Raw genomic sequence first — 230,686 nt, forward strand, 5'->3', positions numbered from 1 at the left:
ATCTCGGGGTCATCGGTTTCGCCTTCGACTCCGCAGTTCCAGGAGCGGTTATCCGAGTGCCCATCGCGGTTATCTTCGCCGTTGGCTTCGTTGTGCTTATCGTTGTAAGACACCAAGTCGTTCAGCGTGAAGCCATCGTGGGCAGTAATGAAGTTTACAGAGGAGGCTGGCTCGCGACCGCGTCGGTTGAACTGATCGCCAGAGGCCAGGAAGATTTTGGCGAAATCACCGAGGCGATCATCGTCGCCTTTCCAGAAAGCGCGGGAGATGTCGCGAAACTTGTCGTTCCACTCCATCCAGCCTGGGGGGAAATTACCGACCTGATAGCCGCCAGGGCCGCAATCCCAAGGTTCTGCAATCAATTTGACGTGGTTCAGGGTCGGGTCTTGGCGGCAGGCGTCGAGAAAGCCACCGCCTTCATCGTAGCCGTGGGGTTCGCGGCCAAGGATGGTCGCCAAGTCGAAGCGGAAGCCGTCAACCCCCATCTCGTTACTCCAATAGCGCAACGAGTCAGTGACCATCTGTAGAACGCAAGGATGGCTCATGTTCAGGGTGTTACCAGTACCGGTGTCGTTGATGTAGTAGCGTGCATCGTTCGGCATCAGGCGGTAATAGTTGGCGTTGTCGATGCCCTTGAGAGACAGAGTCGGGCCCATCTCGTTGCCTTCGGCAGTATGGTTGTAGACGACGTCTAGAATGACCTCTAGGCCAGCCTTGTGAAGTCGCGAGACCATAATCTTGAATTCACCGATCGAACTGCCAGCCATGTAGCGTGCATGCGGCGCGAAGAACGCCAACGTGTTGTAACCCCAATAATTTCGCAGGCCTTTCTCAAGCAGGTGGTTGTCATCCAGAAAGTGATGGATAGGCATCAGCTCAACCGAAGTTATGCCCAGCGACTTGATGTATTCCACCACATCACTTTCGTGGAAAGCGGCAAACGTACCGCGCGCAATCTCTGGAACACTGGGATGTTGTTTGGTGAAACCGCGCACGTGGGTTTCATAGAAAACGGTACGGGCCCATGGAACATTTGGCTTGGGCGTGTTGCCCCAGGTAAACGCTGGATCGATCACCCGGCAGCGCGGCATGAACGGCGCGCTGTCGCGCTCATCGAACGATAGGTCAGCGTCGGGATGCCCTATAGTGTAACCAAACAGCGCATCGTCCCACTGCAGCTCACCCACGATCTGCTTGGCGTACGGGTCGATGAGCAGCTTGTGATGGTTGAAGCGATGGCCGTTTTGCGGCTCATAAGGCCCGTGCACTCGATAGCCATATAAAGTGCCAGGCCGGGCGTCGGGTAGGTAACCGTGCCAAGTTTCGTTAGTGAACTCTGGCAGCTCAATCCGCTCGATTTCTTCTTTCCCCTCGGCGTCGAATAAGCAAAGTTCGACCTTTGTAGCGTGGGCCGAGAAAATTGCAAAATTGACCCCGGAACCGTCCCATGTAGCTCCGAGTGGATAGGGCTGGCCTTCCTGAACACGTGACTGCATTTGGCTCTGGAAATCGTTATAGGCGGCGCTCGAGGCTGCGCTTTCAGACGTCGTCGGGGTCATATTATTCATGGCTCATGTGTAAGTTCTTTACCGAAACCAGAATGGCGTGGAAGCAGGCGGACGCTGCGTGAATGGTAGAATCGTGGTTTTGATCCCAGCAGCGTGGAGTCGGTTATGTGTACTCGTAATAGGGTAAGTTAGAACTCATTGCGCTGTTTAGACCATGACAATCTATTGTTTTTTATTGAAATTTTATGCGGCTGAAGAAAAATACGACTACAACTTGACGCACGATTCAATACGCTCTCTCGCTGTTTATCCAAGGTGTCGAGAGCATCACTATGAAGCAGTGCGTCACGCGTTTTTCAGGTCTTGATGGTCGTCTCGTAGTTTCGGGAAAAAGTTCGAACCAAGCCCGCATTTTTCTCCGAATATATGGTGGCGTTGCAGCCCTGCTTGCGGTCACCAGTGTTTCAGCCGACCCACTGTCCGCACCCAGCCTTTCCAGCACGTTGCAGCCGAACGACAACCCTTTTGCCATTGATGCCGGCCCGCAGGGGAAAGTCTACGTAAGTGGGCAACTGACGGGGATCGCCCTGTGGCAAAACCATGTGGTCGATGCACCCGACACCGGCAATTCGCAGTCGCTGTCGGATGTCAGCAACGCCCAGGTGGAAATCCAGACGATCGATGGGCCGCTGCAGTTCTACATTCAGGCCGGATGGTATGCGCTGCCCTCCCTCGGTACGGCCTATCTCAAATCGGACAAGACCGTGGACAGGCTTTACGGCGATGTACCCGTCGGTTACTTGAAGGCGGTGATCAGCCCGGAAATCTCTGTGATGGCCGGCTCGCTGCCCACAATGATCGGGGCCGAGTCGACCTTCACCTTCCAGAACATCAACATCCAGCGCGGGCTGCTGTGGAACCAGGAGCCTGCCATCAGCCGTGGTGTGCAGGTTAACTACTCCGGCGGCAAGACCAATGCAGCGCTATCGCTGAACGACGGTTTCTATTCCGGCAAGTACAACTGGGTGACTGGCTCCTTCTCATACGCCTTTGATGCCGCCAACACCTTGAGCGTGATCGGGGGCGGGAATTTCTCCAGCAACTCGAAGTCCTCGGTCGCGACGCCAACGGCGCAGAACAACAGCCAGATTTATAACTTGATCTTTACCCACACCGAAGGGGCATTGACGCTCACGCCTTACCTGCAATACACCCGGGTCGATGACGACTCACAAGCTGGTGTTGATCGCACGGCGGAAACCTACGGGGCCGCGTTCCTGGCCAAGTACAATTTCTCCAGCCACTGGTCGATCGGCGCCCGCGCCGAATACCTGGACAGCAACGGCGGCGACTGCGGAGCTGACGAGGACTGCTCGCCCACCAACCTGCTTTATGGGACAGGCTCCAACGCCTGGTCGCTGACCGCAACACCCACCTATCAAGACGGTCGCTTCTTCGTGCGCGGCGAGCTTGCCTATGTGCGCGCCGAGGAGGTCACCTCCGGCTCAACCTTTGGCGATGACGGTACCCAGCGCGATCAGGTTCGTGTGCTCGCGGAGGCAGGCGTGCTTTTCTAATTGGCCTTCGGATGCTGGACTTGGAAGAACTAGATCATTACCCATCGAAAGGGGCGCCGATAGATCGACAGGCTGGCGCATCACCGTTTCCAGCGCCGACTCTCACCTAATCAGGGAGCTGACGAGCCTGAGCTTTACCGACACGGCACAAAACGCGGTACTCATCGGCGGGCTGGATACAGGCAAGACGCACCTGGCCGCCGCGCTGGCCGTGTCGGAATTATCGTGCCGGCAATCGCCTGCGGACAAGCGAAATGTCCGCGGCTCGATCAGGACTTTGCTTAAGCGCTGTGCGTCTGATTCGGGCGATTGATCCGCCGTGACTAACGCTTGTTAAAAAGCCGGTATCGTATTAATCCGGCCTTGTCCAAGCAGGATCTAAATGATGGTTTCAATAGGTTTTGTGCACATTAATCTTTTGACTTTTCCAAGTCTTTTTCGAGGTGATCGAGCAGCGACGCCAATTTCAACTCAGCATCGGCTAACGCTTTTTCTGATGCGATTTGCCACGTAGGCGCGATTTCGACCAAATCACTTTCAGATTCGGCCCGCAGGCACCACTGATGATGATCGTGCCATGAGCCGAGCGACGCTTGTACCGACTTCAATTGAGCTTTGGATTTGGCTCTGAGCGGTGACAATGTTGGAAAAGCATCGGTGAGATATCTCGCATTTTTCACGATGATTCTTAGCTCGTGCCGGTCAAAATGCTTGTCCCGAAGCCCGGCGATCAGTTGGTTGATTCTTTTCTTCAGGGCTTTCTGAATGTGTCTTCTGATATGGGCAAGATCGCCGGCCCTCTCGGCGGCCCTGAACAACTCTGTCCATCGATCCAGCTCTCCAAACAATCTGTTGAATGCTGAGCTGCCGGCAATCTTCCGATAATTTTCTGCGAGTGTTCCGGTTCGGCTCATTGCTTGGCGCGGGTACCCCATCTTCCGAAGTTCATCAACGATGACCTCCAGATCTCTCGTGGGGGTAGTGGCCCTGCCTACTTCAGCGGCAGCCTGATTCAATTCTACAACCTCAGGCATGTTGCGCAGTGGTCGCAAAAGGCTTCGTATTTTCCGAACTGCAATCCTCAGGTCATGCAGCGCTTCGCTATCACTGTTGGCTTGCAGCCGAGCTCGCGAGTGATAAAGGGAGACTTCTAGGGAAATGATCTGGGCCACGAAATCGTCGACAAATGACATCATCGTCCTCGCACGGAGTAATGTGAGGACAGAGTAGCAGATGACAATTCTGTTACTCTGATTGCACGGGTAACCTTGCAACGCGCAGCTTTCTCAGCATGTCGCGCTTTTTGTCATGGTGGCTTTGCATGCGTTTAAGCAGGTCGTCCAGCGTGCTGATGGCCTTGAGGATAAACGGCCCTTTGTTCAGCATCACGCACTCGGCGCGGATGCCCATGGCTGCGTCAGTGATCTCCGCTCGGGTAGGGGCGCCCGTCTTGGCTGAGGACTCAAGGACTTGCGTGGCCCAGATGACGGGGACGTGGGCGGCCTCGCATAGACAAAGCATTTCTTCCTGCAGCTCAGCGGTTCGTTCGAAACCTGTCTCCACCGCCAAGTCACCCCGGGCAATCATGATCCCTAATCTTGGACTCCTCATACCTGTGAGCAGCAAATCCGTTAGATTTTCGAAACCTTGGCGGGTTTCGATTTTCAATACAACTCCCAAATGCTCAGCGTTCAGGCGTTCCAGATGCTGAAAAAGAGATCGAACATCTTCTGCTTGATTGACGAACGAGAGTTCAATGATGTCGGCGTGCTGAACGGCAAACTCAAGCGCTGCGATATCGTCTTCGGCCAAAGCCTTGAGACCGAGATTTGTGTCGGGAAGATTGATTCCTTTGTCAGCCTTGAGCTTCACACCACCCGGTGCGTGATGAATCTCAATGTGCAACGCATTGGTCGTTTTGGATAACACCTCACCACCGATCTTCCCATCGTCAAACCATATCGGGTCGCCGGATTTCGTTGCAAGGAAGATTGCGTCAGACGTGCAGCTGATGTGTGCCGAGGTAATCACATTGCCTGCTTCGTCCACTATCGCCGGGCCTCCTTCATCAGGATCTCTTGTGAGCGTTAGCAGATCACCCTCATGCAATTTAATGGTTTGAGACTTAGGAGGCACAGCGATAACTCGCCCGGTGGATTTGCGTTCAGCGGGCGTCTGGAGTTTCAGCTCCATTTCCGGCACGAGGTAGGTGGTTTGATCAAGCTCCACCCAAATGCCTTGAGTATGCGTTTCGACCACGCGCATTGTGCGTTTGGAAAAGCGTGCATCATGGCATTTTAGGATGTCACCCACCTCGATCTGTTCCAGCCACTCAGCGGGTAACTGGATGGAGTCAGCTGCCGGAAAAGCGTCTGATGTTAGATAAAGTCTCCCTGGTTTCAGCACTTTGCCCGTGTCATCGCGTAGCGGGCGGATCTTGAGCACCGGCATACCTTCGGCCAGGGCACCGGTGCGAAGTTTTGGCCCAGGAAGATCCATTGCGACCTGACAGGGTTTTCCCAACTTGAGGCTCGCCCGGCGAACATGTTCAATCATCGCCAGCCATTGTTCCGGCCCATCATGTTCACAGTTGATCCGTTGGCAGTTCATGCCCGCTGCCACCAGGCGTTCAACGAACTCATAATCACCGGCGGCTTCTGTAGGCATGGTGACCATGATACGAACGGCTCTGTCACGGTCGTGGCAGCCGAAGAGAGCCTTGCCGTGTTCAACCAACGATATTGCATCTTTTTTTGGAGGCCTTTTCTGGCCTTCATTACCGCAGGACACCGCTCTTGAGGTCATTCGCTCAAGCACAGATATCACTCGGTCTACTGAGCCACGGACATCGCGTTCGCTTCTTCCAAGTGACGATAGGCCCAATGAAGTCAACTGAGTCTGCAGTGGCCGGATGTCGTGGCGCCTGAGGACAAGGTAATCGAGGAGGTTTGCGGCACTGTCGCGATAGCTCGGATGAATGCGCGATACATCAAGGTGAGACTGCGATGCGCTGCTCATCTTTTTTCGCAGAGCCACTAGGGATTTCAGTGCAGCGTGCGCCTCATCGTCTGCGTTTTCCGCCGGGCCTGAAGGGAGAGGTGTTGTCATGACGAGCACTCGGAAGAGAGGCGAGTCGCCTATTTCCATAGTGGTTCGCCTAGATGACGTTTATCTTACGGCGATGAGCCAGACGTCCGGCGTGTGTCAGCGATGTGTTGCAGCGATTTACACGATGGATGATTACGACCGCGACTGTGTCGCCTGAGACTGTATCCCTTCTACGTATTGCGCTTTGAGCTCTTCCGCCATTGGCCCAAGTATCGGGTTGGATTTGAACTCCATCAGATGGGTATCGATTACCTCGATGACTTGCTTGATGCAGGCTTCAACACTTCCAGGCTCCCGGAGATCGACCCTTATCCTTTCCAGTTCCAAATCCAGTGCTTTCAAGACGGGTTCTGCATTTCGCATCTGCGCCCGTAGTGCGTCTAGTGTCAGCAACGCCTGCTCTCCGTGTCTGTGATGCCTGATTCGCTCATAGGCAAGTGTGAGGAAAAAGAACTCTGTGGTCGCGTACCCGGTTAGGTGTATACGGGGCCCAGCTCGCTGACACATAAAGTTCATCAAGTTAGCACTGTAGATCAACAACAAATCGATAGACTGGAGTTTTTGCCAAAGGGAGGGCATTGATGCGCCGTGTCATTTTCAATCAAAAAGGTGGAGTAGGTAAGTCGAGCATTGTGTGCAACCTCGCCGCCGCAAGCGCAGCTGAAGGCTATCGCACGCTTGTGGTCGATCTGGATGCCCAAGCCAATTCCACTTACTACCTGACAGGGCTGACCGGGGATAACATCCCAGTGGGTATTGCCGATTTTTTCAAGCAAACGCTGTCTTCAGGGCCGGCGGCGAAGAAAAGTCGCGTGCAGATCTTCGAGACCGCCCATGACAATCTTCACGTCATCACAGCCAGCGGCGAGCTCGCTGATCTCCAGCCCAAGCTGGAAGCGAAATTCAAGATCAACAAATTGCGCCGGCTACTGGACGAGGTTTCCCAAGACTACGACCGCGTTTACATCGATACGCCACCAGCCATGAATTTCTATGCGTTCAGTGCGCTCATCGCAGCGGATTCGGTGTTGATTCCATTTGATTGCGATACCTTCGCTCGCCAAGCGTTGTATCAAGTGCTGGAACAGGTGGCAGAACTACAGGCTGACCATAATGAGTCACTGGTCGTTGAAGGGATTGTCATCAATCACTATCTGAGCACCACTGGCTTCCACCGCAATCTGGTCGACGAACTCATCAAGGAAGGGTTGCCAATTCTCCCGGTGTATCTTGGCAGCTCGGTCAAGATGCGTGAATCTCATGAGCGATGCCTACCCCTGATTTATCTGGACAGGCATCACAAACTGACAGGCCAGTTCGTTGATCTCTTGAATCTATTGGAGGAGGCAGACTGAAATAGCTTTGCTCAATTTGATCTGCCTGCCGCTACGGCAGTGTCCACGGATGGTGCCGGCGCTGAAAGATTTGGAAATAGTACATCCCATCGACTCGAAGTCGGGCGATCAAAAACGCTGCTTAACTGAACAATGACGGTTTCTCTGATCACTGTTCGAGCGGGGAGGAGAGGAATGGCTGACAAATTACGGGTTCTGTTTGTCTGCGCCAAAAATGATGTCCGTTCCGTGTTGGCCGAAGCGCTGCTTCGCCACACCGACTCATCAGACTTCGAAGCTTTCAGTGCAGGCGTTGAGCCTGGTCAGGTTGATCTTCGAACCCTGGAGTCTCTCGAACACATAGGCATAGAGACCAACGGCCTGCGTAGCAAATCGATCGATGAGTTTGAAGGGCAGGAGTTTCACTACGTCATCACGCTGTGTGACAAGTCTTCTGAGGAAGCATCGCGAATGCCGACGTACGGCGAGATGATCGTGTGGAATTTTGAAGACCCAACGACCAGTGAGCGGCATGAGCCTTTTCGTCACGCGCTCCAGGAAATTCATGACCGCATCAAGATGTTTGTCATGGTGAAGACCAGGAAGGGAGGCTCAAAGCTCTCAACACATTCCTCTGCAGAACGTGATGAGCCGATTTGACTTCCACTTTACGTATTCAGCGTAATGTCTCGCGACTATGAGCCTTAAATGTAAGCTTCCGCCCAACACACCTTGCGTGATTAAACGGGCGCCCACTTGTGCGGCAACAGATCCTAATCTCACTCGCGCGCTGCGTCGGCAGGCGAGTGACTTCAAGACCAAGCCGGATGCGGATGACGAAGCCATCGAGCTGACGGTGCGGGAGTTGAACCTCCTACTGGAGGGAATCGACCTCTGGGGCAATCAACCTCACAAGGTGCTGGCGCCACGCTTCGTCACCTGAGCCGGTATAATCCACGGCATGATTTCCGTGCCCGAAACCCTTCCTGACGACCCTATTTTGCTGAAACAGCTTTTGCTGTCGCTGCATAAGCAGATGTTTTCGAAGGACAAGGAAATGTCTGCCAAGGATGAGCAGATCGAGCGTCTATGGGCGCATCGTTCGAGGGTTCTGACGACGATCAGACGCTTGATGCCAAAAAGAGGCGGAGAGTTGATTCTGGCAAGCGATGAGCAGACATTTTTTTGCGATTTACTCTGATACGCTGCTGAAACACTCGTTTACAGGAGTTGTTCGCATGATTGGCAAGTTAATTTCGACGGGTTTCAGTTTGGCCACCTTGCCCGCCCGCCTGACTTTTCGCAGCGTCCGCGCCTTGGCCATGACGCCTGCCGAAGCCAGCCGCCTACTGGCGGACATGCGTCAGGCATCGGATCAGGCGGTGCAGGAACTCCAGGGGCTGTTGGCCAACGTCGATGCGGACATGACCCACAAAACGGCGCACCTCAGTGCTGCCGACAAGCGCCTGGCAGCCGAACTGGCCCTGCACGCCGCCGAACAACACCTGAACATGGCCGCGATCAACATTCTGCGGGCCGTCTGGCTAACGCTTCACTCGACGCCGAACTTGCCGCCAAGCGAGCTTGATAAGCGTCTTGAACAGACACGTAACGACTAACAGACCGTCCGGCGGATCGGTCGATCCGAGCGAGAAATGGGAGCTCAGCATCCTTGAATCGGCGCTTCATGTGCAGGTGGGGTTTATGGAGCGCTTACGATGATGCGCTCTATCTAGCCAAGCGCAGCGGGCGCAACCGAGTGAACTGAAACTGGCGTTCGGACGCTTGCTGCAATCACATAGCTCTACAGGATATGGTGATTCGATTCGCGTTCATTCCGCATGGCAACCATAGCTAAGCTGTGGTGTGAAGTGACGTCAATGGAGAGGTCGCTCCTTCGGGCTTAAGCCCGGCTCGATCTCGCGCCTTCAGGTGATGTGTCCAGGTATGCGTTTCCGGTTTGGCGGAGGACTCTGAAGTTCAGCCTGATGTACTGGTTCAGCGAAGCATTTTTTGGCGTCCTCATTTGTCTTCGAGGCTGCCGCGCTGTTCGCTATTCCAGGCTTCAGTAAGCTCGTCTATCCGATCTGTGATTTGAGGCTTTTTTGATAGGACTAGGCAGCGCGTGTTGCCGACAAATTCTTCTATCAGATACACAGCGTCGCCGACATCCAGCTCCAACTCCTGCAGCGCTTCATCGGGAATTCGAATTGCACCGTCCCCATCCCATTCTTCAATGATGATTTTCATAGGTGGCTTTCTCACGAGTGGCCTCCATTGATTCTGAGTCGGCAATGGTAACGTGCTTTTGCGTACAGGCTCAGAGCGCAGCGAGTAAACGTTCGAGCTGCTCCCGCTCCCAGGCACTCAATAGCTCGACAGAATCAACTCCGTCGCGCTGCCAGAATTCGAGTGTCCCGACTCGGCCATCTGGCGACTTGCAGTACTCGCAGTAGTCCAAGGTGTCACTGTCATTGAAGAGTGTGAGCTGCCAACCATCAATCTCCACGGGCATGAGGCCGTGATAGATCTCATTCCATGACTGGGCGCAGCTTCGCATCATGATGCGTTTGCCCAGCGCGACGTCAGTCAGTACCTGGCAGACTTCGCGGGCGGTGAGAGGGGAGGTTGTGTTCAAATCATCCTGAGCTCTTGCCATCTCTTGCCCATAGCTAAGCAGTGGTATGAAGTGGCCAGCGCGGCGCGCACATTGCCTCCGACCTCACTGAGCCGCGCTGCTCGACCCAAAGTGTCAGCTCCATGATCGCAGCTTCGAGGGCCAGTTGATTCTGATTGATTTTGAAGAGCAGGGAAGGGAGTAGGTCTGAACTGGTCAAGTAATTCCGGAAACCGGGCGCGGCTCGGCGACCGTTGAGTCCTGGCGACCAAATGAATTTGGTTTGAGTACAAAAGGGCCCTTCGAGGGCCTTTTTTGTTAAACACGATGTACTATCGTAATGGCTTTTTGCCCTGATCGGTATGTTCTGGGGCATGCTGGCAGCGTAAAGCATCTTTCTGAAATTTAATCGGTTGATTCAGTCATTACCGGTGATTGGATCTCCGTTCATCAACATGAATCTCACGGTGCTCATGACGCCAGAGTGATCCGACCTAATGCAATTTTTCACACGGAGAATTCCAGAATGGCAGCGCATCATAAAGAGAAACACTCAATAGACAACATTGGTTGGCTGCGCGCTGCCGTATTGGGGGCCAATGACGGAATCGTTTCAACTTCAAGTCTGATTCTGGGCGTAGCCGCCTCTCACGCAACTCACAACAGCATCCTTATAGCGGGTGTCTCTGCTCTCGTCGCCGGTGCTATGTCGATGGCTACCGGAGAGTACGTTTCCGTGCAGTCCCAAGCCGACACGGAAGCGGCTGCCCTAGAGAAGGAGCGAATTGAGATTCAGGAAAATCCGAAGGGCGAGAATCGTGAACTGACAGGAATTTATGTTGAGCGAGGACTTGAGGTGCCGCTTGCAAAAGAAGTCGCGACTAAACTAATGGATCACGACGCCTTGGGGGCGCATGCCCGAGATGAGTTGGGAATCACCGATGCGATGAGTGCAAAGCCATTACAGGCTGCTCTTGCATCTGCGCTAAGCTTTGCCGTAGGTGCGGCACTACCATTACTCGTGGTCGTAGTAGTTCCACAAGAACATCTCATCCCAGTCATCGTCGTCGCGTCGTTGGTCTTCCTTGCTATCCTTGGCGGCTTGGCGGCCAAGGTCGGCGGGGCGAATATTAAAAATGGGGTTTTACGTGTGACTTTTTGGAGTGCGCTTTCGATGGCGGTGGCAGCAGGAGTCGGTACCCTGTTGGGAACCACAGTATAAAACCGGAGCGGGTTCCAGAATTAAATTCTTGATGGTGAGAGTGGGCCTTTATACAAGGATGGAACAGGGTTTATATATTTGAAGGCAAGAGAAAAGCAGCGCTGCCCCCACACACCTTTATCCGATAGGATGCCGCCGGTTTTTTCTTCTGTTTTCTTTAGCTTTTTAATCCCACAGGATTGAAAGCTGGAACAGAAGCTGAAACTGAAACGCAGGCCTTGGGGGCCCAAGGGGAATCGCATTACTTACAGCCGTGGGCTGCTGTGTAGTGGTCTAATGAAACCGGACACCCATTTAGGCGAGAATGCTCGCCAGATCGAGGTGTCAGATGAGCAAACAACGCCGTTCCTTCTCTGCTGAATTCAAACGCGAGGCTGCCGACCTCGTGCTTAAGCAAAACTACAGCTACATCGAAGCCAGTCGTTCACTCGGCGTCGGCGAGTCAGCGCTACGCCGCTGGGTTGAGCAGGTTCAGAAGGAACACCAAGGCGTCACCCCGCAAAGCAAGGCGCTGACCCCGGAACAGCAAAAAATTCAGGAGTTGGAAGCTCGGATCGCTCGCCTTGAGCGAGAGAAATCCATACTAAAAAAGGCTACCGCGCTCTTGATGTCGGAAGATCACGAGCGTACGCGCTGATCAATCAGCTGAGCGTCCATGAGCCGATTGATTGGCTGTGCAAAGTGTTTGAGATCAATCGATCAAGTTATTACGCCCACCGCCTCAAGCGCCGAATGCCTGATATCGAACGGCTTCGGTTGCGCAGTCGGGTGAGCGAGTTGTTTTCACAAAGTCGCAGTGCTGCCGGCAGCCGTAGCATTCTCTCGTTGATGCGTGACGATGGTGAGCAACTCGGTCGGTTCAAAGTGCGCAGCTTGATGCGTGAGCTTGACCTCGTGAGCAAACAGCCAGGTTCTCATGCCTATAAACGAGCGACGGTCGAACGGTTGGATATCCCGAACATCTTGAATCGGGAGTTCGATGTCCCGGCACCCAACCAGGTGTGGTGCGGCGACATCACCTACATTTGGGCCCAGGGGAAATGGCACTATCTGGCTGTCGTGCTGGATCTTTGCGCGCGCAGGATAGTGGGCTGGGCGTTGTCAGAAAAGCCAGACGCTGAGTTGTTATCAAGACGCTGGATATGGTCTACGAGCAACGAGGAAGGCCTCAGGGCTTGCTGTTTCACTCGGATCAAGGGTCGCAGTACGCGAGTCGTTTATTTCGCCAGCGGCTGTGGCGTTATCGAATTCGCCAGAGCATGAGTCGCCGGGGAAATTGTTGGGACAACGCGCCGATGGAGCGCGTGTTCCGCAGCTTGAAAACCGAATGGATACCGACTCTGGGTTACAGAACGGCCCAAGAAGCCCAACGCGATATCAGCCTCTTCTTGATGCATCGGTACAACTGGATTCGACCCCATCAATTCAACGGCGGGCTGGCGCCAGCTCGGGCCGAAGAAAAACTTAACGTCGTGTCCGGGATTAGTTGACCACTACAACCTTGCCGATGACCGCGATAAATTATCTGAAGTGGGAAGCAAGGATGGTGGGATGAGCGGAGGTGGAGGCCGCAAACCCTGATGCCGTCTGACACCATCAAGCCCCGAATTTTTCGGGGCTTGATTTCGATATTGCCGGCCAATACTAAGATCCGAGCCTTGTCTCACAAACCCAGCAACGAATATGTTTGGGGTGGGGGCGAGCGATATCGTAGAGGCGAGTGCCGATCGCCAGGATTTTAAGAATCGCTCTACCGCTTTCGAAGGGATTGGCTCCAAGACCATTGAAATTTTCACCCGAGAGGCGACACAAGTGATCCTATGAACAGGCATCTGCCTTGTTCACGAAACGACCTCCTAAGATGTCGAGGTTATCTAATGCACCTGATCGAGATTTTTTTGCCGCTCAACACGAACGATGGCACGCCTCAGCCCGTCGAGCTTTTTCGCCGTGTACGGGAGCAGTTGGCCGAACAGTTCGGAGGAGTGACGGCTTTCACTCGCAATCCGGCGAAAGGTATTTCACTGCAGAAAGATAACGAGAGAGCAGAGGACGACATCATCGTCTATGAGGTCATGGTTCAAGCTATTGATCGGCTTTGGTGGCAAAGCTTTAAGCGCGATCTTGAAGGGCGTTTTCAACAGGAAGAAATTCTGATCCGAGCCACCGCCATTAGTCTCATTCGCTAGCCAAAATCGTTAGAGTCACGTGATGAGCCTAGATGTCGCATCAAAAAAAGCCCGCGTGACGCGCGAGCTTTTGGACTTCAAACGAATAGCTTTTCGGGTACGATGCGGTTGGGCTAGCCTTGGATTCGACGGCGGTCAGCAGAATCCACCCTAAACCCTTGTTGTTACCGCTTTTTCACCGCAATGCGCGCCTTAGGGTTTGGCCACCAACGACCAATCTTAACATGTCGTTGTTTGCTCGGCGCGCATCACTCTTCATTTTGGTTGTGGACAGTTAGCTTTTGTCGATACTTTGTATCTAGACAGTATCGTAATCGAACGGTTTAGTTCCATAGAAAGAATGGATTTCAGTTGCCCAAGATTCGTCGGCCATATTAGGCCAATTGTCCTTGTCAAAACCTGGTGCATTTTCCAAGCGTTCTTTCTCTACGTTTAGTACGAAGCGCTTATTTACTGTATCGAGTGTCAATGCATTCCAGGGTACCGCAAACAGCTTTTCTCCCATGCTAAGAAAGCCACCAAAAGAGAGAACAGCATAACTCACTCTACCGCTGCGAACATCCAGCATGATTTCCTTGATATCTCCCAAGTCTTCTTCATTATGGTTATAAACATCATTTCCAATGAGTGTGTCTGCCCCCATCAGGTCGGGGCCAGGCCCCTGTTCCTCAGAGCTGGTATCTCGTAGGAGGTTGGTTTTGTACATGCCATAGGTATCGCGATCTTCGTAGTTCATTACTATCTCCTATCAGCAATCGCCAATCAATCAGAAAATGCACCCACCGCCTTGATGGCTGTATTAGTGAGAGTCACCCGCTTTCGAAAAAGTTGAATTTTTTTTCTGCATGACGACGAATGGCAAATTGGAAGTAAAAAGTTAATCAGCTTTTAATTAGTGTGCTATCCATGTGTGATGCTTTGTTTTTATTATGGGTATTAACTAGATCGATATCGTAGATGCCTAGATTAAACGATTTCTCATTATGGCAACTACGTCTCCGGCTTGAATATAACTTCATAAAGAATTAAGTTTTGGTCACTGCTGTGACCAAACTTATTTGAATGAGCAGGCGACGGCTGTGGGCGCTGCCGGGGACGCCACTGAATGCTCCCGGCAAGCTGATCTCGCCGAAAAACGTTTGAAGCCATTACGCGCGTTGGTGCTTGATCCCAAATTCTTCGGCCACGACGACGATACATAGCCTCGGCAGCTTGTCTCATTTCTCACACGATCCTTGGCGCAGTATTGACTGAACGACGCCACTGATAGCGTTTTGGCCAGGTCACTCAGGTGGCATAAGCACCGCAAGACTCATATTGATGAATTCCTCGTTTTTGCTAATCGTGTCTAAAGCACCGCGAACGTTGCCGGCGACTTCAGCAGAACCACGTTGCTCGACCCAGAGCGTCAGCTCCATGATGGCGGCCTCAAGAGCTAATTGGTTTTGATTGATTTTGAAGAGCAGGGAAGGGAGCAAATCTGAATTTGGCATCAAGGTTCCTCCATGAAAACGCCAAGCCTAGCAGTATAAAAAATGAATAGTCAGCCGCGTCAGCTCAAGGCCAGTGGACGGGAAACAATTGGTCGTGAATTTACTCCGGCGCGTTCCTTGACTACTGGGTTTCATAGACAAGACTGAGAAGGAATTTTTCCTTCGGACGTACCCCATGATTTCTTCTCTTGAGCTCCGACATATCATTGAAAGCGGTTTATTACCTCGCTCCTGCACCTGCTCCGTGAATCCCAAAGGTTCGCTATTGATCAAGATGATTGAGCCTTCCTCTGGCCGCGTGGAACTGTTTGTCCCCGGCGTGTTGGCATCGGATCTCACGTCCAATCGGGCGATTTCAAATTTGATTGGCGAACTCAGAATTGAAATGGCGGCGCGCCAAGCGATCTGTGCGTGAGCCCGAGGGCAAATGGTGGACTTGGGAGCATCAGAGCTAACAGGCCAACAACGACTCAAATCTTACGAATGGGGTAATCAGGCTGCAGGAGAGACGCTACCGCGATTACCAAGTCGTCCAATGACCAAGGCTTGTGCAGGTAGGTGGTTGATGGCGGTACCGTTGCGGGGTCTATCAGATACCCCCGTCTCATAGCTATCCGTTGATGAGTCTAAGCAACTGGGGGCAATTCACCCAGCATTGTACCCCAAGCCCCCTCATCTGGAGCTGCCCATCTGACTATTTTGGCCTCTATTTTCGTCGCAGAGCCTTGTAATCATCGACGGACAGTTCTCTAAATCAAAAAAATCCAGCGGTGTGAAATAAGGGTAAGTGTCTAAGTCATAACCGTTTTAAACATCATCGTGTGATTTTGAGGGAAGATAATCGTGCATTTATCAGCCGGGAAGAATCGATTTAAAAATAAACTGCTACAATCAAAATTCCTAAGTGAATCATCATCACTTTACCCAAAGTTAATTTGTTGTTTGTTCCAATACTTATGGCTTGGTTAGAATAACTACCATAAAAATGGTAATTAATTTTTGGAGTACGACGTGACAATTTTTCCAAGCTCATTGACTTCGTCCAATGGTTGCCAAGGTTGCAAAAACACTCTTGAACTGGATTTAGATTTTACTTTCGCTTTTCAGCCAATTGTGGACGTGCGCGATCAATCGGTTTTTGCACATGAGGCGTTGGTGAGAGGCCTTAATGGTGAGGGTGCTCTGTCAGTGCTGGAGAAAGTAAACGATAATAATCGTTATCGATTCGATCAGCTTTGCCGCACACGGGCTATTTCCACTGCTGCGCAACTTGGAATGACTCAAAACCTATCGATTAATTTTCTACCCAACGCGGTTTACCGTCCAGAATTGTGCATTAGAAGCACGTTGGAAGCCGCGCGAATTCATAACTTCCCGCTCGACAGACTGATTTTCGAAACAGTCGAAAGCGAATACGTTGAGAATAATCACCATCTGACCAATATTCTACGTGAATACCGGGAGTTCGGTTTCAAAACAGCAATTGATGACTTTGGCTCAGGGTATTCAGGGCTCACACTGTTGGCAGACTTTCAACCGGATCTTATAAAACTTGATATAGCGCTAGTGCGTAATATCCATCGTGATCGCTCCCGTCAGGCTATCGTCCGTGGTGTTGTCATAATATGTGCGGAGCTGGATATTAAAATCATTGCAGAAGGAATCGAACATGCCGAGGAACGGGATTTTCTGGCCGATTGCGGAGTTTATCTAATGCAAGGGTTTTGGTTCGCCAAGCCTGCATTTCAAGCAATGGCTCTGGTCGCACCTAATGCTTGGAAAAAAGCGTAGATTACACAGAGGCGTAGTGACGCCGATGCTCCTTTAATCAGAAAAGCGCCGTAGCCAAAGGCACTAAAGGTAAACGTCGCACCTCGCACCTGAGTATCTATATCACAGATTACCCATAAGGGATCGATAGCTACCCAGGGTGACAGTCCGGGATTGGCTAAAATACGGTGAGTGGACAGCACAATAGCAAATGAGTAGCTATGCTTGATTTGATACTAGACTCTTTTTGCAACGTTCCGAAGGTAGGCGCTTGAGATGCTAGGCGGTGGTAGAGGGGCTCAAGGTCAAGTTGGAAAATATCCATCCGCTCTACAAAATAATTTGCTGCTACTATATGTCATCATTAAATTCTAAAAGGGGAGAGTACTTATTGCTATATGGCAGGGTGAATACAGCCCGACTGGGATTACAAATTAATATTGCACTTTGGGAGTGAGTAGGAAAATGAATCTTACGTTCGAAGAAGCATCGATACAAGCATTGTTGGGTGCGCCTGATCAGCTGGATACTCTGAACTTCGGCATAATTGGCTTTAACGACGCTTCAAAGGTGGTAATTTACAATACTTTTGAAGCTACAAGTGCGGCCTTACGACAGGCACGTGTTTTAGGTAAGAATTTATTTTTGGAAATTGCTCCCTGCATGAATAACGCCATGGTCGCTCACAGATTTGAGAATGAACCTGAGTTAGACGTGATCATTTCTTACGTTCTGGCGCTTAGAATGCGGCCAATCCCCGTCAGATTAAGACTACTTAAAAAAATTGATAATAATACCCGCTTCCTACTGGTTGAATGGGCATAAAAAATGAGTAGCATCGAGCAGGGCAATGACTCAATCGAGTCAGAGTACGAAGCATTACTTTCATTCATGTATCTATCGCCAGTAGGGCTGGTAAGAACCGACCCCAGCGGAAAAATTGATATGCTTAACCCCATGGCAACACAATTGTTGATGCCATTGGTTAAGTCTATTGGCCTTGAAAATCTGTTTGAAACACTTGCTTCCGTAGCGCCTGAATTACGTAACCTTGTAACGAGTTTTAGAGAATCATGCGGATCAATATGTGTAAATCATAGAATCCACGTGTCGTCCGCAGCTGACGGAGGTATTGTTCTCGCATGTACAATTGTAAAGGTCAACGACGAGGTTTTAATAACAGTTCTGACTGATGTCTCTTGCCAAGTTGCAACTGAAAGGAGACTAAGGCAAACAGACTCATGGCTGGACGCCATCTATACGATTGTTAACGATTTCGCAGTTCTCGGCTTGACTAAACAGGGAGTAATTAATAGCTGGAGCCCTTCGGCAGAGCGTTTAACAGGTTACACGGAATCCGAGGCTATTGGTGAGACGTTGCGCCGCTTCTGTAATTTGTCCGCCTTGGAAGTTAATGTTTTGGATGAACATCTCACATTCGCACGTGAAGAAGGTTGGCATTCACGAGACTATCTTTGCCAACACAAATCAGGACACAGTTTTTTCGCTCAAACGATGATCGCCGTTCTACGTGAAGAAGATGATGAGTTTTCTGGCTATACAGTTGTGCTTCGAGATATCACCGAGCGAAAGGTGTCGAGTGATAATCTGGCCAACTTGCTCACTAAAGACCACCTCACAGGCGCAGTTAATCGCGCTCACTTTTTCAACTTGGCAGAGAAAGAGTTTGCTCGGGCAAGTCGATACGAGCACTCAATATCGATAATCATGCTAGACGCCGATCACTTCAAGCATGTTAATGATAGCTGGGGGCATCCCATTGGCGACGAAGTTCTTAAGTCTATAGTGAAAATTGCTGAGGGAGTTCTTCGTCCCGGAGATACTATAGCTAGGTTTGGGGGCGAAGAGTTTGTCGTTATGTTGCCTAAGATAAATAGCCTCGATGCGTCAGTTATTGCGGAGCGACTCAGGAGCAGCATTGAAGCATCTAGTGTCGATACTGGTGGTGAGGAAATTAAAATCACAGTCAGTATTGGGTGTGCCTCGATGAATGAATCGCGATCCAGTCTCAAGCAGTTGTTAATCTCCGCAGACAGTGCGCTCTATCACGCAAAATCCAAGGGTAGGAATTGTATAGTTGATATTGATGACTTCTAATTGATGGCATCTCGTGGATTAACACGAGATAAGTTGCAAAGCCATTGATGAAGATATCGAGGATATGTACCAGCTGCTGAAGGAAAGACGCAAGCAGCATGCGGGCACCATGTCCGGCGGCGAGCAACAAATGCTGTCCATTGTCCAGGCGATTATGTCCCGTCCGGAGTTGTTGATTTTGGATGAGCCGACAATGGGGCTTTCACCTAAAGTAATTGAGGTTGTGCTGGATACCCTTCGAGAGATCCGCTCGCGCAAAACGCCAATCCTGCTAGTCGAACAGAAAACAGTGGAAGCCATCCAGATGGCGACCCGGGTGTATGCGATTCGCGTCAGGGAGATCGTTTCCGTGTTGGCGGGGAAAAGCGTGACCGAAGAATCTTTGAAAGACATCTATCTAAGCTAGTTCAGGAGTTTGGAAAGACACGGATCTCTCCATGCATCACCGGGCTTTGCGTTTTCTCCTGTCCAAGTAGAGGCGGGGCGCTCATCAGGAGGGCCCGTTGCCTTGCTGGCCACCTTTCAATTCAAGCCGCAAGTTCGAGCTGTTTGTCGATGTGAATCTTTCATGTATGAATCTAATTTGGGTAATTTGAATGGCTGCTTCTGGCCGAACGCCGTAACGCCGGGGGACGTCAATACCGCGAGCGTCAGTTTGATGAACTTTTCGTTTCTGTCGATGGCGTCCAGCGCGCTGTGCGCATTGTCGGCGACATCGACTGATCCGCGTCGCTTTCAAACGCGGGGACGATCGGGCCGCTCCCTTATTTCATGCACGTGTCCCGTCCTGAATAAGGTTTACACCTTCTGATCTGTTTTTCAGGAGGATGTAATGGAATCAGCAAAAAGGCGAAGTCAGCGCGACTACACGCTGACCTTTAAATTGTCGGTCGTCGATCAGGTCGAAAAAGGCGAGCTGAGTTATAAAGAGGCTCAGGAGCGCTACGGGATTCAAGGCAAAACGACCGTTCTGACGTGGTTACGCAAGCACGGTCGGCAGGATTGGAGCCCAGGCACATACATTCGCTCGCCGAGGATGGGGTCTATGCCCGACAAAAACCGACCATTAACGCCAGAGCAACGCATCAAAGAGCTTGAAGAACAGCTGGCGCTGTCCAATCAGAAAGCGCAGTTTTTCGAGGCGGTCGTGGATGTCTTGAAAAATGACTACGGCCTCTCTGTCGTAAAAAAGCGTCCCGGCAAGTCCTCGCGCAAAAACGAATCCAAAACCTGAGCATCAGCAGGGCTTGCCAGTTCATGGGGATAAGCCGCCAGGCTTACTACAAACGTAATCGTGCCGATGCAGCTCGTCTGGTTCTGGATCAGAAAGTTGCCGATTTCGTTCAGCAAAAGCGCCTGCGGCAGCCGCGGCTGGGCACCCGAAAGCTGTATTACTTACTGCAGTGCCAACCTCAGCTTGAGCTGCAAGTGGGTCGAGATCGCCTGTTTTCGATTCTGCGTGAACGGCGTTTATTGGTAGCCCGCAAGCGGGCGTATCACAAGACAACCAATAGTCATCATCGCTTTCACCGCCACCCGAACTTACTCAAGCCCGGACCTGATCAAATCGTGCCAAGCCGCCCGGAACAGGTCTGGGTGGCGGACATCACTTATCTGCCAACGCAGGAAGGCGTGGCGTATCTAAGTCTTGTAACCGACGCCTTCTCGCGCAAGATCGTGGGCTATCACGTCCATGAAAGCCTGCACACCGAGTCGGTAGCACACGCGCTGCGTCGGGCGGTAAAGCACCGTCGGACAGACCAGCCGTTGGTGCATCACTCGGATAGAGGTATCCAATATTGCTCGGGGATGTACCAGGCGTTGCACGCGAAATACGGCATCCAATGTTCAATGACGGACGGCTATGACTGCTACCAAAACGCCTTGGCAGAGCGGGTCAACGGGATATTGAAGACAGAGCTTTTGCTCCAACGGCCACAGGATTTGCTGCAAGCGAAGAAGATGGTGAGTGAGTCGGTATCGATCTATAACGGCGAGCGACCGCACCTGTCTTTGAAATACAAAACGCCCGATGCGATGCATCGGGCGTTGGGGTGAAACAGGTGTAAACCTATTTCAGGACTAGACAACGACTCTTCCGTCCCGCTATAGCGGCTGACTTTGACGGAGAAGGTTCGGGGCTAAACGAACCAGCGATCAGACGGTATGAATTATTTGGCGTGTTCGTACTCCACCGCTCGAGGAGCAGTTGTTTCTCAATGGCGGTGACCTCCGCGCCGAGGCAAAGCTAATGGCATCGATCGAAGATTTCAGGATGAAATCACACGAGCTCCTGATAGAACTCGACGCCGCTACGATGGAAATGATGACGCTGGTGACATCCAAATGCGTTTCAGGCCCCGACTGGGATTTTGCCAGCAAGAGGCAGCACGACGCCTATGAAAGCTGGGATGCCTTTATGAATACGCCTAACACAAATATTTAAATTGCAGATTCTGAAAAGGACGGGCTCACTAGCTGAGATTGACAATCTCGATCAATGCTTTTTGTCTGAAGCAGGAGAGTCCTATGAGTCGGCAAGGAGTGTTTTTAGCAAAAGCGTTAGAAATACATCATGAGTACGAAGTGGCGACAGTTGTCATCTGCGACATGCTGAGCAAGCCTCGCGGGTAAAATTCTACAAAAATCCGCATACCGGCGAGGTCGTCGAAACCAAAGGCGGTAACCACAAGGTCTTAAAGAATGGAACGCTGAACACGGCTCCGACACCGTCGAGTCCCGGCTTTCCAAGTGAGTTTAGTTTGAGTACAAAACGGCCCGAGAGGGCCATTTTTGTTGGCGTTGCGGGGAGTGCGGATAAACGTCCGGCTAACACAGATGTTAGTGAGTACCAATGCTAACGTGGGAGAAATCCAGTTCAATTCGCAGGTTGGGATGGGTGGTAAGCCGGCTTCACATGTTTGATAAGGATGAACCCACCTTGCCGAGAATTTTGACTTCCCAGATAAGTGACACTGCACTAAACGAGCACAATGCCAGGATGTTCGGATCGCCAAAGGAGCGCTTGGACTTTTACCGAAGAGAGATTCAGTACGAAACCAGCATCTTGGCTAATCGAACTGACGCCTTTTTGGCATCTCAGTCTTTTTTGGTCATCGCATTTGCCTCTTCTATGGGCAATCTCAACCCCGAATGGGGCAAGTTGTTCACGCTGGTAGTACCACCGTTTCTTACGTTGCTTGGAGTGCTAAGTTCGTTGAATGCTTGGCCCGGTATTCGCGCGGCATACGACATTATCGGCCACTGGCATTTCAAGCAGAGCGAGCTATTGCATAGCGAGCCTGTGATGGGGTTGGCGTATGACGAATCGCCTTTATTTTGTGAGCGAGAGTCCACGCACAAGGGGTATCGAAAGGCGTTGCTGTTTTCGGTGCGCACACCTTGGATCTTTGCGACATTCTGGATATTGCTTGGCATTTGGTCGGTTTGTATCCAAATCACAAATCCAGGTGCTTAATACGTAGACAGAGAGGCAAATCCTTGCTGTTTGGGAATACTTCTCTGCAGGCACCTAGCAGGTATCCGAACATCATCAGCTCTGCGCCCAAATGAAAACTCGATCACAGGTTATAGGGTGTACCATCGATAGGTGCCCATCAAAAATTAGTGAGCCATGTCCATGGAAAGCGAAGGGGGCCGCCAGATCGTAGCTTCTCTGGCGCACCGTGTTGGTGACATTGCTGGTCTTGCAAAGACCGTCCACGCGATTATTTCAACCTTGCAGGATATGGACGCAGCCCTCGGGCCCATTATCGGTCAGCAAGGGGTTGCCGCGCTTTATCGCCGAAGCCTCAATCTGTGCGTTTCCACTCATCCGCGACTGGCCGGCACCTGTGGCACAGTGCCGGCCGGCATGGATCTAATTGCCCTCAAGTCCGTACTCGCCGAGCAAAGCGAAGCCGATGCGCTGTTCTTCGGTGAAGTGCTGCTGACCACCTTCTACGAGCTGCTGATCACGCTGATCGGGCCCTCGCTCACCGCACAATTGCTTCGTGGCGTGTGGGAACCTTCTTTGAGCGACACCCCTTCGCAGGAAAATTCGCTATGAGCACCAAAGTGACTATCAACCGCCTGGCCACCGGTGTGCCAGGACTGGACGAGGTGCTGGGCGGAGGATTGCCGGAGTTTTCGTTCAACCTGATCGCCGGCCCGCCTGGCTGTGGCAAAACCACCCTGGCGCATCAGATGATGTTCGCCCTGGCGACGCCCGAGCGCCAGGCGCTGTTCTTTACCGTATTGGGCGAGCCGCCGCTGAAGATGCTGCGTTATCAGCAACAATTCGATTTTTTTGACAGCGATGCGATCAACCAGTCGATTCGTTACATCAACTTGACCGATGACACTCTGGCCGGGAATCTGGACGAAGTGCTGCGGCGCATCGTCAGCGAAGTCGAGGCGCACTCTCCAGCGCTGGTGTTCGTCGACTCGTTCCGTTCGGTGGTGCTGGCGAGCCAGACCCAGGACAACCCCAACAACAACCTGCCGCAGTTCGTTCAGCAACTGGGCATGTTGATGACCACCTGGCAGGCGACGACCTTCCTGATTGGCGAATACTTCACCGAAACCGACACCAACCCGATTTTCACCGTGGCCGATGGCCTGATCTGGCTGCGTCAGAGCGTGCAGCGCAATTCCATGGTACGCAAGATGGAAATCATGAAGATGCGCGGCCAGCCCACGTTACCGGGCTTGCACACCTTCCGCATCGCGACGTCGGGGATCAAGGTGTTTGCACCCGCGCCACTCAACCCGGTTGAAGCGCCGCTGGAGATCCCGATCAAGCGCCTGAAAATGGGCGTGCCACAGCTCGACGAGATGCTTGGCGGCGGCCTGCCCCGTGGTTATTCATTGCTAGTGGCCGGGCCGTCGGGGTCGGGCAAAAGCATCCTGGCAGCGACGTTCCTCGCAGAAGGCGCACGCAACGGCGAAACCGGTGTGATCGCGGTGTTCGAACAACGGCCCAATCATTTCCAGAATGCCACTCTCATTCAGTTGATCCAAAACGGTCAGGTCGGCTTGGTGGACAGTCGTGCACCGGACTTGTCCATCGACGAAATCGTCCAGTTGCTGTTGGCCGAGATCTCTCGCCTGAAAGCTACTCGCGTGGTGATCGACTCGCTGTCAGGCTTCGAACTGGCGCTGGCACCGACCTTTCGCGAGGACTTCCGCGAGTCGCTATCGCGTATGGTCACCGCGCTGACTGGGGCAGGGGTCAGTGTGCTGATGACCTCCGAGCTGGAAGACCGCTACACCGACCTGCGTTTCAGCCCTTATGGCACAGCGTTCCTGACCGACGCGATCATCGTCCAGCGCTACATTGAAGTGCAGAGCCGATTGCTGCGCATCATGGCCGTGGTCAAGATGCGGGCCAGTGCCCACTCCGATGAGCTGCGCTTGTACCGCGTCGATGAAAACGGCTTGCAGATTGGCGAAATGCTTCATGAACAAGAAGGTCTGCTCGGAGGCCGACCCACAAAGCGGATTTCAGGTATATCACATCCAGGAGATAAAAATGCTTGAGCCCGACTCATGAGTAATGTCGATGGCACGAATGAGCGTGAGATCGCTAGTGCCGCTCACGAACTCTTCCTGCTTGGCCAGAAAACTGTTGAAGCACGCGCCGTGCTGGCAGCACTTCAAAAAGAGTTGAGCGACGCCAGCAGCCGGCTGGTGGATAGCCAACAGGTCGAGCAAGTAATCGCGACCAATCAGCAGCCAGTACCGGCGAAACTCATGGTGCAGTTAGACGCTATAGTTGCCCCCCGCTTGGAAGAGAAACGTTTGTACCAGGAACTGCGTGAGGCTAATGCCCAGCTGGTCATTGCCGCACTCAGCGCTCAAGACCTTCAGGCTGTAGCCGAGCGCGCACTGAGTCAGCAAAAAAGCATACTGGCGACGGTGGCTCATGAGCTACGTAACCCATTAACGCCTATCAGTATGATTGCAGAACGTATGGTGCGTTTGCCTAGCGATCAGCTGCCTCGGATGCGGGAGTTGATCGAAGGCCAAGTGCAACATATGTCACAGCTGGTCGACGATCTGCTGGACGTCTCCCGTGCTAGCACTGGTAAGTTGCGCCTCAATCGCCGCGATGTCGACATGATTCAAGTTCTGCGTGAGGCCATTGATGCGTGCCGCCCTTTAATGGACGCACAAGAGCAGCATTTCAACGCCCCTCTTCCCAATGGCATCTTGATGGTGAATGGTGACCCGGGGCGCCTCGCGCAGATTCTCCACAACCTTCTGGCAAATGCGGCTAAATACACACCGACCCACGGTAGAATCGAACTATCCGTAACGGTAGCGTCCGACGTTTTGAAGATAACCATTTCCGACAATGGAATCGGCATTTCCGCTAAAGCACTCCCGTTTATTTTCGACTCCTATGTTCAAGACGTGCATGCCGTCGGATTCAATGGCTCTGGCTTGGGCATCGGACTGACAGTAGTCCGCGAGCTGGTTGAGGCGCACGGCGGCGAGGTTACCGGCATGAGCGATGGTGATGGCAAGGGTAGCGAGTTCGTGGTCACGTTACCGTTGGTGATCCATTCAAGCGGATAAGAAACGCGGGAACAGTGATTCATTTGATTCCAGGGGGCACGCCCCCTGTTCCAGCCAGACAAAATGACTACCGTCCATCGCTCGGGCTGATCCATTAAAAACCACAATCAAGATTCTTGGTGGGTACTGCGACTTCTAACTTCGAGTCAGACCCGCTGAGCACAGGATCCGACATGAACGCAGCGGACGACTTTAGATTTAAATCTCATGAGCTGCTTTTAGATCTGGATGCAGCTATTAGCAAAATGATGATGTTGGTCGCAACTCGCGATCTTTCCGGTGAAAGGTGGTGTACGGCTGTAACGCGACATTCGGACGCGTATGCAGCTTGGAGTTCACATCTCAACGAGTCATCGCTATCGAACCCTCAATCCTTTAATTTGGAGAATTCACATCTGGATCACTGAGCGGAATGAGAGTCGTCATGCGGCCAACCAGGCCAAGCCTTGAATGCTATGGATGACGCCCCAAGTCACGATTCTCCTGGGGAACTACCCTCTGGCCATGACTGAGATAACCGACTAAATCTCAGAAAAAATTTCTACGCTGAAAACATGCCCCAGAGCATACCGATCACGACAAAAGCCATTGCTATGGTACAGCTCCAGCCCAATACCCTCAGTCCAGGGTGAATGACGAAAGTGCCCATTATTTCTTTGTGCGAAGCCATCAACATCATAATGAACATGACAGGCACCGCAATTACGCCATTGACGACTGCACTCCAAAACAATGCTTTGATTGGGTCGATCGGAGCAAAGCAGATCAATACACCTAACAATGTTGCCGCAGTGATAATGCTATAAAACGCTTTGTTTGTTTCTGGCTTGGCCGCCAAGCTATTTCTCCATTTAAATGTACCGGCCACGGCATAAGCAGCGGAGCCTGCCAGCACAGGAACCGCTAACATGCCAGTGCCAATAATGCCTGCGCTGAACAACCAAAATGCAAACTCCCCCGCAATCGGTCGTAAAGCACTCGCCGCCTGTGCGGACGATTGAATATCTGTGGTGCCATGCATATTTAGCGTGACAGCAGTGGTCAACATAATAAAAAACGCAATGAGGTTCGAAATCCCCATACCCACTATCGTGTCAATTTTGATGCGAGTAAAGTTGGCTCGCGCCTGGTCTGGGGCATCAATCAGCGTCTGAGCCTTAGAGTCAGCCTCCATATCTTCAACTTCCTGTGATGCTTGCCAGAAAAAGAGATAGGGGCTGATGGTTGTGCCAAAAATGGCAACCACCATGGTTATATACTCCGGCTTCCAGGACATGTGAGGCCACACAGTTTGGCGAACGACCTGCCCCCATGGAATCTGCACGGCAAACATAATGCCTACATAAGCCAGCAACACGAGTGTCAGCCACTTGAGTACTCGCACATAGCGCTTATACGGAATGAACACCTGCAGAAGCAGAGAAACCAGACCAAAGCCGACTGCGTAGAATTGAGACGATCCGCCTATCAACAGTTTCAGCGCCGCCCCCATCACTGCGATGTCCGCTGCAATATTGATGGTATTGGCAAACATCAATAAGGCGACGATGCCATATACAAAAGGCCAAGGGTAATTGCTGCGGATATTGGTAGCGAGCCCGTGCCCGCTGACTCGGCCTATTTTTGCGCTGATGATCTGAATGCCGACCATCAGGGGGAAGGTGAAAAACAACGTCCAGAGCGTATTAAAGCCAAATTGCGCGCCTGCTTGCGAGTAGGTCGCTATACCGCTTGGATCATCATCCGCCGCACCTGTGATAAGGCCGGGCCCTAGTTTTTTTATCCACGAACGATGGGGAACAGCCGGAGGCTTGCCTATGAGCTCTTTCTTATTCATTTTTGATTTCTCAGGGGTACCGGATGCCACACCAAGTTTTGACTGAGGCTCTTCAACGGGAGTTCCGTGGCAGAATTCAGGAGGGCGTATTGCCCAAAGGGAATGGCTGCTCTGGGCAAAGGCTGCCGATCACCAGCTCCGAATAGATCATTGGAAGTCCTTCGGATGTGACCTTGAGGCAAGAACGATTCGTAGAATTTTTGCGGGCTCTCGCGCCTACAATTCGATTGTTCGCCTTGGTGGCAGGGTGCCGCAATGGCTTTTTGTCGCTACATCATGATCAGGCGGATCAAATGGATGACCTTGAACAAAGGTATGACCCGTTTGATGCGTTGGTAGCATCACGAATTCCCTATTAATCCCATTTGGAAACCGCGGCGGCATGGTAGTCGATCATGCCGCCCGAGGCGAACCTATGTCCCGTTCAGAAATATTTGCGCCAGCGGATATCGCGACGATGTGCCTTTCAATGCGGCGAACCAGTGCACAGGTAAAATGCAGCGTTGCAGCCGACGGCTAAAAGGCCGCTCGTGCTTCTCATCGGAAACTGTCGACGTTCACTTGCTGTGGTGGCTTATAGCCGCTAATAGTGAGGAGGTGCTTGGAGAGGGCGTGAAGATGATTTCGAGATTTGTTGTTGTCCCTGCAGTCCCCACGGAAACTGGTTCCTCATTTAATGGAACGCGCGCCTACAGCAAAACAGCCCCTTTAGGTTTTAACATTTATGACAACGAGAAAAAGTTGCGTTCACAGGCTACCTTTCTGACCCGTGAAGAGGCTGAGGCTGAATGCCAGTGGCTTAACTTGAGACCGCTGCAAAGGGTTCCCTCACATAGGGACACCTTCTAGATTCACGGTATTGTTCCTCGTTTGCAGGTTTAGAGCCGTCTTTGCTGATGAGGAGCCTAAGAACTAAGGTACCTCTGCGGATCCACGCTTCTGTCCACAACATCTGCTCACGGTGACTTCAGTCACTGTTACGCTGATATTGGTAGCTAAAGTATTTTGGATCTATTCGCTTGGACAAGTGTGTCGACCAAGTGGAAGCCAGGATCTATCAACGTCAGATGACTTTTAATGACGTGCCGATCCGTTCTGCCGCGCCTCTGTTTCTGCGCCTAACGCTTGACGCCGGTCATGCTCGTGTTTTTCGTGGAGGTTGAGATACTCGTTCACGTCTTCCTGTGTGCGATGCTCCTGCCCCAAAAGCGACTCACTCAAGAAATTGAACCGCATTGACTCCTCGATAGTCAGGCCAGCAAATATTTCGTTGCCCTGAAGGTCAGTGGCGAGGGCGCGTAGTTTCCTGAGGTATGCGCGCTGCATGTCCGTGAGTACAAGCATTTGGATCTCCTGATAATTGCCACTGCGAAGCTGTGCCGCAATGCGCAAAATTCACTACCCAAAATTGTTGGGGCTGCTTGTATGGGGTCAGCATCGCGCGAAAGTTCCAACTGCTTTCATAGGAGAAGAGGCGCTATGCTTCCGACACACCCGGCACGTCCATGTTTATCTTGCGCCAGGCGGCTTCAGAAAAGCCGATAGAGGACGGGCTGTAGACAATGTTCCATTGATCTGAGGTAAAGGCGTACAGATCGCTGGGGCCGTCCGTTCAGCCTTCCGCACCTAGGGAGCAGGTTGCTTCACTCATCATTTCATTGGAACTCCCTATAACGCGCTCCGTCATCTGGAATGCCCGAAGTTCGTCAAAAGAGACGTGCGGTAAAAAGCCGATCAGCTGTATCCAATAGCTCCTTCATCCATAGCAGAGAGATGCAAAATTCTTCGCGTATTTTCGGAGCTCGAACCTAAATTCCGCTCTGAGCAATTCAATAATCGATAGGGTCGCGAATGATAGGACAAGTCATGCAATGGCCACCCCCGCGTCCGCGAACGAGTTCACCCGCACTGATGGTAATGACCTCTATCCCGGCTTTTCGCATTAGCGTATTGGTGTAAGTGTTTCGGTCATAGCCAATGACGATGCCCGGTTCCAAGGCAACAATGTTGTTGCCGTCATCCCACTGTTCACGTTCGGCGGCGAAGCTATTCCCGCCCGTTTCTATGAAGCGTAATGTTTTGAGATCCAATGCCTTTGCCACTGTGTCGAGGAAGCTGGTTTTTTCACGGCGGATGTCGATGCCATCGGGTTTGCTCTCGTCCGGGCGCAGTGAAAAGGCAATGATTTGATTCACCACCTCCGGGAAGACGGTCACGACATCGCGGTCACAGAAGGTGAAGACGGTGTCTAGATGCATCACCGCTCGGGATTTCGGCAGTCCGGCTACGATCACCCGCTTCGCGGCCCCATGCTTGAACAGATTCAGCGCTAATTGGCCGATGGCATGGCTGGAAGACCGTTCGCCCATCCCTACCAGCACGACACCGTTACCGATTGGCATGACGTCACCGCCCTCTAGCGTGGCGTTGCCATGCTCTCGATCCGGGTCGCCGTACCAGATCTGAAAGTTGGCATCGGTGAATTCGGGATGGAATTTGTAAATAGCACTCATCAGCTGAGTTTCCTGACGCCGCGCCGGCCAATACATCGGGTTGATCGTCACCCCGCCGTAGACCCACGAAGTCGAGTCGCGCGTGAATAGGGTATTGGGCAATGGCGGGAGAATGAAGCTCGATTGGCCGTGGAAATCGCGAAACAGTTCTAGGGTCTTCCGACCGAAGCTGGTCAGCAAATCCTCTGCACAAACGCCTCCAATCAAGTACTCGGCAATCCTGCGCGGCTCCAGGCTACGCAACCAGGAATCCACCTCATTGATCAAACCAAAGCCAACTAAATTGGCGGTGACCTTGCGCTGCAGAATCCAGTCGAGCGCGTGAGGGGTGGACACGATGTCCGTCAACAGGTTGTGCATTTCGAGTACGTCGATGTTGCGTTCACGCATCCTTGCGACGAAGTCGAAATGATCGCGCCTGGCCTGTGCGACCCAGAGTACGTCGTCGAACAGTAATTCGTCGCAGTTGTCCGGTGTCAGACGCTGATGGGCCAGACCAGGAGAGCACACCATGACCTTGTGAAGTTTGCCGGCTTCGGAATGGACGCCCAATTTGAGTTTTGTCATGGTCTTTCCTCACGTACTCACATTCACGCGGGAGGAGGTGCCCCGACGCACGCGAGCGGATTGGGCAAGTCGATCTGACTTCGGCGATTTTTCGTGAAGTCACAGTGCTGCTCAATCTATCGACCGTCGCTCCGATAGTTTTGCTCCATTCGTCAAGGGATCGCACGCTCCCTTCCTGACGACCATACGTAAACAGTCAGCCGCCAAGTGAAGTTACTGAACGATTCAAAAAATTACGAAATAACTCTACTGAGGATGTGAGTTTTCCTGCGCGATGTAGATTTCAGGTTATTGCCTTTGCATCTTGCATGTCCAATCTCAATCCCGAGTGGGGCAAGCTGTTTACACTGGTGGTGCCACCGTTTCTCGCGCTATTGGGACTGCTCAGCTCACTTAATGCTTGGCCCGGTATTCGTGCGGCATATGACATCATCGATCACTGGTATTTCAAGCAGAGCGAACTACTGCGCAGCGAGCCGCTCATGGGACTGGCGTATGATGAATCACCTTTGTTTTGTGAGCGCGAATCCACTCATAAGGGGTACCGAAAGGCACTGCTATTCTCGGTGCGTACACCTTGGATCTTTGCGACTTGGATACTGCTGGGAACGTGGGCGGTATTCATCCGAGGTCACAAATCCTGGAGCCTAGGCGTATTTCCAATTTTTCAGCATCGAGTGTTCCTCTATTCCCTGTGCCGTGGAGCTAGAGTTTTTTCTCCCGTCTGATGCGCATCCAGTTTTGGTAAGCCTCCGTTCGTTTGGCATCTGAAGAGCCTTGGCTGCGGTGAATTTTTTCCACAAAGCTTCGGATTTCGACCGCGTCTCCAGAATGCTGTAAGCGGCGGAGTCGAGTCGATCCGCCTCAAAAAAGAGCTCAGCGGCTTGAGCTAATGGATCGCTTCGATTTGAATCACCGGCCAAAATCTTTGCTCTCATGGCGTTAAAACCTCCGTCCAATCCAACGTTGCAGACTCACGCCATTTCACGTCGGTTACCCCGTTCCTTTCCGCTTGAGGTTTGGAAACGACTTTAAGTGGCGGCCTTCCTAGTTTCGGAATAGGGGCCAATCCAGCATCACAGCTTGCCCAATGCCAAGCATCCGCATTGCGCATCGTCTTTGTCCGAATGATGAAGGACTTCGGCTCTCCATGGAGCTTGTACTCAATGACGAAAAAATCAGTGCGGTTCATGAGGCGCTCCTTATGCTCATAGTCAAAGGAGTGAGCGCACCAAAAAAAATTCAAACTGTTTTTCAGAGCCGACAGGCTTTTGAATCGTCTGCTTTTTGTTTCAGAAGTGGGCGATACCAGGCTGGATTGCCAACACAGATTAAACACCTCTGGTCGGCCCTCATGAACCCATGGCGAACTCTGCTGATCCATTCAGAAATGAATCCAGGACTCATGCAGTCATGAACTCTTTTAAAAATCTGCTGACGCCAGCTCAAGAACGAAGACTCCAAGCCTTGGATTCGTGGCATCGCGCGCTAGAGAATTGGCCGTTGCGTATGGACTGCCCGGACACCTATCACGAGGAACTCCTTCGACAGGCGGATGAGATGGATCGTCAAGGTATCGTTGAATGGGAGGAGTGGAGAGACTTACGAGTCGAGGCAGACCAGGCTTACTTACGTGCGGTCGCAGGAGAGGACTACCACTCGACAGATCCCAATAAGACAACGTGCGAGACGTCAGCTATGTCGATTCATCTAACAATCGTTTAGGGCATGGGGAGGAGCAATGAACGGCCAGCTGAAATTCGGTATCGAAGAGGAGTATTTCATCACCGACCTAAACACCCGACAGATGCCAGGGAGTCTATCTCGCGCGGTGAGTGACAAGTGCAAAGCTGAATTGGGGCAAAGCTTCGCGTATGAGATGTTCCAGGCACAGATCGAAGTGGCTTCACCTATTTTCACGAGTCTTGTGCAAGCAGCGGATTATCTAGCCAACGCGCGCGGCACATTGCAGCACTCTCTCAAATCCTTTGAGCTAGGTTTGCTTTGTGCCGGCAGTCATCCTTTGGCGGACTGGCGTGTTCAACACGCGACAGGCCAGAATCATTTTCAGCAGCTGTTCAGAGATTACCAACGGGTAGCTCGGCGTAGTCTGCTTTCGGGTCTGCACGTGCACGTTGAGATTCCGAATCACCTGGATCGAATTCAGGTGATGAACGAGGTGCTCCCATGGATACCTTTTTTATTGGCATTCAGTAGCTCCTCACCCTATTGGGATGGTGACGACAGCGGATTTGCAAGCTATCGCCAGACAGCCTGTGATGAATGGCCCCGGATGGGTGTCCCCGAATTTCTCGAGGGTGATGTCGCCTATGCTGCCTACATCGCATTTTTGATCTCAACAGGCTCGATGAAACAGCCCAGCGATTGTTGGTGGGGGGTACGCCCCTCCGCCAGGTATCCAACGCTGGAATTGCGAATGACAGACGCATGTCCCCGTCTAGATGACGCTTTGTGCATCGCGTCTTTTTTCCGATTGATGATTGCTTACGCTATCGATCAATCTCACCCAGGATTGGCCTACTCGCAAAAATCTAGATGGATATTGATGGAAAATCGATGGAGAGCCAAAAGATCAGGAATCTATGCAGAGTTCCTGGTTGAGGGGCACGACCGGCCATTTACGATTGAACAATGGCTTGTCATGGCAGAGCAGATTTTTGGCGAAACAGCACGGGCACTTGGCGTAGAGAGCGTTTTTTCTCAGCTTCGGAAAATTATCCGGGACGGCAGCAGTGCAGAGCGACAACGTTTTGTCTACAAAGAAGCCGTAGGCAGCGGTCGCAGTGTCCATGAAGCCCTTTCAAACGTAGTTGATCATTTGCTGATGGAAACAGCAGCAGTACAACACGAACCCAAGTCGTGTCACCCACAGAGCCATGTTCAGCCATCTTCGGTAACGCTGGCACCATGACTCAACTTTAAGCAGGCAATCATGCGCTCAACTGCGCTAGGAGGTCGGATGGACAACTACCACATCACCAAGAGCGATAATCTCTGGGTACTGACCAAGGAAGGCGCACAAAGGGCTTCAAGACGGCGACTACTAAGGCGGAGATTACTAAGGCGGAGATTACTGCGGTAGCGAGTGAGTTTCATCAGGACAAAACCGCGTCACTCAAGATTCATAAGGAGGGCGGCAAAATTCAGGAAGAAAGGACTTTTCCTCGAGCCGCTGCCCCACAAAAAACCAAAGGTTAAAAGCGCTGGGTGATTTCGTTGTATCAGCAGCTGAGAATTCATTTTTTTTTGGAGCCACTTTGGTCTGGTTCGGGTGACTCGGACGAAAGAGGCATCTGGCTTGCAGCAACATCCTCCTCAGCTGCGTTGAATTTGATCTCATCGGCTGCACCTAAGGCGCTGTAATGCTCTCGCAGTTTTCTCAGTTCTCTTGAACCCATTTTATCCAAGCATAAGGTGGCATTTTGAGCTTCGTTGGTTGCTCGAATTAGCTCATCTATTTTCAGATGCAAAATGTCGTTGTCCCGGTTCTGCGTGTTCTGAATCAGGAACACCATCAGAAATGTGATGATCGTCGTCGACGTATTGATGATCAGTTGCCAGGTGTCGTTGTAATGAAAATATGGCCCGGTCAGTGCCCAGATAACGATTAAAACGATGGCGGTTAGGAACGTCTTCGAACTGCCAGCCCTGTTGGACAGGGATTGACAGAATTGAGCAAATTTCATGAATGTACCTCTACGATGGTGACAGATAGACCACCGTAGATTCTTGAAATTCTTTCTTACCGTTTTCTTTTTTCCGTTAGACAGCAGCGGCTCGGTTTGTCAGGCAGAAGCGAAAACCCGAAGCGCATGAATTGAGGGAATGAATCGTTTCCTCTGATGTCGTTTGTATGACCACCTCGGACAATTGCCATGTCTATCGCCGGCGATACTGTTCACTACCTGCGCAAACACTCATTGCTGCTGACAACGGCTGAATCATGCACTGCGGGGAAAATCATCACGCTGCTTTCTGAGGTAGAGGGCAGGGGGGAGCTGATCGAGAGTGGGTATGTTGTTTACTCTCCCGAGGCAAAGCAGCGACTGTTGAGCGTCAATCCATACACCATCGAAACCTTCAATCTGACCAGTTGTGAGGTCGCACGAGAAATGGCGTTGGGCGCGTTGCACGACAGCACCGCCAATGTAGCCGTCGCGACGACAGGCATCCTCGGCCCAGAGGATGTCGACGGGATACCCGCCGGCACCATTTGTTTTGCCTGGGCCTATCAGACTGAATCGGGGCTGAGCGTATTCAGTCGTGCGCATCGTTTCATGGGTTCCCGCTGTCAGGTGCAGCGTTTGGCGGCAGATCACTCATTACAGCTACTTCCGTATTTTCATCAACGTGCGTTGGCCGGCGAGCGAGGATAGGGACACGCAATGAGCGAAAAATCTGACCATCCCGATTATCGAAGCCGCGACTACCCCGTTCGCGAAGACATGGCGTATCAGGTCAAAGTATGGCGCTTCGAGCGCTGGGGTTGGTGCGGCTTGGTGCTTGTAGTTCTGCTTGCATTGGCAGGGGTGTTCTCGCGTGGGCCGCTGAGCATTCAGGAATATCGTGGAATCGATGGAAAACTCACTGTCAAATATGAATTATTCCATCGCAATGGCTCCTCCAATCCAATGAAGATCAGTGTTATAGGGACGCCTGATTCCACTGTCGAGCTGGAGTTGGATGGCGGTTTAATGGAAGGATTCAGTATCGAGACGATGCAACCTGAGCCCGTGCGCTCCAGCAGTGCAGGGCGGGGTATCAAGTTGTGGCTGCAAACCGATGCTCAAGGTCGAGCAAGTATTTATCTGACGCTGCGCGGTGACGGGCTAGGACTATTTAGCACAAGTCTCAAGTCCCCTGGTGCGCAAACGTTGAACCTCCATCAGTTTGTCCTTCCATAGGTGATTTATGGATTCGGTATTGCGTGCCGTAGCGATGTACGTAGCGCTCATGGTGTTGTTCAAGATTGCAGGCCGACGTTCATTATCAGAGTTGACCACCTTTGATTTTGTGTTGCTGATGATCATTGGAGAAGCAACGCAGCAGGCGCTATTAGGTGACGACTTTTCACTGACCAATTCGGTGGTCGTGATTGTGACGTTGTTCGCAATCGATGTTGGGCTGTCGTTACTTAAACAGCGCTCAACCTGGGTGTCGCGCCTGATCTCGGGAGAGCCGACGATCATCGTCGAGAATGGCAAGCTTTTACATCAACGTTTGCGACATGCGCGAGTGGGTGAGGCAGATGTCATGGAGGCAGCCCGTTCGAGTCAGGGTATCGAAACCCTGGATCAGATCAAGTTCGCGATCCTTGAGCGAAACGGTAAGATTTCGGTGATACCTCGCGAGTCATAAGTAACCCATCCAACCTGAATGTCTGGAGTTAGTTTTTTAGCCTGAAAAGACCTGCTTTTAAAAAGCAGGAAGAGGTCTCAGACCTTCGCGCGAGATCTCGTCCTTTAACTCTTGAAAAATTCCTACGTAACAAAATTTTGGCTTTCGGAATCATTCGTAGTGGGGAGAGTCAACCGACAAATACTGCACCGGATAGGTGTCATGCCCATATCTGCCGACACCTTTCACTATCTTTCTGACCTTCACTTGCTGCCGACAGCTGATTTCGATGAAGGTCGACTTACTGTGGGTGGACTGTATGGACGCGGTTGATTCAGCGCTGGTGGCAGCGCGTACCCAGTTTGCAATCACCATCAGCTTTCATATTGTCCTGGCGGCATTCACCATCGGTTTGGCTAATTTTCTGGTGGTGCTTGAAGCGCTTTGGCTGTGGCGTGGGCGAAAGATCTATCTGGACGTCTACCGTTACTGGTTAAAAGTATTTGCTCTCAACGTGGCGGTGGGCACGGCCTCAGGTCTGATTTTGGAGTACCAGTTCGGGCTCAATTGGTCTCGGCTGTCGACTCAGGCGGGAGATATCCTCGGCCCGTTGATGTTCTATGAAGTGCTGGCCGCCTTTTTTCTAGAGGCCGGTTTTCTTGGCATCATGCTCTTCGGATTTAAGAAGGTCGGCCCTCGGATTCATTTCTTCGCCACTTGTGCGGTGGCGGTCGGATCGCTGATCAGCGCGTTCTGGATTTTGTCGGCCAATTCCTGGATGCAGACACCCGCCGGTTACTCCATTGGCGCCGATGGCCGCTTCATTGCCGATAACTGGTGGGCGATCATCTTCAATCCGTCGTTCCCTTACCGGCTTGTGCATATGACGTTGGCCGCGCTGATCGGCAGCGCCACGCTGGTGGCTGGTGTCAGCGCCTGGCAGCTGTTACGGGGGCCCGAGAACCCGCGCGCTCGGCTTACATACTCCATGGCGCTGTGGGTGATTGTGTTGCTCACCCCAGTGCAAATCCTAGTGGGAGATCTTCATGGTGAGCACAGCCTGAAAGTACAGCCGCAAAAGGTCGCTGCCATCGAAGGCTCCTGGACTCGCCCGCCTGACGGTGCGGGCGAACCATTACGCTTGTTCGCACTTCCGGACATGGCTGAGCGACGCAATCATTGGGAAGTGGCGATTCCGCGCATAGGATCGCTCTACTTGCGGCGTGACCTCAGTGGCACTATCGCCGCCCTGGATGAATTTCCGCCTGAGGACATCCCGCCTGTACCAGCGGTGTTCTTCGCCTTCCGTTTCATGGTCGGCTTGGGCCTGTTGATGGTGGGGCAGGGCCTGGCCAGCCTGGTGTTGCGCTGGCGACGACGGCTGTACGCAGCGCGTTGGATGCTCCGAGTCTGTGTGCTGATGGCCCCGGCCGGATTTCTGGCGATGCTGAGTGGCTGGGTGGTGACCGAAGTCGGACGCCAACCCTTCACCGTCTATGGTTTGCTGCGCACGGCTGACAGCCTATCTTCGGTGTCTCGACAGCAGGTGGTAGGGGCGACCTGGACAATCCTGTCGTTTTACCTGGTGATCTTCGGCGTGGGTCTCTGGGTGCTGCTGCGATTATTGCGTGAGCCGCCTCACGAGGGCGAGCCCGGGCCGCAACCCACTTTGGCCGACGAGACGGGTGAATCCTGAGGGCATGAATCCATGTTGGACAATGACTGGATAACACTCCTTTCTGCCGCAGCCTTGGGGTTTTCGGTACTGAACTATGTGCTATTGGACGGCACTGATCTTGGCGTTGGCGTACTGATGGGCCTTACCCGTTGTGGCAAGCATCGTCGTGCCATGGCCGTGACTATCTTGCCCATATGGGATGCTAATGAAACGTGGCTCGTGCTCGGTGGCGGCGGTCTGTTGGCATTATTTCCGCTGGCCTACGCCATCCTGCTGCCGGCGCTTTATCTGCCTTTTATCCTAATGTTTTTGGCGTTGATTCTTCGAGCGGTCGCGCTGGAGTTTCGTGACTACGCGCCAAGCCACGGAATCAAACGCGCGGTCGACGGCTTGCTGTTGTGCGGTTCACTGCTAGCCGGGGCAACTCAGGGAATTGTGCTGGGAACGCTTGTACAAGGCGTGCCTAATCAGGACGGGCAGTACAGCGGGGACGGCTGGGAGTGGTCGGGCCTGTTTCCGCTGTATTGTGGCGCCGTGCTCGTAGTGGGCTATATGTGGTTGGGCGCGTGCTGGCTGTATTGGCGCACTGTAGATGATCTGCAACGTCGATCAGGGCGACAGACGAGGGTGCTGGCCATTGTAACCTTGGTGCTTTTGGCCGTGTTGGTGGTCTGGACAGCGACGCTGGACGCTCGATATGCGCAGCGGCTTTCCAATCAACTGGTCTGGCTGCCAGCCGCAATGTTGCTCACTGCACTGCTGATCGGCTTCACCTCGGGCTTTCGAAGCCGCCGGCACTATCTGCCGCTATTCGCCGCACTGGGGATCTTCATCTTGGCGTTCGCCTTGATGATCGCAGCGCTCTTTCCGTTGATTGTCCCGCCTAACCTGACCTTGCAAGCGGCCGCCTCAAGTCCCACCAGTCAGATGTTCATGTTGGTCGGTTTCGCCGTGCTGATCCCGGTGACGCTCATCTACAACACCTACGGCTTCAGAGTCTTCAGCGGAAAGGTTCGCGCCGTTCGTGATTGACTGCAGCATCTCAACGCTGGCCAGCCCAATACCGGTGTACGGCGCCTTGCGAGCCTTGCACCGGATCCTGGTCGGGAAACGACAGCGTGTCGATGCTCGCCAGTTGGGCCCTGGTTGGCGCCTCGCGGCAGATATCTGCATGCTGCCCCGGCGGATAAGCACCGACGACCAGAAAGTCTTCGCTGGAGTCTAAATTGCAGTGGCCGGTGCCGGCAGGCAGTAGCAACACGTCACCTGGACTGACTTCAAGTACATGGCCATACGGGCCGCCCAGCATCAACCGAGCCTGGCCGCTGGCGATGCCAAGCACTTCATGTCCTTCGGTATGGTAGTGGTGGTAGCTATAAACCCCGTATCGCCATTGTGGCGGCCACCCATTGGCTATGAAGGTTTTCTCGAACAGTGTGGCTGGATCGCTGTCCTGGACGGCAATTGCTTTGGGGTAAATGAGTACCGGCAAGCGAGGGTTATTGGGAACCCATTCGTTGCGATCAAACATTAGGATTTGCACGGCAGCTGTCACAGCTTGCGATTTGCTCATCAAAGGATCTCCGAAATTTAGCTCTACACCAACGGATGTTCATACGTCGATTTGGAATTCCAGATCACCGTTGTCTAACTTGCGCATCTGAGCCACCGTGCCTGTCAGATGATCTTTGGGGGAAAGGATTATGGTTAAGGAATGTGCCTTGTGTAGGTCATCCGGTACGGGAGAAAGCACCTGCACTTGAAAAGCGCCAGGAGTGATCGGTGTAATGACAACGTCGCATTCGATGCTCTTCGCTATAGGGCCGAAAAGAGTGTCGTGGAAGTAGTTCAAGCGTACAGAGGTTGCAGCCATGACAATTTCCTTTTCGCAAAGGATCTGAGGAGCGGCGCGCCACTCCACCTATGCGCTAGACGGCACATAGGGCCCTTGAGTTCCTCTGAGGGGGACGGACGGAACAGCCAAGCTTATCCATGACCTTGGTGCTTCGCTTTGGAGTATTCGACCGCTGCAGCCGTATTGACGCTTGGACTCTCACGAGAAGAGCTCACTCAGGGTCCATCAAAACTGCTAGCGTCATATTGATGAATTCTTCGTTCTTGTTAATCGTGTCCAGTGCTCCACGCACGTTACTAGCGACCTCCGCAGATCCACGCTGCTCGACCCATAATGTGAGTTCCATGATTGCTGCCTCAAGGGCGAGCCTGATTAATTTTGAACAGTAGAGATGGGAGCAGGTCTGAATTTGGCATCGCGATTCCTCCTTGGAAAGAGAAGCGTAGCAGCTGGATGATGGAAAGGTGCTTCCCAGGTAGGTGTGCTCAGGCAGTTCTGACTCCACTTTTCACGAAGCAACCAATGGTCTCTGGCCGCTCATACTTCCCATCGGAAACTGGCAGCATCGCTTGCTATGGTGGCTTTTAGCCGCTAAAAATTGAGGAGGGTCTTGGAGAGGGCTGGAAGATGAGTTCGAGATTTGTAGTTGTTCCCGCAGTCCCTACTGAAACCGAATCGACCCGTAACGGGTCTCGCTTCTATTGCAGAACCTCAGCCATAGGTTTTGACATCTATGACAATGAACAAAAGCTGCGCTTGGAGACTACTTATCAGACTCGACTGGATGCTGAGAACGAGTGCGAGCGGTTCAATATGGATCGGCCTCAAAGCGACCGTCCAGAACTGGATTCCATGCTGAGGCAGTAGGGATTCCCGCCGCGAGGTTTAGATATCCTGAACATCAGGATGCCTGGATGTGAGTGTGCGAACTTGAAGTGCTTATCAAGCGCGCACACCTTTTTTACTCCCAACTCACTCCTCCCGGCTTGTGGCGTAAAGCCGACACGTAAGCCCTCTACTGCTCACCAATTTCAGGAACGGTGATCAAGCTCTCAATTTGAAGACACGGGGCGCCAGTAAATGGAACGGCTAGCTTCTCAATGAAGTCAACCGACCCTAAATCCTCGTCAATGAGCCTCGATTGTCCAACAAACTCTTCGCAGCAATTCACCTCGGTCTAAGCCTTGTCTGGCTTACGTGTGTTTTGGGCATATGTTATTCGATCCTTCACTAGCGCCATCTAATCCTCCGAGTCATTCGCGAGGGCACTTGTTGACACACTTCGGGCTGTCGACGCCCAGCGATCTGTAGGTACGACCCTTTTGTACTGAAAGCGTCATCGCTTCGAACTTTCTTACGATCTGCTCAGTCGACCAAATATCAGCCTCATCAGCGCGCTCGATGACGTGTCTGTGTGCAGGCTGTCGCAACCGACCCACGGGGGATCGGGTTACAAATATAAAAATGGTGATAGCGATGAATTGTCTAATTTGTGTCGGTGCCGCAGAACGCATCCAGTGCCACGGCCCATGGGAAGAGCGAGATTGTCCGGACTGCGGACGTTACCGAGTTTCTGATGAGCTTATCTTGACCTTGATGGATCAGGGCCAGATTTTTGATGTTGCCAAAACGAGAGGTTGGCTGGATACCCGTCGCATAGAAGGTGCTATTCCTTCGATTGAGATCGATGAAGCTCTGTTGGCTGATGGCGGTATTCCAATTTTGTAGAGAGGCATCCAATGCCAAAAATCATCAGCGCAAAAGATCTACAAATCAGTCTCGACGGCGCGAATGAAGAGGGGCTGTTCAAGTGGTTGATCGCTAGCTTTCTGATGGGTAAACGAATACAAGCTGAAATCGCCGCAAACGCTTACAAAGTGATTGTTCACAAATACCAGCGAGACACTCCGCGTAAATTGGCTAATTGCACGCACCGTGCGCTCGTTGCCATGCTGGGGGAGGCGCACTACGTTCGTTACGATGAGTCCACAGCGACTCGATTGCTGGCTTTGGCGAGCAAGATCAACGACGAATACTCGGGAAAGGTGGGGAATATCTTCGAGGTGAGTGACGATCAGCCTGATGTCGAAAAACGATTGAAAGAATTCGATGGGATTGGCCCGAAGACCGTTGAGATTTTTATGCGTGAAACCCTAAAGGTACTTGCTTGATTGAATAGGCCCACCATGAATAACTGCAGGCTCACCGAATGAAGTAGGGCGGGCATCAAGCCGTTCAACACCTAGTTAGCCACTCGGCGGTACTTTTATAAATTCGGATAATCATCCAGCGCAAGGCTAGACACACCTCCGTCCTCCGGCTCGCGCTTCGGCTTATGAATTACTCCTGCTTCAGCGTCCGCACGCATCTGATCAAGCTCCTTGTGGAATGCCTTGTCCTGAACCGTTGGCTTGCTGGTGTATGGCTTCCGATCTGGTGCAGGTTTGGTCGCATAAGTTGTTACCGCGTCAGGGTCGTGCTGTAGCTTTTCTTGAACTTGAGATTCCAGCATCGCACGAAGCGCATTTTTGTCGGGGCGACTCAGCAATTTGTTACTCCTATCAGGAACAAAGTACCCAGTTATTGACTGGGAGTGACTGGTTGGTGGAATTCCAAGCTTTTGGGACTGCGGGGGGCAGCCACTGGCCTTGGGATTCGAAAAGAGGGAGCGACACTTCAATTACTTCCAACGCAACTCACGTGTCAAATTGCAGATGCTAGGGGTGTTCCGTCCGGTATCCACTGCGTCCCTATGCTCTCGATACCCCAGGCACATCCATGTTTATCTTGCGCCAAAAGGCTTCGGAAAAGCTATAAACCGAAAAAGCGATCAGCCCCAAGGCCATCACCATCAAAATCAAACCTCCGGCCGGCAGATTCTGGAGAGCATCGAGGGCCTCCTTCATGCCCGGTGGATTCATGGCTTTGTAATTCGAGCCGCTGATTATCAGCAGTAGGGCGATCTCAATAAAGACGACTCCACGGGCTATAAGACCGAACCGAGACACGGGGCGTACATACCGCATGACGTCTTCGTCGGCTTCAAAGTATTTCTCGAACGAGGCCTTCCATCCCTTGATGATGTGAGCAATGCCTACTCCCATTGGGATGAGGGCGAAGAGGTACACCAATAAATTTGAGTGCTCCCAAGATAAAAGATGCGCCAGTAAATCCTTGGTTTGCCCACCTCCGGAATTGCCGGAGCTTTTGAGGCCGCTGATCAGTAGGCCCAACGCAAAAAACGCCAGCGCGCCGTTGACTACCCCTCCCGCCAACAAGCCTGCACGAATCACCCAACCCTTGAATTTTTTACCGTGATGATCAACGTCACGCGTTGCCTGCAAAACGCGCCAAGAGGCGAAGGCGAGCAGACCAGCCACCACTAGCCCGACTAGAACATAACCGAATGGCTGGCTTAACAGTGCCTCCAGGCTCCTGTGACTATCCTTCGATTTTGTCGAATCTAGTGCTGCCAGCAGAGCGAAGATCCCAATGATCAGATAAAGAACGCCTCGAGCGGCATATCCGCCCCGAGCGAGTATGACAAGGCTGTGTTGCGCGGACATTGGATGTATTCCCGAGAAGTAATACAGGAGCAGACCCATCGTGTTGGGAGGCGTTCGATTAAAGGTCGGTTTTGATCTGTTCTGGATTCCGCAGCCGCATCAAAGCTTTTTAAGCAAGTGCTCAAGCCGCTCGCGCTCCCAACCACTCTGATGATCGATGTCGATCACTTCAAGCGCTTCAATGATCAGTACGGCCATTTGACCGGGGATGAGTGTCTACGCACCATCAGCGCGATTATACGGGAGAACATCAAACGGCCCGGTGATCTTGCGGCGCGTTATGGCGGTGAGGAGTTTGCCGTGGTATTGCCCGGCACTGACTATGTAGGCGCATTTCTGGTGGCAGAGAAAATTCGACATGCCGTTCAGCAAGCTGGAATTCTGCACAATGAGAACACCGAAGGTACTGTCACGGTCAGCCTGGTTGTTTGCCGGGTCGCTTCGCAGTGGCAAACGGGCGGCGGCGATCATGAGTCTGATCCAGTCGGCACGCATGAACGGGCATGATCCGTATGCCTATCTGAAAGATGTGCTGACACGGCTGCCGACACAGCGGGCGAGTGAGATCGGGCAACTGCTACCGCATCAGTGGGTGCCGGCCTGATTTACGCAAGGTGAGTTGGGCGTACGCTTACAATGAATCTTAGAGGCCTAACGTTTGACATGAGAGACTTGGCCAGGCTTGTCAGAACAGCCTTTCGATGGAAGGGTTAGACCTCAGGGGGCACACAGCGCTCTCAGCCTTAGGGGCAGGTAGCCAGAGGCCAACCGACGCGCGCTGCACGGAGGAGGTTGGCCTTAACAACCAAGCGGTGAAATGGGGCAATAACGAAGATGTAGGCCCGGCCTAGACGGTTGTGGCACTGGACCACGGTTGAAAAAACGAGTTGGCGACTGCCTTCTGGCTCTGCCTCTCCAGAACATAGGATCGATATCCGGAAGTCGAGGTGCTTGTCGTCCTCTCCCAACACGATTTCAGTCTGGTTCGTGCTGTAGACCTTGAAGGCTCCAATCCGATTAGCAAGTGATGCCAAATGTTTGGCTGTCTTGAGACCAAAACAGGCAACGATAGTGTCTCGGACTTTCAGGAGCCATCCGATCCAGGATGGCTGGTGGGAAAGGATGAATCGAGCTAGCAAATCTGGATTGCTAGATGTGCCCGCAGGGAGCCGAATCGCAAAAGCGTCCGCTAGGTGCATCGACTTATAAAGGTGGGTGATGCCGGACCTCGAGGGGACTGGCACGGACATAATGAGCTCAAATTCTCGGGGCATCGGGGATCTCTCCTGAGTTCTAACTACTAATTAGACGACATGCCATGTCGCGTTTCTTGTTGCGATGGTTTGTCGTATAACGCTCCTTGTCGCCCTGTAAGTGCTTGTCTAGCTTAGAAGCGACGGTTACCGACTTTCAAGCCGGACAGGGACAACCGCGCTCACTGCTCATTCCCAAGCACACGAGGTATCTGCATAGTGGAGGAATCTCGCTGTACAAGCGGCTCTTTTTCCATATTGCGGCGTGCCTACTTAGGCTATCAGGTACGTATTCAAGTGTGGGGTTCACGGCAACTTCAGGTTCCAGGCGCAGTAGCGCACCAGGAGCGGAGCTCGCACGGGGCGTGGCGATGCCGTCCGGATAACCAATGTCCACGCCTTGATGAGGTCCAGAGCCTCGCTGAGCGAGCATGGATTAACTGGATGTTGTTGAGGCGCCAACTTCTCCTTGTCGGATACTGAGCCCGATCAAGGCATCATAGAGCTCTTGCTGCCCAGCTGGCAGAACAGGGAGCAACGTCGCACGGCGCTTGTCGACATCGAACCAGGATTCAACCAACCATCCCACCAGATAGAGCGCCGAAAGGCATCCGCCAGCGGTTGCAACGTTCCCCAGGCATACAAGAGGCAGGTCCATGGGCTCAAGTCCCAGAGCTTGCAAGCTCGATCGTGCATCCGGGTGTGTAGTTGCTTGACCGCTGAGCAGCCCAAGCCGTTCGAGAATGAATGCTCCGGCGCATATGGAGCCGATTCGCTGGCGTCTGGAGTCAAGTTCAAACGACGGCAGGAAATCTGGGGCGGCAAGTGCAGCGGGTATCCCTTCCTTGCCGCTGACGAACAATACCGCGTCGGCACTATTGGCCTCGGAAAGCGGACCGTGCACCGAAACAGGCAGGCCGTGCACCGATCGCACGATAGCGCTAGAACCCAATATTCGGACGTGCCAGTCCTCAGTGTTGCGGCCTAAAATGTCCCACATCAGGAATAGGTCGATATCAGTGAATTGGTTGAAAGCAACCAGAACGATTTTCTTCAAGGCGAGCTCCATGAAAAGTGCTGGCGTGCAAAACGCAACGGCCATCTTTGCTGGTGTTCGCAGCGTATCAATCGGTTGCGCACCATACACAGTCTGTATGGCGCTAAATATGGAGCGAAATAACTGGTGAGAAAACTAACTCGTAACCATTGGATCGCGGCTGGTTTTGAGGCCCTCGACCAAATAGGGCATATTGGCGTTTCGGCCGAGAGTCTATCGCGCCGATTGAATGTGACCCGCGGATCGTTCTATCACCATTTCCGCAATCGCGAAGACTTTGTCCGCACCTTGCTGGCCGCTTGGGAAGAAGACTACACGGAGCGCATGCTCGCTTATGCGGCGCAGGGTCGTAGCGCGGGCGAAACCTTGAAACGCTACTTGAGTATTGCCGCTGAGAAACAACCTGGGCGGGAAGTTTCCATCCGAGCCTGGTCGCTGCACGATCCGTTGGTAGGCGAGTTTCAGCAGCGTGTTGACACAAGACGACTGGACTTCGCGATACGGACGTGCCGCCGCTTGGTCCATATGCCAGGCGAAGCAGAAGTGATTGCTCAGGTGGCCCATCTGTGCCTGATTGGTGGTCAACAGGCAGGGCTGCGGCGTGATGCCGCTCGCTTCAACAGTTTCCTGCATCGAGCCTTTTCACTTTTCGAAGGGGCTCTTCCACCGTGGCGGGCCTAAGTCATGAGCTAAATTGGGTAACTGAATAAATAGAGGTCGCGTGCCACAGCAAATGTGTTTGGGGTAGGGACGTCGCTACCAATCTGCAACGCTTCAAGCCTTCGCGCGCTATAGCAATGGCGATTAATGGAGACTTCGCATCCGTCTCAGGGAAGTATGCTAATAAGATCGAGCATGCAACGGATGTCATTGAATTGCGTCGCGTACAACGGGAGTCATCCCGTAAGGCTATAAGCTCGACGAACGTCCTACGTCTGGAGCACGACCAATCATGGCCTTTTACACTTGAGGATCATGTGGAGCACTTCCTCCGGCTCGCACCGAAGATGAGACCTGAGATTGAGTATTTTCTAAAGCACGCCAAAAATCCAACCTCAACGGCAGCTAAATTCTCGGCAGCACTCAATTCCTTCACCGAATGGCTGCTTGAACGCCATTCCCTTCAAGGCAAGCCGCCTAGCTAACGCGATCTACCAATCTCCAGCCCTAGTGCACGCCATTGGTCTCCTAGGGTTAACGTCCATGCCACTGGCCTACGGCACTAACTTGAGTACGGCCTTCACCACACGCAAACCCTGCACAAGGCGTATTCCCCGTACGCTTACTGAGCAGCTTTTCTTTATGCACCTGAGTCCGACGAGTTGCGGCAACGTCGGCACTCAAGGATGCACTTGCGTGCCAGGGTGGCCAGCGGATCTCCCGTGAACCATGTTTCGCTGGTCCCACGATCCAAACAGTTCAGAATGTAGTGACAGTCTCAGTCGGCGACGAACTCCGCGACAGTGCGCGGCCCCATGCCACCGCAATAGGCGTTTCAGTTGTTGTCCCAGCAATTGATGGTGATCTTGCTTTGGGCGATCTGGTAGTTCGGAATGGACTCGGTCGAGGAGTCGCGCCGGCCGAAGTTCTCGAGGAACACTGTGATTGGATCGAGCTGGGGCTCGCCGGAGTTGACCAGCTTCGTCACTGTCGAGCGCTCAACCGCGCAAAATCATACTGGTGGTATTTGTGGCACCGCATCACTGGATGCACGACAGGTGAGTTGATGTCGGATACCTTCAGCGCAATAGGTGAGGGGGGCAGTCGATCTACTCGGCTCTCGCCGGTTTCCAGTCGGCAAACCCAACCTTTGACGTTTCGTCTTCGGGTTGATGATCTAGTGCCCGGCGGCGCGCAGGGTGCCGGCCATATCTTTGAAGGCTGTGAAATTGAAGTCAGCACAGCCGGTCATCGGGCCGCAGATGTAAATCATCATGCGGTTTCTGTAGGCACGGGACGTCCCATGCCGGGTCATGCCCGGGCTGTGGATTCGTTGAAGCGGAGTTATTCCTTCGGGTAGGACGCGGCTAGAGAGTCTCGCTGATCCGCTCATATTCGGATTCCAGCCAGGCCGCGCGGTCCCGAGCCTCCTCGATGGTCGAAAATGAATCCACGTTCTTTCCGCACTCAGTATCGACCGAGAACTTCGCGGTGCCATTGATAGAGCGATCGACAACTTGGAATTTCATGATGGGATCCTCAGGGTTGGAGCCGGATGGTTAGATAGCGCAAAGGTCGTTCGAGTCAGTGAGCTCAGAAAGCGGCTCTTCGACGTGCGACATAATGATGGGGGCGATGATTACGGCCTGGGTGGGAACAGGCGCTCGTCGTGGATGAAGTGCAATTCAGCGTGAGGGATCCGCCTGGCCAACAGGTGATGTTGACCAGCGGGATCAGTGGATCGTTCAAATGCGCTGTTTATTCCGTCGAGTCCGGCGAAAAAATCAATTGCAATGTCATGAGGATCTTTGCCGGCTGGCGTGATTCGTTGAAGTGGAGTATTGATTGAGTTCCGGGCGGTCGATCCGGTAACGGGAGTCGATATGAACTGGGTTGTAATGCTTACGAGTCCCGCTGGGCACACGTTTTATGGAGAGGCGATTGACAGCGATGGCTTTTGATATCGCTGTAAGACCGCCGAGCAGGCCGAAGTCTTTGAGACGAGGTCAGCCTCAGAGGCTTAGCTTCTATTGCTTTCGTCTAATGAGGGTGCTTCAGGGGTATTAGCTTGAGGCTGTTGAGGCTGTTGAGGCGCAGGGCGCGGAGAACAGTAGGTGAGGGCGGGGCAAGCTTCGTAGAATGCTGTGAAATTTAGCTCACCGTCGATTTCCAGCGTGTTTGAGCTCGTGGAAGCGCTCGAAGGTGTCGAACAGCGGCTGAGGGATGCGTGACATGAGTGGACCAAGATAGCGGGCGCGAAACTAGGCTGACTGCTAACTCAACTAAATAGATGTTTAGTTGAGTTGGCTGATGTTCTCCATATAGGACCTGTTAAGGTGCCTCTGGCGGTCGGTGGTGCATAGACTATCCTCAAACGCACAAATCACTTGTCAGGCATGACGCTTCATGACGCTCTGATGAGCACAAACCTAATTTAGCAGGGTGCCAAAAAATGGAGAAGCCCGTTGAAATTTGCACATTTGAGCTCGACGTTTTATTGATAGATAAGGAGAGGCACGCCTACCGAATCCGATGATTACTGTCGCTGTTGACAGTGAAACACGAGTGATAATAGGGGCAAACATTTCAACCGGCAAACCACACAGTTCGAATAACGATACGGACCTTTGAATTCCCAGACGAGCTAGACAAACCAAGGTTAACACGTAGGTTCAGTACCACTCTGTAAACTTGTTTTTTGACTTGTTAACTACCGTAGTTAACAAGTCAAAATTGTGGTTAACAACGGTACCGGACAGTCTTTTTACTAAGCTTTCTTCCAGCCCAACTCTGACAAGCTTCCAGGGTATCGGGTGGCAGTAAAACTCCATCCGCACGTAAATTAGCCGGTGTTGGGCTGTTCTGTGTAAAGCGATCCTTGAAATATGTGCACCAACTCCACGCTGAACGCTGCAGATTTCACACAGCGACGTGCTTGCAGGTGGATCTGTGGCGTAAGCAATGCCGTAAACGAGCGAGCTGGTCCCCAAAAAGCTCCTAATCAAACGAATAGGCGAATCCGCATACGGTGCGCGATCACGCTCGTCAAGGGCGACATTTCTGGATTCGCCGCTCATGACGTAAAATCACTCACGATGACGGTCACAAAGGCCGCGCCAGAGCCTGTAGCGCGCTGATGATTGCCGGACAAGTGATCTGTAAGCAAATCCGTGAACGTGAGGCGAAGGCTCGGGTTACTCGATTACTGCCAATTTTTTCACAATTGCTTCTGAGGATTTTCTTGAGGCTGGCTTGATCTCCAGCGCAAGTATTTCTGCGCAATATTCGCATTCTGTGTAGTAGATTCAGGAACAAGAAAAGTCGCACGGGCCGCACGGAATTGCCTCTGAAGCCTGCAGAAGTAAAATCTTTTCCTGGCAGCGAAGCACCCACGCAAGGGATTTAGTTCTCAAAATGAAAAGAGATTACTTCCGAGAACTTCAAAATCTGTGTGCAACCGGGCTAATCTCGAAATACCTTGTTACGTGTAATGTATATTATGTTAAATGATGTGTCAGGGCGGAACTTCTTCCAAAGGCTCTTTAGAGCAATCAATGGAATTGACCCGGCGTCAGCCTGCATCACTGCCAATGCTCGCATAGCTTGACCAGCTCATCGACCACATACCTGACCTTCGGCCGCAGATGGTATTGATCCAACCGGGAAATAGCGAGGGCAGCTGGATCAGCCAGTTGCTGGCTAGCGGCCTGAGCCTCGATCAGATTGAGGAAAGCCTGATTCAAGAGGCTATGCGGCAGGCCAAGCAGAACGTCTCCGGGGCCGCACGCCTACTTGGTCTAAGCCGACCTGCTTTGGACTATCGCCTGAAAAAAATCTGACTCGAGGGCTAGCTCGCGATCCTGTTCTGTAGCGCGATGCGCTACGGAATGAACTTTACTGCATGTCACCCAGCCAGCTATCAGCCGATCAATCAAGGATCTGGAGAGCGAATTAGGCCTGGCCCTGCTGCAGCGTTCCCACAGGGGAATGTCGCTCAATCTGTCAGGCGAGCGTTCGCCAACCCAACTGGACACGAGCCTCTTGAAGGTCGGACTGCATATCGTGATTCCACAACCAGTCGAAGCGCTCTGCGAGGGTTTTGCCCAGCAGTTGTTCGTCATCGGCTACAGCTGGATCACGCAGTTCATAAAGCTCCCCGGCTTCCCACGAGGTACGCTGCACACGACAGGCACGGGGACGACGGATTGCGTCGTAAGCCGCGAGAACCGCTTGTGGCTGGCTGTCCAGGACCTGCGGATCAGCCAGCAATCGCGCCAGAAGCCAGGCATCTTCCAACCCCTGACCTGCGCCAGCGCCCTGGTGCGGCAACATGGCATGCGCTGCATCGCCGATCAGACCCACGCGGCCGTGCACGTAGCCTGGCAACTCATCGAGTTCATGCAGAGCCCAAAGGGTGGGTGCCGGAATGCATTCGAGCAGCACCCGTGCAGCGTCTCCCCAATGATTGAAGGCAGAGAGCATTTCTTCCTGGCTGGCATTGCGCACCCATGGAGAATCGCTTGGCCAGGTTGGATCAGGGCGACTGCGATCGGAAATGAAGGCCACTACGTTGATAAGCCGGCCTTGTTTAACGGGGAATGTCAGGATATGTGCATCAAGACCCAAGTACATCTGCGGGACGTCGACCAAGTGCTCATCAACACCCCGAGCCCGGTAGGCTGCACGCAGTTGCTGGCTGTCGATCATCCCACGGTAGGCGCAAGTACCACTGAAACGCGGTGCCACCAGGGGGTGGCCAAGTCCGTTGAGAACATGATCACGAATCGATGACTTGATACCGTCGGCGGCGATCAACAGGTCGCAGCGATGCTCAGTGCCATCGGTGAACACTACGCGAGCCTGCTCGGCTTCCTGCTCCACACTGACAGCGCGCTTGCCGAACTGGGCGATCCCTTCGGGCGACTGACTGGCCAGAGCATCGAGGAAGTCAGCACGGTGTACCGAAGACTGCCCTACCCCTTCGGCCAGGCTTGCGCCCAGATAGCCGGCATCTTCAATTAACTTACACGAAACGCCATATTCCCACCGAGTCAGGGATCATTTAATCTTTAAAATCATCATTCTCAAGATAGTACAATGCCGCTTCTAAATACGCTTCTAAATCCGGCTTAATCACTCGCTTATCAGCGATAGCTTTGATATCTAGCATAGTCGGACACTCAACAAATGTACGTTTAGACTTTTCGAAAAAAATCTCTTCCGCATCATCTTCCGCAACATAAAAAACTGCGGAGCGTACAGAGTGCTTTGACGCTCTATCTATTGTATAATCGACGAACAACCACCCCACATTGGGTAAGTGATCAACATTAGCCAACAGATCAGAAAAGCCTTTATACTCCTTCATAATATTCTCATATTTTGTCCAGGCAGCACCATCACCTAATATTTCGTTCACCCGACCGGGCCTGCCGCGTTGCTGGCTCCCTAGATAGCGGGGTTAATTGCGCCTTCTTCAACCACTCCGCTCAACTTCCCGAAAAATAAGGCCTTTAAGACCATTTGATTCAACTGCATCCTTGAACACTTGACTGACATATAGCACTTGCGGGCTTTCAGAAACTCGGAATATTTCGCCCCTGTAATTGTCGGGAGTTTTTAATACGGCTGTATATACCACATAACCATTCTCCCCTTTATCATAATCAGATTTTTCAAAATCAAAAACATTTAATAGTAACTCGGAAATGTATAGTGTCACGTCATTTTCACGTGGCCCAGATATCTTAACGCGAGGGAAAACCTGCAAAAAACCAAGCTCTTCATATGCTTTTTCCGAGACCACTAGGATAGGTCTGAAAAACGTATAAAAATCAGAACGCGCTGACTTTTTTTTATCATCACTGTTATACACAACGCTATATTTTTTATTATCAGCCTTTAAGCTGGCATCACCGTACGCTAGCTTTGAAGCGAAGTCTTGCAAACCGTCCACTTGATCCACATCAATCAAAGTTTTGTATTTGTCATCTTGCGTTATCGAATAAATCTTCATAAATCACCCAAATAATCTGGACCACTGCGCATCGCGCGGGCTCGAAAGTAATGTATTACGAATTCTATCAATGGTTTTCAAGACCATCGGTTTACCACCGGCCTTATCTGCACTAATAGTGAGTTGGTTAACACTCTCAAAATAAGAATTTGGATGTTTACCATTATGCAATATTCCTGACATAGCGGAATCAGCATTATTACGGTTAGGCAAAAATACTCCATTGACCGCATCGTCGACATGAATATCATGCTTTCCATGTCGCTGATGAGCTGGCCGTCGAGGTTGAGTTGGTGCAGGTGGCCGCTGCCGTAATACAGGTGATTCAGGTGTTGGCCAGTGGGCAGGGTCAGTGTGGTCAGGTTACTCAGCGGATCGTAGTCGTAGGACAAGGCGCCTTGCGGCGTGGTCTCTTTGATCAGGCGGCCCAGCAGGTCGTAGGCGAAATCGAGTTTCTCTTCGCTGACGCCGAGTTTTTTGCCGTGGGCGGTGGGCAGACGCTCGATGGTCAGCAAGCGGTCTGCGTCGTCGTAGGTGTAGTCCTGGCGGGCGTCGGCGTTGAGTTTGGCCAGCAGGCGGCCAATGGCATCGCGCTCGAATTCGGTACTGCGTTGTGGGCGTTCGGCGCGTTCGCAGTAGCCGATTTCGTCAACCCGCGTCAGGTGCCCGCCCAGGTTGTAGCTGAGCCGACGGGTCAGGTTGTCGATGCGTTTTTCTTCGATCAAGCGATCGGACGCGTCGTAGGCAAACTGGTAGGCGGCGTTGTTCTCGTTGACCAGCGCGGTCAGGCGAATGGCCTGGTCGTATTCGTAGCGAATGCGCTGGCCTTTGGCGTCCTGGCGGCTGCTCGGCAGGCCGCGGGCGGTGCGCAGCAGGCGCGTGGTCTGGCCTTTGCCGTCGGTGTGCGTCAGCACTTGGCCGAGGGCGTTGTAGGTAAACGACTCGGCGCTGCCGTCCGGGTGCTGGATGCGCAGCACTTCGCCGTCGGGTTTGCGTTCCAGGGTGGTGGTCTGGTTCAGGGCGTCGGTGACGGCGACCAGGTGATGGCGTTCGTCGAAACGGTAATGGGTGTTTTTGCCCGAGCAATCCTGGAAACGTTCGATCTGGGCCAGGGTGTTCCACCACAGGTATTTGGATTTTTGGGTGGCGTCGATGAGGGTGTGCGGCAGGCCGTCATCGCTGTTGAGGTATTCGGTTTTGTTGCCCAACGCGTCGACTTCGGCGATGAGGTTGCCCTTGGCGCTTCCGGCCATAAAAGTCGTCTCAGTGACCCGCGTGGTACTGAGGTGATTCTGTATTTATTTTTTGCGACCCAGTGGATCGGGTCTTTTCTATCAAACGGTACATGAAAAGTCGCCGAACTTTAACGCGAGCTTTTTGCTAGATTTAGGTTCTTCCATATGGATATTTGGCGCAGCAGGCTCGCGATACCTTCTATCCGAGACAGCGACAATAATTTGAGATTGAAATGCCTGAAAACTTCACAGGCACCCCCCTAATTCTTAAAGAAAATTAGCCCCCATTAAAACAAAAAACTTTCAAAACCAGCCCGAAACCAATTAGTATTTTAAGTGAGTGACAACAGTGCAACCGCAACAGCTAATACAAGCACCTTCACAGGAATCACAAAATTATTAACTTAAACAACTGAAGATCTCCCCCTATCAAATATGTTGACTTCCTGGGCAGATAGCAATTCTTCAAAAGCCTCATCACCATTCTCATATATAAAGTTTTTCTCAGACTCAGATATAGCCAAGCACTGCAGCCAATTTATCCTCAATTCCGAAAAAATTAGTTCTGGAAAGCTTCCCTCCCCCCATAAAAATGGAGCTGTCAGATAAATATGGGGCAAATTTACTTCGGGAAAATACTCGCCAATGATATTTTCAATCACATCGCCAGGCATTACACCTTTTCCGATTCTCTGAATATAAAAAGCGGTCGAAACAACGATATTTAGCCAGTGTTCTTCGTCTGCAGGTGCACCAGCACAAAGTTCAACTCGAGTTAGAAACTCTGTACCATCTGGATTAAATAAAGGTGTCTCGGACAAACCAACGGTCCCCATCGCAATCAAACCATCGTCTAGATCATCCGCGACAGTTAAAAGCTCCAACGAAAGAGTTTTGTTGTCGTTGTAGTAGTTATTAATATCAAAATTTTTACCAAAAATAGATAACACATGCTTTACAACGGCTTTACGTTGAAGGCTTGGCACTCTCTTCATCTCAATCCCCTAAATAGTAATCAGCCCGCGTATTTTCGCCTAAATGGCTTCGATTAGAAGAGGGCAATTCAGGCCTGTAGTGCTCCACCTTATTATACTCGTCTAAAAATTGCTTTCTACTAATACCTCGCGCTTCCGCGCTTCTGACGTGCTTCCAATTTTCGTATCCAGGCTTGTGCCCCATATCCCAAGGCTCAGCTTTATTCATGGGAGTTTGCTTCAACGGATCTCTGACGATACCATCCGGGCTCTCAGACTTGGCGTTCTCCCAAACCTTATCGCGTACGCCTGATCTGAACTTCCCTCGATTATAAAGCGTTTTAGACCAAGTAGAAGGCTGATCGTTGGCAGTTTTAGCGGCAACCTTTACATTCCCAAGATTTGACCCAAACCCTTGACTCGTTATCTTATATGTTCTATCGAACGCAATTCCTCGTTTCGCGCCAAGACCTCCACCGATGAAACCACCAACGAAAGATGAGATTTTTTGGCCATCACCGCCTTCACCAAACAATTCCCCCCCAACGTACGAACCAACTTTCGCACCGAAAAGCCCGCCCAAAAACCCAAACGCCACAACTACAGGCCCGGCGAGAACCACCGCACTTGCTAATCCAACGATCAAAACTGCATTTTCTAACCACTCTGGCACTTCCGGACTAATATCGTCCGTGGTCTCGGTCCCACCGCCAATAAAAACGTTACTAGAGCCTGCACTAATCTTACCGTCACAGACGGTTCTATCTCCAACGCGCGCGGCAGGTTGACCGTTGATGTACACCGAGTCACTACCTTGAGCCAAAATCTGGGGCGCCGGGCCATGTTGCGTGCAAACCGCCGTATCAACATGGGCCCTTGCTGCGGCTTTCCCGTTGATAAAAACGTTTCCTGAACCGCTTTTGATCTGACCTGCGTTGTGAGTTGCAAAGGATAAACTGCCAAGCAATTGACCGATGCCAGCACCAGTCGCTGCACCGGCACCAACCATGGCACCTAATGCGATTGCACCAAAACCTCCGGTCCCTACGATAGCGATACCAATCAGCACGGCACCTGCGCCAATCGCAAGACCAGTCAGCAGGCCTCCCAATGCGCTGGAGTGTTCTATCGGATCATCTAAGCGCGCAGCCGCCTGGGTCATTCCGGCGCAATCTCTTTAGCGTCAGCCTCAATGTCAGGCGGGTAGCGCAATTCAAGTGTTTCTATCAAGGAATCAAAGGCTTGTCGCTCTTCGATCGTCATGCCTTTCGGATTGTTACTGGTCCCCGTAATTTGCATGAGCAATCCTTGCTGGTGTTCGTCGTGATGGATAAATATCAATTGCAACTGGTGAACAGGTTGCCCCTGCTGCCTCCAGCGAAACTCAACTCGGCGGGCATCCAGCCCCGCCACTTGAACAGGGGTGACAGGTTCAATCCATTCGAGGTGTGACAAGGATTTCTTCAACTCACCCAGTAACTGCTGAGCCAGGCTTTCAAGATCTGCACCCACTTCAATTGGCGAACGTCCAACCACAAACGAAAAAGGACTTGGTCCCATATCCGTCATGGTGAACACATGAAATGTTTTGTCTTTAAGGTGGGACGGGCGGACAAAACTCAGTTCGTTGGTATGAAAGCGCTCAGGCGGCGGTGGAGGCGCATTGAGTGCGTCTTCTTTTAAGCGTTCTTCTTCGAGTCGTTGCTCCTCACGAATCCGTTTCTCTGAAATACGATCGTAAATACTGGTTCGCATACGGCAGTCCTTTTTCCGTCAGCTTATTTGTTCAGGTTGATGATGGTTTTGCCTTCCACATCGACCACGATGCCGGACAACGTAATTGTCCCATCCTGGTTCATGACCAGCTTACTGGCGCCCACTTCCAAAGTGATGGAAGTCGCTGCCTTGATCTTCACTTCACCTTTATCGACAGTGACGTAGTACGACCCATCTTCAACAGCAATGCTGGTCTCAAGCTTGATCGTTTCCGAGTGCTTGCCCTCCACGTTAATCTGGCGATTTCCACCGACTTTGTGGGTTTCATCAGCCTCGATTTCGGTGTCCATGTTGCGCTCAGCGTGGACAATCACTTGCTCGGCACCGGCCTTGTCTTCAAAGCGGAAGAAGTTGGCGTTGCCACCTTTGCCCTTCATCGACCGCGTCAAAAACCCGCTCTGCGTCTTGTTCGCCGGCAGCGACCACGGTGGCGTGTTCTGGCTGTTGTAGAGGCTGCCCATGATCAGCGGGCGGTCGGGGTTGCCGTCCAGAAAGACCACGACAACTTCATCGCCGACACGTGGAATGAGGATGCTGCCGAAGCCGCCGCTGGCGCCCGATTGAGCCACGCGAACCCAGCACGAACTCTTGTCGTTGTGCTCGCCTTTGCGGTCCCAGTGGAACTGCACTTTCACGCGGCCGAGTTCATCGGTGAAGATTTCCTCGCCCGGCGGGCCGACAACGATGGCAGTTTGCGGGCCGGAAATGGTCGGGCGCGGTGTGGTCAGTTGAGGGCGGAACACGATCTTTTTGCGCACGCAGGAGAAGGTGTTGTAGTAACTCGCCTGGTACCCGTTGAGGTAGTTGTTGTGACCTTCGCTTTCGACGCTCATCAGCAGGAACTGGCGATCGTCGGGTGAGCCTTGATCGTGGTCGTAATGCTGCAGCAGTTCGAAGGTGTAGCCGGGTTTCATCGCGCGGCAGTTGCTGGCGCCTTGAAAGCTTTTGCCTTTCAGCTCCAGCGCTTCAACGCGCAACCGGACCAGCGCCTCGCCTTCGTCGTAAGTGCCGTGGGTGTACTGGCCGGGGAAGTCGTAGATCTCGAAATCTTCGACATCGCCCTGCTTGTTCAGGCTCTTCATGGTGACTGGCAAGCGATTGGTTGGCTGGCGGTAATCGAAGGTCTGGACAGCGATCTTGCCGGACTGCAATTGGCGGTTGCCGCTCCATTGGGTAATGGAGTCCGCGGTCTCGGTGACCGAAGCGGTGTGATAGCGAATCTGTGGCTGCTCGGGCAACGGCACCAGCGTGGTGGAGTCGTCGCAGATGATCATGACGTGGCCTTCGGCAGTGTGCTCGAAGTAGTAGAACATCCCCTCTTCTTCCAGCAGGCGCTGGACGAAGTTGAAGTCGGTTTCGCGGTATTGGGTGATGTAGGTGTACTTTTTGAGCGGCTTGCTCAGGCGGAATTCATGTCGGGAAAACGCGGTGCATAAGGCGAACACCTGAGTCACTACGTCTTCGACGGTGCAGCCCTGGAAGATGCGGGTGTCGAAACGGTTTTTCAGCATCGAGAACCAGGGGTTCAGCGTCGCGGTGTAGCGGGCCATGCCGCCGTCACTGCCGATACTGGCGAAGCGTGTCAGGAAACCCGACAGATACCGTGGGCCCGCCTCGGCCAGTTCGATCTCCAGCACCACGTGCTGGCCCATCATCGACTTGAGCTCAACCTCCGAATCCTGGCACACCAGCAGCAATTCGAAGTTGTAGGCACGTGACAGACCTTCAGTTCCCTTGAAGGACTCAAGCAATAATTGCTGGTCGGGATTGGCAAGGTTCGTGAATTTGAACAGGCGCCGATTCTGCGGCGAAAGCATTGCGGCAAGGTCCATCAACATGTGTATCTCCTTGAAAGCAGTGGAAACGCTACCGTCCTCGCCAGCCACTGCGCATAACGAATCTGACAAGAGGGTCGAAACCCGACTGCAACATCATGGATCAGGGAAACAACCCGCCGCCTTGTGAGATTGCGGACCTAAATACCTGAAACTTTGTATGAAACTGCCTACAAACTTTTACCCGTCATACTTTTGAGACCGTAGAAGATTTCTGAAAACGGGATTCAAAGTCTGGTACTGCGACCGCGGAGCAGTGCGAAAGTGCCACTAATCACGCAAAATTGAGAGAACGGTCACAGTCTCAGCGGCATAACGGCGCTTCGAAAGCGGCAAAGGAAACACCTTCGCCCTGCACCGTGTCAACCCGGAACCGGCCTTGCACGGCGATCTCCTGACGCGAACTCGTCCATCAGGAAAGCTTGAAAAATATTTATGAGCCCATTCAGCACGGCAGAAACGCCTGTATATCAACGAGGAACGGGAATTAGGTGCTATTAAAAAGCAACTAGTGCCTCATTGACATCATTGCCGAGTGTAACGTGAATAATAAAAATGGGATCCACATTGAATTTTATTACCCGTAGTGCGGTCTAGACTGCGGCTAATGGCCAGTACTTCGGCTCACGCCTAGAGTCGAATATCCGACACTTCAAACGTAGCGACAGGGAAGCTTCTTCCACCCAAGGACAGTGATGTGTAAATGGATCTTTTAGCGAATGTGCCCAGCTGGGCCGACGTCGAACGAAATCTCGATCAGAAATTCAGCGAACTGAACCAGGGCGTCAATGAGGGCTTGCAAAGCGCTCACGACAACTGGAACGGCTTCACCCGTCGCGTCAGTAACGGTCCGAGTCAAGTCTATGGCTACATGGGCGGGCACCGGATCGATGCGGTGGGTCGTGCCATGACGCTCTCCTACCCGATCATCCAGATGGACCTCAAGCGCAAGTGGGCCTCGATCGAAATCGAGCAGATCCTCCCTGTGCTGCTGCAGCTGGTCAAAGAAGTCTCAATGATTCTGGGCGGTAGCGTTGCGGTCGGCACCATCGTCGGGGGCGCAGCGGGTGCCTTCGCATTTGGCGTCGGGGCTGGCCCTGGAGCCATAGTGGGCGGGGGAATTGGTTTACAAGTCGGTAACCTGATTCTTATGGGCCTGGGTTTGTCTGCCATCGCCGAATATTTTTACCAAGGCCTACCCGCCTGCCTATCTACATTGCAAGAAGGTATCGCCACGGCCTGGCACTCGGAAGAAGGCGTCAAACCTGCCGGCCTGGACCCTACTGGTGGTTCTGCCGCATTGGTGCAGGAACGTATCGAACGAGCGGCGCGACAACTGGCTCGCGGGCAAGAGCAATTGGTGTTGCTGCTGCTCACTGCCATCGTCACCTACCTGACACGCGGCCAGGTGAAAGCCGGTGTCGTGGGCAGCATGGAAAGCATTGCGACGCGTAGCGCGAAGCTTCAAGCGGAGATATCGAACAAGCAGTTGGCAAGCTGGTTGGCGCGAAATGAGCAGAAGTTGTTGGCTCAAGCCGAGTTGCAAGTGAAGGAGCCGACGCCGTTGGCGAAGGCCGAGCCGGAACCGCCGATACTTCGCGAAAGCCCTGCAAAGCAAGCGACAAGCAAGCCAACCAACGATGCGGTACCAGACTCAACCCGCCGCGATTATTTGAACAAAAAATTTGGCCGAACTGGAGACGTTGGCAAAGACATTTTCATAAGAGGGAACAAGGAAACAGCGACGAACTTCTTCGAAACAATGGGTTACGAGCGCGAGAATTATCGTTCATACATGAACGGCCTTAATTTTGCAGAACCAGTCAGAGTCGAGACAATCAACGCCGGCAAACAGCTTTGGCAGTATCAGGTACCTGGAGGGAGACAGGGTTTATGGTACTCTCTGACTCCGAAAGTGGTGCCGTCTCAACTCGGAATCAACCCCTTGGGGACGATTTATAAAACCGAAACTGTCGTGCCTAAAATTGTGAACGTTTACCAGACCACTGAAAAAATCACCGTACTACGAAGCACCTCAGCGCCCGCTTTGGACAACTGGTCCGTTCCCTCTAAGCCATTTCAAACATTAGGAGGAGCAAGACAAATGACCTCCGATCAGATGAACCTCTTTAAACTCATTAGCCCAGGTGAATAATGAAGCCAACTACACCACTTGAATACATCAATAAAGCTCTTATGCTGGCTATTGACAGACGTAGCAGCTGCCCTCAATTCCCCGTTTACACCTTGGTAATAGACCAGCTCAACTATGTAAAGTCAGTATTCGATGGCTCTGAGCCGGACCAATCCAGACTCCACGACCTTACGATTGGCGCAATAGGATCCAAGGAGTTTGAAGATACCGACTACGAACTTGCTCGGGCGTTAATGGATGTCTATTACATAGCCGAGCAGAAAGCAAATGGATTGAAAATCAGATTACCCGGAGAGCGTTAAAAAATATACTGCTCCGCGTGGACGCGAAGCATTCATACACCAAATATTTCACGCGACAGTGATGAACTCTCAAATTAGTGCTCATGACGTCTGTGTCCGGGAACATAGCACAACTCTCATTATCCAGAACTGGACAGATCGCTGGGGGTTTGCCTGAAGAATTGGGTCTATCTGATTGCAGGGTCGGAGCATATCCGAGACTTGACGAAAAGTTGTTCGAACATGCCCTCTTAACGATGATGTGGACGTGGCGATTGCAAGGGCCCACGAGACCGCCCGCCCATGGAAAGATCGAAAACCTCATCGAGTTTATTCTATGGTCAAATTACTACGCCGCCTGAAAAAACTCTTCGCGCAAAGTGCTGCTCCTAGAAGTGCAGCCATTGGACCACCGGAAGAATCTGAAACTCTTTCAATTGAGACTGGTAGACCACTTTCCCAAGTAGAAAAAAACCTGTCCTGGATTCCAATCAATAGAGAGCCCAACGTTCTTATATTGCTAGCACCGCCAGCCTGCCCGAACCTGATACTTGTTAATGCGTTATTGCTACAACGCTATCGCTCCTTCGTCGCCGAAGCAGAGCAACCCGGCTTACGACCAGAGTCAAAAACATTCGCGGATGAGGGAAGCCAATTAGCTCGCGAGCTACATGATCGAGCAGTAGATCTCGCTTATTCGCGAGGAACAGATTCCTCATGGGAAATCTATTGGCTCATGCAATGCGCAGCCATCATCTCGCTATTTGCATTTGGGCGGGAATCGGCACAATTTCTCGAATATAGAAAAGACGTTCATTCCCATAACAGCTCCGCCATCGCGAGAGAACAGGTTCAACTGTTCGATGATTATGTGAATTCGCGCAGTGATGCCTGGTGATGACGAAAACGATGCACCGCATCGACAACGGAACCCTATGGATAGCAGATCAACCTATCCACCTGCCTCACTCCGTCAAAGAGGCCCTTCAACACAACAACAGGCTCTTGATTCTGGTAGAGCCTGCGCCCGATGTGATTTTCAATAGAAACGTCTTCGCACTGTCGATGCACGGTGAATTGCTCTGGCAAATCGAAGAAAGCCCGCATGGCACGGAAGTCGACAAGCCCTACGTGAACCTCTACTGCGACAAAGATGCGGTGATTGCCGGGAACTGGAATGGCCTCAGCTACTTGGTCGATTTGCACAACGGCACTGTCAGCGTTACTGCTTTTGAAAAATAGAACGCCGTTCGTTCAATGGCAAAGGACTGTCAATATGAAAAACATCAGCAAAATCTCCTCGATCATCGTCCAAACGACCGACTTTCTGCGCAAGTTCGGCCGCCCTGAATGGGCGGACAAACTCGAAGAATGCAGAGTTGCCCTGCCCCACGACACCGCGTTTGCGTTATCTCAAATCGTTTCGCTGTACGGTGGATCAGGCTCGATCAACGACATCGTTCTGTATGAGCAGGCAAAACCCTTGTTGGACGAGAACAACGAACTGCATGCGCTGCTTTCAGAACTCTATGACGTTTGCGTGAGTCGCCATTAACTCACTTGCTCAAACCGCTGCTGCAACAAATGCCGCGCCGTCCCTGCGTTCAGGTAGGTGCCAATCAGTTCCGCCAGCTCCTTCTCCTTGAGTTTTTTATCGTCACGACAGAACTGCATCAGCTGCAACTGGACCCAGCGTTTTTTCTTGTCGAGCTTCACATCAGGGGCAAAGAACGAGCGCGAGGCCAGTTCTGGCAGGGGCGCGTCGTCTTCGAGCAATAGGTTCAAATGCACCCCCTGCCCCACTCGCAGGCCGAAATCGGCGACGTGTTGTATCGGCAGCGGCTGCGTGAGGTTGGCGAACACGAATTGATCGGGGGTCAGCAGTAACGCGGTCTTGTCCGCTCGCATGAGCATGCGCAGCGAGAACGGCAGCAGGCACGCCATCAGGAAAGCGAGCGCGCCGCCCGTCACCAGTATCAAGCCCTTCTTGCTCCCTACAGCCTCCGGAAACAGCAGCGGCCACATCAGTAGCCCCAGGCCCAGCAACATCAGCATGCCGAAGACAACAAGAGTGATCCAGCCGCGCCAGCGTGCACCTTCGTGTAGCCGGACTTCTTCTGTGGCTTGACTGGCATGGGTGCGCAACTCTTCGACTGCAGCCGCGTCTTGTGTCACGTAGTGGCCGAGAAAATCCTCGGTAACGCGGGTGCGCAATGCCTGGGGATCGGCAAAATACTGATCCATTGCGGCGCAGGCTTGTGCTGCAAGGATGGGTCGGGTGCCGCGGCTCACGGCCTCTTCGACCGTTATCTGCAACGACGCCACGCGCTCGCCATTGGAGAGGTGAGTGTCCGACGGGTGCGGCAGCCGGGTTTCCATTTCTTCGTCAGGCAAGGTCAGTGACAGAACCGCCAATTCATGCAATACGCTGGTCGGCAGGTCGCGGGTCAGGTCATGTTCCGCCGGGTGGGTCGCATGACCAACATGCGTAGCCACGCGCTCCTGCAACAGTGGGTCGATGGCAGAGATGCGCACCAACGCCGACGCGGCGGCGATATTTCCGGCCAACTTTGCGCCTGCAGCGTCCGCAGCCAGTTCCCGTACGCGGCTCCAGTGGTTCACCGCGTGATCGAAACTTTCCATGAAGTACATGCCGAGCATGAAGGCCGGACGCAAGATCGAGCGTTGCAGCAGGTCGCTTTCCAGCATGGTTCCGGCAATCAGGCCCAGGCTGCGGCCGATGCCGTCGTAGATCGGCAGGAAGCGCAGGCTGTATTCGGTGTCGTCGCCAGCGAAATGCGCCAGTTCGTGCCCGATCACCGCGCTGGTTTCCGCAGTGTCGAGCAACCCCAGGTACATGATCGGTATGTGCAGGGTTCGGCCTTTGAGCGCGGTGCCCGAGGGCAGCAGATCGACGTCGCTGGACGTTACATAGAAGCCTTCGGTCATGCCAAGGACAATGTGTTCAGGTGTCAGTGCGCCGAGTTGATCCGCCAGATCGCGAACATAAGCCCACAGCGACGGCGCTTGTTCTGGTGTGACCACCTGGCCGAGCACAGGCATTGGCGTCGACTCAAACATGCGCAGCATGACGCGCAGTTGCTTGCCCATCTGCCAGATCGAATACAGACAGCCCAGCATCACTGCCAGGGCGATGCCCATCAGCTTGAATTCACCGGTAGACATCTTCCCAACGTGCCAAATCCCCAGCGCTTCGAAGCCCAGGATGGCCGCGACCGCCGCGCCGATGGCGACGATATGGCCCACTAGAAGGTAAGGCAGAGTCCGGCTCACTTTAGTGAAGGTGCGCAGCAGTTGTTCACGGGACTGACTCGCGTGTGATCCGGCCCAACTGAGCCAGAGCAGGCCCATTACACCAGCCAGCGAGGCCACCAGACCAAGGACGACGACACCTTTGGCCAGAACGGTCATCACCGCACTCAGCGGTTGTAAGGTGTTCAGCACATCTTCTGCTTCAGCAAGACGGAACAAGGCCACCTCTACACTCACCAGTTCATCGTCGAGATTGACCGTGATCGAACGAGAGTCCGGTTCCGCGGCCAGCGTTTCAAGCTGGGGACGAAGTTCGATAAGGTCAGCGTTGGTCCGGGCGAGTTCCATGTCGGTCTCACTGCTGCGTTGCAGCTCCCAGATGCCAAACAAACCAAGGCAAAGCGGGAGGAGAATGAGGACGGCAATGAGTTTTAAACTTTTCATGAGGCATAGGCCCAATAAATGCGCCGCTCTACTGTCCTTAGCGAGCGCAAAATCCATTTAACAAACGCCCGAAGGCCTTTGCGCATTTGCACAGCCGACGCGAAAGTTCCTGGGACGTATTGTGCTGATCGCGTTATACAGCGATCCCAACCCTATGTAACCCCGCAATGCCGTCCTACAAACAGATCAACGAGATAACCTTTCCTTATTCCAAATACTCTGCGTTGCCATCACTTCCCTGCGCAACAATCGTCACTTTCCCCCATTCACATTTTTCACTGGTGCTAAATAAACCTGTATTTGGTGAACCGCTTCACCTTTTTTCAATTTAATTTTATTTGAAAAATGGATCCACAATCCGTCTCAAACCATTGAACCTGCTGGGTTTCAGACCGCTCTGTCAAACAGATCCACCGTCTAATGGCAAGCGGACATCATTGCGGCATGTATCAAAAACGAGAAAAAATCCTTTCCTGACTGAACTTTTCCGTACGAGATGTTGCCATATACGACGTTGCTGGCCACTCGACATCCATATGCCAGCACCGTGTTCCTACAAATTCCTGGCGATGTGCATTTTCGATGTAGAAACATCGGCCATCGCACTTTGTGAACAGGTGCTCAATTGAGAAATTCGTAGCTCTTCACGTTCTCCCGTGGATATTCCGGGAAGCGGTCGTGAAGAGTTCAAGGACGATATACCGATGACTCAGACGTTTGACGTTGAAGCACTGATCAAATTGCGAAGCCAGACCCGGGCCATTTCCGATGCGCTCAAGGCGCAGGCTTCGGACTATCTGTCGACCCTCGCATTGCTGATCCGTCCGCAGACGTTTTTCGGTGAATACCTGCAAGGCGCGCAACGCAGCAGCGGCCGCGAAACCCAGCACCACTTCAAGGAGTTCAAGGAACTCTATGACCGCATCGGGTCGGCAGCGCCCTTTCAGCTGGTCAATGAACTGGAAGTGCCTCTCAACCTGATCGGTACGACACCGGAATTGTTTCCGCTGGAGTACGACAAGGTGCTCTCGCAAAGCGGCCAGACCATCCGCATCACCAGCCCCGTGCGCTGGGTGGTAGGTTTCAACTCTTTCGACCTGGCGCGCTTTCGCACAGTCATCAAAGACCCCAATCGCAGCAGCGCCGAGCTATACCGCTTCGTCGTGCACTACCTGGTGTTGTTCTACTGCTTGAGCCAGTCACCCGGTTTGGGTCGACTGTTTGGCGGCCTGCGCTTCCCCCTCAGTTTCGAACGCCTCAAAGACTTTGGCGACCTGCCCTTTTGCGTCATCGGCTCACCGGTGCGCTCCCAATTGCCGGACGAATCGGTTATCCGCAGCAGCACCCAGATCGCCGGCAATACCAGCTTCGAAGAGTTGGTGGGGCACGAAAACATTATTGAAATGAACGATGAAATCCGTCAGCGCCTTCTGCTGACGCTCGAAGGAATGTAACGCGCCCGGCCACCCGTTGCGCCGGAACGCAAATGACTTGCAGTGAATTTGTTCGCACCAGGAGATCACGATGGCGAAGAAGGAAAGTACCCAGCACAAACTCGACCGCGTTCGCGCGCCTCGGGTCCATATCACCTACGACGTGGATATCGGTGACGCTCAGGAAAAGAAAGAGCTGCCCTTTGTCGTCGGTGTGCTGGGCGATTTCTCCGGCAACCCGCTGGAGCCGCTGCCGAAGCTCAAGGACCGCAAGTTCATTTTCATCGACCGCGACAACTTCAACGGCGTGCTCAAGGGCATCAAGCCGCGCCTGAGTTATCGGGTCGACAACACGCTGGCCAGGAACGGCACGCAGTTGGGCGTCGAGCTCAACTTCAACGCCCTCGAAGACTTCGAGCCGCAGAACGTGGTGAAGCAGGTCGAGCCGCTGCGCAAGCTGCTGGAAGTACGCAACAAGCTGGCTGATCTGCGCAACAAAATGGGCGGCAACGACAAGCTCGAAGAGCTGCTCATGGACGTGTTGCAGAACACCGAAAAGTTGAAAACGCTGGGCAAGGAATTCGGCCGCGAAGCCGCCGTTCCAGCCACCGATAGCAAAGAGTAGGAGCCTGAAGATGAACGATAAGCAAACCGTGACTCAACAGGACGGCGATCTGGTTGAAGTGGAAAACTTCGCCCCGCAATCCTCGCTGCTCGACAGCATCATTTCGCAAAGCCGTGTGGCGCGCTCCGAGACTGAGCGCACCCGCACACGTGATTTGATCGGCGAACTGGTCAGCCAGGTGCTCGAAGGCGAAATGACGCCGAGCAAGGACCTGATTGCCGTGCTCGATGCGCGCATCGCCGAAATCGACGCGATGCTCTCCGAGCAGATGAACGAAATCATGCATGCTCGCGAATTCCAGCAACTGGAAGCGTCGTGGCGTGGCCTGAAGTATCAGGTGGACCAGACCGAAACCAGCACCACGCTGAAGATTCACCTGCTCAATGCGTCGAAGAAAGACCTGGTGCGCGACCTCAAGTCCGCCTCCGAATTCGACCAGAGCGCGCTGTTCAAAAAGATCTACGAAGAAGAATACGGCACCTTCGGTGGTGCACCGTTCGGCATGTTGCTGGGTGATTACGAGTTCAATCGCAGCCCCGAAGACATGTACCTGCTCGAAGAGATTTCCCATGTCGCCGCCGCGGCCCACGCCCCGTTCATCTCGGCGGCCTCGCCTGAGCTGTTCGGCTGGGACTCGTTTACCGACATGTCCGGCCCACGGGACCTCGCGAAGATTTTCGACACCGTCGAATACGCCAAGTGGAAGTCGTTCCGCGCCTCCGAAGACTCGCGTTATGTCGGCCTGACCCTGCCGCACGTGCTGGGTCGCCTGCCTTACGGTCCGGATACCACGCCAGTTGAAGAATTCAACTTCGTGGAAAGCGTCGATGGCCGCGACCACAACAAGTACCTGTGGATGAACGCCGCCTACGCGTTGGGCACTCGGGTCACCGACGCGTTCTCGCGTTACGGCTGGTGCGTGGCGATTCGCGGTGTCGAGGGTGGCGGTCTGGTTGAAGGCCTGCCGACTCACACGTTCAAAACCGATGACGGCGAAATCGCCCTCAAGTGCCCGACCGAAATCGCCATCACCGACCGTCGTGAAAAAGAGCTGTCGGACCTTGGCTTCATTCCGCTGGTGCACTGCAAAGGCACCGACTACGCCGCGTTCTTCGGCACTCAGTCGGCGCAGAAACAGAAGCACTACAACACCGACATCGCCAACGCCAACGCCCGGCTTTCCGCGCAGCTGCAATACATCTTCGCCACGTCGCGCATCGCGCACTACATGAAGGCGATCATGCGCGACAAGATCGGCAGCTTCGCGTCCCGCAAGGACGTCGAGATGTTCCTCAACAAGTGGCTGTCGAGCTATGTGCTGCTGGATGACACCGCCAGCCAGGAAGCCAAGGCCAAGTTCCCGTTGCGCGAAGCGCGAGCCGAAGTGTTCGAGGTTCCCGGCAAACCAGGTGTGTACAAGGCCGTGACGTACCTGCGTCCGCATTACCAACTGGACGAGCTGACCGCTTCGTTGCGCCTGGTCGCCGAATTGCCGCAATCGACTCGCGGTTGATCCACACCACTGCCAGGAAGGCAATATGAGTAGTCAACACAAGCTGTTGCCATCGTTGCTGGATCGATTGCTGGACGATCATCCGCATCAATCCATGGAAACCTCATCGCAACGCTTGTGTTCGCTGGCCGATTACAAGGCCAGCATCGTTCGCGACCTGGAGGTGCTGGTCAACACGCGCCAGTCCCTGGTCGCCAACGAGCTGGAGGGTTTCGTCAATTTGAGCGGAACCATCCTCGACTACGGCATGCCGGATTTCACCAGTCGCAGCGTGCTTGATCCACAAGACCGCCTGTTGATTCAACGACAACTGGAGAAAGCGATCACCGTCGGCGATCGACGGTTTCGCAGCGTAAAAGTCCAACTGCTCGCCCAACAAACCGGCCAACGCATGCTGACCTTCCGCGTGGACGCAGTACTGCGCCTGCAGGACATCACCCGTCAGGTTTCCTTCGACGCGGTGCTGCAGGTCAACACCCAGGAATACAAAGTGCAGAACCTCAACTGATGCTCGACGATCTGCTGCCCTATTACGAAAAGGAACTGTCGCACCTGCGCTTTTTAGGGCAGGAGTTCGCGAGCCAGTACCCGAAGATTGCTTCGCGGCTGCTCATCGAGGGCGATAACTGCGAAGACCCGCATACCGAGCGCTTGATCGAAGCGTTCTCGTTCCTGTCGGCTCGCGTGCACAAAAAACTCGACGATGAGCTGCCGGAAATCGTCGAGTCGTTTCTCGAAGTGTTGTACCCGCATTACCTGCGCCCTACCCCGTCGATGTCGATCGTCGAGTTCAACCTGGGCAAGCAGGAAAAGGTCACCGAAGCCTTCCGCGTCGCCCGCCACACCGAACTCAGCGCCAACCCGATTGATGGCGTGGTGTGCAAATTCCGCACTTGCTACCCGGTTGAACTGTGGCCGGTGGCAGTGCATCAAGCGTCGTTCATTGAAATGGAACGCTCGGCGTTCAACGGTCATAGCGCTGACTTGGTCGCGCGCCTGCGCATCGGCCTGACGGCGACCTCCGATGTGTTGTTCGGCAAGATGGAACTGGACAGCCTGCGTTTTTTCCTCGACGGCGAAAGCACCCTGATGCTGCAGCTCTATGAGCTGCTGTTCAACAACCTGGCCAAGGCTACGTTGTCGTTCGAGGATGAGGGGCGAACCCGCGAGATCACGCTGCCAGCGAACGCGCTGAAAGCCGTCGGTTATGGTCGCGATGAAGGCTTGGTGGATTATTCGGAGCGCTCGTTCCTGGGTTATCGCTTGCTGCACGAGTACTTCACCTTCCCGGACAAGTTCATGTTCTTCGACCTGTCGGGTTTTGCGCGGCTGTTAGCGGGCAAGAACCTCGAGAAAATCGAGATCAACTTCTACTTTTCCGATTACGACCTGAGTGACCGCCTGGCGCGCCTGACGCAGAACATCGGGCGCAATAACTTCAAGCTCAACTGCACGCCGATCATCAATCTGTTCCGCCAACAGGCAGAGCCGATCAAGTTGACCCACGCCCAGCACGAGTATGCCGTGACGCCGGATGTGCGCCTGCAAGGCTCGGCGGAAGTGGTGTCGATCGATCGTGTGCGGCGGGTGCGAAAAGTCGGCGGTGTCGATCAGGTCGGCACCTGTCATCCGTTCTTCGAACCGCGTGGCGATCAGGGTCCCGGTCAAAGTTTCTGGATAGCGCGACGGCGTCCGGTGCAGTCGCGCCAGCGCGATGGCTCGGACGTGTTTATCCGGGTGGTGGATCGCGAACTGGAGCTGATCAACTCCAGCAACGACACCTTGAGCCTGCGCCTGACCTGCAGCAATCGCGACCTGCCCTTGATGCTGCCGTTCGGCGGTGAGCGCGGAGACTTCAACATCCCCGGCAACTCGGTGATCCAGGACATCCGCTGCTTGCGCAAACCCACCGCAACCGCGCGCGTGCCGCTGGGTAACGGGGTGATCTGGCGGCTTATTTCGCACCTCTCGCTCAACCACATGTCGCTGGTGTCCCAGGGGCGCGAAGTGCTGCTGGAGCTGCTGTCGCTCTACAACTACCGCAACGTGTCGGCGCTGCGCAAACAGATCAACGGCATTGTCTCGGTCAGCAGCGAGCCGGTGGTGGCACGCATCGGCCATCCGCGTCCGAACTTTGTCCGAGGCGTCGGCATCACCCTGAATTTCGATGAAAGCCAATACACCGGCAGCGGTGTGTTTTTGTTCGGCATGGTGCTCGACCACTTCTTTGGCCAGTACTGCACCATGAACAGTTTTACCCAATTAACCCTTCGCACCTTGCAGCGCGAAAAGAGAGTCGTCCAATGGCCACCGCGAACCGGCGATCAACCCCTGGTCTGATCGCTCAGGCACGGGCTGAGCCGCACCGATTCGAGTTTTTCCAATTGGTGCGTTTGCTCCGCCTGCATTACAGCAGAACCGGGCGCATGGACCTGGACACTCGACCGCACGAAGACCCTTTGCGTTTTCGCTCGCAGCTGTCGCTGAACTTCCCTGCGAGTGAAGTCAGCGACTTGCAGTTTGAGCGTGAAGGCAAGGTGTCCGCGGCAGGTTTGCCCCTGTCTGAAGTGCAAGTCACGTTCATGGGACTGGTCGGGCCGTCCGGCGTGTTGCCGCGTCCCTACACCGAGTTGTTGATCGAGCGGCATATCCAGCACCGCGATGATGCGGCCCACGCCTTCCTCGATATGTTCTCGCATCGCATGACCACGCTGTTCTACGAGGCCTGGCAGAAATACAAGTTCTACATCGAATACGAACGCAACGGCACCTCGGATTTCGATCGCTACCTGCTAAACCTGGTGGGTTTCGGGCCTGAGGCGCAGAAGCAGAAATTCGACAAGCAAGGCTCACCACTGCGGCGCGAATTGTTCAGCTATTTCTCCGGCCTGTTTGCCCAGAAGCCGCGCAACTCGCTGAACCTTGAAGTGATGCTGTCCTTCTATTTTTCGCTGCCATTCAAGGTCAAGCCATTTGCCGGACGCTGGCTGAAACTCGACGCCAGCCAATGCACGCAATTGGGCCGCAAAAACGCCGTGCTCGGGCAAAGCGCAGTCGCCGGTAACCGGGTCTGGGATTACCAATCGTGCGTGCGCATCGAGCTGGGTCCGCTGGACCTGGTCGACTATCAGCGCTTCCAGCCAGGCACCGTCGACTACCAGAAACTGGTGGAGCTAGTGCGGTTCTACGTCGGCGCCGAACTGGACTTCCAGTTGTCACCCCGGCTCAAACCCGAAGCAATCCCCGTGGCCCGCCTTGGTCGCCAGGGCAACGTTGCACTGGGCTGGCAAGGCTGGCTCAAACGCCCCGGCGTCGACGTGGAACCTTCCCGTTGCGCCCTCTTCCACATTCCTTTTGATGGGGTCTCCCTGTGAACCTGAAGTCCCTGTTTGCCAAACTGAACGACACCAGCCGCACCGCCACCGAAAGTGCTGCGGCCTTGTGCCTGTCGGAACAGCATTACGACGTCGAGATCGAGCACCTGTTATTGCAGTTGCTCGACAGCAACGACAACGACCTGCCGGCCATTCTGCGTCACTACGATGTGGTGCCGGATCGCCTGCAGGCTCAGTTGGTGACCGCGCTGGGGACCTTCAAAAAAGGCAACACCCGCACGCCTGCACTGTCGCCGCACATTACGCGAATGATCGAGCAAGCCTGGGTGCTGGCCTCTATCGAGTTCGGGCAAGGGCAGATTCGCACCGGTTATCTGTTGCAAGCATTGCTGGATGACAACGAGCTGCGCCGGGTAGTGATCGCGTCCGCCCCCGAGCTGGAAAAAATCAATGCCGACGACCTGCGGGTCAACCTCGGTGCGCTGGTCGAAGGCAGCGCAGAATCGCAGCAAGCCAAGCCGTTGGCGGGTGCGGACGTCGCTGTGCGCAGTACGGTTAAAGGCAACGGCAAGACCCCGGCTCTCGATCAATACACCATCAACCTGACGCAAAGTGCGCGCGAAGGCCGGATTGATCCAGTGCTGGGACGTGAGTTCGAGGTTCGACAGATGGTCGACATCCTCACCCGCCGCCGCCAGAACAACCCGATCCTGACCGGTGAAGCCGGCGTGGGTAAAACCGCAGTGGTTGAAGGCCTGGCGCTGCGCATCATCCAGGGTGATGTGCCGTCGGTGCTTAAAGACGTGGCCATCCACACCCTGGACCTGGGCTTGCTCCAGGCCGGTGCCGGGGTGAAAGGCGAGTTTGAAAGCCGCCTCAAGTCGGTCATCGAAGAAACCAAGCGCAGCCTGCACCCGATCATCCTGTTCATCGACGAAGCCCACACCCTGATCGGCTCCGGTGGCCAGGCCGGGCAAAACGACGCAGCCAACCTGCTCAAGCCAGCCTTGGCCCGAGGCGAATTGCGCACCATCGCGGCGACCACGTGGGCCGAGTACAAGAAGTACTTCGAGAAAGATGCCGCCCTGGCACGTCGCTTCCAGGTGGTGAAGGTCGAAGAGCCGGACGAAGACAAGGCGATCCACATGCTTCGCGGCCTGCTGGCCAAGATGCAGGATCACCACAAAGTCACGGTGATGGACGAAGCACTGGTGCAAGCCGTGCGTCTGTCCAACCGCTACATCACCGGGCGCCAGTTGCCGGACAAGGCCGTCAGCGTATTGGACACCGCCTGCGCGCGGGTTGCCCTCGGCCAATCGTCGCAGCCGGGGCCGCTGGAAGACTGCAAAAGAACCATCGACAACCTTCAGGCTGAAATCACGGTGCTGCAGCAAGAAGCCGCCAAAGGCAGCGACCATGCCCGGCGCCTGGCGACCCTGAACACCGAGTTGCAGGCGCAGCAGCATACCCGCGATGCCCTGGAGCAACAGTGGCAACGCGAGTTGGAACTGGTGGCAAAACTCGGCGCGCTCAGCCATCCGGACAACCAGGCACCCGATGTACGGGAGATTGCTGCGGTACGCGCCGAACTGACCAGCGTCCAGGGTGAACAACCGCTGGTCCATGCCCTGGTGGATGGCGGCACCATTGGCGAAGTGATCTCCGGCTGGACCGGCATCCCGTTGGGCAAAATGCTCCGTGACGAAATCGATACCGTCCAGCGCCTGCCCGCGCTGCTGGGCGAACGGGTACTCGGACAAGATCACGCCCTGCAGGAAATCGGCAAGCGCATCAAGGTATCCCGCGCACGCATGGAAGACCCGAACAAGCCGATCGGGGTGTTCCTGTTGCTCGGCCCGAGCGGTGTCGGCAAGACCGAAACCGCGCTGGCCCTGGCCGACACCCTGTACGGCGGCGAACGTAACCTGATCACCATCAACATGTCCGAGTACCAGGAAGCCCACACGGTATCGAGCCTCAAGGGTTCGCCACCGGGTTACGTCGGTTATGGCGAAGGCGGCGTGCTGACCGAAGCCGTGCGGCGCAAGCCTTACAGCGTGGTGCTGCTGGATGAAGTGGAAAAAGCCCACCCGGACGTGCTCGAACTGTTTTTCCAGGTGTTCGATAAAGGTGTGCTGGATGACGGTGAAGGCCGGGAGATCAACTTTCGCAACACGGTGATCATCCTCACCTCCAACACCGGCACCGATCGCATCATGCAGTGGTGCCTGAATGCCGAGCAGCAACCGACGCCGGAAGACATCGTCGAAGGCCTGCGCGACGAGTTGAACCAGGTGTTCAAACCGGCGTTCCTCGGCCGCCTGACGATCGTCCCGTACTACCCGGTCAAGGACGCCATTCTGGAGCGCATCGTCGCGCTCAAACTCGAGCGCATCCGCAAGCGTTTCGAGCGCAACCATCAAGCCGTCCTGAGCTACGACGAAGCACTGGTCAAAGCCATTGCCTCGCGCTGCACCGAAGTCGACAGCGGCGCCCGCAACATCGACAACATCCTGTCGAAAACCCTGATGCCGGAACTGGCGCAACGGGTCCTGGAGCGGATGGCGCAGGACAAGCCGATCCAGAGTTTGAACATCGCGTTGGGCAGCGACGGCGATTTCGCCTACAGCCTGTGCTGAATGAGTATTTAAAGGTAGCCATCATGGATAACAGACACTCAAGGAAGCGCCCTGCGCAGCCGGCATTGGCAAAATGCCTGATCGCAGTGGCATTGATGATGGCGTTGACGGCCTGTGGCGTCACCGACCGTGTCAGCAAGCGGGTCGACGATACGTGGGCCGGCGACATGCTGTTCGACGATAACGAGAAGGTCATCCTGACGTCGGATGGCGGCAATCAGCTCAATCCCGACGAGTCCGGCAAACCGCTGTCCGTAGTGATTCGCGTGTATCAGCTGACGTCGCTGGAGCGCTTTTCGTCGATCGACGCCGACACGCTGTGGGACGACCCGCAAAAAGCTCTCGGCAATACGCTGCTCGAAAACCGTGAAATCACCTTGCTGCCGGGCATGGGGCAAGTCGACAAGTGGCCGTTGAACAAGGCCGCGGGCTACGTCGGCGTTGCCGCGTTTTTCCGCTCGGATGAAAACAGCCGCTGGAAGGTTGCGTTTGACGCCAACTCGCTGCGCAAGGATGGCATCTGGTTTTCCGCCGATGGCCTGCGGGTGTTGGTGGACAACAACACCGTTTCCGCCGTGAACGGTGTCGATGTTTTGAACAAACCCAAGACTCAGGAGCAGCTCGCCCAAGCCTCTGCCCTGCCCGACCCGCCAGCGAAGCCAACCCTCACCCAGCGTGTGCAGGACGCGGCCGTGCAACAGGCTGAAGACACGGCGACCAGTTCCGCGCAAAAAGCCACCGAGTCAAAATTAAACTCTCTATTGGAAGGCGTTCATGAGTAAGCAAAGCCGGGTGATGTGGTCGGAAGGCATGTTCCTTTTGCCACAACATTTCCAATATCAGGATGAGTTCCACCAGCATCAGCTGGCAGAGTCGACGCTGCGCAACACGCCTTTCCATTGGGGTGTGCAAATGCTGCAGGTCGATGAAGAGGCGCTCGCAACCGGCTCTTTGCAGCTGAAACGGTTGAAACTGGTGTTTCCCGACGGCAGCCTGTACGACGCGCCGCAGCATGACCCGCTGCCGGCAGCGCGTGACCTGAAGGACTTGCTCAAGGGCAACGACCTGAAGGTCTACGCCGCGCTGAAACTGCCTGAGCCGTTCGGCATGAATTACGTCGAAGACGGCCAGGAACAAAAAAGCGCACGGCGGTTTCGCAAGCAGTTCGACACCTTGCCGGACCTCAACGAAGGCGACCTCGAGAACGAAATCACCAGCCTGCGCCTGAACGTGGTGATGCTGATCGACGGCGATAACCTGGATGGCTACAGCCACTGCCCGATCGCCCGGCTGTCGCGCAACAACATCGGCGGCTTCAACCTCGATGCACACTTCGTGCACCCGACCTTGCATGTCGGCACTCACGAAACCCTGACCGGTCTGGGCAAGCGATTGCTCGGCGCGCTGCAATCCAAAAGCAAGGCGCTGTCGGGTCGTCGTCGCGAACGCGCGGACCAGATTGCCGAGTTCGGCTCCAGCGACGTGACCTTGTTCTGGCTGTTGAACACGGTGAACCGCGCGCACCCGGGCCTGGCGCACCTGCTCGCCCACCCGCGCCTGCCCCCCGAGCGCTTGTATCTGTTTCTGGCGGAACTCGCGGGCGGCTTGCTGACGTTTTCGCTGGACACGCAACTCAACGACATCCCCGAGTATGACCATCACGACCCCGCGGCTTCGCTGGTCAAGCTCGATGAAATGATTCGCGTACTGCTCGACAACGTCGTGCCTAACCAGTGCGTCGTGATCAACCTGACCCAGACCAAGCCGTCGTACTGGCAGGGACAGTTGCTCGATCCGCGCCTGGCCGAGGCGGACTTCTATATTTCCGTGCACGCCGACATGCCCGGTTCCAGCCTGCTGGAGCTGGTGCCGCGCGCGTTCAAGGTCGGCTCGCCGGAAGACATTGAAGTCGTCGTCAACAGCGCCATGCCCGGCGTCACGCTCAATCACTCGACCCGCTTACCCAACGCGATTCCGGTGCGACTGGACAATCACTACTTCTCCATCGAGCCGCATGGCCGGGTGTATGAACGCATGATGAGTGCCCAGGCCATCTCTTTTTACGCACCCAGCGCCTTTACCAATCTCAAGCTTGAACTGATGGCGGTACTCAAATGAACGAAGCCGTAATGCAAGGCGCCGTGGCGGCCGCAACTGAAAAACCGGTGTTGAAAGACCTGGTGCAAGACTTCATCAGCATGGCGCTGATCGTGCGCAAAGGCCGTCAAGTCACCTCGGTCACCGCTTTTGAGGCGAGCATCGATGCCTTCTTCTCGACACTGGAACGCGAAGCCCGTAACGCCAACTACAGCGTTGAACAGGTGAAGGACACGCAATACGCCCTGTGTGCGTTCCTCGACGAAAGCGTATTGCGCTCCGGGGAAAACGATCTGCGTCGTCACTTCGAACTGCAGCCGTTGCAGTTCCGCTATTTCGGCGTGCACCTGGCGGGCGAAGGCTTTTTCGAGAAAATCGATTCGTTGCGCAGTGACGTCAAGCAAAACCTGGATGTGCTTGAGGTCTATCACCTGTGTCTGGCGCTGGGTTTCGAAGGCAAATTCAGCCTCGGCCAAAAAGACCAATTGCGTTATCTGGCCAACACCCTGGGCCAGGACATCGCGCGATACCGCAAGACGCCCAAGGCGCTCTCGCCGGATTGGGCATTGCCCGACCAGGTCTCGCAGATGCTGCGCCATGAAGTTCCCGTTTGGCTCTATCTGGCGCTCATTGCGCTGGTCTGCGTGGGTGTTTACCTGACGCTGGACTGGCTGTTGGCCAAGGACGTAGCCGCATTGTCCGAACAAATCAGCCAGCTGTTCAGTGCCTGAGCACACCTCAGGTAATCGAGTCAGGAAGACATGAAGACATTATTGCGTTTGTTGAAAAGCTTTTGGTTTGTCATCCCCGTGCTGTGGCTGGCGAGCCTGGCGGTTGGCTGGTTCGCGGCACCGCACGTTAGCTGGTTGCGTGGTTACACGCTGGAGGCGATGGCGATCATCAGCGCCTTCTATTTGCTGATCATTGTGCTGCGTCAGTACAAGCGGATCCGCGCTGAACACAACCTTGAGAACCTGGTGCAGATCGAGGTCGATCGATCGCTTAAATCCACCGGTGAATTCCGCGACCAGCAAGTGCTGCGCGAACGGCTCAAGCACGCCATCGCGATGCTGCGCACCGACCGCTCGGCCGGTGGCGGCGGCTCGTCGGCGCTGTATGACTTGCCGTGGTACCTGGTCATCGGCATGTCCGGTGCCGGCAAAACCTCATTGCTGACGCGTTCCGGCCTGTCCGCGAGCATCGCCAACAGCGCCAATGACACACAAAGCGGAACGCAACATTGCGACTGGTACTTCAGCCCCGAGGCCGTGATGATCGACACGGCTGGTCGCTACCTGCGGGACGACCAGTCGGCCAGCGAATTCGCCGCGTTCCTGCGGATGCTGAAAAAACAACGCAACAAAGCCGCCGTCAACGGCCTGGTGCTGGTGGTGAGCCTGCCTGAACTGCTGGCCGCCAGCGCCACCGAGCGCAACGAGCTCGCCGCGCAACTGGTGTCACGCATAGAGGAATACACCGACTGCCTGGACGCCAACCCGCCGATCTACCTGATGTTGAGCAAGACCGATCAACTGCCGGGGTTCAGCCAGGCTTTTGAAGGCCTGGACCTGAACGAACGTCAGCAACCGCTGGGCATGACCTTCGGTTTGTCGGAAATCCGCAACCAGGGTTTGCGCCCGGTGCTGGATGCCAAGCTGGCCAACCTGCACAGTCATATTCGCCGTCACGTCGACGCGCAGATGATTGCGTTGGGCGCCGATGCCAACAGCGCGCTGCTGAACTTCCCGAACTATTTTTCCGAACTGTCGGTGGTGCTCGAACAGTTTCTCCAGCACTTCGCCCAGACCGGTCATTCGGGTACGCAACTGTTGTTGCGCGGCCTGTATTTCACCAGTGCTTTGCAGACCGATCAGCAACTGAGCCAGGTCTATGAAGATGATCTCGCCGAGTCGTTTTCACTGCTGCCAGAAGCCGAGCACGACAAGCACACACCCAGCAGCGGCAAGAAAATCAGTGACCGCAGCTATTTCATTACCGATACGTTCCGCCGCGTGATTTTCCCGGACCGCGACCTGACACTTTATCAGTCGCGTTCCGGACACAACAAATCCTTCAGCCCGGCCGTGCTGGGCGTGGCCGTGCTCGCCGCACTGGTGTTCATTGGCTGGCAAACCCTGTCCTTCCAGAACAACCGTCAGTGGCTGGCCGCATTGCGCGAGCAACTCAACGAGCTGCAGCAATCACCGGAGCGCGCCGAGTTGCTGGCCTCGGGCCAAGGCCTGGAATTGCTCCGCGATCAACTCGCCGCCATCGAGAAGTTCCGTGCCAAAGGCGTACCGCTGCAACTCAGCGCTGGCCTCTATCGGGGTGACGACATCTACCGCGTCGCACAGACTGCTTATTTGCAGCAGTTGCGTACTCAGGCGCTCGAACCGATCACCCTGCAACTTCAATTGCAGATGCGCGCCTTCAATGAGTTCGCAAAAACCATGGACCCGCAGAACAGCTTCGCGGCGGCGCCCGCCAAGGCCGGCAGTCCGTCAGCCAAAGCTCGCGCGCAAGGGCTGAAACTGCCGACCCGCTTGAACAGCGTTCCGCGCAGCACCGGTGATGTCACCAGTCGTTTGAGCGCTGCGGCCAAGGGTTCCGCGAACAAGGTGCGCGGGGATGCGTTGACCGCACTGCGTAATCCGGCCACGGCGAGCGACGCCGCAGAACTGTCGGCGACCACCGGTGGGCTCTCGTTGTCCGAGGAAATGCTCGGTCGACTGGATGAGCGCCAGGTCGCCTCCATCATCGAGTCCTATAACGCGCTGAAGCTCTACTTGATGCTGACGCAACCTGAAACCCATCCTGAGCCAGAGTTCGTCGGCGCGGCGTTGCCGGTTGCCTGGGCCAACACCGCCAATATCGACAACCCGGTCAGCACAGCGGTTATTCAGGACAACTCGCCGGTCTACGTGCAACTGCTGAAAAATGGCCAGGCGCCGTCCCTGCCACGTAACGAGCAATTGATCAGCGAAACCCGCAATAGCTTGAAGTCATTCATGATTTCCAGCTCGCTGGTGGACCGTGAATATCTGCGCCTGCAATTGGAGTCCAGCCGCCAGTTCCCGGCCGTGGGCCTGAGCGATCTGGTGCCGCTGCCAGGGCGTCAGCTGTTGTACGGCAGCGAAGCGGTGCCGGCGATTTTCACCCGTCAGGGTTGGGAACAGTTTGTGAAGCCTGAGCTGATCAAACTGCTGTCGGGCAACCTGCAAAACGAATCGGACTGGGTGCTCGATGGCGAAGGCGGCGACAGCCTGGTGCAGAAAGCCAACTTCATCCGTGAGTTCATGACGCGTTACAAACGCGACTACACCCAAGCCTGGTACACCCTGATCGACAGCGTCGGTGTTCGCCATTTCACTGACATGGCCAACGCGACCCAACAACTGTCGCTGCTCAGCGACGTGCAGAACTCGCCGGTGAAAAACCTGCTGGCAGCGGTCAACGACAACACCCAATGGGATGTGCCTGCACCGCGTGAAACGCAGCAACCGGGGATCAAGCGCGATGACGGTTTCTGGGGCAAGGTCACGGGGATTTTCGATGGGCAGGACACCTCGCCCAATGCGCTGATTTCGCCGTTGCCTGCGGTGGACGACGGCAGCCTGGCCAAGCGCTTCGAGCCGGTGTCGCGGGTCTTCGCCGTGCAAAACGCCGAGGGCGCCGACAGCACGATCATGGATCGCTACCTGGCGGCGTTGCGCAAACTCAAAGTGCGGATGAACAACATCCAGCGCTCCCAAGACGTCGGCAAAAGCAGCAAGCAACTGATCAGCGAAACCCTGGAAGGTCAGCCGAGCGAAGTCACCAGCGTGCGCAACTACGTGGAGACCACCGTCGACACCAGTCAGGGTGGCCTGTCGACTTCGTTGCAAGGCCTGTTCAGTTTGCCGATTCAGTTCGCCTGGGAAACCCTGCGCGATCCGGCCGGCGAGCAGATCGCCAAGGCCTGGGCACAACAGATCGCCAAGCCTTGGGAACAAGTCATGGCGCACCGTTACCCGATCGCGGCAGGCAGTCGCAATGAAGCCTCGGTCAAGGACCTGCAGCGTTTCGTCGACCCGGAATCCGGCTTGCTGCCGAACTTCAAGCGCAACGAAATCGGCAATCTGTCCGGGGGCGAAGGCCTCGGCATGAGCAGCGCCAGCAAAGCAACGCCGCTGGTCAATCCGAACATGGTCAACAGCATCGACAAGGCCAGCTCACTGGGCCAGGTCATTGCCAGCCTGTCGGACCGGGAAAACGGTTTTGAGATCATGCTGGAGCCAGCGGCCTGGTTCACCGACATCATCTTCACCCTGGACGGTCAGGTGCAGCACTATCGCAACGGCAAGACCAGCTGGAGCCGCTTCTCCTGGCCGGGCACCACCACCGCACCGGGTGCGCGCATGGACGTGGTCACGCTGAGCGGCGAACGCATCACGGTGTTCGACTACCCCGGTCGCTGGGGCCTGTTGCGCATGAATGACAGCGCCCGCGTCAGCGATCTGGATGGTATTCAGCAACGTTTCAGCTGGAACACCGACAGTGGCCAGGTCAGCCTCGCCGTGCGCAACTACGGCGGCGTCAAGCTGACCGACCTGGCGAACGTCAAGGCACTGAGTGCACTCAACGCCAGCGGCGGACGGGTCCAGTGAGCACGCTCGCCTTGAATCAGGGACACGGCCAATGATTGGCTGTTTCGGGAAAGTGCCCGCGAGCCCGGACTTCGTCAGCCTGCACGGTGCAGCCGACGACGTCTGCGAGTTCGATGCCTGGCTGCAAGGCGCATTGGCCGCCCTGCAGCCTCTTGAGGACTGGCGAGAGTTGTTCGACGCGTTACCGGTGTGCTTTTTCAGCTACCGCGCACGCAGTGGCAACTGGTTGGTCGGCGGCTTGATCAGCTCGAGGGACTCCAGCCAGCGGCGTTATCCGTTTTTCATTTTTCAAACGGTCAAAGCCAGCGACTCCGGGACGTTGGTCAATCCTTTCACCCTGAGCGAACTGTTCAACGGGCAGATCAGGCCGTTGCTGCACATGGCCACCCAGGGCGAAAGTACGTCCGTGCTGTTCGACCGCATCAAGGCCTTGCGCCCGTTGCAAGGTCAGGATTTCGAGTTGTTCCGGCGCGTGCATGACAAGTTCCTGTTGAACTTCAACCTGCGCGACATCGCCACCGCGCTGGAAGGCGCCTACCCGGAATTTGTCACCAATGCCGTACTGACCCGGCTGCTGGCGTTCAAAAGCCATCTGCATCAGCCAACGCCGATGGGGATTTCCCTGCCCTTGCCGGCGGAAAGAGGTTTGAAAAATCCGACCGCCGATTTGTGGATCACCTGGTTGGCGCGAATGACCGCCGGCAGCGGCGTGCCGCAGGTCAGTCTGTTGGCAGACGACTTTATGCGCCCCCGGCTGATCTGCTTCCCGTCACGAAACAACAGCGATGCCTATCGCGTGCTGACCGGTAGCGGCAACCGCTTGCAGAGCCATGACGTGCTGGCGTCATTCGATGCATTTGATGAGCACCACCCGAAACACGCCTTTCCCGAAATCGACCGCCCTCTTGATGACGTTATCGACCGTTTTGTCGACGCGCTGGATTTGAAGTCCGTATGAACAAGATCAAGTATTACTTCTTGCGCTTCCAACCCTACATTCTGGGGGTTTGTTTTTTTCTCACCATTTTCGTGGTGTGGGGCATTGGTCGTGCGTTTGACTTCAGCTCGCTGAACAGCCTGCTGACCGGCATCGGCGTGTTCCTGCTGCTCTCGGCCGGTTACGTGCTGCTGCTTTATCGGGGCGTGTCGCGACACCACAACCTTGAAGGGCTGCTGCGCGACGACGCCGATCAAGCGGTGCTCAACGCCAGCCCGGCGGACCGCGAAGAAGTCAGCCTGTTGCGCGAGCGCCTGTTGCAGAGCATCGAGCGGCTGCACAGTAACAAGCCGCGGGGCAGCAATCCCAAGGATGCGCTGTATGCCCTGCCCTGGTACCTGGTGATCGGCCAGCCGGCTGCCGGCAAAAGTACGATGCTCTATCAATCGGGCCTCAACTTCCCGTATGCGGAGCGTGAAGGTGCGCGTGTCGCCGGCCTGGGCGGCACCCGCAACTGCGACTGGTTTTTCAGTTCCGAAGCCGTCCTGCTGGATACCGCCGGTCGCTACATGAACAACCAGGAAGAGGCCGGCAAATGGCGGGCCTTCCTGCAACTGTTGCGTCAGCACCGCCAGCGTCGGCCGCTCAACGGCTTGATCGTCACCGTCAGCATTCACGACATTCTGCAAACGTCGCTCGAAGACCAGGAGCGTATTGCCAAGCGCCTGCGCGAACGCATCCAGGAAACCCATGCGCTGCTGGAAGTGCGCCTGCCGGTCTACCTGGTGTTCACCAAGTGTGACCTGGTGCCGGGTTTTGCCCCGTTCTATCGCCAACTGGATGACGTTGCCCGCGGCGAAGTCATGGGCAAGACGTTTTCCCATAAAGGGTACGAACAGGCCGACTGGGGCCGTCAATTCGGCGTGGCGATGGACGAGTTGGTCAGCTATTGGCAGCAGGTGGCGAGTCAACAACTGGTCATGCAGGACATTCAGATCACCCGCCAGGATTCAGCGGTGTATCGCTTTCCGCTGGAACTGGCGGCGCTGAAGCCGAGGCTGCAGTTGTTCGTCGATGCGCTGTTGCGCGCCAACCCGTACCAAAAGGCCGAACTGCTGCGCGGCTTCTATTTCACCAGTGCACTGGACGCCGACCAACCGGAAATGGGTGGGCACACGCGCCAGGTCACCGAGCGTTTCTCACTGGACAGTGATCAAGAGATCGCCAGCGGCGATGCGCAACCGCGTCCGCTGTTCATCAACAGCCTGTTCCGCAAAGTCATCATTCCCGACCAGCATCTGGTGGCGCTGTACACCACCAACCATCGCGAACGTCGGCGCAAGGCGGCGTGGATTGGTGGTGCCGGGCTGGTCGCGGTGCTGCTGTGCAGCTTGCTGGGCTGGTCCTATGTGAATAACAAAAACACCGTGCAGACTATTTCCACGGAACTGGCCCAGGCGGCCAAAGCCGACGCTTCGGCGACGGGGCAATACACCGACTGGCAAACGCTGGATCGCATGCGCTTCTGGACCGCCCATTACTATGCGCAGCACCACGATGAAGGTGTGCCGATGCGCATGCGCCTGGGGCTTTACCAAGGCTACAAAGTCGAGCCGCTGGTGCGCAGTCAATATTTCAGCCGGCTGGAAAGCGTGATGCTCAAGCCGACCGCCGACAACCTGACCCGCTCGCTGTACCTGTTGACCACCCTCAAGGTGTATCAGCGCAACAGCAAGGAACTGCTGCCCGTGACCGGCGTGGACAGTGTCGAACCCAAGGCGCTGCCTAGCGACAACCGGGCGCAGTCCATCGCGGCGTTCGGCAAGACCACGCTGGACACCTACGTCATGCTCTCGCGTGCCCAGCGCGAAAAGGCTGCCCCGGCGTTCCTGAAAGCCAAAATACCGGATTACTGGTACCCGGCGATTGCCCGCCAGACGGGCAAAACCATCGGTGCGTCCAATGACGGATCAAGCTCGAATCAGGATTACGAGTTTGCCAGCCGGCAGATCAATTTTTACAGCGACCAGATCCACGAGGAAGACGTGCCCAGGATCCTCGATAACGCGTTCCTGACGTCGAGCTCGCGTAACTACATCAACAGCTTGCTCACGCAGTCGTTGCGTTCGATCGAGACCATCACCCTGGAATCGGACACCTTGTTCGCCTTTGGCCGCGCCGACTTCCAGAGCCTGAAAACCGAAGGTCAGGGCCAGTTGAGCGCCATCGCCGGCAAGCTGTTGAGCACGCCTGACATCGGCAAAATCATCATCGCCGGGCACGCCGATCAACTGGGCGACCCACAGGGCAACCTGCAGGTTTCCCGGCAGCGCGCACAAACCATCAAGACCTACCTGGTGGGCAAAGGCGTGCCGGGTGAACTGGTGGAAGCCGTCGGCGAAGGCAGCACCAAGCCCTTGGTCAAATGCAACATGCAGCAACCAAGAGCCCAGCTTATTCAGTGCCTGGAACCTAACCGGCGCGTGGAAATCGAAGTACGGGCGCTCAACTGAGACGGCCGCGCTTCTGAAGGGAAACCGCTGCCTGGGCCCGCTTGAAGTTCGGCCCAGGCCGGTAAGACACCTCTCTTGATCGTTTCAAAGAGGTTAAAAACGAAGGGTTGTGATCTGTCCGCAGGTTGTTACAGCCCTTTAAATGAAGGTAAGGAGAAATTAGAAATGGCATTTGACGCATACATTCAGATCGAAGGCATTCCAGGTGAAGTGCTCGACGACAAGCACAAGGACTGGATCGAAGTGCTGGGCTACGAGTACGGCGCAACTCAGGCGACTTCCGCGACTGCAAGCTCTTCGGGCGGTGCTTCGTCGGAGCGTGTGTCGTTGAGCGATTTCAGCATCCGCAAAGCCGTGGACAAGGCTTCTGCCAAGCTGTTCGAAGCCTGCTGCAAAGGCACTCACATCGCCAAGATCCAGCTGAACGTCAACCGCGCGGGCGGTGACAAGGTCACCTACCTGACCATCAACCTGGAAGAAGTCGTGGTCTCCTCCGTCAAGGCTGTCGCCGGCGGCAGTCAGGGCGGTGAAGACAAAGCGGTCAGCGATCTGCCGATTGAAGAAATCAGCTTCAACTTCGCGCGCATCAAGACTACCTACACCCAACAAAGCCGTGCCGATGGCCAGGGCGGCGGTAACGTCACCGGTGGTTGGGATCGCACGGCGAACAAAGTTTTCGCTTAAGCCCGTAGCGATAGCGGACCGCGCACGCGGTCCGCATTCAGCACCGTGCCTGCCAAACAGGCGCGGTGTTCTTTTATTTTGATCAGAGTTGCCTATGTCTGAATTTCTCAACGACCTTTCGCTGGCCGAACTGACAGCGCCCATCAATGAGGGGAGCGGTGAAGACTTGAGCTTTTCCACCTTGTTCGATCAGGTGAAGGAAGCTCGTCGAGCAGACCCCGATTACCTTACCCAGGGTGACTGGCAAACCGATCTCAAGGCTTCCGATTGGGATCTGACCATTACCTTGGCTGCACAAGGCCTGGCTCGACAGAGCAAAGACTTGATGCTGGTCGCCTGGCTCAGTGAAGGCCTGGCGCACAAGTACCATTTTGTTGGTATTACCTTCGGCCTGACGCTGGCCGAGCGCATTCTGCAAACCTTCTGGGCGGATCTGTTTCCTTCCTTGGAGGACGGCGTCGATGAACGCGCCGCACGCCTGGCGTGGATGAAAACCTCGCTGGCGGACATCGTCGGCGCATTGCCGATCACCCAGGGGCAATATTACGGTCTGCTTCGCTATGACGAATCCAGGCACATCGAAAACCTGGCGCTGCAAAACCCTCAGGCGATGCGGGCCGCCCTGGACGAAGGCAAGATCAACGCGGAAGTCTTCCAGCGTTCGGTGGTGCTGACCGACTCGGATCATCTGCGCCTCAAGGCCGGCGAGATAGCCGCCTGCCTGAAAGCCTGCCAGCAGCTGCAGATCACCGCTGACAGACACTTCGGCCCTGAGGCGCCGAGCTTTGCCGGGCTCAATGACATGTTGTTTCGCGCAGGACAACTGGCTGAAAAACTGCTCAAGGATCGAGGGATCGAACTGTCCCCGGCCCCTGTCGCGCCGACTGCGGCCATCCCTGAAAGCACTGGTGAACAACCTGCAGGTTCCGCAATGACCCAGCCTGAGCAAAGTCTTTTAGCCACACCGCTTCGAACCACACCGCAGACCCGCGATGAGGCATTCACCCTGCTGGCCGGCATCGCCCAGTTCTTCAAACAGACGGAGCCCCAGAGCCCCGTCCCTTATCTGATCGAACGCGCGATCAAATGGGGCAACATGCCGCTCGAGGGTTGGCTGAACGATGTGATCAAAGACAGCAATGTGGTGGACAGCATCCGCGATGTGCTGGGGACCAAGGAAGCGAAGTCCTGACATATCGCCTTCGCGAGCAAGCTCGCTCCCACATTTAATCGGTGTCGTTCGCCGATTTCGCATTCGCTGAAACGCCACTGTGGGAGCGAGCTTGCTCGCGAAAGCGGCCGTCCAGCCAATGGATCTGCCACCTGACACTCCGCCTTCGCGAGCAAGCCCGCTCCCACATTTGATTGGTGTCGTTCACCGATTTTGTGTTTGCTGCCTCCCCTCTGATCAATCCGCTCCTCATGCCGGATATCCGCCCAGCTTTTCCAAGCTGTTCGCATAATTTTCGAACTTCGGGACTGCAATTTAGAGAAGCTATTCTGTGCGTCAGTCTCCTCACTCGAACGCCGTCGTCGTGAACAAAAGCCCCTCTGCTCTACCGCGTCTGAACGACTATATCGAATTACGGTTGTCTGTCTCTTGGCTGAAAGGGTCCTCCAAAGCAGAGATATGGCTGCATGCTGGATGTCTAAACCAAACAAAACCCTCGGCGGACATAAGTCGGTTCTGCTCTGTGGAACTGAGATCGGAGGCTCGCAGGTTCGTCGGGTACTTCAAGCGCTGGAATGGGGAGGTACTGTTTAGATTTAAATTCGGAACGTAAGCGTTCCGCCAACTAACCTAGCGTGGTTGGGGTGTTGGTCGCGGTACGGCGCGAAGCTTAGCTGTTGAGATCCACTGAAATGACTAGAAGAATTCAACCGTGCAGCGTTTTCGCTGCTGGCAGCAAACCGCGGAATTTCTGGTAACGGGCTTGTAGCGCGAATTGTTGTTCGACCGCAGGAAAGTACCGCGTTTTGATCGACATGCCCGCCTGTAACAGATCGCAACCGCGCCCGTAAGCCAGGAAACCCAGCTTGGCGGCACCGATGCAGGCGCTGAGTTCGCTGCCGTGCAAGGTATAGATTTCCCGCTGCAGAATATTGGCCAGCAACTGCGCCCAATAATCGCTGCGTGCGCCACCGCCCACCAGTGCGCAATCCTCTACGGCGGCCCCGGCTGACTGCAGCGCATTCATCGCGTCCAGCAGACCGAAGCCGACCCCTTCCATCACCGCGTAACCGAGCATCGCTGGCGTGCAGTCATGCCCCAGGTTCATGAAGCCGCCGCGCAGCAAAGGATCATTGTGCGGGGTGCGCTCACCGGCCAGATAGGGTAGAAAAAGCGGGTTTGAAAGCGCCACGGATCGATCAATCGGTAGCGACGTCTGCACGTGCTGCAGCAACGTTTGTTCATCCGCAAAACCCAACAGGCGAGTCACCCAACGCAAGCAACTGGCACCCGCCAGCATGGCGCCCATGGTGTACCAACGGTGCGGGAGCGCGTGGCAAAAACTGTGCACGGCACTGGCCGGATTACCCGCAGGGTGATCGGTGATCGCGACCATCGCGGCGCTGGTGCCCAGGGTAATAAACGCATCGCCGGCATTGATGGCACCAATGCCGACCGCCGAGACGGGATTGTCACCGCCGCCACCGGCGATAACCAACCCTGCGGGCAAGCCCAATCGCATGGCCGCAGAGGCACTCAAGCTTGCACTGGCGGCGCCCCCCTCGACCAGCGCGGGCATCTGACCGGGCTCAAGCCCGGTGGCGCGCACCATGGGTTCGAACCAGTCACGCCTGGCCACATCCAGCCATAACGTGCCAGCGGCGTCCGACACGTCGCTGATGCGCTCGCCGCTCAGTCGTAGCCGCAGGTAGTCCTTGGGCGACAAGACGCAGTCAATGGCGTTGAATACCTGCGGCTCATGCTGGTGCAGCCACATCAACTTCGGCGCCGTCAGTCCCGCCATCGGCAAACTGCCCGTCACCTCGGCAAAACCGGGGTATTGGCGACCGAGCGCGTCGGCCTGGGTGATGGCGCGGGAGTCATCCCACAGTATCGCCGGGTACAACACACGGTCGTCATCGCCCAACAGTACCGCGCCGTGCATTTGCCCCGACAAACCGATGCAGCGAATTCGCGCATAGGCGTCTGGGTGACTGAGCCGCAATTGATCCAGTGCACTCAGGCAGGCCTGCCACCAGTCTTGCGGATCTTGCTCGGACCAACCACTGTGCAGCCGTGAAACCGCCAACCGGGCACCTGCATTGGCCAGCACTGTTCCGCTCTCATCCAGCAATATCGCCTTGAGTTCCGAGGTGCCGAGATCGATCCCGAGTGAGAGGGGGCTGCTCATAAACATTCACTTCCATCAGCCGGACTGATCAGAGACAGCCACATGAGTTTCGAATCCGCAGCGTGGGTGCCATGCGCACGGTCTGTTTTTTACGCTCAGGGGATTCAATTCGCTCAAGCAGCAAGGAGACTGCGCGAGCGCCCAACGCCTTGACCGGCTGAGCGATCAACGTCAGGCGAGGGACAAAAAAATCAGCCCAGTCAAAATCATCGAAACCGACCAGCGCCATTTGCCCAGGCACCGCGATGTTCGCATCGCGCAAGGCATGCATGGCGCCAAGGGTCATGAGGTTGTTGGCGGCCATGATCGCTGTCGGTGGCGAATGCAGTGCCAGCAACTGTCGAGTAGCCACCCGTGCCGGTTCACTGTTCGATTCACCATTGACCAGCAACGCCGGATCAAAGGGCAGCCCCGCCGCCATCAACGCGGCTTGATAACCTTCGATCCGCTCGTCGGTGGTGCTGAATCCCGGGCGACCGGCAATCAACGCAATGCGTCGGTGCCCATGCTCGATCAGATGCGCCACCAGGGCCTGCGACGACTTTATATTTTCAACACCGACCTGATCAAAGCCTTTGGCGACGAGGCGATCGACCAGCACTGTCGGAATATCATTAGCCTGCAGATAGTCCAGGGCCAGAGGCTGCTGCCCCATCGACGGCGCCAGCAAGATGCCGTCGACACGTCGATGGTGCAGGGCTTTGACAACGCGCAGTTCCTGTTCGGGATCGTCGTGGGTATCAACGAACAGCATCATGATGCCGTGCTTGGCGCACTCGGTTTCAATCGCGTGCACCGTCTCGCTGAAATACTGGTTGGAGAGCGCCGAGATCGCCACGCCAATGGTGTTGGTGGTCGAACGCGCCAACGAACGTGCCAGCGTATTCGGGATGTAGCCGAGTTCCTGGACCGCCATTTCAACCGCACGCACCGTGGCCGGGCTGACCTTGCGCGTGCCGTTCAAAACGTGCGAAACCGTCGACGTCGATACCTGCGCAATCTTTGCCACATCATCCATCGTTACCACAGCACTCTCTCCACCCCGTCATCGGCTCAATGTTTGCTGGACCAGCCGCTATATGAGCCGACATTATCGCGGGTAATCAGCTTGGGCGTCAGCAAGGTGAGCACTTCGGCAGGCTTCTTGTCGTTGAGAAGGTCATTGCCGATCACCACCGCACTCTGCGCCATGGCCCATGGGTCCTGGCTGGCGGACGCCTGGACCGACGACTCGGTTTTCAGTGCGTTCTCGATGTCCGGTGCGCCGTCCACGGAAGTAATGACAATGCCACTGCGTTTCAGCTGTCTGGCGGCAAGATCGCTACCGATGGCCTGCGGGTCGTTGATGGCGAACAAACCGTCGATTTTCGGGAAGCGCGTCAGATAGCCCTGCATTGCATTCAGCCCACCTTCACGGGAGCCTTTGGCGTCCTGATCATCGGACAGAACCTTGATGCCGGGCGCGGCGGCAAACGCTGTTTTACAGCCCGTGACACGGTCGGTTACCGCGGTCACTTGCGGGCCGTTCTGGATGATCACGTTGCCCTTGCCGGACAGCTTGTCGACGATGAACTGACAGGCCAATTTGCCGGCCTCGACGTTGTCGGTCTGCACGGTAGCGTCCACGCCCTTGGCATTCACGTCCACGGCCACTACCACGATCCCGGCCTTGCGGGCTTTCTTGACAGCGGACTCGATGGCCGCCGGATCGACTGCGTTCAGCAGGATCAGGTCGACGCCAGCGGAAATGAAGTTGTCGATCTGGGTGAATTGCTTGCTCAGGTCGTAATCGGCCGACACCGACATGACCCTGGCATTCGGGTTCAGCTCAAGCGCCCTGGCCTTGGCACCGTCGGCCAGGGTCACGAAATACGGATTGCCCAACGAGCCGAGGCTGATGCCCATCGATTTCAGTTCACGGGCCTCGACACCCTGAGACAACAGCGTGACCAGGCACAGGGAGACGACAGCGGGAAACGTGCGTTTGAAGTTCATGATTTCTCTCTTGTGATTATGGGTGGCTCTTTTTTGAATCAGTGTTCGAGAACAGCGGTTGAATCAGGTTCGTGCACCGGACTGGCGATAACGATCGAGCGCCACCGCACCAATGATGACGAGGCCCTTGATGATGTATTGCCAGATGTCGGACACCCCCAACAGCACCAGGCCATTGGTCAACACCGCGATGATCAGCGCGCCGATCAGGGTTCCGCCGATGGTACCGACGCCGCCGGTAAAGCTGGTTCCGCCGAGGATCACCGCGGCGATGGCATCGAGTTCGTAGGATTGCCCGAGCTGCAGACCATTGGCCGCGAACAGTCGCGAAGCGCTCATCACGGCGCCCAGACCCGCCAGGGCACCGGACAGTGCATAGACGAACAGCAAGACCTTCCACACCTTGATTCCGGACAGGCGCGCCGCTTCCGGGTTGCCACCCACTGAATAGATCTGCACGCCGATCACCGTTCGCCGCAGGATGAACCAGGAGAGGCCAATGACACACACCGCGATCACCACCAGCCACGGGATGCCGAGGATCGAATCGTTGCCGATGAAGGCAAAGGGCAGTTCGGGATTGAATACGGTTTTGTCGTCGGCCAGCAGACGGGCCAACCCGCGCATGGCGGTCAACGCTCCGAGGGTCACGATAAACGGCGGCAGGCGCATGAACGCGATCAGCCCACCGTTGACCAGGCCCAGCAACAGGCCGAAGCCAACACCGGCAACGATGCCCAGCATGCCGTATTGCGGCGACATCGATGCCAGCAGCGCCACCACTGCCGACGCGGCGAGAATCGCCCCCACGGAAAGGTCGATGCCGGCGGTCAGGATCACGAAGGTCATGCCCGCGGCCAGCACCACATTGACCGAGGCCTGCTGGGTAATGATCGACAGGTTCTGCAGGGTCAGGAAGTTTTCGCTCATCAAGGCGAAGCCCACCAGCAACAGCACCAACACCGGCAACATGCCCACCGTGCGCATCAGCTCTCGTATCCGTTCGCGCTTGCCGATCGCCATCGCGGTCGCTGGATTGTCCAGAGTCAGCCCCATAACGTTCGCCTCCACTTTCTTTGCCTGATGAATGTGCCCCCGGGAATCAGCCATGTGCAGCCACCTGCTCACCACCGGTGGCCAGATCGATAATGGCTTCCTGGGATATTTCGTTGCCGGACGCCCCGCCCACTTCAGCCACCAGCTGGCCAGCGCGCATGATCAGTACGCGGTCGCAGGTGCCGATGATTTCCGGCAACTCACTGGAGATCACCACGATGCCCACTCCGCCCTTGGCCAGTTCGTTGATGATTCGATAGATTTCCGATTTGGAACCGATGTCCACGCCACGGGTGGGCTCATCGAGGATCAGTACATGGGGTTTGACTTCCAGCAGTCGCGCCAGCAGCACCTTCTGCTGATTACCACCGGACAAGGCCCCGACACTGACCTTGCCCGAGGCGACCCGGATCGACAGCGACTTGATGGCGGCGCCCGCCCGTTGCGCGCCACGATCACGGTCGAGCACGCCGCCGACATGGGCATCGGGGACGCAGGCACAGACGTTGATGTTGTCACTCACGCTCATGTCCAGAAACAGGCCCTGAGCCTTGCGGTCTTCGGTGAGGTACACCACACCGGCACGAATCGCATCGGTCGGATTGCGCAGTGGCGTCACTGCCTTGCCGGCCACTTCCAGCGTGCCGGAGCTGCGCGGGTCGGCAGCAAAAATCAGCCGTGCCAGTTCGGTGCGGCCAGCACCTACCAATCCGGCGATACCCAGCACTTCACCGGCATGCAGATCGAAACTGCAGTTGCGCACGCGCTTGCCGTCCGCCATGTCGCGCACTCGCATCACCACGGCTCCCGGATCATAGGCAGCGTGTTGTTTTTTGTAGAAGCCGCCGAGGTCACGCCCCACCATCATTTTGACCAGCACCTCGGCCGACAAGGCTTCGCGCTCGAGCATGCCGACGTACTCGCCATCACGCAGCACCGACACGCGATCCGACAGCTCGTATATCTCGGCCATTCGATGGCTGATGTAGATAATCGCCAAGCCTTGGGCGCGCAACTGTTTGATCAATGCAAACAAGCGATCCGTCTCACGCGATGACAATGGCGTCGTAGGCTCGTCCATCACCAGGATTTTCGCGTGGGCATGCAAGGCTCGGGCAATTTCCACCAGCTGGCGCTCGGCGATTGAAAGCGTACTCACCCGGGTGGTGGGCTTGAACTCGGCACCCAGCCGCGTCAACACCTCAAGGCAGCCGGCCTCCATCGACTTGCGGTCGATGGTCCAGCCACGCCGCAGTTCACGGCCGAGGTAGATGTTTTCGGCCACGCTCAAATTCGGGCACAGGCTCAATTCTTGATAGATGACAGCGATGCCATGCGCTTTGGCGGTGCCTGGGTTGTAGGTAGCGACTCGCTGCCCCTCGATGCGAATTTCGCCCCCGTCATCGGCCTGATAGGCACCGGACAGAATCTTCATCAAGGTTGACTTGCCGGCGCCGTTCTCACCCATCAAGGCGTGGATTTCACCCGCATAGACTTTCAGGCCAACACTTTTCAGCACGCGCAGCCCATTGAAGGTCTTGGAGATCCCTTGCATTTCCAGGAGAGGAATTGGTGCAGGGTCGAGGCTCATGGTTGAGCCCTCACATCAGCTGTCGACGTGGTTTTTTGAACGGAATGAAAAAGAAGGTGGATTATCTGGCCAGACAACATGTCCATTTTTATCCCTGAGCTTTTTTATTTTTCTTCTTGGGTCACTGCCGATAATGGCGCCTCGGGTGACCTGATCGGAAAAGACTCTAGTCAGATAAATTTGTTTACGCAAGCGCTTGCGCATGCAATTTTTAGCCTGATGAAACGTTTCATCAGGCTAAAACATCGGCCAAAAGTTGTCATTTGGAGGTTTGACGAACTTACAAGCAGGACGCCCAATCGCAGGCGTCCCGTACCGATTAAGGGCCGGGGAGCAGTACGGCAGTCAGGCAGGATCAGGCCGGATTTTCACGCTTGGCCGCTCACTTATTTTTGCGTTCCATACCACGAGTGCAGTGCATTCATCCGGGATCGCAACCCTGATCAGCAGAGCTGCCTGTTGCTGTCGCTGATGAGAGGCAGACATCGGCCAGAATAAGCCGGTGGACGGAGCGATAGCTAATGAGAAGCTATGCTTGGTCTACTGCCGGAACTAATTGAGCAGATTGCGCTTTCCGTCCATGGTGTATTAACCCCTTCAGCGGACACCCGACTGTCACAATGCCCGGTCTAGTCAGGGCTAGACGACAGAACAAGGAATGTTATCCACCAAGCCCGTGAAGGTGTTATCACCCCACTTGGGGTCAATTTAGAGTTAGGCCCAAAGAGGAGTCCGCCATGACCGTAGCCGATCGCCTCAGGTATTTGCGCGTCGTTCTAGTTTTGGCTGGCCTTGCGTGCCTTGCTCTCTACCCACTTATGTTGTTTTGGCCGTCCGGCTGGGCCTGGCACGTCGGTCACTCGGACTACCCGATGATGATCGTTGGCATCTACGCCACACTTGGCGTGTTCTTGATCCTGGCCGCACGTGATCCATTAGCCAATCTGAGCCTAATCTGGTTCACCGTGTGGTCTAGCGCCGTACACGGAGGAATCATGGCCGTCCAGGCGGTCACCCAGCCGGAGCAAATGGGGCACTTGGCAGGTGACGTGCCGGCGCTCTTCATCGTGGCGGTTGCCTTGGCCATCTTGACGCCCCGCTCGCAATTGGCCGCTCGGCCCCGGACACACAATGGGGCCTAAGAGCAGGTTTGACTGTCAGGATCGGGACGAAAAGCGCGTTTCTACGCATCGACTGACCGGTTTGGGTCGACAGTGGCCTGTCCTTGGAAGCTCCGTTCGACGTGACAGGCCCGACATATGCTTTGGCGAAGCTGTGCGTTGCCAGGACGGTTCAAAGTCTTGGCGCGAGCTAAGTGAGATTGCTGTTACATCGACTTGACCGATATCACTTCCACATACCTGAACTTTTTCCTCGCAGCCTTGGTAGCCTGTTGCTCTGAGTCGCTTGCCTTGGAATACATGACGCGACCAAGGCATTCTTCGACAAAGGTTTGGAACCGAGCTATTCACAGAAGCAGAATTAAAGATATTCATCGCTAAAGGATGAACAGACCCTGGCCCTGCCAGTTTTTTTCGCCTCGTAAAGTTGCTTGTCTGCTGCTTCTATCAACGCCTGGAATTCATGGTTGTCAGTGGGCGTCAATGTTGCAACGCCAAGAGAAAGAGTCACCACACGAGCTACATCGGAAGCAGAATGCTCGATACCCAGCGTGCGGATATGCTCTTGCATTTTTTCTGCAAGTTGGACCGCTCCGCAAAGATCTGTATTGGGTAGGATGCAGGCAAACTCTTCGCCACCATACCGAGCGACTAGGTCGTAGGGGCGTCTAACCGTTTCAGATAACGCTTGGGCAACAGATTTCAAACAGCCATCTCCAGCCTGATGACCATATTGGTCGTTATAGCGTTTGAAAAAGTCAACATCCACCATTATGAGCGACAGTGGCTTTTGATCTCGAAAGCACTGGCGCCAATCCATCAATATGTCCTCATCGAATTTACGTCGATTAGCCACTCCAGTAAGGCCATCCATTAATGCCATGGAACGCAGTAGATCGTTCTGTAGTTTCAGGGTCAGGTGTGTTCGCACACGGGCTCTAACAATGATTGGATTGATGGGTTTGCTGATGAAGTCCACCGCGCCAAGTTCCAGACCTAGAACCTCATCCGACTCCTGCTGATGTGCGGTAATGAATATGATGGGGATGTCCTGGGTCACAGGGTCAGCCTTGAGTCGACGGCATACTTCATGTCCGTCCACGCCCTCCATAACCACGTCCAGAAGAATCAAATCGGGTAGTTGGGTCTGGCATACCGTGATCGCCTGCTCACCGCTGGTGGCCATGAACACATCACAGTCCTCACGAAACAACTCATGGAGTACCCGGATATTAATCGGCTGGTCGTCGACAATGAGGAGTTTTGGACGGTTATGGGGATGTGGTAACCAGGTTTCCATCGAATGTTCCATCAGGCAGATCTCAACAGTTCACGACCAATCGGCAGCGCAGCGGAAAAGTCTAGCAACTGCACCATTACAACAAGTTCGTCGAACTGTGGGCGCAGGGATTGCGGCGTTTTTGACGCCAATGCGTCTGCCAGCTCTATGGCTTGAAGGTTGCCCGCTTCCAGCAACAGCAAAATTTCCTTAAGAGATTCTCGCCATTGCGTGAGCGCCATCAATTCGGAGTCAACACAGACCTCTGCGCTCGGGCTCTGACCAAAGTCGACATTCAGCTGCTCGAGGCTTTGTTGCAGTAACCTGCTCAATTCATCAAACCATGTTACGTCAGCAAAGATGCGCGCTACAGACTCTGCGTCTGCGGATTTCAGTTTCTCCTCCAAGTCGCCGGCCCGCAGCGACAGTGCCTTGGAACCCATGGTGCCGCTGCTGCCTTTAATGGAATGGAGAACGAAAGCGGCCCCCGATGCGTCTTGCTGCTGGATCTGATCGTTTAACCGGACAAGCTGTTTTTCCAGCTCAGGACCAAAGTTTCTCAGCACGTTGCGGATCAACTCGACGTCACCACCAAAACGATCAATGATTGATGCACGAGAATCGTTAACGCCTTCTCGAGTCATTATTTTTCCCAACTCTAAAGATGCTTGGCTGCCAGTGCGGCCCACCTGAAACAGCAGCGTTGCGACAAGTTGTTCCAGATCTATGGGCTTGCCAACATGCTCATTCATCCCCGCAGCAAGACAGGCCTCACGGTCGGTATTGGAGGCATTTGCGGTCATCGCCACGATCGGCAACGATGCAAAACGTGGATTCGATCGAATGCGACGGGTCGCCTCCAAGCCATCAATATCCGGCATCTGGATATCCATCAACACGGCGTCGAAGGCCACCTTCTCAGCCAACACCTTGCTCACACCTTCCAGACCACCTTCAGCCAACGTTACTCGAGCACCTTCTCCTGTCAGTAACTCATCGGCAACCTGCCGATTAAGCATGTTGTCTTCCACCACCAATAGCCGCAGCCCTGCCAGGCGCTGCGGCCTGTCAACAGATGACTTGGACGGGAGTGACTGCGCAAGGCCTTTGCCGCTGAGTGCTCGCTGAACGGCGTCGGCTAACTGCTTGGGCGTGACAGGCTTGGTGAGAAACCCCACGAAGGGAGCGTCTCCCATCTCGCTTGCGTCGGCCAACACTTCTCGGCCGTAGGCGGTAATCATAATGATCATTGGAGGAGGTATGCCGTTGCCCTGCTGATGGATCAATTGCGCAGCGCTCAGCCCATCCATATCGGACATCCGCCAGTCCATCAGTACCACGTCGTAGGCCTCGCCTCTCGCCTGGGCGTTTTTCACCCATTCCACTGCTTGCGTACCACCACTCACGAGGTCGGCCTCCCACCCTAATGCATGAACGGTTCGCAACAGCAACTCACCCGCCATGGCGTTGTCGTCCACTACCAGTATCCGTATGGACACATCGACTCCAGGGGTGTCAGATTCCAGCAGCGAACTCGGCGCAACATCCAGGGTAATATCGAACCAGAAGCGGCTTCCCATGCCCTGCTGGCTCTCCACCTGAAGTTCACCGCCCATCAAGCTGACCAACCGCTTACAGATCACCAAGCCCAGACCGGTGCCGCCAAAGCGGCGGGTGGTTGAAGCCTCGGCCTGAGTGAATCCTTCAAAAATGCGCTGAAGTTGCTCCGGGCTGATACCGATTCCTGTATCAGAAACTGCGATGCGCAATCTCACAGAGTTTTCCGTGCGCATCAGTTGCTCGACGCTGACCACGATCTGGCCTTCCAGAGTGAACTTGAGGGCGTTACCCGCCAGATTGATCAGCACCTGTTGCAGCCGCAGGCTATCGCCTATCAGGTCGTTGGGTAGATTGGAGTCCAGGTCGAACATGACCTCGACTTCTTTCTGACCCTGGTTGCCGGCCAGCACAACGGAGAGGTCACGCATGAGCGATTCGAGTTCGAATGGGTGCACATCGAGTTGCAGCTTGCCGGCCTCAATCTTGGAGTAATCAAGGATGTCATTGAGCAAGCCCAGCAGTGATTTCGCAGCGGATTGTGCTTTGGTCACATAGTCGAGTTGACGACCATTCAGGTCAGTGTTCTGCACTAACTGCAACATGCCCAACACGGCGTTCATCGGCGTGCGTATTTCATGGCTCATGTTGGCCAAGAAGGCAGACTTGGCCGCACTCGCAATATCGGCCTGTTCCTTGGCGTACAGCAGATGTGACTCCAGCTCGCGCTGGGAGGTTATGTCCCGATTAATACCCGTCACACGCAAAGCCGCACCGCTCGGACCACGCTCGACCTGCGCGCCTGCCTGTATGAAACGGATCTGGCCGTCCGGGCGAACGACACGGAAAATGGTGTCGTACACCCCCCTCCCCTCGACTGCGGCACTCAGCTTTTCAGCCGCTGCCACCACATCGTCGGGGTGAACTCGCGAATACCAGTGTTGATAACCCAGACCATTATTGCGCAATGTCAGTGGCTGACCGTAGAACTCGAACATGCGATCATTCCACTGCAAGGCATTGTCCGCCAACGTCCAGGACCAGACGCCCAGTTCGGCTACTTCAGCAGCCATCAGCAACTGATCATGAATCGCCATCAGTTCACTACGTTGTTTCTGTGTCGTCTCCAGACTCGCAGCCAGCTCCTTTTCCGCCGCTTTACGCTCGGTAATGTCCACCGCGATGCCCAAGTAGCCGCTCAATTTCCCGTCGTCGTCACGCATGGAGGTGACCACCAGCGTGACAGGAAACCGCGAGCCGTCCTTACGCATGTAAGTCCACTCCCGGGTTTCTGCACCTTCAAACTCAGGTTTATGGGTAAACACACGGAAACCATCGATTGTCTGAGCGTACTCCTCACTCAGTTCAACGCTACGAGCAGCGACTTCCTCTGGCACATGTATTGATTCAGGTGTGTGCTGTCCCAGCAACTCATCGGCGTGATAGCCCAACAAATGCTCGGCGCCTTTGTTGAACACACGGATAACGCCATCGAGATCCGTCGCAATGATCGAGACCTCAGTGGCCGAGCGCAGCACGCTGCCTAACAATAGATTGAGATGCCGCAACTCGGAAGTTCGCTGCGCAACCTGCTCCTCCAGGTTTGAATTGAGTTCAAGAATTCGGGCTTCTGCTACTTTTTTCGCCGAGATATCCCTCAACGTCTTGGAGACTCCAACGACGCGACCACCCTCTCCATAAATGGGTGAGATGCTGGCGGAGATGTCGATCAGCCGGCCATCTTTGCGGCGGCGCTGGGTATCAAAGCCAGTGATACTCTCCCCGGCCCTTATACGCGCAAGGATATAGGCTTCCTCAGCTACAAACTCCTCAGAAATAACCAGACTGGCCAGCGTCTGGCCCACAGCCTCCTCGGCGGTATAGCCAAAAAGGTGCTCGGCACCTTTGTTCCAGTTGGTGACGATGCCATCGAGAGTTTTTCCAATAATGCCATCGGCCGAGCTTTCGACGATGGCAGCCAGCCTTGCCTGTTCGACGAATATCTGCCGCCGGCGTTGACGGCTGACACTCACGACACCCGCCAGAGTAGCCAGTAGAAGGGTGAGCAAACCACCAAGCAACAGGACAACTGTTGGTGAAACCTGATGCAGACGCTGGATGAACATCGGATGCGCGCCGAGTTCGATTTGCCATCGCCGCCCGTATACCTCGCGCTCCAACTGATGGGTCATCAGCGTTTCACGGCTGGCCAAGTCGTTGGTGCTTTCATAAAACAGCTTCTCCTGCCCAGGGACAGTGATATCCCTCAATCGCAGATGCACCGTCTCGTTTTCTATGCGCAGCCCTCTAAGTACCTGCTCTGTCTGCAACACGACATAGATCCAGCCAAACGCTGCTGTCTCTCGTTCAACAGCGGTCGCCGGAGTCTCTCCACCGCGAAAGATGGGCATCAACACCAGGAAAGACTGCTGCGGTTTCCCTGTGTTCTGTATCAAAGTGATTGGCCCGGTTATCCGTGCCACACCGCTCTTTATCGAGGATTGGGCAGCCTCTCGCCGCGCGGTTTCCGAAGCTATGTCCAAGCCAATTGCAGCCTGGTTACCCTCAACTGGTTCGACATACTGGACAACGTAACGCTCGCCTGAGTGGGGTGAGAGTTGACGAATGGAGAAGTCAGCTTTGCCATCGGCCCGAGCGTGTTCGAGAAACTCGCGTTCATCGCGCTCCGGTACTCGCCTGATAAAGCCTAAAGCACTTGCGCCGGGGAACTCGGCAGCGAGGTCGCGCATTTGGTGATATTGGTCAAAAACTTCGCGGCTGATGCCATGCTCACCCGCTATCAGCACCGCTCCACGAGCGCCACGCAATCCGTATTGGTAAAGATCGAGACGAGTTAAAACCAACTCTGCGGCTTCCTCGGTGGCTGCGGCGATCGCTTCTTGAGCCTGCTGCTCGTTAATACGTTCGAGGATCCAGCCACTCAGAATACTTGCCCCTAACCCCACCACCAGAGTGATAGCTACCCCCCAGCTCAATGCAAAAAACTTATGTGTTCTCACCCGCATTGTCCCATTGCAGAAGACCTTCAAGCCTTCAGTATTAAGTTCGAACCCTGTTGATAGCGTCTATAACTTAGTTCGTATGCATCACGTTAACCATGAACCCCGTGGATAAAGACGCGCATATTTGAGCCAAGGGAACAGGACAGAAATATAGATAAACGACTTATTACGCATTCCTTTGAGCCTCGCAAATCCCTTGTTTAATAAAAAAAAATCCTCGCCCAGCTTTTCGGTGGTGAGATGCCCTGTCTGTGTCCTCGAATGCGCTCAGGCCAGGCCCGCCATTCGTTGAAGTCTTTCGAGGTCCGCTTCAGGCTCACCATTTTTCATGGCGGCCCCAAGGCGCATGACCACTTGTTCGCGGCGTACCTGCATGGGCGGCAACGCATAGATCGCACCTATCAACTCACGCAGTGCCTGAGGGAGTCCCCAGGAGGCTTTTAACTTGATGGCAAAAGGGGCGGCGAAATCCCGCAGGGCATGGGTGAGCACTTCTTCATCCACCCTGTGCCCCTGGCCCTCCCACTTCTGGGTTTGGTAAAGCACACAAAGCTCGCCTATCCGGTGCAGCAACGCAGCACTCTGTAGTGGCGTCGGATCCAGCTTGCATCGTCGAGCCAGGAAAACAACTTGCTCAGCCAGGCCCTCGGCATCATCAAGATAAGACTGCATGCAGGTCATCAGCAGCCCATTGGTTTGGGTATTGGCCTGTCGCAGGGCTTGGCTCAACGCCAGATTCACACTGGTAAGCCCGCCCAATCGTTTAATAGCATCGATCAAACTGGTGCAGGGTTGGCCCACTCCGTGATAAGCCGCGCTGTTGGCTGCCCCAATCAGATGAGCGCACAGCGCCGGATCATGCTGCCAATCCTGAACCAATTCGCGAATATCCAGCTGCTCTCCCCCAAATCCACGCTGGAGATTTTCCTTCACCTGAGCGAGTAACGGCAGGTCTAGTTCATGGGTGGATAATCCGCTGAGATAGTTGATCAGGTTTTCATCATTAACAGCGGGCACTTGCACAAACGTATCGGCAGGAAGGAGCGCTTTAAGGCATTCAACGACACGCGACACTTGAAACGGCTTGGTAAAAAAAGCGCTGATCCCCAGGGATTTGACGGCCAAGACACTTTCTCGATCGGAACGCCCGGTGATCATAATCAGCGGTATTTTCAGATCCTGTGCACGAATCGTTTGCAACAGGCTTACACCGCTGGCATCCGGTAGATTCCAGTCGGCCATGACCATCTGGTAGGTATCCTGCTGCCAGGCATGTAAGGCACTGGCAACGTCGCCAAAGCAATCGACTTGCGCCAGCGGACGGATGCTCAAAACCAGCTGTTTCAGAAGGTCTGCTATCCAGGGGTCATCATCCAGAATCATCACGCGCATTCGGTCACCGCACAGGATTAATGCATCAATTCGAAAGGCTTTGCGGCCCGGGTTTGTTCGACGACGAAGTAGAGGTAGCTGACGTCAGGAAGTGCGGTTGTGAGCGAGGAATCGAGATTGAGTCACGGCGATATCCATTTCAATTGTGGGGGTAAAAAGGTTCACAACCGAATCTATTCCTCACCGGCGAACTATACAAGCAAGCAAACAGCTCGCAGGTAAATAGGCAGGTGGGGGTAATGCATAAATGCTGCGATAGCCCAATTGCTCTGGCGGTTCCGTCCTACTGCTCGCTGAGCCCGGCCCCCAACTTTCGCTAGATTCAAAAAGTGATTCCGTCAAACGCTAGCTGAAGTCCCTCAACCGCAGAAAGCACCGAAATAGCCGGGGTGATCATGCTGCCCGCGACGGACCATCTATATTGGGTCGACTCCAGCACTTCGCGACAGGCAGCAATCGGCCAGAAGCGGTCCTTCACTCAAGAAAACCGTCGTTTGGCTGGCGAATCAAGTCCCTGTACCGTTGCGATCGGCGACGATGCCCACCTAAGCCAATTGGATCAGTCTCAGAGTCCTTTCGTAGCGACTGATGCCGGTCATACCCAACTGAAATTGACCAGCAGACGCGCCGCGACCAGGTAGCTGATCCGCCGATAACGACAGGGTGCATCGGCTATGCAAAGAGCACATAGCTACGTCCTAAGTTTGCATTGGTCCACGGTATTTCCACTCCGGCATGATGCGGGCAAGAGCTGGCAAGCTCTACTCTCCGCCCCCACGTCAAAGGATCCATGCACATGGCTATTTGCCCCGAAATCCAAGCCCTGGCCACCGATATGCGCGTCTGGCGCCAACAGATTCACAGCCAGCCGGAAATCGCCTTCAAGGAACACAAGACCGCCAACTTCGTCGCCGAACATCTGCGCTCCTGGGATATCGAAACTCACACCGGTATTGGCCAGACTGGTGTCATCGGGGTGATCCACGGCAGCCTTGGCCCTGGGCCGAGTATCGCCTTTCGCGCCGACATGGATGCCTTGCCTATCGTCGAAGAAGGGCAGCCCTCTTATCGCTCCCAGCATCATGGGATATTCCACGGCTGTGGCCACGATGGTCATACGGCCATCCTCCTGGGCACGGCCCGTCTCTTGGCCCAGAAGCGGAATTTTAGCGGCACAGTGGTGCTGATATTCCAACCCGCCGAGGAGATTATCCAGGGTAGTCGAGCCATGCTGGAGGATGACTTGCTGCAGCGTTTCCCTTTCGACGAAGTCTATTCCCTGCACAATCACCCTTCCCTGCCGGCGGGCACCATTGGCGTGCGCACCGGCGCCCTGATGGCCTCGGTGGACTTCTTCTCGATCCGCGTCACCGGAGTGGGCAGCCACGGCGGCATGCCGCATTTAAGCGTCGACCCGATCGTTATCGGCTCGAGCCTGGTCACAGCCCTGCAAAGCATCGTGAGCCGCAACGTCGATCCGATAGAAAACGCAGTCATCAGTGTCTGCCGCTTCCAGGCTGGAGAGACCAACAACGTTATCCCTGAATTCGCCCAGCTCAATGGCACCGTGCGCACTCTGTCCATCCCTGTTCGCCAACAGGTCATAGAGCGCATGCGTGAGGTCTGCCAAGGGCTGGCACTGAGTCATCAGTGTCAAATCGACATGACGCTGTCCAACAACACCCCACCGGTGGTCAACAGTCCGGAGCATACCCAGCACGTGATCCGCGCCGCGAACAGTGTGGTCGGGGCCCATAACCTGATCGACAACGTCGCACCGATTATGGCCGGCGATGACGTCGCAGTGTTTCTCCAGGAGCGTCCCGGTTGTCATTTCCTGCTGGGACAGGACGGCCCCATGTGTCACCACCCACACTATGACTTCAACGATGAGGTGGCGAGCATCGGTGTCGCCATGTTCGAGCAATTAGTACGCTTGCGCCTTGGCGCCTGACGTAACAACAACAATAACAACAACAAAGTCCGGAGCCAGGCATGAAACCCAAAACCCTGCCAGTGTGTTTTTCATTGCTGTTCCTGCTGCTGCTTTCGAACCCAGCCAGTGCGTCTATTGGCGGCAGCTATGCCGCCAACTGGCACACCCTGGTACCGTTTTTCCTGCTGATCACCCTGACCCTCGGCATCACCCGTTGGGCCAGCCGCCGCAACCACAGCACCGCGGACTTCTACACCGCCGGCGGCGGCATCACCCCCTTGCAAAACGGCTTTGCCTTGGCTGGCGACTATATGTCGGCGTCGACCTTTCTCGGCGCCGTGGCCATGCAGGCCCTGTACGGCTATGACAGCCTGATCTATGGGGTCGGCACCCTGGTCGGCTGGCCGATCCTGCTATTTCTGGTGGCCGAACCCTTGCGCAATCTTGGCCATCACACCCTGTCGGATGTGGTTTCGTTCCGCCTGCAAAAGCGCCCGGTACACCTACTGACCGCCGCCAACTCCCTGGTCATTGTGCTGTTCTACCTGGTGGTACAGATGGTCGGCGCCGGCAAGCTGATCCAACTGCTGTTTGGTACGCCCTACCTGTTCTCGGTGGGCATAGTCGGCATTCTGGTACTGTTTTATGTGCTTTTCGGCGGCATGTTGGCCACTACCTGGGTGCAAATCACAAAGGCCGTGCTGATTCTTGCGATCGGCAGTTTCCTCTGTTTCATGGTGCTGAAAAGTGTGGGTTTCAGTAGCAACCAACTGCTCGACAGAGTGATCCAGGCCTATCCTAAGGGCTTGGACGTATTAGCCCCCAGCAAACTGATCGCCAACCCGGTGGATGCTATTTCTCTGGGAGTCGCGCTGATCTTCGGTATGGTCGGCCTGCCGCATATCCTGATCCGTTTTTTCACTGTAAAGAACGGCGCCGCCGCCCGCCAGTCGGCCTTTTACGCCACCTGCATCATTGCTTACTTCTACACCCTGGTGGTGGTGATCGGCGCGGGGGCAGCGATCTTCGTCATAGGTAACCCCGAGTTCCTCGACGCCGGCAGCCAGGGCCTGATCGGTGGCAACAACATGGCCGCTATGCACCTGGGTACCTTCTTCGGTGGCGAGCTGTTTCTGGGGATGATGTCCGCCGTAGCCTTCGCCACCATCCTCGCGGTCGTCGCCGGCCTGACCATCTCCGGTGCGTCGGCGGTCGGCCACGATATCTATACCCACCTGTTCCGCCAGAAAGAAAACGATCCCAAGCGGGAACTGAAAGTTTTCCGCAGAGCCTGCGTCACGCTGATCGTCGTTGCCCTACTGCTCTCGCAACTGGTGCAGAACCTGAACATCAGCTTCCTCGCCGGCCTGGTGTTCGCGATTGCCGCAAGCACCAACTTTCCGATGCTGATCCTGTCGATCTACTGGCGCGGCCTGACTACCCGAGGAGTGATCGCCGCCTGCCTGTGCGGTCTTATCTCCTCGGTGGGCCTGCTGATACTGGGGCCGACGATCTGGGTGGGTGTGCTGGGGCACGATACGGCGATCTTCCCTTATTCCAACCCCGCGCTGTTCTCCATGAGCCTGGCCTTTATAGCCGCCTGGGTCGCCTCGGTCACCGACCGCAGCCCATTGGCCCAAGCCGAGCGCGCCAGGTTCGATGCCCAGCACTACCGTTCGCTGACCGGCATCAACGCCAGCAACGCCGTGGCTCACTGACCCCTAAACTGCAAACGAGGTACCTACCATGTCGACCCCGTTCATTGCCCCCAAAAGCGACACGTCTCTGGCCCGCCTGAAAAAGATCCGCCTCAGGTTAATCCTGGGGCTGACCGTACTGACCCTGGGCACCTACTTTGGCTTTATCCTGCTGGTGGCCTTTGTTCCCCACTGGCTGACCCTGCCGCTGTCGACAGAGTCGCGGCTGACCACCGGCATCGTTGCGGGAATTGGCCTGTACTGGTTCTGTGTCGCTGTCACCGGCTTCTACACCTGGTACGCCAACCGCCGCATCGATCCGCTGTTGCGTGAAATGCAGTACTCGGCCGACGCACAAGACAGCCGACCCCAGGTTGGTCAACCGTCAGCTGCGGGCGCCACGACCAGCAGTTTGGCGTAACTTGCGAACACTTTATGGGCCAACGTCTTGGCCCCCTTCACCGAGGGGGCCAAAGTGCGTCCTGCAAGGCTGACCGAACCGAAACGCGCGCTACGTTGCAATGGCGGACTCAAAGCGACTTCCTGTAACTGACCGCTGTCCAATGCCTGCCAAAAAGCCGGACGGCTGCCAAAGATCACCGCGTTCCCGGCCAGAGCCAAAGCCTCCAGGTCTGCGAGCACATCAGTCTGGAAATGAATGGCCGTCTCGATAGATCCCTCAAAATACACATCCAGGTCAGCCATGGCCCATGCTGACAACTTGATGCAGCCCAAGGGGTAATCCAACAACTCGGCCGGGGTGACCAGGCTTCTTTGCGCCAGTGGATGGTTGGCGGCGCAAAAGAAACCGCTGCGCCAATTGGGTAGCAAATCAACCTGCAAATCCTGGCGATAGGACAGCAGCGCCACATCGCCGAAAAAAATGTCGATTTTCTCCTCCAGCAGCAACCTCAATAACTCTTCATAGGTGCCTCCCTTGACGGTTAGCCGCACCTGCGGCGCATTCAGGGCAAAGTGCTCCAGCATTGGCGTCTTGAGCAAGGCAGCGGCCGTCGGCCCGAAACCCAGGGCAATCTCGCCATATTCACCGCGCCGCACCAACTCGATGTCCCGACGCAACTCATTGAGCTCGGCCAGCACCTTGCGCGCCCGCTCGGTAAATACCTCGCCGTAGGGTGTCAGCTCAACTCCAGTGGGCCCGCGATCGAACAACTGAACCCCAAGTTCGGCCTCAATCGACTGAATGCTCCGAGACAGGGCCGGCTGACTCAGGTTGACCTCGATACTGGCTCGGGTGAATGTCAGGTGCTCTACCAGCCCAAGAACGTGACGCAGTTTCCTAGTATCCATTTTTCTCTTTCTTGGCAGTCGGATCTACTAAACAGAGCCAAGGACGATCCTACAAAAGCCCACTCGCGTCCATATCGATCTGGCATCGCGGCTGAGGTGAACTTTGGGGACGCTTCTCTGTAAGGTTTGGCCGCACTGCCGCTGCTGAGCGTATTGTTGATTGACCCGTTGCTCGTCATACAAGCATTTCCTCCGGTTCATCACAGCTTTGGCTACTGCCTAGACAAAATCCCTACTACTAACTCGCATTGACCTACACAACGGGTTTCAAGTTTCTGCTTTTGGTCGATTTCGGCCTTTAGTCAACGGCAGCTTGGGGGGCCGGGAGCGGCCTCTCACGGCAAACCGCTTTCGGAGAAAAATAGTCTTTTCTGTCCCCGTTGCTCTCCCTTTTCCGAGTCATGAAGTCATTCCGCGGCGAGTGGGGGCACCAACGAATCGTGTCGGGTACACCTTTGCTTCAACATTTCATTGCCGGGGCAAGTTCTCCATCCTGAAGGCCAACCCAGAATACCGAGCCATTTTCAATGCCCCCCGGCGTGGGGGGGCGTCAAGGGTGTCGAACTCACTATTTTTGAGCGGTGCAGTAAGCGGTGTCATCTACCGCTTTGCCTGTATTGAGGACTTGAATATTCAAGTGCAGCGCAGAGTGACGGCAGTTGGAGCCCCAACAGTTTCGAGATGTACTCGCCCCGAAATGCCCAGCAAGGTCAATGCGGCCTTTAACAGGTAGTTCGTGAGTTTCGCGGCGTCGGCGAACTGTAGTGCATTACTCCGGCTGTCTCGCATACCCAACAATATCAAGAGAATAAAAAATGGCTAAGTATCCCGTCGTTGTCTATGGCGCCAGTGGTTACACCGGCATGCTGATTATGGATTGGCTGATCGATCAGAACATTGCGTTTACCGCTGTGGCGCGCGATGCCGGGCGTACCCGTGAAATGATGGCGCAGCGTGTGGTGCGACTAGAGTCTGCCACCTACGAAATCATCGAAGTCGACCATACGGTCGAGTCGCTGACCCAGGCATTCCGGGGTGCCAAGGTCGTTTGCAATACTGTAGGACCGTTCGCCAAATTCGGTCTCACCACGGTCGAAGCCGCGCTTAATGCCGGCTGCCATTACCTGGACACCACCGGCGAGCAATCCTACGTGCGAAGTGTTCGCGACCAGTTTGGCGAGCGCTTCGCCCAGGCCGGCCTCCTCGTCTCGCCTTCACTGGCGTACATGAATACCTTCTCGGAAATCGCCGCCGAACTGGCGCTCGAACACCCCGGCATCGACTCGCTGGAAACCTCGGCGTTGTGCCGTGGCCAACGCGGTGTCGGCGCTGGTGTAACGGTCGGTTCCACTGCTTCGATCTTCGAGATGTACCGCGCCGAGCATTGCTACCTGTGGGACAAAAAACTGGTGGCACACCCGGTCGATGCTTCGTTCTTGATCCCTTCGCCCCACTTCATGCAACCCGTGTTCGCCTTGCCATGGGGTGGTACCTCGTTGCCGATCTATTTCGAGAATGATCCGCGCGTACGCTCCTGCGTTTCCTGCGTCGGTTTCTACGACAACGACGCGATGAAGATGGTGCATTCGCTGCATAAGAAGTGGGAAGCCGAATACAAGCATCTTCCGGCTGATGCTCAGGATGAGGTACTCAAGGACATCGTTCAGGCGACGACCCCGGCGATGCCGCCACGCGAACGCACGACCCTCATGCGTACGGTCGATACCGCGATCGGCCGCGGGCAGCTCTCTGCCGTGCGTGCCGAAGTTCTCGGTACCACGGCCTATATTGCAACCGGTGCGTTGCAGGTGGCGGGCGTGATAAAACTGCTCGACGGTGACACCGCCAAAGTGGGTTTCGCGTCCGGCTCCAAGGCATTCGGTCACCGCTACCTGCTGGGCTTCTGCGAAGAGCGCGGTTTGGCTCGCGCTGTTGTCACCAAGCTCTGATCAGCAACACAGCGGCACGTCGCGCCAGTCCGCTGGCGCGATCCCGGCAAGTGAAATTCAGGTCTGAATCAGACAACCCGGACGCGTCTTTCTCAACCAGACGCCTCGAGAATACCCAGCATGTAGGCGCGGTCCACCACATGCTTGCGGGTGCCGGCATGAAATTTCCCGTACAGGTTTTTCAGATGCCACTTCACGGTTTCATCACCGACGTCCAGAGCCAGGGCTATCTGTTTATTCGTCAGGTTGCGCGCCAGCAACTGCAGCACTTCCCGCTCCTTGGGCGTCAGCAGTCGGCTGGGTGAAACGCCTGTTCCAACGGGCTCCTGGCGTCGAACCGGAACCGACGGGCCGGGGCCGGGTTCCTGCGCCAGCAACCGAACATCCTTGTTGCGGACCTTCTGCGCCCACGTGTCGAGATCGGGATGGGTGTCCTGGAGGATACGCTGCAGGCCGTAGGTGTCGGCCAAGCTGATCGCTTCGAGCAAACAAGGCAGCCCTTCCCCGCCTGAATCTTTGAGCGCCAATGCCTTTAGCAATTTGACCTGAACGATTTCGCGACCACGCTGCAGACGCTCGGCAAGCTCGTTTGCCACGGCGAGCACGCTCAGCATCGCCTGCCAGTCGCGCTGAACGAGATAAACGTAGGCATTACTCACCCCGGCCAACAGGGCCAGTTCCTGCCCCAGCAGACCGCGCTGCTGGCGAGCGACGTCTGGCACCAGCTCATCCAGCCGTCTCCAGAGTGCCTGGCAAGAATCGCCTCGGCCATGCAGCGCATGCAGGCGAATTTGCTCACCCAGGGCCACCATGCAGAAACGCGCGATGCCCCGCTCTTCCCCGAGCGCGAACAAGGCCGTCAGCAAGTCATGGCTGCGATGTGGCTGACCCTGCAATACGGCCAAACGTGCCGCCGTGAGAAAACCCATTGCAATTGCATCCGGCGACGCCAACCGCTCGACGACATCCAATCGATTGGCGAGGACCGTCGTGGCCTCCTGGATCTCACCGCGCTCCAGAAGCACCGTGGCCAGTCCACAGGCCAGCATCACCGCCACCGAACTGCGCCGGCCGATATCCTGTTCTGCGCGCAGCAAGCTCTTGCGAAAAGCAGCCTCGGCCGGTGGCATCCGTCCTTCGTACAAGTAGGTCATGCCCACGACCCACTCACCATAGCCGCGGATGCCATCGAGCCCCGGGGTCCACGTGTAGTGCGGCGCACGTTGAAAGATGCGCCGGGCTTTTTCCGGTTGTCCCTGGAACAACGTTATGCGAGCAACCAGGTTGGCGACAATGGCTTGCAGCTTGATCGAACCGGACGACAATTTGTCCATCCAAGGGGCGAGCAGTGCCATTGACTCATCTGGCTGGTCGGCAAAGTAAGCCGCAGCGGCTGCTATTGCCGCCGCTTCGCAGCGCGTTTCGTCATCCGCGGCCGGGTCCTGTTCAATACAGGCGATCAACCGCGCCGCCTCGACATGTCGCTCGCTCATCGCCAGAGCCCAGCCCGCCGCCAGGCATAAGCGCGGACGGGACTCCACTTCCTCGGCAGGCAACTCTTCTACCCATTCCAGCACCCGGCTGAACTGGCCGCGCAGCATGACCTCGTAAAGGCATTGTTCGATCATCAGGTAGCCCTTGCTGGTCTGTCCGGCCAGCAAGTATTGCCGCGCCGCCTCCTCGAAAAAGGCATTCGCCTCCAGCCAGTTCGCGGCCCGCTCATGGAGGGCCTTTCGTTGCGCCTGCGGGTAGTCGCGAAAACGACCCTGCAAAAACTCTCGGGCCAAGGGATGGAAGCGAACCCAGTCGCTGTCGACCCCTTCGGCGAAGATTGGCGTCGAAGCGCATAACTCATGCAGCATCTCCCCTGCCCGTTCACTGCCGGTCAGCGCGGTACAAAGCGAAGGGTGAATGACTTCCAGCAGGGAGAGGCAGGTAATGAAATCGACTTGTTCTGCCGACAGGCGGGTGACCAGTCTATCGACGAAATAACCCTGGATATCACCGGAACAGGCCGAGAGATCCTCGACGGCGGTTTCTAGATGGGCACTCTTCTCGATCGCCGAAATCGCCAGTTGCAACCCAAGTGGCCAACCTTCAGTGATTTCATGCAGGCGCAGGCACAGATCAGCGTCGATGAGTGCGCCGAAACGGTTGCTGAGCAGCGCGACGGTTTCGTCGACACGGAATCGCAAGGCATCCACTGCGACCCGGACATAGAGCCCTCGGGCCACAAGGTCAGCGGTGTTAAGGTTCAAGCGACGACGCGAAGACATGATGATGCGCAGGTTGGCCGGGGCGTTGTGTAGCAGGTAAGTCAGACAATGGCGGGCAGTGGACTCCGGCAATGCGTCCGCCTCATCGAGGATCATCACGGTCTCGCCGCCAAGGTCGGCCACTTCCGCCAGCCAGTGGGTCAGCCCTTCCAGCTCGTCGCGACCATGGCCGGAGGATCCATCACTGGTACTTGCAAAGGACTGCCGGCCGCTGCCCAAGGCCATGGCTGCCGATAGCCCAAGGGCAAGACGGCTGCCATCGTCACGTGCATCCAGGGTCAGCCAGGCAACCACTGCCCCGCGCGACAAAAACTCCCGTCGCCATTGCGCCAACAGCATCGTCTTGCCGAAGCCGGCCGGCCCCTGCACGCTGATCGCCACCTTGTCCGCCAGTTCGGGGGCATCAATGCTCAGTCGATCGCGCAGCTGCGCGCCCCTCTGGCTGCGCGGAGGGGTTGTCTTGAGCACCAGTTCAGGCTCTATGCGATCCACGTTGGCGATGCCTCTCTACAATCCGTTTACGGTGTGAAAGAGACCGGGCATGGATGGTTGAAACCATCAATGCCCTACTCAGCTACTTGTTCCAAGGGTAAGGGTCTTGCGTATAGAAGATAGCCCCGGAACGGCTTGCGCGGCTTCATTTTATAGAGCGCGATTGCACCGCCAGACTCAATCCGGCAGTGCAAAGCCTGCAGTCAGTCCGCCGTCCACGGTGTGGCACGAACCATTGATATAGGAGGCCTTGTCCGAGGCCAGCCATGTCACCAGGTTGGCGACATCCTCCGGAGTGCCCGCACGGCCACCTTGGGGAATCATAGCCTCTAACATGACCTGCTCGTTCTTGCTGAGGTTGTCCTCGGTCATGGCGGTGCGGATGTAACCGGGCGCGATGGCAACGCTGCGAATGTTCTGCCGTCCATGTTCGAGCGCGCAGGCCTTGGTCAAGCCGATGACGCCATGTTTGGCGGCCGTGTAGTGCGGCAGTGTCGCCATGCCCACCAGGCCATCCACCGACGCTGTGTTGATGATGACCCCACCGCCGTTGGCCAGCATGGCCGGAATCGCCGCCCGGGCGCAGAAAAAGACGCCGTTCAGATTGATGTCGATGACACGGCGCCAATCGGCCACGGACACATCGGCCGTCCGTCCGCGAACCCCGCAGATGCCGGCATTGCTGAACAACACGTCAACCCGCCCGAACGTATCGATCGCACTGTCCACCATGGCCTGACAGGCAGCTTCATCCGCGACATTGGTGGGAACAACGATCGCGTTGTCGCCAATCACTTCAAGGGTCTCTTGCAAACCCTTTTCATCGACGTCCGCCAGCACCAGATACGCGCCCAGGCGGGCAAACTGGATAGCTGAAGCACGACCAATGCCATTGGCAGCGCCCGTAACGATGACAACCTTTCCGGTAAATTCCACGGTGAATCTCCTCACTGATGCCCGATGGGCTTTCTTGTTCACCGTCAAACTATCCCTCCGCCTGCCACTGGGCTTGTCCTTGCAAGCACAAGTCTTGTCCCAAGTACGACTGTGCCGCACAACGTCGATTTGTCCCTGCGTGCCTGACTTGTTATCAGCTCGCTCCCCTTGCAATTACAAACGTCGAGCATTGTGGATACTGGCCATCACGTTGATGGAGGAGTCGCTATGAGTACCGATATTGTTATCGCCGGAGTAGGCATGGTGCCCTTCCGCAAACCGGGTCAATCGGAAAGCTACGATGTCATGGGCGAACAAGCCACACGGGCGGCGCTCAAGGATGCCGGCATCGACTATGCGCTGATCGAGCAAGCCTTTTGCGGCTACGTCTACGCGGATAGCTGCGCAGGACAGACAGCACTCTATCGGGTGGGCATCAGCGGCATCCCGATTTTCAACGTCAACAACAATTGCGCCAGTGGCTCTTCGGCGTTTGCCCTGGCGGTCCAGGCCGTTCGGGGACAGCAGGTCGAATGCGCCCTGGCGCTTGGGTTCGAACAGATGCCCGCTGGCGCGATCGATATGGTCTTTCCCGATAAGGTGAGCCCGCTGGCGCGGCATTCGGAGGTGATCGCCAACCTCATGAACCTGAGCGCCGAGGAGCGCGATACGCCGCCGGCGGTGTGTATGTTCGGCGCTCAGGTCGACGCCATGCTGGAAATGGGCGTGACCGAACAGACCCTGGCCGAGGTGTGCGTCAGATCCCGCGAGCACGCTGCCAATAATGAAAACGCTATCTTTCGTACGCCGTTGACGGTCGAAGAGATCATGGCGACGAAGCCTATCTTTCGCGGGCTGCGCAAGAACTTCGCCTGCCCGCCAAGCTGTGGTGCCGCCGCGGTCATTGTCTGTACACCGGAGTTTGCCCGCGCCCATGGCATTCGCGCTGACGTGCGTCTCGTCGGTCAGGGCTGGTGCAGTGACCAGCGCAGCTTTTTTGAAGGCAGCGTCATGGATGTGATGTTTCAAGCTCTGAGCCGTACTGCGGCCAACAAGGCCTATGAAGACGCTGGCATCGGTCCGACCGATGTCGACGTCATCGAGTTGCACGACTGTTTTGCCAGCAATGAATTGGCCACTTATGTCGCGCTGGGTCTGTGCAAGCAGGAAGAGTTGAATGAGTTTGTCGCGTCCAGGCGTGGCACATATGGTGGGCAATGGGTGATCAACCCGTCAGGCGGCCTGCTGGCGAAGGGGCACCCACTGGGCGCGACAGGGTTGGCGCAACTGACAGAACTGACCTGGCAGTTGCGCGGTCAGGCTGGCGCACGACAGGTCCCGGGGGCAAGGGTCGCGTTGCAGCACAACGGCGGACTGGGCAGCGCGGGATTCGTGCACATTCTCAAGAAGTATTGAAACCCCGGTCGAGTTGCAGATACCAAGAGGAACTCATTTTGATGGCACTACTGAAACTCCTGTGCATTGGCGTCTATGTTCTCGGCGTCGCAAGCACTGCGGGCTTACTGCCCACTGCATGGTCATTCTGGAAAGCTATTGCAGCGGTACTGCTGCTCGCGCATCTGCTTGAAGTGATCGTCATGTTCAAGTACGTCAAGCGCTACCGGGGATCGCTGGGTGCCAGCCTGGTCCTGACCCTGCTGTTCGGTTTTCTTCACTGGAAACCCTTGATGCAAGCCAAAGAACGCGCCTGAGCATCAGGCGTGTCCATCTTCCGAGGTACGGATTGTGAGTTGCACTATTTCCACGCTGGAAGGCAAGCGACGCAAGCTCGACGGGGGTGTCATGTTCGGCAGCACCCCGCGCGAGTCCTGGGCCAGCTGGGTCAAGCCCGACCACCACAATCAGGTAGAACTGGCCTCCCGTGGCTTATTGGTGCGGCAGAACGGGCGCAATATCCTCGTGCTGGCCGGTGCCGATGCCCTGCTGGCTCCAGCGCCACGCACCTGTCGCTGCCAGCCGGGAAGCCCTGGCCTGTTGGATTCTCTGGGTCGGTATGGCCTCAATGAGCACGACATCCATGTGGTGCTGCTAACGCATCTGCACGCTCGATTGCCGTCCGATCTCAGCGCGCTGATCAAAGAAGGCGAGACACCTCGCCTGTTGTTTCCCGCGGCGCGCTACATCACCGGCAAGCGCCACTGGACACGGGCAAACCAACCCCATCCGCGTGACCGGGCGCTGTTCGTCCCGCAGATACTGCGACAACTGGAAAGCAGTGGTCGATTGCAATTGATCGAAGGCCCCGACTGCGACCAGCTCGGCGCTGGTTGGCGTTTACATGTCAGCGATGGCTACACCCCAGGGCAACTATTGCCGGAGATCGCCATGCCAGGCGGCCCAGTGATATTTGCCGGAGACCTGGTGCCGGGACGGCAATGGCTACAACTGGATGTGACCAGCGCCTTCGACCGCAACCCCGAATCCCTGATCGATGAGAAAGAAAGCTTACTGGACCACCTGGTGGCCAGTGGTGGCCGGTTGATTATGCCGCGTGACCCCGAGGTCGCGATGGTCAGCGTCATGCGTGACCGGCAATCGCGTTATGTGCCGTTCGAGCCGTATCAGGTGCTCAATGGTTTCGACACTTGATCCCGATTGCCCTCTGCCCTGCCCTATCAACGCTCCAACCCAAGGCTCTGGCGATATTGGCTCGGTGCCATGCCGGTCCAGCGCTTGAAGGCACGGGTAAAATTGCTGACTTCGGAAAATCCCAGGGAAAAAGCTGCCTCCGTCACCGACACCGAACTGCGCGACATGAAGGCGAGCGCATTGGTGCGCCGTGTATGGTCGAGGATTTCCTGAAAACTGGTGTCCCTGGCAGCGAGCTTCAATTGCAAACCGCGAGTACTGATGTGCAGCCGCTCAGCCACTCGATCCTTGTTCAGCGCACGCGAAGACAATTCGCTACTGACAATGGCCCGGACGCGATTGACGATATCGCCCCGTTCAATGCGCTGAAGGTACTCCATCACTGTGCGGTCATGGCTCAAGGCAAGCTCTTCGTTGGCGCCCGGGAGCCGCTTGTCCACCAGGTCGAGGTCCATTGTCATCACGATCTCGGGCCGGCCGAATTCGACATCGCACTGGAAGTATTCGGAAAAGATCTGTGCCATACCTTCAGAGGCAGGCCGGATCAACTCGAGTGTCCGTAAACGGAATCGATTGCCGGAAATGGTCCGCAGAAGCGTAAAAATCATGGCGATGTAGGCGTCATGTGTTTCATGGCACACGTGCGCCCCCGGTACGCTTGAAGTGATGAGCAGGAACCTGTTGTTTCGCTCCTCTACGCGGATGTTGGCATTCTGCGATATGACACGGTAGAGCGAACTCAGCCGTTGCGCGAAGTCCCGTATCGAAATGCTGGCCAGCAGGGCAAAGCCCATCGCATGGAGATTGGCGGGACGCAAGGTTTCGCCGGCGCGCAGGCCGAAACACGGATCTTTTGTGGTCTGTACGGCCGCGGCATACAGTTTTGTGATCGTTTGATTATCGATGCGCAGCATCGGATCGGTGGTCGCTGGCAACATCACCCCGCAGGAGAGAAAGACCTGATCCGCGCAAGCACCATGATTTTCGAGCGCTTCAGCAATCGCAATGGCATAGGCACTAATGATCGATGAACCACGGTTTGGAGTGTCCGGCGCAACGCCGTCTTTCAGCGTCCGCTGCGCTTCAATGACATCGCGGTGCTCATGGCATGTCGTCACGGTAAAAACCTCTGGTTGTCCAACTCGGCAATGAGCGCTGCTGGCTCGACCGACGAGGTCCATTTTAGGCACTGGCGCAGACGTCTATTTTGTTAATGCACGCCAAACATTTGTGATTGAATGCCGTTTAAGGCAGCCACGTAATCAAGGAGATGTGGTATGACGCCGTACATGCGCGGCTGGGTGCTGCAGGACTTTGCCAAACTGATCGAGGAACTGGGTGGCGATGTGGCGCGTTACGAAGAACGCTTCCATCTTCCGCTGTATGGCCCGGATCAAAGCGATATGAAAATTCCCGGCTCATCGCTGATCCGGTTGATGGAGGCCTGCGCCGAGGACCTGAAATGCCCGGATTTCGGCATTCGCCTCGCTTCACTGCAAGGACGCGCGCCGCTCGGCCCGGTCATGCTGGTATTGACCCAGTGCGCAACGGTGGGCGAAGCCATCGGGGCCGCCGCGCGGTTCATCAACATGCTGAACCCGGCCGTGGAACTGCAATGCCAGAGCATTCCCGGTGGACTGCGTATGAGCTATCTGCTCAAAGTGCCAAGAGCAGGTATTGCGCGCCAGTTCGAGCAATGGTGCCTCATGGCGGGCATCAATGTTTTTCAAATACTGGCCGGTGAAAATGCCCGCCCGCGAGCGATTTTCTTCACCCATGCTCCCTTGCAACCGAAGGATTTCTATTCCCGTACTTTTGGTTGTCCGTCGAAGTTCTCGCAAGCTAATTTCGGGCTCGAATTTTCTGCAAGTGATACTGCGCGCCTGATGGACGGCAACGATCCAGAGATGAAGGCCCTCGTCACCGACTATCTGGAGCGGATCGCAGATGCGTCCGGGCTCGATCTCGAGCACCAGATGGACGCGCTGATTCGTAAACTGTTGCCGACCGGCCGCTGCACGCTCGACACCATCGCCAGCCATTATTTTGTCAGCGTACGTACCCTGCAGCGTCGCCTGGAAGATCAAGGGTTGGCATTCGAGAAACAGGTGGACGATATCCGCCGCGAACGTGCGGCCTTGTATCTCAGTGATCCGACATTGCGAATCTCACAAGTGGCGTTGTTGCTCGGTTATGCCGAACAAAGCTCGCTATCACACGCGTTCAAGCGCTGGTATGGAATGTCGCCGAGTGCCTGGCGCCGCGTTCAACCGACCTCGCTTCAGGCTGTGTGACATCCAATCACAAATGATTGTCGTGCAATAACAAACCATTGATGCGGTGCAGTTCTCAGAATAAGCCAGCCAAAATCGGCTGGATGACTTCGTCCGCATCAATGGAGAACAAGAAGAATGACATTGCCCCCAACGAGCCTTGCAGGAAGAGCTGGACGCAGACTTGAATCGTCCCTCTTCATCGTGCTCGGTCTACTCGTGGCTTCGACGGTAGTTGCCCAGTCCTACAAGACCGACATCCCGCCTTCGATCGTGACACCCGACACCCTCGAGACACGGCTCGGCACCCTGCGCTTTACCGACGGTTTCCCGGACGAGGCGACCGTGCAGAAAGTCTACGACAACCTCGACTTCCAACGCGGCGTGCAGGCGTTCATCTCGACGATTCCCGCCGCCTCGCAGGTGGCAATGCGCAGAGGCCTCCGGTCGCTCGGTCCTGACAACGGAACGCTGTTCATCACCGAGACGCTGATGGACTCCCGATCGTTGTTCCTGACGGGCAACAGCGAGAGTGTCTACGTGTCAGGATGGATCGATCTTAAGAACGGGCCAGTCGTGATCGAAAGCCCACCCAATACACTCGGCTTCGTCGATGACTTCTGGTACCGCTACGTCACTGACCTCGGTAACGCCGGGCCCGACAAGGGCCAAGGCGGCAAGTACCTGTTACTTCCTCCAGACTACGAGGGGGAAGTGCCGCAGGGTTACCACGTCTTCAAATCCCGCACCTTCAACAACTGGTTCGCCAGCCGTGGTTTTGTGGTGAACGGTGACCCGAAACCTGCGGTCGAGAGTTTCAAGAAGCAGTTGCGCATCTATCCCCTGGCACAGGCCGCCAATCCACCGGCGACGACCTTCGTCAATATCTCCGGCAAAACGATCAACACCATCCATTCGATGGATTTCGGGTTCTTCGAAGAGGTTAACGAGGTGGTGCAGGAGGAGCCGAACGCGGCGCTCGATCCTGAGACGCTCGGCCTGCTCGCCGCCATCGGCATCGAAAAAGGCAAGCCATTCGCGCCCGACGCGCGGATGAAGAAAATCCTCACCGAAGCGGCGTCGGTCGGCAGCGCTACGGCGCGCGCAATTGCCACCAGGCCCCGTTCGCAGGATGCCTATCACTACCCCAACAGTGCGTGGCGCAAGCTTTTCGGCGGCGGTGACTATCGATTCCTGCAAGACGACGTCCGTCAGCTCGACGCACGCTTGTTCTACTTCTTTTATGCAACGGTCAATACGCCGGCGTTGGTCAGGAAGATGGTCGGCGTCGGTTCGCAATACGCGGCGGCATTTGCCGATGCCAAAGGGCAGCCACTCGACGGGGGCAAGAATTATCGGCTGCACTTGCCGCCAAACATCCCGGCGAAGAATTTCTGGTCAGTCGTGCTCTATGACAATCAGACGCGCTCGATGCTGCAGACCGATCAGCAGTTCCCGAGTAGCGGCAGCCAGAAGCAGGGCCTCGTGATCAACCCCGATACCTCGGTCGACCTGTATTTCGGCCCCAAGCCACCGCCCGGCAAAGAAAGCAACTGGGTACAAACCCTTCCCGGCAAAGGCTGGAACACCCTCTTTCGCCTCTACGGCCCGCTCGATGCCTGGTTCGACAAGACCTGGAAACCGGGTGAAATCGAAGAGATCAGTGCCCCCTTGGCGCAGACAATGTAAGGAATAAATGGATGAACATCAGACTTGCGATGCTGATGCTGCTCGGGGCCTCCACGGTTTCGTCGGCATTCGCACAAAGCTACAAAACGGACATCCCGCCTTCGATCGTGACACCCAATAGTCTCGAGACGCGGCTCGGCCCCCTCAGGTTCACCGACGGTTTCCCGGACGAGGCGACGGTGCAGAAGGTCTACGACAACCTCGACTTCCAGCGCGGCGTGCAGGCATTCCTGACGGCCATGCCGGCGGCTTCGATGTCGGCGCTACGCAAGGGCATCACCCAATTCGGCTCGGCTAACCAAACCGTTGCGCTGTTCGAGGACCTGATGGATGCCAAGTCGCTGTTCCTGACGGGCAACAGCGAAAGCATCTACGGCTGGGCCTGGATCGACCTCAAGGACGGACCGATCGTCATCGAAAGCCCACCCAACACCCTCAGCATCATCGACGACTTCTGGTTCCGTTACGTCGGCGACCTCGGCAACGCCGGACCCGACAAGGGCAAGGGCGGCAAGTACCTGCTGCTGCCGCCGGGTTACGACGGCCCCGTGCCGGAAGGCTACTTCGTATTCCGGTCACCGACTCTCGGTAACCTATTCATCACCCGGGCGTTTCAGGTCAATGGCGACCCGAAACCTGGCGTCGAGAACATCAAGCAGCACCTGCGTATCTATCCGCTGGCGCAGGCCTCCACCCCGCCGACGACGAACTTCGTCAATGTCTCCGGCAAGGCGTTCAATACCATACACGCCATGGACATCACCTTCTTCGACGAGGTCAACGAAGTGGTGCAGGAGGAAGCGAACGCTGCGATGGATCCGGAAACGCTGGGCCTGTTGGCTGCTATCGGCATTGAAAAAGGCAAACCCTTCGCACCTGATGAGCGGATGAAGAAAATCCTCACCGAGGCCGCAGCCGTCGGCAGCGCCACGGCGCGTACGCTCACCTTTCAATCGCGTATCAAGGATTCGTATCTCTATCCGAACAGCGCCTGGGGTACGCCCTTCATCGGTGGCGGTCATCGCTACGAGCGTGACGGCGTTCGCTTGCTCGACTCACGCACGTACTTCTACTTCTACGCCACCGGCAACACACCGGCGATGATCGCCAAAATGGTCGGCGTCGGGTCGCAATACGCATTGGCCTTCGTGGACGCCAACCAGCAGCCCCTCGATGGAGCCAAGACCTACCGGCTGCACCTGCCGGCCAATATCCCGGCGAAGAACTTCTGGTCGGTCGTGCTCTACGACAATCAGACGCGCTCGATGCTGCAGACCGACCAGCAGTTCCCGAGTATCGGCAGCCAGCGCAAAGGCATCGTGATCAACCCCGATACCTCGGTGGACCTGTACTTCGGCCCCAAGGCGCCGCCCGGCAAGGAAAGCAACTGGGTTCAAACCACGCCAGGCAAAGGCTGGAACACCGTGCTTCGTCTCTATGGACCTCTTGAGCCGTGGTTCGACAAGACTTGGCGGCCAGGCGAGATCGAGGAAGTGAAACCATGACTCCAGAACGCACCCTGTCAAAAAATTACACCAATGGTCTGTTCAAATCCGCCGCTTGCTTCAACGTACTCGCAGGTCTTCCGTTGCTGGTGGCCATGGGTCCGGTTGCGGATTTGATGGGACTGGAAATCACGCCGACGTCTGCCCTGTTCATTCATCTCACCATGACGCTGGTGGTCATGTTTGGTGGGGTGTACTGGATGATCAGCGTCGATCCAGTGCGCTATCGCCCGTACATCCTGCTCGGGGCGCTCCTGAAACCGGTGTTTGTGATTCTCATTTATGGCCACTGGCTGGCGGGCAGTATCCCCTGGCCGTTACCGGCCCTGGCGTCGGGAGACATTCTCTACGCAGCGCTATTTTGGCGCTACTTGAGCAACACCCGATTTGCGCTGGCTAACTGCATTTAGCAGATCCCCCTCCCGACTTATCGAGCCCCTTTAAATAAGGGTCACAGGGACAAGTGCTGTGCCCGATTCGATAAGTCGGCGTTTTCGTTACGGATTACTCTCGGTCAATCGGTTGGAACAATAACAAGAGGAATTATCGATGTTCGATCTGGAGAAAATTGTCGAGCCTGTTCTGGGCCTTTGCGGTCTGGAAAGCGACTTGACGGAAGAAGAACGGGCCATTCAGGAAGTGGCGCACAGCTTCGCCAAGAACGTCATGCGCCCGATTGGCACCAAGCTGGACCAAATGACTGCCGAGGAAGTGGTTGCACCGGGCTCTCCCCTGCTCGACTACATGCGTCAGGTGCACGAATCGGGACTGCTCGATCTGGGCGCGCTTGCAGCGATGGACAGTCAGCAGAAATCGCGCATCATGCCGATCATTTTTGAAGAACTTGGCTGGGGCGATTCGGGGCTGGCCATCGCCACGCTGGCGTCCTCTTTCCCGGCGTATGCGGCGCACAATTCCGGGAACCCGGAACTCATCGAGCGATTTGGCGCACTACCCGGCTGCTGGCTCGCGACCCAGCCCGACCGTGGCAGCGATATCGTCGACATCGACGCCGACCTGGTCCCGCGTGGCACCAAACAATCGCGCGGCAATCTTTACGCACGAGTCGTCGGCGATGAAGTGATCATTCAAGGTCAGTCCTCGGCATGGGTTTCGTATGCGCCACTGGCTCAGTCTGCACTGGCTTACATCCCGTGCGACTACGGCAATGGCCTGGAACATGAAAATGGCGCTGGGCTGAATCACATCGCCATCCTCATTCCGCTTGATCTGCCAGGCGTCTCGAAGGGCAAACCGCTGGAAAAACTCGGCCAGCGTGCCCTGCCCCAGGGTGAGATCTATTTCAATGAAGTCCGCGTACCCCGCAAATATGCCCTCGCCGAGGGCGAAGCGGCCATCACCAGCTTCTTCGGCGCCTTGACGTTCGGCAACATGGAAATGGCGGCGACCTTCACCGGCGTGGCCCGCGCAGCCTTCGAGCATGCGCTGGCGTATGTGCACGAGCGCAAGCAAGGCGGCACACCGATCATCAACCATCAGAGCGTGCAGCTGCGCACCTTCGACTTGTGGCAGAAGGTCGAGCTCTCACGCGCGATTGCCCATCGCGTGTTCGCCTACAACTACAGCGAAAAGGGCCCTCACCTGCTGGCCTCGATTACCAGCAAGACTTACGTCACCGAGACCGCGTTCCAGGTGGCCAGTGAAGCGCTGCAACTGTTCGGCGGCAATGGCCTGACCAAGGAATACCCGATCGAGAAGCTGATGCGCGACGCCCGGGCATCGATGATCGAGGATGGCGAAACCAACGTTCTCAAGCTCAAGGGCATGCGCTGGCTGAGCCGCGCCTACCAACGCGCCAACTGATTCCCCAACGCCCCAATCAACCACATTCCCGGGCTGCCATGAGTGCAGCCCGAGGATAACGCTGTGTCGAAAAAGCCAGTCGTTGTGGACACCTGTTTAATGGAGTGCATTTGCCATGCGGATCATCGATCACTTCGATAACGCAGTACGTTTTTACCCGCACAATCTGGCCTTCGTCGACGTCGGCAACGATGCCAGCGCAGTGACCTATGCCCAGGCGGCGCCCGTGACGCAAGCCATTGCCGGCGCGATCGCCCACAACGGCTTCAGTGCCGGCGGCCATGTCGGCGTCTTGGCCCCCAATAGCACGGTCGCCTTCCTGGCGCTGCTGGGCGTATTCCGCGCACGTTGCATCTGGCTGCCGGTCAATCCGCGCAATACTGTCTCAGCCAATACGGACCTGTTCAATGACTTCGAAGGTGAGTTGCTGCTGTTCCACAGCACCTATGCCAATGAGGCGGCGCAACTGAGGGAACGTTGCCCTGGCCTTCGGGAGCTTGTTTGCATCGACGGCGATTGCGGCGTGGGGACTTCCCTCGCGACGTGGTCGCAAGGTGCACCGGCGAGCTACACCCCGGCCGTGGGAACGGGCAGCCTGGACGATACCTTTGCCTTGTACCCCACCGGTGGCACGACCGGGAAGTCGAAGGGGGTGATGATTACCCATCGCAACATCCACACCTTCTTCAGCAACTTCTACGCGCACTTCGATTATCACGACTCCACCTGCCATCTGGTGGTGGCGCCAATGACACACACCGCCGGCCTGACCGGGTGCCTGCATTTCGCGCGCGGAGGGACCAACGCGATCATGGCCGGCGCCGTTCCTGAAGCAGTTGCCGACGCGATCGAGAACTACAAGGTCACCCATCTATTTCTGCCGCCGACGGTGCTGTACATGCTGCTGGCGTTGCCTGACATCCGCCAGCGGGACTACCGCTCCCTGAAGCATTTCCTGGTTGGCGCTGCACCGACGTCACTGGAGAAGCTCAAGGAAGCCGTGCAGGTGTTCGGCCCGGTCATGTCCGAGGCATTTGGTCAGTCCGAAGCACCGGCGGCGATTACCGCCAAAGCGCCCTGGGATTACATCGGCGCGGACGGCACGATCAATGAAGCACGCCTGCAATCCATTGGCCGGCCCTGTGTACTCAATACCGTCGCCATCCTGAATGACGAAGGTGAAGAAGTGGCGCGCGGTGAAGCGGGAGAAATCTGCATTCGCGGCGATCTGGTGACGCCGGGCTATTACAAGAATCCTCAGGCGACCGCCGAAGTCCGTCAGCAGGGCTGGCACCACACGGGTGACGTTGGGGTCATGGCTGAGGACGGCTATATCACGATTGTCGACCGCAAGAAGGACATGATCATCACGGGCGGATTCAACGTTTATCCGAACGAGATCGAACAGGTACTGACCACCCACGACGCCGTTCAGGACTGCTCCGTGATAGGGATTCCTGACGACAAATGGGGTGAAGCGGTGAAGGCGATTGTCCAGCTCAAACCTGGCAAAAGCTGCACGGGCGATGACCTGATTGCATTGGTCAAGGAACGGCTGGGAAGCGTCAAGACCCCGAAGAGCGTCGACTTCGCCGAACAATTGCCACGCAGCCCGGCGGGCAAGGTCCTGAAAACCGAACTGCGTAAAGCCTATTGGCAGGGCAAGACCAGGGCTGTGCATTAAGCACATCTGTGGCGAGGGGATTTATCCCCGTTGGGTCGCGAAGCGGCCCCCAGCGTCCGTTCAATTAGATTGTGTTGTCCGGATTTACGACTGCTTCGCAGCCGAACGGGGATAAATCCCCTCGCCACAAATGTGGGCACCGGCTCTTAAGTGAACAGCATTACGCCTACCACCGGCTAACTTCAGCAACGACAACGGCATTGCGAGCAATCATGAAACTCGAACAGAAATACCCGGCAAAACGTGCCTTCGTGACAGGCGCCGCCAGCGGTTTCGGTCTGGCCATCTGCATGCACCTGGCAAGCAGGGGCTGGAAACTGCTGATCGCCGACATCAACGCGACAAGACTGGAACAGGCCGAGGCGCAGTTGCGCAAACGCGGCGCCGAGACCTTCAGCATGGTGCTGGATGTCACTCGACAAGAGGCATTGCAGGACGCCGCCAACACCGTCAAACAACTGTGGGGCGGCGTCGACCTGGTGTTCAACAACGCGGGCATTGCATCCGCCGGCATGATCGATGACCTTCCCCTTGAAGAGTGGGAAAAGGTCATCAACGTCGACCTGTGGAGCGTGATTTATGGCTGCCGGGCCTTCGTGCCTTTGCTCAAGAACCAGGGCGGCGGATGCATCATCAATACCGCATCGAGCGCCGGCACCCTGTCCGGGCCGGAAATGTCGCCCTACAACGTGGCCAAGGCTGGCGTCGTGTCGTTGTCGGAGACCCTCAAGTCCGAGCTCAGTGGCTATGGCATCGGCGTCACCGTGGTGTGCCCGACCGTGTTCGCGACATCGCTGGGCGACTCGCTCACCAGTGAGCGCGCCATGGAAAAGCGCCTGCTGGCGCAGCTGAAAAAGTCCCGATTCACCTCCGAACACATCGTCGACGATGTGTTTCGCGCACTGGAAAAGGGCCGCCTCTACGTCATGACCCAGCCTGATGCCAAATGGGCCTGGCGACTCAAACGCTGGATGCCGGAAAGCTACTTCCGGCTGATTGCTTACCTGTACCGCAACCGGAAGTGGTTGTACGCCGAGCAGCCGGCCGATTGATTTGAACCTGGGCAGTCAGTGCGCAACCGTGGAGAGCAAACAATGCAACGTATCCGGCTACTGTCGTTCCTGATCGCATTCATGGGCTGCGCGCAAGCCCAGGACAAACCCAACGTCGTCGTCATGCTGGCCGACAACGTCGGGTATGGCGACCTTGGTGCCTATGGCGCGGGCGAGGTTCGGGGGATGCCGACTCCGCGCATCGACCAGTTGGCCAGCGAAGGCGTGCGTTTTACCCAGTTCCTCGTAGAACCGGGTTGCACGCCCTCGCGCGCTGCGCTGCAGACCGGACGCTATTCGCCACGTTCAGGCCTTGGCAGCATCATCGTTGCGGGCACGCCGAATACGCTCCAGGCCAATGAAGTGACGCTGGGAGAGCTTTTCAAAAGCCAGGGCTACGCGACAAGTTACATTGGCAAGTGGCATCTGGGAGCAAGCGAGCAAAGCTGGCCGACCCGCCAAGGCTTCGACCAGTACCGGGTTGGCGTTATCGAAACCAGCGACAGCACCCTGTATCGCAATGGTATGCAGCGCAGCGGGCTCCCCGAGGCACTTATCTCGGCGTCCGAGCCTGCCATTTGGGAGTCCGGGGCCAATGGCGTACTGAAGAAAGTCCGCCCTTATACACTTGATTACCGCCGCCAGGTGGAGGCAGATATTGCCGATTCGGCGGTGGAATACATCCAGCGCCAGGCCAAAGCGTCTGAACCGTTCCTGCTCTTCGTCGGTTGGACGAATACCCATTACCCCTCCCTGGTCGCCCCCGAGTTTGACGGCAAGTCGCGGATTGGCCCCTATGGTGACGCGATCATGGAGCTCGATCACCGCACCGGCCAGGTGTTGGACGCGATCAAGACCGCCGGCGTCGAAGACAACACCATCGTGATCTGGCTGTCCGACAATGGCGCTGCACCGACTGAGGGACCACCCGAGTTCCGTGGAGGCTCGAACGGCCCGTTCCGTGGCGAGCTCGGCGATGGGTTGGAAGGTTCATTGCGTGTGCCGGCCATGATCAAGTGGCCAGGCAGGATCGCGCCACGGACGAGCAATGCGATGGTGTCCATCCACGATATCTTTCCGACATTGGCGAAGATCATTGGCGCAGCGGTTCCCGCAGATCGGCCGATCGATGGCGTCGACCAAAGCGATGTCGTCCTCGGCAACCAGACCGCTTCAAAGCGTGAAAGCCTGATCACCTTCCTCGGTGACGAGATCGTTGCCGTGCGTTGGCGGCAGTTCCGCATCTATCCGAAGCAGTTCATCAGCTCGGCCGGCAATCCAGCCATGGCCGGCATTGGCGGCTACCGCGCCGAACTCACCGGTTATCCATCGATCTTCAATATCGAGCAAGACCCCCGCGAAGAGGTCAATACTGTGTCGGTGAACGCCTGGACCCTGGCTCCTTATGTGAAGTTGATCGGCGAATACCGGAAGTCACTCGAGCAATATCCAAATCCCAAGGCCGTCAATCTGACGAAATTCGGTGGGTGATGTTCGTGTAGAAATCGCCATAGGTGTGCTGCTCCCGACCTTTCTCGGGAGCCAGCAACTCTTGATGTGAATCGGCTCGATCACTCCTGCGCCAAGCGATAGTCACGAAACTGCTCGCGCAACTTCATTTTTTGCAGTTTTCCCGTGGCCGTATGTGGCAGTGCCTCGACGTAGGCGACGTCGTCCGGTAGCCACCACTTCGCTACGCGGGTTTCCAGGTATTCCAGCAGTTCTTCCTTGCTGGCGTTCTTACCGGGTTTGATCACCACGATCAGCAACGGGCGCTCCTGCCATTTGGCATGGGGAATACCGATAACGGCCGCCTCGGCCACCGCTGGGTGACCGACGGCGGCGTTCTCCAGGTCGATCGAGGAAATCCATTCGCCACCGGACTTGATGACATCCTTGGCACGGTCAGTGATTTGCATGTAGCCATCGGAATCGATGGTGGCAATATCACCGGTATCGAACCATCCGGCATCATCGAGAATGCTCCCGCCCTCGCCCCGGAAATATTGGTTGGCTATCCAGGGTCCCTTGACCAGCAGATGGCCGGAGGCCTTGCCGTCACGGGGCAACTCGGTGCCCTCCTCGTCAACGATCTTCATGGACACTCCGAACAGCGCCCGCCCCTGTTTGGCCTGCAGGTCAAGCCGTTCAGCCTGCGAAGCATCGCGATGTTTGGGCAGCGGGTTGCAGACGGTGCCCAGTGGCGACATCTCGGTCATGCCCCAGGCATGCAGCACCCGGGCATCGAAACGGGTTTCGAACGTCTCGACCAGGGTCCTCGATGCTGCGGCCCCGCCGATCACCACCCGGTTCAGGCATAGGTCCGCCAGCGGGTCCAGGCCACGGGTTTCGACGTGCTGCTGCAACATCATCCACACCGTCGGCACGCCCAGGGCCAGCGTCACCTGCTCGGTACGCATCAGCTCGTAGAGGCTCTCGCCGTCCAACGCCGCCCCCGGCAGCACCAGCTTGGCGCCGCACATGGCCCCCGCGTAGGGCATGCCCCAGGCATTGACGTGGAACATGGGCACCACGAGCAGCGCCGAATCCGCCGACGACAGGCCAAAGCCCTCCGATGTGCACAGCCCCAGGGAATGCAGAATCGAGGAACGGTGCGAAAACAGCACGCCTTTCGGATTACCGGTGGTGCCCGAGGTGTAGCACATCGAGGAGGCCGCCCTTTCGTCGAGCGCAGGCCAGTCGAAGTCACTGCTCTGGCCGTCAATCAAGTCCTCGTAACACAGCAGGTTGGGCACCTCGATGTCCGGCATCCGGTTGCGATCCGTCAGGGCGATGAAGGCTTTGACGGTCTTCATCCGTGGCGCGAGCTGTTCTACCAGCGCGGCGAACGACAGATCGAAGAACAGGTACTGGTCTTCGGCGTGGTTGGCGATGAATTCGATTTGTTCAGGGAACAGCCGCGGGTTGATGGTATGCAGGACCGCACCCATTCCCGACACACCGAAATACAGCTCCATGTGCCGATAACCGTTCCAGGCCAAGGTGCCGATCCGCTCGCCGGGCTGCACCTCCAGCGCGGTCAGGGCATTGGCCAGTTGTTTGGCACGCCGTCCGATGTCGGCATAGGTGCAGTGGTGCAACGGCCCTTCGATCGTGCGCGAGGCAATTTCGCTTCGTGGATGCGCCGTGAGCGCGTGTTCGAGAACCGATGAAATCAGTAGCGGTTGGTCTTGCATCAAGCCCAGCATCGTTTCGTGCTCCTTCAGATTCTTGTTTAAGTGCGCCGATTAATGGCTGTCCGTCAGATCCTGCTTCAACACACCTTGCGGGCCAAACAGCGCCAGTTGGCTTTCGCCCAGCGGCGCGAGCGCGGCGAGGTTCTGCCGATCGGCGCGGACCTGCGCCTTGAAGCGTTGCAAACCTTGATCGGCGACGGCCACCAGCCCGCCATTGCCCACCAGCGCCACGCGACCATCGCTGAGTTGGCCGACCGCCGTGATGGCTTCCTGGCTGCCACTGTCCCTGCTCTGCCAGGTATCACCCAGGTCGTTGCTGACCAGCACCCGTCCGCTCATGCCCACCAACAGAACGCGGCCGTCGCGCAGACTCGCGCCAGCCCACAACGAGCCGCTGGCGCCGGTGTCCAGGGTTTCCCAGGTCGTGCCATTGTCGGGAGACCGGTAGGCGCTGCCGCCCTCCCCGGCGATGAACAGGTGACCATCGCGCCCGGCAAAGATTTGGTTGAGGTGGTAATCGTCGCCGTCGCTGCTCACGCTCAAGCGCTGCCAGCTGCGACCACCGTCGCGGGTTTCGCTGGCGTAGCCGTAGGCACCGACGACAATGCCGTGCCGGGTGTTTTCGAACCACACCGACAGCAACACTGGCTTGCCCTCCAGGGGCGGTTGCAGCGCCCAGGTCTCACCACCATCCTCGGTGCGCAACAACACCCCGCCATGCCCCACGGCCCAGCCGTTTTGCCCATCGGCGAAACTCAACGCCGTCAGCAGCCCATCCACCGGCACGGCCTTGGCCTGGCGCCACTGTTTGCCATCGGCAGACAGCACCACCACACCGTGATCGCCTAGTGCGACAAGCCCCGAGCCTGCCTTGCTGACGGCCACCAGCGGCGCTTGTTGCGCCTGAGTCAGGCGCATGGACGATAGCTCGGCGCCGTGGCCATGGAGCACCTGCCCTGCCAGTCCGAACAACGCAGCGATGGCCAACATGCGTGGCAGCGAAATCGTTTTATTCGACATTTCACATCCCTCGATCAATGCGCAATCAGAGGCGTACGGACTGGCCCCCGCCGCGGAATCAGCACGTCCAGCATCACGGCGATGGCCGGTAGCAAAGTGATCGCCATCAGCATGTTGACCATAAACATGAAGGTCAGCAGCAACCCCATGTCGGCCTGGAATTTCAAGGCCGAGAACGACCAGGTCGCCACGCCGATGGACAAGGTGATGGCGGTGAAGATAGTCGCCACGCCGACCTCGCGCAGAGCCCGTTTGAACGCGGTGACGATGTCCTGCCCCTCGGCCAGGTGCAGTTGCAGGCGGTTGTAGATGTAGAACGCGTAATCCACGCCGATCCCCACCGCCAGCACCATCACAGGCAAGGTGGCGACGGTCAGGCCGATGTCCAGCGACTTCATGAACCAGTAGCCGAGGAAGGTCGCCAGGGTCAGCGGTACACAGCAGGCGACCATCGCCCGCCAGTCGCGATAGACCAGAAGTACCAGCAGCACGATGGTCAGGTAGACATAGAGCATCATCGGCAACTCGGAGGTCTCGACGATTTCGTTGGTGGCCGCCTGCACCCCGGCGTTGCCACTGGCCAGGCGCACCGTAACGCCGTTCATGGGGTGTTGCGCCCGATACTGCTGCACCGCAGCGACGACGGTTTTCAGGGTGGTGGCCTTGTGATCGGCCAGGTACAGGTTGATCGGCAGCACGGTGCAATCGGCGTTGTACAGCCGTAGCACTTCGGGCACCTGGCGCACGGCTTCGCCAATGCTCAGTTCATCGACCGGCAGCGCTGCCCATTTCGGGTTGCCCTCGTTGACGCCCGAAGCCGAGAGCTTGGTCAGTGCCGGCAACGATTGCGCCGACAACACCCCCGGCACGTTGGCCAGGTACCAGGTCAGGCGATCGGCGTACGCCATGACTTCATGCTGGAAGCAGCCGTTTTTCGGCGTTTCCACCACCACGGTGAACAGGTCCAGCCCCAGGCCGAAATGACCGACCACGCTTTCCACGTCCTGGTTGTAGCGCGAGTCGCTGTGCAGCTCGGGCGCGCCCGGCAACACGTGGCCGACATGTCGACCCTGGCTCTGCCAGACGGCAAGGCCGAGCAATACCAGACACAACACCGAGCCGATCGCCGCATTGCGGGTTTCGGCCAGGCGCCCGAGTTTGCTCATCACACCATCGCGCCAGGTTTGCAGGCGTTTGACCCGGTTGACGTAGGCCTGATCGAAATGGAAGAAACTGGCCAGTACCGGCAGCATGATCAGGTTGGTGATGATCTTGTAAGCGACCCCGACCGAGGCGGTAATCGCCAGTTCGCGAATCATCGGGATCGGTACCAGCACCAGAGTGGCAAAGCCGACGAAGGCAGTAATCAACGCCAAGGTGCCCGGAATCAACAAGCCGCCGAAGCTGCGGCGAGCGGCAGTCATCGCATCGGCGCCGTTGCACACTTCCTTGGAGATGAAGTTGACCTGCTGCACGCCATGGGACACGCCAATGGCGAACACCAGAAACGGCACCAGAATCGCCAGCGGGTCGAGACCGAAGCCGAGCAAGGTGATGGTGCCGAACTGCCAGACCACCGACACCAGCGAACAGCACAGCGGCAGAAAGGTCAGCACCCAGGAGCGGGTGTACCAATACACCGCGGCCAGGGTCAGCAGGAAGGCCAGCGCAAAGAAGCCCATCACACTGGTCGCGCCGGCGCCGATGTCACCCATTTGCTTGGCGAAACCGATGATCTGCACGTCATAGGCGCTGTCGGCATACTTGGCGCGGACATCGTCTTCCAGGCGTTTGCTGAACTCCAGGTAGTCCAGGCGTTTGCCGGTCTGCGGGTCCGGATCGGCCAGCTCGGCCACTACCATGGCGCCGGAGTAGTCGTTGGCCACCAGGCTGCCGACAAAGCCGCCCACGATGGTGCGATCACGAATGCCGACAATCGCCTGCTCATCAAGGGTGCCGACCGTGACGTCACCGCCGATGACATCTTCGGCCTTCATGCCCTCCTCGGTGATCTGCACCGCGCGGGTATTGGGCGTCCACAGCGAAGTGACCGTGCGCCGGTCAATGCCCGGCATAAAGAACAGCGTCTGGGTCAGGTCGTAGAGCCGGGTCATGGCCTGCGTGTTCCAGATGTCGCCGTTTTTGGCGTGCAGCACCACGATGACGCGGTTGGCACCGAACAGCACGTCCCGGTACTTGTTGAAGGTTTGAATGAATTCGTGCTGCTGGGGCAGCTGCTTGTCGAAACCGGCCGACATGCGCAGTTGCGAGGCGAAACCGGCCATGACTAGTGTGATTAGCGCCAGCACTGCCAACGTCGACAGACGACGCCGAAAAAAGAACCGCTCGAGACCGAGCACCAGAGAAGCCAGCATGATGAGCCTTCCTGAAAAACGGGAATGAGCTTCCCTCAGCCCGTGGCCGAGGGAAGGCACGACGTCAGAACGAGTAGGAAATGTTGCCGCTCAAGAAATCGCGGTCAGCCATCAGGTTGTTGTCCCCACCACCCCAGTACTGCACCCACTGCAAACCACCCTTCCAGCGGTCGCGGTAGTTGAACAGCAACGAACTGGTCAGCGACTTACGACCTTCAACGAAAGGCAGGGCGTTAGGCGTGGTGCCATGCACGTCATGCGCAAAGTCCAGTTGCGGCGTCAGGGTGATCCCGGTGCCGAACAGGTTTGGGTAGTTGATGCCCAGCTCGGTCACGTAGCCCCATGAGGTTTTGTCCGGCAGTGAATAGTCCGGCAGGAAGTATGGTGTCTCACCCGAAGTGTCCAGGTCCGGGTAATGGGTCACCACCGCCTCAGTCAGTAGGAAGCCGTCGGACGCGCCAACACTGGTCGGGATAAACCCGAGCGGGTCATTGGCCGAGAAGGTGTAGATGGCATTCACGTGAGCCTGCCATTTCTTCTCTTCGACGAAGCCTTTGCTGGTACCGGTGTCGTACACGCTGAACTTGTTGAACTCACCGGTAAACGCCTGGCCGAAGGGCACGGTGGGGTCAATGCCGACGCTGTCGTTGGGCCGATAGGACAACTCCGCTCCAACGGCCACCGGGCCGGCCATGGTATTGAGCGACAGGCCGTACAGGTTCTTGTCTTCGCCGTAGTTCCAGAAGTAGTTGTCGATTAGCAACGCATCCGGATTGGACGTCGCGGTGTAGCCGACGAAGGGCAGCTTGTCGTGGTAGCGCTGGTAGAAGAATCCGAACTCGGTGGCGATCTCCTCTACCGTCCAGCGCAGGGCAACACCATATTGGCCGCTATTCTTGGCCGAGCGCTCGCCGGCAAACGGAACCGCCAGGCCATTGGCGACCAACGTCGCATCGTCCAGGCCGCTGATCAATGGCTCGCCGCAACGACCGGTGGGTGTCAGCGAGGCACAGGTACCGGCACCGAGAAGGCCGTCAACCGTACTGGTCGAGTAGTAGATCGGCCGGTTGCCCTCACCCACCACATCGGAGTTGGAATAGTAGGTGCCCACCGGGTCGATGCCGTACGCGTTCCACTTGAACTGGTAGTAGGTCTCCAGGTTCAGGTTGTCAGTCAATCCCAGGTTGAACGACGCCATGGGGGCCGGGACGAAGACCTCCTTCAACTGGGTGCCGGGCGTATGGTATTTCGTCAGGTTGAGGGCATTGATCTGGTTGATGCCGCCGGTGACGAAAATCTCTTCGCCCCAGCTGATCACCTGGTTGCCGACCTTGACCTTTGCCGGCATCTCGCCCAAGTCGAAGCTCTTGGCCACCCACAGATCGAGCAGGTCGACGCGTTCGGTGGCTTCGCGATCGGCATTGTCATCGAGTTCGGTGCGCCGGGTGTTGTCCATTTTGAAGTCTTTCGACCAACTGACCCGACCCAGGGCACTCCAGCCATCGCCGAACTTCAGGCTCAATTCGTGGGTGCCCTTCACGACCTCGGAGAAGACATCGTGTTTGTTGTAGTTCTGGTCGCCATCGTCGGAGTTGGTGTAGTTGATATCGGCATTGGCGTAGCCGTTACCTCTGCTGAGGTTGTAGAACTCCCCCAAGCCAGTATTGGTACCGTCGTTGCACCCACCGCTGTCACCGCCGAGCAAATGGCAATCAGACGATTGCATGCGCGTGGCGAAGCCGTATGACAGCGTGGAGTCGAAACTGCCGGAAATGCCATCCTCGGAACCAAAGCGCATGGCATGACTGGCATCCATCCACATCAGGCTCGAGGCGGCCATTACTGCCAGAGTCAGACTATTTTTAGCGCGCGCGAAGCCTCGCGCGGCTAGGGCCGCGCCTTTTTTATTGTTGTTCATAGCTCTACCTTTACGCGGAGTTACTGCTGCTTAACGTTCGCCGCTGCGGCGCAGTTCGTTGGAGTTGAACAGTTTGTCGCTGACCCGGCCTTCGAGTCCGGCGGTCAGGTCGAGCACTTCCCCTTCTTGCGTAAAGCCATCGGCGATGTAACGCCGTGCGACGAGGTCGTAGCTCACGTACTCGAAGCCGGTGCAGGACTGGGTCTGCGGGTTGGCCCAGAGGCTGCCTTCCTGCACGCGCCAGAGATTGCCTTTGGCGTCGTACATGTCCACGTGCAACAGCGCCCAGCTGTCTTCGTCAACGAAAAACACACGCTTGGCGAATGAGTGGCGCTTGTCCGCCTTCACCGTGGCTTCCACCACCCAGACACGGTGCTGCTCATAACGTTGGGCGTCGCGATTGAGGTAGTCCTGGCCCATCAGCTTCTCGTACTTGTTGTTCTTGTCGACCAACTTGTAGGAGTTGTAAGGCACCATCATTTCCTTCTTGCCGATCAGCTTGAAGTCATAACGGTCCATCGCCCCGGTAAACATGTTGATCTGGTCGACGAAGTACAGGCTGTCGGTGCCGGCAATCGGATTGTCGTACGCGAAGGATGGCGCACGGCGCACGCGACGTTGGCCGGGGAAATAGATCCAGGAGTCCTGCGGTTTGTCGAGGTAGCCGTGCACCAGATACATCTCGCCAGCCCGCGATGGCGGTGTCAGCACGTCGTAGAGCATCTTGGCTTCGAAGTCGCCGGCATCGACCGGGCTTTTGACCGCCGCATCGTTGTAGGGGTAAAACTCGATGGCCCACTGCTTGAGCTCGGACAGTTCACCGCTCTTCTCGCGAAGCAGCATCGACACCTGGGCGCGACGCCCCTTGGCCATGTAGCGCAGCTTGTAGTTCCACATCACCTCGATGCCATTTTGCGGCACAGGGAAGGGAATCGACGCGCCGGCCGCTTGCTCCAGGTTCCAGCCGTCGCTGCCGATCTTGCTCTGCGCGGCGAACGCTTTGGTGCGCTGGGCAATTTCTGTTGGGAAGGAACAGCTACGGTGCGTCGGGTAGACGTCCATGCGGTAGCCCGGATAGGCCTTGATCAGCTCCACCTGACCAGGAGGCAACTGTGCCTGATATTGCGCAAGGTTCTTGCCATCGATGGAATACAGCGGCTTGTCGGCGCCATAAGGGTCGCCGTGGCCAGGCTGCCAGCCTGCCGGAGCCTGGGTCAGACCGCCGTTCCAGGCCGGAATGCTGCCGCTGGCATTGCCGGATTTTTCTGCACCGAACGGCGTCAGCTCGTTGCCTAGCTTGCCCAGATCGGCCGGGGTCGCCGCCTGGGCGCCGCTCGCACTGAACAGCGCCACCAAGGCGCTGGCCAGCAGGGTCTTCTTGAATTGAATACTCATGTACTGCTCTCCCATTGTAATTGTTGTGCAGGAGCGCCCCGACGGAAGACGCCGGGGCGAAACGCGGATCAGGCGAAGGCCGGCTTGACGCGAGGCTGGCTGGCGCACCAGCTGAAGCCCAGGGCAGAACTCAGGTAGACCGCCGCCAGGCCCCAGCCGAGGTGGTTCATCTCACCCGCCATGACCGCGTGAACGATGAAACCGGTGCACACCAGATCGGAGCCGATCAGCAACAGCGCGTCACGGCGTGGCAGGTCTTCGAGACTGCGGATGAACCAGAAGCCCAGGCCAACAGCGAGATAGACAGCGCCGAGCAGACGGCCGAGGAGCATGCCGTCATTCCCCAGTGGCAGGCCCACCCAGCGAAAGATCAGGCTTGGGTCGACCAGCAGCAGTGCAGCAACACCTACGGTCAGCAGGCACTTGAGTTTGGTGAAGATCGTGATGCTCATGAGTGAGGTCCTTGTTGACGGAGGAAACATGCAAGGGCCTGACGATCCTCTGCCTGGCGCAGGCCACCGAAGGCCATGGCGGTACCGGGCAGGAACGTCATCGGACCATTGAGGAAGGCGTCGAGCTTTTCCGTATCCCAGGTGAAGCCCGCTTGCTCCAGCGTTGGCGTATAGGTGAAGCCCGTGGCTGAACCTGCCTTGCGACCGAACACGTCACCGAGCCTTGGCCCGACCTTGTGTTCGGTGAGTGAGTGGCAGGTTGTACAACGGGTTTCGAAGAGCTTCTGACCGGCCGCCGGGTCGCAGGCTTCAGCGGCCTGCGCGGATAGATTGATCAGTCCCAGCAGTCCGAGTGCGGCGAGCAGCTGAGGGGCGTAGCGACCATTCATCCCAACAGCTCCCTGGTCCGCACGGCTGCCTTGCTGCCAGCGGCGATGGCGCCAGAGATACTGCCGCGCCAGCCCTCGCCGTGGTCGCCCTGACCAAAGAGGATACGGCCGCGATCTTTCTGGAAGTGCGCGTAGTACTTCTCGAACCACTCCGGTCTGTAGCTGGCGTAGGTGCCCAGGCTGTAAGGGTCCAGGGTCCATTCGTAGCCGTAGGTACCCTCGACCTCGATGCCCGGGAAGAGTGGCTCCATGATCGCCTGGACGGCCTTGTTGTCGTTGATGTCGATCTTGCTCGGGTCGTTGCCGAAGACGACGAAAATGGTGTAATCGTCGCTCACGTAGAACGGCATCGCCAGGTTCACCGGGTAGTTGGAGTCGGCCATGGCGGTGACTTTCGCCAGCTTGGTATAACCACCCTTGGCCTTGAAGTAGAACTTGACCCCCCTGCCGCAGTGCTTCTGCTTGCCGGCCTCGATCAAGGCCGGGTCCAGCGCCGGGGAGAACTCGAGGTTGGGCAGCACGTTCATCGGCAAGGCGATGATCACGCTGGCGGCAACTATCCGCGTGCCATTCTGGAGGGTGACCACCGTGTGATCGCCCTTGTCCTCGACCTTCTTCACCGGCGTCGACAAGCGAACTTCCGGCTTGCCGTCCTCGATCATCTTGTTGATCAGGCCGATGGTGCCGTCCTTGAACTTGTAACGCACCAGAGCGTCGTTGAAACCCTGCAGGTTCCAGCCAGACAGCGCCCACCAACGCAACATGTCGACGTAGGAGGTCTGGTCCAGCGGGCTATGCGACGTCGCGCTGACGAAGCTGTCGACCGCCACCCGCTGCACCGGGTTGAGCTTTAGCTCATCCAGGCGTTGCAGGGCGGTCCGCTTGTCACGGCGGATGATTTCGTTCCAGGTGTACTGGGCGTCGAACGGACGGTCCCAAACCTGGCGCGCCTCGGTAAAGAAGGCATCGAAAGCTTCCATCACTGGCAGCAACTGCTCGCCGCTCAGCTTATGAGTCGTGTCGCCGACCCTGACCAGATACTCTTCATTTTCCAGCGCCACGCTGCTGATTGGCGTCTCCAGCACCTCCAGGTCGTAGCGTTCTTTCTCGGCCCAGACGGAGGATTGCGACTGATGAATCCAGGTCCCCCCCATCTCGACCTTGTGGCCGTCGAACTCGGAGGTGAAGGTGCGCCCGCCCAGGCGGTTGCGCGCCTCCAGCAGTAAGGTTTTGTAGCCGTTCTTGCGGCTATCGCGCGCCGCCGTGACACCCGCGAAGCCACCGCCGATCACCACCACGTCATAGTCGCAACCCGCGGTCTTGCAGTGATCGCCCGACGCCGCCGTGGCATGGGTCATAACACCCGCGCCCGCCCCCGCAACAGCTACCGCGCCCACTCCGGCACCGCGCAAAAACTTACGACGGCTGACGCCCTTGGCGCCGTTTTCATGCTCTGCCATTAACCCACACCTCTTCTTTTTGTTATTAGTGGCGGGCATGTAGCACAGCTAAAAAGACCCGGGCCGAGCGAGACAACGCCAGCCGGGACAGGTCATGCCCACCTCAGGGACAGAAGCTAACAGTGGAGTTGCGCAGGGGCTTGTCAGCGTGCGTCAGAGCCGTTGACATCTGACGTCAGCCGCAAAAAAAATTACGAGTGGTTGGCCTTGGCTTGCAGGCGATATTGCTGCGGAGAGACGTGAGTCCAGCGACGAAAAGCCCGGCTGAATGAACTGCATTCGGCGTACCCAAGCAGCAAAGCCACTTCGGTCAGGCTGTATTGGGCCTGCGCCACATAGGCTTCGGCCAGTGAACGACGCACGTCTTCGACCAGCAGCCTGAATTCCACTTGGTGTTCAGCCAGACGCCGTTGAAGTGTGCGCGGGCCCAGGCCCATGCTCTGCGCCACCATTTCCAGGCTCGCCCCGCCGCTGCTAAGGCTGCTGGCGATATGGCTTGCGAGTTGGGCGAGCAGATCGCCGGCCGATGCCCTGATCTGTCGCTGCTGTTCGAGGAAGGGTTCCAGTGCCTGGAACAGGCGTGGGTCGGCTGTGCGTACAGGCATATCCAACAGTGCAAGCGGGAAATAAAGGCGATTGTCCGGCTGCTTGAAGTGCAGCGGGCATGCAAGCACCTCGCGGTGTAACGACAGATCGGCCGGTGTCCCATGCTCGAAGTCCGCCCGCTGCGGCGTCAATCGCGGGTTCTCGGTGATCTCCCGCAACAGGCTGAGGAACAAGCCAATCGCGAACTCGGCGTCCTGGCGACGCCGCACGATGGTCGGATCGGTGCACTGGTAAGACAGGATGACCTGCCCCCCAACGATTTCGACATCCACCCGAATAGCGTGAGACAGCACCACGGCGAAATGGCTCAAGCAACGCAGTGCCAGGAGCATGGTCGGCGCACTGCGTATCGCTTGACCATAGGCACCTAGGGCGGCGCTCACAGTCTGGATGCCGATTCGCAGGCCGATCGACGTATCCACTCTGCGCCCGAGGATCTCCCAGAGCTCGACATAGTTCGCTGCGGGAATCTCCACATCCGGCGCATGCAGAATACGTTCATCCAGGCCGGCCTCGGCCAGGAACGGGGCGAACAGTTCTGCATTCACCCGGAAGAAGCTCTCGGCGAAGATGGTATGGGCACTGGGTTTGGACATACTGGGCAACGCCGAATGACGCCCCTTTCAGGGCAGATAGTTCTTATATGGCTCACGCCCCCTGTCCCGATGAACTGGCCGAACCTGATGTAATCCTAAAGGCCGTGAAACATTTTGCAAAGACTCTTCGACTGGGCATCTGCCATTGATCTTGAGTCAGTCTTCACCCCCCCACCAAGGGGGGGGAAGGAGTTTTCAGCCTCGATAAAGTCAAGACACAACAGTACGTTCCATCACTCAGTGCTTTCGAGCAGGTGAACCGATGAAAATAATAATAACGCTGTGTGTCATTGCATCACTCACCGCGATGGTGGCTGCCGTCACCACACGATTTGACGACGTCTCGCTGGAATCGCTACGCCAGGCCAGGAATGAATGCCAAGCGGTGAATCTCTACGCCTGCCTCAAGCCATCGGTGAATTTCGCCTCGCTGCATTGATCGTGCTCCGAGCGTCGAATTCCAGGTTATTGCACACCCGATGAATGAGGTAGTCCGTGAATCACCGATCCTTTTGGTTGGGAACCAGTCTCGCACTATGTGTGGCTACTGCGTATGCCGAGGCGCCTGCTCAACCGACAGCCGTACCTGAGTTTCGTCCCGGTCTGTTGACCGGTTATCTGTCGCCTGAATCCTTACCCGACAGTCGCGCATTGCTTGCGGCTCCTCCCGAACAGAATTCCGCAGCCGCAGTCGCCCGTCTGCATGCTGATCCTGTATTCCTCGCCGACCTGGATATCGCCAGGCGGGAACTCGCTGCGGTACGCGCCAAAGGTCTGAAACCGCCCCGTGACTGCCAGGCAGAGACACAGTCACTCGCCACTCACCCTTAGTGGCCTCCCTCCATACAGCAGGAAACTTTCATATGAGCAACGCAACAATGGCCATCGTCGCTGACGAAGCAACTGTCACGCGCGCCGAATTGGGCTGGACATTTATTCGCTGGGGGCTTGGCCTGTTCATCACCGGATTTGTGGTGGGCTTCATTCCGATCCTGCACTACATGGTCGGCGCCCAGCAGGGAGATGTTGGCCCGGTGTTCCTGAAGAACGTCACGCTGTGGTGGGGCTGCCCCGCGGTCCTGGCCGAGATGACACTCAAAATCGGCAGCCTTGGCATGATCGCTATTGGGTTGTGCTATCTGGCCACGATCCGCCAGGGCGCGGTGCCGAATGTTTCCGGCCTTGAGCGTATCGCGTCCAAACTCTGCGCCTACGGCCTGATCGCCGAACTCGTGACAGCCGGCGTGGGCTTCTACGTCGGTAACAAGATCTGGCCGAACTTCTACTTCGAACCGGTACAGGTCGGAAAGAACCTGTGGCTCGCTGCGCAGGGACTGAGCATCCTCGTCTATTTCGTTGGCATTTGTTATGCGGTCGCTGGCGTGCGCAGAGCGGCGGCGCAACGGGGATGACAAATTTTCTCCGGAAGTGGTTCTGGCAAAAAGGACGTTGGCAAGCCATTGCCTGGGTCTGCGGCGTCACGGTCTCGGCATACTGGGTTTATTCAGGCATGCCGATGATTTGCCATTGAGTGAATGAATCGCCCCCTGATGTTTTGAGCACATCCGGGCGACTTCTTTAGGCTGATTTTAGTCATCGCACATTTCAGCATTGAGTCGCAGCTCCCGGTCCCTCCCGACCCTTCCCCCGATTGCCTGATGCACCTTCGATAGCCGCGGACACACCCCTCAACAAACAACGCCAGCCCGGCACTTCACAGTCGGAAGTGTCCCAAAAATACCTTCATGAACGCCCTCCAAGGGCGAACCGCGCCCGAGTGACTTGTGTTTGCAGCCTTCGACGGTCCACTGATCGTGCCTTTCGACCAGCAGCGAATCGCCCCATGCCAAAAGACAAAAAGCCCGGCAGCGCAGAGCGTGCCGGGCTTCTTTTTTTGCTGCGTTTCAGGTTGCGCGTCGGAGCAGGAAATGCGACAGAGCCGGAATTAACACCAACGCCCCGATCATGTTCCAGATGAACATGAAGGTGAGCAGGATGCCCATGTCCGCCTGGAACTTGATCGGCGACCAGGCCCAGGTGATCACGCCCGCCGCCAAAGTGATACCCACCAGGGCCACGACCTTGCCGGTGAACGCGACGGAGTTTTTGTAGGCCTCGGTCAACGACAGACCCGCACGTTGTTGGGCCAGTTGGACGCTGAGCAGATACAGCGCGTAATCGACACCGATGCCGACACCCAAGGCGATTACTGGCAACGTGGCAACTTTGACGCCCATGCCCAGCCAGACCATCAACGCTTCGCAGAGAATCGACGTCAGCATCAATGGAACGACCGCCACCACCACGGCGCGCCAGCTGCGGAAGGTGATGAAGCACAGCACTATCACCGCGCCATACACGTAGAACAGCATGGTGCGGTTGGCATCGCGCACGACGATATTGGTCGCCGCTTCGATCCCGGCACTGCCGGCGGCGAGCATGAACTGGCGATCATCGTTGCTGTGTTCGCGGGCGAACTGATCGGCCACTTTCACCACGTGATCGAGGGTTTCGGCCTTGTGATCCGAGAGATAGGCAATCACCGGCATCATCGAGCAATCGCTGTCGAACAGTTCCGGGTTGTTCACCGAGGCCTGTTGCGCACCGTAATTCAGCACGTTCTGGTTGCGCGCGATGGTCAGCATTTTCGGGTTGCCTTCATAGGAACCCGCGGTGATCTGCCGTACCGCATTGACCAGCGACACGGTGGTCTGCACCCCCGGTTGCTGTTGCAGCAACCAGCCGAGACGGTCGGCCTCAACCAGCGTTTCGTACTTCAGGCAGCCTTCGCTGGCGGTTTTGACCATGACCGCGAACTGGTCGCTGGACAGCGAATAGTTGGCGGTGATGTAGGCGTTGTCGCGGTTGTAACGTGAGTCGGCGCGCAGTTCGGGCGCACCTGGGTCAAGATCGCCGATCTTCAAGTGCGTACTGACCATGAAACCACCTACCGCCAATAGCCCGGCCACCGCCACGGCCACCGTCGCCCAGCGCCGCTCGGTAAAACGGTCAAGCAAGCTCCACAGACTGCCTAATCCTTTGCCTTTCAGCTCCTCCTTTTCCTGACGCAAGGTACGCGCCGCGGCCTTGGGACTGACACCCCAATAAGACAGCAGCACCGGCAGCAACACCAGGTTGGTAAAGATCAATACCGCCACACCAATGCTCGCGGTGACGGCCAGGTCTTGGATCACCGGAATGTCGATCAGCATCAGCACCGCAAAACCCACGGCATCGGCCAGCAGCGCGGTCAGACCGGCCAGGAACAACCGGCGGAAGGTATAGCGCGCGGCGATCAATTGGTGGGTGCCGCGACCGACGTCCTGCATGATCCCGTTCATTTTCTGCGCACCGTGGGACACGCCAATGGCGAACACCAGAAACGGCACCAGAATCGAAAACGGGTCGAGCGCGTAACCGAACAAAGTGATCAAACCCAATTGCCAGACGACCGCGACCACAGAGCACAAAATCACCAGCGCGGTGCTGCGCACACAACGGGTGAAGGCATAGATGATCGCAGTGGCGATCAGCGCCGCCGCACCGAAGTACATCATGATCAGCAGCAGGCCATCGATCAGGTCGCCCACCAGTTTGGCGAATCCGATGACGCGGATTTTTATCGGGCCTTTACCCTCTTCTCCGGCCTTGTGTACCGCGCTGCTACCGGCAAACTCGAACTTGTCACGCAGTTGTTCTTCGAGCATCCGCGAAAAACGGTGATAGTCGATGGCGGCGCCCGTGACCGGATCCTTCTCCAGCAGCGGCACCACAATCATGGTCGATTTGAAGTTGTTGCCGACCAGACTGCCGATGATGCCGGAACGGGCAATGTTCAAGCGCAGCTGCTCGACGCCACTGCCCGAGCCGTCGTAGGAGTCCGGCATCACCGGGCCGCCACGGAAGCCCTCCTCCGTGACTTCGGTCCAGCGCACGGCCGGTGTCCACAATGACTTCATCCACGCGCGGTCAACGCCCGGCGTCAGGAACAACGTGTCGTTGACCTGCTTGAGAACCTCCAGGTATTTCGGGTCATAGATGTCGCCGTCGGTGTTTTCCACCACCACCCGAACCGTATTGCCCAGCCCACGTAGCAACTGGCGATTCTCAAGATAGTTTTTGATGTACGGCTGGCTCTGCGGAATCATCTTTTCGAAGCTGGCATTGAGCGTCAGCCGAGTGGCCGCGAAATAGCTCAGCAATACCGTCACGATCAGGCAGGTCAGCACCACCAGCAGGCGATTGTTGAAAATCAGGCGTTCAAGGACATTGCCGGAGCGTGCATCGAAGCCCTTGAGCTCCCGGATTACCGGCATCGTATCGAGGTTGTAGTTACCCATGAGGCGCTCGTCTCTTTTTTATTATGTGAAGTGGGCTTATTCGAAAGGCAGTTGGCGCAAGCCCTGTGCTCCTGCGACCATCACGGAGCCTGACCCGATTGCTTGTGCGGCAGCAGCGGGTGCCAAGCGTTCTTGTGGCTTCTGCGTGAAGCTTGCACCGTCGTCAGCGCTGACCAGCACGTGACCGGCCTGGCTGACCAGAATGATTCGGCCATCTGCCGTGACGGTGCTTGCGGTGATGCTTGAGGACAGTCCCAGCTCAACCTTGTCCCAGTTCGCACCGTGATCGACGCTGCGGTAAGCATTGCCGCGCAGACCATAAACGAGCACGGCAACCGGCGTGCCGGTGATGCCGAAATAGCTTCCGCTGTAGGGGGTTGGAACGTTGACGAAGCGTTGGGATGCCGGGTCCAGTTTCAGCACGAGGCCTTGCTCGCCGACAATGAACAGGTCATCACCGATCGCACGCATCCCATAGAAGTTCAGCGCCCCAGGATTGTCTGTGCGGTCCATCAACGGAACCCAGGTCTGCCCGCCATCGTCGGTGCGAAAAATCAGGTTGAACGCGCCGACGACGTAGCCGGTTTTCTCATCAGCGAACCACACGTCCAGAAAGGGTTTGTCCGCCCCTTCATCGATCATTCGTTGGGCTTCACCCAATAACAAAGTACTGGCGGCGTCATCCGGTTGTTGTGCTGCCAGGCGCTGATAGTGTTCGAGCATGATCTGCCCCACCTGACGGCCATCGAGCTGACGCTTCCAGGTTTCACCCCTGTCATCGCTGTGCAACACAATGCCGTCGTGCCCGACTGCCCAACCCTGCGTCGGGCTTGGGAACTGCACGGCCACCAGGTCGGAACTCACCGGCACTTGTGCCTGATGCCAGCGGACGCCAGCATCATCGGAATAAAAAATATGGCCTCGCTGGCCCACGGCGATCAGGCGTTTACCCGCACTGGCCAACCCTGTGAACATCCCGTCAATGGCCTTTTCACTCTGAATCGCCGGGCTCGACAACGTATCGACAAAATCCGCGGCGACCACGGCTCTGGTAAATGGCACGGCCAATGCCACGCCTAGCGCAGCCAGCGTTATCCATCTAAATGTATTCATGAGGTTTACTCGGCAAAAAAAGCCGCCGAACAGCGCGAGGAACACTGTCGGCGACAAAAAAACACCTGCGTTTATGGCTTAGCGAATGCCCGTGCCAGCCAATGACTCAGGTGCCCACTGCGCTTTCGAAAGCGGGTCGATGTACTTGATGCCGCCATACGGGCCGTAGATGCCGGTGATGTTGTAGCTACCGGAGACAAAGTCATAAATCATGTGGTTGTCGGAGTTCGGCGCCTGTACGTCATAGCTGTAAGCCAGGTGTGCAAAGGAGCCGCGGTACAGCTTGCCGCTGGCGTCATATTCGTCCGAAGCCAGGGCGATCCAGCTGTCTTCGTCGAGGTAGAAGGTGCGCTTGCTGTAGATGTGGCGTTTGCCCGGTTTCAGCGTGGCTTCCACGACCCACACGCGGTGCAACTCCCAGCGCATCAAATCCGGATTGACGTGGTGCGCCGTGGTGATATCCGCCGCTTCCTTGTGATAGTTCAGCTTGTAGGTGTTGTAAGGAATGATCATTTCCTTCTTGCCGACCAGTTTGAAGTCATAACGGTCCAATGCGCCGTTGAATACCCAGGCATCGTCATAGGTCGAGGCACCGGCCGAGCCAGGGTTCGGGGTGTCGTAAGCGATGTCCGGCGCAAGTTTTATACGGCGCTGACCTGGCAGGTATTGCCAGCCACGACGCTCCATCTTCAGAGGGTTGACGGCATCCTGTACCAGGATGGCTTCACCCGCGCGGCGGGCCGGGGCCTGGTAATAGAGTTTGGTCTTGAAGAACAGATCGCTCTCTTTCGCCGGGTCCGTACGTTTCGGATCGTAGAGCGGGTATTCGAGATAGGCATTACCGGTGGTGGCCAGAATCGCCTTGCCGGAACCGTCGACGTTCCAGGAATCGTATTTGAAGTTGGTGGCATAACCCTGATAGCGCAACAGGTGGTTCCACATGGCCTCATAGCCATCTTTCGGGATCGGGAACGGAACGCCCGGCAGCGCGTTTTCCAGTGCGACACCGCTCTCCAGCGTTTTGGTGCCGACGGCGTTTTTCGCGGTGTTATCCAGCAACCGCTGCGGGAGCGCAACGCTGCGATGGGTCGGAAACACATCAACCCGGAACGTCGGGTAACGCTTGAGCAACTCTTGAGTGGTGGCGGTCAGTTTGCCGGCGTACTGAGCGATGTTTTTGCCATCGATGACGGCACGCGGCTTGTCAGCCTCATAAGGGTCTGGACGAAATGAACTGCCCGACTGGTAACCGGCTGGCGGCGTGGTGAGGCCGCCGGTGTAGGCCGGAATAGTGCTGTCGGCATTGCCGGCCTTTTCAGCGCCGACGCCTGTCAAGCTGCTGCCAAGTTTGGCCGCTTCGTCCGGCGAAACGGCAGCGTGTGCCGCGCCAGCGAGGGCGACGGTCAAGGCAGAGAACAATAGAGAATTTACGAACTTCATGGAGTGACTCCTGCTATCAAGCAAAGACTTCGATCAAATGGTCGTTTTGAACGTCAAAGTGACCATGCCCCGATCCTTGAGCTGAGGCTGAGTACCGCCGAAAGCAGTGGTCTGCCCCGGTACGCAGTTGTACTGCCCGTTGGCACCTGGTGCGGCGCCCTGGCCCTGAACACCCGCACCACCGGCTGAGCCGCAGGTGTCGAACGGACCAAAGTTGTCCACGTATTTCAGGTCAAAACGGTACTGGTTCTGGACATCCATACCGACGCCCACCGAATAACTGCCAGAGTCCTCATTACCGCCCAACTGGACGGCGGAGTTGCCGTTGAGGCCGACGTTGTAGGTCATTGGCATATACATATCGATGCCGGGGAACACCTGATACCAGGTCGGGTTGAAGTTGACGCCGACGATGTAGTTGTCCTTGGTGACCTTGTCGACACCGCGGTACCAGTCTTCGCCTTTGAACAGTTGTTTGTTGTCCGTGACGTCCAGCCAGCGGCTGTAGGCGAGTTCAACCAGCAAGGACGAGCTGTCCCAGACTGGCGTATCGCCAAAGGTGGTCAAACCGTTGAGCACCGCATGCACCGTGTTGCCGCGGGCTACGCCGTTTTCACCGTCAAAGCTGCTGATAAACCCTGGTAAACCGGCCGCCCCGGCTGCAGGGCTGACAGTTGCCGCCACGCTGGCCAGCGGCATGTTGTGGCGATAGTTCAAGTCGAAACCGACGCTGACCCCACCGACACTTTTCGAGAGGCTAAGGCCATAGATATCAATGTCATCGACGTAGAACTGGTTGTAGTTGCCGATGTTGCCGGAGATCAATTGCGCAGGACCTACAGCGGTTGGCTGCAAGGCCAGGTTCGGCAGAATGTCGGAGGTTTTGCGGTAGTAGACACCCAGAGTGCCTTGCAGCCATTCCGGGCTCCACTTGGCCATCAGACCGAAGTCGCCGTGCTTGTCCGGGGTGAAGGTGTGGCCGTTGCTGAGCCGCAAAAACTGATTGGCACCCAACGGGCCGGGCGTACCAAAGCGAGGATTCTGTGCGCCAATCAACGATAGGTTGTGCCCACCACTTTGGATGCCGTCGTTAAACCCAAGGTAGGTGCCAGACTCTGGTAAACGCGCGGCGTCCCAGTCGAGAAAGTACTGTGCAGCGACGGTCAGTTCCGGGTTGAGCGTGAAGCTTGCGGACAACTGATTGCGCGGGATGAACAACTCTTTGGCTTCCGTTCCGGGAACCGCCAGCGCCTTGGAAAGATCAAGCCCGGATTGTCCATAACTGTTGCCGTGAGCAAAGGCCAAGAGACTCTCGCCCCAGTAGAGGGTGTGTTTGCCTGCCTTGCCACTGAGCAGCGACTCATCCCCGACTTCCGTACTGCCGAACACGAAGGCATCGAGAATTTCTGAAGAAGGACCGTTGTAGTAACGATCGGCATAACCGCTCTGATGCCGGGAGTCCGGCACACCACTGTTTAGCTGGTTGGTCGATGCATTGTCGCTGCCGACATCGTCGTAGGCGTGGTCGTACCAGGTGTTCGCACTGACGCGAAAGCCAACCTTCTGCTTGTAAACAACGTCCAGCTCGGAAAGCACATCCATGCGTTGAGAAACCGCACTGCCGGAGGAGAAGTTGCGGTTCCCGTCATTGTTGTTCCAGGAATTGGCCAATTTGCTGTTGGCTGACTCCACCCGCTGGGCGTAGTTGAGCTTCACAGTGTTGTCGAAGCGAACCGCCAGGTCTTCATTCCCTGTGTCGATTTCCAGCGCGTGTGCGTGTGTTATGCCCAGACCCGCCAGGATGGCTGAAGTCAGCAACCCCTTGCGGAGGTTTGCATGGCAGATCTTATTATTTTTGTTCATCTAACTTGCCACCTGCTCTTTGGTTTACGAAAAACTTGGGTTGAATTCACAGCTCGCGAAGCCTGCGATCAAGTGCGCTGCAAAAGCGTGACCGACACTGATCGACCCAGTGCAGCACTGTGCTGGAGTGCCGTGCGGGCACCTGCAATCTGCCGGCCCTTGGCTGTGCCACGCAGTTGCCAGACCAGCTCGACCAATTGCGCCAACCCGGTGGCACCCGGGGCGTGACCACGTCCCAGTAGCCCGCCCGATGGGCACACCGCATTCAACTGTCCTTTCAGGCGATGACCGAGCTGCACAAAACGGTCGATCTCTTCCTCCGGGCAAAAGCCCAGTGCCGCGCTGTTGACCATGAAGTCACCAACGCTTTGGTCATGCAGCTCAACCACATCGATGTCTTCCGGTCCCAGGCCAGCCTGCTGATAGGCGTGTTGCGCCACGCGCCGGGTGGTCGCCCTTCCCAGCACATCAAGCACACAGCCGGATTCTTGTTCCGACGTGCAGTCGCTGCCTCGGGCGCTGGCCAGAACGCTCACGTCAGCCCGAGCGCCAAAGCGCAGGGCGAAGGCCGGAGAACAGATCAATACCGCCGCCGCACCACAGGCCGGCGGGCAAAGGTACGGAGGGAGCCAGCCATCACGATCCGGAACGCGGTTCAACAGAGCGTTGGGATTTATCGCCGCTTGAGCCCGCGCCCGACGGAGCACATCATCGAAGCAACGCTCGGCGATTCCCATGCGGGTCAACAGCCAACTGGTTTGAGCCGCAAAAAGTACGGCTGGATGCTGTCGACGCTCCAGTAATGAGTCCGTGACTTGGCCATGTACGGGATCCTTCAATCCGAAAAACTCACGATTGGAAATCCGTGCCGGCATGCACTCGACACCCACGACCAATACACACTCGGCTTCACCGCAAAGAATGCTGTTGCGGGCCAGTTGAAAGGCGCTGCTGGCCGACGCACAGCCATCGCTGAGGCTGAAAACCGGGATACCCGAATAGCCGATCCGGGACAGCAGCTGTTCTCCGATAGAGGCGTCACCCTGCACGCACGAGGTAAAGACCTGATCGACCAGGTCATAGTCGATTCGTGCATCGTCCAGCGTCGAACGAATGGCCCGGCCCGCCAACGCTGCGTGACTGTCACAGCCACCCAGCGGTAGAAACGGCGCCATACCCACGCCGGCGATCAGCACTCTTTCACTCATATGCCCTGCTCCCGCCAGCCGATACGGCACTGCACTCTTGTTGGAGTCCAGACTATGGCGTAGCCAATCGACGCCCCCCCCAACGTCGGGGGGGGGGTGGGCTTGAAATCAGATTGGGGGCGTAAAAGGATGATCCGAACGGATCATCTCGGGGGTTACAGCACTAGATGGAAGGGATTCTGCTGTATGCGATGACATGCTTTCGGGAGCTCAGCAGGGTACTGATTTCCTCGCCCATGAACATTCCTCATGAGCTCACACTCGATGAGCTTTACAAAAAACGATTTGTTTTCAAAATTGCGGGCATCATCCCCGTTCAAAATCCCGCGATGGTGCCTTTGTGGATACACCCACCGTCCATCGCTTACAGAGTCTTTTCCGACGCACAACCGGTCCTTTTAGAGTTACTCATTAATCTTTCACTCATTGCTGCCGATGCCTCTGGCTTAGGGCATAGGAGCAATACAGATGAGAAACAACCAACCGGTTACGCAGCGCGAGGTTGCCCTTGGGCCTCAACAAAAACTCATCTCGACAACGGATGCACGGGGCGTCATCACGTACTGCAATGACGCCTTCGTCGATATCAGCGGTTTCAACAAGTCCGACCTGATCGGCGCGCCTCAAAACATCGTTCGTCACCCCGACGTACCTTCCGCCATCTTTGCCCATATGTGGGGCGCGCTTAAGCAAGGCAAGCCGTGGATGGGCATCGTCAAGAACCGCTCCAAAAACGGCGACCACTACTGGGTCAACGCTTACGTCACGCCGATTTTCGAAGGTCGTGAGGTCGTCGGTTACGAGTCGGTCAGAGTAAAGCCGACGGCCGAGCAGATCCGCCGCGCCGAAACCCTCTATAAGCGCATCAGTCTTGGAAAATCAGCCGTCCCAAGCAGCGATCAATGGCAACCCGCCCTGCTCACCTGGATGCCTGTTGTGACGATGGGTCTGGTGGGCACGCTGGGCGGCGTGTTCCTTAGTGCGCCTTTGGCAATCATTTTTGCTGTCGGGGTATCGATTCCCATCGGGCTGCTTGTATCCCGCAGGCAAAACCGAGGGGCGCGGCATATACTGGAAATGGCTGAGGCCTCAACCTCCGACTCATTGTTGGCCAAAATGTACAGCGATGAACGGGGCCCTCAAGCACGCCTTGAAACAGCCTTTGTCAGCCAGGCGTCCCGCCTCAAGACCTGTCTCACTCGGCTACAAGACACGGCAGAGCAACTGACCAGTTTGGCTGGGAGATCCGACGGCCTCGCCGCCGATAGCTCTCGTGGACTTGACCGCCAACGGGCGGAGACCGAGCAGGTGTCGACTGCGGTCAATCAAATGGCGGCCACCACGCAGGAGGTCGCCAGCCACGTCCAGCGTACCGCTGACGCCACCCAGCAAGCCAATGTGCTGACCGGACGCGGGCGCGAGGTAGCCCGAGACACCCGAGAAGCCATTCAGCGTCTCTCCGTCGTGGTTGGCGAGACAGGGCTGACGGTGACGCAATTAGCCAAGGACAGCAATGAAATCGGGACGGTGGTGGACGTCATCAAAGGTATTGCCGATCAGACCAACCTGCTGGCGCTGAACGCAGCCATCGAAGCCGCGCGCGCGGGAGACATGGGTCGAGGCTTCGCGGTAGTCGCCGATGAAGTGCGTCAGCTGGCACAGCGTACGACTCAGTCCACGACCCAAATCCATAGCCTGATTTCCAAGTTGCAGGTTTCGTCCAACAATGCGGTGAAGACTATGGAAAGCGGACATCGCCAGGCCGAAGAAGGCGTGGCGTGGGTGCTTGAGGCAGACAAGGCCTTGGTCGGCATCAGTGAAGCCGTCGCGAACATCACGGACATGACGACCCAGATTGCCGCAGCGACCGAAGAGCAAACCGCCGTGGCCGAGGAAATCAGCCGCAATATCACGACCATCGCTAATCTGGCGGACCAAACATCTGAACAAGCCAGGCACTCGGCAGAGCTCAGCAAGGAATTAACCCAGACCGCTAAAACCCAGTATTCATTGGTCGAGCGATTTAACCGATAAGCCATCAAGCACAAAAAAAGCCACTCGTTGAGTGCCTTTTTTAGCAATCGGCCGAAAGCGGCTCATCACCAGGGAACGGTGATGGCTCAGGTCTTCCAGATTCACGAACGAAGAGAGCTGCGGGACGCTCCCTCCGTACATGTCGGTTCAATTCGTCAGGCGAGCGTTCGCCAACCCAACTGCACACGAGCCTCTTGAAGGTCGGACTGCATATCGTGATTCCACAACCAGTCGAAGCGCTCTGCGAGGGTTTTGCCCAGCAGTTGTTCGTCATCGGCTACAGCTGGATCACGCAGTTCATAAAGCTCCCCGGCTTCCCACGAGGTACGCTGCACACGACAGGCACGGGGACGACGGATTGCGTCGTAAGCCGCGAGAACCGCTTGTGGCTGGCTGTCCAGGACCTGCGGATCGGCCAGCAATCGCGCCAGAAGCCAGGCATCTTCCAACCCCTGACCTGCGCCAGCGCCCTGGTGCGGCAACATGGCATGCGCTGCATCGCCGATCAGACCCACGCGGCCGTGCACGTAGCCTGGCAACTCATCGAGTTCATGCAGCGCCCAAAGGGTGGGTGCCGGAATGCATTCGAGCAGCACCCGTGCAGCGTCTCCCCAATGATTGAAGGCAGAGAGCATTTCTTCCTGGCTGGCATTGCGCACCCATGGAGAATCGCTTGGCCAGGTTGGATCAGGGCGACTGCGATCGGAAATGAAGGCCACAACGTTGATAAGCCGGCCTTGTTTAACGGGGAATGTCAGGATATGTGCATCAAGCCCCAAGTACATCTGCGGGACGTCGACCAAGTGCTCATCAACACCCCGAGCCCGGTAGGCTGCACGCAGCTGTTGGCTGTCGATCATCCCACGGTAGGCGCAAGTACCACTGAAACGCGGTGCCACCAGGGGTTGACCAAGTCCGTTGAGAACATGATCACGAATCGATGACTTGATACCGTCGGCGGCGATCAACAGGTCGCAGCGATGCTCAGTGCCATCGGTGAACACTACGCGAGCCTGCTCGGCTTCCTGCTCCACACTGACAGCGCGCTTGCCGAACTGGGCGATCCCTTCGGGCAACTGACTGGCCAGAGCATCGAGGAAGTCAGCACGGTGTACCGAAGACTGCCCTACCCCTTCGGCCAGGCTTGCGCCCAGATAGCCGGCATCTTCACCACGACGCCATTCGAACCAGATGTCCTGCCAGGGGTCCTGCGTTTGGTCGGCAATCTTGCGATAGGGTTCGGCAATACCCAGACCCGCGATGGCACGAACGGCATTGGCGCCGAAGGAGACACCGGCTCCGACCTCGCCGAAGGCAGGAGCCGATTCGAACAACTGCACGCTCAGATGGGAATGACGGCACAGGTCCAGGGCCAGAGCCACGCCGGCAATACCACCGCCAACAATACCGATGTGCAATTTGGATTGAGATGTTTGCATAGCAAGTTACCCATGAGTCTGATTGTTATTGGAGTAACCAAATCATCGCCATCTGAGCGCTATTGATAAATACCGCAATTCCCATACATGCCATCACGAGTGTGAATATTACTTTTCAAGACGAGCAGTCATTGGCCAGACGAGCTCTTCCTTGAGCTCGCCTTTTTCTGCAATCGTTACTGCGGCACGGGTTGCTTGGAAGAAGCGGCCTGACGGCCTGGAGAGTTCTGAATCAGAAACACCAGAATAGCGATGGCCCCTATCAGACCTGGTACTGCGAAAATGAGAAAGCTCGCCTGCAGCGGCAATGAAGAAGCGTGCAGTGCGCCTCCTAACAAAGGACCGATGATTGCTCCGGTGCGACCGACGCCCATCGCCCAACCAAGCCCTGTAGACCGTATGTGCGCAGGGTAATACTGCACCGTGCAGGCGTTGGCCAGGATCTGCGTGCCAATGGTGCAAGCCCCAGCTATGGCGATGAGCACATAAAGTATCGGTAACGGCGCCTTGATCGCTAACAGGCTCAGGGCTAACGCTCCGCAACTGAAAAACGCGAACAAGACCTTTGCGATACCAATTCGGTCCCCCAGCCATCCTCCGGCCACCGCGCCAATAATCGCGCCGACGTTTAGCGCTACCAGAAACGCCAGGCTGGAGTTCAATCCATAGCCTGCGGCAGTCATGAGTTTTGGCAGCCAGGAGCTCAATGCATAAACCATCAGCAAGCAACAGAAAAACGCCAGCCACAGCATGAAGGTGTTCAACTTGCGCCCGTCCTGAAACAGCTGCGCAATCGACACAGTCATGCCTTTGGCGACCATCTGGTTCAACTGGTCATTTGCGGTTGGTTCATAAGACGGCGCGGCTTGTGCCAACAGATTTTGGGCCTTGACGGTCTGCCCTGTGCGCAAAAGGAAATCCATCGACTCAGGCAATTGTCGTATCAGAAATGGCAAGGCCAACAGCGGAATCAGCGCTACATAGAACACGGCTTGCCATCCCCACTGTGGGATCAGCACCATGCCCAGGCTCGCCGATAGCATTCCCCCTAACGAGTAGCCACTGAACATGATCGCGACCAACGTGCTGCGGGATTTTTTTGGCGCGTACTCGTTCATCAACGCGACAACGTTGGGCATTACACCCCCGATCCCAAGACCGGCGATGAATCGGCATAAGGCGAAAGCCTCGGGGCTCCGTGCCAGGCCGTTGATCGCTGTGACTGCGCTGAAGATGGCGACGCACATCATGATGGTTTTTCGTCGGCCTATACGATCCGACAGTGAACCGAAAAACAGAGCACCCAGCATCATGCCCACCAGCGCACAGCTACCTAACGCACCCGCCTGCAACGAACTGAGGCCCCACTCGGACATCAGTGAGGGCAATACGACCCCATAGATGACCAGATCGTAACCGTCGAAAATGATGATGAGCGCGCACCAGAACAGCACGCGCGCATGGAAGGTATTGAAACGTGCCCCGTCAATCAGGGCTGATACATCTATCGTACGCATGGCATCGCTCTTCTTGTCATTGTTATAGAGCCGGAGGATCTGATGCCTCCGGAAATTGCGCGGTGCCCAATGCGTTCAGCACTGGACATGGATTCGATCATGGGCAAACGATCGACCGTGATAAATGCAGCCAGGTGAATAGGCATTATTTCGAACGTGAATAAAGATCGAAGGGGAGCAAAAGTCCCATCGATCTCACGATGGACGCGGCGGTCTGGCACTTGTTAGGCTTTGGCTCTTGCAGCGGCGATTTCAGAGCGGTGCAGACCAACGATGGGCAACGATTCATAGCCCTTATGAGCGCGCAATCTGCACGAGGCGTTATGGAATTACGTGAGCTGGATCTCAATCTACTTCTGGTGTTTAACCAGCTGCTCATTGACCGCCGGGTATCAACAGCGGCGGATAGCCTTGAGTTGACCCAGCCCGCTGTCAGCAACGCGTTAAAGCGACTGCGTGTCGCTTTGAACGACGAGCTGTTCGTTCGCACTTATCAAGGAATGGAGCCCACGCCCTATGCCCGGCAGTTGGCTGAGCCGGTTGCGCTGGCCATTCAGACCTTACGTGATGCACTGAGCCGGCAGGACAAGTTTGACCCGCTCAACTGCAATCGCAGGTTTACGATGGCGATGACCGACATCGGTGAAATCTACTTCATGCCACGGCTGATGGACGCGCTGGCTGAGCGCGCTCCGGGTTGCTCGATCAGCACACTGCGCAACACCTCCAATACCTTGGCCGAAGGATTGCAGAACGGTGCGATCGACCTCGCCGTCGGATTGCTGCCGCACCTGCAAGCCGGATTTTTTCAGCAGCGCCTGTTTCACCATCGCTATGTCTGCATTTGCCGTAAGGACCACCCGGCTACCAGGGAACCGTTAACGCTTGAGCGTTTTTGCAGTTATGACCACGTTCGCGTTGTAGCAGCGAACACGGGTCACGGCGAAGTAGATACGTTTCTGGCTCGGGCCGGCATCGAGCGCAACATACGCCTCGAGGTCCCCCATTTCGTCGCAGTCGGCCACATACTTCAACGCACCGACTTAATGGCAACAGTGCCTGAACGATTCGCCAGCAGTTGCGAACAACCCTTTGGGCTCGCGGTTCTACCGACGCCGGTGGAACTGCCTAACATCGAAATAAATTTATTCTGGCATGCACGCTATAACAAGGACCCAGCCAATCGTTGGCTTCGCCAGCTGATGTTCGAGCTGTTTTCTGATTGAGGCGTGCCCTGGCCGGTTACCGCTGCGGCGACAAATCACCTCTTCGATCCTGCTAACGATCTATATCTATGGCTATCTCGACCGCATCAAGACCGGCGCAGCGAACTTCGCCTACGGGACTTTGAAGGACTCTATAGATCTCAGAAACCACCTGCATCGTTGCGTCTTCGATCGTTCCTTCATTACGGCATAAAACCCAGCCGTGATCTGCAATCGCTCGCTCGAACGCCTTGGTACACGCGACATGTTCTTCCAGCTTATGGATCACGGTACTGCTCAGCCCACGCCGTCGTGCCGCTGCCCTCGCCCATGAAATATCTGGGGCGGTGACAACCCCGACATGCAGGTCTGGCACTCGCACATTTCGATCAATGTTCAACTGTAGAATCTCTGCAAACGGGACTATCCGGCGAAACGCGGCATCAGACGGGTACCAGCGATCGATCAAGATGATGCTGCCTGATGGCTGTTTAGGCAGCACGTGCTGGGAAATCCAGGTACGGCTATCAGCAAGGCGCTCACAAACCCTCAACTCCAAATCCCGGGTGGGGTTTCTGACGAGTTTGTTAACGAGGGCCATTGTTTCACCCCTATAGGGATCGCTTTTACTCTCGCAAAGTCGGATCACCTTTTTGTTGTCTGCCCTCAGTGCTTTCGTAACGGCCTCCAACAGTGTGGTTTTGCCGGTTCCCTTGGGCCCATCTAGAGAAACAAACAGCGGACGATTCATTCTTCACATAACGATTGATATACGGTTTTTTTTGCCCGGTTCGTTCGCTGGAACCGCTTGGCGCGACTACGCGAATCGAGTGGAGGGTGCTTATGAACAGACACTGATGAACACTCTAACCTGATTTCCGGCTAACGGGTCTCAGAATCCAGGGTTATGGATAGCGGATTTGGACTACGATTCTCAGGTACAGGCCCCTGAAACGGAGAAGCCAATGAGCACCTTGAAACTTCACCCTGCACTGGACAACGGTATCCAATCCGCCGCCGAGAATTTCACAGGAGGCACCCTGCAATGCCTGTGTGCGACCGATAAGGTCGAGGTCAAGATCGACGCACAAACCCTGCATAACCACGCGTGCGGCTGCAGCAAATGCTGGAAACCGCAAGGTGCGACGTTCGCCGTGATCGCCGTGGTGCCTCGGGATAAGGTCAGCGTCACGGCCCACAGCGAAAAACTGGAAATTGTCGACGAAGCCGCCACCATCCAGCGGCACGCCTGCAAGCAGTGCCACACCCATCTCTTCGGGCGCATCGAGAACAAGGACCATGCGTTTTATGGCCTGGACTTCGTCCACACCGAGCTCTCTCCGCAGACCGGATGGGCTGCGCCGGGGTTCGCAGCGTTCGTGTCCTCCATCATCGAAACCGGCACACCGCCAACGCAAATGAAGGCCATCCGTGAGCGTCTGCGCTCGATCGGCCTGGAGCCCTATGACTGCCTGTCCCCGGAATTGATGGATGCAATGGCGACTCATGTCGCCAAACAGAAAGGCTTGCTCCCCTCCGCCTGATTGATCGGCCGCCGTGGTTTCTTCGTCGGACCGCGGCCGGCTGTGCAGCTCAAACCGCAAAACACGCTCGGCCTGATCAATAACGCCATTGTCTTCGCGATCCCGCTCCCGACGAGGCAGCGCTTGCAGCCGGAACCAGTGTCAAAATAACGTTATTTCCTTTGCCTTCCCTAACAACCGCTGATCAGCAGGATCAGTTATTTGACGTATCTCCGATATGCGGTCATAACTTTTGCGCTCCGTTGGGTCATAAACCGGTAGCTGTCGATGGAATATTGGCATCTGCCGAGGTTTAGCCTGATACGGAGATAAACTCATGATTTTCAACGTACAGAATTTTGGCGCCAAAGGAGATGGCATCACAGACGACACCGCGGCGATACAAAGCGCGATTGATGCGGCGGCCGCTGCAGGCGGTGGGCAGGTGTACATACCGACCGGAACCTATATCGTTTCGGGAGGCGAGGAACCCTCCGACGGTTGCCTGATGCTCAAGAGCAACGTCTACCTGTACGGCGACGGCATGGGCGAAACCACCGTCAAGGTGGCTGACGGCTCCGACACCAAGATCACGGGTGTCATCCGCTCGGCCTATGGCGAGGAAACCCACGACTTTGGCGTCAGCAACCTCACCATCGACGGCAACCGTGACAACACCACCGGCAAGATCGACGGTTGGTTCAACGGCTACATTCCCGGCCAAGCAGGCTACGACTCCAACGTCACCCTCGACAGCGTCGAGATCAAGGATTGCTCCGGGTACGGTTTCGACCCTCACGAGCAGACCGTCAACATGGTCATCAAGAACAGCGTGTCCCACGGCAATGGCCTGGACGGCTTCGTTGCTGACTTCCTCAGCGACAGCACCTTCGAAAACAACGTTGCCTACGACAATGACCGCCACGGTTTCAACGTCGTCACCAGTACCCACGACTTCACCCTCACCAACAACGTTGCCTACAACAATGGCGGCAATGGCATCGTGGTGCAGCGCGGCAGCGAGGACATCCCCTCCCCCAGCAACATCACCATCACCGGTGGCGAGGTGTACGGCAACGGCGCCGAAGGGGTGCTGATCAAGCTGTCCAGCGAGGTGACCGTCAGCGGCGTCGATATCCACGACAACACCAGCGCCGGGATCCGCATCTACGGCAGCAACCACGTCGAGATCATCGACAACACGCTCAACAACAACTCCCTGGGCAACCCCGTACCGGAAATCATCATCCAGTCCTACGACGACACCCTGGGCGTGTCAGGTAAGTACTTCAACGGCAGCGACAACACGATCCAGGGCAACCTTATCAGCGGCAGCAACCTGTCGACCTACGGTGTTGCAGAGCGCAATGAAGACGGCACCGATCGCAACGCCATCATCGGCAACACCATCAGCCACACCAGCAAGGGCGCCACGCTGGTCTATGGCGACGGCAGCTACGTCAGCGCCACAGTGCCGATGACCACCGTGCAAGGTACGGCTGGCAACGACACCCTGTTGGGCAGTGCCGCCAACGAGATTTTCTATGGCGTAGCCGGCAATGACACCATCAATGGCGGGGCCGGTGGCGACATTCTGGTGGGTGGTGCAGGCATCGACAAACTCACCGGCGGTACCGGCGCCGATACGTTCCGTTTCGTCGCTCAGTCCGACAGTTACCGCAACGCAACCTCAAGCTTCGATGACACCATCACCGACTTCGACGTCACCCAGGACAAGATCGACCTCGCCGGCCTAGGTTTCACGGGCCTGGGCAATGGCCGTGGCGGCACCCTGCAGGTCAGCTACAGCGCCAGCAATGACCGCACCTACATCAAGGACTACGATGCCGACGCCAGCGGCAATCGCTTCGAATTGATTCTCTCGGGCAACCTCGCCAGCACCCTGACCGCCAGCCATTTCATCTTCAATAGTGTGATCACTGGCACCAGCGGCAGCGACTCGCTGCTGGGTGGCAATTCGGCCGACACCCTGCTCGGCCTGGCGGGTAACGACAGCCTCAGTGGTGGCGCGGGCGACGACAAGCTCGACGGTGGTGCCGGCATGGACACCCTCACCGGTGGCGCCGGGGCGGACATCTTTGTGTTCTCCAATCGCCTGGACAGTTACCGCAACTACAACACCGGCGGTGCCAACCTTGGCGACCTGATCACCGATTTCGATATCAGCGCCGACAAGATCGACCTCTCGGCCATGGGTTTCACCGATCTGGGGGACGGCAAAAACAACACCGTGTACCTGGCGCTCAATACTGCTGGCACCAAGACTTACATCAAGTCCCTGACCGCCGACGCCAATGGCAACCGGTTCGAAGTGGCGCTGGACGGCAACTACCTCAACACGCTAACCAGCGCCAATTTTGTCTTCGCCACCTCGTCGCCGACCAATCAGGCGCCGGTGCTGGCCACGCCATTGCTGGATCAGACCGCGACCGAAAACACCGCATTCAGCTACGTGGTGCCGGCCACCAGTTTCACCGATCCGGATAATGACAGCCTCAGCTACACCGCCAAACTGGCCAATGGCAGCGCCCTGCCCGGCTGGCTGACATTCGACGCCGCCACCCGCACCTTCAGCGGCACGCCAAGCGACACGGCATCGGGCACTTACTCCATACAGGTCACCGCGTCCGATGGCAGCAATGCAACCGTCAGCGACAGCTTCGCCCTGGCGGTGGCCGATGCGCCTGCCAACACCATCACCGGCACCAACAATGCCGAAACGCTCAACGGCACGGCGGGCGCAGACCTGATCCTCGGCCTCGGTGGCAACGACACAATCAAGGCCGGCACCGGCGCGGACACCGTCGACGGCGGCGCCGGACGCGATTCGCTGTACGGCGGTGACGGTGCCGACACCTTCCGCTACACCAACGTACTCGACAGCTACCGCGACTACGACACCGGCGGTGTCACGGCCACCGACACGATTTATGACTTTACCGTGGGCGTCGACAAGATCGATGTTTCGGGACTTGGCATTGTCGGCCTCGGCGATGGCAGCAATGGCACGTTGTACATCACCCTCAACACGGCCGGCGACAAGACCTACATCAAATCCGCCGAGGCCGACGCCGATGGCAATCGATTCGAAATCGCCCTCAACGGCAACTACCTCAACACCCTGACCGCCAGCGACTTCGTGTTCGGCGAGCGTGCCCAGCAGGACATCCTCTACGTGCCCACCCTCGGCCAATCCAATGCGCGCCTGCTGCGCATGACGGAGGACGACAATCAGTCCGGCACCTCGATGCTGGTCAACGACCTGGACCGCTACACCACCTATGACGTGCGCAGCCAGTTCAGCGATGCCGATGGCAACGGCATCGACATCGCGGTGGGCGGCAGCACGGTCACCGGCCTGTCGACTCTCAGCGCCGAGGAACTCAAGTTGTGCTGGTGGCTGACCGACACCAACCAACCCGGGCCTGCGCTGTTGCGCGCCGTGACGCTGCTGCGGGACCAGCTCACCGAACTGCAATCCATCAGTAACGTCACCATGGGCATCATTTGGGGCCAGGGCGAGGAAGCCGCCCAGGAGATCGCCCGCGCCACGGACAAACCAGCGGCAGCAGCGGCCTACAAGGCTGCGACCCTGAAGGTGTTTGATTACCTGCATGCCCAGGTCGGCAACTTCAGCGTGTACATCATGGAAACCGGTCACTACGAGCAGGACGCGGCGCGTACCCGTGGTTATTCGGAAGACAAGATTGCCTCCATCGTCGAGGGGGTTGGCTATGTCCGCGCCGCCCAGGAAGCCATCGCCGCCGAGCGCGCCGACGTCAAGCTGGCGGTGGACTACACCGACCTCCCCTTGCGCCACGAAGTCGATCCGCAGGCGTATCCCGACGACGTCTGGCACCTGCACGAGGAGTCGGCGGAGATCGTCGGCCAGCGCCTGGCCGACTACATTGCCACTGACCTTGGCTTCCAGGGCAACCCCAACGACAACAACAGCGTGCAGGACATTTTCGACAACGCTCAGAACATGATTTCCGGTACCGGCCAGGCGGATACCCTGGTGGGCACTTCGGGCAACGACACACTGAATGGCGGCCTGGGCGCCGACACCATGACCGGGGGCAATGGCAACGACATCTATGTGGTCGATAACGCGTCCGACCGCGTGGTGGAAACCAACACTTCGACCTCGCAGATCGATACGGTGCAGGCCTCGATCAGTTGGACCCTGGGCGCCAATCTCGAGAACCTGGTGCTCACCGGTGTGTCGGCCATCAACGGCACCGGCAATGAGCGGCACAACTTCATCACCGGCAATGCCGCCAATAACGTGCTCGATGGTGCCGCAGGGGACGACAGCATGAGCGGCGGCGATGGCAACGACACCTACTATGTCGACAACGCCGACGACATCGTGATCGAGACCAACAGCAATGCGGCGTCTGGAGGGATCGACAGCGTGCACAGCAGGCTGGCGGCCTATACCCTCGGCAACAACGTCGAGCGTCTTTATATTGATAGCACTGGCGCCGCCAATGGCACGGGCAACGCGCTGGACAACACGCTGTTCGCCGGAGCCGGCAACAACGTGCTGGACGGGCGCGATGGCAATGACACGGTGTCTTTTGAACGCGCTCTGTCCGGCGTTACCGTAAACCTCTCGACGTCCGCGCAACAAAACACCTTGGGTTCCGGGCTCGACACCTTGAAATTCTTCGAAAACCTGACGGGAAGCGCCTTCGCCGACAGTCTGTCGGGCAACAGCGCGGCGAACGTTCTGAGTGGCGGTGCGGGCAACGATACGCTGGTGGGTGGTTCGGGCGATGACCGGCTGATCGGCGGTGCAGGCACCGACACCCTCACCGGTGGCACTGGCGCGGATACCTACGCGTTTGGTGCGCTGTCGGACATGGGCGTCGGGGCTTTGCGCGATGTGATCAGCGGTTTCAAGACCACCGAGGGTGATCATCTGGATCTTACCGGCCTGGACGCCAACCCGCTGACCGCCAACGTGGACGCCTTCACTTTCATCGGCAGCAACGCCTTCGACCCCACCAACGCCACCGGCCAACTGCGCTTTGCCGATGGCATTCTCTACGGCAGTGTCAACGCCGACGCCACCCCCGAGTTCGAATTCGATTTGGTGGGCGTCAAGGAGCTGCACGCCAGCGACTTTACAGCCTGAGTTGCACTTTGCTCGCGACGGCGGCGGTACATTCGGCATGGACGCTGACTGATCCACCGCTATCGCGAGCAAGCTCGCTCCCACAGGGGATTTGCAGTGCCCGAAAAATTAAAGCCCACCACAGACCCTAATGCCAGTCAGTTAAGCCGTAACGCGATCCTTGTAGCAGCTGGCGAAGCCTGCGTTCGGCTGCGCAGCAGTCGTAAAGTCAGATAATGCGGTGTGTCAGACCCACCGAGGACTCAGGTTTCACGACTGCTGCGCCGCCGAACGCAGGCTTCGCCAGCTGCTACACGGTATGCGTGCTGCTGAAACTGCTTAACTGACTGGCATTAACCACAGACCCAATGTGCCGAGGGGATAAATCCCTTCGCCACAAACGACCGTGTGCCGATTGCACGGTCGGGTCATTGAGGCGCGAGGCGTCGTGCGCAGCAATCATGCTCATTCCTCTTTGAAGGCCGCAAGCAAGCGTTCACGCAAAGGTTTCATCAGGTAATTCATAAAGGTGCGTTCCCCCGTCACCACCGTGACATCGGCGAGCATGCCGGGGCGCACCAGCAGTCCGGCGGCCTGCAGCGAGGCGACGGTGTCAGCGGGAATTTCGACCTTGGCGGAAAAGTACGGCTGGTGCGTCTGTTCATTGATCAATTGATCCGCCGACACCGTAGTCACCGTGCCGGTGACCGTCGGCGTATCCACCCGTTGCAGCGCGGTGAAATGCACATGCACCGGCAGCCCCGGGCGCAACTTATTGGCCATCAACGGCTCGAAACGCGCGGTGATCGCCATCGGCGCATCCAGCGGCACCACCTGCATCAGGGTTTGGCCGGCCTGCGCAACACCCCCGACCGTATGAATGCTCACGTCCATGACCTGCCCGGACACTGGCGCACGGATCGCACCGTTGTCGACTTCAAACTGTAAGGCACGAATCTGATCGGCATAACCTGCCGCCTCGGCAGAGACCTCGCTGAGCCGGGTTTCGGCATCGCGGCGAAATTCCTGCTGCGCCTGCAAGGCCTTGAGCCGGCTTTCATTGATCGCCTGGCGGGTCCTGCCAACATCGCCCACCCCGGAGGAAATCTGCCCGGCCAATTGGGCTGCGTTGCGTTCGGCCTCGAAGAGTTTGTTGCGCGGAATGAAGCCTTCACTGGCCAATCCACGCAGGCCTTCCAGCTCCTGCTGCTGGAAGCGCATCTGCGTGTCGTAGTTGCGCTTGAGGCCTTCGTAACCGAGCAATTGCTGCTGCAATGCCGCGGCTTCGTGTTCGATGATCTGCAAGCGGCTGCCCAGTTCTGCGCGGCGGGTCAAAAACAACTGGCTCTGCAAGGCCATGGAAGCCTTGACCCGCGGTTCATCGGCGCGTTCCAGCAGTTCAGCGGGCCATTGGATCTCGGCTGAGCCCAGGCGCTCGGCAATCAACCGCGCCTCGACGCTGCGATCGTTGAGCAACTTGCCCAGGGTCACGTCCCGTTGCGACTGCGCCTGCACCGTATTGAGCTGCACCAGCAACTGCCCCTGGGTGACGCGGTCGCCATCGCTGACCAGCAGCTTTTCCACTACCCCGCCGACCAACGACTGCACAGCCTTGCGTTCGCCCGCCACCACCACGGTGCCGCTGCCCACCACACCCTGGTCGAGCGGCGCCAGGCAGGCCCAGAGCAGAAAACCGCCCAGCGTCAGGACCAGGAAACCGACACCATAGCGTGCCGCCCCCCCGGCGTCGGTATTGGCGCAGGGCAGCGTTGTGGCGCCGCGCACGCTCGTCCCCTGCTCGCTATACGTTTGTGCCTCAGGAGTCAGATCACGCATCTTCGCCAGTCTCCCTGACCGCGGCCGGTCTTGGCCCTGGCATCAATGCCTTGAGCACCTGATCCCGTGGACCGAATGCGTGTTGAGTGCCGTCCTTGAGCACCAGAATGTAATCGACCACCGCGAGCACATTAGGTCGGTGGGTAATCAGCACCACGGTGCTGCCAGCAGCCTTGAGCGCGCTGATGGCCTGCACCAGCGCCCGCTCTCCGGCGTCATCGAGGTTGGAGTTGGGCTCATCGAGCACAATCAGCGACGGGCGCCCATATAGCGCGCGAGCCAGGCCGAGGCGTTGCTTTTGTCCACCGGACAAGCCAAGCCCGCCGGGGCCCAGCGGCGTGTCGTAACCCTTGGGGAACCTCAGGATCATCTCGTGAATGCCGGCGTGACGCCCGGCGGCGATGATCTTGTCGGCGTCCTGCTCGCCGAAGCGGGCAATGTTGTCGGCCACACTGCCGTCGAACAGCTCGATGTCCTGCGGCAGGTATCCAAGGTGCGGGCCCAGGGCGTCGTGGGACCATTGACTGATCTCGGCGTCGTCCAGGCGCACCGACCCACCCATGGCCGGCCATACGCCGACCATCGCCCTGGCCAGCGTTGATTTACCACTGGCACTGGGGCCGACGACCGCGAGCACATCACCTTTGGCCAGGCTGAAATTGATACCCCGCAGGATCGGTTGCGAGGCGCCGTGCGGGCCGACATACAACTGCTCCAGGCGCACTGCCCCGGTGGGCGGTGGCAAAGGCATACGCAGACGCTCGCGCGGATGCTGGGCAAGCAGTTGGCTCAGGCGCTGGTAGCTCTGGCGGCCGGAGTTGAATTGCTTCCACGAGCCAATGGCGATTTCCACGGGCGCCAGGGCACGCCCCAGCAGCAGCGACATCGCAATCATCATGCCCGCCGACAATTGGCCTTCAAGCACCAACAACGCCCCCAGGCCCAGTGCCAGAGACTGTCCGGAGATGCGCACGAAACGGGTCATCGACGTGATACGCGCGCCACGGTCGCTGGCATGGGCCTGGGCGGCAATGATGCGTTGCTGCAGCAGGCTCCAACGCTGGCGCAACGGCCCGAGCATGCCCAGGGCCTGGATGACTTCGGCATTGTGTAACGTGCTGTTTACATAGATCGACGACTGCACGCCCAGGCGATTGGCTTCGCCCAAACGCGTGCGGGTCGCCAACTCGCCCCACAGCGCCAGGCCAATCAGCACCAGGGCCAGAACCAGCGTCAGCACGCCGAACCAGGGGTGAAAGATGAACGCCACCAGCAGGAAGATTGGCAACCACGGCGCATCGAGCAAGGCGATCAGGCCCTGGCCGGTGATCAACTGCCGCAGCGTCGCCAGATCGATGAGCACCTGCGCGGGGTTGGCGTTGTGCTCGCGCAGGCTGCGGGCGAAGGCGGCGTCGAAAATCCGCTCGCCCAAGGCATCGTCCAGCCCCGCGCTCATGCGAATCATCACCTCGCCGCGTGCCCACTCGATCAGGGCGCTGAACATGAACAGTCCCAGGGCGATCAAGGTGAGCATGAACAAGGTGGTTTCGTTGCGGCTGGTGAGGACCCGGTCGTACACCTGCATCATGTAGAGCGACGGCACCAGCACCAGCAGGTTGATCACCCCACTGAACAGCGCCAGCGACCAGAACACTCGGCGATAGCTTAATAAAGCGGCATCAATGTCTTGACGCGGATCGAGAAGCAAACCCATAGAGTGTCGCCCGCAAAAGGAAAAGTCGTTCCAGGACGCAATCCATCGCGGTTTTTTTTGCCCCAAGGCATTGGAGAAAACACTAAACGTAGCCGGATGCGCCGCTATCAGAGACGATCCTCGTCGCTAAAGGCGCCAATTACTGACCACGTAACCACGGGTTAGTGCCGGTTCGACGGGCTGGGTTTCAATGTGGGTGACGGGCGGGGATGTTGCATTCCCCCATTACTGTCCAAAGCTCGCACAAACAAAAACGCCGCTCAAAGAGCGGCGTTTTTGCGTATGGAGCGGGAAATCAGGCTCACCTGTAAGTGGCGAGCCTCAAGCGTTTCAGCTCCAGGGACGATCTCCATTCTCGTCCTTGATGCGGGTCGGCAGCCCCATCACATCCAGCGCCTTGAGGAATGGCTCAGCCGGAAGCTCCTCGACGTTGGCCATGCGCTGCACGTCCCACTCGCCGCGGGCGACCAGCAGGGCTGCGGCCACGGGCGGCACGCCTGCGGTATAGGAAATGCCCTGGCTGTCAGTTTCCGCGTAAGCGTCTTCATGATCAGCCACGTTGTAGATGAACACTTCACGCGGCTGACCATCCTTGGTGCCCTTGATCAGGTCGCCGATGCAGGTCTTGCCGGTGTAGCCAGGCGCCAGCGAGCTCGGATCAGGGAGCACGGCCTTGACCACTTTCAGCGGCACGACTTCCAGGCCCTCGGCGGTCTTGACCGGTTGCTCGGAGAGCAGGCCGAGGTTCCTGAGCACGGTGAACACATTGATGTAGTGCTCGCCGAAGCTCATCCAGAAACGCACGTTGGGCACGTCGAGGTTCTTCGACAGCGAGTGCACTTCATCGTGACCGGTCAGGTACAGGTTCTGCGACCCGACAACAGGCAGGTCGTCGGTGCGCTTGACTTCGAACATCGTGTTGCTGGTCCACTGGCTGTTCTGCCAGCTCCACACTTGTCCGGTGAACTCGCGGAAATTGATCTCCGGGTCGAAATTCGTGGCGAAATACTTGCCATGGGAACCGGCATTGACGTCGAGAATGTCGATCGAATCAATGCGGTCGAAATACTGTTGTTGCGCCAGCGCTGCATAGGCGTTGACCACACCCGGGTCGAAGCCCACGCCAAGAATGGCGGTAATGTTCTTCTCTTTGCACTCTTCGAGGTGGTTCCACTCGTAGTTGCCATACCAGGGCGGCGTCTCGCAGACTTTGCCCGGCTCTTCGTGAATGGCGGTGTCCAGATAGGCCACGCCGGTATCGATGCAGGCGCGCAGCACCGACATGTTGAGGAAGGCGGAACCGACGTTGATGACGATCTGCGATCCGGTTTCGCGGATCAGCGCCTTGGTCGCTTCTACATCCAGGGCGTTCAGCGAGAAGGCCTGGATTTCGGCGGGCACTTTGAGGCTGCCCTTGGCCTTGACGCTGTCGATGATGGCCTGGCACTTGGAGATGTTGCGCGACGCGATAGCAATACGACCGAGTTCATCGTTGTGCTGCGCGCACTTGTGGGCCACCACCTTGGCGACACCTCCTGCACCAATGATAAGCACGTTCTTCTTCAATTTTTCTCTCTCTCCTTCTCAGCCAGCTTACGAAAGGCTGGACATGTAGTCGTTGTAACCAAATTCACGAACCACCTCGACAGTACCGTCGAGTTGTTTCACTACGATGGACGGCATTTTCAGGCCGTTGAACCAGTTCTTCTTGACCATGGTGTAACCCGCTGCGTCGATGAACGACAGCCGATCCCCGATAGCCAAAGGACGATCAAATTGATACTCGCCGAAAATGTCTCCGGCCAGGCAGGATTTGCCGCACACCATGTACGTATGCTCGCCATCGCTAGGCGCCAGCTTGGCATTCAGGCGATAGATCAGCAGATCGAGCATATGCGCTTCGATGGAGCTGTCCACAACCGCCAGGTGCTTGCCGTTGTAGAGGGTGTCGAGCACGGTGACTTCCAGCGACGCACTCTGAGTGATGGCCGCTTCGCCCGGTTCCAGGTAAACCTGCACGCCGTATTTTTTCGAGAAGCTCTTGAGGCGCGCACAGAACTCGTCCAGCGCGTAGCCTTCGCCAGTGAAGTGGATGCCGCCACCGAGGCTGACCCACTCGACCTTGTGCAGCAAGTCGCCGAAGCGTTCTTCGATGGTGCACAGCATCTGGTCGAACAGGCCGAAATCACCGTTCTCGCAGTTGTTGTGGAACATGAAGCCAGAGATCTGCTCGATGACCTGCTCGATCTTCACTGGGTCCCACTCGCCCAGACGGCTGAACGGCCGCGCGGGGTCGGCCAGCAGATAATCCGAGCTGCTCACCTGCGGATTGACCCGCAGGCCGCGGACCTTGCCTGCTGAAGCCTCGGTGTAGCGCTGCAACTGGCCAATGGAGTTGAAGATGATCTTGTCGCAGTTCTCGAGCATCTCCTCGATCTCGTCGTCGGCCCAGGCCACGCTGTAGGCGTGGGTCTCGCCAGCGAACTTCTGCCGACCGAGCTTCAGCTCGTAAAGCGACGACGACGTGGTGCCGTCCATGTATTGCTGCATCAGGTCGAACACCGACCAAGTGGCGAAGCACTTGAGTGCCAGCAGGGCCTTGGCCCCGGACTGTTCGCGCACATAGGCGATCTTCTGCATGTTCGCCAGCAGCTTTTGTTTATCGATGAGGTAGTACGGCGTTTTGATCATTTCGAGGCGCCTCCGGCAAGGCCAGCCAAAAAAGGATGCGCATTGTGCCTTCACTCGCTACAGATCGAAAGAGCAGGAAGCCCTCTCCACGCGAAACGTGGCTCAATTTAAGTCCCAGGCACCTCGAAAAGTTTCACTACCTGGTCTTAACGGTGACAAACATTTTAATGCGGTCGTGAATTTCCTGGAGAGCTCGACGGGTAGTGGCCCCGTTCAGGCCTGGCTTTCAAGCAAGTTGAACAGCTCTACGAATTGCCGGGTCAGCTTGTGTTGCGGTTCCAGATAGATCAGTGGCTTGCTGGCCTGGTGTGACTCACGCATCTTCACCGAACTCATCAGATACGCAGACAACACCGGCATTTTCTCGGCAATCAGCTCGTCGAGCAGTCGTTGCGGCAGTGCGTTGCGAGCCTGGAATTGGTTAACAACGATGCCCTCAACCTCCAGCCTCTCGTTATGATCACTTTTGATCTCCTCTATTTCTCGCAGCACACCGTAAATCGCCTGGCGAGAAAAGCTGTCGCAATCGAAAGGGATCAAACAGCGGTCAGCGGCAATTAGCGCCGAGACGCTGTAAAAATTCAGACCGGGCGGCGTATCCATATAGATCCGCTCATAGTCTTCATCGAGCCTGTCCAGCAGCTTGCTGAGTTTCTGAATTTTGTAGCGTGTCTCGAGCTTGGATTGCAGATCACTCAGCTCCGACGAGGCAGCGATCAAATGCAAGTTGTCGAAACGGGTTTCATGGATATTGGCTTGGGCCTTCTTTGAGGCCGGGCCTGGGAACAGTGTCTGTTTGAAGAAGTCGGCGATCCCCAGGGGAATATCTTCGCCGCTGAGTCCGGTCAAATAGTGAGTAGCATTGGCTTGGGCATCCAGATCAATCAGCAAGGTGCGATAGCCCTCATTGGCACTGATGGCCGCGAGGTTACACGCGATACTGGATTTCCCGACGCCCCCTTTTTGATTAAAAACCACACGTCTCATGAAATGTCCGAAAAATTAGCATAGGTGGACATCATGTCTTCCCTGAGTTTTATAGCTTCAAGCACTGTAAAAGCTGTAACGATTAACCGTAAAGGTTCCTGCTCTGCAAGGTTGCTATGGGTTGATCAGTGATTACACATCAGACCATGAAGAACGCCGAACCTCAAACCCGGCTCGGAAGGCGTCATATGCGAGACACCAAACACCTTGAATGCCGCCAGCATGAGTACAAGACCTCCAGGCAAGATGCTCTGGCGATGGCTTTGCAAGCCCGCCAGTCCGAGCTGTTTGACATTCCCCACTTCAAGCAGGCGCAACGACAAGCGCAACAGGCCGCTGTAGGTGATGCCGCTTTCGCCAAAGTCGTTCAACCCGTTGGCCTTGAGTACTTTGGCCAGCATCCGTGCGGTGCCTGAAGAACCTATCACCTGCTGCCAACCCAACGCGCGATAACGACGCGCCACCTTTTCAAATTGTAGAGTGGCTACACGCTCAGCCTCCAGGAGTGCCTGAGCCGTAATACGGCCACCCTGAAAGTAACGCGCGCCGAAGGTGCCGCTGCCAATGGCAATACTTTCGGTCAACAAGGGCTGAGCGCCCTGCCCCAGAATCAGTTCAGTGGAGCCTCCACCGATATCCACGACCAGTCGCCTGCTCTGTGTACCCGGCACCGTATGAGCAACACCGGCGTACACCAGTCGGGCCTCTTCATGCCCAGAGATAACGTCAATCCGGAAACCCAGGTGCCGCTCCGCACTGGCCAAAAACAGTTGAGCATTGTCGGCTTCGCGCACTGCACTGGTCGCTACCGCCCGCACACGTCCGGCCTCAAAGCCGCGTAACTTTTTGCCGAATCGTGCGAGCGCTTGCCATCCCCGATCCAACGCCAACTCGTCCAGTGCCCCGCCTTGAGACCCTTCCGCCAAACGGACAGGTTCACGCAAGGTTTTCACTTCCTGGATCACGAACCCCTGACGCCGTCTGACTGACTGGCCGATCATCATGCGAAACGCATTAGAACCAAGGTCAATGGCTGCAAATAGAGAGGCGTCTCCTTTCATGGGGGGATTCCTTGCAAGCTGAGCGCACTAGGCGGTTTGCGAGGATCTTGCCATGGGGTCGATGACGCTAAGATGACACCCTCTACCCGTTACGAATAAGCACGCTACTGATCCCCCCACAGATTCGCTACTATGTTTGACCGTTAGCTTTACCGTCAGCTTTCCTTAATCTGGAGCCCGAATGCCTAATCAAAAGGACATCGCCGCCGAAAGCGGCGCACCGATGATTCCTGAACAGCGCCGTGAATTGATGCTGCGACAGTTGCGCAAGCATCAGGTGCTGAGCGTTCATCAGTTGATGGAAATGTTCGACTGTTCGCACATGACCATACGTCGCGATATCGCGCTGCTGGAGCAGGAAGGTCGTGCTTACTCGGTAACGGGTGGGGTGCGGATCGCCAGCCAGCTCCATAGTGAGCCCAGCCATCAGCTCAAGGCGGTGGTCGAGTTGCCACAGAAGCAATCCATGGCCAAGCTCGCCGCGCGGCTGCTGCATGCCGATATGACGATTTACCTGGATGCGGGAACCAGTACGCTGGAAATCGTCCCCTACATCAAGGCGCTGTCCGGCATGACCGTGGTGACTAACGACTTCGGCATTGTCCAGGCGCTGATCGAAGCCCCCCATGTCACGGTGATTCATACCGGCGGGCAGCTGGATCACTCCAATCAATCGTGCGTCGGCGGCCTGGCAGTTGCCACCTTGCGCCAGGTCGTCACCGACATCGCGTTCATATCGACCAGCTCATGGGATTTGCGTCGCGGCCTCACCACGCCTTCGGCTCTGAAGGTGGAGGTGAAACAAGCCGCAATGCAATCGGCCTCGCAAGTGGTGCTGGTGGCCAGCAGTTCGAAGTACGGCACATTCAGCATGTACAAGATCGCCGGGCTAGAGCAGTTCGACATTATCCTCAGCGACGATGCGTTGACCCCGGCCGCGGCCGATGGCATTCGCAAGCAGGGAGTCGAGCTGTTGCTGCCGTCTGACAATACCCCGGCCTGAGACGACGGGCTCGCGCATTCAGCAGAGCCGTCGTCCATCTTCGTTATTACGCTTGGCGCGCCTTCCAGTCCCGCAACCACTGCAAGCCGGCAGACGTGTTGCCACGCGGCCGATATTCGCACCCTACCCAGCCGTCATAACCCAACTGGTCGATCAGCTCGAACAGATAGGGATAGTTGACTTCTCCCAGGTCCGGTTCATGCCGGTCCGGCACGCCGGCGATCTGGATATGGCCGATACCATCGAAGTCCCGACGCAGTTTGGTGGCCAGGTCGCCCTCGACGATTTGGCAGTGATAACAGTCGAACTGAACCTTCAGGTTACTGGCGCCTACTTCCTTGCAGATGGCCTGGGCCTGGTCCTGCCGGTTGAGGAAAAAGCCCGGCATGTCTCGTGTATTGATCGGTTCCAGCAGCACCGTGATCCCGACCTTGTCCGCCTGGGCGGTGGCATAGGCCAGGTTTTCCAGATAGATGGCGTGATGCCGTGCCCGATCACTCTCGGAAGGCAGCAGGCCGGCCATGACATGGATGCGCGAGTTACCCAGCACGCTGGCGAATTCCAGGGCGAGATCAAAACCGCTACGAAATTCACTCTCACGGCCCGGCAACGATACCGTGCCCCGCTCGCCCGCCGCCCAATCACCGGGCGGCGCATTGAACAGAGCCTGCACCAGGCCGTTGTCGCTCAAGCGTTGCTTGAGTTCTTCAGCGCTGTAGTCGTAGGGGAACAGATACTCCACCGCTTCGAAACCATCGGCAGCCGCGGCGGCGAAGCGATCCAGAAACGCATGTTCCGGGTAGAGCATGCTGAGGTTGGCAGCAAAACGAGGCATGGTAGCTCCTATGTATGGCTTTTCTGTAGGAGCCGAGCTTGCTCGCGATGGCGATCTCAAGGACGCCATCGCCGGCAAGCCGTGCTCCTACAGGTGTTCTATGGTCGACAACGCTTTTTGTAGGAGCCGAGCTTGCTCGCGATAGCGATCTCAGGGACGCCATCGCCGGCAAGCCGTGCTCCTACAGGTGTTCTATGGTCGACAACGCTTTTTGTAGGAGCCGAGCTTGCTCGCGATGGCGATCTCAAGGACGCCATCGCCGGCAAGCCGTGCTCCTACAGGTGTTCTATGGTCGACAACGCTTTTTGTAGGAGCCGAGCTTGCTCGCGATAGCGATCTCAGGGACGTCATCGCCGGCAAGCCGTGCTCCTACAGGTGTTCTATGGTCGACAACGATTTTTGTAGGAGCCGAGCTTGCTCGCGATAGCGATCTCAGGGACGCCATCGCCGGCAAGCCGTGCTCCTACAGGTCGACAGTTCGTTAGACAAATGGCCAGATCAGCAGGGTAATACAGAAACCCAAGGTGCCGAGCAAGGTGGTCAGCACCGTCCAGGTACGCAAGCCGTCGGCCACGTTCAGCCCGGACAGCTTGGTGAAGATCCAGTAACCGGCGTCATTGATATGGGACATGGCCAACCCGCCACCGCCCATGGCCAGGCACAGCAAGGCCATATGGTTCGGGGGGAGATTGAGGGTCGCAATCAGCGGGCTGATGATGCCGGCAGTGGTCACCAGCGCCACCGTGGTCGAGCCCTGTACCGCGCGCAACAGCAGGGTCAGCAGAAAGCCCAGCGCCAGCACCGGCAGACCGGTGGTGCGCAGCATATCGGAGACTACGGCGCCGATTCCGGTATCCACCAGCACCTTGCCAAACACCCCGCCGGCACCGGCAATCAGGATCACCATGGCCACACCGGGCAAGGCCGAGCCGATCACGTCGGACACCTGAGTCCGGCTCCAGCCCCGACGCGAACCCAGCAACCAGGCACACAGCAAGGTGTCGAGCAGCAGCGCCACCAGCGGCGCGCCGAGTACGGTCATGATGCCGCGCAGGGTCGATTCGGCAGGCAGCAACGAGGTGGACAGCGTTCCCAGCAGAATCAGAATAATGGGCAGCAGGATCAGGCTGACGATCAAACCAAACCCTGGTGGGGGCGCCGGCGGCAACTTGGAAACGATGCTGCTGGTGGACTCTTCCAGGCCCATGTGCGACACGGCCACAGCCGCTCGCTCAGTGCTCTTGTCGTTACCGTTTGACCAGGCGGCCAGATCCTCGTTGGTGACATGCGGGCCATAGACCTCGGCACGAATATCGTCGGTCATCGGGTACACCCGACGGGTCATTCGCCCGGCCACGCAGTAGCCGACATAGCAAAGGAACGCGGTGAGCGGCAGACCGAACATCAGCACGCGACCCAGGTCCGCGCCCAATTGACTGGCAGCGGCCACTGCGCCCGGGTGCGGCGGCAGAAAGGCGTGTACGGTCAACAAGGCCGCGCACATCGGCAGCGCAAACACCAACAACGGCTTACGCGCACTGCGTGCAATACCATAGGCCAGCGGCATCAGGATGATCACGCCAACCTCGAAGAACACCGGCACCCCGACCATGAAACCGGCAATCGTCAGCGCCAGCGGTGTACGCCGGTTGCCGAAACGAGTAATCAGGGTCTTGGCCAGCGCCTCGGCACCACCGGAGAGTTCGATGATCCGCCCGATCATCGCGCCCAAGGCAATGATGATCGCGATATGGCCCAGGGTCTTGCCCATGCCGCCTTCGATGGTCGCCACCAGATCGGCCGGTTTCACCCCGGCCACCAGCGCCACCAGAATGCTCACCAGCATCAAGGCCACGAAGGGCTGGAACTTGTACTTGAGCACCAGGAACAACAACAGCGCGATGCCCACCCCTGCGGTAACCATCAGGATTAACGGGCTCATTTCAGAACCCCTCCACGCCGGGTAAACGCAACGGTTCTGCCACTGAATCTGAAAATGCCGCAGTGAAGGTGAGTCATGCTTGGATTTCCTGTTGTTATTGTTTTTTCAGGCAAGCCGGGTCCATCGAGAGTCGCTGCGCGTCTCATGTGCAGGGCCTGCTGTATCGATTTGTCGTGTTAGGCCAGCGCTTTACCAGGTCGCGCCGAAGGTCTCTCGCAACTCGTCCAAAGCCGCCTGGTCGAGAGGTTCCGGTTTGGGATCGCTCATCAGCCAGAGCCGCGCAGTTTCCTCAAGCTCCTCCAAGGCGTAACTGGCCCTGGAGACCGAACTTTCCCAGACCACCGGGCCAAGCCGTTCGAGCATCACGCCGCGAACACTATTGGCCAGCTGCGCGACTTGCTCGGCAACCTTTGGCGAACCGGGTCGCTGGTAGCCAATCAATGGGATATGCCCGACTTTCATCACCTGATACGGCGTCAGCGGCGGCAAAATGTCGTCCGCCTGCCAGACACCAGCCAGCGTCAACGCCACCAGATGAGTGGAATGGGTATGCACCACGCCGCCGACACTCGGGTTGCGGTCGTAGACCTGGCGATGCAGCGCCAGAGTCTTTGAAGGCCTGTCACCGGACACCCATTCGCCGGCCAGATTGACCTTGGCGATGGTCGCCGGATCGAGGCGCCCGAGGCAGACGTCGGTCGGTGTGATCAACCAGCCGTCGTCCAGGCGCGCACTGATATTGCCGGCGCTGCCGACGGTATAGCCGCGTTGGTAAAGGCTATGGCCAACTTCGCAGATTTCTTCGCGCAGAGCGTTTTCGTTACTCACTGAGCACCTCCCGCGAGTTGGTTCAAGGCTTTGCTGAAGAAGTCGCGGCCACCGAAGTTGCCCGATTTGAGTGCCAGCGCCAAAGGTTCGTCAGTACTGCTGACGGTCGCCGGCACACCCGGATCGATCTGCGCGCCAATCTGCAGCAGCTGTACGCCCAACGCCTGAACCACAGCGCCCGAGGTTTCTCCGCCGGCGATCACAAAGCGGCGCACACCACTCTGGCGCAGACCTTGGGCAATTTCGCCAAAGGCGTTTTCCACCAGACTGCCAGCCTGCTCGACACCCAGTTGCTGTTGCACCGACTTGACCTCATCCGGTGAGCTGGTGGCGTAGATCAATACGGTTTGTTGGTTATCACGGGCGAAGGTCAAGGCTTGCGCCACCACCGGTTCACCCGCAGCCAAGGCCAACGGATCGATCCGCAAGGCCGGCCGTCCGGCTTCGAGCCAGGCCGCCACTTGTCCATTGGTCGCGATCGAAGCACTGCCGGCCAACACCACTTCCCCGCCGAACACCGCCGGGAGTTTCGAGGCATCGAGGTCGCGCAGCTTGCCGGCGCGACGGAAATTTTCCGGCAAACCCAGGGCCAGCCCCGAACCACCCGTCAACAACGGCAGATCGGCGCAGGCGGTGCCAAGGGTGTACAGATCGCTGTCCGACAAGGCATCCGCGATGGCCATGCCGACACCTTGAGCCCTCAGCTCTGCGATCCGCGCACGCACCTGCTCAGCGCCGCGGGCAATGGTGTCGTAGCGCAACAGGCCGACATTCAGGCCGGTCTGCGATTGCAGAACCCGAACCAGATTGGCATCGGTCATCGGTGTCAGCGGGTGATGCTGCATGCCCGACTCGCTGAGCAGTTGATCCTGCACAAACAAGTGGCCGCGAAAGATTGTGCGGCCATTCTCAGGGAACGCCGGACAGGCCAGAGTGAAGTCGCTACCCAGTGCGGCCAGCAGCGCTTCGCTGACCTGGCCGATATTGCCGGCCGCGGTGGAGTCGAACGTCGAGCAATATTTGAAGTAGATCTGCTCGCAGCCTTGTTCGCGCAGCCAGGCCAGTGCGGCGAGGGACTGTTCGACCGCGTCGGCGACAGGAATGGTGCGCGACTTCAGAGCAATGACGATCGCATCGGCGTCAAGCCCGGCGGCAACGTCTGCGCTCGGGATACCGATGCTTTGCACGGTACGCATACCGCCGCGCACCAGCATGTTGGCCAGGTCCGTGGCACCGGTGAAATCGTCGGCGATGCAGCCCAGCAGCGGGCGTGCGGTGGAGGTAGTCATGGGGGTGTTCCTCAAACGGGCTCGGGCTTCAAACGGACTGGGGCTTGGCAGTCGGCAATTCGATGCCCGGGAAAATCTTGATCACTGCCGAGTCGTCCTCACGGCCGAAGCCGGCACTGGACGCCTGCATGAACATCTGGTGAGCGGTGGCCGACAGCGGCAGCGGGAATTTGCTGGCCCGTGCGGTATCCAGCACCAGACCCAGGTCCTTGACGAAAATATCCACCGCGGACAACGGCGTGTAGTCAGCTTTGAGAATGTGCGGCACGCGGTTTTCGAACATCCAGGAATTACCGGCGCTATGGGTGATCACCTCATACAGCGCATCGGCATCGACCCCTTCACGCAGGCCCAGCGCCATGGCTTCGGCAGAGGCGGCAATGTGCACCCCGGCGAGCAGCTGATTGATGATTTTGACCTTCGAACCCAGGCCATGGACGTCACCCAGGCGATAAACCTTGCCGGCCATGCCCGCCAGGATTGACTCAGCCTTGGTATAGGCGTCGGCCGGCCCCGAGGTCATCATGGTCATCTCGCCAGCAGCAGCCTTGGCGGCGCCACCGGAAATCGGTGCATCCAGATACAGAAGGCCCAGCGCGGCCAGGCGCTGGCCCAGATCCACCGCATAAGTCGGGGCTACGGTGGCGCAGCCGATCACCAGACTGCCCGGACGCAGTGCGGCCACGGCACCACCCTCACCAAACAGTACGGTTTCGGTCTGCTCGGCGTTGACCACCACGGTCACTATCACGTCGCACTCAGCGGCCATGTGCGACGGCGAAGAGCAAGCCACGCCGCCCTCCCCGGCAAACTGTTCAGTCACTTCAGCCCGCACATCACAGGCATGCACATTGAAACCGCTGCGCAACAACGAACGAGCAATGCCCAGGCCCATCGCGCCCAGACCGACAACACCGACATTCTTGTTATTCATGGGGTACTCCAGAGGAAAGCAGCGACTGCTTGCGCGCCTGCAAGGCGCAGACATTGGCCGCGTTGTAGAGAGGGCTGCGGTAGACAGGATCAGCGCCGAGCGGATAAACCCGCTGAGGGGCGCTGTCATTCAGCACATGAGTCGGGATCTCATCGAACATCAAGGCAATCCTGTTTTTGTCGTGTTATCAGGTTGTCATACCGGCTGGTGAAGATCATCTACCAATGATCAGATTATGTGAAGTATTTTTTCAATCTAACATTTTTTAACATCGCTGCCGCCACACCCTCCTACAACCCAACCAACGCCTGGAGTGGCAAGTTCTGAGCACTGACTTACACTGCGATACACCCAATGCGAACGAATGAATGTTCAATAGATCGATAGGTTTCATGGCAATCCGGGGATCACGTCATGATCTGGGTGAAGCCAACATGAAAACGGTCACGACCCTTTTCACCTGTCTGCTCGCTGCCAGCGTTTGCGCGGCGACGAGCACCTGCGCAAATGCTGCGTCGTTCAAGACCGGCTTCGACTGCGCCACGGCAAGGGCATCCGTCGAAAAGCTTATCTGTCGCGATTCGCAACTGGCACAGATGGATATCGAATTGACGCGTCTTTATCGCCTGGCGCTCACGGATCAACGTTCAGTACCGCCGCCAGATAAAGTCTTGATCGACCAGCAGTTCTGGATCGACTCCCGTAATGAGTGTGCGTCCACGTCTGAGCCCAAGGCGTGCACGATCCGAAGTTATGCCGAGCGCGCGTACCAGCTACGCCAAGGCTCGGCCATCGTGAGAACCAAGGATCCAGACAGACTCACCGAAGGCCCCCTGGCTTTTCGTTGTACTGGGTTTAACGCACTGATTGCCGCCACCTTCTTCAACACGCAGCCGGGTGTCGTGTACCTGAAATGGGCGAACACCTCGATCACCCTGAGCCAGGTGCCAAGTGATTCGGGAACCCAATACACGGGCAAGGATTCCCAGGGGAACTACCGCTTCTGGCAAGACGGCAACATGGTCCTTTTCCAGAAGCCAGGTTCAGGGGCAATGAGTTGTACGGCCGAGCCGGTCAGCTGATTTCTGGCGCAAGTACGATTTCCTCAGCACTTCATTCGTCTCAGGTCAAACCACTGCCCGACATCAAACCTTCAGTCAGCAGTGATACCAAAGGCTGGACTAGATGTTGAATGCGGACGTCGTCACCCATCACCGCGACTTCGGTGCTCGGTAACGTCGGCAACTTTTCAGATGGCTCCAGAATCCGCATGCCTTCCTGCAGGAACGACGTTCCCAATGCGGTAATCCCCAGCCCAGCGGCAACCGCAGCCTGAACCCCCATCAAATTGCTGGCCAGGCACGCTGAAGTCCACTCCCGCCGAACGCTAGCCAAGGCCTCTATCATGATTGCCCGGTACGCGCATGGCGGTCGCATCATCACCAAACGTACAGGTTGGGATGCTTCGATTTCGTAGTCCCTTGCGGCGATCCAGACCAAAGGTTCGCGCCAGATGATTCGGCCCCGCTGGGCATTGGGACTGATTTTTCGCTTGGCAATGACCACGTCCAGTTGCCCGTTTTCGTAGTCGCTCAGCAGATCGTGACTCAAGCCAGTGGTGAGTTCTAACTGGATGTCGGGATAGAGTTTGCAAAAGCGCGACAACAATTTTGGAAGCTGAGTGGGCACCAGGTTTTCAGAGATTCCCAGACGCAGCAGATTCACCGTGGCGGGTTCCTTGATCTCACGTATGAAAGTGTCGAAATGCATCAGCATCTTGCGCGCGCCCATCAGCAGCCGCTCGCCGTCAGGGGTTAGCGTCAGCGCGCGGCTGGTGCGCTCGAACACACGAAAACCAAGTACTTCCTCCAGGCGGATAATCTTCTGGCTCACCGCCGATTGCGATCGAGCAATCACTTCGGCAGCGGCCGTGAAACTACCGGTCTCCGCCACCGCGATAAACGCCCGCAGCAGATCAATCTCGAGGTCGCTGGCTTGCATGATGAATTCGCCTTTCAACTGGATGCCATTAAATTTATGCGTTTGAGTTATGGATCGCAAACTCCGAACATCGTGATTAGCGGGCCTTGATGGCCCATCAAAGCGAGGAGTTACAAATGACAGGCAACCAGGCAGTATATATTGTCGAACGTTTCTGGCGCGAAGTCTGGCAGGCAAGAAACCCGCAAGCAGCCGCTTGCTTCGTTACCGATGATTTCGTTATTACTTCCGGCGGTGTCGATACTGTCGGTCGAGACGCCTTCATTCACTGGATCGGTGTCTTCCTGTCGAAAATCGAAGATTTCGAATTCGCCAGCATCGAGACATTCCAGAATGCTGAAGGCTCTCGGGTTGCTTCGCGCTGGAAACTGTCCGGAAAGAACAACGGTTTCATCGGCGGCCGCTCCTGCAACAGCTCGTTTGAAATGCTCGGTACCGCAGTCTGGGAAGTGCGTCCGGACGGTCTGCTGGCGCACAACTGGGTGGAGCGAAATTCCCTGGAAGTCCACCGGGACATGATCGGCCTCTGATCCTGGCCGGGGTGAACACCAGGCCCGAAGCAAACACCACCCCAAGGATCACACCGCCAGCGCCGAGCAGTTGCCAGACATTGGGCAGCACACCCAGCAGCGAGGAAACCAGCATGGTGAACACGGGGGCCAGGTTGAAGAATATCGACGTCCGCGCGGCACCAATGGCGTGGATGCCTTTGAACCACAGCAAGTAAGCAATCAACGAACCGCAGACCGCCAGGTAGATGACGGCACCGTGAACAGACAGCGAAGCGCTACGGATGCTGGCGATCGGATGCTCATAGATGAAGCCCAGCACGATCAGGCCAATGGCACCGAACAACATGGAGAAGGTGGTGGTCTCCAGCGGTGTTGCGTCTTTGACGAAGCGCCGGGTGCCAACCATGTTTGCCGCCCAGGCCATGCTGCCAGCCAGAATCATCGCGTCACCGGTGGCCATTTTCAGCCCGAGCAGTACCTGGAGATCCCCGCGAGTGATCACCATGCCAACGCCTAGCAAACCCAGTACCAACCCAATGACACGGCCGCGATCAATGCGTTCTCCTTCAAGCAGCACCGCAAAGATCATGGTCCACAGCGGCGTGGTCGCCAGGATCAGCGCGCCGTTGATGGGTGTGGTGGTTTGCAGCCCAAAGAATGTTGCCACGGCGAATGCCGTAAATCCGAGCAGACCCAAACCCACATAGGCCAGCAGATTTTTCTTCAGCGTACCCAGACGCAGCTTGCCCGACAGACCGAAAATCAGCACGAGCAACACGGTAGAAATGGCAAAGCGTTCAATCGAAGCGCTGATCGGTGCCATGCTCTTAATGATGTAGGCACCTGCGTTGAAGTTGGTGCCCCAGAAAAACGTGGCACCGACGATACCGGCATACGCGAGAGGCGTTGATTTTGACATGGCAGTTTCCTCGTCAAGTCGTGCGATGAACACTCAGCGAACCGTTGAATGCTTCAAACCTGCTTGTCAGGTTTTGAAAGATTCTTGCAGGCTTGCCGTTGGGGAAAAATTCCCCATTTATTCACCTCATCTATGAGAAAACGCCCATGTTTGATTGGGAGGATCTGCGCTACTTCATCGTTTTCGCCCACGAGCAGTCTTTATCGGGGGCGGCACGCAAGCTCAAGGTTGACCATGCCACCGTGGCGCGACGCATCAGCGCGCTGGAGTGTTCGCTGAACCTCAAGTTGGTGGACAGGCGCCCTCGCTCGTATGTGATTACCGAGGACGGGGAACGTATCGCCCAGTTAGGGCGACGCATGGAAAGCGAGTCCTTCGCGGTGCAACGCACGGCGCTGGCCGGACAGGAAAGCTACGCCGGTGAAGTCACCGTCAGTGCCCCGCCGGCGTTGGCGTGTGCGTTGATAGCGCCCCGAATCAATGTGTTGCGCACGCAACATCCGCAGTTGTCCTTGCAGTTGATTGGCAGTCTGGGCAGCGCTTCGTTATCGCGACGTGAAGCCGATATTGCCGTGCGTCTGAGTCGACCCAAGGAGCCGGATCTGGTGGCCCGCAAGGTCGCAACGGTGTCGTTCTACCTGTATGGCTCGGCCGACTATTTATCCAAAACGGCCCCGGCAGATCTGGCCTTCATTGCTTACGACGAGACCTTGGAACAAAGCCCGCAACAGGCCTGGCTCAAGGAACAGGCGGGAGATCGGCCGATCCTGCTGCGCAGCAATGATTTGAATATCCAGGCCAATTTTGTTCAGGCAGGGGCCGGTGTCGCCGCACTCCCCTCCTTTCTTGGCGAGCACTACGGCCTGCAAACAATGGAGACCATTGGCGCGGGTCTTGCGCGTGACGTGTGGCTGGTGGTTCACAGCGACATCCGCCACACCCCGTCCATCCAGGCGGTGATGAGTTTCCTGGTGTCCTGCTTCGAAAAATAAGGCAGGCAGAGCGCCGGGCCTCTCTCACGTACTCGGCGATTTATGCCACGGATACCCTTTCGCGCTGAGTTGAAAGGCGTAATCGAACAAGCGCTTCATGTACTCGCCATCAAATCTATGATTGCGAGAAATATCAAAATCGGGGCCGATGTACGCCAGATTGAAGTCCGCGCCATCCTGCTGTGCAATTCGGTAAATTCGATCCAGATCGCTGATCCCTTGAGTCTGGATCAATGCGCTGATGGCGCGACCGCCGATGCTCAAGGTGCGACGCTTGGTTCCGGACCATTGCAACTCCAGTTTGCCGTTGCGAATGACATAGAAATGCCGTTCATCACGCAAACGCGCCCCGGTCACGCGGTTCAGCGCCGTCACCGTGCCGGGTGGGTAAAGGAACACCTGAGTCAGGACGCCTCCGTCCACGTGCATTTCCTGAAACTGTTGACCGTCAACCTCCACATCGATCATGACGGGTGAGACGGCGCCGGGAATACTCATCGACGCGATCATGATGTTGCGAAACAGGTCGAGCGCGCCCGGTGCCTGGCTGGAGGCAATAGCGCCCATGTTCCAGGTGACCGGGCGTCCAGAATCAAGGTCGGTGGTGCCGATCATCAGCAGACGTCCTTTGGCGTATTCCGACGCGATCGCCGCAAGAACCTCGGCAGTGATGTGCTGTGCAATGAGCCGCGACAGTGGCTTGCTGTGCGCCATACCATCACTGGCAAGACGGGTCAGTACATTGCGCGCATGGAAAATGTCTTTTGGACCGACTGCGTTGCAGATGCCCAGAATGACACCGTCGTACTGGGGCCCCAGGAAGGCGAACGGGGCGACCAGGGCGCCAGCGCTAATGCCGGTGACGACTTTGAACACCGGTCGAGACCCATGCAGGGTCCATCCCGCAATGATGCCCCCCGCGAATGTGCCTGCATCGCCGCCGCCCGAAACGGCCAACATGCTTGCCAGCGGCAGGGTGTCATTGGGCATCCCTGCGCTGGCGAGCGCCTCGGCTTCTCGAATGTTGGCCTGACTCACATCCCGAATGAACGGGGTCAAATCCTGGTCCAGCCAGTAGCGAGCATCCGGAATGCCAGGGATGAGCGCTTTTTCCGTTAACGTTGGCGGCACCGCATCTCGGCGTTGCAGGCACGCTTGACGCAACATGTTCAGCGTTGAGGCGCTAGGCCTGAGCAGGAATGTTTTCAAAACGCCTCCTCCGGCCCCTGCAATTGACAGAGCCCATCACGCACGTTCCACACACCCATGACCGCCTTCTCAATCAGGCGCCGGTCTTCTGAAGACCAGCAGTTTGCCGGTGGCTCGCTGCACGACCTTGTCGTTCTGATTGAGTGTTTCCATGAACAGGGTCACCACACCCCGATCTGGTTTGGAGTTGGACGGTTCGATGGCCTGCACGGTGCATTGCAGACGCAACAGATCGTCCGGGTAGGTCGGCGTCGGCCAGCTCAACTCGATGCCCAGGCCGATGATTCCGTCTGCCAATGGCACGCTTTCCACCAGCAGCTTCATGGTCAGGGCGGCGGTGTTCCAGCCACTGGCCGCCAGACCACGGAACAGGCTCAGCTCGGCGGCTTCAGGATCGAGGTGAAACGGTTGCGGGTCGAACTCCTGAGCAAAGGCCAGCATCGACGCTCGATGGACACGCAGGCTGTCGCTTTCGAACTGCTGACCCAGGCTCAGGTCATCGAGGTAGAGTTTTTCCCAGGAATGGATGGTCATGATTCAACCCTCTCTAGGCGTAGCTGATTTCGCTGAGGTCGATAGCCACCACTCACGTCCAGGTTGTAGTCGTGTCGACGAAGCAGGAAGTCCTCGCCGAAGTAGAAATCCTGCACCGCGCAGTGGGTGGCGAAGTCCAAACGGTCAGCTGCCGGGGCGCACTGCCCTGCTCGTCAGGGCGAGTGATCTGAACACCTTTCATGCTAGCGCAAGCCCGGGCAGTCATAACGTCCGCGGGACGTCCGGTCTGTTCTGCGGCTGATCCTCCACCCATTGCCAGAACAATTGATAGCCGACCGCAAGCACCACCGGGCCGATGAACAGCCCGAGGATGCCACTGGTGACCATGCCGCCCAGGGCACCGATCAACACCACCGGCATCGGCACATCGACACCGCGCCCCAGCAGCAATGGCTTGAGTACGTTATCCACCAGGCCGGCAACGAACACATAGATGGCGAAGATGATGGTCGCCGTGCTGGCCCCATCGGTGGCGAACACAAAGGCAATCACGGGCAGCGTAATCAGCGTCGCCGGCAATTGCATGATGCCGAGCAACAATACCGCCAAGGCAAGCAGCCCGGCACCGGGGACGCCCATGAGCACGAATCCGATGCCCACCAGCAGCATCTGGATGAAAGCGATGCCGACCACCCCCAGCGCGACCGCACGGATCGTTGCGGTACACAGTTCGGCGATTTTCGGCCCCTTGCCCGGATCGCTGACGCGTGAAGCGATCTGTACCGCACTGCGCCTGCCGCTCTCGCCATAGGCCATGAAAATGCCGGCGATGATCAACGCAAAGATAAAGGTGAGGAACCCCATGCCGACGCCGGCGAGTTTGCCCAGGAAACTCACGCTGAAATGTTTTATCTCTGGCAGGTACTTCGCTGCCAGGTCGGGAAGATCGGTTGAGGCCTGCAGCCATAAAGCAGAGAGACGCTTGCCCACTAACGGCCAGTCAGCGACTGAGTCAGCGGGTGGCGGAATATGGAAGCTGCCGTCCTTGACGGTGGTCATGGCGTGCTCGACCGAATCGGCAATCGAGGTGACCAACAGATAGATCGGCACCATGAGCACAACGATAGCAATCAGCACAATCAGCGTCGCAATGTGGCCGTCTTTCTGACCCAGCGACCCCTTGAGCCGCTCTTGCAATGGATAAAGTGTGATCGCCAGGATCAGCGACCACAGCATGAGGTCGCGGAACGGGCTGAAGATCTCAAAGCAGAACAGCACCAGTACGGCAATCAACCCGGCACGGATCAAAACATCGAGCAGACTGCGAGTGAACGCCTTCTCGGAGCTGGATGTGGGCACCATTGCTGCCTCCTTGCAGATCGCTGCAGAGGAATGGGATCGGTTAGCCCAGCATAGACGTTCAGTTGGATAAGTGAGTGGATGGGTTGAAAGCGAAGCGTTGATTGGGTGATTCTGGATTTTGTGTCTGGCTCAGGATCCACCCCTCACCCTAACCCTCTCCCCAAAGGGTAGAGGGGACTGACCGAGTTGTTCTTAGAGTTACATCGACCTGAAATATCAAGGTGAACGCAGGCTTTGAAAAGCGTGGAGATCGGCTCCCTTTCCCCCTCTCCCCACTGGGGAGAGGGCTGGGGTGAGGGGTGGATTCATCTGATACCCCTCCTACCCTTGCGCAACTCACCGCAGCTTCAGCGGATCAACCAGTTCAGCGGCGATAGCCATCCCCACCAAATCCGGCAAGGTATTGGCCTGCATGCGTTTCATCACCCGCGAGCGATACAGGTCGACAGTTTTTGCGCTCACGCCCAGTTGTTCTGCAATTTCACGGGTGGTGTAACCCTGGACCAGCGGCAGCAAGACATCGCGCTCCCGTGGGGTCAGTGTCAGCAAGCGCGCCTGCAAGGCTTCATGGCCTTGATTGCCTGAGCGGTTTGCTGCGCAGTTGCTGAGCGCCTGTTGCACGCTGTCCAGCAGCAATTGCTCGTTATAGGGCTTCTCGATGAAGTCATGGGCGCCAGCCTTGAAGGCGCGAACCACGATCGGCACATCCGCGTGCCCGCTGACGAAAATGATCGGCAGGTTCAGCTCACGAGCGCGCATTTCTTCCTGCACGTTCAAACCGCCCATGCCGGGCATGCGAACATCGAGCAGCACGCAGGCATCGAGCGTGGCATCACAGGCACTGAGAAACTCCACGCCACTGGTAAACGGCAAGGCCTTGAGCCCTACCGATTCCAATAACCAGACCGTTGAGTCGAGCATGCCTTGATCGTCGTCGACCACATACACCACGTGCTCCGTCACACCTGCCATTACGTTATTCCTGTTGTTGTTTTGTTGAGCCGGCCAGCGGCAAGCGGCAGCACATCAGCAGCCCGACAGGTTGGCGTCGGGCCTGCAATTCACCACCGAAACCTTCGATGATGCTGCGGCTCATGGACAAGCCAAGTCCCAGGCCATCGGCCTTGCTGGTATAGAACGGGGTAAATATCTGCTCCAGTTCGGGTTCGCTGACACCCGGTCCCTGGTCTTGCACGCTGATTTCCACGGTTGCACCACCGCCCTGCCCCGCGGCCATCACGATCAGTGAAGGTTGCCCCGGATGTTGTTCGCGGTTGGCGTCGATGGCATTGCGCAACAGATTGAGCAGCACCTGCTCCAGCAGCACCCGGTCGGCATAAATCGGCGGCAGATTATCCGGCAGGCGATCCTCGATTGTCACTTGGCAATTGCTCGCTTCCCAGGCACACAAACGCACGGCCTCGCGGGCGACGTCGGTGAAATTCAGGGCTTGCATCCGGCGTTGTCCCTTGCGCAGAAACGCGCGCAAACGTCTGATCACTTCTGAAGCATGCGTGGCGTGATGGGTAATGCGCTCCAGCCCTTGCGCCACTCGGGCGGCGGCCTGGGGATTGGAATCCAGCGTCTGTAAATAGCGCTGGCTGGCATTGGCGTAATTGACCACCGCCGCCAGCGGCTGGTTGATTTCGTGAGCGATGCCCGAGGCCAATTCACCCAGGGTGACCAATCGCGCGGTGTGCGCCAGTTCATCCTGATGGCGACGCTGTTGCACCTCACGCAGTTCACGCTCGGTCATGTCCCGCGCCACCAACGAGTAATAGCGCTCGCCGCCGGCCGAACGGTGCGCCAGCAGCACCAGCGACACCGGCACGGAAGTACCGCCACCCGGTGGCTGCAATCGCGCATCGGTGCTCCAGACACCGTCGCGTTCGGCGCTGCTCCAGCCATCACGCTGCAGACGTGCCAGGTCAGCGCTGGCGAACAATTCCGCCAGGGCTGGCATCGGTTGCTGCTCGTCGATCCCGAGGATGCGCCGCGCCGCTGGGTTGAGATAAGTGACTTGTCCCTCGGGGTCAATGAACAACACCGGATCGGTGTTGGCTTCGACGACTTCCGCCAGGCGCCGCTTGTTCTCCTCGGCTTGCACCCGGGCGGTAATGTCCCGGGACACGCTGACCACTTCAACCACCGTCCCGGTATAGGTCTCACGAATCGCCCGGCTCGCGGTTTCAAACCACAAGTAATGCCCGTCGCGATGGCGAATGCGATAGGTCATCGTGTGATAACCGTCCTGCTCCAGGGCATCCCGCGCGCGCTGCACCAGGCTGGCCAGGTCCTGGCCATGGAACAAGCCCTGGGCCATTTGCCCGCGCAACTCTTCCGGCCAGTAGCCGAGCAATGTCCAGGACGCGGGCGAGGCATCCAGAAAGCGTCCGTCGGGTGTATGCCTGGAGATCAGGTCGGTGGTGTTCTCGATGATCAGCCGGTACAGCCGCCGTGCCGTGGCGGCTTCACGCTCGGCCAGCACTTGGGCCGTGGCATCGCGGCACCGGGCGAGCACGCGGTTGTCCTGGGGATCGGGGATAAATGTCCAGATCAGGATCTGCGCCTGGAATTGGGCTTCGACCCCTTCGATGGCGCGTTGCTGGTCGAGGCAGGCACGGACCAGCACCCGGTGATTGACCGGCAGAAAACCCAGCACATCGGTCAGCGGCTTTTCGGCGAGCAGTGCCAACAGCGCCGCGTTGAATTCCAGCGGCCGGCCTTGGGCATCGAGCAACAGACTCGGCTGTGGATCGTGCCCCAATAGCGGTGAGCCACGCAGCATGCCATTGACGCTGCTCAGCAAGGTCGTCAGCAAATCCTGCACCCAACCCAGCCAATCAAGACTCACGCCCTCGCACACTTCCACCAGCAACAACCCCGGCTGCCCCGGTTGCAAGGCCAGATCAAACACCTGGCCATGACTGATAGCAGCCCGGCGCAGTCGCCCGGCCAACCAGCAATCGAGTTGACGTACTTGAGCCAAGTCCAGACGTCCCGCCTCCGCCAGCCGATCAAACAGCCGCTGATCACTGGCCAGCGAAGGATCGCCCAGCCCCGGTGGAAAATGCTGGGCGGCGCCCTCGTGGCTGTAAATCCGCGCATTGGCTTGCCAACTCAGATAAACCGCCCGGTGCACCTCGGGACATTCCTGCAGCGCACGGCACAACGCATCGGCCCGGGCGGCCAGAGACACACCCTCGCGCTGCAGGCGCAACCAGCTGTGCAATCGAACGGGAGTCAGGGTCATCACGGGTCCGCTTCGTTGGGGAAGCCAAGGATATACCGGCCTTGGCGGTGTGACTGTATTGATTTAGACCGGCCAGAATCAAATATAGTACATATCCTATATGACGTAGGTTGTACTTCCATATCGGTAGCTGAATGTTATATAAAGCAAACCTGACATAAAAGGGGACCCCAGCGGCTACGCTGCAAGGTCACCCATAGAGCTAACAATCAGCCACCGAGTACCCGTACATGTCGATCTATGAACAAGGGCTAGGCCCTGCGGCTGTCAATCATATTGCCTTGTCTCCGCTCAGCTTCATCGAGCGTACCGCCAGCGTTTATCCGGACTACCCCGCCGTCATCCATGGTTCTATCCGCCGTACCTGGGCGCAGACCTACACCCGCTGCCGCCGCCTGGCTTCGGCACTGGCCGGTCGCGGCATCGGCAAGAACGACACGGTGGCCGTGATGCTGCCCAACATTCCCGAGATGCTTGAAGTGCATTTCGGCGTGCCGATGATTGGCGCGGTGCTCAACCCGCTCAACGTGCGTCTGGATGCCGAAGCCATCGCCTTCATGCTGCAACATGGCGAAGCCAAGGTGCTGATTACCGACCGCGAGTTCCATGATGTGATTCACGCGGCGATTGGCATGCTGGATCACCCGCCACTGGTCATCGACGTTAATGATCCGGAATACGGTGAAGGCAAAGCGGTCAGCGAGCTGGACTATGAAGCGCTGTTGGCCGAAGGCGACCCGGACTTCGCCTGGCAGTGGCCGACGAACGAATGGGACGCCATTTCACTGAATTACACCTCAGGCACCACTGGCAACCCGAAAGGTGTGGTTTACCACCATCGCGGTGCTTACCTGAACTCGTTGGGCAACCAGATGACCTGGGCCATGGGCAACCATCCGGTGTACCTCTGGACCCTGCCGATGTTCCATTGCAACGGTTGGTGCTACCCGTGGATCATCACCGCCATGGCCGGTGTGCATGTGTTCCTGCGCCGGGTCGATCCACAAAAAATCCTCACGCTGATCCGCGAGCATCAGGTCACCCATCTGTGCGCTGCGCCGATCGTGCTCAATGCCTTGGTCAACATGCCTGAATCGGCTAAAGCGGCGATCGATCATCCGGTCAACGCCATGGTCGCCGGCGCCGCACCACCGGCCAAAGTGATCGGTGCCGTGGAAGAAATGGGCATCAAGGTCACCCACGTCTATGGCCTGACCGAAACCTATGGTCCGGTGACGCTCTGCGCCTGGCATGCCGAATGGGATGAATTGCCGCTGGACGAACGGGCGCAAATCAAATCCCGTCAAGGCGTGCGCTACCCGACGCTCGAAGGCGTGATGGTCGGCGACTCGAAGACACTGGAACCGACCCCACGGGACGGTCAGACCATCGGTGAGATCTTCATGCGCGGCAACACCGTGATGAAGGGCTACCTGAAGAACCCGACCGCCACGGCCGAAGCGTTCGAAGGCGGCTGGTTCCACACCGGCGACCTGGCGGTGTGTCATCCGAACGGTTACGTCGAGATCAAGGACCGACTCAAGGACATCATCATTTCCGGCGGCGAGAACATTTCCACCATCGAACTGGAAGGTGTGCTCTATCGCCATCCAGCCGTCATGGAAGCGGCCGTCGTCGCCCGTCCCGATGAGAAGTGGGGCGAAACGCCCTGCGCCTTTATCACGTTGAAGGCTGATCACCAGGACGTTCGCGAGGCCGACATCATCAGTTTCTGCCGCGAGCATCTGGCCGGCTTCAAAGTCCCGCGCACGGTGGTTTTCACCCTCCTGCCGAAGACCTCAACCGGCAAGATCCAGAAGTACGTTCTGCGCGACAGGGCCAAAGCGCTCTAACCGAATCGACGTTGTACCCGTCAAGCGGCCGGTGTTTTTACCGGCCGCTTCGGGCTCGTGCAGGCCGGATTCGGCTCTGCCCTGCCCTTAAATGCCAAAAGCATCGATAACAAAAACAAGGTGGAGCCACCATGATCGACATCCATTCAACCGATACCCAACGCTGTGAACGCATTCGGTCCAACCCGAAATTCCTTCAATTGGTGAGCAGCCGTTCGCGCCTGGCCTGGTCGCTGAGTGCTGCGGTGCTGTGTACTTACTACGCGTTCATGCTGGTGGTGGCGTTTGCCCCGCAGTGGCTGCATGCGCCGCTCGCCGAGCATCGGATGTTGACCCTGGGCATGCCGGTTGGCGCGGCGATCATCATTTTTTCCTGGCTACTGACCGGTTGGTACGTCTACAGCGCCAACACGCGTTTCGATGCATTGGGCGCCGCCATTCTCGAGGAGAGCAAGTAATGAACCTGCTCCGTAAACTTCTCCTCGCCGCTGCCGGGCTATTGCCGGCCTCCGTTGTGCTGGCTGCGCCCGCGTTGGGTGCGGTGGAAAAACAACCGCTCAATCTGCATGCGATCGGCATGTTCTTCGTCTTCGTGCTGGGCACGTTGGCCATCACCTGGTGGGCCGCGCGACAAACCAAATCCACGTCTGACTTCTACACCGCGGGCGGTGGCATCACCGGGTTCCAGAACGGTTTGGCGATTGCCGGCGACTACATGTCTGCCGCCACGCTGCTGGGGCTGTCCAGCCTGGTGTTCGCCAAGGGCTACGACGGCTTCATCTATACCATTGGCTTCTTCGTTGGCTGGCCGATCATCACCTTCCTGATGGCCGAGCGCTTGCGCAACCTGGGGCGCTACACCTTTGCCGACATCGTGTCCTATCGACTGGACCAGAACAAAGTGCGGATCTTCGCCGCGTTTGGTTCGTTGACCGTGGTGTGCTGCTACCTGATCGTGCAGATGGTTGGTGCGGGTCAGTTGATTAAGTTGCTGTTCGGTCTCGACTACCCGGTAGCCGTGGTGATCGTCGGTGCATTGATGCTGGTGTACGTGATCTTTGGCGGCATGATCGCCACCACCTGGGTGCAGATCATCAAGGCTGTGTTGCTGCTTGCCGGCGGCACGACCCTGGCGTTCATGGCCATGTCGCAATTCGGTTTCAGCTACGAAACCCTGGCCACCAAAGCCGTCGAAGCCCACGCCAGCGGCTGGAACATCATGGGCCCAGGCTCGATGCTCGCCGACCCGATCAACACCGCTTCGATGTCGCTGGGCCTGGTGTTCGGGATTGCCGGTCTGCCACACATTCTGATGCGCTTCTTCACCGTGCCTAACGCCAAGGAAGCGCGTAAGTCGGTGTTCTACGCCACCGGTTTCATCGGTTTCTTCTTCCTTGTTGTCTGCACCCTGGGCTTTGCCGCGATGGTGATCATCGGTACCGACCCGCAGTACTACGTTAATGGTGAAGTCGGCGGCGCCTTGATTGGCGGCGGCAACATGGTCGCCATGCACCTGGCCAAAGCGGTCGGTGGCAACCTGTTCTTCGGTTTCCTCTCGGCCGTGGCCTTCGCCACCATTCTGGCGGTGGTCTCCGGGCTGGCCCTGGCCGGTGCCTCAGCGATATCCCACGATCTCTACGCCACGGTGTTCAAGAAAGGCAAAGCCAGCCAGAAACAGGAAATGCGCGTGACCCGCATGGCCACTGTGGGCCTGGGCATCATCGCGATTCTGCTGGGCATTCTGTTCGAGAAGATGAACGTCGCGTTCCTGGTAGGCCTGACCTTCGGCATCGCCGCATCGACCAACTTCCCGGTGCTGATCATGGCCATGTACTGGAAAGGCTTGACCACCAAAGGCGCGATCATCGGTGGTTTCGCCGGCCTGATCTGTGCGCTGGTGCTGGTGATCCTCTCGCCAGCCGTCTGGGTCACCGTGCTCGGCCATGCTCACGCGATCTTCCCGTACGACCACCCGGCGCTGTTCTCCATGCCGCTGGCGTTCTTGGTGATCGTCGTGGTGTCGAAACTCGACCGCAGCGTGCGGGCCGACAAGGAGCGTGACGCTTACGCCGACCAGTTCGTTCGCGCCCAGACCGGCCTCGGCGCCGCCAGCGCTTCCGCTCATTGATTGAAAGGGCACGGCCTGCTCCAGCGGCGCCGTGCCCATCGCACAACCTTTTGAGGTTCACGTTATGCCCGAATTCAACGCCCCGCTGCGCGACATGCGCTTTGTGCTGCATGAAGTGTTCGACGCCCCGGCCCTGTGGGCACGCCTGCCAGCCCTGGCTGACAGTGTCGACGCCGCCACCGCTGACGCCATTCTTGAGGAGGCGGCCAAAGTCACCTCGCACCTGATTGCGCCATTGAATCGCAGCGGCGACGAGGAAGGTGCCCAGTGGGTCGATGGCCAGGTCAGCACGCCAATCGGTTTCAAACAGGCTTATGCCACCTACATCGAAGGCGGCTGGGTGGGCCTTTCCGGTAACGCCGATTTCGGCGGCATGGGCATGCCGAAGATGCTCGCCGTGCAGTTCGAAGAAATGCTCTACGGCGCCAACTCAAGCTTTGCACTCTATTCAGCGTTGAGTTCCGGTGCCTGCCTGGCGCTGGATGCCCACGCCAGCGACACCCTGAAAAACCTCTACCTGCCTCCGATGTACGAAGGCCGCTGGGCCGGTTCCATGTGCCTGACCGAAGCCCACGCTGGCACTGATCTGGGGATTATCCGCACCCGCGCCGAACCTCAGGCCGACGGCAGTTTCAGCATCACCGGCAGCAAGATCTTCATCACTGGTGGCGATCAGGACCTGACCGAAAACATTGTCCATCTGGTGCTGGCGAAACTGCCGGACGCACCGGCGGGACCGAAAGGCATCTCACTGTTCGTCGTGCCCAAAGTGCTGGTCAATGCCGATGGTTCCCTGGGCGATGCCAACGCCGTGAGTTGCGGCTCCATCGAACACAAGATGGGCATCAAGGCCTCGGCCACCTGTGTGATGAACTTCGATGGCGCCAGCGGTTGGCTGGTCGGCGAAGCCAACAAAGGTTTGGCGGCGATGTTCACCATGATGAATTACGAACGCCTGTCCATCGGCATTCAAGGCATTGGCTGCGCCGAAGCGTCCTATCAGAGCGCCGTGGCTTACGCCCGTGAACGTGTGCAGAGCCGCGCGCCGACCGGTGCCATTGCTCCGGACAAAGTGGCCGACCCGATCATCGTCCACCCCGATGTGCGCCGCATGCTGCTGAGCATGAAAGCCATGACCGAGGGCGGCCGCGCGTTTGCCAGTTATGTCGGGCAGCAACTGGACCTGGCGAAGTTTTCCGATGACGCCAAGGAACGCGACAGCGCGCAAACCCTGGTCGCGCTGCTCACTCCGGTGGCCAAGGCGTTTTTCACCGACACCGGCCTTGAAAGCTGCATCAACGGCCAGCAAGTGTTCGGCGGCCATGGCTACATCCGCGAATGGGGCCAGGAACAATTGGTCCGTGACGTGCGCATCGCGCAGATCTACGAAGGCACCAACGGCATTCAGGCCCTGGACTTGCTCGGACGCAAAGTGCTCGCCGACAAAGGCTTCGCGCTGCGCCAGTTCACCGCTGAGATCCGCCATTTCGCCCATCAGCCTGACGCGCCCTACTCCGCTCAACTGTTCGCTGCCGTGCAGCGTCTGGAAGACCTGAGCGACTGGCTACAGGATCAGGCTGCGACCAATCGCAACGAAGTCGGCGCCGCGTCGGTGGAGTATTTGCACCTGTTCGGTTACGTCGCCTACGCCTGGCTTTGGGCGCGCATGGCCCAGGTTGCCAAGCAAAAGCTGCACGAAGACGAAGGGTTTTATGGCGCAAAAATCGCCACCGCCGACTTCTATATCCACCGCTTGCTGCCGCGCATTTTGAGTCTGGAGCAATCCATCCGCGCGGGCAGTGCCTCGTTGTTTGGCCTGAGCGCCGAACAGTTCTAACGATTGAACCGCACGCGGCGCCACGCTCCTATCTTTTCGGCGTTCGCGTTTTTTTATTGATAAGCCCTCGCCCATCTGGCGAGGGCCGCGGGACCTGTCTTTCCATAATAAAAACAAAGGGGCTTCACCATGGACCGCAACACCCGCACCCTCGCTACCCGACTGTTGCTGGCCGGCGGCGTCATCAGCCTCTCGGCCCCCGCCGCCGCTGACTTTGTCAAAGACAGCAAGGTCAGCCTCGAGCTGCGCAACTTCTATTTCAACCGTGACTATCGCCAGGACAACGCCGCCCAATCCAAACAAGAGGAATGGGCCCAGGGTTTCCTGCTGCGCTATGAATCGGGATTCACCGACGGTTTGATCGGTGTCGGCTTCGATGCCATCGGCCTGGTCGGCGTCAAGCTCGATTCCAGCCCTGATCGCGCAGGCTCCGGCCTGCTCAAACGCCATAGCGACACGAGCAAAGGTGCGCAGGACGAGTACGGTGAACTGGGCCTGACCGCCAAAGTCCGTGCCTCGAAAAGTACGCTGAAACTCGGCACGCTGCTGCCGAAACTGCCGACGATACTGGCCAACGATTCACGGCTGTTGCCACAAACCTTCAAGGGCGGTCAGTTGACGTCGCTGGAACTTGAAGGCCTGACGGTGGATGCCGGACGACTGACGCAGGTCAATCAGCGCGACTCCTCGGACTACGAGGACATGGGCATCACCCGCACCGGTGCCAAGGGCATCACCACACGTCATCTCGATAGCGACAGCTTCGATTTCGCCAGCCTGAACTACAAATGGACCAGCAACCTCGCCACTGGCTACAGCTACGGTCACCTCGACAACTTCTACAGCCAGCACTTGGTCAACCTGACCTACGTGTTGCCGGTCACAACCGGCCAGTCGCTGAAGACGGATCTGCGCTTCGCCCGCTCAACGGACGATGGTGGCAGTAATGTCGATAACAACGCGATTGGCGCGATGTTCACCTACAACCTCGGCGGGCATGCGTTGGGCCTGGGTTATCAAGGCATGAGTGGCGACACCGGCTATGCCTACGTCAACGGCACCGATGCCTTCCTGGTGAACTTCGTGCAGATCGGCGACTTCGCCAGCAAAGACGAAAAATCCTGGCAGGCGCGCTACGACTACAACTTTGCAGCCATTGGCGTTCCGGGCCTGACCTTCATGACCCGGTACCTCACCGGCGACAATATTGATCTAGGCGGCAACCGCCCGGAAGGCAAGGAATGGGAACGTGATACCGACATTGGCTATGTGGTGCAGAGCGGGCCGCTGAAGAATGTCGGGGTGAAGTGGCGCAATGCGACAGTTCGTTCGACCAATTTTGGCAGCGATCTGGATGAAAACCGTTTGATAGTCAGCTACACCTTGCCGATCTGGTAAGTAGATCAAGAGATCGCAGCCTGCGGCAGCTCCTACTGGGTACGCATTCCTTCTGTAGGAGCTGCCGAAGGCTGCGATCTTTTGATTCTGCTCTTAGCTCCTCCCTCCCAACACCAAACCGCTTCAGTGGCCAGAGTAGGTTAAGATGCCTGCAAACCAGGCCCGCCGCGAGACGCCCCGCATGACTGATACCACCCCCCGCCTGATCAAGAAGTACCCCAATCGCCGACTGTATGACACCCACACCAGCAGTCATTTGACGCTGGCAGACATACGTCAGTTGGTGGTCGACAAAATTGCCTTTCAGGTGGTCGATGCCAAGAGCGGCGAGGACCTGACGCGCAGCATCCTGCTGCAAGTGATTCTGGAAGCCGAAAGCGGCGGTGAGCCCATCTTCACCACCGAAATGCTGATGGGGATTATCCAGTTCTACGGCCCTTATCAGGGCGTTCTCGGCAGTTACCTGGACAAGAGCATTCAGACCGTAATCGACGTTCAGTCCCAGACCGGCGCGCAGTCGTCCGAAGCCTGGAGCGACTTCATGCATCAACAGGCCCCGGTGATGCAGGACCTGATGCGCCAATATGTCGACCAGTCCAAGGCGTTGTATCTCAATACCCAGAACCTGTTTGGCATGTTTGGCGGTAAACCCGGCACCGAAAACGGGCCGAAAAAAAATGGCGATGGGGAATAAACCCATCGCCATTGGTGCCGCTGATCTAGTGCGACTTACTTGTTACCGCTGGTAGCCTTGGCGCTTGCTTCTGGAGCAGCTTTGGTCGCCGCGGCAGTCGCTGCGTCGAAACTGCTCTGAGCCACTTCGGCAGCCTGTTTTACGGCTTTCTGTGCGCTTTCGAACACAGTACCGGCATTCGCCAGGCTCGACTTGAACGCTGCCACAACAGGCTCGGAGCCGGCTGGTGCATTCTTGCTGATGGCTTCAACGAACTCTTGCACCTGTTGGGTGCCCGCTTCGACCTGACCCGAGGTCAGTTTGGCGATGTCCGACTGAGTACCGACGATCAGCGCTTGAACCTGACGGTTGAACTCGGCCAGACGTTCGCTCTGTGCGCTCGGCTGGGTGAAAGAAGCCTGCAGCTCGGCGAAACCTTGTGGATCACGGACGGCCAGCAGCTTGCGAACGCCTTCGAAGTGCTCTTCGGTGGAGTCACGCAGTGCCTTGAACTGCAACTGGCTGAGCTGTTCAACGCTGGCGAAGACTTTGCCGCTGATTTGCTGCAAAAGATCGAGGTTGGCTTTCTGAGCGGTTTGCAGTTTTTCCGAATTGAAAAAAGACATGCTTGAATCTCCTGGTACTGGAAGGCCCTGATGGACCTGAGGACGCGATAGCGATCCGGCCAGTCATCGCGTTAGCCTTGATATTGCAGTGCACAAAACTATTTGGCAACGTCTATTTTTGTGCGGTGCAAAATAACCTTTGCTAAAGCCCTCCTTATACGCTGTAAACTCCTGCTCATCGAACGGCCAGGCTAGCCCTCTTTAACTAGAGGGTTCAGATGGGCCGGTCCCCATGCACAGCGTCAGGAGATTACGATGGGTCAGGAATTAAATATTGCGCTGCAAGATGAAGAGTTCTCCGAACCCGCCGGTTTGTTCGAACACCTCAATCATCTGCAACGCCTCAATACCCGTAACGTCCTCGACGCCGTGCAGAAGCGCCAGGCAAAAACCTTCGCGCCTTTAAGCCTTGGGCAACTCCGACAGCCAACGCCTGCTGACTGGCAGGAATACTTCACGGACCTCGGCCAACGCAGCGTGTTGTTCTGGGACACCTTGCGTCAGCGCGGCGACAACACCCTGGCCCACGAACGCGCCGGGTATCCGCTGCTGCTCAAGTTCAATCATGAAACGCTGGTCGCCGGTGAAGACCTGCCCCGCCCGGTCAACTATTCGTTGTTGCAAATCCTCGGCGGCCCGGGGCAACAGATCGACGGCAAAAAACAGCCGGTGATCATCATTGACCCACGCGGCGGTCACGGCTCGGGGATCGGCGGTTTCAAACAGGATTCGGTCATCGGCGAGAGCCTGAGAGCCGGCCACCCCACCTACTTCATCTCCTTCAGTCACTCGCCACGCCCTGGGCAAACCCTTGCCGATATCACAGAAGCCCAAGCGAAGTTCATCGAAGTCGTCAGCGCCCGACATCCCGACAGCGCCAAACCTGTGGTGATCGGCAACTGCCAGGCGGGCTGGGCGTTAATGGGCCTCGCGGCCACGCGGCCGGAGCTGCCAGGCCTGATCATTGTCAATGGTGCGCCGTTGTCGTACTGGGCCGGCGTCAATGGCCGCAACCCGATGCGCTATTCCGGCGGTTTGCTGGGTGGTGGCTGGATGGCGCGCCTGGGGAGCGACCTCGGCAATGACCGTTTCGACGGCACCTGGCTGGTGAGCAATTTCGAAAACCTGGACCCGGCCAACACCTTTTGGGGCAAGTACTACCACCTGTTCAGCGAAGTCGACAGCGAGGCCGCACGTTTTCTGGATTTCGAACGCTGGTGGGGCAGCCCGACGCTGCTCAATGGCGAAGAGATCGAGATGATTGTCGACGACCTGTTCATCGGTAATCAGCTGTCCGGCGGTCTCGGTCGCAAGAGCAGCGGGCTTGACCTCAAGCTGATCGAAGTGCCGGTGGTGGTGTTCTGCTCGTATGGTGACAACATCACCCCTCCGCAGCAGGCACTGGACTGGATCTCCGACGTCTATCCAAGCGATCTCGCGTTGCAAAATGCCGGACGCACCATCGTTTACCTGCGACACGCGAGCATCGGTCACTTGGGCATCTTCGTCTCCGGTGAAGTGGCGCGGCGTGAACACCGTGAATTGCTCGGTGCGGTCGATGCTATCAATGCGCTGTCGGCCGGGCTGTATGAAATGCTGATCGAAGACCTGCCGGAGAATTCGGCGACGCCGTATACCGTGCGTTTCGAACGCCGGCGTATCGCCGACATCCATGGCGAAGTTCAGACGCCCCGTGATGACGATCGCGAATTTGCGCTGGTCCAGCGCGCGTCCGATATCAACAACAGTGTGTACGACGAATACATACGCCCGTGGTTGCGCCAGCTGACCAACGAACCGAGCGCCGAAATGCTGCGCCGGGCGCACCCTTTCCATCAGCAGCAAGTGGCCTGGAGCAGTTTGAACCCGGCGCTGTGGTGGCTGGCAGGCAGTGCCGCCCAAGTGAGCAAGGATCGCCACCCCGCCAGCCAGACCAACCCGTTACTGGTCTGGCAGGAACTGTTTTCCAACCAGGTGCAGGACGCCTTGAACGGCTATCGGGATCTGCGCGATGCGGCTCAGGAAATGTGTTTCTACGGCGTGTATGGCGTACTCAACAGCCTCACCGGCAATGCACCCGGGCGAAATCTGCAGGAACATGCCGAGCAGCACGACAAGGTTTTGATCGAGCGCTTGCAGGATGCCCTGCCCCTTGGTGGCCTGATGGAAGCCTTGATACGAATCCTGTTCCTGCTGGGCCGCGACAGCGACGAGCCGGGCAAGGAAAGTGTCGAAAAATTGATCCAGCAACTGCAAGTGTTGCTCCAGGACTACAGTGCCGAGCCGCTTGATTTGCGCGAAACCCTGCGCCTGCAAAAACTGCTGGTCGCTACCCATCCGCAAGAAAGCCTGCACAGCCTGCCCTTGATGCTTGCCGAGGTCGAAGAACGCCAGCAAGTGCTCGCGGCCGTCGCCAATTTGCTGCCGGAACTGCTGACCAGCGGCGCCGACAACCCATTCTGGTGTGAACTGCACACGCTGCTCGACGTGCCGCTGCCGGGTTTCAGTCTGACCCAACCACCGGGTGAAGCCGATGCCATCGAAGAGAAAGTCCCGGCGATAACTCCAGAGCCGATCAAGCAGATCACCCCGGTGGAAATCCCCAAGCCAATCAAACAGAAAACACCGGTGGTCATCCCAGAGCCAATCAAGCAGAAAACCCCGGTGGTCATCCCAGAGCCGATCAAGCAGTCAAAACCCGCAGTGACCCCAACCCTCGTCGCCAAGGTTGCGAGTCCAGTGAGCAAACCTGCCAAAGGCAAGAAAGGCGTGAAAAAACCTCCTGCACCCTGATGAGCAACCTGTGTGGCGAGGGGATTTATCCCCGTTCGGCTGCGAAGCAGTCGTAAAACCATTGTGTGCGGTGTACCTGATACACCGCGGTTTCCGATTTCGGGGCCGCTTCGCAGCCCAACGGGGATAAATCCCCTCGCCACACAGGACCGCGTCAGACCGGCGCGGCTTCCTCGATTTCAAACGATTCATCGGCCCGGTACTGACCGGGTGTCATGCCAAACCAGCGGCTACAGGCTTTGTTGAAACTGCTGTGATCATGAAAACCAAGGAGATAGGCGACATTCTTCATGTTGAAGTGAGAATGGCGCAGGTAAAAATCGGCCAGTTGCCGGCGCACATCGTTCTGCACGTCCTTGAATTGCGTCCCTTCTTTTTCCAGCGCGCGCTGCAACGTCCGCTTGCTAACGTTCAATGCCGCCGCGATCGACTCCATGTCGCATTGCCCATGCCCCTGACTCAAACGCTCGGTAATCAGCGCGCGAATCCTGCCGACGATGCAAAAACCAAACAGCAGGTCCAGTTGAGCCTCGGCAAAACTGTCATGCATCACCGCCAACGCTTCATTGGCCATGTTCAACGGACGCATCAGTTCCTGACCGTCAAACAAAATGCTGTCGTAAGGCGCGTCGAAAAGCAGGTCGCAGCCAAACAGCCGACGATGCTCGGAGGTGTCTTCAGGTTCGGGATAGGTGAATCCCACGCTCAAGGGTTGCGGTGAATTGCCGCCCGCCAGCTTTCGGCAGAAACCCAGCAATGAAGCCAGCGCTGCATCGGTGTACTGGCGAGGTTTGACCGAGCCTTTTTGCTGATGATCAAGGCCGGAAAGTCGGTAATTCTGCTGTTCCGATGTAAAGAAAAGGCTGAATCCGGTGCCGATCAACGGACTGAAACGGACCAGTCGTTCAAGGGCTTTTTTCAGATTCAGGCTGGACATCATGGTGTAGCCGACGATTTGAAAACTGCCGGGGTTGAAACTTCCATAGGCCTTCAAGCCGATGTCTGGATCACCCGAGGCCTGAGCGGCCAGATCCCATAGTCGATAGATAGCCCTGCGCTCGCAAAACGCTCCTGGTTTGTCCGCGAGCTTCATGTCTAGTTCAGCCTCCTGACACAGACTGGCAACATCCAGTCCTTGAGCCAAGAGCGTATTTACCAGCACGCTGGCATAGCCTGAACTCATTCTATACATGGCGTCCTCAATGACCCTTGGAGCCGAACGTCCTGTCCGGAGCCATGACTGATCTGCGATGAATCAAAGACTAACGGGTGGTTCAGTTGCCAATATTGATCCCAGTATAGGTAACTCTCACTTTTAGCCACTTTTTCAGACCATTCGTCGCCCTGTAGCAGCTGCCTTGTGGCGAGGGGATAAATCCCCTCACCACAGCCTCGCAGGCTCGGCAGCTGCTACAAAACCGTTTCGAGGCGACGACAGAAAGTTCAGTTTCATTTCATGCATGGCACCGATGGACACCAGTCCGTCACCTCTCAACACTTCCGCACGCCCCGCCAATACCGAACAATCCCCCATCTTGCAGCGCAAAATACAAAAAGGAAGAGAGCATATGAAGTCGCTTGGTCGTATTGCGTTGGTCACGGGTGGTATGGGTGGGATTGGCACTGCGATTAGCCAACGCCTGTACAAGGAAGGATTCAAGGTCATCGTGGGCTGCAGCTCTGATTCCGCCCGCAAGAAAGAATGGATGGCGAGCCAACTGGAGGCGGGTTATCAATTCGAATGCATCTATGGCGACATCACAGATTGGGAATCAACGCGCAAAGCGTTCGAGATGGCACGAGAGGAATTCGGCCCGATCGATGTCTTGGTCAACAACGCCGGCATCACGCGTGATGCTTCCTTTCGCAAACTGACGCCCGAAGACTGGAACGCGGTCATCGGCACCAACCTGAGCGGCCTGTTCAACACCACCAAACAGGTGATTGAAGGAATGTTGGCCAAGGGCTGGGGTCGGGTCATCAACATCTCCTCGATCAACGGTCAACGCGGCCAGTTTGGCCAGACCAACTACAGCGCGGCCAAAGCCGGCATCCATGGCTTCACCATGGCGCTGGCCCGGGAAGTGTCCGGCAAGGGCGTGACCGTCAACACCGTTTCCCCAGGTTACATCCAGACCAGCATGACCGCGGCCATTCGCCAGGACATTCTCGACACCATGATCGCGGCCACACCGGTCGGGCGTCTCGGCCAACCTGAAGAAATCGCCTCCATCGTGGCCTGGCTGGCTTCCGATGAATCAGCCTATAGCACCGGGGCCGACTTCTCGGTCAACGGCGGCATGAACATGCAATAGACCTGTCAGGGCATGGATGCCCTGCTTTCGCTCGACAAAATCTTAATGAGGTCACGCATGAACGAAGTCGTAATCGTTGCCGCTACTCGTACCGCCATTGGCAGTTTTCAAGGTGCCTTGTCCGCGATTCCAGCCACCGAGCTGGGCGCGGCGGTCATTCGCCGTTTGCTGGAAGAGACCGGTCTGGACGGCTCGCAGATCGATGAAGTGATCCTCGGTCAGGTGCTCACCGCGGGCTCGGGGCAAAACCCGGCACGCCAGACGGCAATCAAGGCCGGCCTGCCCCATACCACCCCTGCCCTGACTCTGAACAAGGTCTGCGGCTCAGGCCTCAAGGCTGTCCAGCTGGCGGTCCAGGCCATCCGTTGCGGCGACGCCGAACTCATCATTGCCGGCGGTCAGGAAAACATGAGCCTGGCGCCGTATGTGTTGCCCAAGGCCCGCACCGGTTTGCGTCTGGGTCATGCACAACTGCAAGACAGCGTGATTCAGGACGGTTTGTGGGACGCCTTCAACGACTACCACATGGGCATCACCGCCGAGAATCTGGCGAGTAAGTACGAACTGAGTCGCGAAGACCAGGACGCTTTCGCCGCGGCCTCGCAACAGAAAGCCGCTGCGGCCATCGAAGCGGGTTACTTCAAGCGTGAAATCACCCCGATCCTGATCCCTCAGCGCAAGGGTGAGCCGCTGGTCTTCGACACCGATGAACAGCCGCGTCCAGACAGCACGCTGCAAGCGCTGGGCAACCTCAAACCTGCGTTCCAGAAAAACGGCAGTGTGACCGCCGGTAACTCGTCGACCCTCAACGACGGCGCCGCCGTGCTGTTGCTGGCCAGCGCCGCCAAGGCCCTGGCCCTCGGTTTGCCGATTCTGGCACGCATCAAGGCTTACGCCAGCGCTGGCGTGGACCCGGCGATCATGGGCATCGGCCCGGTGCCTGCCACCCGTTTGGCATTGACCAAAGCCGGCTGGAGCCTGGACGACCTCGACCTGATCGAAGCCAATGAAGCATTCGCAGCGCAATCACTGGCAGTCGGCAAGGAACTGGGTTGGGACACCAGCAAAGTCAACGTCAACGGCGGCGCGATTGCCCTGGGTCATCCGATCGGTGCATCGGGTGCGCGGATTCTGGTGTCGCTGTTGCACGAGCTGATTCGTCGCGATGGCAAAAAAGGTTTGGCTACGTTGTGCATCGGTGGCGGCCAAGGCGTCAGCCTGGTCATCGAGCGCTAGAAACACAGGAGTGTTTGCTTAAGTTGCTGACGCGGCGCCGAAGTCCGGCGCCGCGGTTTTTTTTCTGCCCGGTTTACGTAAGTGGGCAAGGAGTTCCATGGACAATAACGCGCATACCTTCAACACCTTCTGGTCAGGCCAGGTTCCGTTCATTGCCTCCTTTGCAGTGCAACAATTACGACTCTGGGTCAGTAGCAATCCGTGGTTTACCGGCCAGGAATACAACGAGTGGTTTGACCTGCCGCGCGGCACCCTGGACAGCCTTCAATCGGATTACCAGCAGCAATGGGGCGAACTCGGCCAGCAACTGCTGACCGGTCAGCCATTCAGCTTCGACGATCGACGTTTTGCCAGCGGCAACTGGAGCCAGCCACTGTTCGGCTCGCTCGCAGCGTTTTACCTGCTCAACGCAGGGTTTCTGCTGAAATTGCTGGACAAGTTGGCGATCCCGGACAAAAAGCCTCGCCAGCGCCTGCTCTATCTGGTGGAACAAGCCATCGCCGCCGGGGCGCCCAGCAACTTTCTGGCCAGTAACCCCGATGCGCTGCAACGTGTCGTCGATACCCAGGGAAGCAGCCTCCTCACCGGCCTTTTGCATCTGGCCAGCGACCTGCAAGAAGGCAAGATGCGCCAGTGCGACGCCGGTGCATTCAAAGTAGGTGTCGACCTCGCCAACACTCCCGGCGAAGTGGTGTTCGAGAACGAACTCTTCCAGCTCATCCAGTATTACCCGCAAAGCGAAACCCAGTACCGGCGCCCGGTGTTTGTCGTGCCGCCGTCAATCAACAAGTACTACATTCTCGACCTGCGCCCGGACAACTCGATGGTTGCCCATCTGTTGAAACAAGGGCACCCGGTGTTTCTGATGTCGTGGCGCAACTTCGACCAGGCACACGCTGGCACCACCTGGGATGACCTGATCGAAACCGGCATCATCAAAGGCCTGCAAGTCACCCGTGAAATCAGCGGCGACCAACGGCCCAATTGCGTCGGTTTCTGCATCGGCGGCACCTTGTTGAGTTCGGCGCTGGCCGTCCTGGCGGCGCGCGGCGATCGCGAGATTGGCAGCGTGAGCCTGTTGACCACCTTCCTCGACTACCTCGATACCGGCCCCATCGACATCTTCGTCGACGAACAATTGGTGGCCTACCGCGAGCGCACCATCGGCGGCAAGGATGGCCCCATCGGCCTGTTCAAGGGCGAGGACATGGGCAATACCTTCTCGCTGCTGCGCCCCAATGACTTGTGGTGGAACTACAACGTCGACAAATACCTCAAGGGCCAGAAACCGATCCCCCTCGACCTGCTGTTCTGGAACAACGACAGCACCAACCTCCCGGGCCCGATGTACTGCTGGTATCTGCGCCACACCTATCTGCAGAACGACCTGAAATCCGGTGATCTGGATTGTTGCGGGGTCAAGCTGGACCTGCGCGCCATCGATGCTCCGGCATACATCCTCGCCACCCATGACGATCACATCGTGCCGTGGAGAAGCGCTTACGCCAGCACCGAGTTGCTCTCGGGGACCAAGCGTTTTGTACTGGGCGCTTCGGGGCATATCGCCGGGGTGATCAACCCGCCGGCCAAGGAAAAACGCCACTACTGGACCAACAACCGGGTCACCAAAAACCCGGAAACCTGGTTCAAGAACGCCCAGCAACATTCCGGTAGCTGGTGGAATGACTGGTTCGTCTGGCTGGCTGAACAGTCTGGCGAACGCCAGCCCTCGGTGCTGCATACCGGTAACGCGCAATACCCGGCGATTGAGTCGGCACCTGGGCGTTATGTGATGCAGTGACCGCGTCTGCCTTGTGGCGAGGGAGCTTGCTCCCGCTTGAGTGCGCAGCACTCACAAAAATCGGTATGGATATCAGATTTTCGGGGCCGCTACGCAGCCCAGCGGGAGCAAGCTCCCTCGCCACAGGTTTTCGCTGGCTCAAGACGATTTGAAGTGAATCAGAAAATGGCGGAAGGCAGCCGGAGTCGAACCTGCCCGGGAACGGATGCCGTCCCCAACCGGGTTTGAAGCCCGGCCGCGCCACCGGGCGCGATTGCCTTCCTTGAAGTCAGTGGTCGGTGTGTTGGGCCAAGGCATTGTCGGGGCGGATATGGCGCTTGTCGCCAAACCGTCGCGTCAGGCCGATCCGGTCGAAGTATTCGAGAATCTGGATGCTGCGCTTGCGACCCAGGCCCACTGCATCACGAAACGCCGTGACCTGAATCACCGGGTTTTGCGCGGCCAGTTGCACAAGCATAGCCGCCAATCGGCGGATCATCGTGTCGGTGTAGAACAGGTCACGGACGACTTGATGCACCAATCCCAACCTCGCCATTTTGCACAGCAGCAAGCGCACGGCCGCCTCGTCATGGTCAAGGTCGCGCACCCACGGCGGATCAAAACCAGCCTGTTCGAACAACGGTTGCAAGTGTTGCCACAGGGCTTCGTCGTCTTCGCTCAAACGTACCTGATGATCGGGCAAATGCAGCCATGGCCCGCTGGCGGCAATGGCCCCGCTGGAGAGTAATTCGTCGAGCAGACTGATGAACGTCGGACGCTCCAGCGCTGTGCCGGTGAACCGTCGCAGGCGATCCCGGTCTGGGCCCATTTGATCTGGTTCCAGTTGATGAAAGCGTGCGAGGTGTTCCAGCAATGGTGCTTTTTGCGCTTCCCAGCGGGCCGCACTGAACAGCAACGGACCTTGGCGGGTGTCAATCAGGCGCACGTCATCAGGCAAAACCCACGTGTTGCGGGGGCGGTTGAACTGACGCTCCAGACGCTGCGGATCGAGCCCGGTGTCGCTGTTGGCCAATAACGCCGGCAGACTGTCTTCCAACTGATTGCATGTGGCGAGGGCGTGTAGCTGCGCCAGCCGTTCGGGGCTTCTGCGTTGTCGGGTCGGCGCAAACGGGTCGAGCACCCGGGCGCCGCCAAGGGTGCGTTGGGCGCTCTGGTCACGCAGAATCATCGGATCGCCCTTGACGGCTTGCACCGGCGCATTCAGCAGCAGTTGCGCAAACATCCGTTCACCCGGCGCCAGGCGGGCACCTTCCAGCAACGCCACCCGCCCGGTCACATCCTGAGTCCCCACGTGAACGTGCACGGGTTGAAAGTGCTCGAAGGCCTTGGGTTCGCTGGCTAACAATTGCAGGTCGACATCCACTCGCTGGGTCGGCGCGTACAGCCACTCGGCAAGCAGCCAGTGGCCGCGATGAATCTGCTCCAGGGCCAAGCGTTCGGCACTCAGGTTCAACGCGACTCGCTGTCCGGCCATTGCGACCTCGGCGGCCCGATTCTGCGCATGCAGGCCGCGCACACGCACGGGTCTGCCCTGCGGGCCGAGCATCAGCGTATCGCCCACCGCCACCACGCCAGACAACGCAGTGCCGGTCACCACGATTCCGACGCCGGCCACGCTGAAGGCACGATCAATCGCCAGGCGAAAACCGCCGATGGTGCTGCGTTGAAAGACTTCACGCTGCGCCTCAAGCAAGGCTTGTCGCAGGGTCTCGATGCCCTCCCCGGTCACACTCGACAACGCAATCAGTGGTGCGGTTGCATAAGGTCCCGGCGCCAGTAATGTCTGGATCTGTTCGCGAACGGCCTGCACTCTGGACGGTTCGACCCGGTCGCATTTGCTGATCGCCACCAGTGCCCGAGGGATCCCCAGCAGTTCAACGATGGCCAGGTGTTCGCGTGTCTGCGGCATGACGCCGTCGTCGGCCGCGACCACCAGCAACACCAGATCAATGCCCTGAGCCCCCGCCAGCATGTTGTGGGTGAAGCGCTCATGACCGGGCACATCGATAAAACCGGTCAGGGGCGCTTGCGGTTCCAGCGCCGCGTACAGGTAGCCGAGGTCGATGGTCATGCCGCGTTCACGTTCTTCCCGGCGACGGTCGCCGACCTGGCCGGTCAGGGCCTGGAGCAAGGCTGTCTTGCCGTGGTCGATGTGCCCTGCGGTGCCGACGATCACTCTGCGGCTCCTGCAATTTGATCGAGTTGCGCCAGCCACGCTGGCTCATCGTCCAGTTGCCGCAGATCCAGCCACAGCGCATCGTCATCAATGCGCCCGAGCACCGGAATCGGCAACGCTCGCAGGGCCGCCTCCAAACCATGCAGCTGCCGTCCGCGAAGACGTTTGGACGCGTTCGGTCGCAGGCAAAAAGCCGCACTCGGCAAGCGCGCCACCGGTTGGCTGCCGCTGCCGATCATGCTCAGTGTCGGTACTGCGCTGACGCTCCAGCCGTCGCCCAAGACTTTGGCCAGCGAGGGTTGCAGGCGCTCAGCCTGGGCGAGGATGTCCGCCTGGGGTCGGGTCAGCAGGCGCAAACTCGGCAGCCGCTCGGCCAGTCGATCAGGATCGCGGTACAGGCCCAACACCGCTTCGAGGGCGGCCAAGGTCAGTTTGTCGACCCGCAAGGCGCGCTTGAGTGGATTCTTCTTGATCTTCGCGATCAGGTCTTTGCGGCCGACGATCAATCCGGCCTGGGGGCCACCCAGTAACTTGTCGCCGCTGAAGGTGACGATGTCCGCGCCATCGATCAGCGCCTGGCGCACCGTCGGCTCGGCGGGCAAGCCCCAGCGCGTCAGGTCCAGCAGGCTGCCGCTGCCGAGGTCTTCCAGCAACGGCAAGCCGTGTTTATGCGCGAGTTGCGCCAACTCGGCGGTCGGCACCCGCGCGGTGAAGCCTTCGATGTTGTAGTTGCTCGCATGGACGCGCATCACCAAACCGCTACGGGGGCCGATGGCCGCCTCGTAATCCCTGGCATGGGTGCGATTGGTGGTGCCGACTTCGTGAAGCCTGACCCCGGCTCTCGCCATGATGTCGGGAATGCGGAAGGCGCCACCGATTTCGATCAGTTCGCCCCGGGAAATGATGCCTTCCTTGCGCGCGCCCAGACTGTTGAGCGTCAGCAATACAGCTGCGGCGTTGTTGTTGACCACCGTCACCGCCTCGGCGCCGGTCAGCTCGCAGATCAGACCTTCGATCAGGTCATCACGGTCTCCGCGCTTGCCGCTGCGCAGGTCGAATTCCAGATTGAGTGGGTAACGTGCCGCGAGTTGCACGGCGTCGATGGCTTCCTCCGGCAACAACGCTCGCCCCAGATTGGTGTGCAGCACCGTGCCGGTGAGGTTGAATACCCGGCGCACGTTGCTGCGATGCTGGGTGGCCAAGCGTTCACCCGCCCTGCCCGCCAACACTTCAGGCGTGATCTCAATGGCGTTGAGTTGCCCTGAAAGCACCGGTTCACGCAAGTCATCGAGCAATTGCCGCAGATTCGCCAGCAATGCGTCACGCCCATAACGCTCGGCCAGCGGTTGGCAAGCGGGATGGCGCAACAGACTGTCGATGGAAGGCAGCCGCAGGGTTTGGCTGGCGGATCTGGAGGACATTCAGGCGCTCCTGATTACGAATGACCGTAGCGCCTGAGTGTAGCCGCTGGGCTCAATCGCCTCCGGGTGCCAGCAGAAGATTAGGCGCCGGACGCAGGTAACCTTCCTGTTCCAGACGCATGTCCAGCAGCAGACTAGTCAGGTCCGTCGAGAGCGCTTCGGCCTCGGCGTCGTTTTCCAGGTAAAGCAGTTTCAAGTAGCTATGGCAGCCAGGACAGACCTCCGCGCGTAACGGTGCCTGATTGGCGGCGTAGCGGTCGTCATCGAGGCTGACATATTCAAGGCCTTTGCTTTGCTCGCAATACACGCATTTGACCCGCACCACATGCCATTCGCAGGCACACAGCGAGCACACCAGATACCGCAAGCCGTTGTACTTGCCGCGGTGGCGAATCACCCCGGCCATGGCCGGCGAACCGCAGGCCGGGCATTGACTGAGACTGTCGCCGGGTTTCAGCGCAAGGTCCGCTGTACTCAGCAACCAATGACTCCAGGCCACCTGCAACGCTGCGCCGAGAAACGGCACCACGGCGGCGGGCAGCATGGTGAACTGGCCGCTGACCAGCGCAATCGCCCAGGCCTTGAGTTGCCCGACGCTGGCGCTGCGCAAGGTCGCCACGGCTTTTTCCACGGCAGGTTGCGGCGGTGGTTGGTAACGCTGTAACAGAGTTTCGAGGTACGGCAGCCAATGGTCCTCGCGCACCAGACTGTCGGCGGCGAACGGCGGCAAACCGTGTTGCTGGCACACGCGCAGGCGTTCGGGATCGGGCATGGCGGCCACGGGTGGATCGTCCATCAGACCCTGCTGCACGTGGCACAGTCCGGTCACCAGCCGCAGGTAATCGGCCAGTGGATGCCCGTCGACCAGACGCTCCAGGCGCAAGGCGCGCAAGGTGAACAGGGTTTTCGGAGGCAGGTGCAGAAACGGCGGTGAACTCGCCGCCGCTTCGATCTCGCCAGGCTCAAGAATCGTCGCCAAGGGGATTATCCTTTTTTGCTGATCGGCCGGTCGGGGTGCTCGTCGCGGGTCACTTCGCGGTACCACAGTTCATGGTGTTTTTTCGCCCAGGCGCGGCTCACCCCGCCATGCACCATGGCGCTGACCGAACCCTTGATCCAGATGCCGGCGTAGATGTGAACAATGATGCTCAGCACCAGGATAAAACCCGCCAACGCATGCAGCAGCATCGCCCAACGAATGCTGGTGATGCCGAAGTACTCGCTGAAATACGCACGCCAGATCACCAACCCGCTGAACAACAGCACCAGCATGCAAATCAGCAAGGTCCAGAACAGCAACTTCTGCCCGGGGTTGTACTTGCCGATGGGCGGCACGCCCTCCTCCTCATTCTTGATCACCCGCCCGACTCGCCTCAGCCACAACCGGTCGTTGGTGATAAAGAAGTTCGCGCGCCAGAAACGGATCACCAGCCCAAGGAACAGCACAAACATCACCACGCCCATGAACGGATGCAGGATGCGCGTCCACGGGCCGCCGCCAAACAGGTTGCTGAGCCAGAACAGCGCCGGGTGGAACAACGCCAGCCCCGACAGTGCCGCCATCAGAAACAGAATCGCCACCAGCCAATGGTTAGTGCGCTGGTTTGATGTGTAGCGAAGGATCGGTTTGTCGTTCATGGCCTGTCCTCCCCCTTCGGATCATAGGTGTGCACCGATGGATCGATTTCATGCACGGCGGGATCGGGGATGCTCGGGTGTTCGTCCTCCTCGACCAGCTGCGGCCCGATGCGCACGTAGTGGAAGAACCCGGCCAACACCGCCAAGCCCATGGCCAGCAACCCCAAGGGTTTGCTCACGCCTTTCCACAGGTCCACCAGCGGACTGATCGCCGGGTGATCCGGCAACCCGGCATACAACCTGGGTGTGTCGGCATGGTGTAGCACGTACATGACGTGGGTGCCGCCGACGCCTTCAGGGTCATACAACCCGGCGTTGTCGAAACCGCGGCTCTTGAGGTCGACGATACGTTCGGCGGCGTGTTCTTTCATGTCTTCCTTGGTGCCGAAAACGATGGCGCCCGTCGGGCAGGTTTTGACGCAGGCCGGCTCCAGCCCCACCGCCACCCGGTCCGAACACAGCGTGCATTTGTAGGCCTTGTGATCCTTTTGCGAGATTCGCGGGATATTGAACGGGCAACCGGTGATGCAATACCCGCAGCCGATGCAATGGTCCTGGTCGAAATCGACGATGCCATTGGCATGCTTGATGATCGCCCCCGGGCTCGGGCACGCCGCCAGGCAACCGGGCTCGGCGCAGTGCATGCAGCCGTCCTTGCGAATCAGCCACTCCAGATTGCCGGCGTCGGTTTCATGCTCGGTGAAGCGCATCAAGGTCCAGGTTTCTGCGCTGAGGTCTTGAGGATTGTCGTAGGTGCCGTGGTTGTGGCCGACATCGTCGCGTAGCTCGTTCCATTCCGAGCAGGCGACCTGGCAGGCCTTGCAGCCAATGCACTTGGTGGTGTCGATCAGCTTGGCCACTTCCTCCTGATTGCGTACCGAGGACGGGACGGTCGTGGTGGCCGAACGGGCGATGATGTCTTGGCTGGCCATTTAGACTTTCTCCACGTTGACCAGGAATGACTTGGATTCCGGGGTCTGAGTGTTGCCATCACCGAGGAACGGCACCAGGGTGTTGGTCAGGTAACCGTGGCGCGTGAGGCCGGTAAAGCCCCAGTGCAACGGGATACCGATCTGGTGCACCACTTGATTGTTGACCTGCAGCGGACGAATCCGCTTGGTCACCACCGCCACCGCTTCTATATGCCCGCGCTTGGAACTGACACGGACCCGGTCGCCGGCCACGATGCCTTTCTCCTTGGCCAGCACTTCACCGATCTCGACGAACTGCTCGGGTTGGGCAATCGCGTTGAGCTTGCAATGCTTGCTCCAGAAGTGGAAATGCTCGGTCAGCCGGTAACTGGTCGCGGCATACGGATAGTCCTTGGCCACGCCTAAGGAATCCCACACCGAATCGAAGATCCGCGCCGCCGGGTTGCTGGTGGCTTTCTTGTTTTCCGGGTGCAGCGGGTTGATGCCGATCGGCGTTTCGAACGGTTCGTAATGCTCAGGGAAAGGCCCTTCGTTCATCTTGTCGACCGCGAAGAATCGCGCCACGCCTTCGGGGTTCATGATGAACGGATTCATCCCGGCTTCCGGTGGCGAGTCGGCCTTGAAGTCCGGCACATCAGTGCCGCCCCAGACTTTGCCGTTCCACCACACCAAGCGTTTTTTCTCGTCCCACGGTTTGCCTTGCGGGTCGCACGAAGCGCGGTTGTAGAGAATCCGTCGGTTCGCCGGCCAGGCCCAGGCCCAGCCCTGATGTTGCTTCATGCCGTACGGATCGCTGTTGTCGCGCCGGGCCATCTGGTTGCCCGCTTCAGTCCAACTGCCGCAGAAAATCCAGCAACCGGAAGCCGTGCTGCCGTCGTCCTTGAGCTGGCCGAAACCGGCCAGTTGCGCGTTGCCCTTGATCGCCGCGCCGGTAGCGTCGGTGAAGTCCGTGGTGGCATAGCCGTTGATTTCCTTGGCCAGTTCTTCCGGCGAAGGCTCCTCGGCAATTTTGTAAGGCCAGGACAGTTTGAGGATCGGCTCGGCATAAGCGCCGCCGTTGGCCTGGTAACGCTGGCGCAGACGGATAAACAGCTCGCTCATGATCCGCACATCGGTGCGGGCTTCACCTGGGCCGTCGGCGCCTTTCCAGTGCCATTGCAGCCAGCGGCTGCTGTTGACCAGCGAGCCGTCTTCTTCGGCGAAACAAGTGGTGGGCAGGCGAATCACTTCGGTCTGGATGCCGGCAGTTTCGACGTCGTTATACGGCCCGACATTGCGCCAGAATTCCGAGGTCTCGGTGGACAGCGGGTCCATCACCACCAGCCACTTCAGCTTGGCCAACGCCGCCATCACCCGGTTCTTGTCGGGTAGTGCGGCGATGGGGTTGAAGCCCTGGCACATGTAGCCGTTGACCTTGCCTTGGCCCATCAGGTCGAACACTTTGAGGATGTCGTAGTTCGGGATGTCGAGCTTCGGCAGATAGTCAAAAGCCCAGCGGTTTTCGAGCGTGGCATTCGCGCCGTACCAGGCTTTCATCAGGCTGACGTGGAATTTGCTGTAGTTCTGCCAGTAGGACAGCTGCCCCGGACGCAACGGTGTCTGCGTGCGTTTGGTGATGTAGGCGGTGTAATCCTGCTCGGCGTCGCCAGGCAGGGTCAGGTACCCCGGCAGCGAATTGGACAGCAAACCGAGGTCGGTCAGCCCCTGAATGTTGGAGTGTCCGCGCAAGGCATTGACGCCCCCGCCCGGCATGCCGACGTTGCCCAGCAGCAATTGCACCATGGCCGCGCTGCGAATGATCTGCGAACCGATCGAGTGCTGCGTCCAGCCCAGCGCGTAGAGAATCGTCATGGTCTTGCCCGGTTGCGAGCAGGTGGCGATTTCTTCCCAGATCTTCTGCATGGCATCCACCGGCATGCCGCAAATCTGGCTCGCCAGTTCGATGTTGTAGCGGCTGTAATGCTGCTTCATCAATTGATAGACGCAGTGCGGGTCTTGCAGGGTCGGGTCGACCTTGACGAAGCCGTCATCACCGAGTTCATAACCCCAGCCTGACTTGTCCGTGTAGCTGCGTTTGGCCACGTCGTAGCCGCTGAAGATCCCATCCTCGAAGCCATAACCGGCTTTGACGATGAAGGACACGTCGGTGTAGTTGCGCACGTACTCGTGCTGGATCTTGTCTTCAGTCAGCAGGTAATTGATCAGCCCGCCCATGAAGGCGATGTCGGTGCCGGTGCGAATCGGTGCGTAATAGTCGGCCACCGAGGCGGTCCGGGTAAAACGCGGATCGACCACGATCAAGCGTGCCTTGTTATGCGCCTTGGCTTCGGTCACCCATTTGAAGCCGCACGGGTGCGCTTCTGCTGCGTTGCCGCCCATCACCAGGATCAGATTCGCGTTACCGATATCGGTCCAGGTATTGGTCATGGCACCACGGCCGTACGTCGGGGCAAGACTTGCCACCGTCGGGCCGTGTCAGACACGCGCCTGGTTATCAAACCCCAGCATGCCGAGACTGCGAACGACCTTGTGGGTGATGTAACCCGCTTCGTTGGACGCCGCCGAGGCCGCGAGGAAACCGGTGGTCAGCCAGCGGTTCACCGTTTGGCCCTGCGCATTCTTCTCGATGAAGTTGGCGTCGCGGTCCGCCTTCATCAGGTCGGCGACGCGATCCAGCGCTTCATCCCAGGAGATACGCGTCCACTCGGTGGTGCCGGGTTTGCGCACCTGTGGGTATTGCAGGCGACCAGGGCTGTGAATGAAGTCCAGCAGGCCGGCGCCTTTGGGGCACAGGGTGCCGCGGTTGACCGGGTGATCGGAATCGCCTTCGATGTGGATGATGTTTTGCGCGACGTTCTTGGCAGCATCGCCCTGGCTGTACATGATCACGCCGCAGCCGACCGAGCAGTACGGGCAGGTGTTGCGGGTTTCATGGGTGTGGGCAAGCTTGAAGTGGCGCACTTGCTCGGCGAAGGCAGTCGCGGGGGCCATGCCCAGCGCGCCGAGGCTCGATCCCGCAAGGCCGATACCAGCGACCTTGAAGAACTGACGACGGTTGAGGTCCATCGTGCACTCCTGTCAGGTGGAGACCCGGTACTTTTGCCGGGTTTTTCTGGACAATCACAGTTGCGGCAGTCTGGCTGCCGACATTTAAAACTGTAGACAATGTTAGAACTGACTGTGTGAAAACCGACCATCGGGCAACACAGCGGTATCAGCCATCACATACAACCTGTGGGAGTGAGCCTGTGTGGCGAGGGGATTTATCCCCGTTCGGCTGCGAAGCAGTCGTAAACCATCGTGTGCGGTGTACTTGGCACACCGCAGTTTTCGATTTCGGGGCCGCTTCGCAGCCCAACGGGGATAAATCCCCTCACCACACAAGCTCGCTCCCACAGGGGCTTGGCGTTTATCATTGCCCCACGTTCAACCACGCTTTTTATGAGACTGAGCATGACTTTCGATTTTGATCAGGTGTTCGACCGCCACAACACCGGCAGTACCAAATGGAGCCGTTATCCGGCCGACGTGTTGCCGATGTGGGTGGCCGACATGGACTTCTCCGCACCGCCGGTGATTCTCCAGGCCCTGCAAAAACGTCTGGAACACCCGATGCTCGGCTACAGCGTGGCCCAGGATGACTTGCGCGATGCCATCGTCGCCGACCTCTGGAGCAAGTACGCCTGGCGCGTATTGCCTGAGGAATTGATTTTCCTTCCGGGCGTGGAATCGGGGTTCAACATGGCGCTGAATGCGCTGGTCCAGCCGCAGCAGAACGTTGTGGTTCAGGTTCCGAACTACCCGCCGCTGCGTCATGCGCCGGGTCACTGGGGTTTGAACAAGGTTGAACTCGAATTCGACGCGTTGGCGGACGGCACTTACGCCACGCCACTCGATGCCCTGAATCAGGCGCTGACCGGTGGCGGTGCGCTGCTGCTGAGCAACCCGCACAACCCGGTGGGCAAAGTTTTCCCGCGAGAAGAACTGCAAGCGGTCGCCGACATATGTCTGGAGCAGGACGCCTGGATTATCTCTGACGAGATTCATGCCGAGCTGTGTTTCGACGGGCGCGTACACATTCCGACAGCTTCCCTGAGCCCGGAAATCGCCAAGCGCACCATCACGCTGATGTCGGCGAGCAAGGCCTACAACATTGCCGGGCTGAAGACGTCTTTCATGATCATTCAGGACTCGGCGTTGCGTGCAAAGGTCAACCACGCCCGCTGCGGCATGGTCGACAGCGTCAACCCGTTGGGCATGGAAGCGACCCGCGTCGCCTACAGCGAAGGCGGCCCTTGGCTGGCCGGGTTGAAGGCGTATCTGCAAAGCAATCGGGATTATCTGGTGGAAGCGGTCAACACGAGACTGCCGGGTGTGACCATGAATATCCCGCAAGGCACCTATCTGGCGTGGCTCGATTGCTCGGCGCTGGGACTGGATAACCCTCAGCAGTTTTTCCTTGAACAGGCCAAGGTCGGGTTGAGCGCGGGATTGGAATTCGGCGATGAAAGCAAACAGTTCGTTCGCCTGAACTTCGGCTGCCCACGGGCATTGCTGGAAGAAGGCATTGCGCGGATGGAGCGTAGTTTGCTCAACCTCAAGGCCTGACACATCCCCTGTGGGAGCGAGCAAGCTCGCTCCCACAGGGGGCTTTTGTGTTTTCCAGAGTGTCGCAAGCCCTCTGATATCCAACCGAACTCAAGGCAAAACACCAGGGTCAACCCTTTGACTCTTCTGCCTTGCGAACGGAGATTTCCCAATGACTGCCTATCCCAAACCACCCTTCCCGAAACAGGCCCAGCCCGTCCCCGGTTCCCAAAAGAAAATGGACCCGTACCCCGACTGTGGCGAACAAAGCTACAAGGGTTCAGGCCGACTGGATGGCAAGATCGCCCTGATCACCGGCGCCGACAGTGGCATCGGTCGTGCCGTAGCGATCGCCTTCGCCCGTGAAGGCGCGGATGTCGTCGTCGCCTACCTCAATGAACATGAAGACGCGCAGGAAACCGCACGCTGGGTCGAACAGGCCGGCCGGCAGTGCCTGTTGCTGCCCGGTGACCTGGCGCAGAAAGCCCACTGCCAGGCCCTGGTGGACAAGACGGTCGAACGCTTCGGCCGGATCGATGTGCTGGTCAACAACGCCGCGTTCCAGATGACCCACGAACACTTCGAGGACATCCCGGACGAAGAATGGGTGATGACCTTCGACGTCAACATCACCGCCATTTTCAGGCTCTGTCAGGCCGCGTTGAAGCACATGAAACCCGGCAGTTCGATCATCAACACCAGCTCGGTCAATTCGGACACGCCCAAACCCACCCTCCTGGCTTACGCCACGACCAAAGGCGCGATTGCCAACTTCACCGCTGGCCTGGGGCAGATGCTGGGGCCGAAGAACATTCGGGTGAATTGCGTGGCACCGGGGCCGATCTGGACCCCGCTGATTGTCTCGACCATGCCCGATGAAGAAGTACAGAACTTTGGTGGGCAGACGCCGCTCGGCCGGCCGGGTCAACCGGTGGAAGTGGCGCCGATTTATGTGTTGCTGGCGTCGGATGAGGCCAGTTACATCACGGGGCAGCGCTATGGAATCACCGGTGGCAAGCCGATGCTTTAAGTTGAACCCGGATTGCTGGTGCTGGTCACCCTCCTGGTCTCAATGATCCTGCTATGGTTCAACGTATTGACGCCTGAATACCTGCGCGCGACCGTCGGTTGATTGCCAAAGGCTCTACATCGCGGCACGCACCCGACGAGTACCGAGCATGAGTTTTATTTTGTGGGTGGCGGTGCTGGGTGCCGTGCTGCTGACGCTGGCACTGACGTCGTCGTATCTGCGATGGATGCCGGTGACTACGTCGGCAGTGTGCCTGGTGCTGGGTGTAGCCATCGGGCCCGCGGGGTTCGGGCTGTTGAAACTGGACACGGAAGATGCGTCCACCTGGATGGAGCACCTGACGGAAGTCGCGGTGCTGTTTTCGTTGTTTGTCTGTGGTTTGAAGTTGCGCTTGCCGCTCAGGGACAAAAACTGGCGCATTGCCTACGGCCTGGCCGGCCCGGTCATGGTGTTGACCATTGCCGGTGTCAGCCTGTTGCTGCATTACGGTTTCGAATTGTCCTGGGGCGCGTCCGTGTTGATCGGCTCGATTCTGGCGCCCACCGACCCGGTGCTCGCCGCCCTGGTGCAAGTCAACGACGCCCGGGATGACGACAGCGTGCGCTTCGGGCTGTCGGGCGAGGCCGGGCTCAATGACGGGATCGCCTTCCCGTTTGTCATCCTCGGCCTGCTCCTGGTGCAACACGACGGCAACCCCGGTTGGCTGAGCGATTGGGTGCTGCGCAGCTTATTGTGGGCAGTCCCGGCCGGTTTGCTCACTGGCTACTGGATGGGACGCGGTATTGGCCGCCTGACGTTGTTGATGCGCATCAAAAATGACGACAGCACCCTTTCTCCGAATGATTACCTCGCCCTCGCCTTGATTGCCCTGGCGTATGTCGGGGCCGAGTCGATTCACGGTTATGGCTTTCTGTCGGTGTTCGCCGCCGGCTTGGGTTTGCGTCACGAAGAAGTCAAATCCACGGGCGACGACGCGCTTCCCGCGGAGCATCTGGTTCAGCCGGTTGTGGGTCATCAGAACGTCGAGCCGCAACATGCGGTTCATGGTGATACCGCAAGCCTTGAGGACACTCAGGTCGCCGCAGGCATCATGATGGGCGACATGCTCGCCTTTGGCAGTCTGGTGGAACGGGCCATGGAAGTCTTTCTGGTGACGCTGCTCGGCGTGGTGCTGATGGCTCATTGGGACTGGCGTGCGTTGCCAATCGCCGGCGTGTTGTTTTGCCTGATACGACCGCTGAGCGTCGTCGCCATGCCTTGGGGTGGTTTGCTCAACGGGCGCCAGCGAATGTTGATTGGCTGGTTCGGCATACGCGGCATCGGCAGTCTGTATTACCTGTTTTATGCCTTGAACCACGGGCTGGACCCGTCGATTGCAAAGCTCTGCATGGATCTGACCTTGTGCGTGGTCGCGCTCAGCATCCTCATCCACGGGATCAGCACCCAACCGATGCTGGCTCGATATGAACAGCATAAACAACGGGATGTTTGATTTGACGTCTGTGCGTTCAGGGTCCGAATTATCGAATTTTCACGTTCATAAATTTGAAGTTCTTTTGCGATCCCGCAGGTCACAACCTTAATCCCGCCCGACTTTTGCACGGCGGGGCATACCAGGTTCGGTTCCCCTGCGGCATCGATACCTATCAAAAGGAACCTCGAAAAATCAGGTGCTGGTCATGATTCACTATTCCACCCCCGAAGAAATCAAAGCCTGCCGGGCCTTCGCCCTGGAACGTAATCGTCAGTTGTTTGAAGAGGCCCAGGCGCTGAGCCGTAGCGCCTTTGCGCTACTCGAGGATAGCGGCATGGATGTGGAGCTGTTTGATCGCTATCAGGCCCTGCGCAGGAAGGCCGACTTGAAGTTCGAGGAAGCGATCGAGCACTTGCGGCTGCTCAACGAAGATTTCCCGCCTGTCTCGATATCCACGCAAAACGCTCATCGTTTGCTCCAGCAGACCGAATCCAGAGCCTGAACTTGAAAAGCCCGGCACAGTCGCCGGGCTTTTTATTGTCTGGAACATCGATGTTCCACTGCGAACTGCATGAGTCAATTTCCGGACTCATGCAGGCTGCATGACCGCAGTTCGCCATCAGACACTTCAACTTATTGTTTTATAAACACGTTATCGCTCCGGCAAATCGGCACGACAAATGCTCCAGGACAATGAGCGACTTTCGGCCTTGAGACCGTTCGCGCTCACCCCTGACCCGTTGGAGAGACTCGACCATGAACGCCATAGACTTATTGAAAGCCGACCATGAACGCGTAAAAGGCATCCTGACCCAGCTAAGCGAATCCACTGAGCGTGGTGTTAAAAAGCGCGGCGAGTTGCTGGCCAAGCTGGAAATGGAGATCGCCATCCACACCCGTCTCGAAGAAGAAGTCTTGTACCCGGCGTACAAGAAAGCCGGGGGCAAGGAACAGGACGTCATGTATTACGAAGCCAAGGAAGAACATCGCACCGTTGATTCCCTGGTGCTGCCAGACCTGAAAGTCACCGATCCGTCCACCCCGGAATTCGCCGGTCGCGTGAAAGTGGTCAAGGAACTGCTGGAACATCACATTGAAGAGGAGGAAACGGAAATGTTTCCTCAGGCGAAAAAACTGTTGGGCAAAGCCACACTTGAAGAGCTGGGTGCGCAAATGGAAAGTTTGAAAGCTCAGTACAAGAAAGAAATGAGCGCAGCCAATCTGGCGGCTTGATGCACGTGGCGGGAACCAAAAAGGCCCGGCATATGCCGGGCCTTTTTGGTTGTTCGGTTCACGCGACAGTTCAGCTGGAATACAAGGGAGGCTCTGCGATGGACTATCTCGATTGGGTGCAATGGCCGGCGATGCTGGTCACGGTGCTGGCGGCGTGGTTGATCGGTTCGCAAAACCCCAGGCGCAGGGTCTCGGGCTTTGTCTGTTTTATCGTCAGCAATGTTTTATGGGTGACGTGGGGTTACCACACCCAGGCCTATGCACTGATCGTGTTGCAGTTTTGCCTGTGCGCCATGAACGTGCGTGGTTTCAAGAAGAACGCGGGATCAGCGGCCGAACATTGAGCTCGCTTTGTCATTTCATGGTCGTGGCGATGATTTCCACCAGATTGAGTTGGGTAAAGGGTTTGGACAGGCGCGGAAGCCTGGTTGCGAAACCTTCCAGGCGCTCGGCGTAACCGGTGGCAAGGATGATCGGCAGGCTCGGCTTCTTGATTCGGATAGCCTGCGCCAGTTGCGCGCCATTCATCTGTGGCATGGCCATGTCGGTGATGACCAGGTCAATCGCTGATTCAGTGTCGAATACTTTCAGCGCTTGCGCCCCGGACGTCGCACTGATCACCCTATGCCCCAAGTCTTCGAGTAACAGGCAGGTACTGGTCAACACGAGGCTGTCATCATCCACGACCAGCACGCATAGACGGTGCACCGGCGGTGCAGCCTCCTCGGTAACCTGCTTGGCAACCGAACCGGTCGTGGCGACGGGTATCCACAGTTCGGCGATCGTGCCTATGTCCTTCTGGCTTTTGAGGACGAATCGTCCGCCCAGTTGCTCGATGTAACCATGCACCATCGAAAGTCCCAGCCCCGTGCCTTTGCCAACGCCTTTTGTGGTGAAGAACGGGTCCATTGCCAAACCGAGCGTGGCGTCATCCATACCCTCCCCCGTGTCGCTGACACTCAGGCAGACATACCGGCCTGACAGCAGGGATAACTGCGGTTGATCCCAGGTTTCTTCAGTCTTGGCACTGACCACGATTTTACCGCCATGGGGCATTGCATCGCGGGCGTTGGTCACCAGGTTCAGTACCGCCAGTTCAAGCTGATTGACGTCGGCCAGGACCGGCTCGATTTCTTGCGAAAAGCGGGTTTCGAGTACCACGGAAGGCCCGAGCGAACTGCGCAACAGCCCGCTGATCCCTTGCACCAGCGCCGGGATCTGGACGGGCTCGGCTTTGAGCTCCTGACGTCTGGCAAACGCCAGCATGCGCTGGGTCAGGGTTACGCCCCGCAAGGCCCCCTGAGTGGCGTTGTCCACCAATCGGGTAATTTTCGGATCGTCCCCCACGCGTTTGCGGACGATTTCCAGATTGCCGAGGATGACGGTCAGCAAATTGTTGAAGTCGTGGGCAATGCCGCCGCTGAGTTGGCCGATGGCCTGCATTTTCTGCGCCTGAAACAGCGCTTCGCGGGTTTGCTCCAGCGCCTGCTGGGCTTGTGTGGCTTCGGTGATATCACGGGTGATCTTGGCGAAACCGAGCAGCGTGCCGGTTTCGCCCCAAATCGGATCGACCACGACATTGGCCAGGAACCGCGTACCGTCCTTGCGCACGCGCCAGCCTTTGTTTTCGAATCGCCCCTCACGTACTGCAATGTCCAGGGTCCGTTGTGGTTCGCCGGCCTCGCGGTCTTCTGGGGTGTAAAACATCGAAAAGTGCTGGCCGATGACTTCTTGGGGCAAATACCCCTTTATTCGCTGAGCCCCGGGATTCCAGTTGGTCACGCTGCCATCCGGGGTGAGCATATAGATGGCGTAATCAGTGACGCTTTGAACCAGCAGGCGGAACTGCTGCTCGCTTTGCTTGAGGACTTCTTCGGCCATTTTGCGGTCGGTCAGGTCTCGGGTAATCTTGGCAAACCCGAGCAACTTACCCGACGGGTCGAGAATCGGATCAATGACGACGTGGCACCAGAAATGCGTGCCGTCCTTGCGAACCCGCCAGCCTTCCCCCTCGAAACGCCCTTCCCTGATCGCCGTGTCCAGCGCTCGCTGGGGCAAACCGGCACGGCGATCCTCTTCGGTATAGAACCGCGAAAAGTGCTCACCGAGAATCTCGGCCTCTTCATACCCCTTGAAACGCCTGGCGCCGGCGTTCCAGCTGGTGATGATGCCATCGGGATCAATCATGTAGATCGCGTAGTCAATCACAGCATCGATCAACAGGCGAAAACGACTGTCGTCGATGGCGTTGGCTTTGGTCCGATCTTCGTTCATTGATCCCTCTTGGTATTACCGTTTTTTTGGAGTATGCGACAAACCACGCATTTGGAAAGTCGGAAACACGGTACTCGTCGCCCAGCGTTATCGATTCACGTGTTTGACGATGTAGGCGTACTGATCGTTGTAGACATGTTTTTAAAGTAAAAAGTCCTACTCGATAGCGTACAAATGCCTCGGAGCAATCGACCACCAGCGCGGCAGTAGTTGCTTGACCTTGCTGTCGCCAAACCGGTCATCGATCAACATCACCACCCCTTGATCCTGCTGGGTTCGGATCACCCTCCCCGCCGCCTGAACCACTTTCTGCACACCGGGAAACAGGTAGGTGTAGTCATAACCGGCGCCGAAAATCGCTGCCATACGCTGTTTCAACTGCTCGTTGACCGGGTTGAGTTGCGCCAGTCCGAGGGTGGCGATAAACGCTCCGATCAGTCGCGCGCCCGGCAAGTCGATGCCTTCGCCAAACGCCCCGCCCAGCACCGCGAAACCGACGCCCTGACTCTCGGCGGTGAACTGATCGAGAAAGTCCTGTCGCTGCCCTTCCCCCATGCCGCGGGACTGCGACCATAGATTGATGTGTGGATGTTTCTCGGCCAGCAACTGCGCCACTTGCTGCAAATAATCGAAGCTGCTGAAAAACGCCAGGTAGTTGCCGGGACGTTGGCTGAACTGCCGGGCAATCAGCTCAACGATTGGCGCGAGGGATGACTGGCGATGGACGAACCGCGTGGAGATCTGGCTGACGATGTGCACTTGCAGTTGGTCGGCGTGAAATGGCGATTCAACGTCGATCCACACCGTGTTCTCCGGCGTGCCGAGCAGATCAGCGTAGTAGTGGCGAGGGCTCAGGGTCGCGGAAAACAGCACGGTGCTGCGTGCAGCCGTCAAGCGTGGGCGGATGAAGCCGGCGGGCACCACGTTGCGCAGGCACAGCTGCGACAGGTTGCGTTGGCGGTCGAGGTCGCGCTTGCTGATGTCGAACAGGAACTGTTGATCAAAGAGCTCAGCCACCCGGCAAAATTGCAGCATGTCGAAATAGAAGTTCTGTAACGCCCCGTCCAGGCCTTGCGGATGATCGTTCAGGTAATCGCCGATGCTCGCGCTGCACGATGACAACGCCTGGAGCAGTTTTTCCGGTGCCTTGTCATAGGCCTGATAGGCACCGAGTTGCAGGTTATGCAGGGCATTCCACTCACGGTTGACCCGTTGCAGGGGTTTCTTCAATGCCTCGGGCGCGGTTTTTCGTACGCCGTTGAGGGTCGATTGGTCGAGGCTGGCGCTGTACATCTGCCGGCCGCGCTCCACCAGGTTGTGCGCTTCGTCCACCAGCACCGCGACTTTCCAGTTATTGGCCTGGGCCAATCCGAACAGCAGCGCGCTGAAATCGAAATAGTAGTTGTAATCGGCGACTACCACGTCCGCCCAGCGGGCCATTTCCTGGCTCAGGTAGTAGGGACAGACGTCGTGTTGCAGGGCAACCTCGCGCAAAGCGTTCTGGTTCAGCAGGGACAACTTGCTGGCCGCCTGGCGAGCGGCGGGCAAGCGATCATAGAAACCCTGGGCCAGCGGGCAGGATTCGCCGTGACAAGCTTTGTCCGGATGCTCGCAGGCCTTGTCCCGGGCGATCATTTCGAGCACCCGCAAGGGTGGCGCGTCGGCGCTGTCGAGGATCACTTGCGCGGCGTCCAGCGCCAGCTTGCGCCCCGGGGTTTTCGCCGTGAGGAAGAACACCTTGTCCAGTTGCTGCGGCGCCAGGGCCTTGAGCATCGGGAACAGCGTGCCGACCGTCTTGCCGATCCCCGTGGGCGCCTGCGCCATCAAGCAACGACCGGTGCTGACGGCCTTGAACACCGATTCCGCCAGATGACGTTGCCCGGGTCGAAAGTCGGCATGGGGAAACGCCAGTTGTTGCGCCGCCCGATTACGCCCTTCGCGATGAGCCATTTCCTGCTCGGCCCAGTGCAGGAACAAGGCGCAATGTTGTTCGAAGAACAGCCCCAGTTCCGCGGCGCTGAATGCCTCGACCAGGCAGGTTTCCTTTTCGCTGACGATGTCGAAGTACACCAGGGCCAGATTGATCTGCGCCAGCTGCAGTTTCTGGCACATCAACCAACCGTAAATCTTCGCCTGCGCCCAATGCAGCTGACGGTGGTTGGCCGGTTGTTTGCTCAAGTCGCCGCGATAGGTTTTGATTTCTTCCAGGCAATTTTGTGCGGGATCGTAGCCGTCGGCCCGGCCCTTTACCTTCAACGTTTGATACAGGCCTTCAAGCGCGACTTCACTCTGGTAGCCCTCGCTGCGCCGGGAGGCCACCGTACGGTGCCCGACAATCCCTTCCAGCGCCGTCGGCGAAGGCGTAAAACGCAGGTCGAGGTCACCGACCTTGGCGGTGAATTCACACAGCGCCCGCACCGCGATGCTGTAACTCAAGCGCCCTGCTCCGCCCATTGCACGTAGCAGACGGCAATCGGCATCTGGTGCTCATGGCAGAACTCGAGCCAGCGCAATTGATTGTCTTGCAGGCGATCACCGGGGCCTTTGACTTCGATCATCCGGTAGGTTTTGTCCTGTGGCCAAAACTGGATCAGGTCTGGCATTCCGGCGCGATTGGCCTTGATGTCCAACAGCAGTCGATTGAACCAGTGCTTGAGGTGTTCGGCCGGCAGGCAATCGAGTGCCTGATCGAGCAATTCTTCGCTCAGCACACCCCAGAACACGAAGGGCGACTGCACGCCCCACTTGCTGGCATAGCGTTCACGAATGGTCTGGCGGTAACGCCCGTCATCGAGTTCAGCCAGGCAGCTTTGGAACAGCTCCGCGCGGCGTGCGTGAAAGTCCTCATTGAGCAGATCCACCGGCCCACGCTGGAACGGGTGGAAAAACGCCCCCGGCAACGGCGCGAAAATCGCCGGCCAGCACAGCAGTCCGAACAGCGAGTTGATCAGGCTGTTTTCGACGTAATGCACCGGCGCCGAATCTTCCGCCAAATGCGCCTGAACGTAAGACTCCACCGACAACGCCGGGTCGGTTCTGGGCAGTTGCAGGTCCAGGCGCAGCATCTCCCGTGGGGACGAGCGCTTCATCACCGGCCCGCCCAACTTGCGCCGCAGCCTGGGCAGCACACGCAACAATTGTTGCTGTTCGGCGGCACTTTCCGGCGATTGCTCCACCGCGGCGGCCAGGTCCATGGCCAGTTGGTATTCACCACAGCGCTCCAATACACGAATCAACCGCAGGCGCGCGCCGGGATAAGCGCACTCGCGGTAGATCGCCAGTGCGGTAGAGAAATCCGCCATACGCTCGCAATGCTGGCCGATCTGGAACAACAGTTTGCCGCGACGTCTTTGCAGCCAGGGATTGCTCAGCGCCAGCCCTTTGATCTGCTCGACAATGTCTTCCACGGGCTCGCCGGCTTCGAAATGCAGCTGACACTCATAAAGGAAGAGACAGGCGTCCACGTCTTCACGGCTGCGCAGGCCTCGGGAGTCGGCGCAGAACTCGACTTTTTCATAGGTAAAGATGCCCAGGTCAGCCAGCACGAACTCGGACCAATCCTGGTAAAGATTGCCGAAAAACATCAAGCGCAGCCGGTCGCACAGGCCCATGATGGTCAGGCTGAACAATCGGTCATCCAGCGACGGGCACCATTGTCCGAAGCTGTGAATCTGGGGAAACTGTTCGCTCAGTGCGGGCAGCCAATCGGTCTTTTTTCCTTTGGGCTGATCGATGGTGGCGCCAAAACACTGGAGAATTTCCGCCTTGAGCAGCACCTCGCACAGCACTTCGATCGACAGCGGCGATTGCTCATCGATCCAGCCCTGCGCCAGTAACGGGCCGGCGGCGATGGCGATGTCGCCGATTTCGAGGTAATGCAGCTTGCTCGCCCGGAAGTGATTCCCCTTGCGCATCACCATCCTGACCAGCAGCGCTCTGGACTCACGGGGCAACCGCTTGAACTCGCGGATGAAGTGTTGCTCTTCGACACTCAACACATCGGCATAGCGAAGCTCAAGCCAATCAAGCACTTGCATGAAGTTGTTCAAGTAATAGAACGGATCGTCGAGAGGGTTTGCAGTCACAGGAAAAAAGGCCATGGCGAGCGAGTACTGGTTATGCGTACAGATACCAGCTACGCCCTGCCCGGGCAAACGGAAAAGGATAAGCGGCGGCGTTATTCGGTAATTTTTCGAGTGCCTCTGAACTTTCTGCCGATCCATCGGACCTAACCGCGTTAGAGGTACAGTGACGATTGATTTCGCTCGTGGCAGTCGCGCTGTTTTTTTGAAGGATGAGAGGTGGTTATGAATATCAAGACTCTGGGCCTGCCCCTGGCGGTAGCGGCCTTTTTGGCCCTGGCCGGTTGCTCGACGCCAACGGTTGTGACGCTGCAGAACGGCACCCAGTATTTGACCAAGGACACGCCGAAAACCAAGACCAAGGACGGCTTCTTCGAGTTCGAAGATATTTCCGGGGCGAAAGTGAAGGTCAAGGCCGATGAAGTGAGCACGATTCGACAGGAAGACTAAATACCGAGTCATCGTTCATCGCGAGCAAGCTCGCTCCCACAGGGGATTTGTGAACGCCACAGATCCAATGTGGGAGCGAGCTTGCTCGCGATGGGGCCCTTACAGGCGGCCCATCACCATCAGGCAATAACAACCCCTGAGCCGGACAAGCTATCCAGCCCAACCCCGACCAACGTCACCGAATCCCCCCCAAACGTCAGCACCGTGTCGTGCCCCACCGCCGTGGCATGCGCCCGATAGTCGTCGTTCGGCGTCACACCCTGAACCCCGAGAAACACCAGTTTGTCGCTGGCCTGGTAGCCAACCACCCGGTCCTGACCAAACGCGCCGCTAAACAGGAACGTATCGATCCCGCCCCCCGACTCCATCAAGTCATTGCCCGCCCCGCCGACAAACACATCGTTGCCCTTGCCGCCGAGCAAATGGTCGTTGCCGTCCAGCCCCAACAACCAATCGCCACTGGCGTGAGCCGTGAGCGTATCGGCGCTGGCGCCACCCTTTACCGTTGACGCGTACTGAGTAAGGTTGTTGCCCGCCTTAAGGCCTTCGGCAGTGACGCTGTGGGTCACGTCATCCTTGAACACCCCCCACAGAAACCCCGGCTCCTTGGTCACAATGCTGCCGATGTCGCGGGTCATGCTGATGCCGCCATTGGCGTCGCGGATGTACAGGTTGCCGGCGCCGTCATTGGCGAAGTCGAAGTTTTTCACCGGCTGCTGCAAATCCAGCACGTTGTTGCCCTTGCCGCCCAACAGGATGTTGTAACCACCGCCGTCGCGGAAGGTGTCGTTGCCATCGCGGCCTTCCAGGTAGTCATTGCCCTTGCCACCCTGGATCAGATCGTTGCCGTCACTGCCGATGATGAACGTGCTGCCCTTATGGGTTTCAGCGTTGCGATTCAGATCCTGAACCCAAGTGTTGGCGCGCGCCGGATCCGACAGGTTAGCAACGATGATCGTCGAATCTTTACTGGTGAGGTCGTAGAACTTCGACTCGATTACCCGGTTCATGCCGTCGCCATAGGCGGTCGGTAAGTGCGAGATCCAGGTCGGGATGTTGAGGATGGAAAACGGCAGCACATTCCACGCTGTCGAAGCGTAGTGGTCGTTGAAGCTGACGATGTTATCGGTCGCCGAAACCTTGGCGGCATCGTGCACGCCAACCGATGACAGGTTGAATGATGAGCCGTCGAGGGCGCGGTACACCGGGTCGTTCTCGTAACCGACGTTCAGCACTTTGTCGGTGCTGCTTTGGGTCGGCGAGGCGTAGGCGATGTAGTTGGAATCCTGGTAGAACCCGGCCCACTTGTCGTTGCTCAAATCCGCCAGGCTATTGACCGCCAACCCACCGAGGCTATGGCCGCTGACCAGCACGTCCTTGCCCGACAGGCCATTGGCCCGGGCAAATGCTGCAACGTCGCTGAGCAGATTACCGAAGGCTTCGCCGACGTAGTTTTTCGCATAATCCTTTGGCCCCAACGCCGCCAGCAGATCATTGATCACATCGCCGATGGAGTCGCTGATCTGGCTTTCTCGTGGGCCGCTCGTGCCGCGAAAGGCGATACCGATTTCGCTGAGATGACCCTGCGCGTCGTACTTGCCGAGGATTTCCACCTGAGCGCTGGTGTACCCGGCCTTCTCGCCGAAGAACGTTCCGCGTGCGTCGACCTTGCCGTCATAGCCCAGTTGCGTGGCGGTAATCGGCGTCCAGCCGGCTTTCTGCACCGCGTCCAGTGCGGCTTTTTCCGAATCGGGGTTCCATGGGATTCCGGGAATGACGCCCTGGGAGTCGGTGCCGCCAATCAGCGCGGTCACCAGTGTGGCCGGCAAGCCAAGGCCGAAGCCGTTGTGCTGATAGCCGGTGGCAAAGCCGTTATCCAGGTTGTGATAGGAATACAGCGTGATCGCCATCGCGTCGGTAAATAACGCTTTGGAATCGGCTGTACCGAAGTTTTTGTAGTCGTACACACCCATTGGTATTGCCTCTCTCTTTGTTGGAATTGTTAGAGATAGCTCACAACCAGGACGCCCGATCACGAGGCGCCCCGGAGCATTGAAATCAGAACTGCCAGTCGAGCGTCAGACCCACACCGTGGTCTTTCTCGTTGGAGCCAAGCAGTCCGTTGTAATCCAGGCTCAAACGAACGTCCTGCGCCACCGCCAAACCGGCCCGCGCACCGATGACGGCAGCGTTACGGTCCAGGGAAACGCTCTGCACGCTGAACGCGGTGTTGCCGTTGGCGAAGGCCAGATGATCTTCGGAACGGGTGTTGCTCAGGTTGTGCTGCCAGCCCAGCGTGCCGGACAGTTCCAGCTGCTTGTCCGACAAGGCAATGGCTTTGCTCGCCCGCAGGCCGAGGGTCGAGAGCACGGCGTCGCGGTTGTCTTCGCCGCCCTTGAGCGCTGCGGCATCACCTTTCTCGGTGAAGCTGTCGCTGTTGAGGTGCACGTAAGCCAGGTTGGCGAACGGTTCCAGTGCCAGCGGTTGCAGGTCCAGGCGATACGCCGCTTCGGTAAACAGTTGTGCGGTGGTCGCATCGCGTTTGGATTTCTGTTTACCGCTGACGTCGCCGAATTGCAGGTCACGCTTCACGTCGATGCGGTGCCAGCTGTATGCGCCGCCGACGCTCAGACGCAGCGCATCGATTTCATGGCCCAGATAGGCGCCCAAGTGGTAGCTATCGACGGAGGCTGAGGAATGCGTGCCATCGCCCATGCTCAACGAACTGTCGCTATAACCGGTCACGAAACCCAGCCGCGTATCTTCAGTGATCAGACCGTCGACACCGGCCAGCAAGCCACCGATGGAGCTGTTGGAACTGGCGTTGTCATGCCCGCCATCGCTCTTGCCCCAGGCGCCGAGTACTTTGACCCAGACGTTGCTGCGGTCATCGGTCGGTGCCGCGGCGTCAAACAGATCACGTTCACGCAGACGTTCGCCGACGGCATCGCGCAGGTAACGACTGTCGTTGATCAGCAGCGTGCCGATCGCAGGGTGAATTTCACCGGACAGTTGCTGGAAGGCTTGCTGAGCGACAGCCGCGGTCGGCGAAAGCAGCAAGGTTTCATAGAGCGCATTGCCCGCGCCAAGTTGCTCGGCAGCAGCGGCTACGGCACGTTGGTTCGGGGTTTGGCCGACGCTGGCAAAAGACGCTGCGTTGCGCTCTACCGCCAGTTGGATGCCATTGGCCGAGTAGCCGAGTGTGCCTCCGATGAACAGATAATCCGGGAGCACGGCGCCGAAACGGCCTTCGATCCCGCCGGCCGCTTGCAGAATGTTGTATTGGTTGCCGAGCAAGGATTTGACTTCGCTGGTGCTCAGCAAGGTCGGGCTGTTTTCCAGGGACAGGCTGACGGTAGCGCCGTCGATAACGGCTTTACCGCCCGCCACGATCCGATCGCTGCTGGTCGGCGACAACTCTACGGCGTACGTCGAGCCAGGTTCGAAGGTGACGTCGCCTGCCACTTGCAAGGTGCCAATCGAGTTGCCTGGCGCCACGGTGCCACCGCTTTTCGCGGTCAATGCGCCGATGCGACCGTTACCACCAAGGATCCCGCTGTCGTTGACGGTGACCGCCGAAAGCAGCGAGCCGTTGATTGCCAGGCGGCCCTGATTGACCAGGGTCGGGCCGGCGTAAGTGTTGGCGCCGGTCAGCACCAGCGTGCCGATGCCCTGCTTGGTCAAACCGCCATGGCCGGAAATGTCGTTGCGCCACGTGTCGAGGCCGCAGTGCACGTCATTACACACGCGTTCGGTCGGTTTGCCCGCATCGATGATCGCGCCGATCCCCGGCAAATCCGCGACAAACTGGCTCGAACCGTAGGCACCCTGGATGCGGAACTCCTCGGGAATGTCTTGCTCGGTGACAAACATCGCCGGGCCATCGATGCCTTTGCGCAGGTTGATCATGCCCCAGCCGTACAGCGAATCGACACCTGGCGCACCGAGGTCGGTGGCCGTAGTGCGCAACACGCTGGCGACCTGGGCGCCGGTCATGTACGGGAAGCGTTCCATCAGCACAGCCATGGAACCGGCGACATGCGGCGCCGCCATCGAGGTGCCGTTGTAATTCTTGTAGCCGGTGGTCAGGTTGTCGGCGTTGGTACCACTGATGATCGAGCTGTAGATCTTGCTGCCCGGTGCGGACACGCAAAAGCTTGCGGTGTAGCCGCAACGCGATGAGAAGGTGCTGATGTTGTAGAGGTCCGGGCTGTTGAGGTCCGGGTTCTGTTGCAAGGCCGCCACTGTGACCCAGTTCGGCGCGATGTCCGGGACGAAATAGCCCAGGCCTGCGATAGCGTCCGGGTTGTTGAGGTTGTAGTCGTTGCCGGCCGCGAAGATCGTCACGATACCGCTGCGGGCCGCCGCGATGGCGCCGTCGTAGGCTCCGCCCGGTTTGGTCCCGAGCAACGGACGGATCTCGTTGAACTGCAATTGCGCGTCCTGCACGGTGAAATGCGGGTAGGCGGGATTGCGTCCGCCGAGGTCGAAGCGATCGGTGATGCCGATGCCCCAACTGTTGTTGATGATCCGCGCGCCACTGGCGATCAAGGCATCCCAACCGGCCTTGTAGACCGCGCCGTCGTTGCCGCGAATGATGCCGTCTTCCGGGCCCGGATCGCCGTTGTCCGCACTGATGATCTGCGAGCCAAACGCCACGCCATGCATCGGACCGCCATCGCGACTGCCGGCAGCGATCCCGCCAACGTGAGTGCCGTGGGCACCCAGCTCGCCGTCGGAACCGACCGAGGGCGAACCGTCGTAGCGAAAGGCGTCTCCCGCTTTGACCGGGATGTACGGGTCGGTGTATTCGCGGATGCCGCTGGTGACCAGAGTGATCACTTTGTTGGGACCGGAAAACTCCGGATGCGCGGCGTAGACCGGTTGGTCGAAGATCCCCAGCTTCACGCCTTTGCCGGTGTAACCGGCGGCGTAGGCCTCTTGTGCGTTAACCGCTCCCAGGCCCCAATCGGCATTGAATTCAGTGCTGCGCCAACTGTTGGGATCGCCCGCTCTACCGTTTTCCACGTAAGGCGCCGCTTGCGCGGTACCGAGGGTGGCCAATGCGCAAAGCAAGGCAAGGTTGTTGTGCTTGTTATTCATCCAGCTACCGTCCTTAGTTGTGTTGCCAAAATCCCTGTGCCTTGAAAAGCACCCATTTCTATTTGTGAATCACGCCCCCTTGTAGGAGCCGAGCTTGCTCGCGATGGCGGCTTAACCTTCAACATTAATGTCGACTGACGCTCCGCCATCGCGAGCAAGCTCGGCTCCTACAGGTTCTGCGTTAAAACTGCCAATTGAGGCTGAGCCCTACGCCGTGGATTTTCTCGCGGCTGGCCAGTTGGCCGGTGTAATCGAGGTTCAAGCGGATGTCCCGACTCAGGGCCAGGCTGGCATGGGCGCCCACCAGCACCGCATCACGCACCATTGGCGAACTCTCCACGGAAAACGCTGTGCTGCCGCCGGCAAACGCCAGGTGTTCTTCGGAGTCGGTATTGCTCAGATTGTGCTGCCAGCCGAGGCTGCCGCTCAGGTCCAGTTTCTGCTGGCCGGACAGGTTCACGGTTTTCAATGCGCGCACACCTAACGTGCTGAGCACCGCGTCACGCGTGTCGCCACTGCTTTTCAGTGCGGCGGCGTCACCTTTCTCGGTGAAACCTTCGGTGTCCAGGTGCACGTAAGCCAGATTCGCGAAAGGTTCAAGCGCCAGAGGTTGCAGGTTCAGGCGATACGCCGCTTCACCAAACACTTGGGTGGTGCCGGCATCGACCTTGGCTTTCTGTTTGGCGCTGACGTCGCCGTATTGCAGGTCACGTTTGACGTCGGCGCGATGCCAGCTGTAGGCACCGCCGGCACTCAGACGCCAGGCACCCGACTCGCGGCCGGCATAAGCACCCAAGTGATAGCTGTCGACCTTGGCCGATGAATGAGTACCGGAGCCCATGCTCACCGAGCTGTCGCTATAGCCGGTGACCAGACCGATCCGGGTTTGTTCATCGAGCGCCCCGTCAACACCGGCGAGCAAGCCGCCAATCGAGGTGGTGTAACCGGCGGTGTCATGGCGCTCATCAGTTTTGCCCCAAGCGCCCAGCGCCTTGATCCAGCCATTGCTTTGAGTGCCTTGGGCGTCAATCAGCCGCTCACCGACAGCATCACGCAGGTAGCGGCTGTCGTTGATCAGTACCGAGCCCAGCGCCGGATAGATTTCCCCCGACAACTGCTGAAACGCCTGTTGCGCGGATGTCGCGGTGGGCGACAGCAGCAGGCTTTCGTAAACCGGATTGCCCGCCCCAAGCCCTTCAACGGCGGAGGCTACGGCGCGCTGATTCGGCGTTTGGCCGACGCTGGCGAAGGTCGTGTCGTTACGCTCGACACTCAGTTGAATGCCAGTAGCGGCGTAATCGAGGCTGCCGCCGATGAACAGGTAGTTGGGCAGCACCGCGCCGAACTGACCTTGAATGCCGCCGGCCGCTTGCAGGATGTTGTACTGATGACCGAGCAGGCTTTGCACTTGTTGAGTGCTGAGCAAGGTCGGGCTGTTTTCCAGGGACAGGCTGACGGTCGCGCCGCTGACCGTGGCCGTGCCGCCCGCGACGATCCGGTCGCTATCGGTCGGCGATAGCTCCACCGCGTAAGTCGAGCCCGGCGCAAACGTGACGTCGCCGCTGACCTGCAAGGTGCCAATGGAATTGCCGGGCGCAACCGTAGCGCCGCGGTTGGCGATCAGTGCGCCGACGCGCCCCGATCCGC

Annotated in this window: 187 protein-coding genes, 1 tRNA gene and 15 pseudogenes (2 of these 203 cut by a window edge); 104 read left to right on the forward strand and 99 right to left on the reverse strand. The window is 57.3% G+C overall.

All coding sequences use genetic code 11. From position 1 onward, the window contains the following. Window positions 1–1,568, reverse strand: partial view of a glycogen debranching protein GlgX gene (gene glgX / locus ACA079_RS15695; protein ID WP_497704235.1) — the 5' portion only. 634 nt of this gene lie to the left of the window's left edge; only the first 1,568 of its 2,202 coding nucleotides appear in the window; the start codon lies at window positions 1,566–1,568; the stop codon falls past the left edge of the window. 272 nt (window positions 1,569–1,840) lie between these two features. Here glgX and ACA079_RS15700 point away from each other — a divergent pair, with 272 nt between their 5' ends. Together ACA079_RS15700 and ACA079_RS15705 are read left to right on the forward strand one after the other, a co-directional pair. After that, entirely contained in the window at window positions 1,841–3,085 is a 1,245-nt protein-coding gene (locus tag ACA079_RS15700; RefSeq protein ID WP_497704236.1) for an outer membrane beta-barrel protein, read from the forward strand. Next, window positions 3,027–3,398: an ATP-binding protein gene (locus tag ACA079_RS15705; RefSeq protein ID WP_497704237.1), complete on the forward strand. Its 372-nt coding sequence runs from the start codon at window positions 3,027–3,029 to the stop codon at window positions 3,396–3,398. Before ACA079_RS15700 ends, ACA079_RS15705 begins: the two co-directional genes overlap by 59 nt. Before the next feature lie 97 nt (window positions 3,399–3,495). Here the strand turns inward: ACA079_RS15705 and ACA079_RS15710 are convergent, their stop codons facing one another. The 3 genes from ACA079_RS15710 to ACA079_RS15720 all read right to left on the reverse strand — a co-directional run bounded on the left by ACA079_RS15710 (window position 3,496) and on the right by ACA079_RS15720 (window position 6,586). After that, window positions 3,496–4,278 (reverse strand): CHAD domain-containing protein, encoded by a 783-nt coding sequence (locus ACA079_RS15710; protein WP_497704238.1) that lies wholly within the window; start codon window positions 4,276–4,278, stop codon window positions 3,496–3,498. Between the two features lie 52 nt (window positions 4,279–4,330). Then, complete coding sequence (locus ACA079_RS15715; RefSeq protein WP_497704239.1) at window positions 4,331–6,193, reverse strand: pyruvate kinase; 1,863 nt, start codon at window positions 6,191–6,193, stop codon at window positions 4,331–4,333. A 132-nt stretch (window positions 6,194–6,325) separates the two neighbouring features. Further along, on the reverse strand, window positions 6,326–6,586 hold the full coding sequence (locus ACA079_RS15720; RefSeq protein WP_497635032.1) for a YuaX family protein: 261 nt from the start codon (window positions 6,584–6,586) through the stop codon (window positions 6,326–6,328). Window positions 6,587–6,774: 188 nt separating this feature from the next. Between ACA079_RS15720 and ACA079_RS15725 the strand changes: the two genes are divergently transcribed. The 5 genes from ACA079_RS15725 to ACA079_RS15745 all read left to right on the forward strand — a co-directional run bounded on the left by ACA079_RS15725 (window position 6,775) and on the right by ACA079_RS15745 (window position 9,146). Beyond that, window positions 6,775–7,548, forward strand: a complete 774-nt coding sequence (locus ACA079_RS15725) for a ParA family protein (protein ID WP_497704240.1) — start codon at window positions 6,775–6,777, stop codon at window positions 7,546–7,548. Window positions 7,549–7,722: 174 nt separating this feature from the next. Further along, window positions 7,723–8,187: an arsenate reductase ArsC gene (locus ACA079_RS15730; RefSeq protein ID WP_497704241.1), complete on the forward strand. Its 465-nt coding sequence runs from the start codon at window positions 7,723–7,725 to the stop codon at window positions 8,185–8,187. A gap of 37 nt (window positions 8,188–8,224) precedes the next feature. Continuing rightward, window positions 8,225–8,470, forward strand: coding sequence for a hypothetical protein (locus ACA079_RS15735; protein ID WP_497704242.1), 246 nt, complete (start codon window positions 8,225–8,227; stop codon window positions 8,468–8,470). A 27-nt stretch (window positions 8,471–8,497) separates the two neighbouring features. Continuing rightward, window positions 8,498–8,728, forward strand: coding sequence for a hypothetical protein (locus ACA079_RS15740; protein ID WP_497704243.1), 231 nt, complete (start codon window positions 8,498–8,500; stop codon window positions 8,726–8,728). A gap of 37 nt (window positions 8,729–8,765) precedes the next feature. Further along, on the forward strand, window positions 8,766–9,146 hold the full coding sequence (locus ACA079_RS15745) for a hypothetical protein (protein ID WP_009043509.1): 381 nt from the start codon (window positions 8,766–8,768) through the stop codon (window positions 9,144–9,146). A gap of 403 nt (window positions 9,147–9,549) precedes the next feature. Here the strand turns inward: ACA079_RS15745 and ACA079_RS15750 are convergent, their stop codons facing one another. Both ACA079_RS15750 and ACA079_RS15755 read right to left on the reverse strand, forming a co-directional pair. Next, window positions 9,550–9,792, reverse strand: coding sequence for an AbrB/MazE/SpoVT family DNA-binding domain-containing protein (locus ACA079_RS15750; protein ID WP_415756333.1), 243 nt, complete (start codon window positions 9,790–9,792; stop codon window positions 9,550–9,552). 55 nt (window positions 9,793–9,847) lie between these two features. Continuing rightward, on the reverse strand, window positions 9,848–10,165 hold the full coding sequence (locus ACA079_RS15755) for a DUF7693 family protein (RefSeq protein WP_497704244.1): 318 nt from the start codon (window positions 10,163–10,165) through the stop codon (window positions 9,848–9,850). 505 nt (window positions 10,166–10,670) lie between these two features. On the opposite strand from ACA079_RS15755, the gene ACA079_RS15760 reads away from it, so the two are divergent. From ACA079_RS15760 to ACA079_RS15770, 3 genes and pseudogenes are all read left to right on the forward strand, one after another. Further along, the gene (locus ACA079_RS15760; RefSeq protein WP_214382572.1) at window positions 10,671–11,366 is read left to right on the forward strand and encodes a VIT1/CCC1 transporter family protein; all 696 of its coding nucleotides are present in this window, start codon (window positions 10,671–10,673) and stop codon (window positions 11,364–11,366) included. Between the two features lie 328 nt (window positions 11,367–11,694). Further along, window positions 11,695–12,856, forward strand: a pseudogene (locus ACA079_RS15765) (IS3 family transposase). A gap of 387 nt (window positions 12,857–13,243) precedes the next feature. Further along, complete coding sequence (locus ACA079_RS15770) at window positions 13,244–13,555, forward strand: hypothetical protein (RefSeq protein ID WP_497704245.1); 312 nt, start codon at window positions 13,244–13,246, stop codon at window positions 13,553–13,555. A 298-nt stretch (window positions 13,556–13,853) separates the two neighbouring features. Here the strand turns inward: ACA079_RS15770 and ACA079_RS15775 are convergent, their stop codons facing one another. After that, the gene (locus ACA079_RS15775; RefSeq protein WP_497266485.1) at window positions 13,854–14,291 is read right to left on the reverse strand and encodes a PRC-barrel domain-containing protein; all 438 of its coding nucleotides are present in this window, start codon (window positions 14,289–14,291) and stop codon (window positions 13,854–13,856) included. A 547-nt stretch (window positions 14,292–14,838) separates the two neighbouring features. After that, window positions 14,839–15,048, reverse strand: coding sequence for a hypothetical protein (locus ACA079_RS15780; protein WP_497704246.1), 210 nt, complete (start codon window positions 15,046–15,048; stop codon window positions 14,839–14,841). Between the two features lie 175 nt (window positions 15,049–15,223). Between ACA079_RS15780 and ACA079_RS15785 the strand changes: the two genes are divergently transcribed. The 12 genes and pseudogenes from ACA079_RS15785 (at window position 15,224) to ACA079_RS15840 (ending at window position 25,518) form a co-directional block, all read left to right on the forward strand. Next, the gene (locus ACA079_RS15785) at window positions 15,224–15,463 is read left to right on the forward strand and encodes a DUF1652 domain-containing protein (RefSeq protein ID WP_497704247.1); all 240 of its coding nucleotides are present in this window, start codon (window positions 15,224–15,226) and stop codon (window positions 15,461–15,463) included. A 596-nt stretch (window positions 15,464–16,059) separates the two neighbouring features. Continuing rightward, on the forward strand, window positions 16,060–16,839 hold the full coding sequence (gene rimA / locus ACA079_RS15790) for a S6 modification regulatory phosphodiesterase RimA (RefSeq protein ID WP_497266479.1): 780 nt from the start codon (window positions 16,060–16,062) through the stop codon (window positions 16,837–16,839). 444 nt (window positions 16,840–17,283) lie between these two features. Next, window positions 17,284–17,643 (forward strand): hypothetical protein, encoded by a 360-nt coding sequence (locus ACA079_RS15795; RefSeq protein WP_497396774.1) that lies wholly within the window; start codon window positions 17,284–17,286, stop codon window positions 17,641–17,643. Window positions 17,644–17,646: 3 nt separating this feature from the next. Further along, window positions 17,647–18,936: a sensor domain-containing diguanylate cyclase gene (locus ACA079_RS15800; protein WP_497704248.1), complete on the forward strand. Its 1,290-nt coding sequence runs from the start codon at window positions 17,647–17,649 to the stop codon at window positions 18,934–18,936. A gap of 64 nt (window positions 18,937–19,000) precedes the next feature. Beyond that, on the forward strand, window positions 19,001–19,342 hold the full coding sequence (locus ACA079_RS15805) for an ATP-binding cassette domain-containing protein (RefSeq protein WP_497704249.1): 342 nt from the start codon (window positions 19,001–19,003) through the stop codon (window positions 19,340–19,342). A gap of 426 nt (window positions 19,343–19,768) precedes the next feature. Further along, window positions 19,769–21,022 (forward strand): annotated as a pseudogene (locus ACA079_RS15810) (IS3 family transposase). Between the two features lie 165 nt (window positions 21,023–21,187). After that, window positions 21,188–21,382: a hypothetical protein gene (locus tag ACA079_RS15815; RefSeq protein ID WP_497266473.1), complete on the forward strand. Its 195-nt coding sequence runs from the start codon at window positions 21,188–21,190 to the stop codon at window positions 21,380–21,382. A gap of 169 nt (window positions 21,383–21,551) precedes the next feature. After that, window positions 21,552–21,691: pseudogene (locus tag ACA079_RS15820) on the forward strand (transcriptional regulator); the annotation flags it as partial. 186 nt (window positions 21,692–21,877) lie between these two features. Continuing rightward, the gene (locus tag ACA079_RS15825; RefSeq protein WP_497273556.1) at window positions 21,878–22,414 is read left to right on the forward strand and encodes a hypothetical protein; all 537 of its coding nucleotides are present in this window, start codon (window positions 21,878–21,880) and stop codon (window positions 22,412–22,414) included. Window positions 22,415–22,576: 162 nt separating this feature from the next. Next, complete coding sequence (locus ACA079_RS15830) at window positions 22,577–23,005, forward strand: hypothetical protein (RefSeq protein WP_497704250.1); 429 nt, start codon at window positions 22,577–22,579, stop codon at window positions 23,003–23,005. Further along, complete coding sequence (locus tag ACA079_RS15835; protein WP_497704251.1) at window positions 23,002–24,477, forward strand: ATPase domain-containing protein; 1,476 nt, start codon at window positions 23,002–23,004, stop codon at window positions 24,475–24,477. The genes ACA079_RS15830 and ACA079_RS15835 overlap by 4 nt, the downstream gene beginning before the upstream one ends. A 9-nt stretch (window positions 24,478–24,486) precedes the next feature. Beyond that, entirely contained in the window at window positions 24,487–25,518 is a 1,032-nt protein-coding gene (locus ACA079_RS15840) for a sensor histidine kinase (RefSeq protein WP_497704252.1), read from the forward strand. Window positions 25,519–26,059: 541 nt separating this feature from the next. Here ACA079_RS15840 and ACA079_RS15845 read toward each other — a convergent pair. The 3 genes from ACA079_RS15845 to arcA all read right to left on the reverse strand — a co-directional run bounded on the left by ACA079_RS15845 (window position 26,060) and on the right by arcA (window position 30,435). Continuing rightward, complete coding sequence (locus ACA079_RS15845) at window positions 26,060–27,355, reverse strand: NRAMP family divalent metal transporter (protein WP_497704253.1); 1,296 nt, start codon at window positions 27,353–27,355, stop codon at window positions 26,060–26,062. Between the two features lie 1,074 nt (window positions 27,356–28,429). Further along, on the reverse strand, window positions 28,430–28,699 hold the full coding sequence (locus ACA079_RS15850; protein ID WP_497704254.1) for a hypothetical protein: 270 nt from the start codon (window positions 28,697–28,699) through the stop codon (window positions 28,430–28,432). Between the two features lie 485 nt (window positions 28,700–29,184). Then, complete coding sequence (gene arcA / locus ACA079_RS15855) at window positions 29,185–30,435, reverse strand: arginine deiminase (protein ID WP_497704255.1); 1,251 nt, start codon at window positions 30,433–30,435, stop codon at window positions 29,185–29,187. 281 nt (window positions 30,436–30,716) lie between these two features. Between arcA and ACA079_RS15860 the strand changes: the two are divergent. Then, window positions 30,717–31,086: pseudogene (locus tag ACA079_RS15860) on the forward strand (hypothetical protein); the annotation flags it as partial. On the opposite strand, the gene ACA079_RS15865 reads toward ACA079_RS15860, so the two are convergent. Both ACA079_RS15865 and ACA079_RS15870 read right to left on the reverse strand, forming a co-directional pair. Next, window positions 31,083–31,373: a hypothetical protein gene (locus ACA079_RS15865; RefSeq protein ID WP_497704256.1), complete on the reverse strand. Its 291-nt coding sequence runs from the start codon at window positions 31,371–31,373 to the stop codon at window positions 31,083–31,085. The pseudogene ACA079_RS15860 and the gene ACA079_RS15865 overlap by 4 nt on opposite strands. Next, complete coding sequence (locus ACA079_RS15870) at window positions 31,370–31,627, reverse strand: DUF6555 family protein (RefSeq protein ID WP_497704257.1); 258 nt, start codon at window positions 31,625–31,627, stop codon at window positions 31,370–31,372. The genes ACA079_RS15865 and ACA079_RS15870 overlap by 4 nt, the downstream gene beginning before the upstream one ends. 221 nt (window positions 31,628–31,848) lie before the next feature. Here ACA079_RS15870 and ACA079_RS15875 point away from each other — a divergent pair, with 221 nt between their 5' ends. From ACA079_RS15875 to ACA079_RS15885, 3 genes and pseudogenes are all read left to right on the forward strand, one after another. Next, a complete protein-coding gene (locus ACA079_RS15875; protein WP_415769307.1) occupies window positions 31,849–32,160 on the forward strand; it encodes a hypothetical protein in 312 nt (103 codons plus the stop codon). A gap of 16 nt (window positions 32,161–32,176) precedes the next feature. Then, window positions 32,177–33,367 carry a carboxylate-amine ligase gene (locus ACA079_RS15880; protein ID WP_497704258.1) on the forward strand — a complete coding sequence of 397 codons (1,191 nt, stop codon included), beginning with the start codon at window positions 32,177–32,179 and terminating at the stop codon, window positions 33,365–33,367. Between the two features lie 48 nt (window positions 33,368–33,415). Further along, window positions 33,416–33,654 (forward strand): annotated as a pseudogene (locus ACA079_RS15885) (DUF2188 domain-containing protein). Between the two features lie 38 nt (window positions 33,655–33,692). Here ACA079_RS15885 and ACA079_RS15890 read toward each other — a convergent pair. Further along, window positions 33,693–34,142, reverse strand: a complete 450-nt coding sequence (locus tag ACA079_RS15890; protein WP_497704259.1) for a low affinity iron permease family protein — start codon at window positions 34,140–34,142, stop codon at window positions 33,693–33,695. 189 nt (window positions 34,143–34,331) lie between these two features. Between ACA079_RS15890 and ACA079_RS15895 the strand changes: the two genes are divergently transcribed. The 5 genes from ACA079_RS15895 to cydB all read left to right on the forward strand — a co-directional run bounded on the left by ACA079_RS15895 (window position 34,332) and on the right by cydB (window position 38,503). Then, window positions 34,332–34,832 (forward strand): CinA family protein, encoded by a 501-nt coding sequence (locus tag ACA079_RS15895; RefSeq protein ID WP_497704260.1) that lies wholly within the window; start codon window positions 34,332–34,334, stop codon window positions 34,830–34,832. Between the two features lie 9 nt (window positions 34,833–34,841). After that, on the forward strand, window positions 34,842–35,360 hold the full coding sequence (locus tag ACA079_RS15900; protein WP_497704261.1) for a hypothetical protein: 519 nt from the start codon (window positions 34,842–34,844) through the stop codon (window positions 35,358–35,360). Between the two features lie 7 nt (window positions 35,361–35,367). Then, on the forward strand, window positions 35,368–35,814 hold the full coding sequence (locus ACA079_RS15905; protein ID WP_497704262.1) for a DUF421 domain-containing protein: 447 nt from the start codon (window positions 35,368–35,370) through the stop codon (window positions 35,812–35,814). Between the two features lie 298 nt (window positions 35,815–36,112). Further along, window positions 36,113–37,489, forward strand: a complete 1,377-nt coding sequence (locus tag ACA079_RS15910; RefSeq protein ID WP_497704263.1) for a cytochrome ubiquinol oxidase subunit I — start codon at window positions 36,113–36,115, stop codon at window positions 37,487–37,489. 12 nt (window positions 37,490–37,501) lie between these two features. Further along, complete coding sequence (gene cydB, locus ACA079_RS15915; RefSeq protein WP_497699987.1) at window positions 37,502–38,503, forward strand: cytochrome d ubiquinol oxidase subunit II; 1,002 nt, start codon at window positions 37,502–37,504, stop codon at window positions 38,501–38,503. A gap of 10 nt (window positions 38,504–38,513) precedes the next feature. On the opposite strand, the gene ACA079_RS15920 is transcribed toward cydB, so the two are convergent. The 3 genes and pseudogenes from ACA079_RS15920 to ACA079_RS15930 all read right to left on the reverse strand — a co-directional run bounded on the left by ACA079_RS15920 (window position 38,514) and on the right by ACA079_RS15930 (window position 39,742). Further along, entirely contained in the window at window positions 38,514–39,044 is a 531-nt protein-coding gene (locus ACA079_RS15920; protein WP_497699988.1) for a cupin, read from the reverse strand. A 39-nt stretch (window positions 39,045–39,083) separates the two neighbouring features. Next, window positions 39,084–39,344, reverse strand: a complete 261-nt coding sequence (locus tag ACA079_RS15925) for a hypothetical protein (RefSeq protein WP_497699989.1) — start codon at window positions 39,342–39,344, stop codon at window positions 39,084–39,086. 193 nt (window positions 39,345–39,537) lie between these two features. Beyond that, window positions 39,538–39,742 (reverse strand): annotated as a pseudogene (locus ACA079_RS15930) (hypothetical protein). Window positions 39,743–40,913: 1,171 nt separating this feature from the next. On the opposite strand from ACA079_RS15930, the gene ACA079_RS15935 reads away from it, so the two are divergent. Together ACA079_RS15935 and ACA079_RS15940 are read left to right on the forward strand one after the other, a co-directional pair. Beyond that, window positions 40,914–41,054: a hypothetical protein gene (locus tag ACA079_RS15935; protein ID WP_497704407.1), complete on the forward strand. Its 141-nt coding sequence runs from the start codon at window positions 40,914–40,916 to the stop codon at window positions 41,052–41,054. A gap of 11 nt (window positions 41,055–41,065) precedes the next feature. Then, window positions 41,066–41,497: an HhH-GDP family DNA glycosylase gene (locus ACA079_RS15940; RefSeq protein WP_497699990.1), complete on the forward strand. Its 432-nt coding sequence runs from the start codon at window positions 41,066–41,068 to the stop codon at window positions 41,495–41,497. 95 nt (window positions 41,498–41,592) lie between these two features. Here ACA079_RS15940 and ACA079_RS15945 read toward each other — a convergent pair whose 3' ends face one another. Both ACA079_RS15945 and ACA079_RS15950 read right to left on the reverse strand, forming a co-directional pair. Continuing rightward, window positions 41,593–41,874, reverse strand: a complete 282-nt coding sequence (locus ACA079_RS15945; RefSeq protein WP_497699991.1) for a hypothetical protein — start codon at window positions 41,872–41,874, stop codon at window positions 41,593–41,595. A 202-nt stretch (window positions 41,875–42,076) separates the two neighbouring features. Then, entirely contained in the window at window positions 42,077–42,892 is an 816-nt protein-coding gene (locus ACA079_RS15950; RefSeq protein WP_497699992.1) for a DUF1206 domain-containing protein, read from the reverse strand. 147 nt (window positions 42,893–43,039) lie between these two features. Between ACA079_RS15950 and ACA079_RS15955 the strand changes: the two are divergent. Together ACA079_RS15955 and ACA079_RS15960 are read left to right on the forward strand one after the other, a co-directional pair. After that, a pseudogene (locus ACA079_RS15955) lies at window positions 43,040–43,324 on the forward strand (diguanylate cyclase); the annotation flags it as partial. Further along, window positions 43,290–43,496 (forward strand): annotated as a pseudogene (locus ACA079_RS15960) (transposase domain-containing protein); the annotation flags it as partial. The pseudogenes ACA079_RS15955 and ACA079_RS15960, both read left to right, overlap by 35 nt. A 139-nt stretch (window positions 43,497–43,635) precedes the next feature. Here ACA079_RS15960 and ACA079_RS15965 read toward each other — a convergent pair. Then, window positions 43,636–44,166, reverse strand: a complete 531-nt coding sequence (locus ACA079_RS15965; protein WP_129444998.1) for a DUF2867 domain-containing protein — start codon at window positions 44,164–44,166, stop codon at window positions 43,636–43,638. A 415-nt stretch (window positions 44,167–44,581) separates the two neighbouring features. After that, on the reverse strand, window positions 44,582–45,202 hold the full coding sequence (locus ACA079_RS15970) for a DJ-1/PfpI family protein (protein ID WP_497699993.1): 621 nt from the start codon (window positions 45,200–45,202) through the stop codon (window positions 44,582–44,584). Between the two features lie 126 nt (window positions 45,203–45,328). Between ACA079_RS15970 and ACA079_RS15975 the strand changes: the two genes are divergently transcribed. Beyond that, window positions 45,329–45,883, forward strand: a complete 555-nt coding sequence (locus ACA079_RS15975; RefSeq protein WP_497699994.1) for a TetR/AcrR family transcriptional regulator — start codon at window positions 45,329–45,331, stop codon at window positions 45,881–45,883. 814 nt (window positions 45,884–46,697) lie between these two features. Here ACA079_RS15975 and ACA079_RS15980 read toward each other — a convergent pair. The 3 genes from ACA079_RS15980 to ACA079_RS15990 all read right to left on the reverse strand — a co-directional run bounded on the left by ACA079_RS15980 (window position 46,698) and on the right by ACA079_RS15990 (window position 47,391). Continuing rightward, window positions 46,698–46,850 (reverse strand): hypothetical protein, encoded by a 153-nt coding sequence (locus ACA079_RS15980; RefSeq protein WP_497699995.1) that lies wholly within the window; start codon window positions 46,848–46,850, stop codon window positions 46,698–46,700. 189 nt (window positions 46,851–47,039) lie between these two features. Beyond that, on the reverse strand, window positions 47,040–47,138 hold the full coding sequence (locus ACA079_RS15985) for a DUF4406 domain-containing protein (protein ID WP_497699996.1): 99 nt from the start codon (window positions 47,136–47,138) through the stop codon (window positions 47,040–47,042). A 91-nt stretch (window positions 47,139–47,229) separates the two neighbouring features. Continuing rightward, window positions 47,230–47,391, reverse strand: coding sequence for a hypothetical protein (locus tag ACA079_RS15990; RefSeq protein ID WP_415769294.1), 162 nt, complete (start codon window positions 47,389–47,391; stop codon window positions 47,230–47,232). 140 nt (window positions 47,392–47,531) lie between these two features. Here ACA079_RS15990 and ACA079_RS15995 point away from each other — a divergent pair, with 140 nt between their 5' ends. The 3 genes and pseudogenes from ACA079_RS15995 to ACA079_RS16005 form a co-directional block, all read left to right on the forward strand. Further along, window positions 47,532–47,711 (forward strand): hypothetical protein, encoded by a 180-nt coding sequence (locus ACA079_RS15995; RefSeq protein ID WP_497699997.1) that lies wholly within the window; start codon window positions 47,532–47,534, stop codon window positions 47,709–47,711. A 1,795-nt stretch (window positions 47,712–49,506) separates the two neighbouring features. Continuing rightward, window positions 49,507–49,701, forward strand: coding sequence for a helix-turn-helix domain-containing protein (locus ACA079_RS16000; RefSeq protein WP_497699998.1), 195 nt, complete (start codon window positions 49,507–49,509; stop codon window positions 49,699–49,701). A gap of 55 nt (window positions 49,702–49,756) precedes the next feature. Further along, window positions 49,757–49,876 (forward strand): annotated as a pseudogene (locus ACA079_RS16005) (LysR family transcriptional regulator); the annotation flags it as partial. On the opposite strand, the pseudogene salA (ACA079_RS16010) reads toward ACA079_RS16005, so the two are convergent. From salA (ACA079_RS16010) to ACA079_RS16050, 9 genes and pseudogenes are all read right to left on the reverse strand, one after another. Further along, window positions 49,865–50,875, reverse strand: a pseudogene (salA, locus tag ACA079_RS16010) (salicylate 1-monooxygenase); the annotation flags it as partial. The pseudogenes ACA079_RS16005 and salA (ACA079_RS16010) overlap by 12 nt on opposite strands. A gap of 49 nt (window positions 50,876–50,924) precedes the next feature. Then, window positions 50,925–51,281: a hypothetical protein gene (locus ACA079_RS16015; protein WP_497699999.1), complete on the reverse strand. Its 357-nt coding sequence runs from the start codon at window positions 51,279–51,281 to the stop codon at window positions 50,925–50,927. 57 nt (window positions 51,282–51,338) lie between these two features. Then, window positions 51,339–51,878, reverse strand: coding sequence for a hypothetical protein (locus ACA079_RS16020; RefSeq protein ID WP_497700000.1), 540 nt, complete (start codon window positions 51,876–51,878; stop codon window positions 51,339–51,341). 3 nt (window positions 51,879–51,881) lie between these two features. Then, a complete protein-coding gene (locus ACA079_RS16025; protein ID WP_497700001.1) occupies window positions 51,882–52,091 on the reverse strand; it encodes a hypothetical protein in 210 nt (69 codons plus the stop codon). Between the two features lie 41 nt (window positions 52,092–52,132). Beyond that, window positions 52,133–53,200 (reverse strand): annotated as a pseudogene (locus ACA079_RS16030) (type IV secretion protein Rhs); the annotation flags it as partial. 317 nt (window positions 53,201–53,517) lie between these two features. Next, window positions 53,518–54,108 carry a suppressor of fused domain protein gene (locus tag ACA079_RS16035; protein WP_497700002.1) on the reverse strand — a complete coding sequence of 197 codons (591 nt, stop codon included), beginning with the start codon at window positions 54,106–54,108 and terminating at the stop codon, window positions 53,518–53,520. 1 nt (window position 54,109) lies between these two features. Further along, window positions 54,110–55,249, reverse strand: coding sequence for a GH-E family nuclease (locus ACA079_RS16040; protein ID WP_497700003.1), 1,140 nt, complete (start codon window positions 55,247–55,249; stop codon window positions 54,110–54,112). Next, window positions 55,246–55,842 carry a DcrB-related protein gene (locus ACA079_RS16045; protein WP_497700004.1) on the reverse strand — a complete coding sequence of 199 codons (597 nt, stop codon included), beginning with the start codon at window positions 55,840–55,842 and terminating at the stop codon, window positions 55,246–55,248. Before ACA079_RS16045 ends, ACA079_RS16040 begins: the two co-directional genes overlap by 4 nt. A 23-nt stretch (window positions 55,843–55,865) precedes the next feature. Further along, on the reverse strand, window positions 55,866–57,701 hold the full coding sequence (locus ACA079_RS16050) for a type VI secretion system Vgr family protein (RefSeq protein WP_497700005.1): 1,836 nt from the start codon (window positions 57,699–57,701) through the stop codon (window positions 55,866–55,868). A gap of 700 nt (window positions 57,702–58,401) precedes the next feature. Here ACA079_RS16050 and ACA079_RS16055 point away from each other — a divergent pair. The 5 genes from ACA079_RS16055 (at window position 58,402) to ACA079_RS16075 (ending at window position 61,689) form a co-directional block, all read left to right on the forward strand. After that, complete coding sequence (locus ACA079_RS16055; protein WP_497700006.1) at window positions 58,402–59,853, forward strand: polymorphic toxin type 46 domain-containing protein; 1,452 nt, start codon at window positions 58,402–58,404, stop codon at window positions 59,851–59,853. After that, on the forward strand, window positions 59,853–60,155 hold the full coding sequence (locus tag ACA079_RS16060; RefSeq protein ID WP_497700007.1) for an immunity protein Tsi6 family protein: 303 nt from the start codon (window positions 59,853–59,855) through the stop codon (window positions 60,153–60,155). The genes ACA079_RS16055 and ACA079_RS16060 overlap by 1 nt, the downstream gene beginning before the upstream one ends. A 316-nt stretch (window positions 60,156–60,471) precedes the next feature. Further along, complete coding sequence (locus tag ACA079_RS16065) at window positions 60,472–61,032, forward strand: hypothetical protein (RefSeq protein ID WP_497700008.1); 561 nt, start codon at window positions 60,472–60,474, stop codon at window positions 61,030–61,032. An 11-nt stretch (window positions 61,033–61,043) separates the two neighbouring features. After that, window positions 61,044–61,376: a DUF7957 family protein gene (locus ACA079_RS16070; RefSeq protein WP_497700009.1), complete on the forward strand. Its 333-nt coding sequence runs from the start codon at window positions 61,044–61,046 to the stop codon at window positions 61,374–61,376. A gap of 34 nt (window positions 61,377–61,410) precedes the next feature. Next, window positions 61,411–61,689 (forward strand): DUF6966 domain-containing protein, encoded by a 279-nt coding sequence (locus ACA079_RS16075; protein ID WP_497700010.1) that lies wholly within the window; start codon window positions 61,411–61,413, stop codon window positions 61,687–61,689. Here ACA079_RS16075 and ACA079_RS16080 read toward each other — a convergent pair. Then, window positions 61,686–63,851, reverse strand: coding sequence for a M48 family metallopeptidase (locus tag ACA079_RS16080; protein ID WP_497700011.1), 2,166 nt, complete (start codon window positions 63,849–63,851; stop codon window positions 61,686–61,688). The two genes, ACA079_RS16075 and ACA079_RS16080, sit on opposite strands and share 4 nt — an antisense overlap. Before the next feature lie 704 nt (window positions 63,852–64,555). Here ACA079_RS16080 and ACA079_RS16085 point away from each other — a divergent pair. From ACA079_RS16085 to ACA079_RS16160, 16 genes are all read left to right on the forward strand, one after another. Further along, window positions 64,556–65,305: a hypothetical protein gene (locus tag ACA079_RS16085; protein ID WP_497700012.1), complete on the forward strand. Its 750-nt coding sequence runs from the start codon at window positions 64,556–64,558 to the stop codon at window positions 65,303–65,305. A gap of 70 nt (window positions 65,306–65,375) precedes the next feature. Next, on the forward strand, window positions 65,376–65,909 hold the full coding sequence (tssB, locus tag ACA079_RS16090; RefSeq protein WP_497700013.1) for a type VI secretion system contractile sheath small subunit: 534 nt from the start codon (window positions 65,376–65,378) through the stop codon (window positions 65,907–65,909). 10 nt (window positions 65,910–65,919) lie between these two features. Further along, window positions 65,920–67,422, forward strand: a complete 1,503-nt coding sequence (gene tssC / locus ACA079_RS16095; protein WP_059404744.1) for a type VI secretion system contractile sheath large subunit — start codon at window positions 65,920–65,922, stop codon at window positions 67,420–67,422. A gap of 25 nt (window positions 67,423–67,447) precedes the next feature. Further along, window positions 67,448–67,930, forward strand: coding sequence for a type VI secretion system baseplate subunit TssE (gene tssE / locus ACA079_RS16100; RefSeq protein WP_497700014.1), 483 nt, complete (start codon window positions 67,448–67,450; stop codon window positions 67,928–67,930). Continuing rightward, on the forward strand, window positions 67,930–69,762 hold the full coding sequence (tssF, locus tag ACA079_RS16105; protein WP_497341710.1) for a type VI secretion system baseplate subunit TssF: 1,833 nt from the start codon (window positions 67,930–67,932) through the stop codon (window positions 69,760–69,762). The genes tssE and tssF overlap by 1 nt, the downstream gene beginning before the upstream one ends. Next, entirely contained in the window at window positions 69,726–70,796 is a 1,071-nt protein-coding gene (tssG, locus tag ACA079_RS16110; protein ID WP_497700015.1) for a type VI secretion system baseplate subunit TssG, read from the forward strand. Before tssF ends, tssG begins: the two co-directional genes overlap by 37 nt. After that, window positions 70,793–73,396, forward strand: a complete 2,604-nt coding sequence (gene tssH, locus ACA079_RS16115; protein WP_497700016.1) for a type VI secretion system ATPase TssH — start codon at window positions 70,793–70,795, stop codon at window positions 73,394–73,396. The genes tssG and tssH overlap by 4 nt, the downstream gene beginning before the upstream one ends. A 23-nt stretch (window positions 73,397–73,419) precedes the next feature. After that, a complete protein-coding gene (gene tssJ / locus ACA079_RS16120) occupies window positions 73,420–74,178 on the forward strand; it encodes a type VI secretion system lipoprotein TssJ (protein WP_497700017.1) in 759 nt (252 codons plus the stop codon). Continuing rightward, complete coding sequence (gene tssK / locus ACA079_RS16125; RefSeq protein WP_497700018.1) at window positions 74,171–75,514, forward strand: type VI secretion system baseplate subunit TssK; 1,344 nt, start codon at window positions 74,171–74,173, stop codon at window positions 75,512–75,514. The genes tssJ and tssK overlap by 8 nt, the downstream gene beginning before the upstream one ends. Further along, window positions 75,511–76,224: a type IVB secretion system protein IcmH/DotU gene (gene icmH / locus ACA079_RS16130; protein WP_169374122.1), complete on the forward strand. Its 714-nt coding sequence runs from the start codon at window positions 75,511–75,513 to the stop codon at window positions 76,222–76,224. The genes tssK and icmH overlap by 4 nt, the downstream gene beginning before the upstream one ends. A 30-nt stretch (window positions 76,225–76,254) precedes the next feature. Beyond that, window positions 76,255–80,139 carry a type VI secretion protein IcmF/TssM N-terminal domain-containing protein gene (locus ACA079_RS16135; RefSeq protein ID WP_497700019.1) on the forward strand — a complete coding sequence of 1,295 codons (3,885 nt, stop codon included), beginning with the start codon at window positions 76,255–76,257 and terminating at the stop codon, window positions 80,137–80,139. 31 nt (window positions 80,140–80,170) lie between these two features. Then, the gene (gene tagF / locus ACA079_RS16140) at window positions 80,171–81,097 is read left to right on the forward strand and encodes a type VI secretion system-associated protein TagF (RefSeq protein WP_497700020.1); all 927 of its coding nucleotides are present in this window, start codon (window positions 80,171–80,173) and stop codon (window positions 81,095–81,097) included. Beyond that, window positions 81,094–83,589 carry a type VI secretion system membrane subunit TssM gene (gene tssM, locus ACA079_RS16145; RefSeq protein ID WP_497700021.1) on the forward strand — a complete coding sequence of 832 codons (2,496 nt, stop codon included), beginning with the start codon at window positions 81,094–81,096 and terminating at the stop codon, window positions 83,587–83,589. The genes tagF and tssM overlap by 4 nt, the downstream gene beginning before the upstream one ends. 165 nt (window positions 83,590–83,754) lie before the next feature. Continuing rightward, the gene (locus ACA079_RS16150) at window positions 83,755–84,273 is read left to right on the forward strand and encodes an Hcp family type VI secretion system effector (RefSeq protein ID WP_059404755.1); all 519 of its coding nucleotides are present in this window, start codon (window positions 83,755–83,757) and stop codon (window positions 84,271–84,273) included. Between the two features lie 94 nt (window positions 84,274–84,367). Further along, on the forward strand, window positions 84,368–85,465 hold the full coding sequence (tssA, locus tag ACA079_RS16155) for a type VI secretion system protein TssA (RefSeq protein ID WP_497700022.1): 1,098 nt from the start codon (window positions 84,368–84,370) through the stop codon (window positions 85,463–85,465). 408 nt (window positions 85,466–85,873) lie between these two features. Next, window positions 85,874–86,038 carry an antitoxin Xre/MbcA/ParS toxin-binding domain-containing protein gene (locus tag ACA079_RS16160; RefSeq protein ID WP_497700023.1) on the forward strand — a complete coding sequence of 55 codons (165 nt, stop codon included), beginning with the start codon at window positions 85,874–85,876 and terminating at the stop codon, window positions 86,036–86,038. A gap of 112 nt (window positions 86,039–86,150) precedes the next feature. Here ACA079_RS16160 and xylB read toward each other — a convergent pair whose 3' ends face one another. The 6 genes from xylB to ACA079_RS16190 form a co-directional block, all read right to left on the reverse strand. After that, window positions 86,151–87,635 (reverse strand): xylulokinase, encoded by a 1,485-nt coding sequence (gene xylB / locus ACA079_RS16165; RefSeq protein WP_497700024.1) that lies wholly within the window; start codon window positions 87,633–87,635, stop codon window positions 86,151–86,153. A 28-nt stretch (window positions 87,636–87,663) separates the two neighbouring features. Beyond that, a complete protein-coding gene (locus tag ACA079_RS16170) occupies window positions 87,664–88,662 on the reverse strand; it encodes a LacI family DNA-binding transcriptional regulator (protein WP_497700025.1) in 999 nt (332 codons plus the stop codon). 26 nt (window positions 88,663–88,688) lie between these two features. Beyond that, the gene (locus tag ACA079_RS16175; RefSeq protein ID WP_497700026.1) at window positions 88,689–89,630 is read right to left on the reverse strand and encodes an ABC transporter substrate-binding protein; all 942 of its coding nucleotides are present in this window, start codon (window positions 89,628–89,630) and stop codon (window positions 88,689–88,691) included. 63 nt (window positions 89,631–89,693) lie between these two features. Beyond that, a complete protein-coding gene (locus tag ACA079_RS16180; protein WP_497704333.1) occupies window positions 89,694–90,686 on the reverse strand; it encodes an ABC transporter permease subunit in 993 nt (330 codons plus the stop codon). Between the two features lie 46 nt (window positions 90,687–90,732). Further along, a complete protein-coding gene (locus ACA079_RS16185; RefSeq protein ID WP_497700027.1) occupies window positions 90,733–92,277 on the reverse strand; it encodes a sugar ABC transporter ATP-binding protein in 1,545 nt (514 codons plus the stop codon). A 15-nt stretch (window positions 92,278–92,292) separates the two neighbouring features. Then, entirely contained in the window at window positions 92,293–92,481 is a 189-nt protein-coding gene (locus ACA079_RS16190) for a hypothetical protein (RefSeq protein ID WP_497700028.1), read from the reverse strand. Between the two features lie 533 nt (window positions 92,482–93,014). On the opposite strand from ACA079_RS16190, the gene ACA079_RS16195 reads away from it, so the two are divergent. After that, a complete protein-coding gene (locus ACA079_RS16195) occupies window positions 93,015–93,419 on the forward strand; it encodes a DUF6632 domain-containing protein (RefSeq protein ID WP_497700029.1) in 405 nt (134 codons plus the stop codon). A gap of 340 nt (window positions 93,420–93,759) precedes the next feature. On the opposite strand, the gene ACA079_RS16200 is transcribed toward ACA079_RS16195, so the two are convergent. From ACA079_RS16200 to ACA079_RS16215, 4 genes and pseudogenes are all read right to left on the reverse strand, one after another. Beyond that, window positions 93,760–94,710 carry a diguanylate cyclase gene (locus ACA079_RS16200; protein ID WP_497700030.1) on the reverse strand — a complete coding sequence of 317 codons (951 nt, stop codon included), beginning with the start codon at window positions 94,708–94,710 and terminating at the stop codon, window positions 93,760–93,762. Further along, window positions 94,710–99,260: a PAS domain S-box protein gene (locus tag ACA079_RS16205; protein ID WP_497700031.1), complete on the reverse strand. Its 4,551-nt coding sequence runs from the start codon at window positions 99,258–99,260 to the stop codon at window positions 94,710–94,712. Before ACA079_RS16205 ends, ACA079_RS16200 begins: the two co-directional genes overlap by 1 nt. 264 nt (window positions 99,261–99,524) lie before the next feature. After that, a complete protein-coding gene (locus ACA079_RS16210) occupies window positions 99,525–100,649 on the reverse strand; it encodes an HDOD domain-containing protein (RefSeq protein ID WP_497700032.1) in 1,125 nt (374 codons plus the stop codon). A gap of 331 nt (window positions 100,650–100,980) precedes the next feature. Beyond that, window positions 100,981–101,049, reverse strand: a pseudogene (locus ACA079_RS16215) (hypothetical protein); the annotation flags it as partial. Window positions 101,050–101,445: 396 nt separating this feature from the next. Between ACA079_RS16215 and ACA079_RS16220 the strand changes: the two are divergent. Genes ACA079_RS16220 through ACA079_RS16230 form a run of 3 tightly spaced genes read left to right on the forward strand, consistent with a single transcriptional unit; the run spans window position 101,446 to window position 104,703 of the window. Further along, window positions 101,446–102,603 (forward strand): M20 aminoacylase family protein, encoded by a 1,158-nt coding sequence (locus tag ACA079_RS16220; protein WP_497700033.1) that lies wholly within the window; start codon window positions 101,446–101,448, stop codon window positions 102,601–102,603. Window positions 102,604–102,644: 41 nt separating this feature from the next. Next, window positions 102,645–104,303, forward strand: a complete 1,659-nt coding sequence (locus tag ACA079_RS16225) for a sodium:solute symporter family transporter (RefSeq protein WP_497700034.1) — start codon at window positions 102,645–102,647, stop codon at window positions 104,301–104,303. A 28-nt stretch (window positions 104,304–104,331) separates the two neighbouring features. Beyond that, window positions 104,332–104,703, forward strand: coding sequence for a DUF485 domain-containing protein (locus ACA079_RS16230; RefSeq protein ID WP_497700035.1), 372 nt, complete (start codon window positions 104,332–104,334; stop codon window positions 104,701–104,703). Here the strand turns inward: ACA079_RS16230 and ACA079_RS16235 are convergent. Beyond that, window positions 104,661–105,593, reverse strand: coding sequence for a LysR family transcriptional regulator (locus ACA079_RS16235; RefSeq protein WP_497700036.1), 933 nt, complete (start codon window positions 105,591–105,593; stop codon window positions 104,661–104,663). The genes ACA079_RS16230 and ACA079_RS16235 overlap by 43 nt on opposite strands. Before the next feature lie 815 nt (window positions 105,594–106,408). Between ACA079_RS16235 and ACA079_RS16240 the strand changes: the two genes are divergently transcribed. Then, window positions 106,409–107,542, forward strand: coding sequence for a saccharopine dehydrogenase family protein (locus tag ACA079_RS16240; RefSeq protein WP_497700037.1), 1,134 nt, complete (start codon window positions 106,409–106,411; stop codon window positions 107,540–107,542). Between the two features lie 92 nt (window positions 107,543–107,634). On the opposite strand, the gene ACA079_RS16245 is transcribed toward ACA079_RS16240, so the two are convergent. Next, window positions 107,635–110,310, reverse strand: coding sequence for a winged helix-turn-helix domain-containing protein (locus ACA079_RS16245; protein ID WP_497700038.1), 2,676 nt, complete (start codon window positions 110,308–110,310; stop codon window positions 107,635–107,637). A gap of 177 nt (window positions 110,311–110,487) precedes the next feature. After that, window positions 110,488–111,246 (reverse strand): SDR family NAD(P)-dependent oxidoreductase, encoded by a 759-nt coding sequence (locus tag ACA079_RS16250; protein ID WP_497700039.1) that lies wholly within the window; start codon window positions 111,244–111,246, stop codon window positions 110,488–110,490. A 228-nt stretch (window positions 111,247–111,474) separates the two neighbouring features. Between ACA079_RS16250 and ACA079_RS16255 the strand changes: the two genes are divergently transcribed. The 3 genes from ACA079_RS16255 to ACA079_RS16265 all read left to right on the forward strand — a co-directional run bounded on the left by ACA079_RS16255 (window position 111,475) and on the right by ACA079_RS16265 (window position 113,856). Then, window positions 111,475–112,662, forward strand: coding sequence for a thiolase C-terminal domain-containing protein (locus ACA079_RS16255; RefSeq protein WP_497700040.1), 1,188 nt, complete (start codon window positions 111,475–111,477; stop codon window positions 112,660–112,662). 41 nt (window positions 112,663–112,703) lie between these two features. Beyond that, the gene (locus ACA079_RS16260) at window positions 112,704–112,958 is read left to right on the forward strand and encodes a hypothetical protein (protein WP_497700041.1); all 255 of its coding nucleotides are present in this window, start codon (window positions 112,704–112,706) and stop codon (window positions 112,956–112,958) included. Window positions 112,959–113,049: 91 nt separating this feature from the next. Then, window positions 113,050–113,856: an MBL fold metallo-hydrolase gene (locus ACA079_RS16265; RefSeq protein ID WP_497704334.1), complete on the forward strand. Its 807-nt coding sequence runs from the start codon at window positions 113,050–113,052 to the stop codon at window positions 113,854–113,856. A gap of 26 nt (window positions 113,857–113,882) precedes the next feature. On the opposite strand, the gene ACA079_RS16270 is transcribed toward ACA079_RS16265, so the two are convergent. Continuing rightward, window positions 113,883–115,037 (reverse strand): AraC family transcriptional regulator, encoded by a 1,155-nt coding sequence (locus ACA079_RS16270; RefSeq protein WP_497700042.1) that lies wholly within the window; start codon window positions 115,035–115,037, stop codon window positions 113,883–113,885. 96 nt (window positions 115,038–115,133) lie between these two features. Between ACA079_RS16270 and ACA079_RS16275 the strand changes: the two genes are divergently transcribed. From ACA079_RS16275 to ACA079_RS16310, 8 genes are all read left to right on the forward strand, one after another. After that, complete coding sequence (locus ACA079_RS16275) at window positions 115,134–116,150, forward strand: AraC family transcriptional regulator (protein WP_497700043.1); 1,017 nt, start codon at window positions 115,134–115,136, stop codon at window positions 116,148–116,150. 117 nt (window positions 116,151–116,267) lie between these two features. Continuing rightward, the gene (locus ACA079_RS16280; RefSeq protein ID WP_497700044.1) at window positions 116,268–117,818 is read left to right on the forward strand and encodes a DUF1254 domain-containing protein; all 1,551 of its coding nucleotides are present in this window, start codon (window positions 116,268–116,270) and stop codon (window positions 117,816–117,818) included. 11 nt (window positions 117,819–117,829) lie between these two features. Next, entirely contained in the window at window positions 117,830–119,323 is a 1,494-nt protein-coding gene (locus ACA079_RS16285; protein WP_497700045.1) for a DUF1254 domain-containing protein, read from the forward strand. Beyond that, window positions 119,320–119,733, forward strand: coding sequence for a hypothetical protein (locus ACA079_RS16290; RefSeq protein ID WP_497700046.1), 414 nt, complete (start codon window positions 119,320–119,322; stop codon window positions 119,731–119,733). Before ACA079_RS16285 ends, ACA079_RS16290 begins: the two co-directional genes overlap by 4 nt. A 139-nt stretch (window positions 119,734–119,872) precedes the next feature. Beyond that, window positions 119,873–121,147, forward strand: a complete 1,275-nt coding sequence (locus ACA079_RS16295) for an acyl-CoA dehydrogenase family protein (RefSeq protein ID WP_497700047.1) — start codon at window positions 119,873–119,875, stop codon at window positions 121,145–121,147. Between the two features lie 115 nt (window positions 121,148–121,262). Further along, the gene (locus ACA079_RS16300) at window positions 121,263–122,831 is read left to right on the forward strand and encodes an AMP-binding protein (RefSeq protein ID WP_497700048.1); all 1,569 of its coding nucleotides are present in this window, start codon (window positions 121,263–121,265) and stop codon (window positions 122,829–122,831) included. A gap of 212 nt (window positions 122,832–123,043) precedes the next feature. Continuing rightward, complete coding sequence (locus ACA079_RS16305) at window positions 123,044–123,883, forward strand: SDR family NAD(P)-dependent oxidoreductase (RefSeq protein ID WP_497700049.1); 840 nt, start codon at window positions 123,044–123,046, stop codon at window positions 123,881–123,883. A gap of 42 nt (window positions 123,884–123,925) precedes the next feature. Then, entirely contained in the window at window positions 123,926–125,374 is a 1,449-nt protein-coding gene (locus tag ACA079_RS16310) for an arylsulfatase (protein ID WP_497700050.1), read from the forward strand. A gap of 80 nt (window positions 125,375–125,454) precedes the next feature. Here ACA079_RS16310 and ACA079_RS16315 read toward each other — a convergent pair whose 3' ends face one another. From ACA079_RS16315 to qhpR, 9 genes are all read right to left on the reverse strand, one after another. Then, the gene (locus tag ACA079_RS16315) at window positions 125,455–127,092 is read right to left on the reverse strand and encodes a 3-(methylthio)propionyl-CoA ligase (protein WP_497700051.1); all 1,638 of its coding nucleotides are present in this window, start codon (window positions 127,090–127,092) and stop codon (window positions 125,455–125,457) included. Between the two features lie 39 nt (window positions 127,093–127,131). Continuing rightward, window positions 127,132–128,100, reverse strand: a complete 969-nt coding sequence (locus ACA079_RS16320) for a WD40/YVTN/BNR-like repeat-containing protein (protein ID WP_497700052.1) — start codon at window positions 128,098–128,100, stop codon at window positions 127,132–127,134. 14 nt (window positions 128,101–128,114) lie between these two features. Next, window positions 128,115–130,475 (reverse strand): efflux RND transporter permease subunit, encoded by a 2,361-nt coding sequence (locus ACA079_RS16325; protein ID WP_497700053.1) that lies wholly within the window; start codon window positions 130,473–130,475, stop codon window positions 128,115–128,117. Between the two features lie 64 nt (window positions 130,476–130,539). Further along, window positions 130,540–132,393 (reverse strand): DUF1302 domain-containing protein, encoded by a 1,854-nt coding sequence (locus ACA079_RS16330; RefSeq protein ID WP_497700054.1) that lies wholly within the window; start codon window positions 132,391–132,393, stop codon window positions 130,540–130,542. Between the two features lie 30 nt (window positions 132,394–132,423). After that, window positions 132,424–133,788 carry a DUF1329 domain-containing protein gene (locus tag ACA079_RS16335; protein WP_497700055.1) on the reverse strand — a complete coding sequence of 455 codons (1,365 nt, stop codon included), beginning with the start codon at window positions 133,786–133,788 and terminating at the stop codon, window positions 132,424–132,426. Between the two features lie 68 nt (window positions 133,789–133,856). Further along, window positions 133,857–134,240: a hypothetical protein gene (locus tag ACA079_RS16340; protein WP_497700056.1), complete on the reverse strand. Its 384-nt coding sequence runs from the start codon at window positions 134,238–134,240 to the stop codon at window positions 133,857–133,859. Continuing rightward, window positions 134,237–134,629, reverse strand: a complete 393-nt coding sequence (locus tag ACA079_RS16345; RefSeq protein WP_497700057.1) for a c-type cytochrome — start codon at window positions 134,627–134,629, stop codon at window positions 134,237–134,239. The genes ACA079_RS16340 and ACA079_RS16345 overlap by 4 nt, the downstream gene beginning before the upstream one ends. Continuing rightward, window positions 134,626–136,089, reverse strand: a complete 1,464-nt coding sequence (locus ACA079_RS16350) for a flavin monoamine oxidase family protein (protein WP_497700058.1) — start codon at window positions 136,087–136,089, stop codon at window positions 134,626–134,628. Before ACA079_RS16350 ends, ACA079_RS16345 begins: the two co-directional genes overlap by 4 nt. A gap of 191 nt (window positions 136,090–136,280) precedes the next feature. Beyond that, a complete protein-coding gene (gene qhpR, locus ACA079_RS16355) occupies window positions 136,281–137,291 on the reverse strand; it encodes an AraC-like transcriptional regulator QhpR (RefSeq protein ID WP_497700059.1) in 1,011 nt (336 codons plus the stop codon). A 262-nt stretch (window positions 137,292–137,553) separates the two neighbouring features. On the opposite strand from qhpR, the gene ACA079_RS16360 reads away from it, so the two are divergent. Then, entirely contained in the window at window positions 137,554–137,730 is a 177-nt protein-coding gene (locus tag ACA079_RS16360) for a hypothetical protein (protein ID WP_497700060.1), read from the forward strand. Between the two features lie 424 nt (window positions 137,731–138,154). Then, on the forward strand, window positions 138,155–138,703 hold the full coding sequence (locus tag ACA079_RS16365; RefSeq protein WP_497700061.1) for a hypothetical protein: 549 nt from the start codon (window positions 138,155–138,157) through the stop codon (window positions 138,701–138,703). 492 nt (window positions 138,704–139,195) lie between these two features. Here the strand turns inward: ACA079_RS16365 and ACA079_RS16370 are convergent, their stop codons facing one another. The 5 genes from ACA079_RS16370 to ACA079_RS16390 form a co-directional block, all read right to left on the reverse strand. Next, complete coding sequence (locus tag ACA079_RS16370) at window positions 139,196–141,631, reverse strand: efflux RND transporter permease subunit (RefSeq protein WP_497700062.1); 2,436 nt, start codon at window positions 141,629–141,631, stop codon at window positions 139,196–139,198. A 36-nt stretch (window positions 141,632–141,667) separates the two neighbouring features. Next, window positions 141,668–142,744, reverse strand: coding sequence for a WD40/YVTN/BNR-like repeat-containing protein (locus tag ACA079_RS16375; protein ID WP_497700063.1), 1,077 nt, complete (start codon window positions 142,742–142,744; stop codon window positions 141,668–141,670). Between the two features lie 78 nt (window positions 142,745–142,822). Then, window positions 142,823–144,184, reverse strand: coding sequence for a DUF1329 domain-containing protein (locus ACA079_RS16380; RefSeq protein ID WP_497700064.1), 1,362 nt, complete (start codon window positions 144,182–144,184; stop codon window positions 142,823–142,825). A gap of 33 nt (window positions 144,185–144,217) precedes the next feature. Then, complete coding sequence (locus ACA079_RS16385; RefSeq protein ID WP_497700065.1) at window positions 144,218–146,047, reverse strand: DUF1302 domain-containing protein; 1,830 nt, start codon at window positions 146,045–146,047, stop codon at window positions 144,218–144,220. Between the two features lie 68 nt (window positions 146,048–146,115). Further along, a complete protein-coding gene (locus ACA079_RS16390) occupies window positions 146,116–147,255 on the reverse strand; it encodes a thiolase C-terminal domain-containing protein (RefSeq protein ID WP_497700066.1) in 1,140 nt (379 codons plus the stop codon). Window positions 147,256–147,723: 468 nt separating this feature from the next. Between ACA079_RS16390 and ACA079_RS16395 the strand changes: the two are divergent. Together ACA079_RS16395 and ACA079_RS16400 are read left to right on the forward strand one after the other, a co-directional pair. Continuing rightward, window positions 147,724–147,990: pseudogene (locus ACA079_RS16395) on the forward strand (PAS domain-containing protein); the annotation flags it as partial. Between the two features lie 336 nt (window positions 147,991–148,326). Continuing rightward, window positions 148,327–149,289, forward strand: a pseudogene (locus tag ACA079_RS16400) (methyl-accepting chemotaxis protein); the annotation flags it as partial. A 155-nt stretch (window positions 149,290–149,444) separates the two neighbouring features. Here the strand turns inward: ACA079_RS16400 and salA (ACA079_RS16405) are convergent. Further along, complete coding sequence (gene salA, locus ACA079_RS16405) at window positions 149,445–150,728, reverse strand: salicylate 1-monooxygenase (protein WP_497700067.1); 1,284 nt, start codon at window positions 150,726–150,728, stop codon at window positions 149,445–149,447. A gap of 176 nt (window positions 150,729–150,904) precedes the next feature. Next, the gene (locus ACA079_RS16410; protein WP_497700068.1) at window positions 150,905–152,245 is read right to left on the reverse strand and encodes an MFS transporter; all 1,341 of its coding nucleotides are present in this window, start codon (window positions 152,243–152,245) and stop codon (window positions 150,905–150,907) included. A 323-nt stretch (window positions 152,246–152,568) separates the two neighbouring features. Here ACA079_RS16410 and ACA079_RS16415 point away from each other — a divergent pair, with 323 nt between their 5' ends. Then, window positions 152,569–153,471, forward strand: coding sequence for a LysR family transcriptional regulator (locus tag ACA079_RS16415; protein WP_497700069.1), 903 nt, complete (start codon window positions 152,569–152,571; stop codon window positions 153,469–153,471). A 52-nt stretch (window positions 153,472–153,523) separates the two neighbouring features. Here ACA079_RS16415 and ACA079_RS16420 read toward each other — a convergent pair whose 3' ends face one another. Further along, complete coding sequence (locus ACA079_RS16420) at window positions 153,524–154,201, reverse strand: dTMP kinase (RefSeq protein ID WP_497700070.1); 678 nt, start codon at window positions 154,199–154,201, stop codon at window positions 153,524–153,526. Window positions 154,202–154,415: 214 nt separating this feature from the next. Between ACA079_RS16420 and gfa the strand changes: the two genes are divergently transcribed. Together gfa and ACA079_RS16430 are read left to right on the forward strand one after the other, a co-directional pair. Continuing rightward, window positions 154,416–154,994, forward strand: coding sequence for an S-(hydroxymethyl)glutathione synthase (gene gfa, locus ACA079_RS16425; protein ID WP_497700071.1), 579 nt, complete (start codon window positions 154,416–154,418; stop codon window positions 154,992–154,994). Between the two features lie 316 nt (window positions 154,995–155,310). Further along, the gene (locus ACA079_RS16430; RefSeq protein ID WP_497700072.1) at window positions 155,311–160,137 is read left to right on the forward strand and encodes a M10 family metallopeptidase C-terminal domain-containing protein; all 4,827 of its coding nucleotides are present in this window, start codon (window positions 155,311–155,313) and stop codon (window positions 160,135–160,137) included. A 444-nt stretch (window positions 160,138–160,581) separates the two neighbouring features. Here the strand turns inward: ACA079_RS16430 and ACA079_RS16435 are convergent, their stop codons facing one another. The 6 genes from ACA079_RS16435 to ACA079_RS16460 form a co-directional block, all read right to left on the reverse strand. Beyond that, the gene (locus ACA079_RS16435) at window positions 160,582–161,952 is read right to left on the reverse strand and encodes an HlyD family type I secretion periplasmic adaptor subunit (RefSeq protein ID WP_497700073.1); all 1,371 of its coding nucleotides are present in this window, start codon (window positions 161,950–161,952) and stop codon (window positions 160,582–160,584) included. Beyond that, window positions 161,945–163,666: a type I secretion system permease/ATPase gene (locus ACA079_RS16440; protein WP_497700074.1), complete on the reverse strand. Its 1,722-nt coding sequence runs from the start codon at window positions 163,664–163,666 to the stop codon at window positions 161,945–161,947. The genes ACA079_RS16435 and ACA079_RS16440 overlap by 8 nt, the downstream gene beginning before the upstream one ends. A 330-nt stretch (window positions 163,667–163,996) precedes the next feature. Further along, entirely contained in the window at window positions 163,997–165,232 is a 1,236-nt protein-coding gene (locus ACA079_RS16445) for a saccharopine dehydrogenase family protein (RefSeq protein ID WP_497700075.1), read from the reverse strand. Window positions 165,233–165,259: 27 nt separating this feature from the next. After that, entirely contained in the window at window positions 165,260–166,357 is a 1,098-nt protein-coding gene (locus tag ACA079_RS16450; protein ID WP_497700076.1) for a carboxynorspermidine decarboxylase, read from the reverse strand. A 213-nt stretch (window positions 166,358–166,570) separates the two neighbouring features. Next, window positions 166,571–167,344: a ParA family protein gene (locus tag ACA079_RS16455; RefSeq protein WP_497700077.1), complete on the reverse strand. Its 774-nt coding sequence runs from the start codon at window positions 167,342–167,344 to the stop codon at window positions 166,571–166,573. A 125-nt stretch (window positions 167,345–167,469) separates the two neighbouring features. Beyond that, window positions 167,470–168,405, reverse strand: coding sequence for a Ppx/GppA phosphatase family protein (locus ACA079_RS16460; RefSeq protein ID WP_497700078.1), 936 nt, complete (start codon window positions 168,403–168,405; stop codon window positions 167,470–167,472). Window positions 168,406–168,586: 181 nt separating this feature from the next. On the opposite strand from ACA079_RS16460, the gene ACA079_RS16465 reads away from it, so the two are divergent. Next, entirely contained in the window at window positions 168,587–169,408 is an 822-nt protein-coding gene (locus tag ACA079_RS16465; protein ID WP_497700079.1) for a DeoR/GlpR family DNA-binding transcription regulator, read from the forward strand. Between the two features lie 46 nt (window positions 169,409–169,454). On the opposite strand, the gene otnI is transcribed toward ACA079_RS16465, so the two are convergent. From otnI to ACA079_RS16495, 6 genes are all read right to left on the reverse strand, one after another. Beyond that, window positions 169,455–170,243 (reverse strand): 2-oxo-tetronate isomerase, encoded by a 789-nt coding sequence (gene otnI / locus ACA079_RS16470; RefSeq protein WP_497700080.1) that lies wholly within the window; start codon window positions 170,241–170,243, stop codon window positions 169,455–169,457. Between the two features lie 481 nt (window positions 170,244–170,724). Next, window positions 170,725–172,185 carry a GntT/GntP/DsdX family permease gene (locus tag ACA079_RS16475; protein WP_497700081.1) on the reverse strand — a complete coding sequence of 487 codons (1,461 nt, stop codon included), beginning with the start codon at window positions 172,183–172,185 and terminating at the stop codon, window positions 170,725–170,727. A gap of 189 nt (window positions 172,186–172,374) precedes the next feature. Then, window positions 172,375–173,013, reverse strand: coding sequence for a 3-oxo-tetronate 4-phosphate decarboxylase (otnC, locus tag ACA079_RS16480; protein WP_497700082.1), 639 nt, complete (start codon window positions 173,011–173,013; stop codon window positions 172,375–172,377). Then, entirely contained in the window at window positions 173,010–174,302 is a 1,293-nt protein-coding gene (gene otnK / locus ACA079_RS16485) for a 3-oxo-tetronate kinase (protein WP_497700083.1), read from the reverse strand. The genes otnC and otnK overlap by 4 nt, the downstream gene beginning before the upstream one ends. 28 nt (window positions 174,303–174,330) lie before the next feature. Next, a complete protein-coding gene (ltnD, locus tag ACA079_RS16490; RefSeq protein WP_497700084.1) occupies window positions 174,331–175,236 on the reverse strand; it encodes an L-threonate dehydrogenase in 906 nt (301 codons plus the stop codon). After that, on the reverse strand, window positions 175,229–175,396 hold the full coding sequence (locus ACA079_RS16495) for a hypothetical protein (RefSeq protein WP_282479280.1): 168 nt from the start codon (window positions 175,394–175,396) through the stop codon (window positions 175,229–175,231). The genes ltnD and ACA079_RS16495 overlap by 8 nt, the downstream gene beginning before the upstream one ends. Window positions 175,397–175,670: 274 nt before the next feature. Here ACA079_RS16495 and ACA079_RS16500 point away from each other — a divergent pair, with 274 nt between their 5' ends. Then, window positions 175,671–176,318 carry an MliC family protein gene (locus tag ACA079_RS16500; RefSeq protein WP_497700085.1) on the forward strand — a complete coding sequence of 216 codons (648 nt, stop codon included), beginning with the start codon at window positions 175,671–175,673 and terminating at the stop codon, window positions 176,316–176,318. A gap of 40 nt (window positions 176,319–176,358) precedes the next feature. On the opposite strand, the gene ACA079_RS16505 is transcribed toward ACA079_RS16500, so the two are convergent. Next, window positions 176,359–177,414: a LysR substrate-binding domain-containing protein gene (locus ACA079_RS16505; protein ID WP_497700086.1), complete on the reverse strand. Its 1,056-nt coding sequence runs from the start codon at window positions 177,412–177,414 to the stop codon at window positions 176,359–176,361. Here ACA079_RS16505 and ACA079_RS16510 point away from each other — a divergent pair. Beyond that, window positions 177,354–177,689 (forward strand): annotated as a pseudogene (locus tag ACA079_RS16510) (ester cyclase); the annotation flags it as partial. The gene ACA079_RS16505 and the pseudogene ACA079_RS16510 sit on opposite strands and share 61 nt — an antisense overlap. On the opposite strand, the gene ACA079_RS16515 reads toward ACA079_RS16510, so the two are convergent. Next, on the reverse strand, window positions 177,628–178,668 hold the full coding sequence (locus tag ACA079_RS16515; protein ID WP_497700087.1) for a DMT family transporter: 1,041 nt from the start codon (window positions 178,666–178,668) through the stop codon (window positions 177,628–177,630). The pseudogene ACA079_RS16510 and the gene ACA079_RS16515 sit on opposite strands and share 62 nt — an antisense overlap. A 146-nt stretch (window positions 178,669–178,814) precedes the next feature. Between ACA079_RS16515 and ACA079_RS16520 the strand changes: the two genes are divergently transcribed. After that, the gene (locus ACA079_RS16520) at window positions 178,815–179,660 is read left to right on the forward strand and encodes a LysR family transcriptional regulator (RefSeq protein ID WP_497700088.1); all 846 of its coding nucleotides are present in this window, start codon (window positions 178,815–178,817) and stop codon (window positions 179,658–179,660) included. A 24-nt stretch (window positions 179,661–179,684) separates the two neighbouring features. Here ACA079_RS16520 and ACA079_RS16525 read toward each other — a convergent pair whose 3' ends face one another. The 5 genes from ACA079_RS16525 to ACA079_RS16545 all read right to left on the reverse strand — a co-directional run bounded on the left by ACA079_RS16525 (window position 179,685) and on the right by ACA079_RS16545 (window position 185,979). Further along, complete coding sequence (locus ACA079_RS16525) at window positions 179,685–180,869, reverse strand: patatin-like phospholipase family protein (RefSeq protein ID WP_497700089.1); 1,185 nt, start codon at window positions 180,867–180,869, stop codon at window positions 179,685–179,687. Between the two features lie 69 nt (window positions 180,870–180,938). Continuing rightward, window positions 180,939–181,403: a MaoC family dehydratase gene (locus ACA079_RS16530; RefSeq protein WP_497700090.1), complete on the reverse strand. Its 465-nt coding sequence runs from the start codon at window positions 181,401–181,403 to the stop codon at window positions 180,939–180,941. Window positions 181,404–181,625: 222 nt separating this feature from the next. Further along, window positions 181,626–182,726, reverse strand: coding sequence for an AI-2E family transporter (locus ACA079_RS16535; RefSeq protein WP_497700091.1), 1,101 nt, complete (start codon window positions 182,724–182,726; stop codon window positions 181,626–181,628). A 336-nt stretch (window positions 182,727–183,062) separates the two neighbouring features. Further along, window positions 183,063–183,698, reverse strand: a complete 636-nt coding sequence (locus ACA079_RS16540; protein WP_134421877.1) for a response regulator transcription factor — start codon at window positions 183,696–183,698, stop codon at window positions 183,063–183,065. Window positions 183,699–183,702: 4 nt separating this feature from the next. Further along, a complete protein-coding gene (locus ACA079_RS16545) occupies window positions 183,703–185,979 on the reverse strand; it encodes a PAS domain-containing sensor histidine kinase (RefSeq protein ID WP_497700092.1) in 2,277 nt (758 codons plus the stop codon). Between the two features lie 230 nt (window positions 185,980–186,209). On the opposite strand from ACA079_RS16545, the gene ACA079_RS16550 reads away from it, so the two are divergent. The 6 genes from ACA079_RS16550 to phaR all read left to right on the forward strand — a co-directional run bounded on the left by ACA079_RS16550 (window position 186,210) and on the right by phaR (window position 193,889). Next, window positions 186,210–187,832 (forward strand): acyl-CoA synthetase, encoded by a 1,623-nt coding sequence (locus ACA079_RS16550; RefSeq protein WP_497700093.1) that lies wholly within the window; start codon window positions 186,210–186,212, stop codon window positions 187,830–187,832. A gap of 131 nt (window positions 187,833–187,963) precedes the next feature. Next, window positions 187,964–188,290 carry a DUF485 domain-containing protein gene (locus ACA079_RS16555; protein ID WP_497700094.1) on the forward strand — a complete coding sequence of 109 codons (327 nt, stop codon included), beginning with the start codon at window positions 187,964–187,966 and terminating at the stop codon, window positions 188,288–188,290. After that, complete coding sequence (locus ACA079_RS16560) at window positions 188,290–189,960, forward strand: cation acetate symporter (protein WP_497700095.1); 1,671 nt, start codon at window positions 188,290–188,292, stop codon at window positions 189,958–189,960. Before ACA079_RS16555 ends, ACA079_RS16560 begins: the two co-directional genes overlap by 1 nt. 64 nt (window positions 189,961–190,024) lie before the next feature. Further along, window positions 190,025–191,797, forward strand: coding sequence for an acyl-CoA dehydrogenase C-terminal domain-containing protein (locus tag ACA079_RS16565; protein WP_497700096.1), 1,773 nt, complete (start codon window positions 190,025–190,027; stop codon window positions 191,795–191,797). A 129-nt stretch (window positions 191,798–191,926) separates the two neighbouring features. Then, window positions 191,927–193,195 carry an OprD family porin gene (locus ACA079_RS16570; protein WP_497700097.1) on the forward strand — a complete coding sequence of 423 codons (1,269 nt, stop codon included), beginning with the start codon at window positions 191,927–191,929 and terminating at the stop codon, window positions 193,193–193,195. 145 nt (window positions 193,196–193,340) lie between these two features. After that, the gene (gene phaR / locus ACA079_RS16575) at window positions 193,341–193,889 is read left to right on the forward strand and encodes a polyhydroxyalkanoate synthesis repressor PhaR (protein WP_497700098.1); all 549 of its coding nucleotides are present in this window, start codon (window positions 193,341–193,343) and stop codon (window positions 193,887–193,889) included. Between the two features lie 35 nt (window positions 193,890–193,924). Here the strand turns inward: phaR and phaP are convergent, their stop codons facing one another. Next, the gene (phaP, locus tag ACA079_RS16580; RefSeq protein WP_497700099.1) at window positions 193,925–194,494 is read right to left on the reverse strand and encodes a TIGR01841 family phasin; all 570 of its coding nucleotides are present in this window, start codon (window positions 194,492–194,494) and stop codon (window positions 193,925–193,927) included. Window positions 194,495–194,749: 255 nt separating this feature from the next. Here phaP and ACA079_RS16585 point away from each other — a divergent pair, with 255 nt between their 5' ends. Continuing rightward, window positions 194,750–197,287: a DUF3141 domain-containing protein gene (locus tag ACA079_RS16585; protein WP_497700100.1), complete on the forward strand. Its 2,538-nt coding sequence runs from the start codon at window positions 194,750–194,752 to the stop codon at window positions 197,285–197,287. A gap of 154 nt (window positions 197,288–197,441) precedes the next feature. Here ACA079_RS16585 and ACA079_RS16590 read toward each other — a convergent pair whose 3' ends face one another. Next, the gene (locus ACA079_RS16590; RefSeq protein WP_497700101.1) at window positions 197,442–198,479 is read right to left on the reverse strand and encodes an AraC family transcriptional regulator; all 1,038 of its coding nucleotides are present in this window, start codon (window positions 198,477–198,479) and stop codon (window positions 197,442–197,444) included. A gap of 376 nt (window positions 198,480–198,855) precedes the next feature. On the opposite strand from ACA079_RS16590, the gene phbB reads away from it, so the two are divergent. The 3 genes from phbB to phaC all read left to right on the forward strand — a co-directional run bounded on the left by phbB (window position 198,856) and on the right by phaC (window position 202,639). Continuing rightward, window positions 198,856–199,602: an acetoacetyl-CoA reductase gene (phbB, locus tag ACA079_RS16595; RefSeq protein WP_497700102.1), complete on the forward strand. Its 747-nt coding sequence runs from the start codon at window positions 198,856–198,858 to the stop codon at window positions 199,600–199,602. 57 nt (window positions 199,603–199,659) lie between these two features. Next, window positions 199,660–200,838 carry an acetyl-CoA C-acetyltransferase gene (locus tag ACA079_RS16600; protein WP_497700103.1) on the forward strand — a complete coding sequence of 393 codons (1,179 nt, stop codon included), beginning with the start codon at window positions 199,660–199,662 and terminating at the stop codon, window positions 200,836–200,838. Between the two features lie 97 nt (window positions 200,839–200,935). Further along, entirely contained in the window at window positions 200,936–202,639 is a 1,704-nt protein-coding gene (gene phaC / locus ACA079_RS16605; RefSeq protein ID WP_497700104.1) for a class I poly(R)-hydroxyalkanoic acid synthase, read from the forward strand. A gap of 166 nt (window positions 202,640–202,805) precedes the next feature. Here the strand turns inward: phaC and ACA079_RS16610 are convergent. From ACA079_RS16610 to fdnG, 7 genes are all read right to left on the reverse strand, one after another. Then, window positions 202,806–202,901 (reverse strand) — tRNA-Sec (locus ACA079_RS16610). Window positions 202,902–202,907: 6 nt separating this feature from the next. Then, window positions 202,908–204,815: a selenocysteine-specific translation elongation factor gene (selB, locus tag ACA079_RS16615; protein WP_497700105.1), complete on the reverse strand. Its 1,908-nt coding sequence runs from the start codon at window positions 204,813–204,815 to the stop codon at window positions 202,908–202,910. Further along, the gene (gene selA / locus ACA079_RS16620) at window positions 204,812–206,236 is read right to left on the reverse strand and encodes an L-seryl-tRNA(Sec) selenium transferase (protein WP_497700106.1); all 1,425 of its coding nucleotides are present in this window, start codon (window positions 206,234–206,236) and stop codon (window positions 204,812–204,814) included. Before selA ends, selB begins: the two co-directional genes overlap by 4 nt. A 52-nt stretch (window positions 206,237–206,288) precedes the next feature. After that, window positions 206,289–207,215, reverse strand: a complete 927-nt coding sequence (fdhE, locus tag ACA079_RS16625) for a formate dehydrogenase accessory protein FdhE (protein WP_497700107.1) — start codon at window positions 207,213–207,215, stop codon at window positions 206,289–206,291. Between the two features lie 5 nt (window positions 207,216–207,220). Continuing rightward, the gene (locus ACA079_RS16630; protein ID WP_497700108.1) at window positions 207,221–207,874 is read right to left on the reverse strand and encodes a formate dehydrogenase subunit gamma; all 654 of its coding nucleotides are present in this window, start codon (window positions 207,872–207,874) and stop codon (window positions 207,221–207,223) included. After that, window positions 207,871–208,806 (reverse strand): formate dehydrogenase subunit beta, encoded by a 936-nt coding sequence (gene fdxH, locus ACA079_RS16635; RefSeq protein WP_497700109.1) that lies wholly within the window; start codon window positions 208,804–208,806, stop codon window positions 207,871–207,873. Before fdxH ends, ACA079_RS16630 begins: the two co-directional genes overlap by 4 nt. Continuing rightward, a complete protein-coding gene (gene fdnG, locus ACA079_RS16640; RefSeq protein ID WP_497700110.1) occupies window positions 208,807–211,872 on the reverse strand; it encodes a formate dehydrogenase-N subunit alpha in 3,066 nt (1,021 codons plus the stop codon). It lies immediately after the preceding gene. 387 nt (window positions 211,873–212,259) lie between these two features. Here fdnG and ACA079_RS16645 point away from each other — a divergent pair, with 387 nt between their 5' ends. The 6 genes from ACA079_RS16645 (at window position 212,260) to ACA079_RS16670 (ending at window position 217,474) form a co-directional block, all read left to right on the forward strand. Next, the gene (locus ACA079_RS16645) at window positions 212,260–213,414 is read left to right on the forward strand and encodes a MalY/PatB family protein (protein ID WP_497700111.1); all 1,155 of its coding nucleotides are present in this window, start codon (window positions 212,260–212,262) and stop codon (window positions 213,412–213,414) included. Window positions 213,415–213,565: 151 nt separating this feature from the next. After that, window positions 213,566–214,423, forward strand: a complete 858-nt coding sequence (locus tag ACA079_RS16650; RefSeq protein WP_497700112.1) for an SDR family oxidoreductase — start codon at window positions 213,566–213,568, stop codon at window positions 214,421–214,423. Window positions 214,424–214,571: 148 nt separating this feature from the next. Next, on the forward strand, window positions 214,572–215,915 hold the full coding sequence (locus ACA079_RS16655) for a cation:proton antiporter (RefSeq protein ID WP_497700113.1): 1,344 nt from the start codon (window positions 214,572–214,574) through the stop codon (window positions 215,913–215,915). A 187-nt stretch (window positions 215,916–216,102) separates the two neighbouring features. Then, window positions 216,103–216,399, forward strand: coding sequence for a hypothetical protein (locus tag ACA079_RS16660; RefSeq protein ID WP_497700114.1), 297 nt, complete (start codon window positions 216,103–216,105; stop codon window positions 216,397–216,399). Between the two features lie 254 nt (window positions 216,400–216,653). After that, window positions 216,654–217,130, forward strand: a complete 477-nt coding sequence (locus tag ACA079_RS16665; RefSeq protein WP_046055244.1) for a PA2171 family ribosome-binding persister protein — start codon at window positions 216,654–216,656, stop codon at window positions 217,128–217,130. Window positions 217,131–217,228: 98 nt separating this feature from the next. Further along, entirely contained in the window at window positions 217,229–217,474 is a 246-nt protein-coding gene (locus ACA079_RS16670; protein WP_497700115.1) for a hypothetical protein, read from the forward strand. A 10-nt stretch (window positions 217,475–217,484) separates the two neighbouring features. On the opposite strand, the gene ACA079_RS16675 is transcribed toward ACA079_RS16670, so the two are convergent. The 3 genes from ACA079_RS16675 to ACA079_RS16685 all read right to left on the reverse strand — a co-directional run bounded on the left by ACA079_RS16675 (window position 217,485) and on the right by ACA079_RS16685 (window position 223,504). After that, window positions 217,485–219,404 (reverse strand): hybrid sensor histidine kinase/response regulator, encoded by a 1,920-nt coding sequence (locus ACA079_RS16675; protein ID WP_497700116.1) that lies wholly within the window; start codon window positions 219,402–219,404, stop codon window positions 217,485–217,487. Window positions 219,405–219,560: 156 nt separating this feature from the next. Then, complete coding sequence (locus ACA079_RS16680; RefSeq protein WP_497700117.1) at window positions 219,561–221,840, reverse strand: ATP-dependent DNA helicase; 2,280 nt, start codon at window positions 221,838–221,840, stop codon at window positions 219,561–219,563. Continuing rightward, window positions 221,837–223,504, reverse strand: coding sequence for a VRR-NUC domain-containing protein (locus ACA079_RS16685; RefSeq protein ID WP_497700118.1), 1,668 nt, complete (start codon window positions 223,502–223,504; stop codon window positions 221,837–221,839). Before ACA079_RS16685 ends, ACA079_RS16680 begins: the two co-directional genes overlap by 4 nt. Before the next feature lie 207 nt (window positions 223,505–223,711). Here ACA079_RS16685 and ACA079_RS16690 point away from each other — a divergent pair, with 207 nt between their 5' ends. Continuing rightward, complete coding sequence (locus ACA079_RS16690) at window positions 223,712–223,936, forward strand: YgdI/YgdR family lipoprotein (RefSeq protein ID WP_415769117.1); 225 nt, start codon at window positions 223,712–223,714, stop codon at window positions 223,934–223,936. A gap of 119 nt (window positions 223,937–224,055) precedes the next feature. Here ACA079_RS16690 and ACA079_RS16695 read toward each other — a convergent pair whose 3' ends face one another. From ACA079_RS16695 to eprS, 3 genes are all read right to left on the reverse strand, one after another. Continuing rightward, on the reverse strand, window positions 224,056–225,909 hold the full coding sequence (locus tag ACA079_RS16695; protein WP_497700119.1) for a polyurethane esterase: 1,854 nt from the start codon (window positions 225,907–225,909) through the stop codon (window positions 224,056–224,058). A gap of 85 nt (window positions 225,910–225,994) precedes the next feature. After that, entirely contained in the window at window positions 225,995–229,039 is a 3,045-nt protein-coding gene (locus ACA079_RS16700) for an autotransporter domain-containing protein (RefSeq protein WP_497700120.1), read from the reverse strand. 181 nt (window positions 229,040–229,220) lie between these two features. After that, window positions 229,221–230,686, reverse strand: the final stretch of a protein-coding gene (gene eprS, locus ACA079_RS16705; RefSeq protein ID WP_497700121.1) for an autotransporter serine peptidase EprS. It continues 1,498 nt past the right edge of the window; 1,466 of the gene's 2,964 nt are visible here — the last part of the coding sequence; its start codon lies beyond the right edge, outside the window; its stop codon occupies window positions 229,221–229,223.

Source organism: Pseudomonas sp. LBUM1645, assembly GCF_059716185.1.

Bases quoted from the DNA above. Each gene is read 5' to 3' on its own strand.
- ACA079_RS15700 (WP_497704236.1), top strand. From the start codon at position 1,841: ATGAAGCAGTGCGTCACGCGTTTTTCAGGTCTTGATGGTCGTCTCGTA.
- ACA079_RS15705 (WP_497704237.1), top strand. From the start codon at position 3,027: ATGACGGTACCCAGCGCGATCAGGTTCGTGTGCTCGCGGAGGCAGGCG.
- ACA079_RS15710 (WP_497704238.1), bottom strand. From the start codon at position 4,278: ATGTCATTTGTCGACGATTTCGTGGCCCAGATCATTTCCCTAGAAGTC.
- ACA079_RS15715 (WP_497704239.1), bottom strand. From the start codon at position 6,193: ATGACAACACCTCTCCCTTCAGGCCCGGCGGAAAACGCAGACGATGAG.
- ACA079_RS15725 (WP_497704240.1), top strand. From the start codon at position 6,775: ATGCGCCGTGTCATTTTCAATCAAAAAGGTGGAGTAGGTAAGTCGAGC.
- ACA079_RS15730 (WP_497704241.1), top strand. From the start codon at position 7,723: ATGGCTGACAAATTACGGGTTCTGTTTGTCTGCGCCAAAAATGATGTC.
- ACA079_RS15735 (WP_497704242.1), top strand. From the start codon at position 8,225: ATGAGCCTTAAATGTAAGCTTCCGCCCAACACACCTTGCGTGATTAAA.
- ACA079_RS15745 (WP_009043509.1), top strand. From the start codon at position 8,766: ATGATTGGCAAGTTAATTTCGACGGGTTTCAGTTTGGCCACCTTGCCC.
- ACA079_RS15760 (WP_214382572.1), top strand. From the start codon at position 10,671: ATGGCAGCGCATCATAAAGAGAAACACTCAATAGACAACATTGGTTGG.
- ACA079_RS15770 (WP_497704245.1), top strand. From the start codon at position 13,244: ATGCACCTGATCGAGATTTTTTTGCCGCTCAACACGAACGATGGCACG.
- ACA079_RS15775 (WP_497266485.1), bottom strand. From the start codon at position 14,291: ATGAACTACGAAGATCGCGATACCTATGGCATGTACAAAACCAACCTC.
- ACA079_RS15780 (WP_497704246.1), bottom strand. From the start codon at position 15,048: ATGCCAAATTCAGATTTGCTCCCTTCCCTGCTCTTCAAAATCAATCAA.
- ACA079_RS15785 (WP_497704247.1), top strand. From the start codon at position 15,224: ATGATTTCTTCTCTTGAGCTCCGACATATCATTGAAAGCGGTTTATTA.
- ACA079_RS15795 (WP_497396774.1), top strand. From the start codon at position 17,284: ATGAATCTTACGTTCGAAGAAGCATCGATACAAGCATTGTTGGGTGCG.
- ACA079_RS15800 (WP_497704248.1), top strand. From the start codon at position 17,647: ATGAGTAGCATCGAGCAGGGCAATGACTCAATCGAGTCAGAGTACGAA.
- ACA079_RS15805 (WP_497704249.1), top strand. From the start codon at position 19,001: ATGTACCAGCTGCTGAAGGAAAGACGCAAGCAGCATGCGGGCACCATG.
- ACA079_RS15815 (WP_497266473.1), top strand. From the start codon at position 21,188: ATGGCATCGATCGAAGATTTCAGGATGAAATCACACGAGCTCCTGATA.
- ACA079_RS15830 (WP_497704250.1), top strand. From the start codon at position 22,577: ATGGAAAGCGAAGGGGGCCGCCAGATCGTAGCTTCTCTGGCGCACCGT.
- ACA079_RS15835 (WP_497704251.1), top strand. From the start codon at position 23,002: ATGAGCACCAAAGTGACTATCAACCGCCTGGCCACCGGTGTGCCAGGA.
- ACA079_RS15840 (WP_497704252.1), top strand. From the start codon at position 24,487: ATGAGTAATGTCGATGGCACGAATGAGCGTGAGATCGCTAGTGCCGCT.
- ACA079_RS15845 (WP_497704253.1), bottom strand. From the start codon at position 27,355: ATGAATAAGAAAGAGCTCATAGGCAAGCCTCCGGCTGTTCCCCATCGT.
- ACA079_RS15850 (WP_497704254.1), bottom strand. From the start codon at position 28,699: ATGCTTGTACTCACGGACATGCAGCGCGCATACCTCAGGAAACTACGC.
- arcA (WP_497704255.1), bottom strand. From the start codon at position 30,435: ATGACAAAACTCAAATTGGGCGTCCATTCCGAAGCCGGCAAACTTCAC.
- ACA079_RS15865 (WP_497704256.1), bottom strand. From the start codon at position 31,373: ATGAGAGCAAAGATTTTGGCCGGTGATTCAAATCGAAGCGATCCATTA.
- ACA079_RS15870 (WP_497704257.1), bottom strand. From the start codon at position 31,627: ATGAACCGCACTGATTTTTTCGTCATTGAGTACAAGCTCCATGGAGAG.
- ACA079_RS15875 (WP_415769307.1), top strand. From the start codon at position 31,849: ATGAACTCTTTTAAAAATCTGCTGACGCCAGCTCAAGAACGAAGACTC.
- ACA079_RS15880 (WP_497704258.1), top strand. From the start codon at position 32,177: ATGAACGGCCAGCTGAAATTCGGTATCGAAGAGGAGTATTTCATCACC.
- ACA079_RS15890 (WP_497704259.1), bottom strand. From the start codon at position 34,142: ATGAAATTTGCTCAATTCTGTCAATCCCTGTCCAACAGGGCTGGCAGT.
- ACA079_RS15895 (WP_497704260.1), top strand. From the start codon at position 34,332: ATGTCTATCGCCGGCGATACTGTTCACTACCTGCGCAAACACTCATTG.
- ACA079_RS15900 (WP_497704261.1), top strand. From the start codon at position 34,842: ATGAGCGAAAAATCTGACCATCCCGATTATCGAAGCCGCGACTACCCC.
- ACA079_RS15905 (WP_497704262.1), top strand. From the start codon at position 35,368: ATGGATTCGGTATTGCGTGCCGTAGCGATGTACGTAGCGCTCATGGTG.
- ACA079_RS15910 (WP_497704263.1), top strand. From the start codon at position 36,113: ATGGACGCGGTTGATTCAGCGCTGGTGGCAGCGCGTACCCAGTTTGCA.
- cydB (WP_497699987.1), top strand. From the start codon at position 37,502: ATGTTGGACAATGACTGGATAACACTCCTTTCTGCCGCAGCCTTGGGG.
- ACA079_RS15920 (WP_497699988.1), bottom strand. From the start codon at position 39,044: ATGAGCAAATCGCAAGCTGTGACAGCTGCCGTGCAAATCCTAATGTTT.
- ACA079_RS15925 (WP_497699989.1), bottom strand. From the start codon at position 39,344: ATGGCTGCAACCTCTGTACGCTTGAACTACTTCCACGACACTCTTTTC.
- ACA079_RS15940 (WP_497699990.1), top strand. From the start codon at position 41,066: ATGCCAAAAATCATCAGCGCAAAAGATCTACAAATCAGTCTCGACGGC.
- ACA079_RS15950 (WP_497699992.1), bottom strand. From the start codon at position 42,892: ATGTCCGCGCAACACAGCCTTGTCATACTCGCTCGGGGCGGATATGCC.
- ACA079_RS15965 (WP_129444998.1), bottom strand. From the start codon at position 44,166: ATGCCCCGAGAATTTGAGCTCATTATGTCCGTGCCAGTCCCCTCGAGG.
- ACA079_RS15985 (WP_497699996.1), bottom strand. From the start codon at position 47,138: ATGATGATTTACATCTGCGGCCCGATGACCGGCTGTGCTGACTTCAAT.
- ACA079_RS15990 (WP_415769294.1), bottom strand. From the start codon at position 47,391: ATGAAATTCCAAGTTGTCGATCGCTCTATCAATGGCACCGCGAAGTTC.
- ACA079_RS16000 (WP_497699998.1), top strand. From the start codon at position 49,507: ATGGTATTGATCCAACCGGGAAATAGCGAGGGCAGCTGGATCAGCCAG.
- ACA079_RS16020 (WP_497700000.1), bottom strand. From the start codon at position 51,878: ATGAAGATTTATTCGATAACGCAAGATGACAAATACAAAACTTTGATT.
- ACA079_RS16035 (WP_497700002.1), bottom strand. From the start codon at position 54,108: ATGAAGAGAGTGCCAAGCCTTCAACGTAAAGCCGTTGTAAAGCATGTG.
- ACA079_RS16040 (WP_497700003.1), bottom strand. From the start codon at position 55,249: ATGACCCAGGCGGCTGCGCGCTTAGATGATCCGATAGAACACTCCAGC.
- ACA079_RS16045 (WP_497700004.1), bottom strand. From the start codon at position 55,842: ATGCGAACCAGTATTTACGATCGTATTTCAGAGAAACGGATTCGTGAG.
- ACA079_RS16050 (WP_497700005.1), bottom strand. From the start codon at position 57,701: ATGTTGATGGACCTTGCCGCAATGCTTTCGCCGCAGAATCGGCGCCTG.
- ACA079_RS16055 (WP_497700006.1), top strand. From the start codon at position 58,402: ATGGATCTTTTAGCGAATGTGCCCAGCTGGGCCGACGTCGAACGAAAT.
- ACA079_RS16060 (WP_497700007.1), top strand. From the start codon at position 59,853: ATGAAGCCAACTACACCACTTGAATACATCAATAAAGCTCTTATGCTG.
- ACA079_RS16065 (WP_497700008.1), top strand. From the start codon at position 60,472: ATGGTCAAATTACTACGCCGCCTGAAAAAACTCTTCGCGCAAAGTGCT.
- ACA079_RS16070 (WP_497700009.1), top strand. From the start codon at position 61,044: ATGCACCGCATCGACAACGGAACCCTATGGATAGCAGATCAACCTATC.
- ACA079_RS16075 (WP_497700010.1), top strand. From the start codon at position 61,411: ATGAAAAACATCAGCAAAATCTCCTCGATCATCGTCCAAACGACCGAC.
- ACA079_RS16080 (WP_497700011.1), bottom strand. From the start codon at position 63,851: ATGAAAAGTTTAAAACTCATTGCCGTCCTCATTCTCCTCCCGCTTTGC.
- ACA079_RS16085 (WP_497700012.1), top strand. From the start codon at position 64,556: ATGACTCAGACGTTTGACGTTGAAGCACTGATCAAATTGCGAAGCCAG.
- tssB (WP_497700013.1), top strand. From the start codon at position 65,376: ATGGCGAAGAAGGAAAGTACCCAGCACAAACTCGACCGCGTTCGCGCG.
- tssC (WP_059404744.1), top strand. From the start codon at position 65,920: ATGAACGATAAGCAAACCGTGACTCAACAGGACGGCGATCTGGTTGAA.
- tssE (WP_497700014.1), top strand. From the start codon at position 67,448: ATGAGTAGTCAACACAAGCTGTTGCCATCGTTGCTGGATCGATTGCTG.
- tssF (WP_497341710.1), top strand. From the start codon at position 67,930: ATGCTCGACGATCTGCTGCCCTATTACGAAAAGGAACTGTCGCACCTG.
- tssG (WP_497700015.1), top strand. From the start codon at position 69,726: ATGGCCACCGCGAACCGGCGATCAACCCCTGGTCTGATCGCTCAGGCA.
- tssJ (WP_497700017.1), top strand. From the start codon at position 73,420: ATGGATAACAGACACTCAAGGAAGCGCCCTGCGCAGCCGGCATTGGCA.
- tssK (WP_497700018.1), top strand. From the start codon at position 74,171: ATGAGTAAGCAAAGCCGGGTGATGTGGTCGGAAGGCATGTTCCTTTTG.
- icmH (WP_169374122.1), top strand. From the start codon at position 75,511: ATGAACGAAGCCGTAATGCAAGGCGCCGTGGCGGCCGCAACTGAAAAA.
- ACA079_RS16135 (WP_497700019.1), top strand. From the start codon at position 76,255: ATGAAGACATTATTGCGTTTGTTGAAAAGCTTTTGGTTTGTCATCCCC.
- tagF (WP_497700020.1), top strand. From the start codon at position 80,171: ATGATTGGCTGTTTCGGGAAAGTGCCCGCGAGCCCGGACTTCGTCAGC.
- tssM (WP_497700021.1), top strand. From the start codon at position 81,094: ATGAACAAGATCAAGTATTACTTCTTGCGCTTCCAACCCTACATTCTG.
- ACA079_RS16150 (WP_059404755.1), top strand. From the start codon at position 83,755: ATGGCATTTGACGCATACATTCAGATCGAAGGCATTCCAGGTGAAGTG.
- tssA (WP_497700022.1), top strand. From the start codon at position 84,368: ATGTCTGAATTTCTCAACGACCTTTCGCTGGCCGAACTGACAGCGCCC.
- xylB (WP_497700024.1), bottom strand. From the start codon at position 87,635: ATGAGCAGCCCCCTCTCACTCGGGATCGATCTCGGCACCTCGGAACTC.
- ACA079_RS16175 (WP_497700026.1), bottom strand. From the start codon at position 89,630: ATGAACTTCAAACGCACGTTTCCCGCTGTCGTCTCCCTGTGCCTGGTC.
- ACA079_RS16180 (WP_497704333.1), bottom strand. From the start codon at position 90,686: ATGGGGCTGACTCTGGACAATCCAGCGACCGCGATGGCGATCGGCAAG.
- ACA079_RS16185 (WP_497700027.1), bottom strand. From the start codon at position 92,277: ATGAGCCTCGACCCTGCACCAATTCCTCTCCTGGAAATGCAAGGGATC.
- ACA079_RS16190 (WP_497700028.1), bottom strand. From the start codon at position 92,481: ATGCGCAAGCGCTTGCGTAAACAAATTTATCTGACTAGAGTCTTTTCC.
- ACA079_RS16195 (WP_497700029.1), top strand. From the start codon at position 93,015: ATGACCGTAGCCGATCGCCTCAGGTATTTGCGCGTCGTTCTAGTTTTG.
- ACA079_RS16200 (WP_497700030.1), bottom strand. From the start codon at position 94,710: ATGGAACATTCGATGGAAACCTGGTTACCACATCCCCATAACCGTCCA.
- ACA079_RS16205 (WP_497700031.1), bottom strand. From the start codon at position 99,260: ATGCGGGTGAGAACACATAAGTTTTTTGCATTGAGCTGGGGGGTAGCT.
- ACA079_RS16210 (WP_497700032.1), bottom strand. From the start codon at position 100,649: ATGCGCGTGATGATTCTGGATGATGACCCCTGGATAGCAGACCTTCTG.
- ACA079_RS16220 (WP_497700033.1), top strand. From the start codon at position 101,446: ATGGCTATTTGCCCCGAAATCCAAGCCCTGGCCACCGATATGCGCGTC.
- ACA079_RS16225 (WP_497700034.1), top strand. From the start codon at position 102,645: ATGAAACCCAAAACCCTGCCAGTGTGTTTTTCATTGCTGTTCCTGCTG.
- ACA079_RS16230 (WP_497700035.1), top strand. From the start codon at position 104,332: ATGTCGACCCCGTTCATTGCCCCCAAAAGCGACACGTCTCTGGCCCGC.
- ACA079_RS16235 (WP_497700036.1), bottom strand. From the start codon at position 105,593: ATGGATACTAGGAAACTGCGTCACGTTCTTGGGCTGGTAGAGCACCTG.
- ACA079_RS16240 (WP_497700037.1), top strand. From the start codon at position 106,409: ATGGCTAAGTATCCCGTCGTTGTCTATGGCGCCAGTGGTTACACCGGC.
- ACA079_RS16255 (WP_497700040.1), top strand. From the start codon at position 111,475: ATGAGTACCGATATTGTTATCGCCGGAGTAGGCATGGTGCCCTTCCGC.
- ACA079_RS16260 (WP_497700041.1), top strand. From the start codon at position 112,704: ATGGCACTACTGAAACTCCTGTGCATTGGCGTCTATGTTCTCGGCGTC.
- ACA079_RS16265 (WP_497704334.1), top strand. From the start codon at position 113,050: ATGTTCGGCAGCACCCCGCGCGAGTCCTGGGCCAGCTGGGTCAAGCCC.
- ACA079_RS16270 (WP_497700042.1), bottom strand. From the start codon at position 115,037: ATGGACCTCGTCGGTCGAGCCAGCAGCGCTCATTGCCGAGTTGGACAA.
- ACA079_RS16275 (WP_497700043.1), top strand. From the start codon at position 115,134: ATGACGCCGTACATGCGCGGCTGGGTGCTGCAGGACTTTGCCAAACTG.
- ACA079_RS16280 (WP_497700044.1), top strand. From the start codon at position 116,268: ATGACATTGCCCCCAACGAGCCTTGCAGGAAGAGCTGGACGCAGACTT.
- ACA079_RS16285 (WP_497700045.1), top strand. From the start codon at position 117,830: ATGAACATCAGACTTGCGATGCTGATGCTGCTCGGGGCCTCCACGGTT.
- ACA079_RS16290 (WP_497700046.1), top strand. From the start codon at position 119,320: ATGACTCCAGAACGCACCCTGTCAAAAAATTACACCAATGGTCTGTTC.
- ACA079_RS16295 (WP_497700047.1), top strand. From the start codon at position 119,873: ATGTTCGATCTGGAGAAAATTGTCGAGCCTGTTCTGGGCCTTTGCGGT.
- ACA079_RS16300 (WP_497700048.1), top strand. From the start codon at position 121,263: ATGCGGATCATCGATCACTTCGATAACGCAGTACGTTTTTACCCGCAC.
- ACA079_RS16305 (WP_497700049.1), top strand. From the start codon at position 123,044: ATGAAACTCGAACAGAAATACCCGGCAAAACGTGCCTTCGTGACAGGC.
- ACA079_RS16310 (WP_497700050.1), top strand. From the start codon at position 123,926: ATGCAACGTATCCGGCTACTGTCGTTCCTGATCGCATTCATGGGCTGC.
- ACA079_RS16315 (WP_497700051.1), bottom strand. From the start codon at position 127,092: ATGCTGGGCTTGATGCAAGACCAACCGCTACTGATTTCATCGGTTCTC.
- ACA079_RS16320 (WP_497700052.1), bottom strand. From the start codon at position 128,100: ATGTCGAATAAAACGATTTCGCTGCCACGCATGTTGGCCATCGCTGCG.
- ACA079_RS16325 (WP_497700053.1), bottom strand. From the start codon at position 130,475: ATGCTGGCTTCTCTGGTGCTCGGTCTCGAGCGGTTCTTTTTTCGGCGT.
- ACA079_RS16330 (WP_497700054.1), bottom strand. From the start codon at position 132,393: ATGAACAACAATAAAAAAGGCGCGGCCCTAGCCGCGCGAGGCTTCGCG.
- ACA079_RS16335 (WP_497700055.1), bottom strand. From the start codon at position 133,788: ATGAGTATTCAATTCAAGAAGACCCTGCTGGCCAGCGCCTTGGTGGCG.
- ACA079_RS16340 (WP_497700056.1), bottom strand. From the start codon at position 134,240: ATGAGCATCACGATCTTCACCAAACTCAAGTGCCTGCTGACCGTAGGT.
- ACA079_RS16345 (WP_497700057.1), bottom strand. From the start codon at position 134,629: ATGAATGGTCGCTACGCCCCTCAGCTGCTCGCCGCACTCGGACTGCTG.
- ACA079_RS16350 (WP_497700058.1), bottom strand. From the start codon at position 136,089: ATGGCAGAGCATGAAAACGGCGCCAAGGGCGTCAGCCGTCGTAAGTTT.
- qhpR (WP_497700059.1), bottom strand. From the start codon at position 137,291: ATGTCCAAACCCAGTGCCCATACCATCTTCGCCGAGAGCTTCTTCCGG.
- ACA079_RS16360 (WP_497700060.1), top strand. From the start codon at position 137,554: ATGAAAATAATAATAACGCTGTGTGTCATTGCATCACTCACCGCGATG.
- ACA079_RS16365 (WP_497700061.1), top strand. From the start codon at position 138,155: ATGAGCAACGCAACAATGGCCATCGTCGCTGACGAAGCAACTGTCACG.
- ACA079_RS16370 (WP_497700062.1), bottom strand. From the start codon at position 141,631: ATGGGTAACTACAACCTCGATACGATGCCGGTAATCCGGGAGCTCAAG.
- ACA079_RS16375 (WP_497700063.1), bottom strand. From the start codon at position 142,744: ATGAATACATTTAGATGGATAACGCTGGCTGCGCTAGGCGTGGCATTG.
- ACA079_RS16380 (WP_497700064.1), bottom strand. From the start codon at position 144,184: ATGAAGTTCGTAAATTCTCTATTGTTCTCTGCCTTGACCGTCGCCCTC.
- ACA079_RS16385 (WP_497700065.1), bottom strand. From the start codon at position 146,047: ATGAACAAAAATAATAAGATCTGCCATGCAAACCTCCGCAAGGGGTTG.
- ACA079_RS16390 (WP_497700066.1), bottom strand. From the start codon at position 147,255: ATGAGTGAAAGAGTGCTGATCGCCGGCGTGGGTATGGCGCCGTTTCTA.
- salA (WP_497700067.1), bottom strand. From the start codon at position 150,728: ATGCAAACATCTCAATCCAAATTGCACATCGGTATTGTTGGCGGTGGT.
- ACA079_RS16410 (WP_497700068.1), bottom strand. From the start codon at position 152,245: ATGCGTACGATAGATGTATCAGCCCTGATTGACGGGGCACGTTTCAAT.
- ACA079_RS16415 (WP_497700069.1), top strand. From the start codon at position 152,569: ATGGAATTACGTGAGCTGGATCTCAATCTACTTCTGGTGTTTAACCAG.
- ACA079_RS16420 (WP_497700070.1), bottom strand. From the start codon at position 154,201: ATGAATCGTCCGCTGTTTGTTTCTCTAGATGGGCCCAAGGGAACCGGC.
- gfa (WP_497700071.1), top strand. From the start codon at position 154,416: ATGAGCACCTTGAAACTTCACCCTGCACTGGACAACGGTATCCAATCC.
- ACA079_RS16430 (WP_497700072.1), top strand. From the start codon at position 155,311: ATGATTTTCAACGTACAGAATTTTGGCGCCAAAGGAGATGGCATCACA.
- ACA079_RS16435 (WP_497700073.1), bottom strand. From the start codon at position 161,952: ATGCGTGATCTGACTCCTGAGGCACAAACGTATAGCGAGCAGGGGACG.
- ACA079_RS16440 (WP_497700074.1), bottom strand. From the start codon at position 163,666: ATGGGTTTGCTTCTCGATCCGCGTCAAGACATTGATGCCGCTTTATTA.
- ACA079_RS16450 (WP_497700076.1), bottom strand. From the start codon at position 166,357: ATGATCAAAACGCCGTACTACCTCATCGATAAACAAAAGCTGCTGGCG.
- ACA079_RS16455 (WP_497700077.1), bottom strand. From the start codon at position 167,344: ATGAGACGTGTGGTTTTTAATCAAAAAGGGGGCGTCGGGAAATCCAGT.
- ACA079_RS16460 (WP_497700078.1), bottom strand. From the start codon at position 168,405: ATGAAAGGAGACGCCTCTCTATTTGCAGCCATTGACCTTGGTTCTAAT.
- ACA079_RS16465 (WP_497700079.1), top strand. From the start codon at position 168,587: ATGCCTAATCAAAAGGACATCGCCGCCGAAAGCGGCGCACCGATGATT.
- otnI (WP_497700080.1), bottom strand. From the start codon at position 170,243: ATGCCTCGTTTTGCTGCCAACCTCAGCATGCTCTACCCGGAACATGCG.
- ACA079_RS16475 (WP_497700081.1), bottom strand. From the start codon at position 172,185: ATGAGCCCGTTAATCCTGATGGTTACCGCAGGGGTGGGCATCGCGCTG.
- otnK (WP_497700083.1), bottom strand. From the start codon at position 174,302: ATGACTACCTCCACCGCACGCCCGCTGCTGGGCTGCATCGCCGACGAT.
- ltnD (WP_497700084.1), bottom strand. From the start codon at position 175,236: ATGAATAACAAGAATGTCGGTGTTGTCGGTCTGGGCGCGATGGGCCTG.
- ACA079_RS16495 (WP_282479280.1), bottom strand. From the start codon at position 175,396: ATGTTCGATGAGATCCCGACTCATGTGCTGAATGACAGCGCCCCTCAG.
- ACA079_RS16500 (WP_497700085.1), top strand. From the start codon at position 175,671: ATGAAAACGGTCACGACCCTTTTCACCTGTCTGCTCGCTGCCAGCGTT.
- ACA079_RS16515 (WP_497700087.1), bottom strand. From the start codon at position 178,668: ATGTCAAAATCAACGCCTCTCGCGTATGCCGGTATCGTCGGTGCCACG.
- ACA079_RS16520 (WP_497700088.1), top strand. From the start codon at position 178,815: ATGTTTGATTGGGAGGATCTGCGCTACTTCATCGTTTTCGCCCACGAG.
- ACA079_RS16530 (WP_497700090.1), bottom strand. From the start codon at position 181,403: ATGACCATCCATTCCTGGGAAAAACTCTACCTCGATGACCTGAGCCTG.
- ACA079_RS16535 (WP_497700091.1), bottom strand. From the start codon at position 182,726: ATGGTGCCCACATCCAGCTCCGAGAAGGCGTTCACTCGCAGTCTGCTC.
- ACA079_RS16540 (WP_134421877.1), bottom strand. From the start codon at position 183,698: ATGGCAGGTGTGACGGAGCACGTGGTGTATGTGGTCGACGACGATCAA.
- ACA079_RS16545 (WP_497700092.1), bottom strand. From the start codon at position 185,979: ATGACCCTGACTCCCGTTCGATTGCACAGCTGGTTGCGCCTGCAGCGC.
- ACA079_RS16550 (WP_497700093.1), top strand. From the start codon at position 186,210: ATGTCGATCTATGAACAAGGGCTAGGCCCTGCGGCTGTCAATCATATT.
- ACA079_RS16555 (WP_497700094.1), top strand. From the start codon at position 187,964: ATGATCGACATCCATTCAACCGATACCCAACGCTGTGAACGCATTCGG.
- ACA079_RS16560 (WP_497700095.1), top strand. From the start codon at position 188,290: ATGAACCTGCTCCGTAAACTTCTCCTCGCCGCTGCCGGGCTATTGCCG.
- ACA079_RS16565 (WP_497700096.1), top strand. From the start codon at position 190,025: ATGCCCGAATTCAACGCCCCGCTGCGCGACATGCGCTTTGTGCTGCAT.
- ACA079_RS16570 (WP_497700097.1), top strand. From the start codon at position 191,927: ATGGACCGCAACACCCGCACCCTCGCTACCCGACTGTTGCTGGCCGGC.
- phaR (WP_497700098.1), top strand. From the start codon at position 193,341: ATGCCTGCAAACCAGGCCCGCCGCGAGACGCCCCGCATGACTGATACC.
- phaP (WP_497700099.1), bottom strand. From the start codon at position 194,494: ATGTCTTTTTTCAATTCGGAAAAACTGCAAACCGCTCAGAAAGCCAAC.
- ACA079_RS16585 (WP_497700100.1), top strand. From the start codon at position 194,750: ATGGGTCAGGAATTAAATATTGCGCTGCAAGATGAAGAGTTCTCCGAA.
- ACA079_RS16590 (WP_497700101.1), bottom strand. From the start codon at position 198,479: ATGTATAGAATGAGTTCAGGCTATGCCAGCGTGCTGGTAAATACGCTC.
- phbB (WP_497700102.1), top strand. From the start codon at position 198,856: ATGAAGTCGCTTGGTCGTATTGCGTTGGTCACGGGTGGTATGGGTGGG.
- ACA079_RS16600 (WP_497700103.1), top strand. From the start codon at position 199,660: ATGAACGAAGTCGTAATCGTTGCCGCTACTCGTACCGCCATTGGCAGT.
- phaC (WP_497700104.1), top strand. From the start codon at position 200,936: ATGGACAATAACGCGCATACCTTCAACACCTTCTGGTCAGGCCAGGTT.
- selA (WP_497700106.1), bottom strand. From the start codon at position 206,236: ATGTCCTCCAGATCCGCCAGCCAAACCCTGCGGCTGCCTTCCATCGAC.
- ACA079_RS16630 (WP_497700108.1), bottom strand. From the start codon at position 207,874: ATGAACGACAAACCGATCCTTCGCTACACATCAAACCAGCGCACTAAC.
- fdxH (WP_497700109.1), bottom strand. From the start codon at position 208,806: ATGGCCAGCCAAGACATCATCGCCCGTTCGGCCACCACGACCGTCCCG.
- ACA079_RS16645 (WP_497700111.1), top strand. From the start codon at position 212,260: ATGACTTTCGATTTTGATCAGGTGTTCGACCGCCACAACACCGGCAGT.
- ACA079_RS16650 (WP_497700112.1), top strand. From the start codon at position 213,566: ATGACTGCCTATCCCAAACCACCCTTCCCGAAACAGGCCCAGCCCGTC.
- ACA079_RS16655 (WP_497700113.1), top strand. From the start codon at position 214,572: ATGAGTTTTATTTTGTGGGTGGCGGTGCTGGGTGCCGTGCTGCTGACG.
- ACA079_RS16660 (WP_497700114.1), top strand. From the start codon at position 216,103: ATGATTCACTATTCCACCCCCGAAGAAATCAAAGCCTGCCGGGCCTTC.
- ACA079_RS16665 (WP_046055244.1), top strand. From the start codon at position 216,654: ATGAACGCCATAGACTTATTGAAAGCCGACCATGAACGCGTAAAAGGC.
- ACA079_RS16670 (WP_497700115.1), top strand. From the start codon at position 217,229: ATGGACTATCTCGATTGGGTGCAATGGCCGGCGATGCTGGTCACGGTG.
- ACA079_RS16675 (WP_497700116.1), bottom strand. From the start codon at position 219,404: ATGAACGAAGATCGGACCAAAGCCAACGCCATCGACGACAGTCGTTTT.
- ACA079_RS16685 (WP_497700118.1), bottom strand. From the start codon at position 223,504: ATGGCCTTTTTTCCTGTGACTGCAAACCCTCTCGACGATCCGTTCTAT.
- ACA079_RS16690 (WP_415769117.1), top strand. From the start codon at position 223,712: ATGAATATCAAGACTCTGGGCCTGCCCCTGGCGGTAGCGGCCTTTTTG.
- ACA079_RS16695 (WP_497700119.1), bottom strand. From the start codon at position 225,909: ATGGGTGTGTACGACTACAAAAACTTCGGTACAGCCGATTCCAAAGCG.
- ACA079_RS16700 (WP_497700120.1), bottom strand. From the start codon at position 229,039: ATGAATAACAAGCACAACAACCTTGCCTTGCTTTGCGCATTGGCCACC.